The 230,686-nt window shown below is 43.4% G+C and carries 203 protein-coding genes, 15 tRNA genes and 8 pseudogenes; 113 read left to right on the top strand and 113 right to left on the bottom strand.

The genetic code is table 11. From position 1 onward, the window contains the following. Positions 1–8: 8 nt before the first annotated feature. On the bottom strand, positions 9–1,082 hold the full coding sequence (locus tag F6K57_RS01400; protein ID WP_293064109.1) for a hypothetical protein: 1,074 nt from the start codon (positions 1,080–1,082) through the stop codon (positions 9–11). Between the two features lie 133 nt (positions 1,083–1,215). Here F6K57_RS01400 and F6K57_RS01395 point away from each other — a divergent pair, with 133 nt between their 5' ends. Next, positions 1,216–1,380, top strand: a complete 165-nt coding sequence (locus tag F6K57_RS01395; RefSeq protein WP_293040410.1) for a hypothetical protein — start codon at positions 1,216–1,218, stop codon at positions 1,378–1,380. A gap of 270 nt (positions 1,381–1,650) precedes the next feature. Here F6K57_RS01395 and F6K57_RS01390 read toward each other — a convergent pair whose 3' ends face one another. From F6K57_RS01390 to F6K57_RS01350, 9 genes are all read right to left on the bottom strand, one after another. Continuing rightward, entirely contained in the window at positions 1,651–1,803 is a 153-nt protein-coding gene (locus tag F6K57_RS01390) for a hypothetical protein (protein ID WP_293023594.1), read from the bottom strand. A gap of 66 nt (positions 1,804–1,869) precedes the next feature. Next, entirely contained in the window at positions 1,870–2,472 is a 603-nt protein-coding gene (ureG, locus tag F6K57_RS01385; RefSeq protein WP_293023591.1) for an urease accessory protein UreG, read from the bottom strand. A gap of 143 nt (positions 2,473–2,615) precedes the next feature. Next, the gene (locus F6K57_RS01380; protein WP_293064105.1) at positions 2,616–3,068 is read right to left on the bottom strand and encodes a chemotaxis protein CheW; all 453 of its coding nucleotides are present in this window, start codon (positions 3,066–3,068) and stop codon (positions 2,616–2,618) included. Positions 3,069–3,317: 249 nt separating this feature from the next. Further along, positions 3,318–6,881, bottom strand: coding sequence for a hybrid sensor histidine kinase/response regulator (locus tag F6K57_RS01375; RefSeq protein ID WP_293064102.1), 3,564 nt, complete (start codon positions 6,879–6,881; stop codon positions 3,318–3,320). A 344-nt stretch (positions 6,882–7,225) separates the two neighbouring features. Continuing rightward, positions 7,226–12,568 (bottom strand): GAF domain-containing protein, encoded by a 5,343-nt coding sequence (locus tag F6K57_RS01370; protein WP_293064099.1) that lies wholly within the window; start codon positions 12,566–12,568, stop codon positions 7,226–7,228. After that, positions 12,565–13,125, bottom strand: coding sequence for a chemotaxis protein CheW (locus F6K57_RS01365; protein WP_293023578.1), 561 nt, complete (start codon positions 13,123–13,125; stop codon positions 12,565–12,567). Before F6K57_RS01365 ends, F6K57_RS01370 begins: the two co-directional genes overlap by 4 nt. A gap of 31 nt (positions 13,126–13,156) precedes the next feature. Continuing rightward, complete coding sequence (locus F6K57_RS01360; RefSeq protein ID WP_293023576.1) at positions 13,157–13,528, bottom strand: response regulator; 372 nt, start codon at positions 13,526–13,528, stop codon at positions 13,157–13,159. 239 nt (positions 13,529–13,767) lie between these two features. After that, positions 13,768–15,021: a response regulator gene (locus F6K57_RS01355; RefSeq protein ID WP_293023573.1), complete on the bottom strand. Its 1,254-nt coding sequence runs from the start codon at positions 15,019–15,021 to the stop codon at positions 13,768–13,770. A gap of 642 nt (positions 15,022–15,663) precedes the next feature. After that, on the bottom strand, positions 15,664–16,407 hold the full coding sequence (locus F6K57_RS01350; RefSeq protein WP_293023570.1) for an urease accessory protein UreF: 744 nt from the start codon (positions 16,405–16,407) through the stop codon (positions 15,664–15,666). A 563-nt stretch (positions 16,408–16,970) separates the two neighbouring features. On the opposite strand from F6K57_RS01350, the gene F6K57_RS01345 reads away from it, so the two are divergent. The 18 genes from F6K57_RS01345 (at position 16,971) to F6K57_RS01260 (ending at position 21,463) form a co-directional block, all read left to right on the top strand. After that, positions 16,971–17,044: transfer RNA gene (locus F6K57_RS01345), tRNA-Asp, on the top strand. Positions 17,045–17,114: 70 nt separating this feature from the next. Then, a tRNA-Ile gene (locus F6K57_RS01340) sits at positions 17,115–17,186 on the top strand. A 4-nt stretch (positions 17,187–17,190) separates the two neighbouring features. After that, positions 17,191–17,261: transfer RNA gene (locus tag F6K57_RS01335), tRNA-Trp, on the top strand. An 8-nt stretch (positions 17,262–17,269) separates the two neighbouring features. Then, a tRNA-Glu gene (locus F6K57_RS01330) sits at positions 17,270–17,344 on the top strand. Between the two features lie 4 nt (positions 17,345–17,348). Next, a tRNA-Asn gene (locus F6K57_RS01325) sits at positions 17,349–17,421 on the top strand. A 31-nt stretch (positions 17,422–17,452) separates the two neighbouring features. Further along, a tRNA-Phe gene (locus tag F6K57_RS01320) sits at positions 17,453–17,527 on the top strand. A gap of 27 nt (positions 17,528–17,554) precedes the next feature. Beyond that, positions 17,555–17,627, top strand: a tRNA-Gln gene (locus F6K57_RS01315). Between the two features lie 113 nt (positions 17,628–17,740). Beyond that, positions 17,741–17,817, top strand: a tRNA-Leu gene (locus tag F6K57_RS01310). 1 nt (position 17,818) lies between these two features. After that, positions 17,819–17,892, top strand: a tRNA-Pro gene (locus F6K57_RS01305). A 4-nt stretch (positions 17,893–17,896) separates the two neighbouring features. Further along, positions 17,897–17,970 (top strand) — tRNA-Leu (locus F6K57_RS01300). Between the two features lie 3 nt (positions 17,971–17,973). After that, positions 17,974–18,052, top strand: a tRNA-Leu gene (locus tag F6K57_RS01295). Positions 18,053–18,138: 86 nt separating this feature from the next. Then, positions 18,139–18,212: transfer RNA gene (locus F6K57_RS01290), tRNA-Leu, on the top strand. Between the two features lie 2 nt (positions 18,213–18,214). Then, positions 18,215–18,291: transfer RNA gene (locus tag F6K57_RS01285), tRNA-Met, on the top strand. Between the two features lie 432 nt (positions 18,292–18,723). Beyond that, entirely contained in the window at positions 18,724–19,350 is a 627-nt protein-coding gene (locus F6K57_RS01280) for a hypothetical protein (RefSeq protein ID WP_293023567.1), read from the top strand. A gap of 396 nt (positions 19,351–19,746) precedes the next feature. Then, a complete protein-coding gene (locus F6K57_RS01275; RefSeq protein ID WP_293064095.1) occupies positions 19,747–20,247 on the top strand; it encodes an NADAR family protein in 501 nt (166 codons plus the stop codon). A 171-nt stretch (positions 20,248–20,418) separates the two neighbouring features. Continuing rightward, positions 20,419–20,492 (top strand) — tRNA-His (locus F6K57_RS01270). 242 nt (positions 20,493–20,734) lie between these two features. Beyond that, the gene (locus F6K57_RS01265) at positions 20,735–20,914 is read left to right on the top strand and encodes a hypothetical protein (RefSeq protein WP_293041825.1); all 180 of its coding nucleotides are present in this window, start codon (positions 20,735–20,737) and stop codon (positions 20,912–20,914) included. Between the two features lie 129 nt (positions 20,915–21,043). Next, positions 21,044–21,463, top strand: a complete 420-nt coding sequence (locus F6K57_RS01260) for a hypothetical protein (protein WP_293041827.1) — start codon at positions 21,044–21,046, stop codon at positions 21,461–21,463. A gap of 288 nt (positions 21,464–21,751) precedes the next feature. Here F6K57_RS01260 and F6K57_RS01255 read toward each other — a convergent pair whose 3' ends face one another. Further along, the gene (locus tag F6K57_RS01255) at positions 21,752–22,762 is read right to left on the bottom strand and encodes a GAF domain-containing protein (protein ID WP_293064093.1); all 1,011 of its coding nucleotides are present in this window, start codon (positions 22,760–22,762) and stop codon (positions 21,752–21,754) included. A gap of 249 nt (positions 22,763–23,011) precedes the next feature. On the opposite strand from F6K57_RS01255, the gene F6K57_RS01250 reads away from it, so the two are divergent. Then, on the top strand, positions 23,012–24,433 hold the full coding sequence (locus F6K57_RS01250) for a GTP-binding protein (protein WP_293064090.1): 1,422 nt from the start codon (positions 23,012–23,014) through the stop codon (positions 24,431–24,433). A gap of 411 nt (positions 24,434–24,844) precedes the next feature. On the opposite strand, the gene F6K57_RS01245 is transcribed toward F6K57_RS01250, so the two are convergent. The 3 genes from F6K57_RS01245 to F6K57_RS01235 all read right to left on the bottom strand — a co-directional run bounded on the left by F6K57_RS01245 (position 24,845) and on the right by F6K57_RS01235 (position 30,626). After that, a complete protein-coding gene (locus F6K57_RS01245; protein WP_364300690.1) occupies positions 24,845–26,161 on the bottom strand; it encodes a TMEM143 family protein in 1,317 nt (438 codons plus the stop codon). Positions 26,162–27,234: 1,073 nt separating this feature from the next. Continuing rightward, entirely contained in the window at positions 27,235–28,851 is a 1,617-nt protein-coding gene (locus tag F6K57_RS01240) for an iron uptake porin (protein ID WP_293023554.1), read from the bottom strand. Positions 28,852–28,985: 134 nt separating this feature from the next. Then, positions 28,986–30,626 (bottom strand): ATP-binding protein, encoded by a 1,641-nt coding sequence (locus F6K57_RS01235; protein ID WP_293064087.1) that lies wholly within the window; start codon positions 30,624–30,626, stop codon positions 28,986–28,988. 632 nt (positions 30,627–31,258) lie between these two features. Between F6K57_RS01235 and urtA the strand changes: the two genes are divergently transcribed. From urtA to urtD, 6 genes and pseudogenes are all read left to right on the top strand, one after another. Then, positions 31,259–32,551: an urea ABC transporter substrate-binding protein gene (gene urtA / locus F6K57_RS01230; RefSeq protein WP_293044598.1), complete on the top strand. Its 1,293-nt coding sequence runs from the start codon at positions 31,259–31,261 to the stop codon at positions 32,549–32,551. Positions 32,552–32,745: 194 nt separating this feature from the next. Beyond that, on the top strand, positions 32,746–33,915 hold the full coding sequence (locus F6K57_RS01225; RefSeq protein WP_293064085.1) for a branched-chain amino acid ABC transporter permease: 1,170 nt from the start codon (positions 32,746–32,748) through the stop codon (positions 33,913–33,915). A 34-nt stretch (positions 33,916–33,949) separates the two neighbouring features. Beyond that, the gene (locus F6K57_RS01220; RefSeq protein ID WP_293023544.1) at positions 33,950–34,099 is read left to right on the top strand and encodes a hypothetical protein; all 150 of its coding nucleotides are present in this window, start codon (positions 33,950–33,952) and stop codon (positions 34,097–34,099) included. Then, positions 34,083–35,249 (top strand): urea ABC transporter permease subunit UrtC, encoded by a 1,167-nt coding sequence (urtC, locus tag F6K57_RS01215; RefSeq protein ID WP_293023541.1) that lies wholly within the window; start codon positions 34,083–34,085, stop codon positions 35,247–35,249. Before F6K57_RS01220 ends, urtC begins: the two co-directional genes overlap by 17 nt. Further along, positions 35,239–35,418 carry a hypothetical protein gene (locus tag F6K57_RS01210; RefSeq protein WP_293023539.1) on the top strand — a complete coding sequence of 60 codons (180 nt, stop codon included), beginning with the start codon at positions 35,239–35,241 and terminating at the stop codon, positions 35,416–35,418. Before urtC ends, F6K57_RS01210 begins: the two co-directional genes overlap by 11 nt. A gap of 261 nt (positions 35,419–35,679) precedes the next feature. Next, positions 35,680–36,417 (top strand): annotated as a pseudogene (gene urtD / locus F6K57_RS41790) (urea ABC transporter ATP-binding protein UrtD); the annotation flags it as partial. 410 nt (positions 36,418–36,827) lie between these two features. Here urtD and F6K57_RS01200 read toward each other — a convergent pair. Further along, positions 36,828–36,986 (bottom strand): hypothetical protein, encoded by a 159-nt coding sequence (locus tag F6K57_RS01200; protein ID WP_293064081.1) that lies wholly within the window; start codon positions 36,984–36,986, stop codon positions 36,828–36,830. 250 nt (positions 36,987–37,236) lie between these two features. On the opposite strand from F6K57_RS01200, the gene urtE reads away from it, so the two are divergent. The 3 genes from urtE (at position 37,237) to F6K57_RS01185 (ending at position 38,849) form a co-directional block, all read left to right on the top strand. Continuing rightward, entirely contained in the window at positions 37,237–37,938 is a 702-nt protein-coding gene (gene urtE / locus F6K57_RS01195; protein ID WP_293064078.1) for an urea ABC transporter ATP-binding subunit UrtE, read from the top strand. Between the two features lie 312 nt (positions 37,939–38,250). Beyond that, positions 38,251–38,475 (top strand): hypothetical protein, encoded by a 225-nt coding sequence (locus F6K57_RS01190; protein ID WP_293044590.1) that lies wholly within the window; start codon positions 38,251–38,253, stop codon positions 38,473–38,475. Between the two features lie 131 nt (positions 38,476–38,606). Beyond that, on the top strand, positions 38,607–38,849 hold the full coding sequence (locus F6K57_RS01185) for a hypothetical protein (protein WP_293064075.1): 243 nt from the start codon (positions 38,607–38,609) through the stop codon (positions 38,847–38,849). Here the strand turns inward: F6K57_RS01185 and F6K57_RS01180 are convergent. After that, positions 38,835–39,086 (bottom strand): UPF0175 family protein, encoded by a 252-nt coding sequence (locus F6K57_RS01180; RefSeq protein WP_293064072.1) that lies wholly within the window; start codon positions 39,084–39,086, stop codon positions 38,835–38,837. The genes F6K57_RS01185 and F6K57_RS01180 overlap by 15 nt on opposite strands. 301 nt (positions 39,087–39,387) lie before the next feature. Between F6K57_RS01180 and F6K57_RS01175 the strand changes: the two genes are divergently transcribed. After that, positions 39,388–41,946 carry a COR domain-containing protein gene (locus tag F6K57_RS01175; RefSeq protein WP_293064069.1) on the top strand — a complete coding sequence of 853 codons (2,559 nt, stop codon included), beginning with the start codon at positions 39,388–39,390 and terminating at the stop codon, positions 41,944–41,946. Positions 41,947–42,269: 323 nt separating this feature from the next. Further along, positions 42,270–42,494, top strand: a complete 225-nt coding sequence (locus F6K57_RS01170) for a hypothetical protein (protein WP_293029159.1) — start codon at positions 42,270–42,272, stop codon at positions 42,492–42,494. Between the two features lie 597 nt (positions 42,495–43,091). Here F6K57_RS01170 and F6K57_RS01165 read toward each other — a convergent pair. The 3 genes from F6K57_RS01165 to F6K57_RS01155 all read right to left on the bottom strand — a co-directional run bounded on the left by F6K57_RS01165 (position 43,092) and on the right by F6K57_RS01155 (position 46,118). After that, positions 43,092–43,304, bottom strand: coding sequence for a hypothetical protein (locus tag F6K57_RS01165; protein ID WP_158069537.1), 213 nt, complete (start codon positions 43,302–43,304; stop codon positions 43,092–43,094). Positions 43,305–44,121: 817 nt separating this feature from the next. Further along, positions 44,122–45,381 carry an RNA-guided endonuclease IscB gene (iscB, locus tag F6K57_RS01160; protein WP_293064150.1) on the bottom strand — a complete coding sequence of 420 codons (1,260 nt, stop codon included), beginning with the start codon at positions 45,379–45,381 and terminating at the stop codon, positions 44,122–44,124. A gap of 341 nt (positions 45,382–45,722) precedes the next feature. Beyond that, on the bottom strand, positions 45,723–46,118 hold the full coding sequence (locus F6K57_RS01155) for a glycosyltransferase (RefSeq protein ID WP_293064065.1): 396 nt from the start codon (positions 46,116–46,118) through the stop codon (positions 45,723–45,725). A 508-nt stretch (positions 46,119–46,626) separates the two neighbouring features. Here F6K57_RS01155 and F6K57_RS01150 point away from each other — a divergent pair. Further along, positions 46,627–47,469 (top strand): sulfite exporter TauE/SafE family protein, encoded by an 843-nt coding sequence (locus tag F6K57_RS01150; protein ID WP_293064062.1) that lies wholly within the window; start codon positions 46,627–46,629, stop codon positions 47,467–47,469. A 91-nt stretch (positions 47,470–47,560) separates the two neighbouring features. Here the strand turns inward: F6K57_RS01150 and F6K57_RS01145 are convergent, their stop codons facing one another. From F6K57_RS01145 to F6K57_RS01130, 4 genes are all read right to left on the bottom strand, one after another. Continuing rightward, complete coding sequence (locus F6K57_RS01145; RefSeq protein WP_293029172.1) at positions 47,561–48,118, bottom strand: Uma2 family endonuclease; 558 nt, start codon at positions 48,116–48,118, stop codon at positions 47,561–47,563. A 357-nt stretch (positions 48,119–48,475) separates the two neighbouring features. Then, positions 48,476–48,859 carry a DUF6516 family protein gene (locus F6K57_RS01140; protein WP_293064058.1) on the bottom strand — a complete coding sequence of 128 codons (384 nt, stop codon included), beginning with the start codon at positions 48,857–48,859 and terminating at the stop codon, positions 48,476–48,478. Further along, positions 48,849–49,142, bottom strand: a complete 294-nt coding sequence (locus F6K57_RS01135; protein WP_293029176.1) for a hypothetical protein — start codon at positions 49,140–49,142, stop codon at positions 48,849–48,851. The genes F6K57_RS01140 and F6K57_RS01135 overlap by 11 nt, the downstream gene beginning before the upstream one ends. Positions 49,143–49,224: 82 nt before the next feature. After that, the gene (locus F6K57_RS01130; RefSeq protein WP_293029178.1) at positions 49,225–50,340 is read right to left on the bottom strand and encodes a glycosyltransferase; all 1,116 of its coding nucleotides are present in this window, start codon (positions 50,338–50,340) and stop codon (positions 49,225–49,227) included. 278 nt (positions 50,341–50,618) lie between these two features. Here F6K57_RS01130 and F6K57_RS01125 point away from each other — a divergent pair, with 278 nt between their 5' ends. Then, positions 50,619–52,019 carry a hypothetical protein gene (locus F6K57_RS01125; protein ID WP_293064055.1) on the top strand — a complete coding sequence of 467 codons (1,401 nt, stop codon included), beginning with the start codon at positions 50,619–50,621 and terminating at the stop codon, positions 52,017–52,019. Here F6K57_RS01125 and F6K57_RS01120 read toward each other — a convergent pair. Further along, positions 51,998–52,144, bottom strand: coding sequence for a hypothetical protein (locus F6K57_RS01120; protein ID WP_293029183.1), 147 nt, complete (start codon positions 52,142–52,144; stop codon positions 51,998–52,000). The two genes, F6K57_RS01125 and F6K57_RS01120, sit on opposite strands and share 22 nt — an antisense overlap. Positions 52,145–52,239: 95 nt before the next feature. Here F6K57_RS01120 and F6K57_RS01115 point away from each other — a divergent pair, with 95 nt between their 5' ends. Both F6K57_RS01115 and F6K57_RS01110 read left to right on the top strand, forming a co-directional pair. Beyond that, positions 52,240–52,926 carry a sulfotransferase gene (locus F6K57_RS01115; protein ID WP_293064053.1) on the top strand — a complete coding sequence of 229 codons (687 nt, stop codon included), beginning with the start codon at positions 52,240–52,242 and terminating at the stop codon, positions 52,924–52,926. Between the two features lie 36 nt (positions 52,927–52,962). Next, complete coding sequence (locus tag F6K57_RS01110) at positions 52,963–53,274, top strand: hypothetical protein (RefSeq protein WP_293064051.1); 312 nt, start codon at positions 52,963–52,965, stop codon at positions 53,272–53,274. A gap of 112 nt (positions 53,275–53,386) precedes the next feature. Here F6K57_RS01110 and F6K57_RS01105 read toward each other — a convergent pair whose 3' ends face one another. After that, positions 53,387–53,962 (bottom strand): DUF4276 family protein, encoded by a 576-nt coding sequence (locus F6K57_RS01105; RefSeq protein ID WP_293030842.1) that lies wholly within the window; start codon positions 53,960–53,962, stop codon positions 53,387–53,389. Then, positions 53,962–55,146, bottom strand: coding sequence for an AAA family ATPase (locus F6K57_RS01100; RefSeq protein WP_293064049.1), 1,185 nt, complete (start codon positions 55,144–55,146; stop codon positions 53,962–53,964). Before F6K57_RS01100 ends, F6K57_RS01105 begins: the two co-directional genes overlap by 1 nt. A 650-nt stretch (positions 55,147–55,796) precedes the next feature. Between F6K57_RS01100 and F6K57_RS01095 the strand changes: the two genes are divergently transcribed. After that, positions 55,797–56,999: a glycosyltransferase gene (locus tag F6K57_RS01095; RefSeq protein ID WP_293064047.1), complete on the top strand. Its 1,203-nt coding sequence runs from the start codon at positions 55,797–55,799 to the stop codon at positions 56,997–56,999. A gap of 183 nt (positions 57,000–57,182) precedes the next feature. Here F6K57_RS01095 and F6K57_RS01090 read toward each other — a convergent pair whose 3' ends face one another. Beyond that, a complete protein-coding gene (locus F6K57_RS01090) occupies positions 57,183–59,408 on the bottom strand; it encodes an alpha/beta fold hydrolase (RefSeq protein ID WP_293064044.1) in 2,226 nt (741 codons plus the stop codon). Positions 59,409–60,933: 1,525 nt separating this feature from the next. On the opposite strand from F6K57_RS01090, the gene F6K57_RS01085 reads away from it, so the two are divergent. Further along, positions 60,934–62,085, top strand: coding sequence for a DUF1972 domain-containing protein (locus F6K57_RS01085; protein ID WP_293064041.1), 1,152 nt, complete (start codon positions 60,934–60,936; stop codon positions 62,083–62,085). Positions 62,086–62,246: 161 nt separating this feature from the next. Here the strand turns inward: F6K57_RS01085 and aroA are convergent, their stop codons facing one another. Both aroA and F6K57_RS01075 read right to left on the bottom strand, forming a co-directional pair. Continuing rightward, the gene (gene aroA, locus F6K57_RS01080) at positions 62,247–63,599 is read right to left on the bottom strand and encodes a 3-phosphoshikimate 1-carboxyvinyltransferase (protein WP_293021673.1); all 1,353 of its coding nucleotides are present in this window, start codon (positions 63,597–63,599) and stop codon (positions 62,247–62,249) included. Positions 63,600–63,745: 146 nt separating this feature from the next. Then, positions 63,746–64,135: a hypothetical protein gene (locus F6K57_RS01075; RefSeq protein WP_293021591.1), complete on the bottom strand. Its 390-nt coding sequence runs from the start codon at positions 64,133–64,135 to the stop codon at positions 63,746–63,748. A gap of 140 nt (positions 64,136–64,275) precedes the next feature. Between F6K57_RS01075 and queA the strand changes: the two genes are divergently transcribed. Together queA and F6K57_RS01065 are read left to right on the top strand one after the other, a co-directional pair. Next, positions 64,276–65,484, top strand: coding sequence for a tRNA preQ1(34) S-adenosylmethionine ribosyltransferase-isomerase QueA (queA, locus tag F6K57_RS01070; protein WP_293064038.1), 1,209 nt, complete (start codon positions 64,276–64,278; stop codon positions 65,482–65,484). Positions 65,485–65,747: 263 nt separating this feature from the next. Further along, positions 65,748–66,533, top strand: coding sequence for a Uma2 family endonuclease (locus tag F6K57_RS01065; RefSeq protein WP_293064035.1), 786 nt, complete (start codon positions 65,748–65,750; stop codon positions 66,531–66,533). A 122-nt stretch (positions 66,534–66,655) separates the two neighbouring features. On the opposite strand, the gene F6K57_RS01060 is transcribed toward F6K57_RS01065, so the two are convergent. The 6 genes from F6K57_RS01060 to glyA all read right to left on the bottom strand — a co-directional run bounded on the left by F6K57_RS01060 (position 66,656) and on the right by glyA (position 77,808). Then, the gene (locus tag F6K57_RS01060) at positions 66,656–69,883 is read right to left on the bottom strand and encodes an efflux RND transporter permease subunit (RefSeq protein WP_293064032.1); all 3,228 of its coding nucleotides are present in this window, start codon (positions 69,881–69,883) and stop codon (positions 66,656–66,658) included. A gap of 411 nt (positions 69,884–70,294) precedes the next feature. After that, entirely contained in the window at positions 70,295–71,932 is a 1,638-nt protein-coding gene (locus F6K57_RS01055) for a biotin/lipoyl-binding protein (protein ID WP_293064029.1), read from the bottom strand. Between the two features lie 188 nt (positions 71,933–72,120). Continuing rightward, a complete protein-coding gene (locus tag F6K57_RS01050) occupies positions 72,121–72,279 on the bottom strand; it encodes a hypothetical protein (protein ID WP_293064027.1) in 159 nt (52 codons plus the stop codon). Between the two features lie 195 nt (positions 72,280–72,474). After that, positions 72,475–73,257: a PEP-CTERM sorting domain-containing protein gene (locus tag F6K57_RS01045; RefSeq protein ID WP_293064025.1), complete on the bottom strand. Its 783-nt coding sequence runs from the start codon at positions 73,255–73,257 to the stop codon at positions 72,475–72,477. A gap of 868 nt (positions 73,258–74,125) precedes the next feature. Next, complete coding sequence (locus F6K57_RS01040) at positions 74,126–74,947, bottom strand: PEP-CTERM sorting domain-containing protein (RefSeq protein WP_293064024.1); 822 nt, start codon at positions 74,945–74,947, stop codon at positions 74,126–74,128. Positions 74,948–76,524: 1,577 nt separating this feature from the next. Then, on the bottom strand, positions 76,525–77,808 hold the full coding sequence (glyA, locus tag F6K57_RS01035) for a serine hydroxymethyltransferase (protein ID WP_293064023.1): 1,284 nt from the start codon (positions 77,806–77,808) through the stop codon (positions 76,525–76,527). A gap of 761 nt (positions 77,809–78,569) precedes the next feature. Here glyA and F6K57_RS01030 point away from each other — a divergent pair. Next, positions 78,570–78,767, top strand: coding sequence for a hypothetical protein (locus tag F6K57_RS01030; protein ID WP_293021609.1), 198 nt, complete (start codon positions 78,570–78,572; stop codon positions 78,765–78,767). A gap of 139 nt (positions 78,768–78,906) precedes the next feature. Then, positions 78,907–79,380: a Tic20 family protein gene (locus F6K57_RS01025; RefSeq protein WP_293064022.1), complete on the top strand. Its 474-nt coding sequence runs from the start codon at positions 78,907–78,909 to the stop codon at positions 79,378–79,380. Here the strand turns inward: F6K57_RS01025 and F6K57_RS01020 are convergent. Continuing rightward, positions 79,377–79,871: pseudogene (locus tag F6K57_RS01020) on the bottom strand (fumarylacetoacetate hydrolase family protein); the annotation flags it as partial. The gene F6K57_RS01025 and the pseudogene F6K57_RS01020 sit on opposite strands and share 4 nt — an antisense overlap. Before the next feature lie 175 nt (positions 79,872–80,046). Beyond that, the gene (ruvB, locus tag F6K57_RS01015) at positions 80,047–81,138 is read right to left on the bottom strand and encodes a Holliday junction branch migration DNA helicase RuvB (RefSeq protein ID WP_293023226.1); all 1,092 of its coding nucleotides are present in this window, start codon (positions 81,136–81,138) and stop codon (positions 80,047–80,049) included. A gap of 41 nt (positions 81,139–81,179) precedes the next feature. Here ruvB and hisF point away from each other — a divergent pair, with 41 nt between their 5' ends. The 3 genes from hisF (at position 81,180) to F6K57_RS01000 (ending at position 82,439) form a co-directional block, all read left to right on the top strand. Beyond that, a complete protein-coding gene (gene hisF, locus F6K57_RS01010; RefSeq protein ID WP_293064019.1) occupies positions 81,180–81,950 on the top strand; it encodes an imidazole glycerol phosphate synthase subunit HisF in 771 nt (256 codons plus the stop codon). 126 nt (positions 81,951–82,076) lie between these two features. Beyond that, positions 82,077–82,289, top strand: coding sequence for a hypothetical protein (locus tag F6K57_RS01005; RefSeq protein WP_008183028.1), 213 nt, complete (start codon positions 82,077–82,079; stop codon positions 82,287–82,289). Positions 82,290–82,366: 77 nt separating this feature from the next. Next, positions 82,367–82,439, top strand: a tRNA-Ala gene (locus F6K57_RS01000). 133 nt (positions 82,440–82,572) lie between these two features. Here the strand turns inward: F6K57_RS01000 and F6K57_RS00995 are convergent. Further along, on the bottom strand, positions 82,573–82,767 hold the full coding sequence (locus tag F6K57_RS00995; protein WP_293023221.1) for a hypothetical protein: 195 nt from the start codon (positions 82,765–82,767) through the stop codon (positions 82,573–82,575). Between the two features lie 355 nt (positions 82,768–83,122). Next, positions 83,123–83,917, bottom strand: coding sequence for an MOSC N-terminal beta barrel domain-containing protein (locus F6K57_RS00990; protein ID WP_293064017.1), 795 nt, complete (start codon positions 83,915–83,917; stop codon positions 83,123–83,125). 256 nt (positions 83,918–84,173) lie between these two features. Here F6K57_RS00990 and F6K57_RS00985 point away from each other — a divergent pair, with 256 nt between their 5' ends. Beyond that, a complete protein-coding gene (locus F6K57_RS00985; RefSeq protein WP_293023217.1) occupies positions 84,174–85,337 on the top strand; it encodes a pentapeptide repeat-containing protein in 1,164 nt (387 codons plus the stop codon). Between the two features lie 254 nt (positions 85,338–85,591). On the opposite strand, the gene F6K57_RS00980 is transcribed toward F6K57_RS00985, so the two are convergent. The 3 genes from F6K57_RS00980 to F6K57_RS00970 all read right to left on the bottom strand — a co-directional run bounded on the left by F6K57_RS00980 (position 85,592) and on the right by F6K57_RS00970 (position 87,924). After that, positions 85,592–85,975, bottom strand: coding sequence for a hypothetical protein (locus tag F6K57_RS00980; RefSeq protein WP_293023215.1), 384 nt, complete (start codon positions 85,973–85,975; stop codon positions 85,592–85,594). A gap of 31 nt (positions 85,976–86,006) precedes the next feature. Then, positions 86,007–86,672 carry a hypothetical protein gene (locus F6K57_RS00975; protein ID WP_293023213.1) on the bottom strand — a complete coding sequence of 222 codons (666 nt, stop codon included), beginning with the start codon at positions 86,670–86,672 and terminating at the stop codon, positions 86,007–86,009. 457 nt (positions 86,673–87,129) lie between these two features. Beyond that, positions 87,130–87,924 carry a DUF4058 family protein gene (locus F6K57_RS00970; protein WP_293023211.1) on the bottom strand — a complete coding sequence of 265 codons (795 nt, stop codon included), beginning with the start codon at positions 87,922–87,924 and terminating at the stop codon, positions 87,130–87,132. Positions 87,925–88,324: 400 nt separating this feature from the next. On the opposite strand from F6K57_RS00970, the gene F6K57_RS00965 reads away from it, so the two are divergent. Further along, the gene (locus F6K57_RS00965) at positions 88,325–89,737 is read left to right on the top strand and encodes an amidase (protein ID WP_293064012.1); all 1,413 of its coding nucleotides are present in this window, start codon (positions 88,325–88,327) and stop codon (positions 89,735–89,737) included. Between the two features lie 239 nt (positions 89,738–89,976). Here F6K57_RS00965 and ilvC read toward each other — a convergent pair whose 3' ends face one another. Further along, on the bottom strand, positions 89,977–90,972 hold the full coding sequence (ilvC, locus tag F6K57_RS00960) for a ketol-acid reductoisomerase (protein WP_075905891.1): 996 nt from the start codon (positions 90,970–90,972) through the stop codon (positions 89,977–89,979). A 492-nt stretch (positions 90,973–91,464) separates the two neighbouring features. Here ilvC and F6K57_RS00955 point away from each other — a divergent pair, with 492 nt between their 5' ends. Continuing rightward, positions 91,465–91,758 (top strand): ferredoxin, encoded by a 294-nt coding sequence (locus tag F6K57_RS00955; RefSeq protein WP_293023207.1) that lies wholly within the window; start codon positions 91,465–91,467, stop codon positions 91,756–91,758. Positions 91,759–91,989: 231 nt separating this feature from the next. Here the strand turns inward: F6K57_RS00955 and F6K57_RS00950 are convergent, their stop codons facing one another. The 5 genes from F6K57_RS00950 to F6K57_RS00930 form a co-directional block, all read right to left on the bottom strand. Next, a complete protein-coding gene (locus F6K57_RS00950; RefSeq protein ID WP_293043541.1) occupies positions 91,990–93,798 on the bottom strand; it encodes a SpoIID/LytB domain-containing protein in 1,809 nt (602 codons plus the stop codon). A gap of 99 nt (positions 93,799–93,897) precedes the next feature. Then, positions 93,898–97,227 carry a response regulator gene (locus F6K57_RS00945; RefSeq protein WP_293064008.1) on the bottom strand — a complete coding sequence of 1,110 codons (3,330 nt, stop codon included), beginning with the start codon at positions 97,225–97,227 and terminating at the stop codon, positions 93,898–93,900. A 153-nt stretch (positions 97,228–97,380) separates the two neighbouring features. Next, entirely contained in the window at positions 97,381–98,136 is a 756-nt protein-coding gene (locus tag F6K57_RS00940; protein WP_293064005.1) for a DUF1995 family protein, read from the bottom strand. 139 nt (positions 98,137–98,275) lie between these two features. Further along, positions 98,276–99,439: a cysteine desulfurase family protein gene (locus tag F6K57_RS00935; RefSeq protein ID WP_293064002.1), complete on the bottom strand. Its 1,164-nt coding sequence runs from the start codon at positions 99,437–99,439 to the stop codon at positions 98,276–98,278. A 132-nt stretch (positions 99,440–99,571) separates the two neighbouring features. Continuing rightward, complete coding sequence (locus tag F6K57_RS00930; RefSeq protein ID WP_293023259.1) at positions 99,572–99,952, bottom strand: hypothetical protein; 381 nt, start codon at positions 99,950–99,952, stop codon at positions 99,572–99,574. Positions 99,953–100,221: 269 nt separating this feature from the next. On the opposite strand from F6K57_RS00930, the gene F6K57_RS00925 reads away from it, so the two are divergent. The 3 genes and pseudogenes from F6K57_RS00925 (at position 100,222) to F6K57_RS00915 (ending at position 104,777) form a co-directional block, all read left to right on the top strand. After that, the gene (locus F6K57_RS00925; RefSeq protein WP_293064147.1) at positions 100,222–101,637 is read left to right on the top strand and encodes a phospholipase D-like domain-containing protein; all 1,416 of its coding nucleotides are present in this window, start codon (positions 100,222–100,224) and stop codon (positions 101,635–101,637) included. A 584-nt stretch (positions 101,638–102,221) separates the two neighbouring features. After that, positions 102,222–103,379 carry an aspartate carbamoyltransferase catalytic subunit gene (locus F6K57_RS00920; RefSeq protein ID WP_293063999.1) on the top strand — a complete coding sequence of 386 codons (1,158 nt, stop codon included), beginning with the start codon at positions 102,222–102,224 and terminating at the stop codon, positions 103,377–103,379. A gap of 91 nt (positions 103,380–103,470) precedes the next feature. Continuing rightward, positions 103,471–104,777, top strand: a pseudogene (locus F6K57_RS00915) (transposase). A gap of 116 nt (positions 104,778–104,893) precedes the next feature. On the opposite strand, the gene F6K57_RS00910 reads toward F6K57_RS00915, so the two are convergent. The 4 genes from F6K57_RS00910 to F6K57_RS00895 all read right to left on the bottom strand — a co-directional run bounded on the left by F6K57_RS00910 (position 104,894) and on the right by F6K57_RS00895 (position 109,682). Beyond that, positions 104,894–105,784: a hypothetical protein gene (locus tag F6K57_RS00910; RefSeq protein ID WP_293063996.1), complete on the bottom strand. Its 891-nt coding sequence runs from the start codon at positions 105,782–105,784 to the stop codon at positions 104,894–104,896. A gap of 166 nt (positions 105,785–105,950) precedes the next feature. Then, complete coding sequence (locus F6K57_RS00905; RefSeq protein ID WP_293063994.1) at positions 105,951–108,056, bottom strand: hypothetical protein; 2,106 nt, start codon at positions 108,054–108,056, stop codon at positions 105,951–105,953. 358 nt (positions 108,057–108,414) lie between these two features. Further along, a complete protein-coding gene (locus F6K57_RS00900; protein ID WP_293028476.1) occupies positions 108,415–109,056 on the bottom strand; it encodes a hypothetical protein in 642 nt (213 codons plus the stop codon). Between the two features lie 20 nt (positions 109,057–109,076). After that, positions 109,077–109,682: a nucleoside triphosphate pyrophosphatase gene (locus F6K57_RS00895; protein ID WP_293063992.1), complete on the bottom strand. Its 606-nt coding sequence runs from the start codon at positions 109,680–109,682 to the stop codon at positions 109,077–109,079. Positions 109,683–109,702: 20 nt separating this feature from the next. Here F6K57_RS00895 and F6K57_RS00890 point away from each other — a divergent pair, with 20 nt between their 5' ends. Beyond that, positions 109,703–109,894 (top strand): hypothetical protein, encoded by a 192-nt coding sequence (locus tag F6K57_RS00890; RefSeq protein ID WP_293063990.1) that lies wholly within the window; start codon positions 109,703–109,705, stop codon positions 109,892–109,894. Between the two features lie 198 nt (positions 109,895–110,092). On the opposite strand, the gene psbP is transcribed toward F6K57_RS00890, so the two are convergent. Then, positions 110,093–110,632 carry a photosystem II reaction center PsbP gene (gene psbP, locus F6K57_RS00885; RefSeq protein WP_293028483.1) on the bottom strand — a complete coding sequence of 180 codons (540 nt, stop codon included), beginning with the start codon at positions 110,630–110,632 and terminating at the stop codon, positions 110,093–110,095. A gap of 204 nt (positions 110,633–110,836) precedes the next feature. Here psbP and F6K57_RS00880 point away from each other — a divergent pair, with 204 nt between their 5' ends. After that, entirely contained in the window at positions 110,837–111,835 is a 999-nt protein-coding gene (locus tag F6K57_RS00880) for a tetratricopeptide repeat protein (protein ID WP_293028485.1), read from the top strand. A 57-nt stretch (positions 111,836–111,892) separates the two neighbouring features. On the opposite strand, the gene F6K57_RS00875 is transcribed toward F6K57_RS00880, so the two are convergent. Next, entirely contained in the window at positions 111,893–112,072 is a 180-nt protein-coding gene (locus tag F6K57_RS00875) for a ssl1498 family light-harvesting-like protein (RefSeq protein ID WP_293028487.1), read from the bottom strand. 130 nt (positions 112,073–112,202) lie between these two features. Here F6K57_RS00875 and F6K57_RS00870 point away from each other — a divergent pair, with 130 nt between their 5' ends. Continuing rightward, the gene (locus F6K57_RS00870) at positions 112,203–112,325 is read left to right on the top strand and encodes a hypothetical protein (protein WP_293028490.1); all 123 of its coding nucleotides are present in this window, start codon (positions 112,203–112,205) and stop codon (positions 112,323–112,325) included. A 31-nt stretch (positions 112,326–112,356) separates the two neighbouring features. Here the strand turns inward: F6K57_RS00870 and F6K57_RS41785 are convergent, their stop codons facing one another. The 3 genes and pseudogenes from F6K57_RS41785 to F6K57_RS00860 all read right to left on the bottom strand — a co-directional run bounded on the left by F6K57_RS41785 (position 112,357) and on the right by F6K57_RS00860 (position 115,160). After that, complete coding sequence (locus F6K57_RS41785) at positions 112,357–113,130, bottom strand: thiazole synthase (protein WP_364300727.1); 774 nt, start codon at positions 113,128–113,130, stop codon at positions 112,357–112,359. A 219-nt stretch (positions 113,131–113,349) separates the two neighbouring features. Then, positions 113,350–114,387, bottom strand: a pseudogene (gene thiO / locus F6K57_RS41780) (glycine oxidase ThiO); the annotation flags it as partial. Positions 114,388–114,710: 323 nt separating this feature from the next. Continuing rightward, positions 114,711–115,160: a hypothetical protein gene (locus tag F6K57_RS00860; protein ID WP_293045234.1), complete on the bottom strand. Its 450-nt coding sequence runs from the start codon at positions 115,158–115,160 to the stop codon at positions 114,711–114,713. 1,158 nt (positions 115,161–116,318) lie between these two features. Between F6K57_RS00860 and F6K57_RS00855 the strand changes: the two genes are divergently transcribed. From F6K57_RS00855 to F6K57_RS00845, 3 genes are all read left to right on the top strand, one after another. Then, positions 116,319–116,957 (top strand): EamA family transporter, encoded by a 639-nt coding sequence (locus F6K57_RS00855; RefSeq protein ID WP_293063984.1) that lies wholly within the window; start codon positions 116,319–116,321, stop codon positions 116,955–116,957. A gap of 54 nt (positions 116,958–117,011) precedes the next feature. After that, positions 117,012–117,188 (top strand): hypothetical protein, encoded by a 177-nt coding sequence (locus tag F6K57_RS00850; protein WP_293063982.1) that lies wholly within the window; start codon positions 117,012–117,014, stop codon positions 117,186–117,188. A 264-nt stretch (positions 117,189–117,452) separates the two neighbouring features. Next, entirely contained in the window at positions 117,453–117,707 is a 255-nt protein-coding gene (locus F6K57_RS00845; RefSeq protein WP_293045230.1) for a hypothetical protein, read from the top strand. Between the two features lie 183 nt (positions 117,708–117,890). Here F6K57_RS00845 and F6K57_RS00840 read toward each other — a convergent pair whose 3' ends face one another. Next, the gene (locus F6K57_RS00840; protein WP_293063980.1) at positions 117,891–118,058 is read right to left on the bottom strand and encodes a hypothetical protein; all 168 of its coding nucleotides are present in this window, start codon (positions 118,056–118,058) and stop codon (positions 117,891–117,893) included. Positions 118,059–118,195: 137 nt separating this feature from the next. Between F6K57_RS00840 and F6K57_RS00835 the strand changes: the two genes are divergently transcribed. Next, on the top strand, positions 118,196–118,606 hold the full coding sequence (locus F6K57_RS00835; RefSeq protein WP_293063978.1) for an element excision factor XisH family protein: 411 nt from the start codon (positions 118,196–118,198) through the stop codon (positions 118,604–118,606). Further along, positions 118,597–118,953: a XisI protein gene (locus F6K57_RS00830; protein ID WP_293028519.1), complete on the top strand. Its 357-nt coding sequence runs from the start codon at positions 118,597–118,599 to the stop codon at positions 118,951–118,953. Before F6K57_RS00835 ends, F6K57_RS00830 begins: the two co-directional genes overlap by 10 nt. Before the next feature lie 149 nt (positions 118,954–119,102). Here F6K57_RS00830 and F6K57_RS00825 read toward each other — a convergent pair whose 3' ends face one another. From F6K57_RS00825 to F6K57_RS00810, 4 genes are all read right to left on the bottom strand, one after another. Beyond that, the gene (locus F6K57_RS00825; RefSeq protein ID WP_293028523.1) at positions 119,103–119,432 is read right to left on the bottom strand and encodes a helix-turn-helix transcriptional regulator; all 330 of its coding nucleotides are present in this window, start codon (positions 119,430–119,432) and stop codon (positions 119,103–119,105) included. 19 nt (positions 119,433–119,451) lie between these two features. After that, positions 119,452–119,808, bottom strand: a complete 357-nt coding sequence (locus tag F6K57_RS00820; RefSeq protein ID WP_364300724.1) for a type II toxin-antitoxin system RelE/ParE family toxin — start codon at positions 119,806–119,808, stop codon at positions 119,452–119,454. Positions 119,809–120,024: 216 nt separating this feature from the next. Then, on the bottom strand, positions 120,025–122,844 hold the full coding sequence (locus F6K57_RS00815) for a PQQ-binding-like beta-propeller repeat protein (protein WP_293063975.1): 2,820 nt from the start codon (positions 122,842–122,844) through the stop codon (positions 120,025–120,027). A gap of 131 nt (positions 122,845–122,975) precedes the next feature. After that, entirely contained in the window at positions 122,976–124,517 is a 1,542-nt protein-coding gene (locus tag F6K57_RS00810) for an AAA family ATPase (RefSeq protein WP_293028390.1), read from the bottom strand. Between the two features lie 285 nt (positions 124,518–124,802). Between F6K57_RS00810 and F6K57_RS00805 the strand changes: the two genes are divergently transcribed. Beyond that, positions 124,803–125,108, top strand: a complete 306-nt coding sequence (locus F6K57_RS00805; protein WP_293046098.1) for a hypothetical protein — start codon at positions 124,803–124,805, stop codon at positions 125,106–125,108. A 224-nt stretch (positions 125,109–125,332) separates the two neighbouring features. Here F6K57_RS00805 and F6K57_RS00800 read toward each other — a convergent pair whose 3' ends face one another. From F6K57_RS00800 to F6K57_RS00790, 3 genes are all read right to left on the bottom strand, one after another. Continuing rightward, entirely contained in the window at positions 125,333–125,788 is a 456-nt protein-coding gene (locus tag F6K57_RS00800; protein ID WP_293046102.1) for an SRPBCC family protein, read from the bottom strand. Positions 125,789–126,063: 275 nt separating this feature from the next. After that, on the bottom strand, positions 126,064–126,573 hold the full coding sequence (locus tag F6K57_RS00795) for a late competence development ComFB family protein (protein WP_293028373.1): 510 nt from the start codon (positions 126,571–126,573) through the stop codon (positions 126,064–126,066). A gap of 525 nt (positions 126,574–127,098) precedes the next feature. After that, a complete protein-coding gene (locus tag F6K57_RS00790) occupies positions 127,099–127,965 on the bottom strand; it encodes a ribonuclease HI family protein (RefSeq protein ID WP_293046105.1) in 867 nt (288 codons plus the stop codon). 373 nt (positions 127,966–128,338) lie between these two features. Here F6K57_RS00790 and F6K57_RS00785 point away from each other — a divergent pair, with 373 nt between their 5' ends. Continuing rightward, positions 128,339–128,497 (top strand): hypothetical protein, encoded by a 159-nt coding sequence (locus tag F6K57_RS00785; protein WP_293041752.1) that lies wholly within the window; start codon positions 128,339–128,341, stop codon positions 128,495–128,497. Then, positions 128,497–128,652, top strand: a complete 156-nt coding sequence (locus tag F6K57_RS00780; protein WP_293028364.1) for a hypothetical protein — start codon at positions 128,497–128,499, stop codon at positions 128,650–128,652. The genes F6K57_RS00785 and F6K57_RS00780 overlap by 1 nt, the downstream gene beginning before the upstream one ends. 18 nt (positions 128,653–128,670) lie before the next feature. On the opposite strand, the gene F6K57_RS00775 is transcribed toward F6K57_RS00780, so the two are convergent. Continuing rightward, positions 128,671–134,043 (bottom strand): SDR family oxidoreductase, encoded by a 5,373-nt coding sequence (locus tag F6K57_RS00775; protein ID WP_293063971.1) that lies wholly within the window; start codon positions 134,041–134,043, stop codon positions 128,671–128,673. Positions 134,044–135,153: 1,110 nt separating this feature from the next. After that, positions 135,154–135,636: an SRPBCC family protein gene (locus F6K57_RS00770; RefSeq protein ID WP_293041743.1), complete on the bottom strand. Its 483-nt coding sequence runs from the start codon at positions 135,634–135,636 to the stop codon at positions 135,154–135,156. Positions 135,637–136,039: 403 nt separating this feature from the next. Between F6K57_RS00770 and hemF the strand changes: the two genes are divergently transcribed. The 4 genes from hemF (at position 136,040) to psb29 (ending at position 139,481) form a co-directional block, all read left to right on the top strand. Then, the gene (gene hemF / locus F6K57_RS00765; RefSeq protein ID WP_293025107.1) at positions 136,040–137,074 is read left to right on the top strand and encodes an oxygen-dependent coproporphyrinogen oxidase; all 1,035 of its coding nucleotides are present in this window, start codon (positions 136,040–136,042) and stop codon (positions 137,072–137,074) included. A gap of 18 nt (positions 137,075–137,092) precedes the next feature. Then, the gene (locus F6K57_RS00760; protein WP_293025105.1) at positions 137,093–137,242 is read left to right on the top strand and encodes a hypothetical protein; all 150 of its coding nucleotides are present in this window, start codon (positions 137,093–137,095) and stop codon (positions 137,240–137,242) included. Positions 137,243–137,871: 629 nt separating this feature from the next. Further along, complete coding sequence (locus F6K57_RS00755; RefSeq protein ID WP_293025103.1) at positions 137,872–138,237, top strand: STAS domain-containing protein; 366 nt, start codon at positions 137,872–137,874, stop codon at positions 138,235–138,237. 449 nt (positions 138,238–138,686) lie between these two features. Continuing rightward, complete coding sequence (psb29, locus tag F6K57_RS00750) at positions 138,687–139,481, top strand: photosystem II biogenesis protein Psp29 (RefSeq protein ID WP_293063969.1); 795 nt, start codon at positions 138,687–138,689, stop codon at positions 139,479–139,481. Positions 139,482–139,687: 206 nt separating this feature from the next. Here the strand turns inward: psb29 and trxA are convergent, their stop codons facing one another. Continuing rightward, the gene (trxA, locus tag F6K57_RS00745) at positions 139,688–140,005 is read right to left on the bottom strand and encodes a thioredoxin (RefSeq protein ID WP_293025099.1); all 318 of its coding nucleotides are present in this window, start codon (positions 140,003–140,005) and stop codon (positions 139,688–139,690) included. A 163-nt stretch (positions 140,006–140,168) separates the two neighbouring features. Here trxA and fabG point away from each other — a divergent pair, with 163 nt between their 5' ends. The 3 genes from fabG to F6K57_RS00730 all read left to right on the top strand — a co-directional run bounded on the left by fabG (position 140,169) and on the right by F6K57_RS00730 (position 143,570). Further along, the gene (gene fabG / locus F6K57_RS00740; protein ID WP_293041734.1) at positions 140,169–140,933 is read left to right on the top strand and encodes a 3-oxoacyl-[acyl-carrier-protein] reductase; all 765 of its coding nucleotides are present in this window, start codon (positions 140,169–140,171) and stop codon (positions 140,931–140,933) included. 120 nt (positions 140,934–141,053) lie between these two features. Continuing rightward, positions 141,054–142,715 (top strand): chaperonin GroEL, encoded by a 1,662-nt coding sequence (gene groL, locus F6K57_RS00735; RefSeq protein WP_293025095.1) that lies wholly within the window; start codon positions 141,054–141,056, stop codon positions 142,713–142,715. A 240-nt stretch (positions 142,716–142,955) separates the two neighbouring features. After that, a complete protein-coding gene (locus tag F6K57_RS00730) occupies positions 142,956–143,570 on the top strand; it encodes a hypothetical protein (protein ID WP_293063966.1) in 615 nt (204 codons plus the stop codon). 17 nt (positions 143,571–143,587) lie between these two features. Here the strand turns inward: F6K57_RS00730 and F6K57_RS00725 are convergent, their stop codons facing one another. The 3 genes from F6K57_RS00725 to F6K57_RS00715 are packed head-to-tail and all read right to left on the bottom strand — an operon-like array spanning position 143,588 to position 146,975. After that, a complete protein-coding gene (locus F6K57_RS00725; RefSeq protein WP_293025091.1) occupies positions 143,588–144,700 on the bottom strand; it encodes a hypothetical protein in 1,113 nt (370 codons plus the stop codon). Positions 144,701–144,718: 18 nt separating this feature from the next. After that, positions 144,719–144,877, bottom strand: a complete 159-nt coding sequence (locus F6K57_RS00720) for a hypothetical protein (protein ID WP_293025089.1) — start codon at positions 144,875–144,877, stop codon at positions 144,719–144,721. A gap of 28 nt (positions 144,878–144,905) precedes the next feature. Continuing rightward, the gene (locus tag F6K57_RS00715; protein ID WP_293063964.1) at positions 144,906–146,975 is read right to left on the bottom strand and encodes a prolyl oligopeptidase family serine peptidase; all 2,070 of its coding nucleotides are present in this window, start codon (positions 146,973–146,975) and stop codon (positions 144,906–144,908) included. Positions 146,976–147,237: 262 nt separating this feature from the next. Here F6K57_RS00715 and F6K57_RS00710 point away from each other — a divergent pair, with 262 nt between their 5' ends. Then, entirely contained in the window at positions 147,238–147,843 is a 606-nt protein-coding gene (locus F6K57_RS00710; RefSeq protein ID WP_293063962.1) for a Uma2 family endonuclease, read from the top strand. 140 nt (positions 147,844–147,983) lie between these two features. On the opposite strand, the gene F6K57_RS00705 is transcribed toward F6K57_RS00710, so the two are convergent. The 3 genes from F6K57_RS00705 to F6K57_RS00695 all read right to left on the bottom strand — a co-directional run bounded on the left by F6K57_RS00705 (position 147,984) and on the right by F6K57_RS00695 (position 149,186). Then, a complete protein-coding gene (locus tag F6K57_RS00705; protein WP_293025083.1) occupies positions 147,984–148,208 on the bottom strand; it encodes a type II toxin-antitoxin system HicA family toxin in 225 nt (74 codons plus the stop codon). Between the two features lie 53 nt (positions 148,209–148,261). Beyond that, positions 148,262–148,444 carry a type II toxin-antitoxin system HicB family antitoxin gene (locus F6K57_RS00700; RefSeq protein ID WP_293046656.1) on the bottom strand — a complete coding sequence of 61 codons (183 nt, stop codon included), beginning with the start codon at positions 148,442–148,444 and terminating at the stop codon, positions 148,262–148,264. A gap of 601 nt (positions 148,445–149,045) precedes the next feature. Continuing rightward, positions 149,046–149,186 carry a hypothetical protein gene (locus F6K57_RS00695; protein WP_293063959.1) on the bottom strand — a complete coding sequence of 47 codons (141 nt, stop codon included), beginning with the start codon at positions 149,184–149,186 and terminating at the stop codon, positions 149,046–149,048. On the opposite strand from F6K57_RS00695, the gene F6K57_RS00690 reads away from it, so the two are divergent. Then, positions 149,175–149,366: a hypothetical protein gene (locus F6K57_RS00690; protein ID WP_293063957.1), complete on the top strand. Its 192-nt coding sequence runs from the start codon at positions 149,175–149,177 to the stop codon at positions 149,364–149,366. The genes F6K57_RS00695 and F6K57_RS00690 overlap by 12 nt on opposite strands. Before the next feature lie 40 nt (positions 149,367–149,406). On the opposite strand, the gene F6K57_RS00685 is transcribed toward F6K57_RS00690, so the two are convergent. From F6K57_RS00685 to F6K57_RS00675, 3 genes are all read right to left on the bottom strand, one after another. Beyond that, the gene (locus tag F6K57_RS00685; RefSeq protein WP_293063955.1) at positions 149,407–149,895 is read right to left on the bottom strand and encodes a LuxR C-terminal-related transcriptional regulator; all 489 of its coding nucleotides are present in this window, start codon (positions 149,893–149,895) and stop codon (positions 149,407–149,409) included. A gap of 189 nt (positions 149,896–150,084) precedes the next feature. Beyond that, complete coding sequence (locus tag F6K57_RS00680) at positions 150,085–150,243, bottom strand: hypothetical protein (protein WP_293042184.1); 159 nt, start codon at positions 150,241–150,243, stop codon at positions 150,085–150,087. A 289-nt stretch (positions 150,244–150,532) separates the two neighbouring features. After that, positions 150,533–151,471, bottom strand: coding sequence for a hypothetical protein (locus F6K57_RS00675; RefSeq protein ID WP_293063953.1), 939 nt, complete (start codon positions 151,469–151,471; stop codon positions 150,533–150,535). Positions 151,472–151,754: 283 nt separating this feature from the next. Between F6K57_RS00675 and F6K57_RS00670 the strand changes: the two genes are divergently transcribed. From F6K57_RS00670 to F6K57_RS00590, 18 genes are all read left to right on the top strand, one after another. Then, the gene (locus F6K57_RS00670) at positions 151,755–152,627 is read left to right on the top strand and encodes a Pvc16 family protein (protein WP_293063951.1); all 873 of its coding nucleotides are present in this window, start codon (positions 151,755–151,757) and stop codon (positions 152,625–152,627) included. A gap of 28 nt (positions 152,628–152,655) precedes the next feature. Next, a complete protein-coding gene (locus F6K57_RS00665; protein WP_293063949.1) occupies positions 152,656–153,864 on the top strand; it encodes a phage tail sheath subtilisin-like domain-containing protein in 1,209 nt (402 codons plus the stop codon). Positions 153,865–153,911: 47 nt separating this feature from the next. Continuing rightward, positions 153,912–154,337, top strand: a complete 426-nt coding sequence (locus F6K57_RS00660) for a phage tail protein (protein ID WP_293042197.1) — start codon at positions 153,912–153,914, stop codon at positions 154,335–154,337. 3 nt (positions 154,338–154,340) lie between these two features. Beyond that, positions 154,341–154,739 (top strand): phage tail assembly protein, encoded by a 399-nt coding sequence (locus F6K57_RS00655; protein WP_364300604.1) that lies wholly within the window; start codon positions 154,341–154,343, stop codon positions 154,737–154,739. Further along, a complete protein-coding gene (locus F6K57_RS41775) occupies positions 154,733–154,912 on the top strand; it encodes a DUF6760 family protein (RefSeq protein WP_083305059.1) in 180 nt (59 codons plus the stop codon). Before F6K57_RS00655 ends, F6K57_RS41775 begins: the two co-directional genes overlap by 7 nt. A gap of 81 nt (positions 154,913–154,993) precedes the next feature. Further along, positions 154,994–157,516, top strand: coding sequence for a hypothetical protein (locus F6K57_RS00650; RefSeq protein ID WP_293063947.1), 2,523 nt, complete (start codon positions 154,994–154,996; stop codon positions 157,514–157,516). Further along, positions 157,507–158,256 (top strand): LysM peptidoglycan-binding domain-containing protein, encoded by a 750-nt coding sequence (locus F6K57_RS00645; protein ID WP_293061529.1) that lies wholly within the window; start codon positions 157,507–157,509, stop codon positions 158,254–158,256. The genes F6K57_RS00650 and F6K57_RS00645 overlap by 10 nt, the downstream gene beginning before the upstream one ends. Positions 158,257–158,292: 36 nt before the next feature. Beyond that, on the top strand, positions 158,293–158,460 hold the full coding sequence (locus F6K57_RS00640) for a hypothetical protein (RefSeq protein WP_293061527.1): 168 nt from the start codon (positions 158,293–158,295) through the stop codon (positions 158,458–158,460). 9 nt (positions 158,461–158,469) lie between these two features. After that, positions 158,470–159,537: a contractile injection system protein, VgrG/Pvc8 family gene (locus tag F6K57_RS00635; RefSeq protein ID WP_293063944.1), complete on the top strand. Its 1,068-nt coding sequence runs from the start codon at positions 158,470–158,472 to the stop codon at positions 159,535–159,537. After that, positions 159,534–160,181 (top strand): phage baseplate assembly protein V, encoded by a 648-nt coding sequence (locus F6K57_RS00630; protein ID WP_293063942.1) that lies wholly within the window; start codon positions 159,534–159,536, stop codon positions 160,179–160,181. The genes F6K57_RS00635 and F6K57_RS00630 overlap by 4 nt, the downstream gene beginning before the upstream one ends. A 12-nt stretch (positions 160,182–160,193) precedes the next feature. Beyond that, on the top strand, positions 160,194–160,592 hold the full coding sequence (locus F6K57_RS00625) for a PAAR domain-containing protein (protein ID WP_293063940.1): 399 nt from the start codon (positions 160,194–160,196) through the stop codon (positions 160,590–160,592). A 13-nt stretch (positions 160,593–160,605) separates the two neighbouring features. Beyond that, entirely contained in the window at positions 160,606–160,998 is a 393-nt protein-coding gene (locus F6K57_RS00620; RefSeq protein WP_293063938.1) for a GPW/gp25 family protein, read from the top strand. Continuing rightward, entirely contained in the window at positions 160,998–164,459 is a 3,462-nt protein-coding gene (locus F6K57_RS00615; RefSeq protein WP_293063935.1) for a putative baseplate assembly protein, read from the top strand. The genes F6K57_RS00620 and F6K57_RS00615 overlap by 1 nt, the downstream gene beginning before the upstream one ends. Positions 164,460–164,471: 12 nt before the next feature. Continuing rightward, complete coding sequence (locus F6K57_RS00610) at positions 164,472–165,476, top strand: baseplate J/gp47 family protein (RefSeq protein ID WP_293063932.1); 1,005 nt, start codon at positions 164,472–164,474, stop codon at positions 165,474–165,476. 6 nt (positions 165,477–165,482) lie between these two features. After that, positions 165,483–166,277, top strand: a complete 795-nt coding sequence (locus tag F6K57_RS00605) for a phage tail protein (RefSeq protein WP_293063929.1) — start codon at positions 165,483–165,485, stop codon at positions 166,275–166,277. Positions 166,278–166,282: 5 nt separating this feature from the next. Next, positions 166,283–169,564: a tail fiber domain-containing protein gene (locus F6K57_RS00600; RefSeq protein ID WP_293063926.1), complete on the top strand. Its 3,282-nt coding sequence runs from the start codon at positions 166,283–166,285 to the stop codon at positions 169,562–169,564. Positions 169,565–169,816: 252 nt separating this feature from the next. Continuing rightward, positions 169,817–175,315, top strand: a complete 5,499-nt coding sequence (locus F6K57_RS00595) for a tail fiber domain-containing protein (protein ID WP_293063923.1) — start codon at positions 169,817–169,819, stop codon at positions 175,313–175,315. Between the two features lie 149 nt (positions 175,316–175,464). Next, positions 175,465–180,261, top strand: coding sequence for a DUF4157 domain-containing protein (locus tag F6K57_RS00590; RefSeq protein WP_293064145.1), 4,797 nt, complete (start codon positions 175,465–175,467; stop codon positions 180,259–180,261). Between the two features lie 65 nt (positions 180,262–180,326). Here F6K57_RS00590 and F6K57_RS00585 read toward each other — a convergent pair whose 3' ends face one another. The 3 genes and pseudogenes from F6K57_RS00585 to F6K57_RS00570 all read right to left on the bottom strand — a co-directional run. Beyond that, a complete protein-coding gene (locus tag F6K57_RS00585) occupies positions 180,327–181,022 on the bottom strand; it encodes an IS4 family transposase (RefSeq protein WP_293063920.1) in 696 nt (231 codons plus the stop codon). Continuing rightward, entirely contained in the window at positions 181,010–181,465 is a 456-nt protein-coding gene (locus F6K57_RS00580; RefSeq protein ID WP_293063918.1) for a hypothetical protein, read from the bottom strand. Before F6K57_RS00580 ends, F6K57_RS00585 begins: the two co-directional genes overlap by 13 nt. 322 nt (positions 181,466–181,787) lie before the next feature. Continuing rightward, positions 181,788–182,069, bottom strand: a pseudogene (locus tag F6K57_RS00570) (XisI protein); the annotation flags it as partial. 27 nt (positions 182,070–182,096) lie between these two features. Between F6K57_RS00570 and F6K57_RS00565 the strand changes: the two are divergent. Both F6K57_RS00565 and F6K57_RS00560 read left to right on the top strand, forming a co-directional pair. Next, on the top strand, positions 182,097–182,420 hold the full coding sequence (locus tag F6K57_RS00565; protein WP_364300590.1) for a type II toxin-antitoxin system HigB family toxin: 324 nt from the start codon (positions 182,097–182,099) through the stop codon (positions 182,418–182,420). Next, positions 182,395–182,778 (top strand): transcriptional regulator, encoded by a 384-nt coding sequence (locus tag F6K57_RS00560; RefSeq protein WP_293063915.1) that lies wholly within the window; start codon positions 182,395–182,397, stop codon positions 182,776–182,778. The genes F6K57_RS00565 and F6K57_RS00560 overlap by 26 nt, the downstream gene beginning before the upstream one ends. Before the next feature lie 40 nt (positions 182,779–182,818). Here the strand turns inward: F6K57_RS00560 and F6K57_RS00555 are convergent, their stop codons facing one another. From F6K57_RS00555 to F6K57_RS00540, 4 genes are all read right to left on the bottom strand, one after another. Beyond that, positions 182,819–182,977: an element excision factor XisI family protein gene (locus F6K57_RS00555; RefSeq protein ID WP_293063912.1), complete on the bottom strand. Its 159-nt coding sequence runs from the start codon at positions 182,975–182,977 to the stop codon at positions 182,819–182,821. Next, a complete protein-coding gene (locus F6K57_RS00550; protein WP_293064140.1) occupies positions 182,928–183,047 on the bottom strand; it encodes an element excision factor XisI family protein in 120 nt (39 codons plus the stop codon). Before F6K57_RS00550 ends, F6K57_RS00555 begins: the two co-directional genes overlap by 50 nt. A gap of 109 nt (positions 183,048–183,156) precedes the next feature. Beyond that, the gene (locus tag F6K57_RS00545) at positions 183,157–183,543 is read right to left on the bottom strand and encodes a PIN domain nuclease (RefSeq protein ID WP_293063909.1); all 387 of its coding nucleotides are present in this window, start codon (positions 183,541–183,543) and stop codon (positions 183,157–183,159) included. Positions 183,544–183,606: 63 nt separating this feature from the next. Next, a complete protein-coding gene (locus F6K57_RS00540) occupies positions 183,607–183,885 on the bottom strand; it encodes a hypothetical protein (protein ID WP_293063906.1) in 279 nt (92 codons plus the stop codon). A 222-nt stretch (positions 183,886–184,107) separates the two neighbouring features. On the opposite strand from F6K57_RS00540, the gene F6K57_RS00535 reads away from it, so the two are divergent. The 4 genes from F6K57_RS00535 to F6K57_RS00520 all read left to right on the top strand — a co-directional run bounded on the left by F6K57_RS00535 (position 184,108) and on the right by F6K57_RS00520 (position 186,748). Further along, positions 184,108–184,266, top strand: coding sequence for a hypothetical protein (locus F6K57_RS00535; RefSeq protein ID WP_293063904.1), 159 nt, complete (start codon positions 184,108–184,110; stop codon positions 184,264–184,266). Between the two features lie 170 nt (positions 184,267–184,436). Beyond that, complete coding sequence (locus tag F6K57_RS00530; RefSeq protein WP_293063901.1) at positions 184,437–184,772, top strand: XisI protein; 336 nt, start codon at positions 184,437–184,439, stop codon at positions 184,770–184,772. A gap of 120 nt (positions 184,773–184,892) precedes the next feature. Further along, positions 184,893–185,999 carry a hypothetical protein gene (locus F6K57_RS00525; protein WP_293063898.1) on the top strand — a complete coding sequence of 369 codons (1,107 nt, stop codon included), beginning with the start codon at positions 184,893–184,895 and terminating at the stop codon, positions 185,997–185,999. A gap of 92 nt (positions 186,000–186,091) precedes the next feature. Further along, positions 186,092–186,748, top strand: coding sequence for an ankyrin repeat domain-containing protein (locus tag F6K57_RS00520; RefSeq protein WP_293024472.1), 657 nt, complete (start codon positions 186,092–186,094; stop codon positions 186,746–186,748). A gap of 326 nt (positions 186,749–187,074) precedes the next feature. Here the strand turns inward: F6K57_RS00520 and F6K57_RS00515 are convergent, their stop codons facing one another. Next, positions 187,075–187,215 carry a hypothetical protein gene (locus F6K57_RS00515; RefSeq protein WP_293039604.1) on the bottom strand — a complete coding sequence of 47 codons (141 nt, stop codon included), beginning with the start codon at positions 187,213–187,215 and terminating at the stop codon, positions 187,075–187,077. Positions 187,216–187,258: 43 nt separating this feature from the next. On the opposite strand from F6K57_RS00515, the gene F6K57_RS00510 reads away from it, so the two are divergent. After that, complete coding sequence (locus F6K57_RS00510) at positions 187,259–187,600, top strand: XisI protein (RefSeq protein ID WP_293024468.1); 342 nt, start codon at positions 187,259–187,261, stop codon at positions 187,598–187,600. Positions 187,601–187,635: 35 nt separating this feature from the next. On the opposite strand, the gene F6K57_RS00505 is transcribed toward F6K57_RS00510, so the two are convergent. The 8 genes from F6K57_RS00505 to F6K57_RS00470 all read right to left on the bottom strand — a co-directional run bounded on the left by F6K57_RS00505 (position 187,636) and on the right by F6K57_RS00470 (position 190,831). Continuing rightward, on the bottom strand, positions 187,636–187,743 hold the full coding sequence (locus tag F6K57_RS00505; protein WP_293024466.1) for a type II toxin-antitoxin system YoeB family toxin: 108 nt from the start codon (positions 187,741–187,743) through the stop codon (positions 187,636–187,638). 185 nt (positions 187,744–187,928) lie between these two features. Further along, a complete protein-coding gene (locus F6K57_RS00500) occupies positions 187,929–188,234 on the bottom strand; it encodes a type II toxin-antitoxin system prevent-host-death family antitoxin (RefSeq protein WP_293024464.1) in 306 nt (101 codons plus the stop codon). 624 nt (positions 188,235–188,858) lie between these two features. Beyond that, positions 188,859–188,993: a hypothetical protein gene (locus F6K57_RS00495; RefSeq protein WP_293063892.1), complete on the bottom strand. Its 135-nt coding sequence runs from the start codon at positions 188,991–188,993 to the stop codon at positions 188,859–188,861. 13 nt (positions 188,994–189,006) lie between these two features. Next, positions 189,007–189,357, bottom strand: a complete 351-nt coding sequence (locus tag F6K57_RS00490; protein ID WP_293024498.1) for a DUF5615 family PIN-like protein — start codon at positions 189,355–189,357, stop codon at positions 189,007–189,009. A gap of 2 nt (positions 189,358–189,359) precedes the next feature. Further along, positions 189,360–189,686, bottom strand: a complete 327-nt coding sequence (locus F6K57_RS00485; protein ID WP_293024460.1) for a DUF433 domain-containing protein — start codon at positions 189,684–189,686, stop codon at positions 189,360–189,362. A gap of 135 nt (positions 189,687–189,821) precedes the next feature. Further along, positions 189,822–190,448 carry a type I restriction endonuclease gene (locus F6K57_RS00480; RefSeq protein ID WP_293063889.1) on the bottom strand — a complete coding sequence of 209 codons (627 nt, stop codon included), beginning with the start codon at positions 190,446–190,448 and terminating at the stop codon, positions 189,822–189,824. 25 nt (positions 190,449–190,473) lie between these two features. Continuing rightward, entirely contained in the window at positions 190,474–190,716 is a 243-nt protein-coding gene (locus F6K57_RS00475) for a DUF433 domain-containing protein (RefSeq protein WP_293039601.1), read from the bottom strand. Then, on the bottom strand, positions 190,703–190,831 hold the full coding sequence (locus F6K57_RS00470) for an element excision factor XisI family protein (RefSeq protein ID WP_364300717.1): 129 nt from the start codon (positions 190,829–190,831) through the stop codon (positions 190,703–190,705). Before F6K57_RS00470 ends, F6K57_RS00475 begins: the two co-directional genes overlap by 14 nt. A gap of 27 nt (positions 190,832–190,858) precedes the next feature. Between F6K57_RS00470 and F6K57_RS00465 the strand changes: the two genes are divergently transcribed. From F6K57_RS00465 to F6K57_RS00455, 3 genes are all read left to right on the top strand, one after another. Beyond that, a complete protein-coding gene (locus F6K57_RS00465; RefSeq protein WP_293024454.1) occupies positions 190,859–191,056 on the top strand; it encodes a hypothetical protein in 198 nt (65 codons plus the stop codon). A gap of 293 nt (positions 191,057–191,349) precedes the next feature. Then, positions 191,350–191,760 carry a XisH family protein gene (locus F6K57_RS00460; RefSeq protein WP_293024451.1) on the top strand — a complete coding sequence of 137 codons (411 nt, stop codon included), beginning with the start codon at positions 191,350–191,352 and terminating at the stop codon, positions 191,758–191,760. Next, positions 191,748–192,083: a XisI protein gene (locus F6K57_RS00455; protein WP_293063885.1), complete on the top strand. Its 336-nt coding sequence runs from the start codon at positions 191,748–191,750 to the stop codon at positions 192,081–192,083. The genes F6K57_RS00460 and F6K57_RS00455 overlap by 13 nt, the downstream gene beginning before the upstream one ends. A 22-nt stretch (positions 192,084–192,105) precedes the next feature. Here F6K57_RS00455 and F6K57_RS00450 read toward each other — a convergent pair whose 3' ends face one another. Together F6K57_RS00450 and F6K57_RS00445 are read right to left on the bottom strand one after the other, a co-directional pair. Continuing rightward, entirely contained in the window at positions 192,106–192,453 is a 348-nt protein-coding gene (locus tag F6K57_RS00450) for a XisI protein (protein ID WP_293063882.1), read from the bottom strand. Next, a complete protein-coding gene (locus F6K57_RS00445) occupies positions 192,429–192,857 on the bottom strand; it encodes a XisH family protein (protein ID WP_293063880.1) in 429 nt (142 codons plus the stop codon). Before F6K57_RS00445 ends, F6K57_RS00450 begins: the two co-directional genes overlap by 25 nt. Positions 192,858–193,029: 172 nt before the next feature. Here F6K57_RS00445 and F6K57_RS00440 point away from each other — a divergent pair, with 172 nt between their 5' ends. Both F6K57_RS00440 and F6K57_RS00435 read left to right on the top strand, forming a co-directional pair. Beyond that, positions 193,030–194,148 (top strand): YbjN domain-containing protein, encoded by a 1,119-nt coding sequence (locus F6K57_RS00440; protein WP_293063878.1) that lies wholly within the window; start codon positions 193,030–193,032, stop codon positions 194,146–194,148. Between the two features lie 151 nt (positions 194,149–194,299). Continuing rightward, positions 194,300–194,470, top strand: a complete 171-nt coding sequence (locus tag F6K57_RS00435; RefSeq protein WP_293024443.1) for a hypothetical protein — start codon at positions 194,300–194,302, stop codon at positions 194,468–194,470. On the opposite strand, the gene F6K57_RS00430 is transcribed toward F6K57_RS00435, so the two are convergent. Further along, positions 194,467–194,622, bottom strand: coding sequence for a UPF0175 family protein (locus F6K57_RS00430; RefSeq protein WP_293024442.1), 156 nt, complete (start codon positions 194,620–194,622; stop codon positions 194,467–194,469). The two genes, F6K57_RS00435 and F6K57_RS00430, sit on opposite strands and share 4 nt — an antisense overlap. 471 nt (positions 194,623–195,093) lie before the next feature. Here F6K57_RS00430 and F6K57_RS00425 point away from each other — a divergent pair, with 471 nt between their 5' ends. Next, the gene (locus F6K57_RS00425) at positions 195,094–196,161 is read left to right on the top strand and encodes a hypothetical protein (protein WP_293063875.1); all 1,068 of its coding nucleotides are present in this window, start codon (positions 195,094–195,096) and stop codon (positions 196,159–196,161) included. 346 nt (positions 196,162–196,507) lie between these two features. Then, positions 196,508–196,954: a hypothetical protein gene (locus F6K57_RS00420; protein ID WP_293024438.1), complete on the top strand. Its 447-nt coding sequence runs from the start codon at positions 196,508–196,510 to the stop codon at positions 196,952–196,954. Positions 196,955–197,125: 171 nt separating this feature from the next. Here F6K57_RS00420 and F6K57_RS00415 read toward each other — a convergent pair whose 3' ends face one another. Further along, positions 197,126–197,572: a tellurite resistance TerB family protein gene (locus tag F6K57_RS00415; RefSeq protein WP_293024436.1), complete on the bottom strand. Its 447-nt coding sequence runs from the start codon at positions 197,570–197,572 to the stop codon at positions 197,126–197,128. Between the two features lie 195 nt (positions 197,573–197,767). Here F6K57_RS00415 and ligA point away from each other — a divergent pair. From ligA to F6K57_RS00400, 3 pseudogenes are all read left to right on the top strand, one after another. Then, positions 197,768–199,840: pseudogene (gene ligA / locus F6K57_RS00410) on the top strand (NAD-dependent DNA ligase LigA); the annotation flags it as partial. 27 nt (positions 199,841–199,867) lie between these two features. Then, a pseudogene (locus F6K57_RS00405) lies at positions 199,868–200,269 on the top strand (helix-hairpin-helix domain-containing protein); the annotation flags it as partial. A 66-nt stretch (positions 200,270–200,335) separates the two neighbouring features. After that, positions 200,336–200,947: pseudogene (locus F6K57_RS00400) on the top strand (helix-hairpin-helix domain-containing protein); the annotation flags it as partial. A 12-nt stretch (positions 200,948–200,959) separates the two neighbouring features. Here F6K57_RS00400 and F6K57_RS00395 read toward each other — a convergent pair. From F6K57_RS00395 to dusB, 3 genes are all read right to left on the bottom strand, one after another. Next, positions 200,960–202,192: a transposase gene (locus F6K57_RS00395; protein ID WP_293024434.1), complete on the bottom strand. Its 1,233-nt coding sequence runs from the start codon at positions 202,190–202,192 to the stop codon at positions 200,960–200,962. A gap of 494 nt (positions 202,193–202,686) precedes the next feature. Beyond that, complete coding sequence (gene rpsU, locus F6K57_RS00390) at positions 202,687–202,866, bottom strand: 30S ribosomal protein S21 (protein ID WP_008186741.1); 180 nt, start codon at positions 202,864–202,866, stop codon at positions 202,687–202,689. Positions 202,867–203,504: 638 nt separating this feature from the next. Next, on the bottom strand, positions 203,505–204,515 hold the full coding sequence (gene dusB / locus F6K57_RS00385) for a tRNA dihydrouridine synthase DusB (protein ID WP_293063870.1): 1,011 nt from the start codon (positions 204,513–204,515) through the stop codon (positions 203,505–203,507). A 915-nt stretch (positions 204,516–205,430) separates the two neighbouring features. Here dusB and dnaK point away from each other — a divergent pair. The 4 genes from dnaK (at position 205,431) to F6K57_RS00365 (ending at position 209,659) form a co-directional block, all read left to right on the top strand. Beyond that, on the top strand, positions 205,431–207,341 hold the full coding sequence (gene dnaK, locus F6K57_RS00380) for a molecular chaperone DnaK (RefSeq protein WP_293063867.1): 1,911 nt from the start codon (positions 205,431–205,433) through the stop codon (positions 207,339–207,341). A 494-nt stretch (positions 207,342–207,835) separates the two neighbouring features. Then, the gene (locus F6K57_RS00375; protein WP_293063864.1) at positions 207,836–208,000 is read left to right on the top strand and encodes a hypothetical protein; all 165 of its coding nucleotides are present in this window, start codon (positions 207,836–207,838) and stop codon (positions 207,998–208,000) included. Between the two features lie 10 nt (positions 208,001–208,010). Beyond that, positions 208,011–209,348, top strand: coding sequence for an ATP-binding protein (locus F6K57_RS00370; RefSeq protein ID WP_293063861.1), 1,338 nt, complete (start codon positions 208,011–208,013; stop codon positions 209,346–209,348). 98 nt (positions 209,349–209,446) lie between these two features. After that, a complete protein-coding gene (locus F6K57_RS00365; protein WP_293063859.1) occupies positions 209,447–209,659 on the top strand; it encodes a hypothetical protein in 213 nt (70 codons plus the stop codon). Here F6K57_RS00365 and F6K57_RS00360 read toward each other — a convergent pair. The 3 genes from F6K57_RS00360 to F6K57_RS00350 form a co-directional block, all read right to left on the bottom strand. Beyond that, the gene (locus F6K57_RS00360; protein ID WP_293063857.1) at positions 209,618–210,811 is read right to left on the bottom strand and encodes an HhoA/HhoB/HtrA family serine endopeptidase; all 1,194 of its coding nucleotides are present in this window, start codon (positions 210,809–210,811) and stop codon (positions 209,618–209,620) included. The two genes, F6K57_RS00365 and F6K57_RS00360, sit on opposite strands and share 42 nt — an antisense overlap. A gap of 459 nt (positions 210,812–211,270) precedes the next feature. Then, positions 211,271–214,276 (bottom strand): tetratricopeptide repeat protein, encoded by a 3,006-nt coding sequence (locus tag F6K57_RS00355; protein WP_293064137.1) that lies wholly within the window; start codon positions 214,274–214,276, stop codon positions 211,271–211,273. A gap of 48 nt (positions 214,277–214,324) precedes the next feature. Then, positions 214,325–215,161, bottom strand: a complete 837-nt coding sequence (locus F6K57_RS00350; protein ID WP_293063854.1) for a hypothetical protein — start codon at positions 215,159–215,161, stop codon at positions 214,325–214,327. Between the two features lie 420 nt (positions 215,162–215,581). On the opposite strand from F6K57_RS00350, the gene F6K57_RS00345 reads away from it, so the two are divergent. Next, complete coding sequence (locus tag F6K57_RS00345) at positions 215,582–215,836, top strand: hypothetical protein (protein WP_075897588.1); 255 nt, start codon at positions 215,582–215,584, stop codon at positions 215,834–215,836. Between the two features lie 746 nt (positions 215,837–216,582). Here F6K57_RS00345 and F6K57_RS00340 read toward each other — a convergent pair. From F6K57_RS00340 to F6K57_RS00325, 4 genes are all read right to left on the bottom strand, one after another. After that, positions 216,583–216,723 (bottom strand): hypothetical protein, encoded by a 141-nt coding sequence (locus F6K57_RS00340; protein WP_293018229.1) that lies wholly within the window; start codon positions 216,721–216,723, stop codon positions 216,583–216,585. Next, the gene (locus F6K57_RS00335; RefSeq protein WP_293018231.1) at positions 216,720–217,082 is read right to left on the bottom strand and encodes a four helix bundle protein; all 363 of its coding nucleotides are present in this window, start codon (positions 217,080–217,082) and stop codon (positions 216,720–216,722) included. Before F6K57_RS00335 ends, F6K57_RS00340 begins: the two co-directional genes overlap by 4 nt. A gap of 286 nt (positions 217,083–217,368) precedes the next feature. Continuing rightward, positions 217,369–219,498 carry a glycosyltransferase family 39 protein gene (locus F6K57_RS00330; protein WP_293063851.1) on the bottom strand — a complete coding sequence of 710 codons (2,130 nt, stop codon included), beginning with the start codon at positions 219,496–219,498 and terminating at the stop codon, positions 217,369–217,371. Between the two features lie 417 nt (positions 219,499–219,915). Beyond that, the gene (locus tag F6K57_RS00325; RefSeq protein ID WP_293037719.1) at positions 219,916–221,289 is read right to left on the bottom strand and encodes a hypothetical protein; all 1,374 of its coding nucleotides are present in this window, start codon (positions 221,287–221,289) and stop codon (positions 219,916–219,918) included. Positions 221,290–221,561: 272 nt separating this feature from the next. Here F6K57_RS00325 and F6K57_RS00320 point away from each other — a divergent pair, with 272 nt between their 5' ends. From F6K57_RS00320 to F6K57_RS00310, 3 genes are all read left to right on the top strand, one after another. Beyond that, positions 221,562–222,563, top strand: coding sequence for a permease (locus tag F6K57_RS00320; RefSeq protein ID WP_293018236.1), 1,002 nt, complete (start codon positions 221,562–221,564; stop codon positions 222,561–222,563). Positions 222,564–222,796: 233 nt separating this feature from the next. Continuing rightward, positions 222,797–222,922 carry a hypothetical protein gene (locus tag F6K57_RS00315; RefSeq protein ID WP_293063849.1) on the top strand — a complete coding sequence of 42 codons (126 nt, stop codon included), beginning with the start codon at positions 222,797–222,799 and terminating at the stop codon, positions 222,920–222,922. Between the two features lie 153 nt (positions 222,923–223,075). Continuing rightward, on the top strand, positions 223,076–223,774 hold the full coding sequence (locus F6K57_RS00310) for a TIGR03943 family protein (RefSeq protein WP_364300551.1): 699 nt from the start codon (positions 223,076–223,078) through the stop codon (positions 223,772–223,774). Here the strand turns inward: F6K57_RS00310 and F6K57_RS00305 are convergent. From F6K57_RS00305 to F6K57_RS00280, 6 genes are all read right to left on the bottom strand, one after another. Next, on the bottom strand, positions 223,734–223,895 hold the full coding sequence (locus F6K57_RS00305) for a hypothetical protein (RefSeq protein ID WP_293063847.1): 162 nt from the start codon (positions 223,893–223,895) through the stop codon (positions 223,734–223,736). The two genes, F6K57_RS00310 and F6K57_RS00305, sit on opposite strands and share 41 nt — an antisense overlap. A gap of 26 nt (positions 223,896–223,921) precedes the next feature. Further along, positions 223,922–227,170, bottom strand: a complete 3,249-nt coding sequence (locus F6K57_RS00300; RefSeq protein ID WP_293037729.1) for a filamentous hemagglutinin N-terminal domain-containing protein — start codon at positions 227,168–227,170, stop codon at positions 223,922–223,924. Between the two features lie 72 nt (positions 227,171–227,242). Further along, complete coding sequence (locus F6K57_RS00295) at positions 227,243–227,758, bottom strand: ATP-grasp domain-containing protein (RefSeq protein ID WP_293037808.1); 516 nt, start codon at positions 227,756–227,758, stop codon at positions 227,243–227,245. Between the two features lie 12 nt (positions 227,759–227,770). Beyond that, positions 227,771–228,085, bottom strand: a complete 315-nt coding sequence (locus F6K57_RS00290) for a hypothetical protein (RefSeq protein ID WP_293037735.1) — start codon at positions 228,083–228,085, stop codon at positions 227,771–227,773. Positions 228,086–229,005: 920 nt separating this feature from the next. Continuing rightward, positions 229,006–229,320 (bottom strand): tetratricopeptide repeat protein, encoded by a 315-nt coding sequence (locus F6K57_RS00285; protein ID WP_293037744.1) that lies wholly within the window; start codon positions 229,318–229,320, stop codon positions 229,006–229,008. 873 nt (positions 229,321–230,193) lie between these two features. Beyond that, positions 230,194–230,427, bottom strand: coding sequence for a hypothetical protein (locus tag F6K57_RS00280; protein WP_293037747.1), 234 nt, complete (start codon positions 230,425–230,427; stop codon positions 230,194–230,196). Between the last annotated feature and the right edge of the window lie 259 nt (positions 230,428–230,686).

Raw genomic sequence — 230,686 nt, 5'->3', positions numbered from 1 at the left:
CGCCTATCCTAATCAATCAGACGAAACACTTTCTTCTGCTTTTGAGCAGGTTGTTGTGATTGTTCTTGCTTAATTGTTTCTGGGTTGCTAGAAGGCTTCTGAGACTCTTTTGGCTCAGTTGATTGGCTAACTTTTGGTTTTTTCTCAAATACATTAACTCCTGCACCTTCTAACTCAATTACCCCTTCTGGAGACACCCTGGCGATCTTTCCACTCAAAGCCGCTACCCAATCAGCAAAGCTATCCATCTTTTCTACTTGCTTTTTGAGGGTCTTGCGATTAAGTTCTGCCTGAACGGTTATGCCATTGTCACCAGTTAGGAGTAAGGTAACTTTCTTGCCTTGCTCCGGTAAATTGGGTCTTTCGGTAAACTTGACGGTGATTTCGGGTTTTCTGCCTTGAATCATGATAACTTCATTGGGTTTAGTTTTAGGGCTTGGTTGAGGTTGATAGTCAGTTTTTTCTTCGGAGTAATGTGAATAGAAACTTGAGTCTTCTAGATTTACGTTAACTGGATGAGCTTCCTCTATGTGGAGTTCTTCCCCTACTCGTCTACAAAAAAATTCCCAAAAATCATCCTTTTCTGCTGGTTGTGGCAAAGAGCCCTGGAGTGTCAACAAAAAAGGCTGCCATGGATAAGTTTTGGCTTTTCCTCTAGGAGGCAGGTGATTGCGTTCTACATACACCACCACCGCTTCTGGCTTGACATCGTGAATTAAACCACGAACCCGAAACTGATCGACTCTTTCGTCACTGGGAGAATGACGTAGAGTAGTTTTCCCCTCTAGGGGAATAAATTTTTTGATTTGAATTTGAGCGAGTTTTCCTGCCTTGGTGATGCGGAAATATACTCGCCAAAGATAGACTTTTTTCTCACCAAAAGAGGGGTTGGTACTTAATTTATTCCACAAGGGTTGGTGCATATAGGCACTGAAGCTGATTCCTTGTTTGAGAACAAGAGTTCCTTTAACTGACCGATTAGGCTCTTGAGATGGGTTTGGGTCAAATCGCCCAAACAGATAGCCCAGAGCCGAAAACTCGGTTGGACGACTAGGAGGGGTAAAGGGGACAACAACTTCCATGGGATTGGGAATTAAGGAGCCATTATATTTTAGACTATCAAATCACGGCAATCAGATGGACTATACTGGTTGAGTTTTACTTCCGATAATTTTATAAGGCTGTGGAGATTGTTGTTGAATACCCATAATAAAAGTGTCGAGCCCGGGCGCGGGAAGTGTGGGAAGTGTGGGAAGTGTGGGGAGATGGGGAGATGGGGAGATGGGGAGATTTGTATTAAGGGTAATTATCTCGACATTACATTACTCCCTAAAGGGAAACCCTGGAAAGCAAGGAATCCCAGTGATTGAATCTGGCTAGAAATGGGGATCACGAGGGGGGCCATGGGCTCTGCCACGCCTTTGGCGTTCACACAGTTACTCGACTTTTTGGTAGTCAACCAGGATAACGTTGGCTCTACCAGCTTACCTAAATTTAGGTAGAATTTAATACATTTTTTTATCGTAGATTAAAATTGCTAAACTATAATATAATAATTAATTATCTAGCATTTTTCAACCAAGTGATAAATGCAATAACACAAACAAATATAGCAATTCTCATAGCTATGAGGTAAACAATTTATGGATTTTAGGGAACAGGGAACAGGGAACAGGGAACAGAGAAGAGAGAAGAGGGAATAGGGAATAGGGAATAGGGATGGGTTGCATCAAGACAGGGAATCAACGTCAAAGAAGACTGTACCTCATAACTGTGATAAACGCTATAAAACAGTATCATCACCACCCATGATCATATGATCAGATTAGGTTTGATTCCAACACTTTTATTACTCCCTTCTCAAGGGAATTAATAAGCGCCCATGTCAAGTTTTATCAAGTCAATCACCGTAGAGATTCCCTCTTTAGTTTTCAAATTCGTAAACACAAAGGGTTTATCTCCTCGCATCTTTTTAGCATCCCGTTCCATCACCCCTAAATCTGCTCCCACCTGAGGTGCCAGGTCAATTTTGTTAATCACCAGCAAGTCAGACTTGGTGATTCCTGGTCCTCCTTTACGAGGAATCTTATCCCCAGCAGCCACATCAATAACGTAGATCGTGAAATCTACTAGTTCTGGACTGAAGGTTGCTGCTAGGTTATCCCCTCCACTTTCTAGGAACACCAAGTCTAAATCAGTAAACCGATTTTCCAACTGTTCAATGGCTGCCAAGTTCATGGAGGCATCTTCCCGAATGGCAGTATGGGGACAACCCCCCGTTTCCACACCCAGAATGCGATCGCTTTCTAGAGCCTGACTCCTAACTAAAAACTGGGCATCTTCCTGAGTATATATATCATTGGTGACCACAGCGATTTGATAAGAGTCTCGCAGGGCTTTACACAATGCATCTAATAGAGCAGTTTTCCCTGAACCAACTGGACCAGCAATACCAACACGAAAAGTACTCATGTTAACTAACTTAGAGTTAATTTTAATAGTGTAGTTGATTTATGATCATTAGCCATAAAAAAATTGTTAATTGCTACAAGTTAACAATTAACAAATGGTAATTGGTAAGTTTAGATTTTTATTATAGCCTTTTCTAGTGACGATTAAGGAGTCAAGGCACCGACTTGCTGTAAATCCAAAAGAAAAATTTTCTGAGTAGATGCTTCGTTTGATATAACAGCTGCATGAGATATCATCTCCAGAACACTGGCCTGACGGTAAGACTTCGGGATAGGTCGCATCATGTCTTGGGGTAACTCCACCAAATTAGGCAGATCATCCACAAAAATTCCCCAAAGTTCGGAGTCCCTAGGACGAATAATCACTAAGAACCTTTGGTTAGGGCTTCGGTGAGGTAAACTACCATCCCCCAACTGCTGATGTAAATCCCAAACTTTAATGGTATGCTTGCCTAGCTGAACTAATCCCATGGTTTTCATATCCCGGCTGATTTCCGTGGTATAATTAACCACTTTCATAACATCCATAATCGGGAGACATAGGGAATAATCAGCAATTTTAAAAACCATTAATTTTTCTAGTTTTGAATCGTCCATCGCCTTTATTTTATAGTGATTAGTGTTTAGTGATTAGTGTTTAGTGCTGAGTAGTTATAGGGAGATTTTTAGGATTTTTGAAACTACCAATTCACCAGGAGCAATGATCAATTACTAATTACCAAAGAATTGCAGGATATAGCGTTGATCATACTTATGAGCTACAGCCAATTTTATTCCCCCGACTCCCGACTCCCGACTCCCGACTCCCTACTCCCTACTCCCTACTCCCTACTCCCTTATTAACGGTTAAATGGGCTCAACAACATCGGTTACTGTTGTCAACAATTTGTGTTCCAAATAGGGCTTAGTGATATAAGCCTTTGCCCCCAACTGTGCAGCAATCAAGCGGTGTTTATCGTTACTGCGGGATGTGAGGATGACTACAGGAATATCTACCAAAGCTGGGTCTTGCTGACAGTGTTTGAGAAACTCAAACCCATTCATGCGAGGCATCTCAATATCACAGATCACTAACTGTATGTCTGTCTGATGCTGTAGTTGCTCAATCCCTTCATAACCATCCTGGGCTTGAAACACTTGATAGCCATTTTTCTGTAAGGTCATGGCTAGAGTTTGGCGCAGGGTGATCGAGTCATCTACCAGGAGTACCTTTGGCTTACGTCTGACCCAGAACGGTTCAACCGTTGAAGGTGGAAGCTGCTTTCGCGAAAGGGTTTCCATCGGTTGGGTGGCTTGGTCATAGCTTTTGCTTTCAACTTTCAATGTGCTAACCTGTAACCTTTGACTGCCATCGGTCTGTTGCTCAGACAGGTACTGGATCAATTCAGTCCCATCCAGCACCAATGTCAACCGACCATCGGCCAGAATACTGCCCCCATTGACATAGGGGGGTGGCACAATCATTGTCCCCAAAGGACGAATCACCAACTCCTGGTCTCCCAACAGTTGGTCTACTTCCAGACCGACAAGCTGATCCTGGTAATGGATCAGAATGATTGGTCTAATCGTCTGAAGAGGAACAACAGGTTGATGGGGATGGGTTACTGAGAATGGATTTGCCACAGAGGAATAATCTAGGACTTGCCCAAGTTGGTAGACTTTAACCAGTTGCTGATCAGTCCCGGTACCCAAGTGGAGAACTTTGCCATCTTCCCAACTTCGGAGCTGGTGTTCCTCAGGAATAATAATTTGCTCGACTTGATCAGTAATCAAACCATAAACTTGCTTCCCAGCCTGGCACAGAAGTAATTTATCTATGGTTAAACTCAAGGGAATTTGTAGTCTAAATCTGCTGCCTTGGTCCGGAGAAGAATCAACCTGGACGGAACCCCTCAGAGCTTTGACCTGGTTTAGGACAACATCAAGACCAACACCACGTCCAGAGAGGTTATTCACCCCAGAGACAGTGGAAAAGCCTGGTTCAAACAACAAATTCCTCAGCTGAGCCTCACTGAGATTATTACTCTGTTCAAAGTCTATCAGTTCACGTTCTACTGCTAGTTGGCGAATCCGTTCAAAATTCAACCCTGGCCCGTCATCAAAAACTTCAATCACCAAATATCTGCCCCGATGGCAAGCACTGATTTCAATTAATCCCTTTTCTGGTTTGCCCTGTTGTTGCCGTACAGCAGGAGTCTCAATGCCGTGGTCAAAAGCATTACGCACAAGATGCAGCAGGGGGTCGTACAACTTCTGGGCAACAACTTTATCCACTAAAACATCATTACCAGAGATTTTTAGCTCTACCAGCTTATGGTGGGAAGCTGACAACTGCTTGAGGACAGGGGGGAAACGACTAAATATTTCCCCTAAAGGCAACATCCGGGCGTCCATCAAGACATCACGATGGTTGGTTAACAACCGACGTTGTTGTTCGAGAGTTTTACTGGATTGGGTGCTGAACAGCTCAATGTCATGGGCAGCTTCTGTTAATTGAATAGCATCTTCTAGAACTGACTGGATCAGAAGCTCGGGTGCGCTATAACGTTTTAGTTCCAGGTCATCGAAATAGTCGGTATGTTGTTCGCGTAGCGTGGCCTTTTGGCCAAGGTTAGTTGGTTGAAAGTTGCTATGTTGAAAGTTGCTATGTTGAAAGTTGCTATGTTGAAAGTTGGCAGGTTGAGAGCGTAGCGTGGCCTTTTGGCCAAGGTTGGCCGTAGGATTGGGGTTGGTAGCAAAGTGTTCCTTTAAACCTTCAACCTTCAACTTGCTAAGCTGCAACGTTTTTTCTGCCCAAGGGTAGGAATAAAAACTAAGATTTGGGTCGGTAGCTTTGTTTTTGTTTAAACCTTCAACATTCAACTTGCTAACTTGCAACCTTTGCCTAATCTGCTTTTGTTGGGTCAAAATAAACAGGCGGTCGTACCAATCTTGGAGTTGCTCTAGAACTTGCTGATGTTGGTCGATACGATCAAGGAGTACTCGCACTGCAGCCAGCAGTTGTTCATTTTCGAGCAACTGGCGGTTTTGGTTGGTTAGTAATTCCCCAATTGTGTAATTCAGGTATTCTAGATGCTCAATATTTATCCGCACAGTACCAGATAGATCCCTAGATGATGGCGTGCTGGGATGTTGGTTGGAGGGAGTTATGGCGAGATGGGAAGAGTTTAGAGGGGCATTTCTAGCATTGCCTATGGGCGGGATGATCTCGTCTGTGATAATTTCGGGATCTTGTCGTTGTTCTTTTTTTTGATTATCTGCATCAATCATCCCCATGTTGTGCAAAACAAAATTTTTTTCTGTGGCGATTTCTTGATCAGGTGAGGCTATCTCTCCATGCAAGACATCTATCTCTGTTTGCTCCGACCTCTGCAACTTTCTACTTTGATCAAAGGTTTGCTGATCTAGTGTAGTTGATCCTCCCCAGATCATTTCCACAAGCTGGGACCGTTTCCTTGTTTTAGATTCTGGATCAGTAACGGAAGAATTATTAACAACACCTTCTACTTCTTCTAGTCCGGGCTCAACTCGATTAAGGTCTTGTTCTTTTCCGTTGCCGAAGACAGAAGATTGATTTTGAATTGTGAATTGTGAATTTTGACTTGAAGACCTAAGGTCAGCTAGTTGTTGCAGAGCTATAGAAGGTTGACCACCTTGAGTCCTATCCCCTTCTAGCACCGCTGCTTGTGCTGCAACGAAATCACACAAAGCGGTCTTGGCAATGGTGACCACCTGATCGGGATGGTTGTCTAGGGCTGCGATCGCATTTTTGGCAATAGCGGCAAACCCTGGTAAATTAAGGGATTCCCCTAACCCCAAGAAAATGTCTGCTTGGTGGCGAACTGTGATGCTGATTTCACTGGGATTGTCATTATTTAGGGCAGCTTGGATTACGTCTAAGCCTTGGCTAACCCCCACTTCAAAAATGGACTGGGTGACGTCGAAGCCCAATTCTAGTGAGGTGGGCAGATGGGATTCGTGACCAAAACAGTCCCCCAGCTTCTCTTGGAGTTGGGCAACAACAGCAGCAGTTCGATTTTTGATTTCGGTGTCATCGATTTGCCCCCCTGTGAGTTCAGCGGTCAGAGGTAGGCGCAGACACTCATAAGCTTGAAACAGTAAGGCTTCAATTTCTGGATCAATGGACAAGTCGGGGTTAAACAGAGCTTTAAAAACATCCTCCAAGGAGTGAGCTACAGTGGCGATTGTTTCCAACCCAATGCTAGCTGCTGCGCCTTTGAGGGTATGGGTAGTCCGCATCAAGTTGTTGACTTTATTGATGCTATAGTTTTCTGACAAACTCAGCAAATCCTCTTCCAAGACTTGCAGCAGTTCCGGTGCTTCCTGGAGAAAGTAGCGATAGCTTTGCTCACGAATTTTCGGGTCATTAGTCATTAGAGCAGTTGTCAATTGGGTGAGGATTTTATTCTTAGGGAGTAGGGAGTAGGGAGTAGGGAGTAGGGAGTAGGGAATCGGGAATCGGGAATCGGGAATCGGGAATCGGGAATCGGGATAAAATCAAAAAATTATCTCTACCTGATTATACTAAAAAATGCTCGTATTATTAGTGATTTTTTATTAAAACTAGCAAAATTTTATTGAATAAAAATTTTGCTAGTTTTAATAAAAATTTTGTGCATTGAAAATGTCTATAGCCTGAAATCAAATAAAAAAGATATATCCCAGTCCCCTTTAGCATGCATGCAAAAGGCATGCTAAAACGCATTTAAAATGAATTTTAGCAAGGCAAATGACTACTCAACCTTGAACTGGTCAGCACTGGCTTGAAGATTCTGAGCCATGGCTAGGAGTTCTTGGAAAGACGTAGAAATTTCCATGGCATCCTCAGAAGTTTTGTTGGCAATTCCTGCAACTTCAGTCATGGTTTGGGTCACGGATTGGAACTCTTCGGTCTGTACCTGGGTGGCTTGGGTAATACCCTCTACAAGCTGGCTGATTTGGCTGGTGGCTTCAACAATGGCATTGAGAGTGAGACGGGTATCTTGTACCATTGCGGTTCCTTGGGCAACCTGTTGAATACCTTTATCCATGGCTGTAGAAACCTCAGCGGTACTCTTCTGGATCTCCTGCACCAACTGCTCGATCTCAGTGGTGGCTTCCGCTGACTGACGGGCTAGAGAACGTACTTCATCGGCAACAACTACAAAACCCCGTCCATACTCACCAGCCCTTGTAGCTTCAATGGCTGCATTCAACGCTAGCAATTGGGTCTGATTCGTAAAGTTGCTAATCAGGTTTACCACCCTCGAAACCTTCTGGGACGATTCGCTCAGGCGCTTGAGCCGTTTGCTGGTTTCTGCCACTGTCTCCCGGATTTCGAGAATTCCATCTACGGTACGGTTCATGGCGGCATCCCCTGCTTGGAGGGTTTGGTTAGCGGTTTGGACTGCTACTTCTACCTGTTGAGCACTCTCACCTACAGCTTCTGTAGAATTAACCATGGTCTGGATGTTCTCTAAGGCTTGACCGAGAGCCATAAATTGCTGCTGGGCTTGGGCTGTGAGCTTGGCAATGGAGGATTCCCTGTCAACAGACGTTTGGGCAACTTTCCTGGAAGCTTGCTGGACTTGAGTCACAATCCGGCGCAGGCTTTGTAAGGTGTTGTTGTAGGCATCAGCAATGGTACCTACTTCATTGTTGGTTACCGGAGCTCGGACGGTGAGGTCTCCTTCTAGAGCTGGTCGCACTGCTGAGAGCAACTGCATTACCTCCCGCTGTACTGCTTCTTTGTCGGCTTTCTCCCGTTGTGCGGCATCGGTCAGCTGCTGGGACTGGTTTTGGATTTGTGCGAGATACTCAGCCTGTTGCAGGGCTGCCCCTACTTGCACCGCAATCTGAGCCAGGGCGTTGAGTTCAAACTCTTGCCAGTCACGAGGACCAGTATTTTGGTAGGTACCCAGTAAACCCCATAAGGTTCCTTGTATAAAAATCGGTGCCAGCATATAAGCCTTAACCTCATATTGCTCTAAGGTTTCTAGGTAACCGTCAGAATAACCAAAGGTGTAAATGTCATCAACGGCCACGCTTTCACGATTGCGATACCGACCTCCCTGGGTGTCTTGTAGATAAGTATCGGGCCAGAAGGCTTTGATATCTGCTCCCACCCATGCTAACCAACCAGTTGCAACTGCCTCAGCCACAAACTGACCAGTCCAATCAGGATTGAAGTGATAGAGGGCTACGCGATCGCATTTGAGCAGCTGCCGGATTTCTTGGGTTGTGATACGATAGATTGTATTTACATCCCGAGACTGAAACAGCTTACCAACTATTTTGGTTACCCCCTGAGCAATTTGAGCCGCTTTGGTGAGTTGGGTAGATTGGGCTCGTAACTGATCTAGGTAATGGGATCGCTGCAAGGCTAATCCCAGGGAATTACTAATTTGGAGCATGAGGGTGACATCGGTATCTTGCCACTGACGGGGTCCCGTATTTTGGTAAGCCGCCAGCAGCCCCCAGAGCTTGTCACTTTGGAAAATTGGCATAATCAGATATGCCCTGGCTTGGTATTGTTCCAGAGTGTTGATGTAGCAGGGAGCGAAACCCATGGCATAGATGTCATCAACCTTCTTGAAGCGGTCACCTCGGGCGAACTCTCCACCCTGGGTTTCTTGCAAGCAGGTATCAACATTAGACAGAGAATTAACACTCAGGGCTGTAACTTGGCAGCGCTCATAAGCCGTTGTATCCACCTTCAGGCGGTCGTCTCTTTCTTGTTCAGTGATTAGGGAAATCCAGCCAGGGGCAACCGATTCAGCCACAAACTCACCACTCCAGTCGGAGTTGAAGCGATAGATTACTACCCGGTCAGCTCCCAACACTTGCCGCAACTCTTTGGTAATACTCTGGAAGATACTATAAACATCTACAGACTGGGACAAATGGTTGCTAAGGCTTGCTACTACTCGCTCCCGCACAGCAGCTTGGGCAAGCTGGTGAGATTTGGCCTCCACTTGATCCAGGTAGCTCAATTGCTGTAGCGCTACCCCAAAGTGCAGGGCAATCTGCTTGGCAAAATCAATCTCATACTCCTGCCATTGACGGGGCTTACTGCATTGGTGAATGCACAACAATCCCCACAAATCAGGTGCAAGAAGTAGGGGCACAACCAGATTAGCCCGGACTTGGAACTGAGCCAGCAGCTCAATATGGCAATCGCTTAAACCCGCATTGTAGACATCAGCAACTGCTTGCACACGTCCTTCGGTGTAGTGAGGGGCATACTGTTCACCAAAGCAGTGGTCGTTAACTTTGATTCCTAGCATGGCATGGTAGCCTGATGCCACATCCTCAGATACCAATTCCCCATCATCAAAGCCAGAGTTAGGGTAAAACTTAAATACACCCACCCGGTCAACCTGAAGAAGCTTGCGCATTTCGATAGCGGTTGTCTTGAAAATGGTATCTAGGTTTCGAGACTGACGGATCTTGTTGATGATTCCAACTACCGCTCGCTCCATCCCTGCGATTTTAGCGACCTGGGTAGATTTGGCCTCGACTTGCGCCAGGTACTCTGTTTGTTGTAGGGCAACTTCAAAGTGTAGGGCAATCTGCTTGGCAAAATCAATCTCATACTCCTGCCATTGACGGGGCTTACTGCATTGGTGAATGCATAAAAATCCCCACAGTTCAAGCCCTTTACGCAATGGCACCACCAGGTTAGCCCGGACTTGAAACTGAGTTAGCAGCTCAATGTAGCAATCGCCAAGATCCCCATTGTAGATATCAGCAACTGCGTGTACTCGCCCTTCGACATAGTGCTGGGAATACTGTTGACTAAAGCAATGGTCGTGAACCTTCTTACCCAGGATCCCATCGTACCCATTGACCACATCTTCAGACACCAACTCTCCATCGTTATAATCGGAGTCAGGGTCAAAGCGAAACAGACCGACCCGGTCAGCCATCAGGAGCTTACGAATTTCTATGGTTGTGGTCTTGAAAATCGTCTCCAGTTTCCGAGATTGCCGGATTTTGTTGATGACTTTGACTGCTGATTTTTCTAGGTCTGCAGCCAATAGCAGTTGCTTGGATTTTGCTCGCAGTTGTTCAATATACTCCGTTTGCTGGAGGCCAACCCCAAATTGTCGGCCCATCTGAGCCAGTATACCCACCTCCATTTTCTGCCAGTGACGAGGGCCATTGTTCTGGTAAGCTGCGAGGAAACCCCAGAGGGTTTCCCCTTGCAGAATCGGTACAATCACATAAGCTTTAGCCTGAAATTGCTCTAACAGGTCTATGTGACATTGATCGTAACCAACCTTGTAAATGTCATCAATGGCTAAGGTTTCATTGTGGCGATACCGACCGCCTTCGGTTTCCTCCAAATAGGTATCGCGCCAGACTTTTTTAATACTCGGTTCAACTAACGGTATCCAACCGTGTGCCACATCTTCAGCCACAAACTCACCACTCCAGTCAGGATTGAAGCGATAAACAGCCACGCGATCGCACTTCAGCTGCTGCCGGATTTCTTGAGTAGCGGTCTGGAAAACACTGTTGATGTCGGAACTCTTAAGTATCTTATCAAGGAAGCGACTTGCTATGTGTTCCCCCTTAACCGCAATATCCAGTTGCTCCGATTTCTCCTGTAGCTGGGCTGTAATGTCCAATTGCTTGAGAATATTACTGAGACGGTCACTGACTAGTGACAGCAGCACGACGTCACTATCTTGCCAGCGCCGAGGGCGAGAGTTCTGGTAAACGGCAAATAAGCCCCAGAGGTGTTCACCATCAAAGATTGGGGCGATAATATAAGCATTGGTCTGGTATTTTTCTAAGGTTTCAATGTAGCACTGTGAAAAACCAGCGGCATAGATGTCGTCAACTCGCTCTACCTGCTTACGTTTGAAATAGCTGCCCCCTTGTGTCTGCTTTAAATAGGTATCGGTAGTAGGGCTGGCCACCGATCCGATTTGCTTGACCGTACAGCGCCTAGAGGAAAATAGATCTGGTGATGTCAGGTTAGGATTTTGCTTTTGGTCTTGGAGCAGGCTCACCCAACCCTCTGCAACTGACTCAGCCACAAATTCACCACTCCAGTCAGGATTGAAGCGATAAACCACTACCCGATCAGCCTTGAAAAACAGGCGCAGTTCGTGGCAAATGTTGCCCAGGGCAATATTGGGATCAGAAGACGGTGGAATTGTGCCCAAGATTTGAGCCAAGACCTTTTCCTGCTTCACCTGCTCTCGCCATCGGTTACTCAATTCCACTGGCTGTAGACTCAGCCTCAGTTCAGTAACAACTTGGTAGAGCAGACTAATGTCAGCTTCCTGCCATTCCCGGGAACCAGAACATTGCTGCACCACTAGTAAGCCCCACAATTGCCCTTCGATCAAAATCGGTAGACTTAAGCTGGCTTTGACCTGGAATCGTTCCAGTAGTTGGAGTTGAAAAGGACTAACAGCCCGGTCATTAATATCATTAAGGGCTATAACTTCCTGTTGCTCGTAGGCTGACCGATTCTCAGCCCCAAAAGCAATCACTGGTAGGTACTCCCCCTGACTGGGAGTATAGCCACCCACCATCGACTCAACTAGCACTGTACCCCGATTCTCGGACTGGAAGCGAAAAATCAAGGCTCGGTCTACCCGTAAACGCTGACTAACCTCAGTCACTGTGGTTCTCAACAGGGCATCACTAGTTTCTGCTTTGCGCATCTGGGTGGCCAGGTTGAATAACCACTGCCGCTCACCCTTGCAGTGTTGCTCAATATCCACGGCTAGGTGAAACTGAACCCCGGTAGGTGTCCCCTTGCCATTGCCATTACTCGATGATTGATTGAGTTGGGACTTAGAACTGAGTATTTCCTCAGATTGATCAAATTGTGGCATAGTTATAGTTTCGTTTTTTTCAACATCTGATAATGGTAAAATTGCCGACCATGATGGCAGTTCAGAGGCAATCGAGTCGGTAGTAACTCTTCCAATAGACTGTTCAATGGGCAGAGTTAGTGACCAGCTTGTCAAGCAGTCATAATTGGTTTGATGGGATTGATTTGGTTGATCAAAACTCATCATAATTGCCCTGATCAATTGCCAGATCTCGGAGGAGGCTAAGTCGAAAAACCTCAAGACTCTCCTCCCCAAGAGTCCCCTCGTTGATGTGTCTGCCATAGGGGACATTGAGTAATAGCCATGACATCCAAAACTGCACCGCCATCCCCAGGTAGGTACCCCAGGAGAAAAGGCAATAGCTTAGGAGGAAATAAACCAGGAGTCGGTGGCTGGAGTTGCTCCAATTCATGTAACTCAATATCATTAACATGGGATACCACCAGACCCAAAGACTGGTCATTGACCTGAACTACTATTGCCACAGGAGATACCGAAACTTGCCCAAGCTTCGACAGAGGTGGATAGCCAACCAGCTGGTTTAGGTCTACCAACCAGAGCATTTCTGAACGCCAATTACCAATTCCCAAAATGCAACTGGGCATTTCCGGCACCAGCAGAACCTCCGGCACATTCACCCTGATAATTTCTGTAATCTGCTCTAGGGGCAACAGAACACTGTCATCTTTTCCAAGAGGAAAACGCAGCAACCGCACTCGGGTTTCTGGGGTTAGTGGATCTAAGTTCAGTAGGTCAAGATTGGTTTGTGTTACCACTGGGTCAAGGGAGTTTAACATTACCTAATACCTAATACCTAATACTTAATGCCTAATGCCTAATGCCTAACAATTGCTGGATTGTTTGTATTAGTTCTTGCTGCTTTATCGGTTTAGGTAAATAGGCATCAGCTCCCAGCATTGAACCCCAGAGTTTGTCGGCATCAGTTCCTTTAGTTGAGCAAATCACAACTGGAATGATTTGGGTGTTGGAATTAGTTTTGAGTTCCCGGCACAGTTCAAACCCGCTTTGTCCTGGCAAAATCACATCGACAATCACTAAATCTGGTTTCTGGGACTGGAGTTTAATCTGGGCATCCTCACTACTGGTGACACTAACTACGTTGAGACCAGCTTCTCTGAGGTAACAACTTAGAATCTCATTTTCCGTCAAACTATCTTCAACCAAAAGGACTGTAGTCATATTTTTTTTTGCTTATTGATGATGTTAATTACAATTCTTTTGTTTTTTAGTGTTAATCATTTTTTTTAGTTTAAACTAATTACCATAACTTTGAATTTATAAGCTTAAAAATAAAATAACAATAATTCAATTAATTGAATAGGTATAGTAGGTATAGTAAATTAATTGTGATAAGTTTTTATAGAAAGTTACCTACTCCCTACTCCCTGTTCCCTTTACTAAAGTATTAAAGTAAGTAGTCAACTGGACAGGATATTACGACTAACCCCGAGATGCCTCTGGAGAATTGTCAATACCTTTGACCGAGTAATAGGCTTTGCTAAAAAGTCTGTAGAACCGACCATCTTGGCCCGCACTCGGTCTACAATTCCGTCATTACTGGTGACCATAATCACTGGCGTGTCTTGAAACACCGAAACCCGACGAATTTGTGCACAGACTTCATAGCCGTTTAAAACCGGCATCACCAAATCCAAGAAGATCAGCTGTGGTTTGTGCTTTAGCAAGGTCGGCAAGGCTTTGATAGGGTCTTGAACATTGATAAATCGATAACCAGCATTGGCAAGAATTTGACTCATGGTCAGCCGATCGATGTGGCTGTCTTCGATATAAACTACCAAGGGACTAGCTGGTAATGTCTGAACTGGTCCTCCAAACCTTCGAGCATTTTCTGGCATTGGGTTAGTGGCTTTAGTAAAGTGAGTATCACAGCGCCAGTCCCCAACCTCGATCAGACCCATCACCTGTACTCGGATGTAGGGCATGATTGATTGGGCCAGAGCCAAAAGATTCTGTTTCAACGTCAAAGCTAAATCCCTCAAAGTGCGATCGCCATCCACTAAGGTAGTCAGGTTGTGGTAGGCCAGTAATGAGGTCTGCTGTCGCAATTTGTCAGCATCCCAGATCACCGGAGCCAAAGAAGGGGAAATATCTACCAAACCAGCCTCTTGCCAAGGCTCCCAAGCAAGCATTGCCTGTTGCCAAATCTGTGAAGCTCGAATTACTACCAACCTTGAATCAAAGGTTGAATCAAAGGTTGAATCAGATGTTGAATCAATAGTGTCTTGAGGAATCTGCCTGTAAGTTAGTTGCTCTGATGAACCACAGCGGAGTTGTTCCTGCCGTTGGATGATATCGAAGAGTATTTCCGTACAGTTGCCAGCAACAACTGACCTCATCTGTCTGAGCGGTACTTTCCCCTCTCTGACTAGTTCTGCTAGAGATTTGTAATCCCAATACACCGGCTGAGCCGGTGACCCCTGACACACAGGATCAGCTGATAGTTCTGGGCAGTGTACAGACAACTGCCGACACCAACGACGAATGGGATGCATTTTACTAGCACCGCCACTCAAACGACCGAAGTGGAAAAAAAGAGTCCACTGCTGACCTTGGGGATCTTCAATCTCCAACCGACCAGTCAATTGCGCCTTTGCGCAAGCTTGAATCTGTTGTGCCAGTTTGTCGGTGGTCAATACTTTGTGAGTAGTCATTGGTGTCTCTATTGATATATAGCAAAATTAGTAACTATTAACTAACAATTAAAAATTAATCTTTAACAAGTAATATTACTATTTTTATAGCACCTATATTAGCACCGATGTTGTCAATATTTACTGTTTTAATTAATCCCTACAACCCTAGAAACCTAATAGGTAATATTGTGAATTATAATATTGTGAATCCTGATATTGTGTATAGTTTTCAGAACTTACGCAGCAACTCTATTTGTAACAAATTATATGGTTTGTCGCCCAGTTTTGCCTAAGTCCTGGTTTTGTAGAAATGCACCAAACTGGTAATGTTAGCAGACAAGTCAAGCCAGGGTTGTGGAGATGCACCATTATCGAGTTTCACTAACCATAAGCAAAACTCTGTTAGCCAAACTGAAGGTAAATTAGTAGCTGACCTTGATAAATTTTAGCTTCATTAAGGTTGTTTTTTAAATAAAATTAATTAAACTTAACTTTATTTATTCTGCCTTAATCATAACTAGGATATAAGTCTTAAGATACGCTAATTGTCGTAGTATACTTTGCTAACTAGAAAATCTAGCATCTCTCAGTAACATCAGCAACAAAATCTAGCTAACTTTATTAAGTCTTTAAAAAAAGGATTATTTATTTTCAAAAGAATTAACTGCGAAATAATCGTGTGTACTGAGTTTCGTGAGCCATACTTGCCAGGGCTAATCCCCAGCCACAACTACTTAATTTTTCATCCGCCAAAGTTAAAACATCTTCGGTTGTCAGAGTAAGTCTATGGTTGAGTGCTAGCAGTAGCTGTTGACCAACGGTTTGACCAAGGGGAATCAATTTGACCCCAGCACCGATGACATTAGATGCCCAGCTATGTAAGTAACCTAAGACTGTAGCTGTAATGTCAATCTGCCAGTGAGCAGCCCCAATCCCAAACGCGATCGCATAATTACAGGGTTGACCCACAGCTGATGCTACATCGTGTAGAGAGATTAGATTTTCTTGAGAGGTTACATCGGTCGTCTGGACAATAGTTTCAGTGGATGGGTGCAAATCGAGCAGTAACCGTATCAACGAGTTACCCATCTGCCAACTTTGCGATCGCAATTCAGAAGTTTCCTTAGCAGCACTTACCCAAGCATTCCAGTAGTTCAAACCCTCTAAATCCCCTTTGCCATAACTTTCGTAAGCTCGGACTATAACATAAGCTTCTAATCGAATGGCTCCATAGCGCAGTTGATGCTCTAGCCACTGGTCCAGAGTAGCCTGGTTGTGAATCACACCAATATCAACTAATGTTTCCAAACCCTCAGAATAGCCGTAAGCACCCACTGGTAGTACGGGACTAGCCAGTTGCAAAAGATTCAACAAAGAATTAGGGACTAGGGGATCTAAATGCATTCTTGCTTGTTATTCATTGCCATAGTGCACTGTCTGTACATCATACCTAATCGGCATCCCACGCTCTTTGAGGATTGAAGAAGAGACCGAAGAGGGGGAAGGGGGACTAGGAACAACTTATTAACAAGTTTCTCCTGATCGAGATCTGCTCGATCCTGTCATCCATTACATCCGTTAAACCATCCCTTGCCCCTCTGGCAATTAGGACTTACCCCCCCTAAATATACATATAGTGTTTAGTTTTATATAAAAACACTACATATATTGTTTTCTGGGGCTATCCACATAACTCCTAAAAATTTCCAAAAAAAGTTTGCCCAAACCCTTGACACCGCTTGTAGTATTGTTGTAGCATAAAAACATAGCGCAGAGGAAAGAGTCAAAAAGCTCGAATCCAAAAGCTTACACGGAACCTTGACAACTAAATATGTAACATACCTTTTGATTCATGTTTGGATATAACTGTGTTTGCTCATCACGTGGGGATGGACCCTTGGGTTGATTCCCCACAGAGTAAACCCAGAGATTTATCTAAAGTCGAACGGATAAACTGTTCAAGTCCTGGGGCTGTAGCTCAGATGGTCAGAGCGCCTGTCTGTCGAACAGGAAGTCGCGGGTTCGATTCCCGTCAGCCTCGCTCTTTGCAGTCGCTTTTATCGGTTGCAGGTGCAAATCCTGCTCCAATCAGTGACTCCAATTAGTGACCTAGCAGCGTAGCTCAAAGGTAGAGCACCTGGCTCATAACCAGGAGAGTGCGGGTTCGAGTCCCGCCGCTGCGACCTACGGAGATGGTGTAACTGGCAACATGACGGTCTCCAAAACCGTTGATCTGAGTTCAAATCTCAGTCTCCGCGCTATTTGCCGTGCCGTAGGCAAATTTGGTTAAGCCACCTGCCTTTCAAGCAGGTGATTGCGGGTTCGATCCCCGTCGGCACGATGAATGCCCTGTAGCTCAGTTGGAAGAGCAGCGAGCTGTTAACTCGATGGTCGCGGGTTCGATCCCTGCCAGGGCAGTCAGGAGGGGTTTCATTTTTATCCTTTGTATCCCCCGGTAGCTCAGTTGGGTAGAGCGCTCGCCTGAAAAGCGAGAGGTCGTCGGTTCGATGCCGACCTTGGGGGACTGTCACTTGCTATTGCAAGTGCTAAATGCCGGATGGACGATTGGCAAGTCGCCGTGACTCTGAATCACGGAGAAGTTGGTTCGAGTCCAACTCCGGCATTCTATTGTTGAAGGTTAACCGGTTGAAGGTTAACTGGTTGAAGGTTAACCTTCAACCTTTAACCTTTAACCTTTAACCCAAATCAATTTTGATAGCAACTTGGTATCAAATATGCTCCTGTAGCCCAATTGGCAGAGGCGACCGTTTTAAAAACGGTCAGTTGTGGGTTCGACTCCCACCAGGAGTACCAACGGGGTGTAGCGCAGTTTGGTAGCGCGCTTGCTTTGGGAGCAAGATGTCGCAGGTTCAAATCCTGTCACCCCGACTTTACCCCTGTGATGCAATTGGTAGACATCACTCCCCCAGAACGAGTGTTTTGCAGGTTCAAATCCTGCCAGGGGTATACGCTCCCGTGGCGGAATTGGTAGACGCACTAGACCGAGATTCTAGTTTTTTTACAGGTTCAAATCCTGTCGGGAGTACCAATTATCCAGATGTGGCGCAGTTTGGTTTAGTCCAGTTGACCAACAGTCAATTGGTCATAAGCGCAAATTCTGCCCCTCGGATCCAAACCCCTGTAGCCCAATTGGCAGAGGCTCTAGGCTTAGAACCTAGGTGTTGCTGGTTCAAATCCAGTCAGGGGTATCGCAGGGATGGAGCAAGAGTAGGCTCGCCAGGTTCATACCCTGGAAATCAGTGAGTGCAATTCTCACCCCTGCCACCAATTTGCAGGCATGATGTCATAAGCTGTTCAGCATTTAGATTGGGATACCTAAATTGTTCAAAGGGAACTTCGGATCAGGGAATAGGGAACGGGGAATAACCAATTTAAATGCACATCAGCTTATCATCTCTGCTTGAATACTTATCATTTAAAGGAGTTCGTAAATTTAAATTTTTCAAGTAACAAACAACCAATAAAAAGTAACGATTTACCTGATTTTAATAGTTATCAATAGAACCTGAACAATCTTGCTAATTGTTCATAATTTAAAAAAAAGAGCTCTTTACTACTGTTCCCTGTTCCCTGTTCCCTGTTCCCTGTTCCCTTTTTATATAAATACTATGTTTACCTAATAAGTTAAATAACAGCAGGGTTTACAAGTGATTAGCTAGGAGATACCAATGAAGAGATAAGGAGGGTAAAATGACAACTATGACTGTCACAGATGCTCTAGCAGAGTTGACCTTGCTGGAAAAGCGCATTGACTCAGCCAGAGCAGCTTTGGACAACAACACCTTAATTTCTGTGGTTGAAGTCGGTCAAGTGCCAACAGGCTTCAAATCACGAGAAGATTATGAGATAAAAGCTAAAGCGGCTTTGCAAAAAGTGGATGCTCTGATTGCCAGACGACGGACGATCAAGAGAGTAATTGTCTTATCCAATGCTTCTACAATGGTTACGGTTGCTGACCAAGAGATGACTGTGGCAGAAGCCATTGAGATGAAGATGTTTATCAGGTATTATGAAGCAGTTATCGGTACTATGCAGTCAGCATATACTAAAACCCTGAATCACTATAAGATGGCACAAGCACGAGTCAAAGAAAGACTTGATAAACTAGCTCTGGAAGTGCTAGGACAGAATGCATCCGTTGGTTCACAGAAGTATCAATCCTTGGCAGATAGCTTTCTAGCTAGAGAAGGGGTTGAACTACTCGATCCCACTAACCTGGCTGAAGAACTTGAGAGACGACAAACCTTTATTGAACAGTTCAAGTCAACAGTTGATCGAGTACTCTCGATCAGCAATGCCAGGACAATGATCGAAATTCCCGATTAAAATGGTGAGACGTGTTGGTCACTCGAAAATCTCTAAATTTATGGTTTTTTCTTTCTAAATTTAAAGGTCAAAGGTTAACGGTTAACCCTTAAACCTCAATCATCAAACCTTAGCTGATCAACCTTCAAACCATAAAGGTCAACCATCGATAAAATCCAGGGACTATGGTTGTAGGTTCCATAAAACCTTGAGGTTTCCACCTGGCTGAGTGGTCAGCATTCTCATTATTCAGCAACGATTATGGCGTTGCTGATTATGCGTATGGTTTTGCCCCCCTAGCCCCCCAATTCTGGGGGTAACAAAACTATCAAAGTCCCCCAGAATTGGGGGATTTAGGGGGCTTTAATAAAACCAAATGATCGCGCATTCATTCCTTAATTCAGCAACGCCACGATTATGACAATCTATTTTTACGGTACTCGCCAAAAACCCTATGGTTGTTTTTCCAACTTCTCCCGACATGGCTTTGAGCTAGATAAATTGTGGTGGGTGACTAGTGAGCATTTCTTCCAAGCCCAAAAATTTGTGACCACTGATTCCTCTTGGTATGACAAAATCCGTGAGGCAAAAACACCAAAGGAAGCAGCAAAAATGGGACGCGTTCGCGTAGCGTGGCCTACGGCCAATCGCTCTCATCCTCTTCGTGATGATTGGGAAAAAGTCAAAGATGAGATTATGCAGCGAGGAGTGTTACAAAAATTTGAAACCCATGGTGATCTTCGCCAGTTACTACTTGCTACAGGTGATCAGGTAATTGTTGAGAATTCACCCATAGATTATTACTGGGGTTGTGGTGCTGATGGTAGTGGGAAAAATAAACTGGGAGAGATTTTAATGACAGTCAGAGCAATATTGCGTGACAAGCAACTTGATGCTAACGATAGCATTTTTCTTTGAGTTGTGAACAGAGGATTGATAGAAAAAGGGAGCAGGGAGCAGGGAGCAGGGAACAGGGAACAGGGAACAGGGAACAGGGAACAGGGAAAAAAACCTGTATACCTCATCATTATGAAAAACGCTGTAATTAGGACTAAATAATTAGGAATTTGTATTGTTTTAAACAACGTGGTGTCTGAAGCCAAAGTGGTCGCGGCGCTGGTTTGTGGAACCAGTCATAACGGGTTCAAGTCCCGTCAGACACCCTTAGGTGCGACCCGTGATGGCGAGCAATCCCTTGACCGTAGGTCACGCGGGGCGCGTTCGCCATCACGGAAAGCGCACCTTAAGGAAGATGCCGCCGAGTGGACGGCAATCGGTCTTGAAAACCGTGGTATGGCAGCGATGTTGTAGGGGTTCGAGTCCTCCATCTTCCTCTAACCACCAGAAGCCGAAAAGCGAGGCACTGTGCTGATAACGCAGTGGTAGGAGGGGCAGTACCTCCCTGGTGGATTTCCCTTCTACACGCGATGAAGCAAAGCTTCCGCTAAAAGCGATTGGCCTATGGCCACGCTACGCGAACGCTAACCTGATCAACCCCTGTGAAGCATTTGATCAGCTAGACGAAGGTATGTTACTCCTACTACTACCCCAAGAATTTTATCATCCATCCCTGGATAGAGACTGAGATTTACCTCTCTGGGAAGATAGAGATGGGCAGCAGAGCGCGATCGCTAAAGGAAAAAACAGTTGAAACAGATTCAAAATGTCTTAAACTGATGGCAAATGTATAGTTATAATATCAAAGGAAATTTCTATGCAGCTTGGTCCTGGTTTATTAATAACATTTTTGTACTACTTCACCTGCACAACCCTAATTACCACTGTCTTTTCATCGCAAGTTTTGAGGCTAAGTCTGGTGACAGGGATGCCCTATAGTGTCGGTGTAATTTTTGGCTTAATCGGTGGTTTATTAGGTACCTACTTCAATCGAACCGTTACAGTATCCCTAGAATTCAAGAGTAAGAAAGTTTTTAGCGCTGCTCTCCAGGATGCTCTGACCGAGATGGGGTTTGAGGAAACATCAAAGCTAGATGAGTTTGTAGTTTACCAACGCCCAGCCCTCAGTAATCTTTTCTCTGGTAAAGTATTTGTACAAATCGGTAAAGGTACAGCAACCATTGCTAGCCGTTCCAGAAATATTAAGCGAATCAGCCGTAAACTATCGAAGAATTAGACACACTATCAATAATTTTTGGCTCTTCCGTACTTGTTATGCTAAATTAACACTTTGGCAAAGGGAGCAGGGAGCAGGGAGCAGGGAGCAGTGGAAAGAGACAGTATTTAGAAAATTTTGTTAATTAAATAGCATCAAAACCTTTGTATAGTAAGCTTTATGAGTTTTTTAACTTGAAATGAGCGCATAGCAGGTACTGAAGAACCTAATTTTTAAAACCTGGCGGTGATTATAAATCACGGCAATAGTATCAGTCTATCCAACACACTATAGCTGATAAAATAGAGCCTAACCCCTTAAATTATTAAGTATTCGCAAAGCTCCAATGATAACTAACTTACCGTATAATTTAGTTCGGGATCCATAAATTTCTACGTCAATCTTGCTGCCATCTTTACACTGACCAGGAAAGGTAAAGTAGAGATTTTTACCCTGACCCTGAAGACAATGAGTTATTCGCTCATCCACAAATTTACGCTTGTCTTCTGCCACCACTTGTAGTAAAGATTGCCGAGAAATCAGTTCACCAAAGGAATAGCCAAAAATTTCTGCCATTTTGGGATTAACATAGAGAAAATTCCCTTTACTATAAATTATGTAAATTCCCAGGGAAGAAAAATTATCTGAACTATCAGTGAGCTGATTGGGTGGGGATAAAACTTGATAGTTCTGAGGAGACTGTTGTCCTAGCTGTTGTTGTTGACTGTGGAGTTGAGCATTCTCTACGATCAAAGCCATGGACTCAGCAGTCATTTCCATTAAACGGGCAGATTTAGCACCAAAGTGTCCCGGCTGGGAATGCATTAGGGTGATAATGCCTAATAACCTCTTGCCCCTGAGAATAGGTACAGCTAATACTGAGCGTACTTGATAGGGCTGATCAGGTAAGGTAAGCCAGCGCTGATCATCCATAGTGTCCGTGATCACCCCAACTTGGCGATGGCGGCTAACCCAACCAGCTAAACCTTGGTCTAGAACCTGACCAATGATCTGCTTTTTATATCGTGGGAGGGTTGCACCGCGAGCTAGAATACTCTCAGTGACCACACCATCAGTATTGAGTAAAAACAGGCTACTCTCCTCTGCCTTAGTGAGGCGACCAGCAACGTGGAGTATATCTTGTAACAAAGCTCTAAGCATCAGGGAGCCAGAGGCTGTTTGCATTATGGTGCCATAGGTTTTAAATAGCTGATGTTGAGCACTGAAGACAATTCGTGTAGCTTTAAGTTGATCCACTTGTCGGCGCAGTGCTTTCAATTCCTGAATCAGCTGTTGTTTAGATTTATTCAGATCACTCATAGTTACCTCCATCAATCAGCCTGCGCCAATCCCACATTAGTCTACAGGCTTATAGCAAGTTGCGTTTCTGACGTTTAATTTACCTATGGGATCAGGAGGACTTGGGGGAATTTTCCGCTCTTCCCAATTCCTTTTTGTTTATTCTTTGACTGCAACTTGGTATCAGGTAATTGCGATCGGATAATGGGTATTTTCTCATCAACGGTTAGGTCAAAATAGTAACTGTAACTCGTCTTTCCCTATTTAACCTTGAGTTATCCTCGCTCTTCCCAATCTAAACCAGCTGCTGGTAATCAAACATCCTATGGTACCAACAACCAGCAGAAAAGTCTCTTCAACCGCACTCGTGCCAGTTTACAGCAAGCCTTGTCCTGGTACAGCAATTTTCATCGGTCCCAGGGGAATCCTGCTGATGTGGAAATGCAAGCCTTGCTGCAAACTGAATTAGAGGTTTTGCAGTCTAGCTTAGACAAACTTGACCAAGGATTGATTCGCATTGCCGCTTTTGGTTTGGTTAGTCGTGGTAAGTCAGCGGTAATTAATGCTTTGGTGGGACAAAAAATTCTTAAAACTGGTCCGATTCACGGTGTCACTCAATGGCCGAAGTCAGTACAGTGGACACCTAGGTCCGACAGTGAAGTCCTCTTGGAGTTGATTGATACGCCAGGATTGGACGAAATCCATGGGGAAGTCAAGGCGCAGATGGCGCGGGAGGTGGTATCCCAAGCCGATTTAATTTTATTTGTGGTGGCTGGTGATATCACTCGCACTGAATATCAAGCTCTTTGTGAACTGCGGCAAAGCCAAAAGCCTCTAATCTTGGTATTTAACAAAATTGACCTCTATCCAGAACAAGACCGGGAGGCAATTTATCAACAGTTGCAACAACTGGGTACCGGTAGTCCCAAGGATCGGCGTTTACAAAAGATGTTGTCAGCGGATGAGATTGTCCTAGTGGCAGCAGAACCAGCTTCTATGGAAGTACGGGTAGAGTGGCCTGATGGTAGAGTGACTTATGAATGGGAAACTCCACCTCCGAATGTGGATCAGCTTAAACAGAAAATTTTCAGTCTACTTAACCGAGAAGGGCGATCACTTTTAGCCCTCAACGCTCTATTTCAAGCCCGCAATGCTCAGAATACTATTGGCAAAAAAGCCATTGAGTTACACAAAACGGAAGCAGAAGACTTAATCTGGCAGTTTGCCAAGTACAAAGCACTAGCAGTCGCCCTCAATCCGATTGGAATTTTAGATGTTTTAGGGGGTACTGTGACTGACTTGGTGATGATTCGTTCTCTAGCGCGGCTGTATGGTCTACCCATGACTAGCTATGAAGCAGGTAAGCTATGGCAAAAGATTTTGATCAGTTCTGGAGGCTTACTGCTAGGTGAACTGGGTACCAGTGTGCTTTTTGGTGTAGGTAAGAGTGCATCAGTAGTTATCGGTCCGAGTGGCTTGGGTGCCTTTGCTGGGGCAGCAATTACCCAAGCTGGAATTGCGGGTTATGGGGCTTATGCTGTTGGTCAAGCGGCACAGGTTTATCTCGAACAAGGTTGCTCTTTCGGACCACTAGGAGCAAGTACCGTCATTAAAGAAATTCTAGACCGGGTGGAGCCAGACACTATTGTTTTTCGTCTGCGGCAAGAATTGGAAAGACAGCTAGGAGAGTGATAAAACTTAATTCCTTAACCTTTTCCCTAATTTTACCTAAATTTTACACCTGGCAAGTTTTTTACCGGAGTCGTAGATTGGGCATGTGTAGATATTCAAGAGAGAAAAATTACTGCCAGCCAATCGGGATTCAGGAGAACACTCATGTTCAAAAGACTAATTCAAGCCGCCATGCTCACTTTATTGCTTCACCTAATTGCAAACCTAACACAACCAGACAGTCAGCAGCCTGCCAATGTGGCACCTTCAGACGTGAAACTTGTCTATGTGTTGAGCTAGACCATCGGTTGGTGTTCCAAACTGATTATGGGGGTTGTGGGCTGCTTCATTATCCATGATTCATTTTCCATGGTTCATTAGTACAGTTGCCATGAACCATGAACCATTAATCTTAGAGGAGACTAAAAATGGTTAACCAAATGCATTATCCCAAACATAATCGATCAAGGTTTTAGCCTCCTGTAGAGGTAACACTTGACAACGACCTTGGTGATCATAGGTCAGCAGAGGGATTGGACATCTAGTCCCTTGTTCTAGGTTATCCTTATCAATTTTGCCCTGTATCTCTTCCAGGTTACGCAGGCAATTATTGATATCAAAGTCAATTTTGGTGTCAAATTTATCATCCATCCATGCTTCAATTTGGTCATCCAACTCTTTAGTGTTAAGCAGCTTTTGACTAGTTAATAAGTGATAATAAACTAGAATAATCTCCTTACATTCTTCCTCTTCAGCGTCATCAATCAAAGACTTAAACACACCAGCATTAATGGCTAAATTTTTGAATAAAAGGGTCTCGGTAACACTTTTTTGAAATTTAATCTGCTTATTTTGATAACTTTTGTACTGCTTAAAGGCAAATCCCCCGAAGGCGATCACCACAGATAAAGTAGTGAGCAGTACAGCCATAATATCATGGGATTTTTCCTGGTCAATTCTGAAGCTTTCCACTCCCATAGCGAACAAAATTATCCCCAAGATAAAGATAAGTTGGGGAAGAACTTTGACCAAAAGAGGAATGGCAGCTCCAATGGCAGGTAAACCAAATAATAGGCGGTCTTTCCAGGTCATTCCTATTTTAACATTTGGAAATAAGAATTCTAGATCAAATTTGGGAATATTGCCATAGAGATAAACATACATTTTACCGGGTACAAAGTTTTGAGTTTTGAGTTTTTTTGATTTTTTTGATTCAAAATAATTTTTATCTTTAAATTTAATCAATAAAACTACTCGTTCATAGATTTCAATTTTTTGTTCACTTGGCTTTAAAAGTTTTTTCAAAAAATAAATTTTAGATTTATCTCCTCTACCATAGCAAACCATGTCCTCAAAGTCATCAAAATCTATATCAGTCTTTAGTTCAATCAAGGAGTGTTCTGACACAGCCTGTTGTAGGAGATTTTTCGGTAAGGGAAAGTAATTGGCACTTTTCAGGAGAGTTGTTAATGTCGATATCAATTTAGTTTCCATCTGACTCTTCTGATTTGGAGTCAATTCCTTGATCGACTTGGTATCAGCATCAGGATTAAAAGGAGCAAAGTTATCCTTTAAATTCTCCAGGGTTTGATGGAACTGAAAATGATAATAGGCTGACAGAATTTCACAAAAATCCCGAAACTTCTGGGAGTTGGTAGGGTCAAGTTTTCCATCTTGAAGACAAAGTTCGATCAGATCGGTTCGACGGTAAGGGATAAAGGCTTCCCGGTCTTGATATATAGCCATCATTGTGCCACTAAACTGCTGTATAGTTCACATTAATAAAATTATGTTGGTTAGAGCATGAGCACCGGTTAACTAACAAATCGACTGGAGCTATAGTTATAGAGTTACCAGCCAATCCTGGAAAGGTAACAACTCGCCAGGACTAAAATTGATATTTTTTTAAATCAGTGGTCTAGGCTAGAAGCTTCCGAAAAGTTGTTCAGCCTTAGGATTGGAATTGTCTAGGATTGCTTAAGCGATGAGTAACTACTATCATCAAAATAACCCACAACCGCCAGACCAGGTTAGTCTGGGTTAGCTTATGATCTAACCAGCTGAGCTGTTTCCAGCTTTTCGATTGGGAAGTTATGTCAGAATTGATATCGGTAATTCGTTGACTTTTGTTAAGTTGATCCAACATTAATTGCTGGCTCGGTTTTTTTATTGTGATCATGTTGCTACGAACTTATCCTTTTCCCCTAAGCATGATCAGGGATGGCTACACCAGCCAAGTCGGCTTGGTGGGGATTAGGGTGAAAAGGATATCTGGATTTAAGTGATTCATTTATAGTAGAACCAAGGGTAAGCAGCTTAAACAGCAACAACAAAAATCTTAAAAAAGCTTAATACCCGGTATTGATTGACAAATGACCAAGATTCTGCATAGAGGACTTTGAAGCGATCGCAATTTCTTAGACAGTGAGCGCTCACTCCCTTATTAGTCACAATAATTGAAGCAAATTAATAATAAATAATTCGATAAGATAAAGCTTTGACAGCAATTTCTAAATCATTACTAGCGTCAGCAATGCTATCCACATATCTGGGGGACTGGAGTAGTAATCGATTTCATCCACACAATAGCGAAAATCTTTAGCTAGCTGAAGCGGCTTAAACAACCTTAAACAAACTGAAAAAAATCTTAAAACCTCTCAATAATGTGCTGATCCCGAGCCCGGTTAAGTTCTTATAATTTTTGGCTTTTCGTGACTTTAAAGTTAACAATTTTCAATTTTTAATTGTCAATTTTCAATTTTAAAGTCACAGCCATGAGCTCTACCGTATTATAAGTAATTAACCGGACTTGGGATTAGGTCTTAGAATTTGAATGTAGTTCTCAAAGCACCAATCACGACATCCTCGTTATCACTGTCTCCAAAGGGAGCAGCAATCCAGATTAATCCGGGAGTAATCGAGATATTATCATTTACCTGATACTTGTAGAAGCCTTCAACATGAATGGCGGTATCATCATCACCACCAACATAAGGCTCAGAACCAGCGATTATACCAAGTAAGTTACCTTCTTTGCCAAAGTCTGGTAATGCTAGTCCTAGACCGTAGTACCAAATCTCAGCATCACCATTGCCACCAGAAGCTTGTTCAGCATCGGTGTAGCCACCATAGGCATTAATTACTAAATTGGGAGAGAATCGAAAAGAGGCTTCTACGCCGTAGGAGTTAGTGTTGGCAGTGACATCTGCTCCATCACCAAAGGGTGCCCTGGCGTTTTCAGTTCCGACACCTGTATCAAAGATAGCGTTGCCATCATCAAAGTCATTGAAGTAGGCACGAACGTAGGTGAAGGCTAACTGGAAGCTGTCGCTAGGGGAAAATGTCAGCTGACCTAAGGCAGAAAACTCACCATTGAATAAACCCTGACCTTCAGAGGGGTCAAAGGAATTGCCACCAAAGTAACCTGCACTCAATACTACCGCATCGGCGAGGCTAAAGTTGATGCCTAGTCCACCACCTGCGCCTAAACCAATTTTATAGATGGGGCTAGATTCAGCATAGCTGGAAAGAACACCACTAGCACCAGTGAAGTCATCCAGGTAGGGGCTGATGGTGGGGACGAAATCTTGCCAAAGGGGAAACGCAGCTGGCAGATAAACATCAATATTATCCCCAATCGGGAAGTAGTAGGCTAGCCAACCAATACCCAGATCGTTGCCGCTGTCAAAGCTGTAAGTAAAGGCACCTTGGTCTGTGCCATCAAAGGTAGCTGCATTACCGGCATCCAGACGGGTGTAGAGCGCATCTTTACCGGTGAAACTGGAGACAAACGCTAAACGTACCCGGTCTTGGAACACGACTTGGTTGTCACTGTCTTCACCAAAGGCGTTGGCAATAGAGAAGACCACTTCCCCTTCTAGCTTGGTGGTGGTAGAAAACTGATGGTCTTCTAAAAATGCCACCCGTCCTTCTAAGTTATCGACTCGTGCACCGAGAGTAGCCAATTCTGATTCAAACTCCTGAATCAGCCGTTGCAGGGTTTCTAAGTCTTCACGAGTGATAAAATCAGCGGTAGACGCAGCAATTAAACGCTCAATTTGGTTCAAGCAAGCATTTAAACCAGCGGCAAATTCATACCGGGTTGTTGCCCGATTCCCACGAAACGTGCGATTGGGGTATCCTGCAATACAACCGTAGCGCTCTACTAAACTCCGTAGCGCTTCATAAGCCCAGTCTCCAGGAGATACATCACGCAGTTGGGAAACACTGGTGACTTGACCCATGGAAGCTGACTCTTGTTTACTCTGTTTGATGAGTTTATCAACCGACACCTGCTTTGATTGTGCAGGCATTTGCGACCGGTTTACTGAATCAATGATTTCTGAAACCTCTTGTGCGATCGCAACCTCAGATGCTGCCCATTGGGATACCAACATCAATGGACTCATCAGTAACATCGAGCGTAATTGTTTATTCATTGTTCTCACTCACACCTGTCATCAGTCTAATGGATGAAAGTAACAAAGCTCTGACCAGGTGTTTGTAGTCTTTGATACAAAATATTACTTATATAGTTGACTCGTGACAGTACTCTGTCAGCACCTAGGCACAACTATATTGGCAAACTAATGACAAACTCGGCTCCCTGACCAGGTTCTGAAGCCACCTCAATTTTCCCCCGATGGTGGGTAATAATTTGGTAGCTAATGGCCAGTCCCAAGCCAGTTCCCTTACCTGGGTCTTTGGTAGTGAAAAATGGGTCAAAGATCCGGTCTTTAATTGCTGCGGCAATCCCAGGGCCATTGTCAGCGATTCGGATAACTACCCAGTTTTGGTCAACTAGCTCAGTTTGAATCCGAATGGTGAAGACTGGGGATGGGCAAGATTCGACACTCTTGTGTTCTATAGCATCAAGGGCATTTTCCAAGATACTCATAAATACCTGATTCAGTTGAGCTGGGTAGCAATCCACCAAAGGTAAATCCCCATACTGCTTGATCACCTCAATCCCTGGCTTGAGACGGTTGCTGAGCAGAACGAGGGTATTGTCAATTCCTTCATGGATGTTAACCGGTTTGATCTTGGCTTCATCCAATCGGGAAAAATTCCTCATCGAAAGCACAATTTCACGAATGCGCTCAGCTCCCCCTTTCATGGAAGCGATGATTTTAGGCAAGTCTTGGGCCAAAAATTCCAGATCAATCTCTTCTAGCTGATTTTGAATCTCTGGGTCAGGGTTGGGATAATACTGCTGATAGAGTTCCACCAGAGAGAGTAAATCCTCAATATAATCACTGGCAAAGAACAGATTGCCGTAGATAAAGTTGATCGGATTGTTCATTTCATGGGCAATACCAGCCACCATAGTACCCAAACTGGACATTTTTTCGTTTTGAATCAGCTGGATTTCCGTTTGCTGGAGTTCGTGGGTGTAGTCAGCCATACCGTGAATCAGCTGATTGAGAGAAGTGGCTAAGACACCCACTTCATCTCGGGTCGTGACTGGTGCTTGCAGGGTGAAGTTAGACTCCTGTTTGACCTGTTCGGTGATCTCAGTCAGGCTTTTGAGTCGCTGTGCGATCGCATTACTGGTATGAATAGCTAATAGGATTGCGATCGCAACTGAGGCGATCATACTGCTGTAGATGATCCCAAAGCAGCACTGCTCAGCACGCTTGAGGGCACTCAAGGCTTGCGTCTGTTTGACTTGAGCTGCTCTAATCAGCTGGTCTGACTTCTCAAAAAAGCTTTCTAGGGCAGTGGTTAATTCAGGATTGTTCTGTTCCAACAGTTGCCTTTGGGCAAGTTTAAGCGCACCTAAGGGTAAGTTTCCAGACTCTATTTCCGACAACAGGGATTGAATCAGAGTCTTGTAGGCATCAATAATGATCCTGTTGGTCTTCACTAAATCCAGTAACTGATTGGTATTCGTATGAGAACAGGTCTCAAACTCTCTGACAAACTCTTCCGCTTCCAACAGCAGTTGCTGAGCTTGGTCAATTTTCTCTTGAACCAGCTGTAGGTCTTCCATGGGAACAGCAACAGGAGGTGCGACCCGAACGCGCACCTTTAGGGAATTTAATTCGCCAAGGTCAAGCGCACCTAAGTAGGCATAGGAACGTAAGTCTAAAATCGCGATTTGTAAATTTTTCAGGAGATGTTCTTGTTTTTGGGAACGAGTGAGTTCAGCCAGTGCTGCCTTTTGGTAATGCTGGCCAATCCCTAATCCAGTCGTTGTTCCCAAAATTGCCAAACCAATGGAGAGTGCATACCCAACAAAAACTTTCTGCCTAATGCTTGCACTGGCTAGGAATTGATTGATCCAGCTGATTCTGGATGCCCCTGAGTTAGGGTGACATCCAGTGTGAAATCCTTGGAAATTCTCCCCTGACAAAGCTTAAATCTCGCCAAATGTTAGCCGATGAGCCGAAGCGTGTTTATTAATACATCAACCTTATGGTCAATCTGTACACTGAGTTACAAGACAACAGTAAGTTTATAAGTTGAGCAATAAAACATGAATAGGTGATGCCTAATGACTTCAACATGCTATTTTTAGGCAAAACTATGCTTTTTTCGAAGTTATTGAACCATAGTAACAGGTACTGGCTTCGCTTGCTCTCTCTTGCTTTTGTAAAGGAGGTTTTGCTTATCCAGGCTGTAAAGAGTTGATTAACAGAATGTGAATACTTAGTGCTCAGCATGGGTAGATCTGATCCAAAAAAATGTTAAAAAATGTCAATCTTTCATGAACTGCTGGAAAATTTAGCTTGTTTGTATCCTACTTAACAGTTTACTTGTCATCGTAGGTCTAATATCACACCCTAGCTTCGCAATTTTTTCAATGAGGCTACACCTAAATTTGGTAGAGGATGGTACGAAAGTATGGTAAGTGGATTAGGACGACGTAAATTTCTGCTTTATAGCTCGGCAGCATTGGGAACCAGTCTTCTGTTGAAGGCTTGCGCTGAAGACAGCTCGGGTCCTTCAGAGGCTAGTGCTGGTGGGGAAGACACGATCAAAGTGGGTATTCTCCACTCCCTGACTGGCACCATGGCAATTAGTGAGACTACTGTGGTGGAAGCTGAAAAGCTTGCTATCAAGGAGATTAATGACGCCGGGGGAGTATTAGGCAAGAAAATTGTGCCTATTGTTGAGGATGGTGCGTCTGACTGGCCAACCTTTGCTGAGAAAGCTGCCAAACTGATTGATAAGGATCAAGTCGTTACTATTTTTGGTTGCTGGACATCCGCTAGCCGTAAGGCTGTGCTACCAGTGTTTGAATCCAAAGACCATATGCTGTGGTATCCTGTGCAGTACGAAGGGCAGGAATGTTCCAAGAATATTTTCTACACAGGTGCTGCACCAAATCAGCAGATTGAGCCAGCAGTAGAGTGGTTGCTGAAAAACAAGGGCAAAAAGTTTTTCTTAGTGGGCTCGGATTATGTTTTCCCTCGCACCGCTAACACAATTATTAAGGAGCAACTTAAAGCTCTGGGTGGAGAGACCGTGGGTGAGGATTACCTTCCCCTTGGTAATACAGAAGTTACCCCGATCATTTCTAAGATTAAAGCCGCCCTACCAGATGGTGGCGTAATCTTCAACAGTCTCAACGGGGATAGTAACGTCGCTTTCTTCAAACAACTCAAGGGTGCTGGACTCACTCCAGATAAATATCCCACGATGTCGGTGAGTATTGCAGAAGAAGAAGTCCGGCAGATTGGTCCAGAATTTCTAATTGGTCAGTACGCGGCCTGGAACTATTTCCAATCCGTCGATAGCCTTGATAATAAGCAGTTTGTGGAAGCCTTCAAAGCCGAGTATGGCGAAGACCGGGTAACCAACGACCCCATGGAAGCGGCTTACATTATGGTTTACCTATGGAAGCAGGCGGTAGAGCAAGCTGGAACTACTGACCTAGAGCCTGTGCGCAAAGCTGCTATCGGTCAAAAATTTGGCGCACCAGAAGGACCAGTAGAGATGTATCCGAATCATCACATTTCCAAGACAGTGCGCATTGGTGAAATCCAAGCCGATGGTCAGTTCAAAATTGTCTCATCCACTCCTAAACCAGTTTCTCCCATCCCCTGGAATCAATATGTAGCGGAAACGAAAGGGTATGGGTGTGACTGGACTGATCCCAATAAGGGAGGAAAGTACAAAAAGGAGAAAGCATAAGTGATCAAGGATGAATTATGACCTATGAAGTAAACTACTTAGCATTTAAAATCGAGTTTTGTTAGTTGAGTGTTGAGTGCTTAATGTAAACTTCAAAAACATAAAAATAAAGTAGTTTTCACCATTCATAATTCATCCTGCATAATTAACCATTCATAATTCATCCTTCATAATTCATAGTTAATTATTAAATTGTGCTGCCACTTTTAGAAGGAATTTTTAACGGGATTAGTATTGGCTCCGTGCTACTGATTGCTGCCCTAGGACTAGCGGTTGTATTTGGACTGATGGGCGTGATTAATCTTGCTCACGGCGAGTTAATGATGTTGGGCGCTTATACAACTTATGTTGTCCAAAATACCTTTAAAGCCTTTTTGGGCGATTCGTTGTTTAATGTCTATATATTTTTTGCCCTGCCCATAGCTTTTCTGGTGGCAGCGTTGGTAGGACTGGTATTAGAGAGGGGGGTGATTCGTTATCTATATGGGCGACCGTTGGAAACCCTTCTCGCTACTTGGGGGGTAAGTTTGATATTGCGGCAGTTTGTCCGCAGTGTAAATTGGGTATTGGTGATTGGGATTGGGGTATTTTGCCTGCTGTTTTTTGGGTCAAGGTGGGTTCTAAGCCGTCGTTTAGATTGGCAGAGAATTCGCAATTGGGCGATCGCTTTGATGGTATTCTTATCTCTAGGAATTGCCATCGTAACTGGGGTGTTGTTAGGACAAACCGGTCAACGGGCAATTACTCGACCTTGGTTTAGTGCCAGAAATGTAGACGTGACTCCACCAGCATGGCTTCAAGGGGGATTTCCCATTGGTAACTTCCAATTGCCCTATGCCCGGATCTTTATCATTATTTTGACGATTATTTGTCTATTGGGAACCTACTGGTTCTTAAATCGCTCCAGTTGGGGATTACGGATTCGAGCGGTTACCCAAAATCGCAATATGAGTGCTTGCTTAGGTATCCCAACACAAACGGTAGATGCGTTAACATTTGCCCTAGGTTCTGGTTTAGCTGGTGTAGCAGGTTGTGCGATTACATTACTAGGTTCTGTCGGTCCCAATACTGGTCAAAATTATATCGTCGATACTTTTATGGTGGTGGTGGTTGGCGGTGTCGGAAACTTACTGGGAAGCATAATAGCCGCCCTAGCAATTGGTACACTGACCTATCTGATTGGTTCGGGAAGCATAGCCTTTATGTTGATGCCAGTAGAGTTCCTGAAACCGGTAACGGACTTCTTTACCTTCTTTGCGACCACCAGTATGGCAAAAGTTATGGTCTTTGCTTTAATTATTACCTTTTTACAAGTGAGACCTTCAGGAATATTCCCACAAAAAGGACGCACGGCAGAATTATAGCGTTTATCGTACTTATGAGGTACAGTCAATTGTATTGCCCCGATTCCCTACTCCCTACTCCCTACTCCCTACTCCCTACTCCCTACTCCCTACTCCCTACTCCCTACTCCCTTTGCTAAAGTACCTCACTAAATTGAGAACTGCTATAGTTGCTATTTTCATAAATTATGACGTATGTATCTAGAACACAAGCCATTAAAAAGCAGCGGCGACGAAAGTTAATCATAGAAATAGTAGCAATCGTAGCAATTGCTCTAGTTTTCGCGTTATTAATGCCAGCAATTTTGCCGGATTTTCGCCTCAAGCTGTTGGGGCGTTTTTTGTCATTATCTATTGTCGCGATTGGGATTGACCTGATTTGGGGGTATACCGGACTGCTGAGTCTAGGACATGGTATATTTTTTGCGTTGGGGGGCTATGCTTTTGCTATGCACCTCAAACTGCAATTACCAGAAGGAGAAATACCGGAATTCTTCACCCTCTATGGAGTGAAAGAACTCCCATTCTTCTGGCAGCCATTTTATTCGTTTCCTTTCACCCTAATTGCTATTGTTTTAATTCCCAGTATCGTGGCAGGATTGCTGGGTTATCTGGTATTTCGTAACCGGATTAAAGGGGTTTATTTCTCGATTTTGACCCAAGCCGCACTGCTGGTTTTATTCAATTTTTTCAATGGGCAGCAAAAGCTAATTAATGGTACTAATGGGTTGAAAACTGATACAGAAACCCTGTTTGGAATGTTAGTAAGTTCTAAACAAGCTCAGTTAGCTTTCTACGAAATTAGTATCCTGTGTGTGGTTCTGATCTACTTATTGTGCCGTTGGTTAACCAGTGGACGTTTTGGTCGGTTGTTAATTGCCATACGGGATGATGAGAATCGGGTGCGTTTCTCTGGCTACGATCCTACCGGATTCAAAGTCCTGGTATTTGCGGTTTCTGGGGGAATCGCTGGAGTGGCTGGGGCGCTTTATACCGTACAATCAGGGATTGTTACCCCCAGCTATATGGAAGTAGCGTTTTCCATTGAGATGGTGATTTGGGTGGCTGTGGGAGGACGAGCAACTCTAGTGGGAGCAATTCTGGGTACTTTATTAGTCAGACTAGCTCAAACCTTGTTGAGTGAGCAATTTCCTGAAGTTTGGCTATTTTTCCAGGGCGCGCTGTTCCTAATTGTAGTGACAGTACTGCCTAATGGTATTGTCGGCTGGTTGCGAGACGAGGGAATTGAACAAATGCGATCGCTTTTTGGTACCGAAAAACCAGTGATAACAACTTATCCCAGCCTAGAAAAAGATCCAGTAGTCCAACGGGAAAAAGAAGAGATTGGTCGTTAAACTGGTCTTGATTTACAGCGCTCTTCATTATCGGGAGTCGGGAGTCGGGAGTCGGGAGTCGGGAGTCGGGAGTCGGGAGTCGGGGGATAGGGTTTGTTTTATAGCAATTCTCTATGCCATGAGGTACAAAGGGATCCCCCTAAATCCCCCTTATCAAGGGGGACTTTGAGGTTGAGAAGCGTACCTCATAAATCCTATAAACGCTATATAACTGAATAATATCCAATTTAAATGGACAACAGCTTAGTTATTATTCATTAGTTATTTCCCTCATTCGCGATTGCATCAAGACAATGATGTACACAGGATTTTTTCCCGATTCCCGATTCCCGATTCCCGATTCCCAATTCCCGATTCCCGATTCCCGATTCCCGATTCCCGATTCCCGATTCCCTACTCCCTACTCCCTACTCCCTATTCCCTAAAAACAATGAACTCAAAAATTATTGAAATTGATAACTTAACTGTAAGTTTTGATGGCTTCAAAGCAATTAACCAGTTTAACTTTAGTATGGATACTGGGGAATTGCGAGTGATGATTGGTCCTAATGGTGCTGGGAAAACTACGTTTCTGGATGTAGTGACTGGGAAAGTACAGCCAACGGAGGGACGGGTGTTGTTTAAGGGGCAGGATTTGCGAGGCTTATCGGAACACCAAATCTCTCGCTTCGGGATTGGTCGAAAATTTCAGACACCACGAGTCTACCTAAATCTAACTGTTCGGGAAAATTTAGATTTAGCTTGCAATCGCGATAAAAATGTGTTTTCCACCCTGTTTGGACGTACATTACCCGGGGAAAAACGGACAGTAGCTGGTTTGCTGGAAACCATTGGGTTAGTGGAAAAAGCGAATTTACTGGCCGAGTTACTCTCCCATGGAGAAAAACAGCGGTTAGAGATTGGGATGTTAGTGGCTCAGTCTCCCGATTTATTACTAGTAGATGAACCGGTGGCTGGTTTAACCGATGAAGAGACAGAAAATGTCGGAGATTTGCTGTTAGCTCTAGCTAAGAGTCATTCCATTATTGTGATTGAACACGATATGGAATTCGTACGCCAGATTGCTCGTAAAGTAACCGTGTTACATCAGGGTTCAGTGTTGTGTGAAGGCACAATGGATCAAGTCCAAAATGACCCCCGCGTTATTGAAGTGTATTTAGGACAAAAGCCATCGATTACAGCGGAACAAATGAAAATGCTACGGATTGTGTCTGCTATGGCTTGGTCTGATGGTAATCTGGCACGAGAAGAAGTTGATGTGATGATATCTCGCTTTAGCCAAGTGTTTGCGACAGATGCAGAACAACAGCAACAATTGCAACAAGAGTTACAGAATTATTTAGCACTTAATGTTCCTATCGAAGAGTTGACTAGTGAAATAGAAAGTATTGAAGAACGAAAACTAATCGTAAAGCTGGCTTATGAAGTGATTAAATCAAGTTCCCGTACACCTAGCGAACCAAAAATTAACGATGCTGAAGCAGCGGCTTACCAAAACTTAGTGAAGCTGTTGGATCTGCCAGCAGAAGTGGTAAAAAGCTTGGAAGCAGAAGTAGGAGAAGGGTAAAGGGTAAAGTGCTATATAGCAATTTTACGACTTGTGAGGTACAAATATCTAGGTTTTAGGGAGCAGGGAGCAGGGAGCAGGGAGCAGGGATTAGGCAAGAGTGAAACAATCCTGTATACCTCATGAGTCCTAGAAACGCTATAGCATTTAAGGCAATAGGCAATAGGCATGCTAGCAATAGTTAATCCACTATATAGGGATTTTTGCGATTCCCGATTCCCAATTCCCGATTCCCGATTCCCGATTCCCGATTCCCGATTCTAAATTCTAAATTCTAAATTCTAAATTCCCGATTATAACTTCTAACTTCTAACTTCTAACTTCTAACTTCCCGATTCCCGATTCCCGATTCCCGATTCCCGATTCCCGATTCCCAATTCTAAATTCTAAATTCTAAATTCTAAATTCTAAAAAACTCTTATGCTGAAAATTTCCAATTTAAATGTCTACTACGGTGAAAGCCACATTCTCAGAAATGTAGATTTGAATGTACCAGCAGGACAAATGGTTTGCCTGATTGGACGGAATGGTGTGGGCAAAACTACTCTACTCAAAACGATTATGGGATTACTGAAACCCCGCACTGGCACCATTACCTTTGCTGGTCAACCCCTGAACAAACTATCTACCGATAAACGAGCCAGATTAGGAATTGGCTATGTTCCCCAAGGGCGGGAGATTATCCCTCGGGTAACGGTGAAAGAGAATTTGTTGCTGGGTTTAGAAGCACGTCGAGGGGGTAGAAAGGCTGAAGACGACATCCTAGACACTATCTTTGAGCTGTTTCCAGTCTTAAAATCAATGTTGTCCCGGATGGGTGGTGACTTGAGTGGTGGACAACAGCAACAATTAGCGATCGCACGAGCATTAATGGGACGTCCCCAGTTATTAGTGTTAGACGAACCTACCGAAGGGATTCAACCGTCGATTATTTTGGAAATTGAAGCGGCTGTGCGCCGGATTATTGAAACCACTGGGATTTCTGTGCTCTTGGTGGAGCAGCATCTACATTTTGTTCGACAAGCTGACCGCTACTATGCCATGCAGAAGGGTGGCATTGTGGCATCCGGGGCGACTAGTGAACTGAGTCAGGATGTGATTCAGCAATTCTTAGCGGTTTGAATCGTTACATAGCGGTTTTTAATTTGGTGAGGTACAGAGTTTCTGGTTTTAGGGAACAGGGAACAGGGAACAGGGAACAGGGAAGAGTAACCCAAACCTAACCCCTCCCAGGAGGGGAAGAGGTGACAGGGAAAAAAGTGTGTACCTCATTAAAGTAAAAATAGCTATAGATATACCAATCCTAAATGAATTGTGATAATTTTTGTTCCCTTTTCCCTACTCCCTACTCCCTACTCCCTGTTCCCTGTTCCCTGTTCCCTTTGGTATAGCATATAGAATATATTACAATACTAGTGTATTGACTTATAACTTATGTCTAACAATCCTTATTACAATCTTAGTGTTGATGACCAAACGATCATCATCAAGATTGATAAGACAGCAATTGATTATCAGCAACTGACCCAACTCCTCAACTATCTTGAATTCAAGTCAATCAGCCAGCGCAGTCAACTCACAGAAGAGGTAGCGGCTGAATTAGCTGATGAGATTGACTCTACCGTTTGGTCTAAGGTTAAGTCTAAACTTGATAAGTAGTAAATTGTGATCGGACAAAACCAAGCAGTTATAGTTGATACCAACATTTTGTTCTCAGCATTACTCTACAGATAAATCCCGTTTTAGTGAGTTACTACTCGACTCAAATTATGGCGTTGCTTAATAATGGAATGATTTTAAGAGTGAGGTGGAATAGGCATCTTGCTGTGGAATGGGCATCAGGCGTGGAACTGGCATCTTGTGTAGAACTGGCATCTTGTGTAGAACTGGCATCTTGCCAGTTTCCTCCTTATTTTCGGGCGGGCAGGATGCCCACTCTACTCCTATTCATTCAAAGACTGACGCAACGCCCAAATTATAACTTTTTTATCTGTGAGCAGGTGTTGATAGCAGGAAGTTCAGCCACGGTTTAACTCGCGCTCTAGATCGTCAAAGTCAACAGCAAAGACATCAATTTGTTCGCGGGATAGGGCGGCCAGAAAGTCCCTACGGTTTAACCCTGCGACGGAGGCTGCTTTTTCCATGGAGATTTCCCGCTTTTGATACCAGTAGATAGCAGCAGCAAGCCGCATTTCCTGCACAAATTCTTCTGGGGGAAGGCGACGGGCACTAAAAACCTCTTCAGGTAAGTTAATTGTGACTTCTGACATTAGTTATATGCTAAAATGTGGTATTATTGAAAGGGTGCATCTCATTTTTGCCGTTTGACCAGATAGTGCGTTACGGGAGAGATTATCCTAACACTACAATCATGGCTCCCCCGTCCCTAACGCACCCTACGAACTTCATAAGTATAGCAGTTTTTAGTTTAATGAGGTACATAGGATTTTTTCCCTCTTGCCTCTTGCCTGCTCCCTGCTCCCTGCTCCCTGCTCCCTGCTCCCTACTCCCTAAAAAATGTACCTCGCCTAATTTCAAACCACTATAATTTATAATTAAGAATTAATAAAAATGGCTGTCCAAAAACATCTTGTTAAGAAAATAAGAGAAGCAAAAAAGAAGCAGCTTAAACAGTTAGATTTAAGCCGTGATTTTTTGTATTACGATGATGTTAAGGTAACTGAAATACTAACTGAAGTTTTTAATTTATCACAGTTGGAAGTATTGGATTTAAGCGGTACTCAATTAAAAACAGTCCCAGAATCCATCGGAAAGCTTACCAACTTAACCGAGCTTAATTTAAGCGGTAATCAATTAACAACAGTCCCAGAATCCATCGGAAAGCTTACCAACTTAACCAAGCTTAATTTAAGCGGTAATCAATTAACAATAGTCCCAGAATCCATCGGAAAGCTTACCAACTTAACCGAGCTTAATTTAAGTAAAAATCAATTAACAACAGTCCCAGAATCCATCGGAAAGCTTACCAACTTAACCAAGCTTAATTTAAGCTTTAATCACTTTAATCAATTAACAATAGTCCCAGAATCCATCGGAAAACTTACCAACTTAACCGAGCTTAATTTAAGGACAAATAACTTAAAAAAAATCCCAGAATCCATCAATCAGCTAATCCTTTTAACCCAGCTTGATTTAAGCTTTAATCAATTAATAACAGTCCCAGAATCCATCACCAAGCTATCTAACTTAACCAAGCTTGATTTAAGGGATAATCCCCTTGAAAATATACCAATAGAAATTGCAGAAAAGGATATTGAAGCAATCAGAGATTATTTCCGACAACTGAAAGAAGGAGAAGATTATATCTATGAAGCAAAACTCCTCATTGTCGGTGAAGGATGTGCTGGAAAAACAACACTAGCTAAAAAGATAGAAAACCCAGACTATCAACTACAGGAAAACGAAAAATCTACAGAAGGGATTGACATTATCCAATGGACATTTCCACTGGAGGACGGTCGAGACTTTCGGGTTAATATCTGGGACTTTGGGGGACAAGAAATTTATCACGCCACTCATCAATTCTTCCTGACCAAACGTTCTCTTTACACCCTAGTAGCAGATACCAGTAAAGAAGACACAGACTTCGACTACTGGCTTAATATAGTAGAACTCTTAAGCGACAACAGTCCTCTTTTAATTATCAAGAATGAGAGACAAAATCGTCATATAGAAATAAAGGAGTGCGCCTTACGGGGACGGTTTACCAACTTGAAAGGAACCCTAGCAACCAACCTAGCTACTAACCGAGGTTTAGAGGAGCTTCTTACCCAAATTAAATTTAATATTAGCAACCTCCCCCACATCAAACAAGTAGCTTTACCTAGAACATGGAAACAAGTCAGAGAAGCTTTAGAAGAAGATAGCCGTAATCACATCAGTCGGGAGGAATATCTACAGATCTGCTCAAACAATGGGTTTACTAATGACAACGATAAATTACAGTTAAGCGGGTACCTACACGATCTGGGAGTGTGTTTGCATTTTCAATATGACTCTCTATTAAAGAAAAAGGTGATTCTCAAACCGGAATGGGCTACTGATGCTGTCTATAAAGTCCTGGATAACAATGACGTTATTCGCAATCGAGGTTGCTTTAACCGCGCTGATTTAGAAAAAATTTGGTCGGAAGAAAAATATGCTGATATGCAGGATGAACTGGTACAATTGATGATTAATTTTAAACTTTGCTATCAAATCCCTGGGAGTAAAGATAGCTACATCGCGCCACAACTACTAACATTAAATCAACCTGAGTATGATTGGGATCAATCTGACAATCTAATTCTCCGCTATACCTATGACTTCATGCCCAAAGGTATTATAACTCGGTTTATTGTGGAAATGCATAAGTTGATTTACCAGCAGCAATATGTCTGGAGAAGTGGGGTTATCTTAAACAAAGATAACACCAAAGCAGAAGTAATTGAATATTACGAACAGCGAGAAATTAAAATTAGAGTTACTGGTAGACATAAACGAGACTTGTTGACTATTGTTACTAACGAACTAGATAAGATCCATGATTTTTATAAGCGATTGAAGTGTAGTAAGTTAATCCCCTGTAATTGTTCTACTTGTAAAAACAGTCAAAATCCTTATTTATATCAATTTGATAAATTAAGAGAGCGTATTGCTTATGGTCAGAATGAGATTCAATGTGATATTCCTCCCGATTATAATATAGTTCAGGTATCAAGTTTAATTATTGATTATAATATAGGTTGCAATAAGTTCAATAAAGATGAACAACGGGATATAGATCGACAGCTAAACAAAGCTGATAGTAGTATTATTATTAATAATAATAATACTATTGAAACGACAGGGAGTCAAACTATGTCTGAAAAAAACGAAATCAACGTTAGGGACGGAAATACGGTAATAGGAGCAGGAGGTAAAGAGTCTAACAACAATACTATCCAAGCTACTGTCAATGGGTCACCCACAGAGGAGAAATGGAATCTCTCCAATAAACTTGCTCTGATCGGCATAATAGCGACCTTATTTGTAGGATTAGGGGCATGGCTGTTTAGCGGACTTCTTAATGACAAGGTAATAGAAAATCCTAGTCGATATCCAGCAACACAACAAGAGCAAGTAGATTAATCGTAGGGTGTGTCTTCTTGCCTCGGAGATCCCCCGTTTCCCTTAAAAAAGGGGGACTTTGACTATGGCTCCCCCCTTTTTTAAGGGGGGCTGGGGGGGATCTAAATCTTGCGGAAAACTTTGAAAACACGCCCTAGGGTGGGCAGTGTCTAGCAAGGGGCTTTTTTAGGTGATATCTATTTAGCACTGCCCACCCTACATAAGCTGATAGCTGACAATTTATCCTAAAATTACTTACCCAAAAAAAAGTTTTTCAAAACCCTTGACAAACTATATCATAATCATTACAATAATCATTGTCAACGAAATTGATTTTTTTAATCATGTCTACAGACTTTATTCCGAATCACGACAATAATTCTGAGGATTCTAACCCAAAGAAAAAACGTATTAAGTACATTAAGGGCTCTCCTGAAGCAGTAACTAATACTATTTACAGCCTTTATGCACTGGGGTATGCAGATGTTTCCGAGTGGAGCCCTTTGCAGCCGACGGGCATTCCAGGGGAAGTAATTAGTTTTGCAACCAAGTCTTCGACTTGGCGTTAATAGGTTAAATTTCTGGGGGGGTTTCCCCCCTGGTCAAAGGCTCCGGTTTGTTCGGGTAGAATCACATCCGGATTGATTCGGAAACTGATAGACAAGACAATTGCGTTTACAGCAGTGAAATAGCCGTGGATAGTATTTCTACGGCTATTTTTTTTGGTTTTAATTTAATGGAATTGGGAAGTGCGAACGCGCCCCGCGTGACCTACGGTCAATCGCGTAGCGTGGCCAACGGCCAATCGGATCAGATTCCGATTGGGGCTACACCGATGGTGGGCAGTGCCTAGCAACGGACTTTGTCAGCTGATCTGATCTGTATCAAGCACTGCCCACCCTACATTAACTTTTACTGAGATTGATTATTAACAGCTATTCAGCAATGCTAAATCTTTAGCTGCTACTATTTCTAGCGTTTCTCATAGCTATGAGGTACACTTTTGATTGGCACTTATTGCCTTAAGACCTTCTTGCCTTGCTGCCTTCTGCCATTCCCCTCCTGGGAGGGGTTAGGGGTGGGTGCCTTCTGCCTTAAAAGGATAAGCAATGTCGCTCATGACTATGAGAATTGCTATATATATTGTGCAACTTATTATTTTAGCACTATTGATAACTACTATCCTGCCCCGGGTCTTTAGACCGGAGAGTGTCAACATAGACTTGTCTTAAATTTGTCAGATGATAGTCGTGTTTTAAGATTGAGCTGTCACGAACGTTGTACTTAATCTCTTCTAGGAAGAGCAGTTCAACCACGGACGGAGCCAATTCGGGGTTGTCCATGGCAGTTTCAAACAGCCACTTGGTGTCGCCGATCAAAAAGAAGTCCAACATAGTAATTTAGTAATCAGTAAGATGCACCTGTGCGATCAGCTGTGCGGGTATACACAGCTGCTAATGGTTTATCTCATATTTGTAAAAAATCAGGAAAGAATGTCCTGATCCGTGGGCTTAGTTTTGCTTAGCGTACGCCCTTGAGTTGGGATGTTGGTTTTTGCTACTGGTGCGATGCGCGTTTAGCGGCTCTTTCGGAGCATCGCAACGGTAGAAATCGGTTTCAGCTACAACCACCTATCCCTGGATGTCTGTCTGAAACATTCTGTGGGTTTATAAACACAACGAGGCGGGGTTTATTAAAAAATATTTCCAGTTTATTGACAATAAGTATTTATTATGATAAAATGCTATAGCTAAACTTGCCTAGTATACGTGGGATCAGTTTTAGCGATCGCACTAAAATCAATTAAATTGATCGTAATGACCACGTAAGCATTCAGCCGTCAGCCGTGAGCTAAAAGCTCACGCTACTTGAGGTGCCGTCAGCCGTGAGCTTATTTTAGTCAAAAGTACCGATCTAGTAGCACTATCTTTAGGGCATCAAATGTTGGCCTAGCCTGGCCTACGGCTAATAGCTGATATAGCGCTACGCGCAAGGCAAGAGGAATTCCCCCTTATTAAGGTGCATTAGCGTTTGAGATTTTATCAATGTCCTAACTTTAATGGGTAGTGCTATACCAATGTTAAGCTCAGCATTTGTAAGCCATGCATGGGTAATTTGGAGCGATATCCAGGTTGACCGGCTTCGCTTCTACTGCATGTGATAGGAAGAATATTTCCAGGTAATTCCTGGCATTTATCAGCAAAATCCATAACTATAGCCATCCTTTCTGTGAACTCTAAGTAAATTCTTGAGGTGTAAGCTTATCGCTTTTTTTCCGGGAGCAGTGTAATTAAAGGAGTTACTTTTACTTCTAGGATTAACCCTCCCAAACTCCCCCGTTAAAAGGTTTTTAGCTATATCACCACTAGACCAACCCTTGATGGGTTTCAATGGGTTATGTCTAATGGGGTAGCCATATTTATTGAGTGCAGCTTTTTGTCTGCCTCCTTGTCCTTTGCAGGTGACTAGTAGTGGTTGAGAGGTTCTCAATACCAAGGTTTTAATATCTCCAACACAAGCTGCATCAATCCAATGCTGTTTAGACAGTCCTAGCTTAGTCCGGTTGTATTTGGTCTGAGCGCCAGTACCAGTAACCACTGGTTTTACTTCTTTGAGCACCTTTACTATTCTGTTCCGAGTTGTATTCACCGCTGCTGCATCTGATAATGGTTGTTTCGCCTTATTTTTGATTTTTTGCAGCAAGCCTGGTTTCTTTTTTAGGAATTCCTCTATAGGTCTATTGCCTTTTCGTTGATTACATTTTTCGCAAGCTAGACAAAGGTTGTTAACTCGATCGCTTCCACCTTTAGATTTTGGGTGAATGTGCTCAATCTGTAGAGGGATATTTTGTTTGCCACAATAGGCGCACTCCCTTCCCCACTTCTCAAGTAAATACTCCCTCACCTCATATCCGGCCAAATCACCTTGTTGGTACTCGATTCCATTGATTTCATGATTCTGCATTTTTTGAGTGTCAAACTTGACTCTTTCAACCCAGATCTCATTGATTGGACAAAACTTAATCAGTCGCTTCACCCAGGTTTCAATAGTCAAAACCCTGTGTTCTAGGCTGGGAGCAATCCAACCCTCTGGACGTTTACGATTAAGAAATCTTGGCTTCCTGTAACGAGTATTGCGATTACGCCTCCCACGTCTAACAGCGCTTCTAGATTCTAATTTTTTCTTGATCAATCCTCCCCTGTGTTCTAATTCCATTCCCCAAATAACTTGGTCGTCTTGAACTAGAGCAAACCCAGTCACCTTGCTACCTGGATCTATCTTGATCTGACAAGGGGAGATAGTCGGGTTTGCGATCGCAGTCTTGAGGATAATCGTAAATGGATACATTCTAAAAACCGCCGCTTTACCTTTGTCCAATAATCGACGCGCTTTCTTGGGGGATATGGGGTTTAACGGTTGTTTATTCGTGTCAATGACAAATACATAATTTTGCATTTTTAGTGCGTCTCGATTCGGTAATGTTTTCCTCGACCATGTTGTAATGGCTTGTCGTGTCAACCACACATTTTGCCTTTGACTTAATAGTTGACGATAGGGCTGGGAGCTGGAGGTCACTCCCAGGTATCATGACCAAAACAACGTAGGAAATCAATCCTTGGTCTGCAACCTAGCTAGGTAATTTCCGAATCTTGCCGGAAATTACCAAGGCTTTTACTAGGTGCTAAACAGTTAGCTTGATGGAGTGGAATTTATTATAAACCAACTCACCTCAAAAATAATATTAAAAATTGTTAAGAGTTTTCTGAAGTAGTGACATGCTCCCGCTGCACCCTGCACTATAGTTCATTAATCGCATCAGCATAAGCCATTGCTGCTGTTTCCCACTTCGGCAAATTACTACTAATCTCAACTAATTGTTTTTCTTTCAAACCACCCATTACCTTCTCGGCTGCCTCCCTAGGCTGATCAGGATCAACGGTAATGATGGCAGACCCCCCTGCTTCCAAACCGGCTTGATTCCCTTGAGATACCACCACGAAGCGACCAAATGATGCCGCTTCGGCAATCGGTAGTCCAAATCCCTCCCGGTCAGACAGAAACACTACCGCTGTTGCCTCTCGATACCATTGAGCCAAAATGCGATCGCTTATGTGGCCATGATACTGAACCCAAGGCAAGGTCTCAATTGACGTCTCGAACGCTTCACCGCTAGCTTGGGTCGAAGTATTCATCCCTCCTATGGACTTACGAAGTTTAGTTGGTGATCGGTAATTGGTAATTGGTGTACGCCAATTTTCCTGGAGTCCAGTTTTGGGTAAGTCCTGTTGCCTTGATGAGACCTAGGTGTATAAATTGGTTTCAGCTCAAGTGGGGCAATGCTTTCATAATTATGCTATTTTTTTAGCATAATAAAGTAACTAATTTAACGTTTTTTTTGAATTCTTAATTAATTAGTTAAATATTTTTTTATCCCTGCTATTTTTTGATAATCCCCTAATTCTTAATTAATTAGGGGATTATCAAAAAATAAAAAAAAAATATCAAATTAGTTTCCACAACACTATAATCATCTTCAATATTTTAAAGTTTATGTATTCATTGTTTAAGTTTATTTAATCCCAACGTTATATTCGTTATAGTCTATTGTGTGTACTCACAGTTTGGACAAGCTGGCTGATTATTATTGAACCCAGTCGAGCTATTTATAACCTGATTGAACATTGGGAATTTGCCTTCACAATGGTCTTTGGTTCCATGGTTGCAGGAGCGACAAGTATGGGAGGAGGCGCAGTTGCTTTTCCAGCTTTAACAAAGTGGCTTCACGTCTCTCCCCCCGATGCAAAACTCTTTTCTTTAGCTATTCAAAGTATTGGCATGAGTGCCGCCTCTTTTACGATTGTGGCTATGAAAACTCCAGTAGAATGGAAGTTAATTCGTTGGGTGAGTTTAGGGGGAATTCCAGGTATTTTTATGGGAACAGCTTTTTTGGCTCCTTTACTTCCTCCCGAAGTCATTAAAATTTCATTTACAATGATGGTGAGCAGTTTTGCCCTCATTTTAATTCACTTAAATTTAACTAAGACTGAACGGAAATTGACGATTGAACACTGGGGTAAACGAGAAAAAATTTTATCTCTAGTAGTCGGATTAATGGGCGGTATGATTAGTGGGTTAGTTGGGAGTGGAATGGATGTTTTTGCCTACTCTGTAATGGTGTTACTGTTTGGCTTGTGTGAGAAAGTTAGCACTCCAACGTCAGTGATTTTGATGGCAATTAATGCCGTCACAGGCTTTTTAATTCATAACTTTATCCTGGGGGATTTTGTCACTCCCGTCAGTAATTATTGGTTAGCGGCGGTTCCGGTTGTGGTAGTGGGTGCGCCAACCGGAGCAATTCTTTGTAGTCTGATGGAACGCCAAATGGTGGTTTGGATTTTGATTAGTTTAATTGTAATTGAATTGCTGACTTCTTTACTGTTGATTCCACTTACGACATCCGTAGTTTCGGCTGGATTGTTTGCCCTGATTTTATTTACTTCATTTTATTATCTGATGTATCGCACAAAACTGAGACGCGCTTAATTGAGTGATTCTTGGTTTTATCATTCTCTTAAAATCATTCTATTATTCAGCAACGCCAGACCGCTTCCTATGAGATGCACCCCATGTAACCTTACCCTAGGGTTAACCACCCAAAAACTTGCTCAACTGTTAGTTCTAACTCTACTCCATTGAGAATCGGTAACGTAGAGGTTGCTGAAAGGATTTCCAATCGTTGAGTCTGATCAATCACGATAATACTTTCTTCTTCCGGATCAATTAACCATCCTAGTTCGGTTCCATTACGCAAACAGTGGATGAGTTTGCTCAGGACTTTGGTTTGTCTTTGGTCTGGGGAAAGAATTTCGATTGCCCAATCTGGATGTATTTCAAAGCGGTTGGCAATTTTGCCAGTTGGTTCAATGGGGATGTTTGCCCAACGAAATACTGTGATGTCGGGAATAATTGATTCACCCCCAAAGGTACAGCGCAGTTCCGGGAAAGCCTTGGCAATTTTGTTGGGATTAGCGACTCGATTGATAGCTTGACACAATTCAATCTGAAGCAGACTATGTTGGCCTTGTGGCATGGGCTTAACAATGATTTCCCCATTGATAAATTCTGATCGGGGTTTGGTTTCTGGGAGTTTGAGGAACTCCTCTAAGGTTAGGGGTGGAGTGGCTGTGGTCATATATAGCGGTTTTTAATTAGGTGAGGTGCATTTTTTAGAGAGCAGGGAGCAGGCAAGAGGCAAGAGGAACCCACCCCTAACCCCTCCCAGGAGGGGAAGGCAAGAGGCAAGAGGCAAGAGAAAAAAAATTATGTGTACCTCGTAGCTATGAAAAACGCTGTAATAATGGTAAATAGCGAAAATAATGACACCCAACACTTTTAAAAATAATTGCTTGTTAATTATAGCAAGAGGTTTAATCTGTACTTTTGTTATTTGTTGGATTTCGTGGTATAAACCCAACCTACAAGATGGTGATGAACGCTCGTTCGCCGCTACAGGATTGACCGTAGGTCACGCTACGCGAAAGCACTAAAACTAAACTAATATTTTTTCAATCTCCTTAAGTACCTCAGCTAAAAAAGGAGCATTAGATTGAACAATATTATCCTCACTTCCATCATGTTTATGATGAGGAAAAGTAGCAAGATTTAATTTTCGATGGTGTTCGGTATTATCATAGCGGAAAATTAGATTATTATCGTAATTCATATATTGATAACTATACATTTTTCTATCGATTGAAATTTCTACATAGACAAATTCTCGGAAATGGAGCAAGGAATTATCTTGGAAATTTATCTTGCCTCTGATAAACCCTTCATACATTCCTCTTTTTTCCCGTTCAATAGTTAACCCTTTGACTATTAGCGATGATGACAATAAAATATCAATCTGATCAAAATAGTCTTCAATCAACAAAATAAATATCCTCTATAGATTCTTTTGTTTTTTGTAAATGTTCCAACATTTTAGATTCTCCGATCCATTCATCAAAATCAAAACTATGGACTAATTCATCGTTATTAAAGCGAGTAATAAATTCCGCTGTTGATAATTTGTATTTAGTTTCAAATTCCTGAAGGCGTTGTTCTGTCCTTTGAATTCCTGCTTTAACACTCTGTAATCTTTCTGACAAGGCACTTTGAATAATTCGTTTTAGTGAATCTGGATCTTTTGATCTAATTTTGAGTTCAGCCATCATTTTTTTAAGTTTTTTTTTATTGACGTTAATAAGGTTTATAAGGGAACAGGGAATAACGAATCGCACCCCTATTTCCTACTCCCTACTCCCTATTGAGTTCATTAATCGCATCAGCATAAGCCATTGCTGCTGTTTCCCACTTCGGCAAATTACTACTAATCTCAACTAGTTGTTTTTCTTTCAAACCACCGATTACCTTCTCGGCTGCCTCCCTAGGCTGATCAGGATCAACAGTAATAATGGCAGACCCCCCTGCTTCTAAACCGGCTTGATTCCCTTGAGATACCACCACGAAGCGACCAAATGATGCGGCTTCGGCAATCGGTAGTCCAAATCCCTCCCGGTCAGACAGAAACACTACCGCTGTTGCCTCTCGATACCATTGAGCCAAAATGCGATCGCTTATGTGACCATGATACTGAACCCAAGGCAAGCTCTCAATTGAGTTGAGGAACGCTTCACCGCTAGCTTGGGTGGAAGTATTCATCCCTCCCACTAAATGCAATTCCCAAGGTTCACCACTAAGCTCTCTAAGTTGAGAGGTTAATGCCACAGCTTCCGGTAAACGCTTGGCAGCTGGGTCGATCCGACCTACCGATAACAAGAATGGTCCAGTGGGAGCAGAAATCGAGACGGTCGGTAACTTAGCTAGGGGTGAGTCTACTCCATTCGGAATAGTTTTCAGCTTCTGTTGAAGCCTTGGGTTAGGGCGAAAGTGTAGCAGGTCATTCTCCGTAGCTTTGCTTACCACGATAATCTGCTGGGCAAAACGAATCGAGGCATCCAGGTAAATTAGCGATCGCAAAGCCGTTTTTATGCGATCGCCATACTTATTAGCCGCTTTCCATTCATTGACATCATGAAGCACTGCAATAGTAGGTGGATGCCACGGCAGTACGATCGGGTTAGATAGCCAGACTAGAGCCTCTACTCCTGCTTGAGCACAATACCCATTAAAGCGAGTAGCCACCCAACCATACCGCTTTGCTGGGGAGTAATCCAGCGGTGGTAGGATATTAACACTATCTGCCAACTCCTGTAGGGTAGGAGTATTCTCAAACGCATTTGGAGAAGCCAAGATTTTCACCTTAGTGCCTCGGCTGATCAGTTCCTCAACTAGAGGTGGTAGTAATCGATTGAGATACTGCCCAATCCCTAAGCGAGGACCAAGATAATGGGCAATTAAAGCAACAGACATAACTTATAGCACAGGAAACAGGGAACAGGGAGTCGGGAATCGGGAATCGGGAATCGGGAATCGGGAATCGGGAGTAGGGAGTAGGGAATAGGGAACAGGCAAAAAATCCGTGTGTGTACTCCACTAATATGAAAACCGCTGTAGCTTAGATGTAGGAATAATTTCTAACTTAGTTACAATACCACTAAATAAAATCATAAAGGAACAGGCATTTAGAAAATTTTCCACTTTCCACTCCCGACTCCCGACTCCCGACTCCCGACTCCCTAATCCCAACAATGAACAAAATAATTTCCTGGTATCGATGGGCGATGCAAACAGGGCAGCTACCATTTGCGATAATTTTAACCATAACCATCTACCAACCCTTTGAAGACTTTGTTCTCAACTGGCTACCCTTACCATCACCGTTAATTTCATTAATACGTTTTGTTCCCGAAATTATCCTTTACATCCTAATGGTAAGGGTAATTTACCTGCGGATCTCCTCTGGTAAAGGTATACGAAAAACCCCCCTTGATATCCTGATTATTGCCTTTTTCCTCGGTACCATGATTTCCATTGTTGTTAACCATGCTGGAATTGCAGGTAGCATTAAAAACTTACGCACTAATTTTCGGTATATCTCCGTTTACTATACTGTTGTTAATATTGACATTTCTATCGAACAGCTTTCTCTATTATTAAAAAGTATTAGACTAGCCAGTTTAATCCAGGCAGGTATAGCCTCCATCCAATACTTCTTACCCGCCAGCATCACTCAGAAACTATTCACCAGGCAAGTCATCCACTCCGGCACAATGGCTGCCAAAAATGCCAGCATTGGCACCTTTGGCGACAGTGCCATCCTTTCAGGATTCCTGATGTTAGCCATTTCAGTATTTATTAGCCATGTCTACACCCACTCTAGTCATCTTATTCCCACTTTCAAAGACTCCGCTAGTATTTTAGTGCTATATTTCGCCAACTTTGCTTCCAAAAAGCGAGCTGGACTGATGATATCTCTACTAATTCCTATTCTAGTATTAGTTCATCTCAAACGTAAAAGAGATACTGCTCTCATCCTCTGGTTTTCTACAGCAATTTTGATAACTGTAGTCTTAATTTCCCCATTATTGAATCTTCAAACATCAGCAGCTTCCGTCTCTGAAAATGGTGAAATTCCTGATTTAACTTCCTATTTCTTCTCGATTTTTTCTCCAGATTACTGGCAACACAACTTAGAAGCTCAGCGGGGTTGGGCAGCCAAGACTATTGTTAATGGTTTGATGAATTCAGGAGGCTGGTTTGGCTTTGGTCCAGAGCCTGGTGCCTTACAAAGAGGAATAGAAAATTCCGTGATTCTCTCCCCAGATGAACAACGGCATTTATCCTGGCATGTGGAACTCCTGGAAGATGCCTACTGGTTTGCCTTCCTGGGGTATTTTGGAATTGTTGGTTTGGGGATTTTTTGGCTAATATTGCTACGGCTTTACCAAACCTCTAACTCTCTGATTAAATCCTCTTCATACCTGGAATACAAATCCCTTGGGGTGATGCTTTGTACTATAATTATAGTTTCTTTCTTTTACACCTTTGTGGAAAGGACATTTAAACTTCGACCCTTTAGTTTTTATTTTTGGTTACTGGCTGGACTAGTAGTTAATTCCTGGTCTGTTCAACAAAGGAGTAGGGAATAGGGAGTAGGGAGTAGGGAGTAGGGAGTAGGGAATAGGGAATAGGGAACAGGGAACAGGGAACAGGGAATAGGGAATAGGGAATAGGGAATAGGGAATAGGGAACAGTATAAAAGAAAGACAAGCATTTTTTTGTTATGCTTAATCCTTAGTGCTGATATACTTATCATACTGTTACCAATTCCCCCATCACCCTATCACCCTATCACCCCATCAGCCCATCATGATTGATCATCAACCAAGAGTGGAACAGATATTTGTAGTAGGAAACTCCCGCAGTGGCACTACTCTGATCGGTCTAATCTTGGGATTAAATTCAGAGGTTTTCACCTTTGAGGAACTCCATTTTTTTGAGCAGTTATGGTCCGAGCAGCATCGGGACTCTTACCTGACTCAGGCAGAAGCAGAACAGCTAGCGGCTCGCCTCCTATCAATTCAGCATAGTGATGTTCTGCGTCCAGGGGATCCCAGTGACTTTAGTGAAGAAGCCAAAGCAATTATTGCCCAGTTTCCGGAGCAAAGGCTAACCTCTGGGGATGTCTTTAAGGTATTTCTGGGATACAAAGCTGCCAAAAACAGTAAGAGTATTCCTTGTGAGCAAACTCCGCGCAATGTCTTATACATAGCTGAAATCCTGGAACTTTATCCCGAAAGCAGGATTATTAATATGGTTCGTGACCCCCGAGACGTACTGCTGTCACAAAAATATAAGTGGCGAATCAAATTCTTGGGTGCCAAGAATATTCCCTATCGAGAAGCCTTCCGGTCTTGGTGCAATTATCATCCCTTTACCATCTCAAAACTTTGGAATGCGTCGATTAACGCTGCTGAAAAATTTGCCAATCATCCGCGATGTCGTACGGTGAGATTTGAATATTTGGTAACAAATCCAGAGCAGACCGTGGCATAAATTTGCCAGTTTCTAGGTCTGGAGTTCCAATCACAAATGTTGGACGTTCCTCAAAATGAGGGCGGTGTCTCATCCCATAAGCAAATCACACCAAAACGTCGGGGAATTGACCCGAATACCACTGGAAAATGGCGGCGTGGGGGACTTTCTGTGACAGAGATTCATATTTGCCAGCAAGTAACCTATACTAACATGCTCAAGCATGGTTACTCCTATGCTTCGATGAAGCCCAACCCCTTGATGTTAGCATTAAGCTGGGCATTTTTACCTGTAAAATTGACCCTAGCTTTGTTAATGAATCTTGACCGAACCCGAAACATTGTAGAAGCGATTCGCAGACGCTTGTAGATGGTAACCCTGCTATTAAGGTCTTGGGTTTTAGGGAGCAGGGAGCAGGGACTTCGGAGCAGGGAGCAGGAGTGTCAAACAGCTTTTAGGAGATGCACCCAACCGGATTTGGTCATGGTGATACCTCTAAGATCTGTTTAATACCTTTAATAAAGACTTGAAAACTGTGGGATGTATTGTCAGTTAAAGATAAATAGGGTGCAATTTTTTTAGAATGGATTCCTGGATAGTATTCCTCAACTAAACCTTTAAGCTCTTGTTTGGCAGAGTTAAGCTGATCGGGGTTACGGTATTTCTTTTTACTTTGTTGTTTACTGAGGCTATTAGGTTTCATGTTATAGGCTTTTTCGACTGCGGCTAAGTTTCCTAAGAACCAGGATTCTAATTCATGGCAGATGATCCGAATCATCACATTATTGGATTTTCCGGCAGTTTGACAAATTTCTAATAGTTCGGATTTGAGTTTTTTGCAATCATGGGAGTCTTGGTCATGGACGATAATGAATCTAGTGTCGGGACTATATTGAAAGGCTTTAATTTTTTTAGTAATAGATTTAAATAAGTCCTGTTTGCCTTGGTGGGGGATACAAAGATAGGTGATTTGATCGGGGATAATTTTCGGTAGGAGTTGATCTAAAACGTTTTTCATGGAGCGTTCTTCTAGCATAAAAATCAGGTCATAACTCATTAGGGGGCAACTCCTTCAAACCAGCCTTGATTCCATAGATAGCCAGGTAAGTCTCCAGCTTCAACTAGATTGACAAGGGTTGGATTATCTTTAGCCCTTGAAAATTTGGTGATCCCATGTTCTTTGGTGAGCCAAAAGATGCTCTCCAGGGGAACGGCATTTAAAAAGTCAGGGGAGTGGGTAGAGACAAAGACCTGGCCACCACGATTGGCATAACTGGCAAATTCTTCGGCGAGTTCATGTAAAAGGCTGGGGTAAAGTTGGTTTTCGGGTTCTTCGACACAGAGCAGGGGGTGAGGCTTAGGATCGAAGAGCAATATTAAATAGGCAAACATTTTCATGGTGCCATCGGAAACATAGCGATCGATAAAGGGGTCTTTAAAGGCTTCATCTTGAAATTTTAGGATTAGTCTGCCGTCTTCAGTATTTTTGGCTTCTACTTTGGAAATGCCGGGGACTCGCTCTTGCATTCGCTGGAGAATTTTCTCGAATATTTCGGGATGTTCTTGATAGATGTATTGGGCTACTAATGCCATATTATCTCCTGTGGGGGAGAGGTGTTCGGCATAGAATGCGTCTTTGCTGCCTCTAGCTTCATTGATATGAAAGTCGGAAACATGCCAGTTTTCGATCAGGGAACGAAAGGCACTGGCGGCTTTGAAGCGTTGGAATTGTCCTAAGCCTTTTATGGCTAAAATGTCGCTGGATTCAAGTTGTTGTTCTTCCCGTTGCAGGTCTTTGTCAGCTTGTTCAAATTTTTCTTCGTTGATGATAGCGTATCCTTTTCCTTTTCGAAAGTCTAGAAAATGAAAAGGTTTCCCGTGTGCGCCACGTTTATAACGCAGAATTTCTCGTTTTATGAACGGTCGTCTCTTCTCCTGTCCAATGATCAAAATATAGGTAACCAGGCGCTCAGTTCCTAGAATTTTCATACGGAACTGAAGTTCTATTTCGATATCTTCTTGCTCTTTGCCTCGGGTGATAACTTCATTGAAACCGCCACGAACTTCGAGAGCATGACGAATATTATGTTTGAGGGCATGGTGGATAAAGCCAAATATGTCAAACAGGGTTGATTTTCCGGTACCGTTTGCACCAACTATCACAAAAAATGCGGGAATATTTTTGATTTCTATGTTTTCAAATACACGATAGTTTTTAATTTTTATGGTAAGGATTTTCATAGTCTATGATTTACCTAAACAAACATGTAAGGAGTATCCATCCCGGGAGCATGTCAAATTTGTAATTAGGTACATAGATCCCCCCTAACCCCCCTTAAAAAAGGGGGGAATTAGATTGAAAAGTCCCCCTTATTAAGGGGGATAATGGGGGATCTGAATCAGGGATTAACAAAACTGACATGCACCCATCCATCCCTAACTAATCACAAAATCCCCTCGATCGTGGCATCAATTTCTACCAAATTTCGATCCACTTGCTTCAACTCCGCCGCCACCACCCCTAGATTAATCTCCGCTGACTGTTCCCAAGTCTAGCATACAGCCATTACAGCCCAATCAGGTTATCAAGGCTAGCTCTGTTTTTCGTGAGTACTAACCTACCGTTGGATATGTCTATCACGACTTACGCAAAGCCCCCTAAATCCCCCAATTATGGGGGACTTTGACATCATTACCCCCCAAAATTGGGGGGCAGGGGGGCAAAACCAACTAACTTCGTAAGTCCTATCTATGGTGCTTTAGGATCGTCTATCCTGTGATCGAAGGGGAGCATGTTACCTAATTACAAGGGTAACATGCTCCCTACTAAGACGCCTAAGTCTGTTAAAATGTTACTAATTATCAGCTGAATTAATCAGGGAAAAATAATCATGAATATCCTGATTTCTGCTTATGGCTGTTCCCCAGTAAGAGGGTCTGAATATGGTATAGGTTGGAATGTCGTAAAACAAATAGCTAAAGACCATAGCCATAAGTGTTGGGTGCTCACTAACATAACTGATCAATCTCAGATTGAACAGGAATTGACTCATTCACCTTTAGACAATGTCACCTTTATTTTTGTAGCAATGTCTGAAGGGTCTCGTAATTCAGGATTGTCTCATTATTTGTACTATATCGCCTGGCAGATTAGAGCATTTTTTGTGGCCAAAAAACTCCAGGGGGAAATTGGCTTTGATTTGGTTCACCATGTCACCTATCAAAATTCCTGGTTGCCAACATGGATAGGCTGGCTAGGTGTGCCCTTGATTTGGAATGGTGGCGCTAAAGATAAAATTCCGTCGGTACTCTTGAAGACATTATCCCTAAAATCGGCCATGATGGAACGGATTCGGATGGTGTCGATGAATGCCCTAGGTCGCTTTACCCAGTGGTCTGTTGCTTCTCGCGCCCAATTAATTCTATCTCGGGAAGCGAGCCAATGGTCAGACAATTTACCAGTTAAGGCTTTTCCTCCCTTTGGTCTTAATCAAAAGGATATTGAGAGATTAGCTCAACTGCCCCAGCGCCAGGAAGAACCATTTCGAGTGGTCAGTATCGGGAGATTTTTGGGTTGGAAAGGGTTTGCATTGGGCATCCGTGCCTTTGCCCAGTTCCATCGTGAACACCCCACTAGTGAATACTGGCTGATTGGTGATGGTCCTGAAAAGGAGGGACTACAGAAATTAGCTAAAGACCTTGGATGCGGTGATGCTGTACGTTTTTGGGGGAAGCTTTCCCGTGATCAGGTCTTACAACGGATGGCAGAGGTGGACGTGTTAATGCATCCGAGCTTCCATGATCATTGGCCGACGGTGGTGTTGGAAGCAATGGCATCTGGTAGACCTGTGGTTTGTCTCGATATTGGTGGACCCTCGTTGATGGTTCAACAAGACTGGGGAATTAAAGTGCCTGTCGATAACCTATCCCAAGTGATCAATGATTTAGATCAAGCACTGTTGCAGTTAGCAACTAATGGGGAAAAACGCATATCTATGGGACTTAAAGGACGAGTGATAGTCTCAGAGAATTGGTCATGGGAAATAATTGGTGAACAAATGCTGAGTTTATATCAGCAAGTTATCAATTCTTAAGCTTAAGCGCTACGCGCACGCTACGCGAACAGCTCTCAGCTATCAGCTATCAGCTATCAGCTATCAGCTCTCAGCTATTGCCCAAAAGCTGACGGCTGATGGCTGTTCGCGTAGCGTGAGCCAAAAGCTCACGGCTGAATGCTTACGACCAGTGACAAGTTTAACTTAACAAATGATTGACAATTAACTAACAATTACCTGATCTATAGAAGCCCTAATTTTATGAGCTAGTAGCTCTACATGGGGGTCTTTGAGAAAACTCCCTGGTTGGTCATCTAAGTGCTTACCAGAGATTTCCTGGATTTCCAGCTCTCCAGTAACTAACTCTATCCAGCCTTTTTGGAGTTCTGGAGACTGGGAAATCCGCTCACTGGTCAAGAACATTGTTACTGGGTTTGGATAGTAGCGTTTGGCCACATAATTTTTTGAAGCGAAGGTGTTAGCTTCTTGGACTTTTATGATTTGGAGAGATTGCGGTAAGGAAATTCCAAAGGACTGATATAATTTAGAAACAACCTTTAGGAATTGCTGCTTGAGTACGTCTTGAAAACCTCTGTGAATCAATCGTTGAAACAGTCCCTTTAATCGATCACTATAGCTACGTTGATAGGGACGTTGGTTTTCACTTGTCGAGAATTCAAGAGGGCTAGGTTCAAGCAGAGCTAGCAGAGCCACTGTCTCACCGTCTAAGCGGAGCAGCTGAGCAATCTCCAGAGCAATCTTACCTCCAAAGCAGTATCCTGACAGAAAATAGGGACCCTTGGGCTGAATAGTACGTATTTCCTTGAGGTAGCAGCGAGCCATATCTTCAACTGTGGTCAGGGGAGTCTGTTTGCCATCGAGACCCAATGATTGGAGTCCATAAAACGGTTGCTCCGAACCTAAATAACGTGCCAAATCTCGAAAGCTGAGAATGTTACCACCGGCTCCATGAATACAGAATAGAGGCGGTTTGGAACCATTGGGCTGAATTGGTACTACTGAGGACCAAGGTGCTGCTCCTTGGTCTTGGCGCAGCTGGTTTACTAATTGGGCTACAGTTGGAGCCATCAGCAGAGAAGCTAAGGGCAGTTTTTTATGGAAAATCTTCTCAATCTCAGCAAACAGGCGCACCGCTAGCAGAGAGTCTCCTCCTAGGTCATAGAAGTTATCTGTAACACTGATAGATTTGATTCCTAAGACGTTTTCCCAAATCTTGGTCAATTGACGTTCTAAGTCATTTCGGGGAGCAACAAAGGTCTTGGATGACTCTGACTCCAGAGTACTGTTGTCTTTTTGGGTATCATCTTCTTGGCCCTTGTGCCTTAGGATGTCTTGCTGGTCAGGTGTCTGACCATGGCATCCATCCCAATCCACTGATACACCGGCTTCCCTGAGCTGTTCTACGGTAGTGAGCAAGAAGCTTAGATCCGATTGCTCCTGTCGTGGATGACGTACTGAGGTTAGCACCAGTTGCTCAACCGCTTTCTGAGAGTGTCGTTTCGTTAATGTGCTCAAGGTTCGCCCAGGCCCTACTTCTAGCAGGATGGTCTCTGGTTGTTTCAACAGCTGTTGCACACCTTGAGAAAATCGCACAGTTTGCCGCAGATGCTGTGCCCAATAGCGTGGATTGACTGCTTGCTCGGCTGTAATCCAAGTGCCAGTAACATTAGATAGGTAGGGAATTTGTGGAGGCTTGAGACTAACCTGTTTTACCTGGTCGGTGAAGGAGTCCAAGATCGGTTCCATCATCTTGGAATGAAAGGCATGGGAGGTATGTAGCCTGCGGTACTCTACCCCTTGTTGATCCAATTGGTTTTGTAATAATGCGATCGCATCAGTAGGACCAGAAATCACCGATTGGGATGGCCCGTTAATCACTGCTAAGGATAGTTCCTGACCCAGCAGGGATTGCACCTCCTCTTCCGGTAAAGGAACAGCAAGCATCGAGCCAGCAGGCAGTTGTTGCATCATCTGCCCTCGAAGGGCAACCAGAGATAATGCATCCTCTAAGGAAAAGACTCCAGCTACACAGGCTGCCACATATTCACCAATACTGTGACCGATCATCGCTTGGGGACGGACTCCCCACGACATCCATAACTGAGCTAGGGCGTACTCGATCACAAACAGGGCTGGCTGGGTAATACTAGTCTGTTTCAGTTGCTCTGTGGCCTGATTAGTCTGTTCCTGCTTTGGGTAGAGTACATGGCGCAGGTCAATACCCAGATGGGGTTTGAGGAGTTCTGAGCATCGATCAATCAGTACACGAAATGTTGATATTTCATGGGTTAGTTCCAGCCCCATATTGACATATTGGGCTCCCTGTCCTGGAAACATAAATGCCACCGGCTGAAGCTTGGGCTGTTGGCCGTTTATCAATAATTGTTTCGGTAGTTGTTGGGGTTGGCGAGTACTCGGTTCTAACACATCCCTGATTTCCCAGCGTTGCTGATTGGTTTACTTGCTTAGCCGTTACTTGCTTAGGGATTACTTGCGGGAGCCATGATTGCTCAGATGTAACAGCAAACCTTAACTAATATAGCAAACCTTACTTATTCAAGTAATACAGTATAGCTTTTTTTACCGGATTTATTCAATACTTAGCCTGAAAACAGGGTAAAACGATTCCCTGTGAGCCAACTCAGCGCGCTGTTTGAGATTTTTTTTGAGATTTTTTTTATCAATCAGGACTTACCCATTGCCCCCTAAATACACCAAACTTGGTGATTTTTTTGAGTATTACCCCCCCATATTTAGTGGGTTAGCGAGCCAAAACCAACTAAACTTCGTAACTCCTATAAATCCTGGAACTTTAATCATCAAATCTACGTCACTAGGTAGTTGATTACCTTAAACTAGCTAAGTGTTTCCCCTACCCGATAGATGAGTTCACAAGTTTTTCACAAAGTTTGATTAACTTGTTACCCAAGTCTGATCACTAAAGTCTGATCACTAATCAGATGTTGCTTCAGCTCAATTTAATTGTTGGAGGTTTTTCCATAAACTCGCTCAGTTCCACGTCGATCATCGTTGAGTTGATTGGATGGGATATACTACAATAATAATATGTAGCAGTTTATTGACAATTGATTGACCGCTGTTGACAACATTAACTTTTTTTAAAATCTCGACTTTTGACAGGGATTTTAAGATATAGCAGTCGAAGTAAAGCTTAAGACATCTTCTGCTCCCTGCTCCCTGCCCCCCTTACTAAGGGAGGGGGGATTCCTGCTCCCTTTCAACCAAAAGACTATGTCCTAAACTATACTTCCCTTGCTATACTGTGTGAAAGGCTGATTAAATAGCAAAGCCATTGTTAAACCGTTTGGAAAACTAATGGTGATTATTGGATCTATGTTCAAGTTATTCGTCATCAAAAATCCTGACATGCTAACAGATTATGGCACTTTTGACAAGTTGGCACAACCGCTTCAACGACCGCCTAAAGTTCAGAGACTATTTATCACACAAATCCTAAATGTGTAGGGGACACAGCGTGAAGCGTGTCACATCCCCTCTGCTCGGTGGTAGTGCGTTCCAGCAGTATTACAATAAAATCAAGTCTGACATTAACCTAGTCCCGGAACGTATTATACTTAATGGTTTTAAGGGTTTGTTGATAAATACCATCTCAGTGATGGCAGGTGATAGTCCATTGTCAAACTGCGCCAAACTAACAGAGTTTTGACAAATCATGGCCTAGGCTTATCCTGGGAATCTCCTTGATTGATAAAGCAGCTCAAGGTAGACCAAAAAATTATCGGGTTTATCTACCTCTCTTGATGCAGTCGCTCATGGGGGAAACCCCCAAGACCGCGCTGCATCGCTTTGATAGCCGTTTGTTATCGGCTGTTCGGTGCATTGTCGTTATTCAACTCAGTTAGTCTAAGTAACTTGTGAATTGGGAAGGCAAATTTTTGCCTTTGTATACTGTTAGACTGGGGCATCTAAAATGTTGAAATTATCAATTCTTGGTATCCGTGGCATTCCCGCTCAATATGGTGGATTTGAAACTTTCGCGGAACGGCTGTCAAAATATCTTGTATCTCAGGGATGGGAAGTCACAGTCTATTGTCAGGAAGAGCACAAAAATCAGATGTTTGAAGAATACTGGCATGGTATTCGTCTGGTTCATATACCGGTTCCCTATAGCAACGCACTGGGATCGATCATTTTTGACTGGAAATCTACATTACATGCGGTCAAACAAAAGGGTATCGTGCTTACCCTTGGCTATAACACAGCCATCTTCAGTATTTGGTATCGCCTCAAAGGGATTACCAATTTTATGAATATGGATGGTCTGGAATGGAAACGCAGTAAATGGAGGCTTCCTGAAAAAATTTGGTTATATCTCAATGAATGGGCTGGGTGTTGGTTAGCTAACAGTTTAATTGCTGATCATCCAGAAATCAAGAGTCATTTATTGACTCGAAAAGTAGCTTCTGATAAAATTACGGTAATTCCTTATGGAACCGAGAAAGTTGTTAATGCAGACTCACAACTATTAACCGCGTATAATCTGGCTCCGAAGGAGTATGCTTTGGTAATTGCTAGACCTGAACCAGAAAACTCGATTCTAGAGATTGTTTCTGGCTTTTCCAGGCGACCTCGGGGTCTTAAATTGGTGGTGCTTGGTCGCTATTTACCTGATCAAGTACCCTATCACAAACAAGTTCTAGAAGCAGCCAGTGATGAGGTAATCTTTCCTGGTGCTATCTATAATAAGTCAGTGGTTAATGCCTTGAGATTCCACGCACGACTCTATATTCATGGACATCAAGTTGGTGGCACTAATCCTTCTTTAGTAGAAGCCCTCAGCGCTGGTCAACCGGTTCTGGCAAACAATAATCGCTTCAATCGTTGGGTTGCAGGACCCGGTGCTCACTATTTCAAAAATGAAGCAGAATTGGACGAGAAACTGGAGATACTGCTAAATGATGGTGATGAACTGCAAAAAATGAAACTAGCGAGCAAAGAGCGCTACGATGATGAATTTGCTAAGGATAAGGATATTAAAGCCTACGAAAGGTTGTTCCTATCCCAAGCCAAGCAGCTGCGTAAACTAGCTTTGTTAACTTCTCCAATCCCTGAAATAGAGTGATAGCCTTCATAAGTTGAGCTACTTAGTTGGGCTAGCTGCTCGGGGAAAAATTTGGGTTAAAGGGTAACGAGTAAAGGGTAAAGGGTAATTTTAGAAACCTTTACCCATTACTTTATTTATTTTGAGCGGTGAGCTAAAAGCTCACGCTACGCGAACAGCGGTCAACAAGCCTTAATTACCTCTTCCAAGGTGGTAGTGAAGTTTGGATAGGAGATGGCAGCCGCTTCAGCACCGTGAATGGTAGTTGTACCTTGGGAATTTAGGGCTGCGATCGCTAAACTCATGGCAATGCGGTGGTCAGTATGACTATCCACTTCTGTACCAGTTAAGGGAGTACCACCGATAATCTCTAGACCATCGGGCAATTCAGTGACCTTAGCTCCCATCTGGTTCAACTGGGATGCCATCACCGCTAAGCGATCGCTTTCCTTGACTCGCAGTTCTGCTGCATCCCGAATGATAGTAGTTCCTTGGGCAAAGACTGCTGCTACTGCTAAAATTGGCACTTCATCAATCAGGCGGGGAATCAAGTCACCCGCAATGGTGCATCCTTTGAGGTTACCGTGACGTACCCGCAAATCTGCCACCGGCTCCCCAGCGACAACTCGCTGATTTAACAGCTCAATATCAGCCCCCATCATGGATAGGGCTTCTAAAATACCTGTACGGGTAGGGTTGACACCGACATTTTCCACAATCAGTTCTGAACCCGGTACAATAGCTCCGGCTACTAACCAAAAGGCAGCTGAGCTAATATCACCAGGAACAATTACGGTTTGCCCTTGCAACTGAGCCGGTCCTGTGACGGTAACACTATTGGTTTTTGGGTCAGTAATAATTTGAGCGCCAAAGGCTTTGAGCATCCGTTCGCTGTGGTCACGGGAGAGGGCTGGTTCAGTGACAGTTGTTTGTCCTTCGGTCATTAAACCAGCGAGGAGAATACAGGATTTTACTTGAGCTGAGGCGATGGGAGAGTGGTAGTGAATTGGTTTAAGAACCGAGCCTTTAATGGCCAGGGGAGCGAGCGTTGCACCTTCACGCCCCCAGATGCTTGCTCCCATTTGTTGTAGGGGTTTCACCACACGGGACATCGGACGCGATCGCAAAGACTTGTCACCAGTTACAGTAAAAAATCGGTCAGCAGCAGAGGCGAGTAGTCCCAGCATCAGTCGTAGGGTAGTACCCGAGTTGCCTGCATTTAAGACATCAACGGGTTCTTGCAGTTTCCCTAGTCCTATACCCTTAACAATCACTTGTTCAGTATTAAGTTCCGAGATATCTGCGCCCAAAGCACGAAAGCAGCTAGCAGTGCTTTGGGGGTCTTCTCCCAAAAGTAACCCTTTAATGGTAGTTTCTCCTTGCGCGATCGCTCCCAACATTAAGGCTCGATGGGAAATCGATTTATCCCCTGGTATCCTTATAACTCCCTGCAAAGATAGACCAGATGTTGGGGGATTTATGCTTAAATTCTGTTGATTTTCCGTCGTAGTTAGGGTGACTAGATTGGCTGGCAAGGGCATAGACTTCGGTTACATTACCATGCTGCATCATAACCGATTTTACCAAAATTCTAGGTATTACTAAGATCTGGCACCGTTGTGATTAATCCTAGGGTGGGCAGTGCCTAGCGACGTGCAAAGCCCACCCTAGGTGAAGTTGCTCAAGCCAAGGTTTCTGGACAATATCCCAACCCCATGGTAAATTGTTCGCAAAAAGCTTCTATGTCGCTCTGGTTTGGACTACCATGAGAAACCACAGCAACTTGGTAGCGACGCATGACCTCTACCGGTGACTGTCCGGTTTCCAGACTCCACAGAGCCATTTGCACACGAATGTCTGGGCTGTAGGGAATCCCCAACTCGTTCATATAAGCCCGAAAGTCTCCATGTTGTTGAGCCGTTAAGGGTGTGTCCATCTTGACCTTAACCACCCAGCCATCAATCCGATGAATCACCGTGGCAAATTTTATAGGTAGCTGGGGCGAGTCTTTTATATACTCAACGACTCGCAGAGTTAGACTGGCATTAGCTAAAAAGTAAAGGTAATCCATAGAGAGGAGTTAGTTAGTAACCAACTGAGGCTTGATATCCTATTGCTGTATCTTTATTTTGGCAAGGCAGGATTGCTAACGGACAGGGGATATTCCCCCGATCTTAGATAGGGGATATTCCCCAATTTAGGAATAACAGCATGACAGGGATTGACAAACAGACATCCACGCACCAAATCGACCGATTAGTCTCAAGCTATGACTATGAACTACCCCAAGAGCAAATTGCCCAAACACCCTTGAGCGAGAGGGATGGTTCACGACTGCTGGTGGTAGATTCACCAACTCACCATAGCCACCACATCTTTAGGGAATTACCTCAGCTATTGCAACCGGGTGACCTATTGATCCTCAATAACACCAGGGTTATCCCCGCTCGACTCTATGGGCGTAAATCCACTGGTGTGCCTGTGGAGATATTGTTGTTAGAAGAGCGACAACATCAGGGACAACACCAGGGACAACAGCAGGGACAACACCAGAGTTGGCTAGCTTTAGTCAAACCAGGTAGGCGTCTCAAGCCAGGAGCAGAGATTTGGTTTACTCCCTCATCCGACCTTGGGCTCAACGATAGTACCGTATCAAAACACCTAACTACCCCCCTACCTCCTCTGAAAGCAACTGTTCTGGCAACAGATGAAGCGACCAGTGGGCGGATATTGCAGTTTGATTTCCCAGAGGGAGTATCCTGGGAAACCCTGTTGGAGTTGTATGGTCAGGTTCCTCTACCCCCCTATATCCAAGACTCTCAAGCTACCCCAGACCAGTATCAAACCATTTATGCTCAAAAGAACGGTGCTGTTGCTGCTCCCACTGCTGGACTCCATTTCACCAATGAGCTGATGGAAAACTGCCGCCAACAGGGAATTCGGCTAGGGTATATCACCCTACATGTGGGGGTTGGTACATTTCGGCCTGTAGAAGTGGAGGATATTACCGAGCACGACATGCACGGAGAGTGGCTAGAAGTCCCCCAATCAACTGTCGAGCAAATTCAGGAAACTAGAGCAACCGGAGGCAGAGTGATTGCTGTAGGCACAACGGTAGTCCGTGCTCTAGAGGGAGCCGTTGTGGATGGGGAATTACAACCCTATTGTGGTAAGACTAACTTATTTATCTACCCAGGCTATCAGTGGCAGGTAGTGGAGGGATTGATTACCAATTTCCACTTACCTCGGTCGAGTTTATTAATGTTAGTTAGCGCCATGGTAGGGAGGGAGCGGTTACTGAGCTTGTATCAGGATGCGATCGCTCTTAGTTATCGCTTTTATTCCTTTGGTGATGCGATGTTAATTTTGCCAGAAGCTAGAGATGTCCCCAGGGAACAGGGAATAGGGAGTAGGGAGTAGGGAATAGGGAGTAGGGAGTAGGGAGTAGGGAGCGGTGCGACCCGTGGCGAATTTAATTCTTAATGGGTCAAGCGCACTCCCTGGGAAGAGGTAAAAAATCCTTGTACCTCGTTACTATCAGAAACCCTATCAACAATAATTAAATTTTGAACTTCTATACCAGATTTTTAGCAAAAAAGATAGATCCAAGCGCTGGGTTTTTTACCAAATTTCAACGATATCGTAGCTGTGGGCGTTAAATTTGAGTAGGTAATGCGATCGCTATGTCTAAAACCATGACCTCTGCTGTTGTGCCTAATACTCCTTATCTGCCAACTCAGTATGACCTTCCCTGTGATGACGGTATTCCGATGGAAACTGAACGACATAAACTCCAGATGCAATTGCTGATTGATCCGTTATTGCCTTGGTTAGCCCAGCGGGAGGATGGCTATGTGGGCGGTAATATGTTTCTTCATTTCAGTGAAGCACAACTTAAAAATCAAGACTTCCGGGGTCCAGATGTCTTTGTAGTGCTTGGGGTTCCCAAAGGCGAACGACTCAGTTGGGTAGTTTGGGAAGAAGGTAAAGCACCTGATGTGATCATTGAATTAATTTCACAGAGTACAGCCAAGACCGATAAAACTACCAAAAAACTAGTTTATCAAGACCAAATCAGAGTATCGGAATATTTTTGGTACGACCCGTTTAATCCAGAGGATTTTGCCGGATTTAGCTTAGACAATGGTGTGTATCAGCCGTTAAGTGAAGATGAACAGGAGCGACTAATTAGCGAAAGATTAGGGTTAGCCTTAGTGCGTTGGTCAGGCTTGTATAAGGATGTAGAGGCCACTTGGCTGCGTTGGGCTACCTTGGAAGGAATTGTGCTACCTACTCCTGAAGAAAATGCAGCGATCGCTCAAGAACAAGCGGGGATCGCTCAAGAACAAGCGGGGATCGCTCAAGAACAAGCGGGGATCGCTCAAGAACAAGCGGCGATCGCTCAAGAACGGGCTGACAAACTCGCTGCTCGCTTACGAGCAATGGGAGTAAATCCAGAGGAAGTTTGAAGAATAACAAGAGGCAAAGGGCAAGAGTCCTCACCTAGTCGAGCCTTTAGCTGATAACTGATAACTGATAGCTGATAGCTTACACTAAAACCAACTTTTGCCTCTTGCCTGTTGCCTCTTGCCTATCTCTGATTTGGCGTCAACTGTAAATACAAACAGGGAATCACCAGTAACGCACTCAAGGTTGAGGCACATAAACCAAAGATAATTGCCATACATAAAGGAAACCAAATGGGATCACTTAGTGCTAAAGGAATCAAACCAACCATGGTGGTAATACTGGTGGTCAGTACCGGGCGCAGTCGGTCAGAAGCACCATGAGCTGCAGCTTGTCGCACTTTCATTCCACTTGAGCGATGCTTGTTCATGGTTTCTACGATCACGATGGAATCATTAACTACAATTCCCACTAGAGAAATAATCCCAATCATGGTAGGAAACGAAAGGGGTATCCCGAGCAAAGAGAAACCACTAAAGGTGCCAATCAAAGCAAAGGGGATAGAGAGCATAATAATGAAAGGCTGGGTGAAAGAGCCAAATTGCAGCACCAGTACCGAAAAAACTAAGAAAAGTGATACATAGGACATCTGAATTGCAGAACCAAAGGTCTCACTTTGAGTTTCAGCCTCTCCGCCGAATTTGTAATCATAACCTGGAGACCAGGTTTTCTTCATTTGCTCTAATTTTGGCTGTAACTCTGCCAAAATCTCTCCAGGAGTGCGACCTTTAGCTTTAGAATAAACAGTAACTGTGCGTTCAGTATCTGTATGGGTAATCGATAGGGGAGCCATGCTCTGCTCAATATCCAATATCGCATTTCCCGATATTGCTCCGTGGTCTGATGAAAACACTTGAAACATTCTCAACTCATCACGACGAGTGGGACCACCGACAGCGCCATTGCGGGAGGGCCAGGCAGTACTCAGGCGAATTTCTAAGTCGTCTTTTCCTGCTCTAATCGCAGAGTCTGTAATCTCGTTATCGGTCATAATGTAGCGTCCCTGCAGGGCTAGGTCATTTTCACTGATGCCATAAAAATCCATAGCTTCCCGTTTGGGTCGAAGTTTGATATCGTTGCGCAAGTCTCCCAAGCCATCACGGACATCTTCAGTCCCATCAATCTGGCGCAGTGCTAATTGGACTTCACCGGAAATCTGCCGCAGTGTGTTCATGTCATTGCCTTTTAGCTCAATGGCAATGGGGTCTCCGCCTTCACCAGTACCAGGAACATTTATGACTAGGGATGCTCCAGGATAATTACGGATCGCCTGATTCAGTTCTGTTCGCAAGTCATCTATATAGTCATAGGAGAACTGGTCGCGCTCGTTTTTTTTGGTAAATAGTGCTGAGAAACCTAGTAAATAGTTATCCTGTGTGGGCTTAAGACCACTCTCTGCCACTAAAGCACTTTTTTGACCAACTAATTTGGTGACACTTTCAAAATAATCCTTGGAACGCAAAATTTCTCCTAAATCATCTGCCACTTGTTGAGACTTTGCCAAGGTTGCTGTGGGGGGTAATTCCACATTGATACTGATCGGGCGGTTGTCAGCATCAGGAAAAAGCGTTCCTGGTAATTGCGCAACCGCAACCAAAGAGGTCATAAAAAGAACTACAGTGCCGACAATCCAAGCACCAGCTATTGCTCGGTTACGTACTGTAAACTTGAGACTCCAGTTTTTAAACCATTCAGAGGCGGATTCGGTTAATTTATCAATGCGGGTTTTTTTAATCCCGCCTTTGACATTACCTAACACAAAGCGAGACAAGGGTATATCGATTAATAAAGCGATCGCATAACTTAGCAACAGACAGATAATTGCTGTGATCGGCATCAAGCGTATAAACTTGCCCATCGTGCCACTAATTACCAGCAGGGGTGCCATAGCTAGAATAGTTGTCATCTGACCGGAAAAGGCTGGTGCTGCATAGGTTCTCACAGTCTTAAGGGCTGCCTGATTAAAGGTTAACCCTTCCACAAACAGTCCATCATGCATCCCCTCCATCATTAAGATGAATACATCCACCAGCAATCCTAGTGCTATTACCATCCCATATAAGATCATATTGTTGAGGGTGTACCCACCAATCCAGAGCAGAAATATAGCTCCGAGAAAGGTTAAAGGAATCGATAACCCAGCAATCATTGCTTCTCGCCAGGTCAGGGCAATGAACAAGATGATAAAAACACCAATCACGGCCTGAAGCACATTACTGATCAGGCTATTCTGCTCATCGTGAATCTCTTCGTCCTGCCTGTAGGTAATCCGATAATCCATCCCAAAAGGCCAGACATTGAGGTCTTGCTTAAGAGATTCCAGTTCTTCTAAGGTTTTTTCGATTACCTTAATCGAGTCAGACCCTGGTACTTTCACTACATCCATGCTGACGGTGGGTTCAAACTCAGAACCCTGCCAACTAATGAAAGCACGAGTCTTTTCCCTTTCCAAATCCCGACGTACTAAGGCAACTTCATCGAGGCGCACTACCCTACCATTAGTACCACCCAAACGAGTGATAGGCAAGCTACGTAAATCTTCCAAGGTACGAAACCTACCGTACAATCGCACCTGAGCCCCAATCTGTTCGTTTTCAATCTGGTCCCAGGGCATATCCTGGTTAGCAACTCTGAGGCGGTCACTTACTGTGGTTGGGGAAATCCCCAAAGCAATCATGCGGCTGGGGATAAGTTGGACATTGATAACTTCTTTCCGTTGTCCTGCTAAATTAACCTCCCGTACATCCGAGACTTTTTCTAGTCTTTCTTGAATATCTTCCGCCGCCCGACTGAACACCGCCGGATCGAGATTACCATATAAAGCAATCGAGAAAATCGGAACATCTTGGGCAGAGATTTGCTCTATATTTGGTTGCTCAGCCTCTGAATTAATCTCCGGTTCAGCATCATCAACTTTTTGCCGCAGCAGTGCCATCGACTCCTGAACATTAGCATTAGCTTGAAATTCAACTAATATCTGGGAGAAACCGTTGAAAGAAGCACTCTCAACTTTCTTCAATCCCTTGAGGGATTTGAGTTCTTTTTCAATTTTATCTGTAACTTGAGTTTCCATGGTTTCTGGGTCAGCCCCTGGCCAAGTAGTAGTCACTATCGCCATGGGAATTTCCACATCTGGATCCGCTTCTTTGACCATCGACTGATAACCCATCAACCCACCCAAGGTTAGCAAAACGATCAGGAGAATACCAAATACTGTTTTCAGGAAAAAGAATTTAGCTAAACCTGAGGCTCGGTTAACATCATGCCCATCATGCCCATCATGCCCATTATGATGTAATTTATCCTGTAAAACCTCAGGTTTAGAGTTGGAGGAAACCAGCTTACTACTCATCAATTACCTACCAAAGGAAAACGTCATCTGACCAATTACGGCTCTACCGTAACTGTTATGCTAAATAAACAGTCTGTAATAGGGAACAGGGAACAGGGAACAGGGAAAAGTGGGAAGAGGCTGTATTCAGTAATTTTTGTTAGTTGAATAGCATAATTTTCCTTGTGTATAAAGCTTTCTGATTTTTTTAACTGGAACTTTAGCATAAAAGGTACTGAAAAACTCCAATTACCAACTTACAAAATTCCTATACGGAGTTTAAATGAATTGTGATAATTTTTGATGCCATATTCCCTACTCCCTACTCCCTACTCCCTACTCCCTGTTCCCTGTTCCCTTTACCAACTTACAAAATTCCTATACGGAGTTTAAATGAATTGTGATAATTTTTGATGCCATATTCCCTACTCCCTACTCCCTACTCCCTACTCCCTGTTCCCTGTTCCCTTTGCTATAGTTAATCACTTCAACTGGTGTGCCATCAACTAAGCGATTTAGTCCTTCTGTGACCACTAAGTCGCCAAGTTCAACACCACTTGTAATTTCTTGCAGAGAAATCCCCTGAATACCCTCTGTTACCGGACGCAGTTTGACGACGTTTTCTTGTTGATTTACAACAAAGACATAGGGTTTCTGGTCCCGGTAGACAATTGCATTAAGAGGAACACTTAGGGCTGTGGGGTTTTCTTCCACAGCAATCCAAACAGAAACTCGCTCTCGATCCAGTACATTCTTACTTCCTTGGTACAGGCGGATGGTCACGTGTACAGAACGCTCACCAGGGTTAACCGAAGGACTGACTGAAAAAATTGCGCCTCGGGCTTTAGCAAGGCGAAACAATTCCTGTTGGGTGATGCCTCTAGTAGAGGCAGTACTCATGTCTTGATCTAACACCACATAAGCTGATTGACCCGGTTGCACCAATGGGCCATAAAAGGTGGGTAGTTCCACATCGACTTCATAAGCGCTAGGGTCATTGACAATGATAGGCACTGAATCGACTACAGTCTGATAATTACTAGTGTTTACACTGTTTAAAATTTGGGTTGTCCAGAAGTCTCCCTCTCGGATATTAAGGTGGGCTACAATTCCATCAAAAGGTGCTACAATTTCCGTATCTTCTAAACTAATAGTAGAGCGAGTTTGCCCAGCCTTGGCTGAAGCAATCTGGGCAACAGTAGCAGTTAATTGTGACTGGGCAGATGCTAACTGACTTTCAGCCGCTTTGACATTGCTCTTGGCAGCATTAACTTGAGCTTGTGCTGCTCTGACTTGGGATTGAGCATCCTCGGCTCTATTTCTGTAGACATCAACATCACTTTCTGAGATTACACCGGAATCGAACAGTTCTTGACGGCGTTTGAATTCAGATATCGCTAAATCAAAATCATTTTTTGCTGCTTCAAACTGGGCTTGGGCGCTGATTACTTGTGCTTTGGTTTGTTCTACATTTGCTTGAGCTTGAGACAAGTTAGCCTGTGCTGTTACCCTTTGGGTCTGAGCTTCAGCAGTTTGGGCTTCAGCTTGTGCCAGCTCTGCTCGCAGTCTGCGGTCATCTAATTTTGCTAGTAATTCACCCTTTTTGACAAAATCTCCCTCTCGCAGATCCCGTCCATTAACTTTTTTGAGATAGGTGATAGTTCCTGAGGTTTGGAAGGTCAGGTGTTTGCCTCGCACTGCTGAAACGAAACCATTGCCAAAAACTAACTGTTGCAGTGGATAAATTTTGACTGGGGTGGCTCGTACAGGTAACCGGTTAGGTTCAGCTGGGGCTGCTGTGATGGTGTTTTGTGATACCTCGGGATTAGGTTGGGACTGTTTGAAAGCGATCGCACCCAATGCTATAATACCGATACCGAGCAGTAGAAAAGGCCACATCGGTCGCTTTTTGCGGGAGGGATGGGCGGGGGTATTGGTTGCTTCTCTGGCAGCTTCCGTTTCTAGTTCGGGTAATGGGTCTTGTGGTTGCTGTTCAACTCCTTGATCAATGTCTTCTTGAATTGGTTGAGGTGAGGACAAGTGCTTTTGAGGCAAAGGATTTGATTTCATTATTGATTTCCTGTAGCATCAAGTCTTAAGTATTTTTGGGTAGCTTAGTATAGGGATATCGCCTGTCACCAAGGAGTCTGTTTCTAGAGAAATGCCACAGGCGCGCATCAGAACAAGCAGATATCTACCATATATCTGTTGGAGCAACCGTGCCATAAACCCGTAGTATAGGATTACCGGAAGTTTTGTCAAGTATACAGCCTCAAAACTTCTATTGAAACAGGATAAGTACTAAAAGCCAGGGATAAGATTATTTTATTAAGGGAGTAGGGAGTAGGGAGTAGGGAGTAGGGAGTAGGGAGTAGGGAGTAGGGAGTAGGAGCGGTTATCCCTCTATAGGCTTTCATCTGTATGCCAGACGGGATAAATTAATGGCTGCATTTAAATTTAGGTTAATTTGTAAACAAATCACAAATCATAAATTAACCCCACCAGTGTTTTAAACCAGTGGGGTTTTTTGAGGATTAATTTAAACTAATTACAAGAATGTATTTTGTCTGCTGACCGCTGAGCGCTGAACGCTGTTCGCGTAGCGCATATGCTTAAGCAGTCTTTTTTTTGAAAGCTGCACCTGTTCCCAAAGCACCTAATGCTAGTAAGCCCAAAATTGAAGCAGGTTCCGGGACGGGTGTTAGCTGAACATTGTCAATCAGCAGTCCAGAGTCAACAATCTCATCATCCTCGTCCAAGACTCCAAATCCTAAACTAAAGGTTCCGGAGGTTTCAAAGGTATAAGAAAAACTCTGAAAGCCAGTCTCTTCAAAAAATAAATCTGTCAAAGATTCTATGAATAGTGGGGAGTTGGTGTCAGCTAGCCCATCTACCATTTGAGAGATGCTGACGAAGGAAAAATCGTTAAACTCTTCTGGAATAAACAAGACAACATCGTTAAAAATTTCTTCACTCAAAGATGTAAATTCATCCGTGAGAAAGTTCCAATCAAAAGTCAAAATATCTCCGGCATGGGCGGTGAAGGTTTGTTGAATTGCAGAACCCTCTGTGGGAGTGCCTACATTGGGAAGATTAGGGATAGTAGCTAAGCTTCCAGCTGTTAATCCTAGAAATGTTTCTATATCCGAGACAGGAACTGAGCCAAAATCAGTGGTTAGTAGAGCTTGGAAGTCTCCATCTGTCGGACCACTTCCAAACGCTTCTGTCTCAATACTAGTGTCGCCTATGGTTGCCCATTCGGTGAAATCACCAGTCTCAAAACTGCCATTGAAAATTGCCAGGGCTGGGTTAGCACTTAAAAGAGTTGCCGCACTAACTAAACTTACTGTACCTGAGCATAGGGTTAAGACATTGAACAATTGGCGAGTAGACATAAAATTGATTACTCCTTTGTTAGGGAAAATGCTATGGTTTTCGCGACGACACTATTTGAGCGAACTATTTGAATAGTTTAGAAAATTCCTTAACAACTCAGAACATCTAAACATTAAGGGGCTCAAATCAATTAATTCTAAAATCTAGAGCCTCTTAATAAGCAAGCACCATGATCTGACACATCCAAGCCAACTAGTCTAAGCATGGATGTAACTAATGATAAAAATCCCTAGGAACTTAAGCTGCGCGCTCTAAGGATAGTGTTCATTGTTGATTATTATCCCCATCTGGGAGTCTTTTCTTTTACTGCTTGAGGTTGGTAGCTATGAAAACAATGAACTAATTAACATTGATGACTGATTTATTTTCCAACAACACTATTACATATAAATCCGGAATAATTGACATAATTCACGTAAACTTTACTCAATATTTAAACTAATAAAGGGTTTATGAAAAATATTTTGATAAGAGATAATTCAGAAGAGACTTGGTCAGCTAATATGTATTTAAATTTCCACCTCAAGTAGCGTGGCCAACGGCCAATCAATCCACTGGTGCAAGAGCAGGTGTAACTTCTGACCATCTCCCCATTTCACCAAAGCGCCCCTATTCACAATTTCAATATGTGAATAGGGGCTGCTCCATTATCAAGGATTTAAGCAACTTTTAATAAAGAGTCTTTTAGGCAAAACTAGACTCGAAACCTTGAGGGGGTGACAAGAAGGCTAAAAGCGATGCAGCTACCTCGTTTTTCTACACCCATTCGCCCGGTCACCCCACATTCAGTAAGGCTAATAATGCTGCTTGTCACTCCCTTTGGGTGAGGACTCGGGATACTCCCGACCTAGAGGCTGTGCTTTAGAACTATGCAGTCTTTTTTTTGAAAGCTGCACCTGTTCCCAAAGCACCTAATGCTAGTAAGCCCAAAATTGAAGCAGGTTCCGGAACGGGTGTTAGCTCAACGTTGTCAATCAGCAGTCCAGAGCTAACAAAAGTATCATCCTCGTCCAAGACTCCAAATCCCAAACTAAAGCTTCCGGAGGTCTCAAAGGTATAAGAAAAACTCTGAAAGCCAGTCTCTTCAAAGAAAGGTGTCACAAAATCTGTCAAAGATTCTATGAATAGTGGGGAGTTGGTGTCAGCTAGCCCATCTACCATTTGAGAGATGCTGACGAAGGAAAAATCGTTATAAATTTCTGGATTAACAAAGGGAAAACCGGGAAAATCTTCTGGATTCAAAGATGATGTAAATTCATTGGTGAGAAAGTTCCAATCAAAAGTCAAAATATCTCCGGCATGGGCGGTGAAGGTTTGTTGAATTGCAGAACCCTCTGTGGGAGTGTCTACATTGGGAAGATTAGGGATAGTAGCTAAGCTTCCAGCTGTTAATCCTAGAAATGTTTCTATATCCGAGACAGGAACTGTGACAGGAACTGTGACAGGAAATGTGTTAAATACACCAGTACTTAGTAGAGCTTGGAAGTCTCCATCGGTTGGACCACTTCCAAACGCTTCTGTCTCAATACTAGTGTCGCCTATGGTTGCCCATTCGGTGAAATCACCAGTCTCAAAACTGCCATTGAAAATTGCCAGGGCTGGGTTAGCACTTAAAAGAGTTGCCGCACTAACTAAACTTACTGTACCTGAGCATAGGGTTAAAACATTGAACAATTGACGAGTAGACATAAAATTGATTGCTCCTTTGTTAGGGAAAATGCTATGGTTTTCGCGACGACACTATTTGCTGGAACTATGTCTTGATGCAGCGCGGCCAAAGGGGGTTTATCCCATGAGCGACTGCATCGGTTTGGAGAGTATTGGAAAATTCCTTAACAAGTCAGATCATCTAAACATCAAGGGGCTCAAATCAATTAATTCTAAAATCTAGAGCCTCTTAATAAGCAAGCACCATGATCTGACCCATCCAAGCCAACTAGTCTAAGCATGGATGTAACTAATGATAAAAATCCCTAGGAACTTAAGCTGCGCGCTCTAAGGATAGTGTTCATTGTTGATTATTATCCCCATCTGGGGGTCTTTTCTTTGACGGCTTTAGGTTGGCAGCTATGAAAACAATGAACTAGTTAACATTGATGACTGATTTATTTTCCAACAACACTATTACATATAAATCCGGAATAATTTAGCTACTTAAAGTAAAATTCACTAAATCTTTAACTTAATAAAGTTTTGATGAACAATCCTTTGATAAGAGATAATTCAGAAGATATAGCATTTACAAATAGGTCATAAACAATATTGCTGATTTTTCATAACATCAAAAACTATTCGGAGCTCTTTCCTACTGTTCCCAGATCCGCTGTTCCCTGTTCCCTGTCTTGATGCAGTCCTATACATCTCAAATAAAAACGCTATACTTGGTAACCTAAGATGCATTTAAATTTCCACCTCAAGTAGCGTGACCTACGGTCAATCGCGTAGTGTGGCCAACGGCCAATCGTTGCCGTAGCGTGACCAACGGTTAATCCACTTGTGCAAAAGCCGGTCTACCCTCTGACCATCTCCCCATCTCCCCAAAGGGCCCCTATTCACAATTTAAATGTGTGAATAAGGGCTGTTCGATTATTGATGTTGACAGAATAGGACTTAGAGACTGTTTATAAAGTAAATCTTAAGACAGCTGAAATCGCTGACTATTGGTGGGTTAGGGCGGACAGCTCTTTTAATCCGAAGTTCCCGACTCCCGACTCCCGACTCCCGACTCCCTGATAAACCAAAGACACTATTGGCGAAGTCTCTGGTTAACGGTCAACGGTCAACGGTCAACAACAAACTAGATCGGGTACTGACTTTTAACACAGGAGTACCCATTTACCACTAACCTGTACCCGTTAGCAAGAAACGGGTACAGGTTTCTCCTATAGTAGTACTCGTTTCTCGTTAACCAGCTTGTAGGGTGGGCAAAAACAGTTTGGTTGTTTTGAGTATTCTAGATCAAAGAAGTTTGCCCACCCTACTGACTCTACTGAGATCAGCTTGTAGGGTGGGCAAAAACAGTTTGGTTGTTTTGAGTATTCTAGATCAAAGAAGTTTGCCCACCCTACTGACTCTACTGAGATCAGCTTGTAGGGTGGGCAAAAACAGTTTGGTTGTTTTGAGTATTCTAGATCAAAGAAGTTTGCCCACCCTACTGACTCTACTGAGATCAGCTTGTAGGGTGGGCAAAAACAGTTTGGTTGTTTTGAGTATTCTAGATCAAAGAAGTTTGCCCACCCTACTGCTTAACCCTCAACCTTCAACCCTTAGACCAAACTTGGTACAAGACTGGTGAGATGGGGATACAGAGGAAAGCGATCGCATAACTGTGCCACACGCTGCCGACATTGATTTGCCACTTGCTCATCCTCTGGATTCAGTAAGCGATCGGCAATAATATTACCAATCTCAGTAAATTCTGCCACTCCCATGCCCCGGGTAGTCATGGCTGGGGAACCTAGGCGCAAGCCACTGGTCACAAAGGGCGACTCTGGGTCAAAGGGAACAGTATTTTTGTTAGCCGTAATCTTGACACCGCTCACCAGTTGGTCAGCTCGCTTACCTGTCATACCAATAGAGCGCAAATCTACCAGTAATACATGGTTATCTGTACCACCAGAAACAATCTTTAACTCCCGGTTTTGCAGTGCCCTTGCCAAAGCCTTAGCATTTTCAATCACGTGGGCAGAATAGGTTTTGAATGCTGGGGTCAAGGCTTCCCCAAACGCAACAGCTTTACCAGCAATCACATGTTCCAACGGACCTCCCTGAGTTCCCGGAAACACTGCCTTATCGAACTTTTTACCCAAATCCGATTGATTGGTCAGAATCAAGCCACCCCGTGGACCACGCAGGGTCTTGTGAGTGGTAGTAGTGACCACATGGCAGTGAGGAAGGGGGTTAGGGTGATGACCAGTGGCAACTAAACCAGCAATGTGAGCCATATCCGCCATCAGGTAGGCATCCACTTCATCAGCAATGGCGCGGAATTTTTCAAAGTCAATGATTCGGGGATAAGCGGAATAGCCACAAATAATCAGTTTGGGACGCTCTTTCAGAGCAAGTTCCCGAATCTGACCATAGTCCAATTGCTCAGTCTCCTGGCTGACACCGTAGTGACACACCTCAAACCATTTGCCGGACACATTGACTGGTGACCCATGAGTCAGGTGTCCGCCATGGGACAAATCCATCCCCATAATCTTGTCACCAGGTTTGAGTAAGGCTAGAAATACCGCAAAGTTAGCTTGAGCGCCAGAATGGGGCTGCACATTGGCATGAGCAGCACCAAAAAGTTCTTTAGCACGGTCAATCGCTACTTGTTCGACTTTGTCAATGAACTCACAGCCGCCATAGTAGCGCTTTCCGGGCAATCCCTCAGCATATTTGTTAGTTAGCACTGAGCCTTGTGCTGCCATCACCGCTGGGGAGGTGAAGTTCTCACTAGCAATAAGTTCCAGATGCTCCCGTTGACGTTGGAGTTCTTCTCCCAGATAGGTGGCTATCGTGGGATCGGTTTCGGCGAGAAAATCTAAATTAGTTTGAGTCACTTTCTTTACTTCTAGGATCGATCACGTTTGCTAATTGACACAACAACCTTAAAGGTGTATATGCTTACAAAAAATCCTCTGAGGCAATCAAGCCCTGTCTAGGCAGGAGCGGGAATCAAAAACTGAGGTAGCGCTTTGATGCACGGGTTTATCCCATCAGCGACTACCGGTAGCTAAATAGCAGCTTTAGTCGCCCTGAAGATTTTTTGGCAGGTGGTTTGTTTGGACACGACCCTTAAACAGGACTTACCCAGTAACTCTACCTACAGGGTGGGTTATTAACGCACCCTATTACTTATCCCTACTACTTATGCCTACTACTTATTCCTACTACATATGGGCGTTTAATGCCCAGTTTTTCGCCAGCTTTCCAAAAGTCCTGTCAAACAATTCATTGGTAAGGATGAGCTGAAAGCTTGAGTTTGAAACGATTCAGAGTCAGATTAAGCCAAGTTTTAGCCAAACTTAAAGTTTTTATTATATTATTAAAAGTTATAGTATTATCTAAATAATGCAATACCTAGCATCTAGAGTATCGAATAAGATAGGAATAGCATTGAACAACAGTTCTAATCAACAGCACTAATAAACAAAACTTAAGCACTAAGCTGATTAGTTAATAGTTTCAGGATGAGTATGGGTGGTATAGTGAGCAAATAAACACCAGTAAACACTGTTTCCTATCCTTCAGTCTGCTGTTGAGAAGAAATAAAAGAATCATGCTTCGGCATCAGCCCTGATAGTGTAATGGGATTAGTGCTATGTTAGTCATTCTAACGGACAACCAAGTAATTTCCCCCGACCTTGTCTGTCAATGTTGTTTACTGGCTGACCCAAGTGGTCAACCTCGCTGGCATCAAGGCAAATTGGTCTGTGGTCATGTGCTCAAGAAGCTCAGTGAGAAGCAAGCTCAACAGTATGAGTGTGAAATGGGCTTCCGTCTGGTCAATATGGATTGACTTTTCTAGTAAGCGATCGCGTAGCGTGACATGCAGGTCAATCCCATTTCAGGTCGCTCAGGGGTAGAGTGTTGTGCTGCGCTATGCTGAATAGTAGTTAGTTTACCCTTTATCTGAACATCTTCAAGGAGAAAGCACCATGACTTGGCGCGGGTCAACAGATGTTAAAGACCGGATTTTTGCAGCCCTTCCTTATCTACTCCCTCTAATTGAGGTTTTGCCCTTTGGTGAATTTATGCTAGAACAGTTTCCCATTCTGAAAATTATTTACCTGCCACTACTACCGTTGATTTCACTCTACACTTTGCCTTTCGTGGGGTTAATTATTTTCTTTGTTTTATTCTTAGCCGTAGTCAGAAACCCACAAATCAGCCATTTTGTTCGCTTTAACACCATGCAAGCGATTCTTTTAGACATTCTTTTAGTTTTGTGTCGTCTATTGTTGCCAATTTTAGTCCAAGCACTAGGGGTTAACTTGCTAACAGAAACCTTATATAATATAGTATTTTTAGGAATCCTTGCCGCCTGCGGCTACTCCATGATTCAATCATTGATGGGCCGTTACGCAGAAATACCAAGCCTTAGTCAAGCCGTTTACAGCCAAGTCCCCTAGTCTTGCCTAGTCTTGACCTGTGAAGGGCGTGAGCTCACCGTATTTTCCAACTGACCAATTCCCTCAATTTCCACCCGGACGCGATCGCCAATTTCCATTGGTCCTACCCCTTTGGGTGTACCCGTAAGGATCACATCTCCTGGTACTAAGGTCATCACCTGGGAAATGTAAGATACCAAAACATCTGGCGGAAATACCATTTGACTAATTAAAGCTGATTGAACTGGCTCAGGGTTGTCATTCAGAAATGTCTGCAATTTTGCCCCAGCACTCAACTCCCGGACTATCCAGGGTCCAAGGGGACAAAAGCTATTAAATCCCTTAGCCCTGGTCCACTGGGCATCCCGCTTTTGTAAATCCCTAGCCGTTACGTCATTAGCGATCGTATAACCCCAAATTTTGGATTGAGCTTCGTCTGGTGTGCAGTCTAAGCAATAGTCACCGATTACCAGTGCTAACTCTCCCTCATAGTCTACTCGCTGAGACTGAGAAGAGGGATGACCTCGTCTGAGTTTTAAGACAGCTTGATAGCTCGTTTCCCCGAACGCGCCCCGCGTCGGCTTTGCCGAATCCAAGAGACCCTGTGCAAAATTCATCCCACACTCATGCTGCGCATGTTCGTTGTGGGGCTTCTTTTGCCGGAAGCTAATTACTAACTACTAACAACTACTCATAGCCCAAATGTTTCCGAGCCGCTGATGTGGCGACGCGACCCCGAGGTGTGCGGTGCAGGAAACCAATTTGTAACAAATAGGGTTCATAAACCTCTTCAATGGTTTGAGCATCTTCTCCAGTAGAGGCTGCCACTGCTTCTAAACCAACTGGTCCGCCATTGAACTGTTCAATCATTACCTTTAGCACTAGTCGGTCTGTCCAATCTAACCCCATCGGGTCTACATTAAAGATTTCCATGGCTTGAGCTGCTACATCCTGGTTAATTTGCTCAATGCCTTTGACTTGAGCATAGTCTCGCACTCGCCTCAGGAGTCGGTTAGCAATTCGAGGTGTGCCACGAGACCGACGGGCAATTTCCTCAGCACCATCTTCCGTTACTGCTGCCTTGAGCAGTTGAGCTGTCCTGGTTACAATTAAACTCAATTCATCGATCTCATAGAAGCGTAAGCGTTGGATCATACCAAAGCGATCGCGTAGGGGTGAGGTTAAGGAACCTACTCGGGTGGTTGCCCCCACTAAGGTAAACTGCGGCAGAGGAATACTACGGGTTTTGGCACTCTGACCCTTACCAATAGTGATATCCAATCGATAGTCTTCCATGGCTGGATATAGTAATTCCTCTGTCATGCGCGATAAACGATGGATTTCGTCTATAAATAAGATATCCCCAGGCTTGAGATTAACCAGAAGCCCCACAATATCTCGTGGACGCTCTAAGGCAGGTGCAGCAGTAATTTTACAATTCACCTCCATCTCAGTTGCCAAAATTAGCGACATGGTTGTTTTCCCTAATCCTGGTGGTCCATACAACAGCAGGTGATCCATGGCCTCATTTCTGGCTTTGGCGGCTTGAATGCCAATTTCCAAAACTCCTTTGAGTTCTTTTTGTCCGATGTAGTCGGCTAAGCGTTGCGGTCTAATACTCTCTTCCTGATGACCAATTTCCTCAGCGGTAGCCGTTGCTAGCAGTAGGTCTCCATCGCTTTGCGTCTGACGGGGTTTACTGCGACCTTTTCGCTTCTTGCTAGATTTGGGTTCTCTATCTGGGTTTTGGTACTGTTGTCTAAAAGACGTTATGGCCATGGGTCATACTTCATCCTTCATACTTCATACTTAGTTTACTTATGCTGGCTAAGAGAATCTTACCGTGCCTCGATGTAAAAGCTGGGCGAGTTGTTAAAGGGGTCAACTTTGTTAATCTTAAGGACGCTGGTGATCCAGTGGAATTAGCACAAGTTTACAATGATGCTGGTGCAGATGAGCTGGTGTTTTTGGATATAACTGCTACCCATGAAGACCGAGACATTATTATTGATGTAGTCTACCGTACAGCCGCACAAGTGTTTATTCCCTTGACGGTGGGGGGTGGGATCCAATCGCTAGAAAATATTAAATTATTATTAAGAGCAGGAGCCGATAAGGTGAGTATTAATTCGGCTGCTGTACGCAATCCGGACTTTATTAATCAAGCCAGCGATCGCTTTGGTAATCAGTGCATTGTAGTTGCTATTGATGCTCGTCGTCGGGAAGATCCTGATAATCCTGGTTGGAATGTTTACGTGCGAGGAGGGCGTGAGAACACTGGTATTGATGCGATCGCATGGGCAAAAGAGGTGGCACAACGGGGAGCTGGGGAACTTTTGGTTACTAGTATGGATGCGGATGGAACCCAGGCTGGGTATGACTTAGAGCTAACCCGCACTATGGCTGAACAGGTGGAAATTCCTGTGATTGCCTCCGGTGGTGCTGGCAACTGCGATCATATTTATCAGGCTCTGACTGAGGGCAAAGCTGAAGCGGCGTTGCTAGCTTCCCTGTTGCATTATGGGCAACTGAGTGTATCTGAAATTAAAACTTATTTGAACCAGCACCAAGTTCCGGTGCGATTGCCATAGTAGCTTAATCGATTATTCTTCCGAAATATTTAAGTTTTGTTGTGTAGTATTAAGTAGTTTAATGGTTTGCAGCGATTTTTATAGCTGCTAAACTAAATATGGATGCAATATTAATTTTTGTAAAAAATGCTGGTGATAATTCTAATATTTGATGTCGCCTTGGTGGCTTGGTCACTGCACCTGATGCAGGAAGCCTTTGATACCCAAGAGTTCTCTCTGATGCTGGCTGGTACCTTAGTAGCTATGTCAGCAGCAGCCATGTTAGTTGTTTATTTTCTGATGAACAGCTGTATGGGGTATATTACCCAAATGGCTCAGTCTCCCAGCGTATTCTACTGATCGAGATAATTTCATTCTGAAACTACTTGACTTAGCTGAGCTATCAAGGTATACTAGTTGATGGACTATAAAATTGCGGGGTTATAGCTCAGTTGGTAGAGCACCTCAATGGCATTGAGGGGGTCAGCGGTTCGAATCCGCTTAGCTCCATATTGTTTAAATATTGATTAAAGGCTGAAGTCTTTTAGCCTGAGGGGTTGCCTTAGGGTAGCTTGGCTATAAGTCTTCAGTAATAAGGTTAGAATTTGTTGACGGTTGGCGGTTGACGGTTGAGGGGAAACTCTTAAAACAAGCCTTGGGAGTGACGAGGGGGGAAAACCCGTGAGACTTGATGGTGAGATGTTGAGATTAAAACCTCTTTATCGAAGACGAATTCGCTGTAATCGGCGAGGTCATCTAGACCAATCAAATTTAGGATGATCTCAGCCACTAGCCAGGTGCTGACTTTCACAAATACATTGTTCCACTGATGATTCATTGCTCTGAGGTTTAAACATTTGGTAGGTAGAGGTTTTGTCTGGCTTCTGTTTGTTCAGATGTACCTAAATCTCTACTTCAATTCCAGAGCGACGAATCCGCAAAAAAGTCAAAAATTTTTATTTAATAAAATTTCCGATATTGATTGGTGTTGAGAGTTCACGGTTGAGGGTTGACATTTGATATCACTTTAGGTTAATTACTTTGTTTAGAAGCGATCGCTGTGTTGATACAGTCGCTCATGGTTTTGGGTCTGTGTGCGGAACCTGCATCAAGACACTGTTTTTGTCAATTCTTTTGATTTTCCTGTTGCCATATCAGCTGTTCCTGGCTTCTGCAAAAAGCCTAGTCAACCTTCACGCTCCCTTCAGGATTTCGATGGGATCCCCTTGGTGCAACACTTTACCGGCTTCTGAAACAGGCACGTTTGTATTCACGCTTAATTTGTAGAAATGATTGAAACGAGCGCTGGTTGTCCAGGATGGTAGGGTTTCCTTGCGTCTCGCCATGAAAGTCTTTTGGAAATTACCAGTAGCTTCTCCGGTCTGAGGGTCTCGTGCTAAAACAATACAACGTTGACAGGGATTAATTCCTTCTATCAAAGCTTCCCCTACTTTAAACTGAATAGATTGTCCTGATTCGGTAAACAATTGGTCTTCCCAGAAAGCGGGAACTCCTCCAATTTCTAGATTGGCTCGAACCCGACGTCGTATGTCTTCAGGACTTATTTCAGGGAACCAAGAAGCAACGGTTTCAATGGTAGCGCTACTAATAATAGTAGGACCAAGAGCATTGGTATCGTCTGGAAAACCAGTGCTGGTGTTCTGCACTACTTTAACTGGAAAATCGAAGTAATCCTTTAACCAAGCTTCCAGAGCAGTTCGCCCGTGATCAATATGAAAGGTAATGTTTTGGTTTGTGCCCTGAATCTGTAGCGATAGCAATTGGGATTGGATATCGAAGACCGACCGCAGCAAGTGAACTTTGGCATTGCGCTTACCATTGACAAATTTACCTTGCTGATCGAATAGGGCAAATTCCCGGTCATGCTTTAGGGCACCACTTTTGAGAAGAGTGGCGGTTTGGAGTTCAATCCGATCTAGGGATTTAATCGGGTAGATATAGATAGCTTTAAGGTAAGGTTGTGTCATGATAGCAGTTCTGAATTGGATGAGGTACTCAGTAGGAGTGGGTTTTAGGGAGCAGGGAGTAGGGAGCAGGGAATAAAATTGAAGTGTGCTTCACGCTTACTAGGAAACGGGATAAAATAAACCGAACCAAAATACTGTTAGTGCTTGCTATTATTAGCATTACGCTTTGTCTAGTAATTTGTGGAGCAGACAATTGGGTTGATTTAGAAGCCCACGAATAAGCCAAATATATAGGGTTTTCCCCGAGTTGGCAATCATGAAGCTGAATCAAATTCTTAATCAAATCAAAGTCTCTCTAACCCCTTCGTCAACTAAAAATCATTACCAAAAGGTTGAAGAAATAGCCTATAAACTTTACCAAAATCGCCTACTCGTAAAAGGGGAAGGGGATGCGGAGCAAGACTGGGATAAAGCTGAGCAAATTGTTAAAAATCCTTTGACGTTAGCCTTGTTCAAGTGCCATCAAACTTTCATCAGCATAGAAAAAAAGTTTTTAGAGCCTGTTCTGGATTATCTGAATAGATTAGCATTGCTAGAAATTTTAGGACTAATTGGTAATCTATCTCTACTTGTTGGTGTGATTGTCTTTATTGGTGGTGAGCAGGATAGACGAAATGCTGAAGTTTATCAGGCATGGCAAGTAGTTACAGCAGCCTATGACCAAGCTGGCAGTGGCGGCAGAATAGAAGCTTTGGAATTCCTAAACTCAAGACCAAGGCGTATTCCCTGGTTTTGGTTGACCTGGCGGAGACAGAGCTTAGAGGGTTTAGAGGCTCCAAAGGCTTATTTGAGAGGAGTCAAGCTCTCTGGTGCAAACCTAGCTAACGCTATTTTACAAGACGCTAATTTATCTGAAGCTAATTTACAGAAAGCTTATTTATATAAAGCTAATTTACAGAAAGCTTATTTATCTAAAGCTAATTTACAAGACGCTCGTCTATATAGAGCTAATTTACAGGGAGCTAGTTTATCTGAAGCTCAGTTACAGAAAGCTCGTTTATATAGAGCTAATTTCCAACAAGCTATTTTAGATGCAGCTAATTTACATAACGCTAGTTTATTAGTAACTAATTTACAGCAATCTTATTTAGAGGAAGCTAACTTACAGAAAGCTATTTTATTTAAAGCTAATTTATCAGGAGCTGATTTATCAGGAGCTAATTTACAGCAAGCTCGTTTATCTAGAACTAATTTAAAGGAAGCTGATTTATCGGCAGCTAATTTACAAGGAACTGATTTATCGGCAGCTAATTTACAAGACGCACTTTATTCAGACAAAACAACATCGGAAGCTGCATGTGAAAGACTTTACATTACCTATCCTTGTCCCACCATATTTCCTGAAGGTTTTGACCCTAAAACTGCTGGCATGAAATTAATCAAGGAAGAGGAAGATATACCTGAAGGATATAATTATTAAGATTCAACACTAAAAGTTTGAGGGTTGATCAGGACATACCTTGAAGTAAACCTCTTGCTTGCAAAAACTATAAGGATTCTGAAGCTTACTGACAGGATACGAAGCAATTTTAATTATACTATCACTGTCCACCAGACCAGTCTACTTTGTCTAATACTCATTGAGATAATGGGGAATTATTGAGGCGATCGCTACCCTATCCTAATTCCCCGCTAAGGTCTACTATGGTAGAGTGTTGCAACAATCCTAAGCTGTTACTCTACCTCCCCCAACCCTTCAATAGTCGCCATCAGAATATTCACTAGCGGATGGTCAATCGATTCCTTGAATGCATCTACTCGTCCAGATTTCAGGGAATTGATTACCTTAACTTTTAGTGTTGGGTTATTCTCAATTTTGTCAACAACTTCACCTACAACTATAATCTTCTCTTTGTTTGTTGTAGTGGGATTAGTCTGGGAGACTTGGTCTAGAAGTTGTTGGATTTCTTCTGCTGCTTCAACTAGGGTTTGCTTATGCTCGTTGGCTATTGATAGATCAGCAGTTACAGAATTTTCAGCTATGCCTCCTATATTTCCAGCGTTATAAACACTCTTACTAAGATTATTGAAACCGAATATCTTGCTATCTCCAGGCATAATAAAATGTTCTCCTTGATTAATGAAACACTTACTTTTTAGAGTAAAGCACACCAATCGTGTGTTTAGACACAAACTGATTGGGTTTTTCGTTTTCGTCTAGGGACACCCAGATCGATTCAGTCAGGTTAGCAGCTATGTTGTCTTTATATTGTTGATAATGTTGATCCTTAAGGTTAAAAGAAGCCATGTACTTCAAGTCAGGTTTTTGTGTATTCTGTGTCCATCCATAAATCCTCAACTCGTAGTTGCCAACTTGTAAATCAAATTCTTTTCCTCCTAATTCAGGACTCCAATCGAACCGAACTATTTTATTTACTGAAGAACGTGCTTGTACTGGAATCGGTTGAGCTAGATTTTCATCTTGAAAATTTCCGGCACTCTCGATTTTAACGAAAGTAGTCCATGCCATGTCGTAAAAATTGTCATTATCTTTTCTGCCAACAACTAAACGAATCCGTTGAATGGTTCCTCCTTGAGGACTCCAATTGTAGAAAGTTATGGGAAGATTGAAGCCTAATCCGACAATATTTTTATTACCAGTTGGGACAGTAATGTATGTAGGAAAAAATATAATGTTTCTTCCCAAAGACAGCTTAAGGTTAGCTTTCCTGAAATTTGATGTATAAGCTACAGCTATAGATACAAGTAAACTAAATAAAGCAATGATAATGGTAATAGGATCGTCTGACTGCACGTTTGTTCTAGTGCTTTTATTTATTTGCGGTGCAGGTGACGACGAAGGTTGTTGAGCTATTAGCTCAGTAATTTCATAGTTGTTATGAGTCCGAAACTGCATAGTTATTAGTATCTATTACCAATAATATATAACTAAGAGGTTGTCTGAGAAGTCTCATTTGCTACATCCAAGCCCCCTAAATCCCCCAATTTTGGGGGACTTTTAGAATAAAATTGACTCTTTTTCCCCCCAAAGTTGGGGGGCTAGGGGGGCAAAATCCAGTATAAAAAAACTTTTCAGATATCCTCTAAGGTGGCATGATAACATTATATCATGTCCGGTTGACTAATTATTCTATACTTTGCCTACTAATGGGTACTATATAATTAGTAATTGGTAGTTTAAGATTAGGGATTATTTCGTAAGGGATTAACCGGACTGGATATTACTCAAATCTAGAACCAGCTGCAGGCTACTATTCAATCAAGACTTGCTTTACCCAAGCTACATCTGCGGTCGATAAAGGTGGTGGCGGATCTTGACTATAATCAATCGCTAAATCATAACTCCCTTGGTCGTATAGATTATGTAATAATTGTTGTAAATTAACGGTAGGTTCTCGATCGCCTGGTTGGAGAGGTAAAGGAAACGAAGGGATTGCTTGGGGGAGATTGAAGGCATATAAATCCGCTTGGGGACGTTCTTGAGAACGGCTGACTACGATGCGATAGTGGCTCTGGAAGGCTTGAGTATTCATAGCCATCGGTTTTCCTTGACGCAGTAAATCAATTTCCACTAAATGGGTTAAGCTATCTAAGATTTTTTGCCGTTTGGTTTCATAAGTGCTGCGCCCTTCTGCAGACCGTTTGTTTTTGGGAGAAAGAATTTCGATAACAGTAATTACTTTGCCAGTTTCTACCTTTCGCACTTCTAAATACCACTCCCTAACCGTTTCAGTCATCGGTAGAGCAATCTTCATTGGTTTGACCCTAGGAGCAGCAACGGTAACCAGAGCTGAGGGTTCTTGGTGGTTGCTTTGAGAACTTTGAACGACTACATGATCTTTTCGGGCGGGCAGGATGCCCACTCTACCTAGCATCGAATCATCACCAGTAGCGTTGTAGACTCTTTCCTCAATTGCTACCCGATACTTCGGACGTAGTTGGGGGTTCAGGCTTTGGGCAATCAGGACAATTAGCCACTTGTGGACTTGTGACCAATATTCAGGTTTTTCCAGGTAGGGATTCATCCCAGGAAAGGGTGAAGGCATATTGTGTATTGAGGCGGTGAAGTGGTATAATTCCTAGATTAACGAAGAAGTCTGGCTCTTTGGTAGCTGCAACCTGGCCAGTATTTTTCGGAAACTTCCGGAAAATCACCAGGATTTGACGATGTGTTATACCAATTTATAAAATTAAGTGGTATAATAGCGTCTAAATAAAATTAATCTTAAGACAGCTAGGGTCTGGGTTAACCCCCTAAGCTGCTATATCCTTAGGATTTAAGCAACGTTTAACAAAAAGTCTCTCAAAGTCTTACTCTGTATAGCTTTGAGATTTTAATAATTCAGTTTTTACTAACTAGCATCTGAATGCCTAAAAGTTTTGCCTAGCAATACTCTTAGGCATTTTTTTTGAGAAATTAGCATCCCTTGATAGCAAAGAACCATTATGAATCAAGTTGACCTAGCCTTTACTCCAGCTCTAGACCAAGCCCAACTGATCCGCAAGGGTGAGATATCACCCCTGGAATTAGTCCAACTCTACCTTGAACGCATCGAAGCATTAAATCCCCAACTGGGCAGTTACTTCACTGTGGCGTCTGACATGGCACTTGCGGATGCTAAAGCCAAAACCGAACAACTTGCCCAAACTACCGATACCTCTAAACTCCCTCCATTTTTTGGTGTCCCGATTGCCATTAAAGACCTCAGGGCTGTAGAAGGACTCCCTTGTAGCTTTGGTGTTGCTGCCCTCAAAGACAATATTGCTAACTATGATGATGGGGTAATCACCCGCATCAAGCAAGCTGGATTCATTATTTTAGGTAAAACCGCTACCTCTGAACTGGGTTCCTTACCCTATACCGAACCCCCAGGATTTCCACCGGCTCGCAATCCCTGGAATCTGGACTACACACCAGGGGGGTCTAGTGGCGGTTCAGCTGCAGCAGTAGCAGCTGGCTTATCTCCCATTGCCCAAGGTTCCGATGGTGGGGGTTCCCTGCGCGGTCCAGCCTTTTGCTGTGGTTTGGTCGCCATTAAACCGACACGAGGTCGTATTTCTTCCGCTCCAGTAGGAGACTTTCAAAGTGGTATTGCTAGTATTGGTCCGATGGCACGGACGGTAGCTGATGCAGCTGCTTTACTGGATGTGATGTCTGGCTATATTACTGGAGACCCTTACTGGTTACCTGACCCAGAGATATCGTTTCTAGAGGCTACCCATCAACAACTGGATAATTTGCGGATTAGTTTTGCCACATCGATTAAACCGATGGGAGAAGCGTCAGCTGTATGTGAAAAGATTGTGGTGGAAACGGTGCAGCGACTGGAAGGGATGGGACATCTGGTTGAACGGGGTTGTCCAGATTTCAGTGACATAGTAGAACCATTTAAGACAGTATGGCAAGCTGGGGTAACGTCAGCAGGAATTCCCCTAGAAGCCTTAAGTCCGATTAATCGCTGGATTGCTGAACAATCCGGTACTGCTGGGGAATACTTACAAGCGGTGACTAAGCTACAAATTATAGCCCGTCAAATTGTGGGATTCTTTAACACTTATGATGTGCTAGTGTTGCCTACTTATTTACATCCACCGATTCGGGTAGGAGAATGGGACGATTTGAGTTATGAAGAAACCTTGGAGAATATTATTAATTGGATTGGACCGTGTCCACCATTTAATGCTACTGGACTTCCTGCGATCGCAATTCCTGCTGGTTTTGATGACAAGGGTTTACCTGTCGGAATTCAGTTAGTGGGACCTCCAGCATCAGAAGCAACACTATTGGCATTAGCGGCTCAGTTAGAAGCAGCAAACCCTTGGAGTCATCATCGTCCCACTATAGCAACGGAAGTATAGTTTAGGACATACTATTTTGCTTTAAAGGGAACAGGGAATAGGGAACAGGGAACAGAAATATGTCTGAACCTTGACTTCGACTGCTATAAAATCTAGAATTTACAGGACTTACGCCACATATGAGTTATTTCTCCATCCGACAAGTAGAGTCATAGCGTAAGTCCTGATTATAAGTAAGTCCTGATTTAAGAGGTCTTGATTTAAAAGGTTAATAGTAAACCGTCAACGGTCAAGAATGCTTAGACTTTTTTCAACCAGCTAAACATAGCGCGTAAGTCTTTACCAACTTCCTCGACGGGATGTTCTTTATTCTGACGGCGCATAGCAGTGAAGACCGGTTTACCTCCCTGATTTTCCAAGACAAATTCACGGGCGAATTGACCTGATTGAATTTCTTTGAGGATTTTACGCATCTCGGCGCGAGTTTCATCAGTAACAATCCTTGGCCCACGGGTATAGTCACCATATTCAGCAGTGTTGGAGATGCTATCCCGCATGTTAGCTAAACCACCTTCGACGACTAGGTCAACAATCAGTTTGACTTCATGAAGGCATTCAAAATAGGCCAATTCTGGTTGATAACCAGCAGCGACTAGGGTCTCAAATCCAGATTTAATCAATTCACTCAAGCCGCCACACAATACGACTTGCTCACCAAATAGGTCAGTTTCTGTTTCTTCCCGGAAGGTAGTTTCAAGAATCCCGGCACGGGTACCACCAATTCCTTTGGCGTAAGCCATGGCGCGATCGCGTGCTTGACCTGTGGCATCCTGGTAAACAGCAAATAGACAAGGTACCCCTTCTCCCTGTTCATAGGTGCGCCGCACCAAATGTCCTGGACCTTTGGGAGCAACCATGATCACATCTACGAACTCTGGGGGAACAATTTGACCAAAATGAATATTGAAGCCGTGGGCAAAGGCAATAACATTACCCTCGGTCAGATTTGGCTCAATTTCTGCCTGATAAATGGTTTTTTGCACTTCATCGGGCAGCAGGATCATCACCAAGTCAGCCGCTTTAGCAGCATCAGCCACTGTGTGGACGGTTAAGCCTGCTTCTTCAGCTTTCGTCTTAGACTTACTACCTGGATACAGTCCCACGATCACATTCATACCACTTTCTTTAAGATTAAGGGCGTGGGCGTGACCTTGAGAACCATAGCCGATGATAGCTATAGTTTTATCCGCCAGTAGGTCTAGGTTAGCGTCGGTATCGTAATACATCTGAGCCATTGCAGTTTCTGTTCCTTTTTTGCTGGTCATTGCAAACTTACCATGATACCGCAAAACTGATCTCAAGCCTGGCAGGTGAGATACCTTTTTATCGATCAATCCATCACCACATTACCCCATGTGTGGATACAGGTCTTGGATGGTAATGATAAGTATTTCTAATTATAAATTCCTAAGGATTTTGCCAAAGTTATCTGAGGGAGATAGGATCTTTAAAAAACCTGTTAAACCTAGATATTAGAGCATTTTCATGGATCGGTTTTACAGCTAACTCTCTGGTGTAGATACTTGTGAAAAATATATAAGTAAAACTTATCGAATTGGGGATTAAGCCTTTCATTCTTAATCGGTCTTAATCTACTGAGAGTTTTCCCGTAGTATCAGAGATGGAGTAAAAATAAGCATGCCAAGCTCCTTGAACCAAAGGATAGGCTTTTGCCGTATACTCACAACGTCTCTACTATTGTTTTAAATCGAGAGGATTACTAAAACATGGCAACTTACAAAGTCACCTTGAAAACACCAGATGGCGAGTCAACCCTTGACGTTCCTGAGGACGATTACATTCTCGACGTTGCCGAGGAGCAAGGTGTAGATCTGCCTTATTCCTGCCGTGCGGGTGCCTGCTCTACCTGTGCTGGCAAAATAGAGAGTGGTACTATTGATCAGTCAGACCAATCTTTCCTGGATGATGAGCAAATTGCGGCTGGCTACGTTCTGACCTGTGTGGCCTACCCCACTTCTGATTGCACGATCACTACTCATCAAGAGGAAGCACTGTACTAAGTACTACTATAAGTACTAATAACAGAGGGGAAGTAACAGAGCTTACAAGTTGGGTGTTTTACTCTTTGAGCTCTTTACTTCCCCATCGCCGAAAATCGGGTGATGAGATGATTAGGTAATAGGGTGATGGAGAAATCACGCGCTTATTGCTAAATCAAGGAGGAGAAGGAGGTAATTTTCCTGAAATTATTCCGTATCTTCCCCTTCTCCCCCCTTTTACCCTTGATTAGACTAGGGTGTTACTAGTGCGCTGGCATTTTGCCAGAAGATAATAGAATTGTTCAAAGGCTGAATTTGAGTACCAGGATAATAGAAGCTGAGAATTTTTTCTGCGGACCAACCGAGTTTAGCTAAATTTTGGGAACCGTGTTGGCTGAAGCCAACCCCATGTCCAAAGCCGCCACCTACGAACACGAAGCCTTTGAGGGTTTGGTTGGCTTTGTCATAAATCGGGTCTACGTAGAAGAGGGTGCTGCGGGGAGGACCAAAGGCGCTGCGGGCTTCATTTTTACTCAGCTCCAGGATACCCCGATCCGTTGTTACCGCCATTTTCAGCACTCGTCCTGCTGGTGAACGCTCTACCACTTCCATATGCTCAATGGTAGTGAAGTTGGCAAGGGGGTGTTTGGTTTTTTTGAGATAGCGTTGTAAATGGCTGGTGACTTGTTTTAAGCTATTGTTGTACTTCCAGCGGAATAAGTAACTATTGTCAGTCTCATTAAATCCTTGCTTCAAGTTCATGAACTCACGGAAATTTTGTTCGTCTGCTAAGGATTTTTGTGACAAATTCCAGAGGGAGTATGGGGAGTCTACCACTGCTTTTAAGTAAGGACGTTCTGACCCATTCCAAACATCACTGAAAGGCGCACTGATTCCACCAGTTGCAGCGGAATACAGGGCATCTACTAACTCATTGTTGTAGGTCAGCACTAGACCTTTAGTGGCTGCGATCGCACGGTCAGCCACTGGATTGGTTTGATTTATTCCGAAATAAACCTGGCAGTGAGTATCCGCACAGAGTTCGTAACCGTCAACATTAAATCGGCGTCGGTTCCGCAAGGCGTAGGTGCGAGCAATAATGCTCTGAGCAGCTACGGTTGAATAGCGTGCTCCAGCTCCAATTTCATGAGGTACCACACCCCGCAAGTAGCTTTCTAGAGGTACCTGATTTACTAAAGTATAGTCACCATAGGCATTGGGCTGGATGCGTAGACTACCAGGATAAAGTCTTGTCCTACGGTTATTTTCTCCTTTGCTAACCCAGATCAGATTTTTACCAGCAGTAATATCGATTTCCCGTCGATGGTAGCGATAGTTACCAATCACAAAGGAAGCATGGGGCACCTCGGTGACAACATTAGTATCAATATAGGCAGTAGTATCACCTTTGGCTTTGATACTTGCTAGCAGTAGACGTCGCAATAAAGGCGTTTGATAAACACTCCGTTTTGCCCACACCTGCCAGCGGTCAGGCTTGGCAACTTCCACCTCAATCCCCTTTTCCCGCCATTTATTGGCACTATCTTCTGCAGTTTCAAAGGTCCCATGGTTACTCAAGACCACGTACTCTTCGATCTGGGGCTGCTGTAACGGTTTATTGACTATTTCCAGCTTAAGGCTGCTAAGCTGCTTGGTTTTCGGTTGCATATCACCGCCTAAAAATTTGACGGTTAGCTGATCGTCCGGGGCAGCTTTCAGGGTGAGCTTGTCAGTTGGTTCATCTCCAAAGCGCTGCACAACTCCCACTTTTAGTGGGATATCTGAGGCTTTGGCAGCTAACCCTGATAGGATAGGTAGTCCCCACAACGATAGTGTCATCAACGGTATGAGGAAATGGGGATTGGAAGCTGGGGAATTGAGAGAGATCGGTTTTTTCGTGAACCCCACTATCCAATTGCGAAACCGACCTGTCTTACCCGATGCCGTATTTTGATGCGAATTCAAGTCAAACGCTTTTATTGTCATTAGCTTAGTTTTTAAAGTACCCAATCCATAATTCCCATTCCCCGATTCTAGATCCCGAAAAGTACGATCCTCCACAGGTATTGTTACCCTAACCAGGTCTGGTCATGGTCTTTGGTTTGGGATTGGGATGATTTGGTTGAAGATGCTGCCCGCAGTTACCTGTTGGGATTACCTCTATTGATTACTTCGAGCTAACAACACTTCCCCTTGCCTGATTCGTTGGGCAGCATCTAGTAGCACGTCTTCTAGATAGGGTTTGGTAAAATAGCCTCTAGCACCGAGATCAGCAGCTACTTTCCGGTGTCGATCAGCACCACGAGAGGTGAGCATGGCCAGGGGGATTTCACACAAATCTGGGTCTTTTTGAAGGCGAGATAGGAGTTCTAGACCATCCATTCTGGGCATTTCAATGTCACAGAATACGATCTCGCAAGGCAAACCAGACCGGAGTTTATCCCAGGCTTCTTGACCATCACGGGCTTGTTCTACCCGATAACCAGCTTTACTGAAGGTCATAGAAAGGAGTTCACGGACTGTGATTGAATCATCCACAATCAAAACCATGGGATCAGATTTGATCAGATTGACCTCGGCTCCGCTAGCAGTCGGAGTTTCCATCCTTTGCCAGATCGCAACACCACCATCTTTACGAATCCGACCCATAGCAAGGTCAATCAGTTCTAGAACGTCAGCAATGGGCATTACTCGACCATCCCCTAAGACGGTCGCCCCGGTAATGCCTACTGGCTTCGGTGCAGGGCCTTCGATTTGCTTAATAACAATTTCTTGCTCCCCTAATACCTGATCAACCTCTACGGCGAGCATGTTACCTGTACTGCGCAGTACCACCACAGAAATCAGGTTGTCTTCCCGTTGGCTGCCATAGACACTAGCCCGGCTGAGTTGGCTATGGTAGGTCAGCAACTCTGAGAGGGGCTTGAATGGGATCTGGGTGTCCCGCCATTGAAGAAAGGCTTGACCTTGGGAATTGGTCTGAATGCAGTCAGGGGAGACATCCTGCATGTCTTCCACCCCATCCATGGGAAAAGCAATTCTGGCGCGATCGCTTACACAGCAGAGGGCTTTACAAATACTCAGGGTCAGGGGTAAGCGAATGGTAAAGGTGGTTCCTTGGCCGAGAGTAGAGTCGATAGTAATGGTTCCCCGAATTTCACTTAAGCAGGTGCGCACCACATCCATACCTACTCCTCGACCTTTGGTATCAGTCACTTTCTCAGCAGTGGTGAACCCAGGGTGGAAGATAAAATTGAACAACTCCAAGTCGCTCAGGGTTTTTGCCTCAGTTGGGGAAATGAGATTCTTTTCAAGGGCTTTAGCTCTAATTCGATCTGGATCAATGCCCCCCCCATTATCCGAGATGGAAATCACCGTCTGATTTCCCTGGTAGAATGCTCCGAGGGTGATTTTACCCGCCCTAGGCTTCCCCGCAGCCAGCCGTTCCTCTGGTAGCTCAATCCCGTGGGTAATGGCATTGTTGACCAGGTGGGTCATAGGATCATAGAGGTGTTCCAAGATCATTTTATCAATCAAGGTTTCCCGCCCCTCAACCTGTAGCTCGGCTTCCTTGCCTTCCTGCAAGGAAATTTCCCTAACTGCACGGGGCATTCGGTCTGCTGCCTGGGCAAAGGGCACCATACGCGATCGCGTCAGTCCTTCTTGGAGTTGATTAGTTACCTGTCTGAGGGTACGAGTTACTTGGTCGGTTTCATCCACCAAAAACTCAATGTCAGATGCCGACTCCTTAACCCGGACAATCAGCTCAATGATCTCTTGGGATAGCAAATGGAAGCCTGTAAAGCGGTCCATTTCCAGGGGGTGATAGTCTTCTTTGCTGGTGCAATTCTGGTTTCCTTGTTCCCGTTCTTGGATGCTTGTAGTGCGGTAAATCCTACTACTAGACAATAGGGAATTTTCCAGCAGGGTTCGCTCATACAAGTCCCGCATTTTCAAACCCACATCGTTGAGGCTCGATACCTGATGGGATAAATTATCTAAGAATTGCCGCAGCCGTTCTTGATCTTGCTCTAAGCTATTGCGACCAACCACCAGTTCTCCCACTAAATTGCTCAGGGTGTCCAGTTGTTTAACCGGTACCCGCATGGTTTGTTCAAATAGCTTAGACCTCGGACGCCTTGTTTGGCGAGACAGATCCTGGTTCATCCCTCCTGGGATAGCAGAGATGCTTTGATTTGCCTGCTCTAGCAAGTGCTCGATTTCTTTAAAGTCATCCTCTACTGAATCCACCTGATTGGTTTTCGGGGTTTCTTGGTCTAGGGAGTGGTTAGGTTCAGGGCTACTAGTTTCATTTAATAGGAGTTCTAGTTCATCAAATATTCTTTTCTGCTCTGATCCCACCTCAGCAGTGGGTAAGGTCACATCCAGAGGTTTTATACTGTCAAAATCAACGTTTTGGTAATGTGCGGTAGCTTCTGCCAACAGCTGCTCTAATTGCTGCCATTGATCTTGGGTTGTTGGTAATGGTTTTGGTGATGAATCTGGTAATTTGTTTGATTTTATGGGATGGGATTTTCTATTTTTTCCTTTGACAGTTGGACTACGAGTGGGTGTAGACGGCTCACTGGGTCGATCTGAAGTCGAGGTGGGCTTTGGAGACCCTGTGGTTGATGGGGAATTAATTGCTGGCTGTTCATGGTTTGCAGGGGGGTGATTTGGAATCAGCTCCAAGTCATTGACCAGATTGAAATCTTCATTCAGGTCGGTGTGGGTGGGGTCCGGGTGTGGGGTGCTTGGTGGGATAGGCTGCTGTTTGCCCATCCCATAACTATCTAATTTGGTGGGAGGAGTACTTTCCGAGCTTGAGCTATTTTCTTCAAAAAAGGTATCATCAAATAAACTACTTAATTCGTCCGCTGGGTTAGTTTTTTGAGTTAGGCTTCCCTCACTACTCCCAAAAGAAAGTAATTCTTCAAGGTCTTTATCTGTCAGGCTTGGAGTAAGGTTAGGTTGACTATCCTTTCGAGTTGACTCCCTTGACTGTAGTAACTCAAAGGCTGCTTCTTCTGGAAATTCCTCATCGAACAAACTGAGTAAATCTTCCTCGGTAGACTCTGCTGCCTCCGGAATTTCCAACTCATCAAGTTCTTTAATCAGGTCAGATAAATCCTGTGGTTCGTCTGTAGTGATAGAATTGTCTGATTGGCTAGACAACTGCTGGTTATCTGGAGCGATAATTTCTTCTTCTTGCCAGGTTTGATCCAAATCAGGGGTCTGACCTTCAAAGATATCAGCTAAGCTATTTAGTTCTTCCATGCCAACTTTCGGTTCTCCAGCATCATCGGTCTGGTATGGGATGATATCAGTAGTTGGTTTTTCCACTTCCTCTATATCAGGTATATCTTCTAGGAAGTTATCTAGGTTAAATTCGTCTTTGATTACTTCTGGTGGCTGAGCATCTAGGTTGTTAGACATTCGGAAAGCATTAATTCCACATAGGCGCACATTTTTGACCTTTTGCCTTGGCAAGTTCGCCGGTTCCCTCCATGATAGTTCTAAAATTTCATCCCACTAACTAGCCAAGAGGTAGCTTAACACTCTCGGATCTATACATACGAGGTTTTCTGGCCTCGCTAGCTAGATTTCTAATAACGTTTTTCTGATCTCAGTTCAACTGTAAGTTCAACGACTCAGAGCATTTAAGAATTTCTGGATACCTGAGAATAACGACTGTTTTTTTTGGGCAGATGGTATACTTTGAGAATCTTCTGGGCTAGTTGTGTTAACTAGACTTGCCTTAAGTATAATTTGCTCAATAGCCTCTGCTGTCGGTTTGCTGGGTTCTTCAGTCACCAACTGATACTCATCATCGATTTCTAGCCATACTTGCCACACAGAAGGGTAACAACGCCATAGAGCCCCTCCTGGAAAGGGTCGCAGATAATAACAAGACTCCAGGGTTTTCAGGAAGCGATCGCGTAACTGACGTGCGGCATAGCCAATCCCTACAATCGAGACATCTTCGAGCTGAGGATTTAGGATCACACAAGGGCGATCTCCAGCCAAATTGCAAATCTTTTCCACTTGGGCTACTTCCACAGCAGATGGACCCACTAGCAAGAAAACCTGGTCATCATCATCAATTCTAGTTTCTTCTGGGGAGCGACTGGTGCCAACATCAGTAATTTTAAACGGTACCTCTCCCCAGTCACGATGGGCAAGGGCTGAAGCACCGGTATCAGGAAAGAAGATTTTCAGTCCGGAGCCATACTGCTCAAATATCGGAATAAATGCTTGGGCGATTGACTGGGCTTGTAGGGCAATTTCTGGAAAGACCAACTCCACTTGTACCCTGGTTTGACCGTCATCTAGGGCGGCTTTGGTCGCTTGTTTAGCTTGAGCGATCGCATCTTCTAAGCTCAAAGGAAGTTCACTCATGAGTCTGTCCGTATGTGTCTTTATCAAAGACTTTAATATTAATGGCTTCAAATATAAATGTCTCGCCACACTAATCCCACCCAATCAACCCTACCCATAGGAGCAATTGAGCCTTTTTTGAGCAAAGTTAGACTTTAACTTAGACCGTGGATAATGTTGGTTGTGGCATCAGTCGTTCTAAAATTTGCTTGAGTACCATCACCGTCCAATCTACATCAGATTCTGTGGTATCTCGCCCCAGTGTCAACCGAATTCCAGCCAAAGCAGCTGTATCACTGTAACCCATTGCTAACAAGATCGGACTCGGACTCAGTTTACCACTGTGGCAAGCGGAACCTGCACTAATCCCAATACCAGCCTGATTAAACTGGCGCACTAGAGTTTTTCCAGTGACACCCTCACCAGGGGAAGTCACACAGAAACTAACGTGATGGGGTAAGCGATAGTCTCGAGAACCAGTGGGAATGAGATTGGGAGTATCAGCGAGTTGGTCAAACATGCGATCGCGTAATCGAATTAACCGAGGTGTCTCTGTTAGCATTTGCGCTGCTGCTAGTTCTGCTGCCATGCCAAACCCAGCAATTACTGGCACCGCCTGGGTTCCAGACCTCAATCGGGATTCTTGTCCACCACCGGAGATCAGGGTAACTAACTCCACACCAGGGCGGATATACAGTGCCCCTGCTCCCATCGGACCATAAATTTTGTGACTGGAAATCGACAGCAAATCCACCGGTAGTTGTTGAACATCGATAGGTAGCCGTCCGGCTACTTGAACTGCATCGGTATGAAACAGGACACCCTGTTGACGAGCAATTTGTCCGAGTTCATCAATAGGTTGGAGCGTACCTACTTCACTTTGACCGTAGATGACGGAGACTAAAACTGTATTTGCCTGTAGGGCAGCTTTTAAATCACTGGGATTGACCCGTCCCAGTGAATCCACTGGTAGCCTAGTCACTTGCCAACCCCACTGTTCCAACCAGGCTACTGGTTGAGCGATCGCAGAATGCTCTACACTAGAAATAATCATATGCTGGGGTTTTTTGTAGCCTTGGGCAACCCCCATCACTACCAAATTATCCGCCTCGGTACCGCCAGAGGTAAATATAATCGATTCCGCTGGTGCATTGATTAACCTAGCCACCTGTATTCTAGCTTGTTCCAGTACAATAGCCGCTCGCTGACCCCACTGGTGTAAGCTAGAGGGATTACCCCACTGCTGGGTAAGGATATCTTGAATAGTTTTAATGACTTCTGAGCGTGGTGGTGTGTTGGCGCTATAGTCCAGATAAATTTGCATGGGTTTTCAGGCAACCAGCTATCTCTACCTTCAGCATATAACCTTTCCAGGTCTCTCTCCAACTGATGAATAATAACTGAAGACTAATAATTAGTGACTAATAACTGAAAACGAATAAGTAGTGACTAATAACTAACCACCTGGTTTACCAACATTATAGTCCTCGTGGGACAAAACCGCGTGAGGAACTAATAAGCTACCCTGGTCGTGACAAATCATTCGGTAGTTGCGCGTTACAGGAATACTGATGATCCAGCGGTTGTGGCGCAGCCGCTTGCCACCAAATTCTCTGTAATCCTGGTGATTTTCCAAACCAGCGATTATCCCACGGGCTTTGACCACCACATGGGTAGGAAGGTTTTTTAAGTCAATGGGATCATCTTGAAAACTAGACTCCCACTGCCGTTTTTGCTGTTTTTTCTCTTCCCGTGCTCGGTTTTTTTGATCACATCGGTGGCATGTTTTACCATACCCCTTGTGGCCACACGGGAATGTTTTCTTTCGTCTTGGCATAAGACAGTAGTTCGGGTTAAACTCCCTAACCCGCTAATTAGGCTTCGGTGTAAGGCATTCCATAAGAAAAAGGCAATTAGGGGGGGGTAGTTGAACAAGATGGCAACTGATATCCCCTGGTATTTTATGTTAATTCAACAACTGCATCTATTTGAAGATTGTGCTGTTAGCATGGGGAAATCAGCTATCCAATCGGGTTTTTTGATGCCTTGAGTTCCCAACCAGCGTGTATTTACTGGAATTTGTATTATCCTTTGCTGATACTATTGATGTTGTGTGGCTGTCAACAAGCTCAGCCACAGGTGTCTGTTGAACCCCCTCTGCCCCAAGACCCTTGGGTTCAGGCTTACTTTAATCATAGTAGGTCAGCCCAATACACCGATCCTTACCGGGGAGTAACTCGGGAGGGAGATAACTTGGAGCAAGTGATTGTGGATGCGATCGCATCAGCAAAGTCAACAGTAGATGTGGCGGTTCAGGAGTTGCGTATGCCCAGAATTGCCCAAGCTTTAGTAGAACGTAAGCAAGCTGGTGTCAAAGTCAGAGTCATTTTAGACAATAACTACAGCCTTCCGGTCAGTAAACTAACCGCTGGCTCAGTAGCAAAACTGCCCCAAAGAGAACGCTCACGCTACAATGAGTCTCTAAAATTGATCGACCGTGACGGAGATGGTCAGCTGAGTGCAACGGAAATTTCAGAAGGAGACGCTTTAATCATCTTAGGAAATGGTGGTGTACCTATGATTGATGACACAGCGGATGGTTCTCGAGGCAGTGGCTTAATGCATCATAAGTTTATAGTTATTGATAAGAAAGTTTCTATTATTACCTCAGCCAACTTCACTCTTAGTGATCTACATGGTGACTTTCAGTTTCGAGACAGTCGTGGCAATCCCAACAATCTACTCAAGATTGACAGTGTAGAGTTAGCTAACCAATTCACCCAAGAATTTAACGTGATGTGGGGGGATGGTGCTGGCGGTAAACCAGACAGTAAGTTTGGTCTCAAGAAGCCATGGCGACCAGTAGAGCAGGTGAGACTGGGGGATACAACTGTGGGGGATACAACTGTGGGGGATACGACTGTGGGGGATACAACTATCGCGATACAATTCTCCCCAACCTCCACTACCAAACCTTGGCATCAGAGTAGCAATGGTCTGATCGCTCAAATCCTTCCTCAGGCTAGGGAAACCATTAACATCGCTTTATTTGTCTTTTCCGAGCAACGGCTAACTAATGTTTTAGAAAAATCCCATCAACAGGGTGTTAAGGTCAAAGCGCTAATTGAGCCAAGTTTTGCTTTTCGCTATTACAGTGAGGGTTTGGACATGATGGGAGTAGCTGTTGCTCACAAGTGTAAATATGAGACTGGTAACCGTCCTTGGCGTCAACCGATTGCTACTGTCGGTGTGCCTCAGTTGCCAGAAGGAGATGTCTTACATCACAAATTTGCCATTCTTGATGGAAAGACAGTGATTACGGGCTCTCACAACTGGTCAAAAGCAGCAAATACCAGGAACGATGAGACGGTATTAGTTATTCATAGTCCTATGGTTGCTGCCCATTTTGAGCGGGAATTTCAACGCCTCTATGGTAAAGCAGTGAAGGGAGTACCAGTTAAAGTTCAGCAAAAGATTAAAGCACAGCAACAAAAATGTGTGCCTCTTGACCCATATTCTTGAGTAGAGCATACTATTGAATAGTTGGCATGACGGGTTATACCCCTCAATTAAATAGATGTGTTATATCAAGTCCGGTTAATCACTTTTAAAATAGTCTGTGGTTTTTTGTCGTTAGTGATCAGTCATTGATAAAACGTCCACCAATCTGTCATGGCCTGTTCACAAATCGGTTTTGTCCGAGCAAAAAAGCGTGATTAATTATCAAGGAATTATTAAGTATTCAACCGGACAGGAGATTAGTTGACCGCAGTTTTATGGTGCTGGGCATTTAACTTGCGGATTTAATCGATTAAATCAATTGATTTAAATTAACTGCTAATGGTGCGTTTTCCAATGGCTGGGGAACCTGGCCTTGGGTCGCACCTTTTCTTGAAAACCTTCTTAGACCGAACACTAAACCAGCTTTTTTCCTTAACACAGGTTTGCGCTGAGGTTATCTGAGGTTTTGGGGCTCAATAATACCAAGTAGGTAATACTGCTCGACCTGCTAACCTTAATCGATATCTAGGGTTTCCTGGGTGTCAGAAATTCTCAAAGCTGTTAGGAGCAGCAAAACTAAGTTATTGAATTGCTTGACGACTTCTATGGCAAATGCCACCTGGACTCGCCGCCATATTCTTGCCCTGGCTGATTTTACGCCAGATGAATACAATACAGTGTTACAAACTGCCGCTAGCTTTCGGGAGGTACTTTCCCGACGCACCAAAAAGGTACCTGCACTACAGGGTCACGTGGTTGCGAATTTGTTTTTTGAACCATCCACCCGTACTCGTAGCAGTTTTGAACTAGCGGCTAAGCGTCTTTCTGCTGATATCCTAAACTTTGCACCAGGAACATCTTCCTTAAGCAAGGGCGAAACGATTCTTGATACAGCGAAGACTTACCTGGCAATGGGAACTAATATGATGGTGATTCGCCATCGGCAGGCGGGAGTTCCTCAAATTATTGCTACTGAGATGAATCGACTCGGTGTCCAGGTAAGTGTACTTAACGCTGGTGATGGTCAACATGAACATCCTTCTCAAGGATTGCTGGATTTGTTTACAATTTGTTCTTGCTTAGACTGGGATAATCCCCGCATCGAACTGCTTGCTGGAAAAAAGATTACCATTGTTGGAGATATTTTGCACTCACGAGTTGCCCGTTCCAATATCTGGAGTCTGCTTGCGACAGGGGCACAGGTTCATCTCGCTGGACCACCTACCCTACTTCCGCAATTATTTGCTGAATACAGTAGTACTCGTCTCCAACAACCTAGGCAAAAGCAACAGCAACAGTTATGGGCTAAGTCTAGCCTTGGTCAACAGCGGCAGTACACCGAAACCCCTGTGATTGTAGAAGCAACGGTACCGATCACAAGTCAAGGCAGCCATTCCCTTACCTCTACGCAACAGTTACCAATTACCCATCCTAAGCTCTATGTTCACTGGGAGATTGAACCAGCACTAAAAGATGCTGACTTTGTAATGACCTTGCGGCTGCAAAAAGAACGTATGACGAATCATTTGTTGCCTAGTTTGAGAGAATATCATCAGCGTTATGGGATTACCCGGGAGCGCCTCCAACTTTGCCAACCCAACGTTCACATTCTCCATCCTGGTCCAGTTAACCGAGGGGTTGAAATTAGTTCTGAGCTGATGGATGATCCCGATATTAGCTTAATTCCTCAACAGGTGACTAGTGGAGTTGCGGTTAGGATGGCGTTGCTTTACCTTAATGGAGCAAGAAGGCCCACACCATAACGCTAGTTTGGTGTTGGGATGAATTGCGACCAATAAAAAAAAGAATGCAGAACTTTTAGTTATCTGCGTTTGTTTATGGTAAAATTAAATCATGATAGTTAGAGAAGCCAAGTTGTTAAACGGGTCTAAGGTTCAATATCAAGCCTTGGATGAAGCCATAAAAACTGCACAGTTCATCAGGAATAAAGCAGTTAGACTATGGCGGGACGAGCCAAATGTAAACAAAGCTCGTCTATCTCTGCTATGTAAAGAACTGGCTCGTGCGTTTCCTTTTGCCAAAAAGTTAAACTCGATGGCGCGTCAGGCCGCCTCTGAGAGGGCTTGGAATTCTGTCTCTAGCTTTTATCGCCGTTGTAGAGAAGGAGCCAAAAAGAAAGGCTATCCTCAGTTCAAAAAACACTCTCGCAACGGCTTTGCCGACGCTGCGCGAACGGTTGAATATAAAACCTCTGGATGGAAACTTTCAGAAGATTGTCTAACGATTAATTTCACCGATGGGTTTAAAGCGGGTAAGTTTTCTCTATTCTGTAATCATGAGACCAGAGAAGATCTATTTAGACTTAAGATTAATCGAGTGAGAGTGGTGAGACGAGCTGATGGTTATTATGCACAATTCTGTTTTGATGCTAATCGGTCTGAACCGGGAAACTATACTGGGAATGTAGTAGGCATTGATTTAGGTCTGAAGTATTTCTATAAAGACCAAAACGACAATGCCGCCATATATCCCAAGTATTTAAGACGAGCTGAAAAGCGAATCAAGAAACTACAACGACGGCTATCTAGAAAATTTGTGAAGGGGAAGAAACCCCAATCAAATAACTACCACAAAGCCCGAATTAGATTAGGTAAAGCACATTTGTTGGCGCTAGCCTGCCGACGCTAGGAGGCAAGGTTCAACGCCAACGTAAAGATTGGGCTGTTAAGTTAGCTCGATGCGTAGTGACATCTAACGATGTTGTGGTATATGAAGACCTCAAGATACAAAATCTGGTCAAGAACCATCATTTAGCTAAGTCTATTTCTGATGCTTCGTGGTATCAATTCACTCAATGGCTAGACTATTTTGGCAAGGTTTGGGATAAGACAGTGATAGCTGTTTCTCCTAATTATACGTCCCAAGATTGTTCAAATTGTGGTCATCGAGTGAAGAAATCACTTAGCACTAGAACCCATCAATGCCAAAGATGTAAAACAGAAATTTGTCGAGATACGAATGCGGCATTAAATATTTTAAAGAAAGGCATGAACATTCTAGGTGTTGAGTATAACAGTACCCTAGGGCATAGGGAAACTGCCGGGGAACCGGGAACGCTTGAGGAGACTACCACCTCTGCTGTAGATGGGCAACTTGAAACAGTAAGTGGTGTCGCTGAATCAAGAATTAACTGTAGTTAAGAATCCCGCGCTGTAATTTTTAATTCAGCGCCGGGAGTATGTCAATTAATCGGTAGTGGTAAGTTTTAAGGGTTAGAATCAGCAAACCGTAATCTTTACTTTGGTCTTAGAATACATCAATTACGCCAAGGTAAACCTTGACCATTACCCGATCTAACTGACGCCTGTACCAAACCCAAAATAAATTCTAGCAATCCTCTCCACTGCTGTTGACTAGCAGTGACTCCTTGCTTGTGGATGTGTAGAATCAAATCTCGATCAGGATGGTTAACAATTTCCTGAGCATAGCGGTTGATCACATCACCATCTAGTTGAATCACAGTTTGGGCGCAAATTAAATCATTGATTGACTTGACATTTGCCCGTTGGTGTGAATTAGTTTTTAGCAATGCCTGATTTCGACTATCCAGTGCTGCTTTCAGTTCACTGAGCTTACGCAAACAACGCAAGAAACGATTGTTCTTAAGAATCTGTTGCGCTTGAAGCATTTCCTCAGAACTGCTGGTTTTAGTAGGGTTTGGTAGTCGGGTGTTAATTTGGTGCAGTTCTACTGTGGGATCGGTGAGGATTTCTTGGCCTCCTCTAGCCTGCTCTAGAACAGTGGGATCATACAAGGGTGAATTGGGATCACTCAAAAGCACGGTGTACTCTAGTTCCAAGGTTTTACGTAACTCAAGGTAGCGATCGCGTAAAGACTGATGAATTCCCTGTTGCTCTAGATAGTCTGCTGAGATCGGGTAAATATCCCGGTAGGTTTCCCAGGGGATAAATTTATCTCCCTTAATTTCCTCCACTACCATGGTGTTAACTTCTAAGGCTGTGATGTCAATCAAGACATCCCCCAAAGAGCCATAAAATTCATCAAGGGTTTGACCTAATTTAGAGGTAACATCAGGTGCGACCCGTGGCGAATTAAATTCGCCAAGGTCAAGCCCACCTCGTTTTAAAGGTGATATTGCATCAGTAGTTGCTGGTTGCTTAAGGTTTCTGGTCTTGGTCACGGCCATGGTAATGATATATGAACTACCCTAAATATAGGTGGAGGAATGCTCGATTTCGACTCCTCTATGGAATCAAAATCGACCTAGGGCAATCTGTGTATGCCACGGGCGAAGTCTCAGGCAAAGCTTACTGCTTATCCTTTAGCACCAGAAAAAGCTAATTACGCCCAGATTAATCCTGTTGTTTACGTGGTTTCTTGATAAATAGTGACTCTTCCAGGCTAGACCAATTATCATCATCAAGTTTGATCGGCTCAGATTCATTCTGTTGTGCCACAGGAAAGTCAAACAAATCTTCCATGAGTTCTTCAGATGCCTGCTGTGATTGATCGGTGATATCAGAGATTTCTAGAAACGGATCTAACTCTTGAGATTGATCCTGATTAAAGTTATGGTCATCAGTTAGCTTATTTGTCAGTTCTGAAGTATCTGGATTTTCCGAAGGTGCCGATAGCTCCAAGCTATTTCCTAGAGATGGATAAGATTCCAGTTCATCAGTTGGGAAATCATCCCAGTCTTCATCAAGTTCTAAATCTGTTGCTGATCCATTGAGATTGCTTGGTGCAGTGAACGGATTCGCGTTTTTCGTTAGTTCATCCCACTCATTATCCTCAGAGACATCCAATGAATCTATCTCAGGAGTTGTCAATTCTAGTGATGAGTGCTCCGGTTGTTCCAACATCCAATCATCCCAATCCTCATTTTCTTCTAGCTCCAATGATTCTAGGCTGAAGAGGTTAGGATCTGCATCAATCTGTTGTGTATCTTCTTCAAACAGATCACCCCATTCCTCTTCTAATTCCTGGTTTGAAGCTTCAGTTGTGGGTTCTGGTGATGAGGGCGTTAACTCCAAATCTTCTAATGTCAGGAGTTCCCAATTTTGATTATCCACTGCATCGGATGGCTTGAACTGAGATTCCGATTGTTCTTCAACGAATTCTTGCCATTGTTGATCAATTTCTGCATCTGAAACGTCTTGGTCAGTTAGCTCGTGATCAGGCGACTCCAGTAATTCCCACATCGAGTCATCCCAATCGTCCTGTTCAGTTTCCGCTTCTAATGCCTGGGTGCTATCTGTCGATGGCATCAGTGAGGATTCCAGTTCTGCGGAGGGTACTTCTAGTAGTTCAGGCTCAGTTTCTAGGAAAGTGTCAGGACTAGCCTGGATTTCTTCTAGAACCGGAGGTGGAGGTACCAAGATTGACTCCACTTCTGGTGCCGTATCCGGTAGCAAGTCAATACTAGCATCTGTTTCCTCTTCAATCGGGGGTGGAGTTATCAAGACTGACTCCACTTCTGGTGCGGTATCTGGTAGAAAGTCAGGAGAAATGTCTGTTTCCTCTTCAATGGGGGGTGGAGGTACCAAAACTGACTCAGTTTCTGACCACCTATCCTCTAGGAAGTTTGCTATTGCTTCTTCCTGTTCCAAGTCAGTAGTTTCTGGCAATTCATTACTCTCAGTAATCTCTGGAAACAAGCCAGCCTCAGAAACTACTTCATCGACTACTTCATCGACCAATCCAGGTTTGATGATCGGCTCAGTTACGGTGTAGGGATTAACCAATGAATCATCAAGGTTCCCTGGGGTAGGAGCTGTTACTGACTCAAGGTCACCAAAGATTGTTGGGGGTGTCTCTGGTGCTGTCTGAGTCGGTTCTACTTCGGCTGGGGGAGGTTCTGCTACTAACTCCGAGGCAGAGGCAACGGCTGCTGCTGCCAATCCAGTCCCCAAAACCGCTGTAGTAACTGTATCGAGACGATGCTCTGTGTGTGACTCTACTGACTCTACTGACTCTACTGACTCTACTGACTCTACTGACTCTACTGACTCTATGGCTACTCGGGTTTCAGTAACTGGTTCTGTGCTTGGCAATAAATGGGTTTCAACCCTAGGGGATTCAGGCTCTATAACCCCAGTAGTGCTAGTTGGGTAACCTAGAGTGAGTAGAACTTCAAAGAGCTTATGCAGACTCTTGATGTTGCTCTGAATAATTTGATTGCCTTGAGCCACCTGATCATTGTGAAATTGCCGCAGTTCTCTATAGCGACCATTGCCGATAAACTGGTCCCCCACTTCATTGTCGATGGCACCGTTAATGGTATCAATGCGGGTACACATACGATGACCAGGTTTTGCCTGGGCTGCATCTAAATCAGCATTGGTGTCGGCTACCCAGGTGGTAATTTTCAAATCAACTGCTTCGCTCAGGGCTAGGACAAGAGCCTCTTTAATGTTCCCTGTCTTAAGGTATTGTCTAAAGTCATCTCTAGGAGCCATAATAGTACACTCGCGCTTATTAGGGTAGTTTTCTAACTTAGTTTAGATTGACTTATTATGAAGAATTTTTGATATTACCACGTCCACCCTTGGGTTGTAGTGGTAGGATTCTTTAAAGGATATAGCTGTTGTTGAGAGTTTTTCGGTGACTGTGAACACCCAACCGTCAACCGTCAACAAACACTCGGTTAATTAAATTATTTAGGTGAAATTTATATCAGATGATAACGAGTTGAGCAACTTAGCAGCGCCCATTACTGCTGAACACTTTGTCTGTCACGGAAGTAGCAGATCAAATCAATAATATTTATATTTTTTTTAGTGTTAAATAGTATTCCCTTTTTTGGAAGATAGACGCTTAGCCACTATCAGTATCGAGAGCAGAGCCTTGAGGTAGCCGACCCATGGTAGTACTCAGAACCGTAAACAGTTGTTGCAAATTTTCCAAATTTTGCTGAATAGTCTGGCGTCCTTGTTTTACCTGCTGTAGATGAAATTGCTTCAGTTCAGTGTAAGGCCCATTGCCCATAAACTCTGAACCAACTTCGTTGTTGATTTCACCATCAACAATATTCATGCTAGTACGCATTTGGCAATCAGAGGTTGGCTGGTCTAGCTCCGCTGAGGAATTAGGAGCTGGGCTAGATGAGGATACCCAAGTCGTAATTTCTAACTCCACTGCTTCACCTAGGGATAGGGTCAGAGCATCCCTAATGTTACCTGCCTTGATTTGTTGTTTAAAGTCGTCTTTAGTGGTCATGGATTTTGTTGCCTTAGTTGGGTACGGTGCGTGATAAGACGGGCTCGCAATCATTTTATCGGTCGCCAGGGTTGGGATAGTCCGTCTGGGAATATTGATAACCGGCAAGATGCCGGTTCCACCAATATGCCGGTTCCACCAATATGCCGGTTCCACCAATATGCCCGTTCCACCAAGATGCTGCTTCCACCAAGATGCCGGTTCCAACCACCGGGTCAAACAGCTTTTTAGGAGATCCACCCGTTATTAGTTTTTAGTTGTTAGTTGTTAGTTCTTAGCCAAAAATCGGTAACTTCATATCCTAGTTCCTCTAACATTCGATGGAGCAGGGGTAAGCTCAGACCGATAACATTACTATGACAGCCTTCGATTTTGTCAACGAAGAGTCCCCCTCTACCTTCCAAAGCAAAGGCACCAGCACATTTAAGGGGTTCGCCAGTAGCAACATAGGCTTCTATAGCGCGATCGCTTACATTGGCAAAATAAACTCGCGTTACACCACAGCGCACTATGGTTTTGTTCCGAGATAAGTCAATTAAAGCATGACCTGTATAGAGTTCTCCAGTAGTCCCTCGCATCTGTTGCCAACGAGCGATTGCTTCAGATGGGTTAGGAGGTTTGCCATAAATCCCACCCTCCATACTCAATACAGAATCACAGCCTAATACCAGAGCGTCACTAAATTGATCAGCAACAGTTTTTGCTTTTTGTTCAGCTAGAATCTGCACTAACGTTGCTGGCTCCGGATGCTGCACTTGAGATTCGTCAAAATTGCTTTGGCAGACCACCGGTTCAATACCAGCAGTTTGCAACAATCGTCTGCGAGCACTAGAAGCTGAAGCTAATACAAAAGTCGGCACATCCATATAGCAATTTTCAGAAACGTTTGAGCGACATTGCTTATGCTTTTAAGGCAAGAGGCAAGAGGCAAGAGGCAAGAGGCAAGAGGGTTTCACGGAAATCAGCGTCAAAAAAGACTGTACCTGATCAGCACGCCTTTGGCGAACAACTAAACAACCAAACAACCTGTAACCTTGGCCTATTGGCCACGCTACGCGAACAACCAAACAACCTGTAACCTTGGCCTATTGGCCACGCTACGCGAACAACCAAACAACCTGTAACCTTGGCCTATTGGCCACGCTACGCGAACAACCAAACAAACTGTAACCTTGGCCTATTGGCCACGCTACGCGAACAACCAAACAACCTGTAACCTTGGCCTATTGGCCACGCTACGCGAACAACCAAACAACCTGTAACCTTCAACTGTTTACTAGTTCACTGAAAATGACTTAACCACTGTCTGCAACAAATTTTTCATTTTACCCCAGCGTCGTTCGGTCGTGGAAGCATTGAAGGTGTAGAGCTTGCCACGGTTAACCACCACACTGGCGAGATTGTGCCGTTCTTGGCTGGGAAGTTGGACGTTGTATTCTAAAAGGTAATAAGTCTTGTCTGCTACCTCACGAGCTTCAGCATTAACCAACTCGGCTGTGCGACCAGAATCGGGAGGAGCAAAGGCATTTTTTTGCAGCTGATACCCCACTTCTGAGGGTGTACCTAAATCAGCAAGGGTCTTGCCTTCCGGCACTGGGCTAATCACCATACTAACATTTTCGGTGCTTTCGATAAGATCGTGGAACACTACATCCGGTCCATCAGTCACTTGGATAGGGACCCAACCGTTGGGATACAAAAACTGATAACCTTTAAGGCTGTCTACATAGCTTTGTAGACCACTGGCACCAGTTGTGCAGCCATGTATAGCCAGACTCAACACTAGCAGCAGTAGTGGTGCAATTTTCTTGAGCATCTCTTTGAGCATCTCTATTGAACGTCAACTCAGCTGCTTAATTGTCTCATCTTTAACTAATCGTACTTGCCTCTATGTATTTTCTGTTACCGGTTGGACACTCACCAGATGTGTGATAGATAGTGAAGTCAAGCTAATAGAGCGATTTTAGACAACTGCACACGGTAACAATTCTGGAAATCATCAGGCTTTGTAAGGAAAATCATGAAACCAACTTATCGAACTATCTCTAGTCTAGGAATTGCCACAATACTGACTGGCTTTACCGCAACTGTCTATGCTCAGCAGCCGCCAATTCCAGTGCCAGTGATTATCCGATCTGAGCCAGATAATCAAGAGCCGACCTCTGAGAAAGAGCCAACTAATACTCAAGCCCAACCTGCCGAAGAGCCACCAGCTAATACTCAAGCCCAACCTTCCCAAGAAAAACCGGCTGATTCTGAAGCCAAACCTTCCCAGCCAGCCAATTCTGAAAAACCCACTGTTGAGAAAGACCCTTTTAATACGGAATTGCCTGTGAGGACTATACCCCGAATGAGTGCTGTGGAATTCTACAACCGGGGCGTGGATCAACTAGATAATGGTAATTATCGAGAGGCAATGGCAGATTTCAAACAGGCTTTGCAGCTGGAACCCTATGACCCTGATATCAACTACAATCTTGGCTACGTCCACCACATTCAGGGGAATTATCAAGAAGCGATTGATAACTACACTGCTGCTATCAAGATTAAAACCGACTATGGTGAAGCCTATAGCAACCGTGGCTATGCCTATTTTGTGCAAAAGAAGTACATCGAAGCGATCGCTGATTTTTCCAAGGCTATTACTCTGACACCCGATAATGATACGGTTTATCTCAGTCGAGGTAATGCCTACTCTGAAATAGAGAACTATTTCCAAGCAATTGCCGATTACGATCGAGCTGTGTCGATTAATCCTAAAAATGCTATGGCTTACTACCAGCGTGGTTTAACTCGTAGTAAGCTCAAACAGTATCAAGCTGCTGTAGCTGATTACACAGAAACTCTAAAAATTGAACCCACTTTTGCCGATGCGTTTTATAAACGGGGTCTAGCAAGCCTTGACCTCAATAAGGTTGAGGAAGCGATTCAGGATTTCAAAAAAGCGGCTGATTTATTCCAAGAACAAGGCAGAACTGAAAATTACCAAGAAGCGATGGAAGCCATCAAAAAGCTTTAATGGCGACCGGACGCTTGAACTGAATTGGCTTTTCAACAGCTTTCTTCTGTGCAGTACCTAGCTCACACCAGAGGCTGAAAAAGCCACAAAGATCAAGCCACTTACTAAAATCAGAGCTGTTACACCCAAGATCAGGTAGTTGCGCTTTTCTGCTGCAGTGGGTGGCTCTGCCTGGTACACTTTTGGCTCTTTAGCAAAATTGTTCAAACGTCCGCCGTCTTCTACTGTATATGGCATTGATTACAACCTTTTTTTACTTTATATATATAAATGTAACAAAGAATGTAACAAAAATTGGTATAACTACTCTTCAGTTTTCCTGATCAGCTTGATTTGTTACGTTAAAGTGTTAATCCAGTCCTAGACCTTGACAAATTATTTGATATATGTATTTATAGCAGTTCTCAGAATCATCAGGTACACAGGTTTTTTTACTACTCCCTACTCCCTACTCCCTACTCCCTACTCCCGCGCAACCCCAAGGGCGTAGTACCTCACCTAATTGAGAACTGCTAGATCAGCTAGGTAATGGTACCAGTGAGGGGTGAGCTAGCACTAGCATAGTTTTTAACTGGAATACGACCAGCTAGGTAAGCCAGACGACCAGCTTCGGTGGCCATTCCCATGGCTTTTGCCATCATGACAGGATTACCTGCTAATGCGATCGCACTATTAATCAATAAAGCATCTGCCCCTAACTCCATGGCATAGGTGGCTTCACTGGGGCTACCTATGCCAGCATCTACCACCACCGGAACTCCAGCTTCCTCAATGATGATTTCAATATTGGCAGCATTCTTGATGCCCTGTCCCGAACCAATGGGTGAACCCAAAGGCATCACCGTCGCACATCCTACCTCTTCTAGGCGTTTGGCTAATAAGGGATCCGCATTAATATAGGGCAAAACGGCAAACCCTTCTTTTACCAGTTGCTCTGCTGCCTCTAGAGTACCAATGGGGTCAGGGAGTAAATACTTAGGATCAGGAATCACTTCCAGTTTCACAAAATTATTGTCTTCTTGACCCAATAGCTTCGCCATTTCCCGACCAAGCCGTGCCACTCGCACCGCTTCTTCCGCCGTTTTACAGCCTGCGGTATTGGGTAACATCCACAGTTTCCTCCAATCCAGGGATTCCGCTAGCCCTTCGTGTCCTGGTGCTTTAGTTTGTACCCGACGCACGGCCACCGTTACAATTTCACTGCCACTAGCCGCAATACTTTTAGCCATTACCTGTTGAGAGTCATACTTACCTGTGCCAGTCATCAGACGAGACCGAAAGGTTTTTCCCGCAATGGTTAGTAAATCCGGTGGTTCCGTCCCATTGTCAGAGTGAGAGTCCCGGACCGTAGCAGAATTATAGTGCAGCACTGGTGTTGAGGAGGAGTTACTAGATACACTGAGATGATGACTAAGATTAGGACTAAGATTAGGAATGCTTTGATTTGAGGCTGGTTGATGGTAAGGTCGGTCGTATCGAAATTGATCTAACAATGGGTCAGACTTTTGCTTCTCAATCAGGTCAGCCAGCAACAAAGCGGTCACCGGAGCCAGCAAAATACCGTAGCGATAGTGACCAGTAGCCAAGCTCAGGTTTTGGCATGGACTAGTGCCAAGAATTGGTAATTGGTCAGGTGTGGTTGGTCGAAATCCCCACCAACACTCATGAATCGAGCAGTGTTGAATTTCCGGATATAGCCGGATAGCTGATTTTAACAAACGGTTAATTCCAGCAGTAGTGTTGTCAGGCTGCCAACCTACATCCTCTACTGTTGCACCAATCAAAATTCGTCCATCTCGACGGGGGACTAGATAAACCTCAGAGCTGAATAACACTCGCTGTAGTGGCAAGGGGTGTTGATAATTTTTAGTGGCTTTTACTGACAGCATCTGACCTTTTTTTGGAGCCACTGGCAAGGGCAATAGTTGATTAGACCAGGCTCCAGTTGCTAGGACATAATGGTCTGCATGGAGTTCCCCTGCGGAGGTTCTAATCCCAGAGACTAAGCGATTGTGTTGCTGAATTGCCTCCACAGCTATGCCTTCACGTAGGTCTACTCCCCATTCTTGGGCAGCCAGTCGCAGGGCTTTACTGAGTGCTTGGGGGACCACCTGAGCATCTTCTGGGTACCACCAACCACCAACCACTTCTGAGCTTAAACCTGATTGATAGCAATGAATCGTATCTTTATCTAACCAGTCAGCAACTCCGGTTTTGTTGCTGACCTGCTGTTGCTGATTTCCTGGTGCCCCTTCATAGACCGGTGCTAAAAAGCCACAGGGCCAATAGCCCGTTGCCACACCAGTCATCTGTTCCAGTTTGGTACACCATTGAGGATACAGTGAGTGGGACCACAGGCCCAAATCTAGCATGGGACCGATGGGGAGCGCTTCTGAGAAGGGTGCCAACATTCCCGCTGCAGCTAGGGTGGCACCTTCTTGGAAATTGCGGGTGACAACAGTTACTGTTGCCCCACGCCGCTTCAGTTCTACAGCGATCGCTAAACCGATAATGCCACCGCCAATAATCAGAATGTCACTTGCTGCTTTCATAGGTTAAGGAGAGTGGAGACTAGGGATTGGGGAAAGTATCAAGGATGAAGTATCAAGGATGAACTATTAAGGAGGAAGTATCAATGAACTATTAAGTATGAAGTGGGAAGTGGGAAGTGTAACTCGTAGGTTGTGGATAACGTTTTTAGTCAACCTTAAGTCCGATAAACCCATTTCTTCCTTCAACCTTTATTGTTCATGCTTTCTACTTCAACCTTTATTTTTCATCCTTTATTTTTCATCCTTTCTCCTTTTCACCCATCCCCTAATCCCCAATCCCTAATCTCTTCCCCAACCTTTTAAACAACTACAGGTGCTGCCCTTTACCATAGAGCTGGTATGGGGTCATTATCTTCGTATACTACTGTACCAGAACTTCCTGTAGTTGCTGAGCTTGCTGTACTCGCTGGAGCACTAGACTCACTGATCACGGTAGTTCCTTGAGCAACAGTATCCTCCTCTGGCTCGGCAAAGGTATTAGTTGTATTTGCCTGTGCTTGTTCGAACGGTTGCTCTGGTTGAATACTCAGTGCTTCCCCTTCTGTAATTGATGGGTCTTCTGACACTTCTGGATCAGTTGGTGTTGCCTCATCCTGGTTCCTACCCAGATTAAAGAAGGGAATGTTAAAGCGAGAAGCCTTTTGTTCCTCAGGTTCAGGAAGTGGTTCTACTTGATTTGCACTCTGGGGAGCCTCTTCGATTTGGCGACCCTTACAAGCACTAACTGCTCCTAGGAGAGCAACCAGGACTAATAATTTGGTAGTTAACCTCATATATTTGTTCATACTCTGATTCGATATCAAGAATTGTGTTTGCATGACTTAATACCTGTGTGTCGAAGTAGGGAATTTACAGATGTGCCCTTTTCGGTGAACACACCCGCCCATAATATACCAGTTGAGTTCTCCGGAGGTCACTATAAAATAAAATTGTTCATTGTCTTGATGCAAAGGGCGAGTGGGGGTTTCCCCCTTTGGCCGACTACATCGCTTTGACCCTATCCCCTTTACCCATCTAGCTGCTCCAACCCTCCACCATTAGTTAAGCACTAGTTAACCATTGCTAAATGTGCCTTAGCTTACATTCTGTTAGGACTGATGGGGATATAGGGTTAACAAATGATGATTTAAAAGCTAACTGCGTCAGTGCGATCGCTAACGTAAGCATTCAGCTATCAGCTATCAGCTGATGGGTTATGGGTTATGGGAAAGCTAAACCTAACAGCTTTTGAATAAAAAAGGTAACCATTCGAATAATGCTGAGTTACGTCATAGCGTCGAAGGCTGTGCCACGCTGTTCCCGTAGCGTGGCCAACGGCCAAGGGCTTTTCCCCAGACTTGAAATTTTTTTTAAGCTGAACGCGCACGCGTGAGCTTTTAGCTGACGGCTGACGGCTGACGGCTGAATGCTTAATCGCTAACTGCTTCTGCTGATATGCAGTTAACTGTTTTAGTAACTGTTTTAGTTAACTTATCTACTTTTCTAGGGTTGCTTAGTGACGGGTAACAGTCAACAGTCAACAGTCAACAGTCAACAGTTAACCACCCGGAATTTAACTATAGCTTAACTTATGTCTTAAGCTAGGCTAGTTAAGTCTGTCATTCTCGGTAGCATGTCACCTTTGTAATTATGTACATAGATCCCCCCTAGCCCCCCTTAAATAAGGGGGGAATTATATTCACAAGTCTCCCTTATTAAGGGATAATTATATTCACAAGTCTCCCTTATTAAGGGGGAATTATATTCACAATTAACCCTTAAAAATGGATAATTATATTCACAATTAACCCTTATTAAGGGATAATTATATTCACAATTAACCCTTTTTAAGGGGGATAATGGGGGATCTGAATCAGGGATTAACAAAATTGACATGCTCCCGTCATTCACTCATTATCTCTATTCTGACTAAACTACACGTTAGCACTACTATGCTTTGGTTGATATTCGCTAGTCTAACAGCTCTTTTTGCTTCTGGCAAGGATTTGACCAGTAAGAGAGGGCTCAAAAATGTTGATGCTTACATTGTTTCTTGGGCGTTATTCTTTTTTTCTTTGCCGGTTTTACTCCCCCTCCTTTTTGTTATTGAAATTCCCGAACTAGGCCGAGATTTTGGCTTAGCATTAATGGTAGGAGGGTCTCTGAATGTGGTGGCCATGAGCTTGTATATCCAAGCATTGAGTCGCTCTGACTTATCCATTACCGTTCCCTTTGTGACCTTTACCCCGTTATTTTTATTAGTGACATCCCCAATCATTGTTGGAGAATATCCTACCCCCTTAGATATGGTAGGGATTATGATGATTGTACTTGGGTCTTATAGCTTGAATTTGAAAGAAAAAAGAAACGGTTACCTCGCCCCTTTTAAAGGGCTACTGAAGCAACGAGGTCCTAAGTTAATGTTAACCGCAGCTGTAATTTTTAGTATTACGGCCAACGTTGATAAGGTGGGGGTAGAAAATTCTTCACCAATATTTTGGGCAATTGCACTGCATACCTTTATTGCCACAGGGATGGGATTTATTATGCTGTATAAATCAAGAGGTAAATTAAACCAAATTCCAAAATAATTACTGTCTATAGTTCCTATTGGTTTCTTTCAGGCTGGAGCAATTTTGTGCCAAATGACAGCTCTCGAAATGACCTTTGTTAGCCACGTGATTGCTGTTAAACGCATGAGTGCTTTAATTAGTGTAATCTTAGGATGTCTAATTTTTAAAGAACCGGGAATTCAGGAAAGAGCAACTGGAGCAGCAATTATGGTATTGGGAGTTTTACTGATTAGTTTATCGGGACATTAGGATTGGGTTTTAGGGAAAAGGGAGCAGGGACTTCGGAGCAGATGTAGGGTGGGCAGTGCCGATTAAATCTATTACAACCTGATATTATCCGTCTGAACCACTGCCCACCCTACGATTAATTTATTCCCGATTCCCGATTCCCGATTCCCGATTCCCGATTCCCGATTCCTTATTTATTAATAAAAAAAAATTCCCAAACCCCTTGACAATTAGTCAATAAATTAATATATTAATATTATACCTAGTTCAAACACGGAACTCCAAATGACTAACAACATTAATCCCAACTCAGATGACAATCTCAACAATCCTAATTCCCCAGAAAACTCTGGTGACCAATGCCGTAAGTGCAAAAAAGCCAAGCACGTCTTGGTCGGTACTCCTGAACAGGTTCGCAATACCATTAATGCGGTGTATGCCCTTAAGTATGCACACCCGGACGAATGGAGCACTCCGGAGCCTACCGGAAAACCTGGTCAGGTGATGACGTTTTTCATTCGATACTTTTATGTAGACTAGGATAGGAATTTGCCAGGGATGAAAATCCCTGGCCCACAGGAATCGTGAGGGTTATGTTGCGAAAATTGTTTTGTGAAGCAGGATGAAGCAGTATGAGTTGGGATGTTGTTGGTTTCCAGCAGTTGCTGACTAACTCAACAACAATGTCATAGTCGATTTGGAGTTGTTATCATATAAGTACAGCTAAAGCTGTTCTTGTGACATATTCAAAACTTGAATGCGGTCAAGAATTGGGTTTAACCAAACTTGACCGATTTTTTTTAGGAAGTCGGGAATCGGGAGTCGGTAGGCCAAATATAGCAATTCTGTTTCCCATGAGGTACAAAGGGATTCGTATAATATACAATACAATGTAGTGCCCTCTAAATAGTCTGATATGTCTGAAGGAGTGCAAGACAAGTGCGAATCAGCAGGGAGAGACTGCAATATCCCTAGGTTTATTAAATTAACGTAGACGGGGTTAAACGATCTATGCTGAAAAGGTTGATATGGTCAAAGATCGGTTTCATTTTGTTGTTAGAACTGCTTTAGAAAAAGACAACTGGACGATTACGGCAGACCCTTACGAAATTAGGATCGATGATGTCTATTTTGAGATTGATTTAGGAGCGGAACAACTATTAGCAGCAGAACGAAAAAATCAGAAAATTGCTGTTGAAGTCAAAAGTTTTATCAGCCCATCCAAGGTTTCCGACTTTCATATGGCATTGGGGCAATTCCTCAACTACCGAGATGCACTGGCAAGGATGGAAGCCAATCGCCAGCTTTATTTGGCTGTGCGAGAGCCAATTTATGAGAGTTTTTTCCAGCGACGCTTCATCATGGCAGCAGTTGATCGTTATCAGATTAGATTACTAATTTATGATGTGAAACAGGAGGTAATTGTTCAATGGCTGTAGAGCAATATCGCCAGTATATTCGACATCTTCTTTCCGAACGTGCTCAACGGGCTTCACGGCAAACAATTGCACCAGAGTACGAGGTTCAGACTGTCTTTGATACAGAGCAGGATCACTACCAACTGCTCTATGTTGGTTGGCGTGGCAATAAACGTGATTTTGGCTGTATTTTACATGTTGATATCAAGGGTGGAAAAATTTGGATTCAGCATGACGGCACCGAAGAAGGACTTGCCAACCGATTAGTGGAAATGGGAGTTCCAAAACAGGATATTATTTTAGCTTTTCATGAACCTGAAGTACGCCAGTATACTGGTTTTGGTATAGGTGAAGGGATTGTTAATTAATCTAATCGTAAGCATTCAGCTTATGCGCACGCTACTTGAGGTGCTATCAGCTGTCAGCTGTCAGCTAATGCGCTACGCGCTTGACCGATTTTTTTTAGGGAGTCGGGAGTCGGGAGCCCAACAGTCACTTACCCCTTCAACGGTTACATTCAAGCATAAGATTGACGGATTACTTGTATCTTCCCACTAGATACAGTTTCGGGTTTTGGACTGACGCTAATTTCAATAGTTTGACCTAATGCTACCAAAAAAAATAATAGCTTTTCCAAGGAAAACCCTTGCAAGCGACCATTTTTTAAATCCATGAATTGAGGAGGCTCAATTTTTAAAATCATAGCTACATCTGAATCAGTCAGTTGTCTTTCATCAATCAGATCGTAAATGAGTGAAGCTAGTTTAACCTTAGCCAACTTTTCTTCAGCATTAATAAATCCTAAATCTGCAAAAATGTTACCTGAGCTTACAGTATAATCTGGCATTATTTTATCCTTGGTGCTATTAATCTTGTTGTTTAGCAATATCTTGTGCTTGTTTTAGGCGTTCTTTAATTAAATTCATAGTCTGCTTTGGGGTTTTAATACCTGTTTTTGACTTTTTTTTAAAGGCGTGGAGAACATATATAGTATTCCCAAGTTTGACAGCATATACTGTTCTGTAAGTATCTGTTTTATAATCGGTGACAATTTCTAACACTCCATTTAATCCTTTCAAAGGTTTAATATGAGGATGATTTTTGTTTTTTTGAACCCGATAGAGAATGTAACCAACTTCATCGATGACATCTTCAGGAAACCCTAACAGTTCCTTTTTTGAAGGTCCCACCCAAATAAGATTTTTCAGTAATTCATCTCCCATGTTGACATTTGGCATCTAGATCGTAAAGTTGCTCTTGTTGACTTTTTTGTGGGTAAACCCTATTGGCAGAGACGATTCTGGCATTAGCTTGATCTCCCTTAAGCAAAAGAAATTGACAGAACACTTTTCCCTATAGTACCTAGCAACATTCATGAGCGACTGCATCAACAAAGAATCAACTATTATTACTACTCCCTACTCCCTACTCCCTACTCCCTACTCCCTACTCCCCACTCCCTCCAAGCGCAGAAAATGCATATTTCCTCCTTCATCCCCTGCGACAATGGTTACATCATCCGGTGCAACGGCACAACAGTTGATGGCACTTTCTCCAGTAAACGTAGCAATAACTTCCCTAGTCTCGAAATCCCACACTTGGAGTGTTTTATCGGAAGATGCAGAAATCACTAGCTTACCGTTGGATGTTACCTTGATCCGATTTATCGAGTCGGTATGACCTGTAAAGGTAAACATTTCCTCTCGCTTTTCCAAATCCCAAATTTTGATAGTATTATCCTTGGAGCCAGACACGACGTACTTACCATCAGGGGTTACGGCGAGAGTATTGATTGAATCGCTATGACCTTTAAGGGTGAAACATTCCTTTCTAGTTTCTAGATTCCAAAGTTTGATAGTTTTATCCTTGGAGCCAGAAACCAAATACTTACCATCTGAGGTGATAGCTAAACTAGTTATCTCCAGGTTATGACCTTTGAGGACAAAACGTAATTTTTTGGTTTCGAGATGCCACACTTTAATAGTGCTGTTAGTTGAACCAGAAATTACATAGTTGCCATCTGGCGTGATTGATAGAGTTGTTGCGGAATCATAAAATATGAAGGTTATTATAGAATACAATAGTTGATCAAGTAAATATAATGAAATTAACAATGAAAAAAGTAATAAAAGTATAATCCAATCTGAAAATAAAGATGGAATATATAAAAAGAAAGATATAATACTTAATAGGTAAATAACAAATATCAATAAAATTAAATAAATATAGCAATATTGAGCTATTGATAAAAAATCGCAAATTCTCTTTATTTCGGTGTAATTCCAAACAGTAAAAAAATGATAAGATAACGGAATTTTATTAGTTATACAAAGCAAAAAGTTATTGGGTGGAATCCCTAATTCAATAATTTTATTGCTTTCATAAGCTTGACTTAAGTCAATTGTTATATCCGAATATTTGCTATATTTTGATAAGTTTATTTTTTGTTTAGATATTTTTTTGTAAAACTCTTTTGGTAGATTATTTATATTATTTTCAGAAATATTTAAAAAATTGAATAGTTGTCGCCGAGCTGTTAGTATATTAGTTAATGCAATTAATATACTAAATTCTGGATATTTAGTCAGTATAATAATAAAAATACTCACAAGTAATATAGGAAATAATATTACAAAAAATATCGAAAATACTCTTTTCAACCATGAATAAAAAAGCAATATATATTTTTCAAAAATTTGACTTTTTCTTATGACAAGATTATAGTTAGAGTTGTGATTGCTATAAAAACCATAAAGTATATTCTTTTGTTCTAAATCCCAAACTGTTATGATTTTATTTTTTGAGACACAAATTACTTGCTTGCCATCAGGAGTAATGGTAACATCATTTACTGAATTTTTATTTTCTATTACTTGAATGTGTTGATCTTGGAATTCTAAATTCCAAACCTTGAGTGTTTGATCTTTTGAAGCAGAAATAATCTTATTACCATCTCGTGTTACTTTTATATCATAGATTGAGTAATCATGACCAATAAAAGTTAATTTTTTTTCTTGATATTTTATATTCCAAACTTTAATAGTATTATCGAAGGAAGCAGAAATTACTTGTTTACCATCAGGTGTAAGATCAAGAGCACTAATAGGATTGTTATCATCTTCAAGGGTGAAAGCTTTTGTTCGCGTTTCTAAATTCCAGATTATAATAATGTTTGTAGCCTTATGACTAGAACCAGCAGAAATTAGCCACTTATCGTCACGACTAACTGCCATTGCATATACTGGCTCCGAATTTACACGACCCTGGAAATCTTTCTGCCCATGTATCTTCCTGAAAAGCATTTTGCCATTTGTTAAATTCCAAACCTTGATAGTTCCATCATCTGATCCAGAAATTACGCGATTATCCGAGGTGATAACAACAGTTCTCACTAAGTCTCCATGACCGATTAGGGTTAACTCTTCTTTAGCAGTTTCCAAATCCCAGACTTTCATAGATTCATAGTTTGCAATTGATGCTGAAACCACTTTCTTGCCATCGGGAGTAACGGCTAAAGCAACTACAGGGAGACTATGACGGTTAAATCTCTGTATTTCTTTACCTGTTGCTAAACTCCAGACTCTAACTGTATTATCAGAGGCACCAGAAATTACCCTAGTTCCATCAGGAGTAACCGCTACAGCATTTACTGGAGAAGTATGACCTGTTAATGTTAAGACTTCTGCACCTGTATTCAAATCCCACACTTTAACGGTGTGATCCGATGAAGCAGAAATTACCATGGTTCCATCTGGTGTGACAGCAACGGCATTTACCGAGTCACCATGACCACTAAGGGTAGAGAGTAAGGGTCCAGTAGGAGGATTTAACGTAGCTGTCAAGCTACGCAAACAAGTAGTTTCAGTTTGCGGTATCTGTTGTAATAATCGTTGAATGTCTAGGGTATCACAATCTAGTAAACGCCCTGAAAGTTGCCCTGCTAATTGATTTTGATCTTGACTTAATATATGTTTTGATAGTCGCAATGCTCCCTGAATTAACTTCAGTGATTTTATCGTTTGCTCGCTGTAGTCTGGATGAGCTAAGTCTATATCATTAATCAACTCATAATCTTCAATCAGTGCCTTGATGCCAAATTCAGGATGATTAAGTTTGGCTTCTATAAACTCATAATTACTTAACAAACGAGATAATTTGTTAAGTTGACCACCTTCTAACCATAAACGGGGAATATCACCCAAGAAATGCTCTATTTCCTCTGGTGATTTTTGCCCTAACCAACTGCGAAGATTACTCATAATTCAAGGGGTGCATCTCAATGCATGCTGTTTGATCTTTGATCCGGTGGTGCGTTACGGGGCTGGCTGTCGTAACCAAGCACGAAGAGTCGGAAAATTAGGGCGACCGCCCCTAACACACCCTACAAAACTCATAACTCCAGCCCTTCTGTCATATTATCCGCAATTTCAGTAATAATATTAGGTAACATCACGCCTGCTGCTTGCACAATATCCTGTCGATGCAAAAAATCTCGGAAACTTTCGTGATAAAATCGATAACGTGGTGGTCGATAGCTTTCTTGTTTCTGTAAAAATTGCTGCCATCCATCAAGCACTTCCTGCACGGTGAATTCATCTTGCTTAGAATAGTTAGCAATTATTTTACGAGAAGCTGCACTACGTAAGGCACACATCACATAAACAATTTTAATTTTAGCCCTGGGTAAAGGCTTGGTTGTCATCCCCATCAGTTGCCAATGGTTTTCGTAATAGCCTTGTAACCCTACGGGTAATTCATTCAATGGTTTATCATTATAAAAGCCATCGGCTATGGCTGGCAACACACAGCGCAAATACATAAAATTATTTTCGCTTTTTACGGCAATTTGTTCTACAAATTCCTGGTTAGAGAGGGCACGTTGCTGGTTAATCCACTGACTCAACCCCTGTTTATAGTTATTATGATTAAGCAATTGCCAAATATACTCTTTTACATCTTGATTGCTTTGTTTAGACTTTTCCCTTAAATCCAATTCTTTGCTTGGTGTACTCGGGGATAACCGCAGCCTTTTCTCATTCTGATTATACGGTCTTCTGGTCAGGATAAAATAAACACCGTCTGGCAAAATAGTCGGTAAATATAAAAGATTACCAGATCCCTCTTGGTCAACTTCATCCAAGGCATCCACAACAATCACCAACCGTTCACCGGCAGATAATTTTTCCCTAACCTTAGCCAACAACGCTGATAAATCAGCATCTTGAGCATCTGACAACTGGTAACGAGTGATCAATTGTTGACGGATTTTCCTGAGGAATAATTCTGGACGATTCATGCCCTCAGCACGACTATTAAAAAAACAAATAGCGTCTGGGTTGTCTAATACATACTTAGCAGCAATGGCGCTTTTACCCATCCCGGCATCACCAATAACAGTAAAGTAGCCATGAGTAGTGTTGCTGAAGAAGTCTTCAATAGCCTTAAAGACAAACTGACGTCCGCAAAATAAGTGAGTTTTGTCTTGAATAAGTTGTTCAAACTCTGGTGGTAACTGCTGTTGAGGCTCCCAGTCTTTTTTGTCAACGATATCAGTTGGTTTAATCTTTAGAACGTTGCAAATATTTCTAACTGCCCATCTTTCTACTCCATGGGGACAATCTTTAGTACCAAGCAAGCGCTTAACGGTATCCACAGAGACACGGGCATGCTGTGCTAGTTTCTCTTGAGTTAGTCTAGCGTCTTTGTAAGCTTGTTTGAGTCTAGCTTTACCTTGCTGACTCGATCGCACTTTGTCAGATTCACGCATTTTGATTTTAGGGAGTAGGGAGCAGGGAGCAGGGAGCAGCGAGCAGGGAGTCGGGAGTCGGGAGTCGGGAGTCGGGAGTCGGGAGTCGGGAGTCGGGAGTCGGGAGTCGGGAGTCGGGAGTCGGGAGTCGGGAGTTATGTAACTCGTGGTTACTGGGAATTTCACCAACTAGGGCAGATAGGTTTTTCTTGATTAACCTATTTGCCCTAATCTATTTTACACAGGACTTACGCAACGCCCCCTAAATCCGCCAATTCTGGGGGACTTTGACTTGATTACCCCCCAAAATTGGGGGGCAGGGGGGCAAAACCGACTAACTTCGTAAGTCTGATTACAGCAATAGGGCAAAGGCTAACATCAACTAAACCCATTTGCCCTTGGCGTAGATAGTTTCCTCTGAATAGGATACGAATATCAGCAGCAAACGATAGAAGATTGAGGAGACTAACAATGCCCTTTAATTTTAATAAGAAGCCACAAAACAACGATGACTCCCGTAATATCAAAGAAGAAATTATTCTGGAATTATTACGACAAGCACGACATAGTTACAACCTTGCTCTTGGTGTAACTGCTGCATCAGCGTTGATGACTTTATTTGGTGTCGGATTGTTTTATAGTAACAAAGTGTCGGAAGCAAGCCTGACAGCATCGGGGGGAGTTTTGGGGACTATTACTAGTGTCCAATTCGCCAAGGATTCACAGGAAGAATTAGAGGAAATGATGGAGAAGTTGTTAGATGAAACAGGGGATTAGTGTGGGGAGATAGGGAGATGGGGAGATGGGGAGATGGGGAGATTTGTATTAATGGTAGTGGTAAAATCCCTATATACTTTCTTGCCTATTGCCTATTGCCTATTGCCGGGTGCATCTCCTAAAAGCTGTTTGATCCGGTGGTGCGTTACTAACGCACCCTACGCAACATTTACTGTTCCCTGTTCCCTGTTCCCTGTTCCCTACTTTTATAAAATGTTTACCTTTCAATTCACCAACTTAGAACATTCTCGTTGGGTTACCTCATGGCGATAGCGAAACATTTGCTCTAATTGCAGCGTTACTAACCAACCAAACATTTCTTCCACTAACGCTCCTCCTGGTAAAGCAAATTCAATGGAATCAGTTAGCCGAGTTTTCTGGTCTTCTGGAATAAATTGATGGCGATGAACCCAATAGTCAAAGGGTCCTTCTTTTTGTTGATCACTAAAGAGTCGGTATTGCTCATACTCGGTATGAACAGCATTCCATTGTAAGGGAATTAGACCAACAAAAATCCGAAATTCCGAAACTGCTCCAATCCCTAAACCTCCTTCACGACGGATCACCTGGATTGGTTGCCAGGGTGGAGTGAGCAGATCGAGTATATCATCTCGCTCATGAAAGTTCCAAACTATGTCAACTGGTGCATTGATCACAGTAGAATAGTTAAAGTGCAGCATTATAACAGTTTTAAATTGGGTTAGGTAGTTTCGTCTTGGGTTTTAGGGAGCAGGGAGGAGGTAAGAGGGAAAAAATCCTGTGTACCTTATATCTACAAGTTATCAATAAATATAAAACGCTGGTTTGGAGACTATAGCCTGTCAACCTTCAACTTATCAACCGGTCAACCTTCAACTTGTCAACCTTCAACTGATCAACCGGTCAACCTGTTAACTTATTAACAGGTAAAGCTGTAAACGCGATTGACCGTAGGTCACGCTACGCGAACGCAAAGTTAGAGCTGGTAACCAGAGTCATTCCAACCATAAATTGGGTCTCTTGACTGCTCTTTTTGCCGATTTTTTCTGACCTGAGTTGCTCGAATCAGGGTTTGCCTGACAATACTGACCAGGTTATACCATGTTATTTCCTGATTTTTGAGTAATTCCCGGATTTCTTGCAGAGCCAGTTTAGCGGCTAGAGATTCAGTTTCTTCTTCTGGTCTAATTGGTGTAGAAAGCCTGATCGGGTCTCGTTGCACCGCAGCAAAGGCTTGACGCACAGTAGTGGTAATCTGCTGCCTTAGTTTTTTGTGTCCCTTTAACTGCTGCTGACGCCTCCCCTCTTCACAGGAAGCATACAGAGGTGGTAAACGATTGAGGGCGTAGGTAGCCACTTCTACCTGGTTTATATACTTAGCTAGCTTTGGGGAAAGTCGAGACTTTTGAAGCTCTATTTCCTGAGCCACTAAGATTTCCATGACATTTTGATAGTTGATTGCTTGATGTAATCGATGTGCTTCCATGACTTAACCAATTTATTGCAATAAATAAAAAGTCTTTGACGAGTGGCAAGATCAAAGATGGCAAGGTGAAAGACATTTTGTTCTGCCTACCCAAGCACCAGATCGTCAAATCCCCTAGTTGGGGTCACCGTTTCTGAGTAACCAATTTATTGAACTCCTGTTGGATTAGCTCTGAGCTTCTACTACTGTAGTGAAGCACTTATAGATAGCTTTTATTTATCCTGTCAGGAACTCTCAACAATAGCTCTTTAGTATTTTTTTTGGTTTGAGCTTAACCCTACACCTGGCCAGGTGACTCTGGTACCCACATCTGCTACCCAAATCTGGTACCCACAATAGTAACTCATCTTTTGCTTTCCGCCTATGATATAGATCACAGGCAAAAGCCACGGTTGCGATCGCAATCCTAATTCTGAACCAGTCGCATTTTGTATAAATCTAGTCCTAATTACTAAGTACTGAGGGGTTGATCAAAGTTTTTACTTGTTACAAATTCCCTAGGATTGCTAGAGGGATAATCATGTGTTATAATTCAAAGGTTTGTTGATTTTTTTGACGACGCTGGATAATATTTTCAGATACTTCTAAATCGACCTGGACTTTTCTAATTGCTAGGTCTACCGGTAATCCTCTGAGATACCAGCGGTATACCCTGGCTAAGGTAGATTCATCGGCATCAGCCATAGCCGATGCGATCGCATCTTGAACAGGACTAGGTACCATTTCCTTTAGGGTGGGGAATCGCTTGCTAGTAAACTCATCCCGACCACTTTTTAACTTAAGAAAATCTTTAAATTTAGCATTTTTTCCGAGGGCAATCAGCTCAGAGATCTGGTTAGCAAGTTTTGGTACAGGTTTAGCCTTGGGCAACTCAGAGAACTGATCAGCAAGTTTTGGTAAAGAAGGTTGAACCTTGGGCAACTCAGTTGCTTTCTTTCTTACAGCGCTAACCCCTTTGCGTTGATCCATAGCCTGATTCGCAACGGCATCGGCTTCTGAATTCTGTGCTCGGGGAATCCACTCTAATTGAACAGAGTCAAACTGGTTCAGAAGTGACTTAGCTTTTGTCCATAACGGTCGTAAGTGGGGTGTTTTAACTCTCCAGGTACCTTTAAGCTGATTGATAACCAGTTGAGAATCTCCTTTTAGGACTACCTGCCCAGCACCGATTTCCAAAGCCTTCTCCAACCCAAGAATGGCTCCGGTATATTCGGCCTCATTGTTGGTAGCATGAGGAAAAAATTGACTAACGCTAATGGTTTTAGCTCCCGGTTGTTTAATAACAGCAGCAGCACCAGCTATGCCAGGATTCCCACGAGACCCCCCATCAAATAGGATAGTAAGCTTGCTGTTAGTCTTCTTAGCTGTTAAGTTGACTGATTGGTTGTTCATATAATATTCGCTTTTGCGTTCACCCAGCGGCTCCTACAGAGCATCGCAAAATGCCTCTGAAGAAGGGAAGCATATATATATAAGGTAATAGACTCAACTAGCGTATGTGGAGAGATGGGGTGTGGGGTGTGGGGTGTGGGGTGTGGGGTGTGGGGAGATGGGGAGATGGGGAGATCTCATAAGGGTAGGTTTTTTACAAAGGGGCGAGTAGGTACTTTGATTACGTAGAAATTCCTCAAAATATGTATCAAACTATACACTATTTTCCGGGATAATTCTCTCCATTTCCCGCTTTTCCCGATTCCCGACTCCCGATTCCCGACTCCCGATTCCCGACTCCCGACCCAAATGTAAAAAACCTACCCCTGTGAGGATGGGGAGATGGGGTGTGGAGAGATGGGGAGATGGGGAGATGGGGAGATGGGGAGATAGGAAATATTTTTATAGCGTTTCTGATATTTATCAGGTACAGTCAATTTTCTTCCCCCCTCAAGATGCAGTTGCTAATGGGACAAACCACAACCGTTGCTGATGGGGAAACCGTCTCAGGTCGGCGCTGCATCTGTTGTGGAAAATTCTTCCCACACTCCCCTCTCTCCCCACACTCCCGATTCCCGATTCCCTAACCCCTCCTCGGAGGGGTTAGGGGTGGGTTCCGATTCCCGACTCCCGACTCCCTTTTCATAGTTCATCCTTAATAGTTTCTTAAAGCTTATCTAAACAAGCTTTCAATTTTTCAGCCAAAACCCGGACATTGGGTTCTAGCATCATTGAGATATGATCACCAGGAATATGGTGAACTTCAATGCCAGAAGCTGCCATACCATCCCAACCATTAAGAGGGTCATGGTAATGTCCTGGAGGTTGCTGTTTAGCTCGAAAGAGAGTTATTTTCCCTGGGTAGACTGATGACAGCTCAGATGGTTGAGTCTCGTAGTTAGCATTTTGGATATCTGAGATGCCATCAACCAAATTAGGGTTTGGTAAAGCAGGTTCGGTAGATAAGTTAGACTTTTTAGCAAACCACTGGAATTGCCGTTTGTATGCTCCAGATTTATAATGTCTGACAAACGCTCTGATTCTCTCAGACAAATAAGCTCGCCTTTTGTGAGGTTCAAGTCTCCAAAGGTTATTCCAATAGGTTTGTAGTTTTTGTATCCAAAATAAAGTGTACCGTTGTAAGACGGTGGTATTTTCGTAGGGCTTCCACTGATAACCAATAGCATAGCTATCAAACAAGGCAACAATTGCTACAGTCTGACCTTGAGCATCAAGCTGCTTAGCCATTTCAAAGGCGATTTGACCTCCGAGGGATACCCCTTGTAGAAAATAAGGCCCTTCGGGTTGAAACCGTCGCATTTCCTCAATGTAGTGAGCGGCTAACTCCTTGAGTCCATTACCTATACCCGGTTTGGTATTGATGTTGTTGGCGTTAGTAGCCGCTGCTAGTCCATAACTTAGTCCATAAACTGGATAGTCCCAACCAAGATAACGTACCAAATCGCGGTAGTATATAAACCCTTCCCCAAGGATGTGAATCGCAAACACAACTGGCTTGGAACCACTAGGTTGAATGGGCACTAGGGAAAACCAAGAGGATGACCATTCTGACTGGCACAGAAGTTGAGCGAGTTGCTTGATGGTTGGTGCTTGGAATAGAGCAGCTAGGGGCAGTTGTTTGCCGAAGGTCTTCTCAATCTCACTAGATAGCTGCACAGCTAGGAGGGAATTTCCTCCTAACCCGAAGAAGTTGTCATCGATGCCAATCTGGGAAACTCCCAACACCTTCTGCCAAATGCTAGCCAGTTGACGCTCTATATCGGTTACTGGCAAGACGTTTTCAGTATCCTTGCTTGGTGAAATCAACTGCTCTCGGTCGATTTCACCTGCGGGAGTTAGGGGCATAGCTTGGAGTTGCTGAAACTTAGGGGTGATAGAGGTTCCAAAAGGAACGAATGCCTCTAACCTCTGCAACTGAGCAACAGATAGTTCTGTAACCGCCGTGAAATATACCGATACCCGCTGCCGATGGTATGGTGGCTGTTGGGTGTATCGTCTAACATAGGGATTGCTGCCATCCAAACCCAAAATCAGGGAGTGTTGGTCGTGGTGCAGCCCAGCGAGAATAGAATTGATTCCCTGTTGGTTGAAAATTCCGTACTGACCTAAGGCACGACGGGACTCCCTAATCTGTTTACTCCGATTGAGGGTGGTCTCAACCCATGTGCTTGAGCCATAGCAGTAGCTGCGCACCAAGGTCTTGTGCCGCTGGTAGTAGCAGAAGCACTCTAGAAAATTATTAGCGGCAGCATAAGCACCAATTGTCGCTCCCCCAAAGAAGGCTAGCACGGAAGAAAGGCTGATAAAAACACTGTCTGGCTTATCTTTAATTAGTTGATGCAGTACCCACGACCCTAAAAGCTTGGGACGAAGTGTAGCAGCAAAACTGTTGCGGGTTTCCTCTACTAAAAAATGTTCTGGGGCAATTCCGGCCAAATGAATGACCCCTTCAAGGAAAGCTTGCCAGTCAGACTGGGCTCGTTCAACCACCTGTTGCAACTGAGCTAAATCACAAATATCCACGGCCTCGTAGCGTATCTCTCCTCCCAGTTGCTCGGCCAGTTGCTCTAGGTTTTGATAGGCTCTGACGGCAGGTGCTAACCCATTTCCATCCTTTAAATGGTTTCCTTTGGTAGTCGGCTCTGGTAAGGGGGTTCGACCGACTAAAAGCAGACGAGCTTGATAGTGGTTTAGGAGAAATTTAGCAATTTCTACTCCAATCCCTCCCAAACCTCCACTAATCAAATACATTCCCTTTTGCTTAAAGGGCAATTCCTGTTTTTCGAGTTGGGGTAGGTCAGCTTTTTCGAGTAAGGGTACCAAACGGTTGCGATTGCGGTATGCTACTTCTCGCTCTTTCTGACATACAGCCATTTCCCGCAGGATATGAAACCCATTAATGTGGTGGTCATCCACAGGTATATCGATATGGCGACAGTTCAGCCAAGGCAGTTCTCTCGGACAGGTTTTGATCAGACCCAGAATCGGACTTTTCTCATAGGCAATGTCATCCTGGGGCGAGGTAGGCTGTGTATAGCTAGAAACCACAGTCAACTGGACTTCTGAATTGAGAATTCTCAAGGGTGAATTCAACTGTGACTTCAAACCATCCAAAGCCTGAATTAAAAATAGTAGACTGTAAGTGCCCTGATTCTGAGCTTGTTCTAGTGCTTCGGATGACTCAATTTCTCCCCGATACTCGTCATAGGTCCACAAATGGAGAATCTGTGCGATGGGTTGGTCGGTTTCCACCAACGACTTCAGTAATTGCTGATAGTGATCAGGATTGGTGGGGTCAATAGAATAGCGGTTGTCTGTAAGTTGGGCATCTGTAAGTTGGGCACCTGTAAGTCGCAAAAAATCGGCTCCGGGGGCTCCGGGTTCCACTGCTACACATTGGTCTTTACCTAGCTTGGAGCACAATACTTCTCCTAATCCCAAGGAGTCTAGAAATATCAGAGTTCGACCATTTGTAGGTGTCCTACCTAAGGTGACTGCTTCTTTTCGATGCCAAACTTTACGATAAAACCAGTCTGGAAGGGTATTCTCATTACCCAGAAGACAATCAACTTTTTTGAGAATCGGGTCAAATTCACCAGCGTTAAACTGCTCCTTGAGTTGCGATCGCAAAATTTTCCCAATCGAACTCTTGGGGATTGCCTCTTTTGGTAGAGGAATAAGATAACTCGGACTCACCCCTAGTTTGCTAACCACCTCAGTGGAGATGTCCTGGAGTAATGGGGTTAACTGGTCATCCTCAGACCAATCAGTATGGAAGAAAATCACCAATTGGTCAGTATCTTTACTTGGTTGTCGAATTCCGCAAGCTGCTGTGTAAGAGGGAATCACCCCCTCTACCTGCTCAACCACTGCTTCGATTTCATAACTATAGTGATTGAGACCATTAATAATAATGACATCTTTTTCTCGACCGGTAATCGTGAGACGTCCGTCACGCAGTACACCATTATCTCCGGTTTTTAACCATCCATTCGGTGTAAAGGCTTCTCGATTTAGCTCAGGATTCTGGTAATAACCATCACTAACCATCGGACCAGAAATCTGTACCTGACCCACTGTATCTTCTTCAACTATTTGTCCGAGTGCATCCACAATCCGCACAGAAAAGCCAGGCACAGGTCTGCCAACTTCTACAACAGAGTGGTTAACAGACTGGTTATCCGACGGTAAATTCAACAAGTACCGATGGGAAAATACCACAGCAGCACAGGTTTCAGACATTCCCCAAGCTGAATGCATGGCATTGACCGATAACCCATGGGGAGAAAGCAACTGCAAGAATCGCTTTGCAGTTTGAGGTACAATCGGCTCAGCCACACTTAATACAGATTTGAGGGAAGATAAATCCCATTTCCGGTGGCTGTTAGCAACGGATTTCTGATTTATTTTCTGATTTATCAAACCTAGGGCAAAATTAGGAGCCCAGGCAAAGGTAACCCGATAGTTTTCAATCCAATCCAACCAATTGAGGGGATTTTCCAAGAAAGCTTTAGCGGGAGCATGGATTTGCAGGTTACCGACATAGACATCCCGAATACAACAGCGTACCAGAGAGCCAACATGGTCTAAGTTAAGCCAGTTCAAGGAGATATCATCTTGGGTCAGATTATTCCTCTGGGCACTGGCGGCGACATTATTAATTAAATTGCTATGGCTCAACCTGACGCCTTTAGGCATTCCTGTACTTCCAGAGGTCAGTAACAATATTGCTAAATCATCCGGTTGGCTGTGATAGTAATTTAGGTCAGGCTCAGATGAGCGCAAGTTGTCTACGGTTTCAATTAAAATTTCTTTTTTGGGCAAGGGATGCTCGGTAGGAGCCGCTACGGGAAAGCATAAACCACGGATTGCTGGAGCAAGGGTATCACTGGTTAGGATGACCGGTTGCTCTAGCATTTTCCAGGCATTGCACAGCTTATTGACAGTACTGTTAGATGACTCATAGGTCGGTGCGATCGCAATCGGGACTGGGACAAAACCGCCCAAAATACAAGCCCAGAAGGTTGGAATGAAGTCTTGATTTTGGTCAAATTGGAAGATTACTTTGTCTTGAGGCTTTAGATTTAGTTTTCTTAAGCCACCAAGAATCTGCTGTGCTTCTTCGAGGAGAGCTGGGTAAGATTGATAGTTTTGGTGAGTATTTCCCTGACTATCAGAGTCGAGATAGATAATCCCTTGCTCCGGCGCAACCCTTGCAGTTTTTAGTAGCGCTTGGGAGAGAGTTGAGATATCTGTTGGTAACTGTAGCGCTTCACCATGACTGATGGCGGGTTTTGATGGGGTGGAATTTGAGCGATGCTCCCCCTGAGTCGCTACGGGAACGCAATCGGAAGATGCCTTGGGGTAAGGGCTCGGTAGGGGCTTGGCTTGTGATAATTCTGTAGGTTGCTTTGGACTAGTTTCGGTGGAGGGTGGAAGTAGGTCTAATAGATGTAGGGGTGTGTCGGGCTGGGTGTAGTCTTGTAGAACTACGGCGACTTGCTTGATTTCTGCCCCTCCATAACTATATGACTGTAGCTGCTCTTCCCATTGCTGCACTAAGTCGGTATCAATTATTTCTACAGAAGCTAGTGCTTGTTGATCTATCTCACCTGTGGGAGTTAGGGGCAAGGTAGTTACCGGAACAATAATTATGTTAGGGGAGAAATTAGGGGGGACTTTTGGTTCACCAAATTTTGGTTCACCACTAGATAGCAGAGTGTCTGAGATGGTGTCTGACACGACCCCTTGCAGGAGCGATCGCAGTTGTTCTGATGAAGATGATCCAGCTGAGACTACATAGGCAATAATAGGCAAAAAACTACAATTGTCTCTGAGGGCTATTTTTTTCTTTTCTTCTGTAATTTTCCTCTCCAGGACAACACAGTCGTCAACTAACGAATTTGCTAACAAAGCCGATTCGATTTTGGTCAATAGTTGTGGCAGATAGTCTTGGATTGGCTTTTCTATAATGTTATCGTTATCTTGTCCTATATACTTGGTAATATCTGGCTGCATTTCTCGATACTTTTGTTGAGTATTTTTTTGACGAGGGGTTTAATTGCTGATTAATAATGTATTTAAATATATTGATTTAAACTTAAATTTAATATAAAAATAAATATAAACGTAAGCATTCAGCCATCAGCCGTCAGCCGTCAGCCGTCAGCATTCAGGATTCAGCCGTGAGCTTTTAGCTCAAGCTACTTGAGGTGCTGACGTAACAAAGATTAAACGAATGCTTACTTGTTTTATTTAAAAGCTCCTTGCTCAAAGCTGAGAGCTGAGAGCTGATAGCTGATAGCTAAATAATTACATATAAAATTTTATTTATATGAATACAAATGGTGAGTAAATTGGTAATTAATTTAAACAAATAATTACAGTTTTAAAAAACCTGAATATCTCTGATTTTTGTAAACAGTAATTTCATCAAAAAATGAACATATAGCGTTTATAAAATATATGAGGGACAGTCTTTATTGGCGCTGATTGGCTTTAAGACATTCTTGCCTTGGTGCAAACCGCCGTATCCGAAGGGTAACCACAGGTATACTGAAAAAAGTCACTCATTTGGCTACAGCCTATCCTAAAGTTAGGCTCTGCTAGGAGCCTCGTACTTTAACATTTTCAATATTTATCGATTAAGTCCGGATAGGTGTGTCAGTAATCAATAAACTTCTATTAAAGTGGTATTATTACGACCTTTTATTAAATCAGGACAAAAAACCTGAAACTCTTGTCCCTGTCTTGATCCAAAGCGCGAGTGGGGGGAACCTCACAGGGGTAGGTTTTTTACATTTGGGTCGGGAGTCGGGAATCGGAACCCACCCCTAACCCCTCCCAGGAGGGGAACGGGAATCGGAACCCACCCCTAACCCCTCCCAGGAGGGGAACGGGAATCGGAACCCACCCCTAACCCCTCCCAGGAGGGGAAGAGCGGGAAATGGGGAGAATTATCCCGGAAATAATTGTGTATTTTGATACATATTTTATTAAGAATTTATACCTAATAAAAGTAAATACTCGCCCCTTTGTAAAAAACCTACCCTTGTAAGGAGGGTAGACCAGCTTTGGCACTGGTGGATGGTTGGTGTCTACCTCTCCCAAGGGTCAACGGCTATAAGTTTAGATTGCTCCGACCTGCTCTGCCGCCTGGGCTAATTCAAATACTACCCGCGCGACGTAGGGGCGAATCATCCACCAGATTAAGGGGGATAACCAGCCTTTTAGGGTAACTGAGTAGGAAATATAGGTACCACAAAGGGTGGACTCAACCTGGTAAGTCACGCGATTTTCAACTCCAGGGATTGCCAAAAATCGTATACTAAGTAGCTCACCGGGTAAGACACGCTCTACAAAAATTCGCACCGGAATTGGGATCAAGCGAGTGACTACCTGATAAATTAAACCAGGTTTAGCCATTAAACCTCTCGGAGCATTGGTACTTGACAGCAGAGGATTCCAAGACACATCCGCTAAGTTGATCAATTTTTGCCAGAGGACTTCCACTGGGGCAGTACTCAGGGCGCGATAGGTCTTGAAGAGGGAAAACTTACACCAAATCCCCTCGTGACCAGCAATTAACTTGAAAGAAAAATTAAGAATCACTACACGCCTCCCGCAGCTATGCTCAGGCAGATTTATGATCTTCCCCAAATGGCTTTGGTTGAAAAATCCCTCTCTATTTAGGATATGATCTCAACTGCCTGGAAATTTTACCAACCCCCAGGGTTTCCCCTGAAGGTACCCGATCGTACTAACGAATAACGACCAACCAATAACATTGGCAAGGCCAACTTAAGGTTTTGTTTCGATAGGCGCTTCTAGGGGCTTAACCAGGAATGGGTAGGAACTGAACATCTTCCCACCCCCATTCGAGGGACCGGGACTAAAGAAAGACCCCGGCTCGTTTTTGCTCCCCAGCCTAAAAAACCAGAGGTGCGACCCGTGGCGAATTTAATTCTTAATGGTAAGAGCGCACCTAAGGTTTCCAAACCCACTAGGATTTGTTATGACAGCTTTACAGACCGATACAACAACTACCACTAATACCACTTCTTTACCTCCTGCCGACTCTAGGGAGAGAGTCAAGCAGTTGATGCAACAGCTGCAAGATACGATTTGTGATGCTCTAGTAAAACTGGACGGGATTGGCACCTTCAGAGAAGATGCTTGGGAAAGAGAAGAAGGGGGTGGTGGTCGTTCCCGTGTGATGCGCGATGGTTCAGTATTGGAACAGGGTGGGGTTAACTTTTCTGAAGTTTGGGGCAAACAGCTGCCACCCTCAATTTTGAAGCAGCGCCCCGAGGCAGCTGGACATGGTTTTTTCGCTACTGGTACCTCCCTAGTATTGCATCCTCGTAATCCCTATGTGCCCACGGTTCACCTGAATTATCGCTACTTTGAGGCAGGACCAGTCTGGTGGTTTGGTGGTGGAATCGATTTGACCCCTTACTATCCCTTTGCTGAAGATGCTGCCCATTTGCATCGCCAATTGAAAGAAGCCTGTGATGCTCATCACCCTGAGTATTACCCAGTGTTCAAGTCTTGGTGCGATGAGTATTTTTATCTGAAACACCGCCAAGAAATGCGGGGTGTTGGAGGCTTATTTTTTGACTATCAAGATGGCACGGGTAAACTGTATCGTGGTCCCCATCAAGATGGTTCCGCAGCAGCTTACAGTGAAAAGGTTGGGGATTTAGAGCCTCGCAGTTGGGAAGAGTTATTTGCCTTTGTCACAACCTGCTCTGAGTCATTTTTACCAGCTTATCTACCGATTGTAGAGCGCCGTCGCGATCTGGAATATGGAGACAGAGAGCGTAACTTCCAACTCTATCGTCGGGGTCGATATGTAGAATTTAACCTGGTGTATGACCGAGGCACAATTTTTGGTCTGCAAACTAACGGGCGTACTGAATCCATCCTGATGTCCTTACCCCCCTTGGTGCGTTGGGAATACGGTTACCAACCTGAGCCCAATACACCAGAAGCCGAACTCTATGAGACATTCCTCAAGCCTCAAGACTGGGCGAACTGGACAGCTTAAACTGTTGTCAGATCACTTATGGCAATACTAGGATGGTTCGACGTACGCATTCAGCTATCAGCCGTCAGCTATCAGCCGTCAGCTGAAGTAACTCAGCATTATTCCAATGCTTACCTGTTTTATTCACAAGCTGATAGCACCTCAAGTAGCATGGCCTACGGCCAATGACTGATACGCGACACGCTAATAGCTGAATGCTGAATGCTGAATGCTGAATGCTGAATACTGAATGCTGGAGCAGTGGGGGAAGATAGAATAGAAATCCTGGATTCATCCCCCTCATTCGACTATCCTGTCATTTTTCCCATTGTCTTGATGCACTCGCTCGCCATCATTCCCTTCATCCTCAGTTCCTCTGACCAGATTTGTGCAACAATTTGGATACGCTCCCTTAAATTTCACCAATCCCTCTAAGCTAAACTAGCTTGCAGTGAGTAGCTCGATGAGCCGAATCACATAGGGCTTGGTTTAGAATAGGTCTTCCCGGCTTAATTTGTTAGTCAGGGCGTATTAATAAAAATCACGAGGAGTTTTTTCAGTCGGCTGGGAAGCAGTCAGGGACTACAGGTGGCGATAGTCCTACAGGTGCCCTTGACCCATTAAGAATTAAATTCGCTCAAGGTGCGCGCCTCCAAGGGCGCGAGGGATTGCTCGCGCCCTTGGGTCGCACCTATCGGCTTTCGCCGACGCGGGGCGCGAACGGGCGCGCACCTGAATCGTTCGGGACGCACTCTGAAATCTTAATGATTAGATTTGGTATGGTTTCAATCAGCGGTAGCTGTGACAAGGAGGTGCTGATGGTTCATATCGATCAGAAAACTCATACTACTGAAGATGGTACAAATGTGATTGTTTTGAAACCGATTGGACGCCTGGACATCACTACAGCTTGGCCCTTTCGTCTGAAATTGCAAGAGTGTATCTCCCAACTGCGAAGGCATGTAGTGGTTAATCTGAGTCAGGTTGACTTTATTGATAGTTCGGGTTTGACATCCTTAGTGGCTGGAATGCGAGATGCTGACAAAATTAAGGGCAGCTTTCGCATTTGTTCTGTTCATCCAGACGCCAAGCTTGTGTTTGAAGTCACTATGATGGACACAGTGTTTGAAATTTTTGAAACGGAGGAAGAAGCCTTAGATGGTTTATCCAGTATCGCCACCTGAATAGACATCTGCGACCGATTAGGTTTCAGATTAAGCTGGGCTTGGCTTGGGTGAATCTTTTTCCACAGATGTCTGATCAGAGGGTGTTATAATAGCAAAGGTGCTTATTGAACCGACAGACTAAAAGGGCTTGGATGCTACTAGCGGCAGCTCGGGGAAAGAACTTGGCTGAGCTTTGTAAAAATAAGTCCACAGCAAGTTGAACTCAAAGAAATAAAACGACCTGCGGGAGGCGGGTTGCAGCCAGGGTAGTAGGGGAACAAAGCCTTTAGCTCCTACTGCGGGAGTGAGTGCGACAGAGCAAAACCTCCGGACGTTGATTAAGACCAATCTGGCATCAGCGGATGAAACTGGAAACCCCCACCATCATCTTGGATTTGGTGGTAGGTACTTCATGGTAGACAATAAGACAATAACAATAATATAAAGCTTCAATTCTGATCTGCCTTGTGAATACTGTTCGCACAGTCTCGGATACTAAACGGGATTTTTACACCTATCACACTCGCCCCATCAACTCTATTTACCGACGTGTAGTGGAAGAGTTGATGGTAGAGATGCATTTGCTGTCGGTTAATGTCGATTTTAACTACGACCCCATCTATGGCTTAGGTGTGGTGACATGCTTTGACCGGTTTATGCAGAGCTATCAACCGGAACATGATAAAGAATCAATTTTTAATGCTCTGTGTCAAGCAGTCGGAGGTGAAGCTCAGCAGTACCAGGAAGATGCCCAAAGGCTCAAAACCAGCGTAGAGTCTATGTCTGGGCAAGATTTGATCTCCTGGTTAAGTTCCCCAACCTCTGAGAATGGGACTGGGGATTTGGCTACCACTATAGCTGCGATCGCACAAAATTCTCAGTTTAAGTACAGCAGATTGTTTGCCATTGGTTTATTTTCACTACTAGAGCAGGCGGACTCGGAGTTAGCTCAGGATCAAAAACAGCTCGAAGAGGTACTTAACAAAATTAGCAGTGGATTAAACCTTCCTTCCGAAAAGCTAAAAAAAGACTTGGAGTTGTACCGCAGCAACCTGGAAAAAATGGCACAGGCTCGGGTAGTGATAGAAGATGCCATTCAAGCTGATCGTAAAAAGCGGGAGGAGCGTGCTAAAGAGAAAGAAAAATCAGCGACACCTAGCAGCGATGCGACCCCATCTGCCCAAGAAGAATCGGATTCCTCTTCGGATTCTTCTTCCGATGCCTCTTCCGATGCCTCTTCCGATGAAGCCCCGTCTTCCTAGCTAGGTTTTTTGGTCTAGCACGCTGATATCCCCCGGATAAATCCCAGATAAATCAGGGGGGCTCATCCCATTACCCTGGGAAAAAAGGTCAAAGAGCAAGGTACGTAAGCAATCAGCAATCAGCAATCAGCAATCAGCAATCAGCAATCAGCAATCAGCTGATAATCTCAGTCCTGCTATCAACGACAATCTCACCCCTAATTATCTTAAATCAAAGCTTGTAATAGTGGAATAAGGTCTTCTGCTGGTCTGAACCCCTCTATCCGTTGTTGAGGCTGACCGTTTTTAAACAGTACCAAGGTTGGTAACGCCTCAATGCCATACTGGGAGGCTAGCTGGGGGTATTTGTCCGTGTCAATTTTTACAACTTGCAAACGATCTTTGAGCTCAGCCTTGACCTGTTCTAGGATAGGAGCCATCATCTGACATGGCCCACACCAAGTGGCATAGAAATCTACCAACACCGGCACATCTGAGCCAGATAATAATTCTTGGAATGTTTTGAACTGCTTTTTAACGGCCATGAGCAAGAAAACCTTTCCTAGTCCTTCTGCTCGATTCTAGTCCAAAATCTTTGGGATTGTGTGATAGCTGGATTAACCAAAGATTCCGGTAAAGTTAACTTTGGAGGAAACCTTTACTGCCCACAGGACAAAATCAGGCAGGATAGAAAACAGTTCAAGGTTTATGGAAACATTACAGACATCTGCGCAACAATTAAGCGATCGCATAGCCATCGTGACCGGTGCCTCGCGAGGAATTGGTCGAGCTGTGGCCCTGGCCTTAGCTGGGTCAGGGGCAAAGGTTGTAGTCAACTACGCCAGTTCCAGTACTGCAGCTGATCAGGTCGTAGGGGCTATCATGGATGCTGGGGGTGAAGCCTTAGCACTTCAGGCTGATGTGTCTCAAGCTGAACAAGTCGATGCCCTAGTTAAAGGGACTCTCGAAAAGTTTGGTCGTATAGACGTGCTAGTGAATAATGCTGGGATTACCCGCGACAACTTGTTATTGCGGATGAAACCCTCAGATTGGCAGGCAGTAATTGATCTGAACCTGACTGGGGTATTTTTATGTATCAAAGCAGTGAGCAAACTGATGCTCAAGCAAAAGTCTGGTCGGATTATCAATATTGCTTCCGTGTCAGGACAGATGGGAAACCCTGGTCAAGCCAATTATAGTGCTGCCAAGGCTGGTGTGATTGCCTTGACCAGAACCGTTGCCAAAGAGTTTGCTAGTCGTGGCATTACAGTCAATGCCGTAGCTCCCGGTTTTATTGACACTGATATGACCAGTGACCTTAAGTCAGAAGCCATTATCGAGCATATCCCTCTAGGTCGTTACGGTCAGCCAGAAGAAGTAGCTGGGATGGTGAGGTTTTTGGCAGCTGATCCAGCTGCTGCCTATATCACTGGACAAGTGTTTAATGTCGATGGTGGTATGGTTATGGCTTGAACCCCCCGGCACGTCGGTGTTTCAAGTTCTTAAAAGTTCAAAATTGTCAGACGAATTAGCACTCTTCGTGTAAGAGTGCTAAATTTGCTAATGGAGACACAAAGCAAGTTCAAACAACCTATGGCAAAAATCGTTTCGTTTGACGAAGAATCCAGACGTTCATTGGAGCGGGGGGTCAATGCCCTAGCTGATGCTGTACGTATTACCCTTGGTCCAAAAGGTCGTAATGTGCTTCTGGAAAAACAGTATGGGGCACCCCAGATTGTCAATGATGGTATTACCGTTGCCAAAGAGATTGAACTGGAAGACCCCTTAGAAAATACTGGCGCTAGACTAATTCAAGAAGTCGCATCCAAGACTAAAGACGTTGCTGGGGATGGCACTACCACAGCTACCATTCTGGCTCAAGCCATGATTCGGGAAGGTCTTAAGAATGTCGCAGCTGGGGCAAATCCTGTAGCTGTGCGCCGAGGAATTGAGAAAACTGTTGCCGAGCTGGTCAAAGAGATTGAGGCAATGGCACAGCCGGTTCAGGGAACTGGGATCGCTCAAGTTGCTACAGTCTCCGCCGGTAACGATCAAGAAGTGGGTGACATGATTGCCCAAGCCATGGAAAAGGTCACCAAAGATGGTGTGATCACCGTTGAAGAATCTAAATCCCTCTCCACCGAATTAGAGGTAGTGGAAGGGATGCAGATCGATCGGGGTTATATTTCCCCTTACTTCGTGACCGATAACGAACGGATGACAGTGGAATTTGAAAACCCTTGCATCCTGATTACCGATAAAAAGATTAGTGTTATCCAGGATTTGGTACCGATTCTGGAAAAAGTAGCTCGTGCCGGTCAACCGTTGCTGATTATTTCCGAAGATCTAGAAGGAGAAGCCTTGGCAACTCTGGTGGTGAATAAGGCTAGGGGTGTATTGAATGCTGCAGCCGTCAAGGCACCAGGATTTGGCGATCGCCGCAAGCAAATGTTACAGGATATTGCAGTTTTGACCGGTGGTCAGGTGATATCCGAAGACGTTGGTTTGAGCCTGGATACTGTTTCCCTAGATATGCTAGGAAATGCTACCAAAGTTAGCATTGACAAAGACAGCACCACCATTGTAGCTGGTGGTCAAACTAAGGGAGATGTAGAAAAGCGAGTTGAGCAAATCCGCCGCCAGCTAGCAGAAACTGACTCCGAATACGATAAGGAGAAACTGCAAGAACGGATTGCTAAACTGGCCGGTGGTGTAGCAGTGATTAAGGTTGGTGCGGCAACTGAAACAGAACTCAAAGACCGCAAGCTGCGGATTGAAGATGCCCTCAATGCTACTAAAGCTGCGGTAGATGAAGGGATTGTTCCTGGTGGTGGTACAACCCTGATTCGCTTAATAGAAAAAATTCCTGCAGTGGCAAATGGCCTAGAGCAGGAAGAGAAAGTTGGTGCAGGTATTGTAGCCAAGTCATTAGAAGCTCCCCTGTGTCAGATGGCGGATAATGCTGGTGTTGAAGGTTCCGTAATTGTGGAGAAAGTACGGGAGAGTACTGGTAACGTTGGCTATAATGCTGCTACTGACACCCTTGAAGACTTGATTGTTGCAGGTATTATTGACCCTGCCAAGGTAGTACGCTCATCCCTACAGAATGCTGCGTCTATCGCTGGTATGGTCTTGACCACAGAAGCCCTGGTGGTAGAGAAACCTGAACCTAAATCCGCTGCTCCTGCTCCCGACATGGGCGGCATGGGCGGCATGGGCGGCATGGGTGGCATGGGCGGCATGGGCATGATGTAGTGCCATGATCTAGTGCCATGATCTAGTGCCATTAGCTAGTCTCTTGCTTTGCTAGCATAAAGCCTTGAAGCAGCTTGTCCGTTAGGACAAGCTGCTTTTTGATTCGTCATTAGTAATGGCGTGAGTCAATCTTGGGTAAACTTATTTATGGAGTATAATTTACCAATAATTATCCAAACTGTACTTATCCCCCGTTACGAATAAAACCTTCAACTACTATTTTTAAGAGGTTTACTATAAATGGATAACGACCAAAACTTGCTAATTCTGACGATTTATATAATCGGTGTTACTTACGTTTTGTACAAAGCTTTCCAGGAAATAGACAAACTCATAACCGTTGAGGTAGACTCTGATGCTATCAATCAGCAACTGGAAAAGAAAGAACTTAATGATTTCATGGAAGTCAACTTTGGCTTCGATCCTAGCTATAAATTGGATGAGTTAAAGGATCTTAAACTGACTGTTAAAAATAAAACCAACGAGAATCCTGTTTATATTGAAATAGACTGGGACAAGAGTCTGATAACTGACTTAGAAAATAATGGAAGACCCATGGTTTGGGTAAACTCTGATGATATGGAAGAAGCCCCCAAAAGCCAAGACGTTGGTAAAATTCGTCCTGGTCAAAATTGCGAATTTAAGCTGAGCGATGAAAAGATTAAAGATGCCTTATTTCCGGAGAAAGACTTGAAGAATGTGATTAAAAAGGGTGGTAAATTTAATCTCCAATTATACTTCAAGATAGAGGAAGCAAATACTGGAAAAAGCAGTTCGTGCTACTTACCCTGTAGGTTTAAACCTATCAAGTTAGACTGGACCGAGGCTATAGTTCTTGCCTTGCAGCCTAAATAGGGCTAGCAGTTGGGAGTCTATTTAGAGGATTTTGGTTTTTCTCCAGTATTACGAACGTTGACCAACTTATTTAGTACTTCAAACCAAAAGGGGGCTCCCATACAGATCGCGATCGCACTCAAAATAATCCCTACAACGAATTTGAAGTAAACCCAAGTCAAACCCAGCTCTCTGGGAAGATGATTGGGTTCTTCAAACTGCTCTACAAGATTAGTTTCTCCCCAGCCAATGGGAAGGAAAGCTAGGTCATCTACAGCTGAGGTGATACTATCATAACAGTCATTACTGTTTGATTCTTGCTGTAAACAGGCACCGGTTTCATTAACAATCCTATTAGTGACTTGATTGACAGCAGCTCTTACACTGTGGTTTTTATAGAATTGATTGCTGATATTGATGGTATCGATATTCAAGGCTAGGGAAATCACTAATCCAATTAAAAAAGATATGGCTTTAGACTGACGCTTGTATACCCCGGCAGCTCGTGCCATGGATTCGTCAAACCATGTTGCTAGTTCTTCTTGGAGTTTTTTCAGGTCTTTGTTTCGGTCAGAGTATTCAAATTTGGCTTTATCAATCAGGGTTAAAAGAGTTATATTTAAGTCTTCAGGAAGTAAATTTTTTATCTTCTCTTCTTCAAGGGCTGTTTTAAAATTGTCCAGGGTAATTTCGGCATTATTTTTGAAGGTTGATGCCTGCTGAACAATGGTCATGATTAAAGCGGTGGCAAAGGTATCTGATGGAATATAGGAAGGGCCACTAACCTTTGAGTTAGATTTTGACTTTAATTCATTTTTGTTATCTAGGTCTTTGGCTTCGTGATTAACTGATTTAAGCAACGGATTTTGATAGATTTTTTTTAAAAGCCGTTTGGTCTTTTTTAAATTGTTAATCTGATCAACGGTTACATTAACTGATTCTCCATCTGACTCATCGACCACATCTTTCAGGGTTAGATTTTGTAACTGAATCCCACCATTAATTAAATTTTCGATAGCCCTCTGTAAGTGTTTAGTCCGCCATTGTAAAACGCTAGCGAGATATTCTTGGATTTCAGAGGCTAACAGACTGGTGATCAGGTAGACAAAAAATAAGCCAAGGGCAACGTTTAAAATAGCAGATAAGTCCATGATTGACCAGCAGTCTTGTTAAAAAGAACAGCAAAGGGAACAGGAACCCACCCCTAACCCCTCCCAGGAGGGGAACAGGGAGTAGGGAGTAGGGAGTAGGGGAAAAAAATTCTCACAATCCCTACAGGGATCCCTATATCCTATCGTGAACTGTGTCCTAGATCCTAGCCTGAACATCCTAGGCAAATTATGGTCTATTTACTCTCTAAACCTCTACCTCTAGGGTTCTGAGTAAGAACGCCCACTTATCAGCAATCTCCTCAATTATCTTACTGGTGGGCTTCCCTGCACCATGTCCTGCTTTGGTCTCAATCCGGATTAACACTGGTTGTTCCCCTTCATGGGCCTCCTGTAAGGCTGCCGCAAATTTGAAACTATGGGCAGGGACAACCCGGTCATCATGGTCAGCGGTGGTAATCAGGGTAGGGGGATAAGCGGTTCCTGGTTTGAGATTGTGTAATGGGGAATAGGCGTAAAGGGCTTTAAATTCCTCTGGGTGATCTGGGGAACCGTAATCGGAACACCAGGCCCAACCAATGGTAAACTTATGGAAGCGCAACATATCTAGTACTCCCACCGCTGGTAGGGCTGCACCGAATAAGTCTGGACGCTGAGTCATGCAAGCACCGACCAATAATCCCCCATTGCTACCGCCTGCGATCGCAACTTTCTTGGGTGAAGTGTACTGAGCACTAATTAGCCACTCCGCTGCCGCTATAAAATCATCAAATACATTTTGCTTGTTGAGTTTTGTGCCAGATTGGTGCCAATCTTCCCCATACTCACCGCCACCACGGAGATTGGCAACAGCATAAACACCTCCCATTTCCATCCATACTAGATTGCTAATGGAGAAATTGGGGGTTATCGAGATATTAAAGCCGCCGTAGCCATAGAGGTAAGTGGGGTTATTGCTATCTAACTGCAATCCCTTCTTGTGGGTGATAAACATAGGCACTTGGGTGCCATCTTTGCTAGGGTAGAAAACTTGTTTGGTCTCGTAGTCATCGGGATTAAAGTCTACCTGGGGCTGCCGGAAAATAGTACTTTCCCCACTTACCATGTCGTAGCGATAGATGGTTGCAGGGGTGGTGAAGCTGGTATAGGTGTAGAAGGTTTCAGTATCATAACGTAACCCATTGAAACCACCAGCGGAACCAATACCAGGTAATTCGACTTCCCGCACAAAGGAACCATCCAGGTCAAAAATTTTGATGGAGGAGTGAGCATCTTTGAGGTAATCGGCCACAAATTGGTTGTTGAGTAAGCCTACAGCTTCTAGGGTTTCATCCGCTTGGGGAATTACTTCTTGCCACTGTGCCTGAGCAGGATGATTAGTATCTATGGCAATGACTCGACTGCGAGGGGCATCTAAGTCTGTGCGGAACCAAAATACTGATTGATCATTGTCGATGAAGCTATAGCTGGCATCAAATTCTTTAATGAGTTCCACAACGGGGGCATCTGGGTCTTGCAAATTTTTATAAAACACCAGATTCTTGGGGTCAGTACCCAGGAAGACTGTAATGATCAGATAATTACCATCTTCAGTGACTCGACCACTAAAACCCCATTCTTTCTGGTCAGGGCGCTCATAAATGAGAATATCCTCTGACTGGGGTGTTCCCAGCTTATGGTAATAGAGCTTTTGATAATAATTGAGGTCTTCTAACTTAGTGGCTTCATTGGGTTCATCGAAGCGGCTATAGAAGAAACCTTGATTGTCGTGAGTCCAAGATGCCCCAGAAAACTTTACCCACTTAATCTGATCCGAGAGGTCAAGACCGGTTTCTACTTCCCGCACTTGCCACTCTTGCCAGTCAGAACCAGACCTAGACAGACCATAGGCCAGCAGCTTGCCATCTTTACTAATGGCTAAACCTGATAGGGCAACGGTACCGTCTTCTGAAAGGGTGTTGGGGTCAAGTAATAGGGTTGGTTCAGCATCGAGGGAGGTCAAGGTGTAGAGAACACTTTGGTTCTGGAGACCATCGTTTTTGAAATAGAAGTAGCGATCGCCTTTTTTAAAGGGAGTGCTATATTTCTCGTAATTCCATAGCTTGGTGATGCGCTGCTTAAGTGTTTCCCGTGTTGGTATTTCGCTGAGATAACCAAAGGTGACTTGATTCTGTGCTTCTACCCAAGCCTTTGTTTCCTCTGAATCTGGGTCTTCTAGCCACCGGTAAGGGTCAGCAACTAGAGTACCGTGGTAATCATCGACTTGGTCGGATTTGCGGCTTTTGGGATAGTTCAGGGGTTGACTGGTAGATGGCATGGTGGCAGATGGTGAAGCAGCTTTTCTAGTGTAACGTTTCTATTCCCTAGGTCGAGGTTGGAGGACATGGGCAGCTATGGAGCTGTCGCGAATTGAGCTAAAATCTTAGTAGAGCGATAAGCATTGCTGACGGGCGGAATGACTATGAGTGGGGTGGCTATCCTGCCTGCGGTGGAAATTGTAACCGGCAAGATGCCGGTTCCACTAAGATGCTGGTTCCACCAAGATGCCCGTTACGGAACGCAAATCGCGCCTGATAATTATGACTGGATCGATCACACCACAACTAGCAACGCCCTTAGAGCTCAAGACTCGTCCGGCTTTTGATATGAGTGATGAGGAATTCTTTGCTTTTTGTCAGCTTAATCGGGAGTTACGGATCGAACGGGACCAAGATGGAAGGCTTATTATTAGCACTCCTACAGGAGGGGAAACTGGCGGTCGCAATTTTGATTTGATTGTTCAGTTTGGCATTTGGGTATGCCAAGATGGTACAGGAAAAGGTTTTGATTCTTCTACTGGCTTTATACTTCCCAATGGAGCCAATCGTTCTCCTGATGTTGCTTGGGTCAAGCTAGAGAGGTGGGAATCCCTAACTAAAGAACAACGAAAGAAGTTTGTACCCCTATGCCCGGATTTTGTGATTGAGCTGCGTTCTGGGAGTGATCGCCTGGAAAACTTGCAAGACAAAATGGCAGAGTATAGGTCAAATGGGACTTTGCTCGGTTGGCTGATTGACCCAGATCAGCGCCAAGTTTATATTTATCGTCTTGGGGCGGAAGTTGAACAGCTGGATAATCCAGCGACGGTGAGTGGTGAGCCAGTTTTACCTGGGTTTGTGCTCAAGATGGATCAGATCTGGGATTGAGGAGCCTACCCAAGATACGTTCAATTTTTGCGATCGCGTAGCGTGACCTACGGTCAATCGCTTTTAGCGGCTCTTTTGGAGCATCGCGAAGCCTAGCCCTTTGGGCTAATCGCCGATCTTGTAGTGGACTGACACAGCCATCACAACAATTCCCTGAATTCCTCACGACTAAGCTGAGTGTCACGCAAGATTTGGGACAATAAACCACGTCCAATGGTTTCACCAGAATGTACCGGGATAACTGTTCTACGTCCGTCATCATGAATTAAAATATGGTTACTTCCACGTACCCTCGCCACTGTAAACCCTGCTTTCTCCAGTGCTGCGATAATTTCCCGTCCAGTTACATTTGGGAATTGACTCATACTTCCACGTCCTCTCGCTGTACACCAAAGAAGTCAAGGGAATTTTCTAGATTTTATTCAAATTCCAAACAAAGGGCGTTCGCGTAGCGTGGCCTACGGCCAATCGCTTCTCGAATACGCTCCATCAATTCATCCAAAGATTTTGCTTGGGTATGACACCCTTTAAGAGTGGGAACAGAAGCTACAAAGTAGCCATCAGCATCGCGCTCGATAATTACATTAAATTCTCGACTCATTTTTGATTTCAATTTATTTACTAAAGATAGTATTTATTGCTGAACAAAATTTACTATAAATTAATAGTATAGCATTTCCCAAATAGATGAGGTACTTTTGTTCTGGGTTTTAGTGCCTACGCAAAGCCTAGCCCTTTGGGCTAATCTACGATATTGTAGAGTGCGCCCTCGACAGGGTAACGCAGCAAGCGCAAAAGAGTAAAAAATTCCAAATCTTAACCAAACCAGCATCATTAGCACCGGTGGGTTGCTGAACAGCTGGGATTGATGATCGTGATTTTTCTGCCATCATGGAAGTAACTCCTACTTGGTTGGGAGGAAAGCCGCGCTGGTAGTTATTAACGGTTCTGACCAGCGCGGCTATTAGTATCGGTCGTCACCTTCTATAGTATAGATAACTCCTCGAAAAAATGCAAGGGTTAAATGAATAATGTTTAAATTTATTTACAACTATTATAATTAGCCATTTATAGACTCATTTATGTGTAATTTAATTTGACATTTTTTTAAAATTTACTGATATAAAAAGGGAGCTTATGATATAAAATTAGGGAGCATAGAGTAGGTAAGAGTTAAAGTACTAAAAAGCCTGTCTACATCATTAGAATAAAATGCGTTCGCGTAGCGGCTCAATGCTCACGCATCGCATCCAATACCCGTACAAGATAATGCGATCGCATCCAATACCCGTACAAGATAATGCGATCGCATCCAATACCCGTACAAGATAATGCGATCGCATCCAATACCCGTACAAGATAATGCGATCGCATCGAGTGCTCGACCAGATTACGCGATCGCATCGAGTGCTCGACCAGATTACGCGATCGCATCCAGTGCTCGGCCAGATAATGCGATCGCATCCAGTGCCATACAATATCATGGGTCAGCAGTCAGCTATCAGCTCATACCTGACTTCTGACTTCTGACTTCTGACTTCTGACTTCTGACTTCTGCTATAGCTACTTCATTTGTAATTGCTGAATCAAAGGAGCACATTGATAAACCATAGCCGCTCGACTATCTACATCCAGCTTCAGGAAGATCCGACGTAGATGAGCAGAAACTGTCCATTCACTAATTTCAAGCTGTTTAGCAATTAGCTTATTAGACTGACCTAAAGCAACAAGAGTAACAATTTGTAACTCTCGTTCTGTTAAGATACTAGCAAGATGAGAGGTAACGGAAGTAGTATTGTCTTGGAATTCTGTAATTGCATAAACTTTTCCATTAACCTCCATATAACCAACTGCATTCAAAGGACAACTGCTTTGAAGGGGTGAATTCGAGCTAGACCCTAAACTAGGTTTAAATTCGTGGTTTGTTTCACAAACTAAAAAACACGAATTATTGATAAACAGCTTACCAATCACTTGATTTCCTAACTCTGATTCTAGATCTTTACTAGCTATATCTTGACGATAAAGAGGAAAATTAAGTTTCTCTTTCATAATAAAAATGTCAAGTACCTATAAACATCCTGTTTGATTGATGAGCGGAACCTGGGGAAAGATAAAAGTAAGCTGATAGCTATCAGCTATCAGCTATCAGCTATCAGCTATTAGCGAACAGCGATTAGCGCTACGCGCACGCGTGCGCGTTCAGTTTTCAGTTTATGCGCTACGCGCACGCGTGCGCGTTCAGCTATTAGCTATCAGCTTATGGGCTACGGCTGACTGCTGACTGCTGACTGCTGAGGGCTGACTGCTGACGCAAAAACTATAGCGCTGTGCGTAGGGAATAGGGAATAGGGAACGTCGGACCAGGGAATGATTGAGCTTCCCAAGACTGCGCTGCATAGCTTCGTTCCTTAAATTTGTCAACACCATTACACCGATTGCTATAACTATTCACAAATGATTTAGGAAGATCAGATCCATGGATGGTCTGACCCCCCCTTCCATTTTGTTGAATAGCAATCAAAAAGGAATTAAATTGTTAAAAAACTTATAGTTTATCTAGGCTTTACAAATGAGTTGTCAAACTAGATGGTAATTTTTTATAATCAAAAAAACGCTGTATTCCTTACTCCTGTTAGCCGATCCGGAGTTTTCTCTTCTCTAAAGGGTTTAGTTCTATGTTTACATCTCACATCGAAAGACTATACCAGAACGCTTTAGTATTTATCCATAGATCCTTCTTCAACTCTGGGAAATTCCCCAAGTCTTCAGGATCACAGGCAAAGTTATCGCTCCAAGACAGCTTAGACATTCTGTCAGATGCTGTAACTGCAGGTGTCACAAGATGTATAACACATAAATGAAGCCCTTCCCATAAAAGTTTTGCCAGTCCGGTGTAAATCATCAACTGGCGTAAGTACTCCGATTCCAAAGCCACAATTCGATCCTGCGGACTAACAAGTTGGCAAGAGATTCCCAAGTTGTCCAAGGCTTTGCAGATATCTGGAGGACGATTATCACTAAAATCTGTAGGATTCTGATAGCTCAGTATAAAAGCAGAACCCAAACTCGCACTTAGGGCTATAGTATCCCGGAATGACGCCATTAAGGTATAGTTGCTCACCTGTGAATGTTTAATGCGTCGATCTAATAAGCGTGCTAAGTATTCCCATCGTGGCAAGAGCTTGATAGTTGTACCTTTTGGCAGTAAAGACTCCCTGAGACTATCCCCCAGCCAGAATAGATTGAGTCCCAGCAAATCATTCTCGGTTTGTAATCGTTTCCACTCTTGAAGCGACCAAATCACACTCTCTAAAGTGGCTCTGTCCTGTTCAGGTGCCTTGTCATTGAGAGTGCTTTTGGGAATAAGTAGTTCTGGTTGTTGTAAATAAAACTTAGTATTGTTGAGAATATGCCAAAGCTCTCTTGCTATCCAGAGTTCCATTATTTCTCCTAGCTGCTGAGCGATGTGGACTCCATAATAGGAGAGCGCCAAGGCTGGATCCAGTACACAAATCCATTGCTTGGAATCAAGTTGGCTGAAAAGGGGAGTTATGAGCATTTTCAAGACGTCACTCCCATTAAAATAGCAGTTTTTATACCAATTCTGTAAATTACGGCTAGCCATCAATTTTATCTCCCCATCTCTCTATTTCCCCATCTCTCTATTTCCCCATCTCCCCATTTACCCATCTCCAGAGGAATAGCGTTAATTTATCAATTTTGGATTTCAAAAACCAGTCACAGGATCTTGCTACTCCAAATGGATTAGTTCAAATGAGCTAGTTTAACTTGACTAGCTAGAAAACGTGACTTGTAGAGGATGTCTAAAAGAATTATTAATAAATAACGCCCTAAGCTTTGAGAGTCTGGTGCGTGGCTGCTCAGTAAATCCAACCAGGTCAGTTAGGATGATTAGCGATCTGAGTCAAGTGTTGAGAAGAATTTTGGAACAGACCAGCCTATCGTCGAGGTTTCCAGAATTAGCGGAGGCTCAAATTTCTTTTGAGCGTCCCTCAGAAACCTTTAGTCCTGGACAGACAACGGTGAATTTATTTCTGTACGATATTCGGGAACACCTGGAACTACGTAATAATGAACCAACGATCGAGAGGCGCAATGGACAGGCAATTATTCATAATCCTCCAAAGCGCATAGCCTGTTCTTATTTAGTCACAGCTTGGCCCATTGGTGGCGAAGAATTACCCCTGCAAGAACACCGATTACTCAGCCAAGTCCTGCAAGTATTCTCAGCCTATCCAACTATTCCAGAAATACCTTTTTTAGAAAATACTCGACTTGCTGGGCAAGAACCAGCCTTACCAATGGTAACTGCTCAAGTAGATGGAGTACAAAGCACTGCTGAGTTTTGGACTGCATTGGGAAATCAATTACGTGCTTCCATCACAGTCACAGTAACCATTGCGATCAAGGAACTATTTGAGCCAGAGCCAACCCCCATTGTCATTACTCAAGATTGGCAATTAGGTCAGCGGATTTCACCATCCTCAGAAGAACTGGTGCCAGGCACCGCACAACAATTTTTCCGGATTGGTGGGCGAGTTACCGATGCTGAGAATAAACCTGTTGTTGGCGCAACGGTTATTTTGGTTGAGCGTAATCTCAGCGCAGCCACTGATAGAGATGGACAGTACACCATCGGGGCAATTACCGCTGGTGCTTATACCTTACGGGTGCAGTTAGAGGATGCAGTACAGGAGGTTACTATCACTATCCCAGTAGAATCGGCAGCAAGTAATTACAACCTGGAGTTACAGCAGTAATTTTCGTGATTATCAAGGAGTAAGAATTATGCCACAGTATCTTTCGCCAGGCGTATATGTTGAATACGTGCCACCCGCTTCCCTACCTGTTGCTGGAGTTGCAACCAGTGTCGCTGGGTTTATTGGTGTGGTAGCTGATAATGTTACTATGCCACAGCAACCAGGACAGTTTCAAAATGATAGTGATGGTAACCCTGTTTTAGATGATCAGGGTAATCCTGTTCCTGCCCCGTATGAGCTGACGACCGCAGGTGAACCAACATTAATTACCAGTTGGGAAGAGTTCAAAACTAGGTTTGGTGATTTCCAAGAGGGCAATAAAATCTTAGCCCATGGGGTGTATGGCTTCTTCTTCAACGGAGGTTCCCGTTGTTATGTACTGCGGGTTGCCGCTGCAACAGACATTGATAACCCGGCTGAAGAGTTAGAGAAGTTTGAAACAGAGGATGAAATCACCATTGTTGCCGTCCCTGGAGCAATCAGTGATATTCAACACACTGCTATTATCGCTCACTGCGCCAAGATGGGAGATAGAGTGGCCATCTTAGATGGTGATGCAGATCAAGAACCTAGCAATGTAAGCGGTATCCGTCCTGTTGGTCGTAGTCAGCAAGCCAGCTATGCTGCTATCTACTATCCTTGGATTAAAGTCTTTGATCCCGTTAGCAATGCCCCAGATACTATACCTCCTAGTGGTCATCTTGCTGGAATCTATGCTCGTAATGATGCCACCCGGGGAGTGTTTAAAGCACCTGCTAACGAAGTTATTGTTAATGCCCTCGATGTCAGTCGTCCCATTAGTAAAGCCCAGCAAGATGGTTTAAATCCGGAAGGGATTAACGTTATCCGTTCTTTCAAAGGCACCATTAAAGTCTGGGGAGCGCGGACTATGGCAGATGATGCTACTGCTGATTTTCGCTACGTCAGTACCCGTCGCTATTTCAACTACCTACAAGAATCTATTGATGATGGTACTCAATTTGCTGTCTTTGAACCCAATAATCTAGCCCTGTGGCAACGGATTAAACGGACAGTGGGTGACTTCTTGTTAAATGAATGGCGCGATGGAGCCTTGTTTGGGGAAACACCAGAGCAAGCTTTCTTTGTTAAATGTGACGCGGAAACCAATCCCAAAGAAGTAAGGGAATTGGGGCAAGTTGTCACCCTGATTGGGGTAGCTATTGTCAAGCCTGCGGAATTTGTTATCTTCCGCATCCAGCAAACCGCTGGTGAGTAATCAGGCGAGTAATAAACTTTTGAACTAACTGGAAAGGAGATTTAGTCATGGCAAGAGTTGATCCCTATAAGAACTATCGTTTCCTGATGGAAATTGATGGTATTGTTCAGGCAGGATTTTCTGAATGTAGTGGTTTTGGTTCTGAAGTAGAAATCGTTGAATATCGTGAAGGTGGAGACGATGCTACAGTACGTAAGCTGCGAGGGAAAGCGAGTTATCCTGATATTTCCCTGAAATGGGGAATAACCGATTCCCGTGAACTCTATGACTGGCACTTAGCCGCAGTCAATGGCAAGGTTGAACGCAAAAATGGTTCCATCATTCTGCTTGATGATACCGGACAGGAGAAAGTACGCTGGAACTTCTTCAACGCCTGGGCTAGTAAGTATGAAGCACCTAGTTTGGATGCCAAAGGAAGTGATGTTGCTATTGATACCCTCACCGTGAGTTGTGAACGTCTGGAGCGGGCATAAATTATGACTAATTTCACCATGCCTGAGCAAGCAACAATGCTGCAAACTGAGTATGAGTTTACATTACCAGCAGGTTATGTGGACAAAGAGGGGAATTTACATCGGGAAGGGACAATGCGATTGGCAACGGCTGCTGATGAAATTGTTCCCCTGAAAGACCCTCGCGTACAATCTAACCCAGCCTATTTAATTGTGATTCTGCTATCTCGGGTGGTCACCCGCATCGGTTCTGTGGAAATGATTAACCCAAAAGTAATTGAAGGGTTATTTGCCTCAGACTTGGCTTATTTGCAGGATCTTTACAATCGGATCAATGGCAATGGCATGCGATCGCTCCAGATTATCTGTCCCCACTGTGAAAAAGATTTTGCTGTGGAACTAGATATGTCGGGGGAATCTTAGGCTACCCCCTGGATCAACTCCATCAGGAGGTAGCCTATCTGGCCTACCACTTTCATTGGCACTATGAATCCATCATGGCCATGGAACACAGTCAGCGGCGACGGTGGGTGGAGGAAATTGCCCAGATTAATCGGCGTTTGAATGCCCAAACCGGTCAGATAGAGTTTATCTGAAGGTTCACAGAAATAGCGATCGCTATTGAGCTGGGGTGTATCTCCTCAAAGCTACTTGATCTGGTGGGTGGAACGGGCATCTTGCCCGTTACTGCTCCCTACTTCCTGCTCCCTGCTCCCTACTCTTTATATTGCAACAAAACAATGGAAGATTTTCCTTACAGTTCAACCTTAGGGCAACGTCTACAGCGGCGACTGGTTAAACCTGCTGGGGTCATTAATACCCAGCAGTTACATTCTCATTACCAAGCTACTCAAAGCACAGCGGGAAGACTTGTACAAAAGTCAATGTTACCGGAACAAGTAAAATTCCGTTATGGTTCTGGAGTTTTGCAGCCTACAGCGATCATGTCACGTCTTCAGCGACAGCGCACAGAATCAGCCGAGGGTTTTGATGGGCAATGGCGAGTCAATCCTGACGGCTATTCAGGAACAGGAAAAACAGCTCAAACCTTTGTGCAGACTCAACCAAGAGCATTTCAGAATAGTAGGGACAATAGTAGGAAAATTGTAGGGAAAAGTCCGACAGCAATAGGCGTTGCTGATTCTGGGTATGATTCCGCCCCCCTAGCCCCCCAATTCTGGGGGGAACAAAACTCTGAAAGTCCCCCAAAGTTGGGGGATTTAGGGGGCTTGACCAAAACCAGACGATCGCCCATTCATACTTCAATTCAGCAACGCCCAGCAATATCCCAGAAAGTAACAGTAATGACCAAGCCATTGGTCAAAAAAACTAACCACAACCAGAGTACAAGCCCAGTTTCATTGGTAGAAAAAAAGCCTAAGTCGGCTTCCTCTACTCCCCTTGGGAAGACAATTCAGGAAACTGGGGACAAGGGAAATAGGAGAGGAACACAACCACAGCTTAAGATTAATCGCAAAGCAACCTTGGCAGAAGTTAATACCTTATCACGTCATGAGTCTCATACTGTACAAGCGCAAAGAGATACTAAATCTAGTACTAAATCTAGTACCAATCCTACAGTAACTCAAACTAAACCTGAAACCAGTAGCTCTTCCTCACCTCCCTACCCTGAAAAATCTGGAACGTTGCGGATTAGTCGAAAAGCAACCATGACAGCAGCTAATGCTAGTAATGTTGCTAGAGTTCAAAGTAAATCTATTCCAGATCTACCTCTTGCTCAAACCAATAGTCCATCATCTTCAAGTACAGTTTCCAGAAAAGAGGATAGCTCAGATACGGTAATTCAAACCAAAAGTATCCCGAATCAAGCCAAATCAGTTAAGATTACCTCTCCAGGTGATTCTGTTAACAACTCACCTCAAAATTTACCTCTGGCTAAAACTGCAAGTGCCTCATCCCCAAGTCAAGTATCTAGAAAAGAGGATAACGAAGATACTGTAATTCAAGCTAAACTCTCGCCAACTTCCGGTAAAATAATATCTCAAAGTCCCACCATCAATCAAGCTAGTAATTCCAAAACTATAAGTCACAGTAACTCTAGTCCAGATTTACCTCTGGCTAAAACTACAAGTGCCTCATCCCCAAGTCAAGTATCTAGAAAAGAGGATAACGAGGATACGGTAATTCAAGCTAAACTCTCGCCAACTTCTGGTAAAAAAATCTCTCAAAGTCCCACCGTCAATCAAGCTAGTAATTCCAAAACTATAAGTCACAGTAACTCTAGTCCAGATTTACCTCTGGCTAAAACTACAAGTGCCTCATCCCCAAGTCAAGTATCTAGAAAAGAGGATAACGAGGATACGGTAATTCAAGCCAAGATTATCCCGAATTCCGGTAAAATAATCTCTCAAAGTCCCACGATAAATCAAGCTAGTCATTCCCAAACTATAAGTCACAGTAAATCTATTACAGATTTACCTCTGGCTAAAACTACAAGTGCCTCATCCCCAACTACAGTATCTAGAAAAGAGGATAACGATGAGACTGTAATTCAAGCAAAAGTTATCCCGAATCAGCCCAAATTAGGTCAGATTACCTCTCAAGGTGATACAATAAGTAAAGCTAATCATTCCCAAACTATAATTCACAGTAACTCTAGTCCAAATTTACCTCTGGCTAAAACAAATAGTCCATCATACCAAAGCACGATTCAAGCTAAAAATCAACCTTTAAGTAAAAGAATTATCCAAACCAAACTAGCCGAAAAAAACTATCAACCAACTGGTATCATAAAGAAACAGCAGGAAAATTCACCTGTACAACTATCCCAAAAAGCCTCAATTGCTAGTAACCCTAGTGTAGTTTCCACAACCCCTACCCAGTTATCTTCCTCATCTGAGTTAAACAGGGTTTGGCTGAAAACTACCAATACCATCGAGGCTAATACCATCGAGGCTAGTAAAGGGTTATCAAGCACAAGCTCCAATCATCAGAAACTGCCTCTACCTCTAGCAATCACCCAAATAAAACCAAATGGAGCGATCGCACGTCAAACCAATGCAGTGGAAAACTCTACGGTTCAAGCAAAGTCGGGAAATGCTACAACCCCGATGTCTACCCCAGAAACAGCATCAGCATCAGGGATAGATTTAATTAAAGTGGCTGAACAAGTCAGTCGTATTCTGGCTCGTAAACTAATGGTAGAAAGGGAACGTCGGGGGATCGAAAAATGGCATTAGAGAAACTAAGTATTATTCCTTTGAAGTGGGAAGAAACTCAAGACAAGAAGTACCGTGCTGTATTGGGAGATAAAGAAAATTATCCAGAGATTAAGGTTTTATTTAACCCCGAATCCTATACCGTCAAAAAAGGTGTTACTTGGAGTGGTTCGAGCCAAAAAGAATATAATGCGCCAATTTTAGATTTTGGTGGGGGGGGAAGTCGGGAACTAACTTTGGAATTGTTATTTGATGTTTCCGAAGGGATTAAAAATTCACGATCTCAGAATTTTGAGCGTGAGAATAATAGTTCATTAGATAGTACTTCCATCGACGATGTACGGGAGGAAACCAATAAACTGGTTGCCCTTACCCGCACGCGACGTGTTGAACGTAAAGAACAACCACCACTAGCTTGTAAGGTTTACTGGGGTGAAGCACCAACTAATTCTGACTTCCCTTTTGTGGGGGTGATTACTAATCTTACCCAAACCTTCACCCTGTTCAAAAGTAATGGTAAACCGATACGAGCAAAAGTCAACATCACTTTTTTGGAATATCTCAATCCAGAAGATGATAAACGGCGTACCGATCCAGAATTAACTACTCGTATTGTCAAAAGCGGTGAAACCCTCAGCAACATTTCGGCGGATGTCTATGGTAATCCTAAGCTGTGGCGACTCATTGCCGAAGAAAATCAATTGGATAATCCCCGTCAGCTTGACATTGGTAAAACCTTAACTATTCCCAAATTGCTTTGATAGTTATGATTGATTGCTGTAGCAAGCCCAAGGGTGGTGCGTTACGGGGCGGACTATCCCAAGGCTGGCTACGAGGCGAAAAATAAGGGCAAGTCCGCCCCTAACGCACCCTACGCACTACTATTGCCTCTTGCCTCTTGCCTCTTGCCTGTTCCCTGTTCCCTACTCCCTACTCCCTACTCCCTACTCCCTACTCCCTTTTAACTTTTAAAAATGCCATTCACCCAACCCCAAGCCTCAATATTTACCGACTATGAAATTCTGGTTAATGGTTCGAGTTTACCAGAATCAGCACAGTTCCATATTACTGGGTTAACAGTAGACGAAGAGATTAATTTGCCCAATATGTTTACCTTAGAATTGGGCAGTTTGGATGTGCAGAAAGGGGAAGTATTGTGGCTGGATAACTCTTTGTTCACTATTGGGAGTACGCTAGAAGTGAAATTGGGTTACCGGGGAAACCTAACTACCCTCATGGTTGGGGAAATTACCGCTATAGAACCAGAGTTTACGATTCAGCGATTACCCAAAGTAATGATTAGGGGTTATGATCGCAGCCATCGCTTACATCGTGGTCGTCATACCCAGACTTTTGTGCAACTAAAAGATAGTGACATCGCAGCGCAAATTGCCCAGCAGGTTGGACTTTCTGCCCAAGTAGAAGATAGTGGGGTAGTGCATGACTATATTTTCCAAGCCAATCAAACTCATATGGAGTTTTTGCAAGAACGGGCAGGAAAAATTAATTATGAGGTGATGGTGGAAGATCGAAATTTAGTATTTCGACCTACGGCTAATCAAGATAGTGACATTCTCACCCTAATGTTTACTGATGACCTACTGGAATTTTATCCCTGTATGTCCTCTGCAAGTCAAGTGAATGAAGTCAAAGTACAGGGTTGGAATCCTAAAGAAAAGCAATCAATTATCGGACGCGCCACCACTGGTGATGAAGGTAGCAAGATGGGGGGAGAAACTAGTGGTGCAGCTTTAAGCGAAGATGCTTTTGGTACAGCAGTAAAAACCCTGAGCAATCACCCAATGATTACCCAAGCGGAAGCAGATCAGCTGGCTCAAGCCCGTTTTAAGCAACTCAATCTAGAGTTAATTAGTGGAGAAGGAATTTGTCGAGGGCGTACAGATTTACGAGCAGGAATAGTAGTTCAAATTGATGGTGTAGGCAAGCGCTTTAGCGGTCAATACTATCTTACCAGTGTCCTGCATCGCTATTGTAATAGCCAATATCATACTAAATTTACAGTGCGGAGGAATGCTCAATGAAATTGTCTGAACTACTTTTGGATAGTCAATCCCACCGAGCGATCGCATCTCGTATTTATGGTGTCGTAGTTGGTGTAGTTACCAACAATGAAGACCCAGAAGGACTAGGTCGGGTTAAAGTGAAATATCCCTGGCTAAGTGATGAAGATGAAAGTGACTGGGCGCGGGTAGCTACACTAATGGCAGGAAATGAAAGAGGGATTTATTTTTTGCCAGAAGTAGATGACGAAGTATTAGTAGCTTTTGAACATGGTGATGTCCGTTTGCCCTATATTATCGGGTCTTTGTGGAATGGTAAAGAATTACCACCAGCAACTAATGAAGATGGTGCTAATAATATCCGGGTAATCAAATCCCGTAGCGGTCATGTAATCCGTCTCAATGATGAAGAGGGGGCAGAAACTATTGAAATTGTGGATAAAACCGAGAAAAATAGTATTATTTTTGATACAGCTAACAACACCATTGCTATTACCACTGAAGGAGACATTACTTTATCAGCATCTCAAGGTAATATTAAACTAGAGGCACAAAATATTGAAATCAAATCTTCAGCAGATACCAAAGTTGAATCCGGTGCGGGAATGGAGCTTAACGCCAGCAGCACCATGAATCTTAAAGGTCAAACAATTAATCTCAACTAGTCTAATTTAATTATGGGACAACCAGCAGCCAAACAAGGGGACCAAATTACAGCCATTGATACTCATATTGTTATGGTACCCTCAGGAACAGGAACAGTACCTACTCCATTACCTCATCCTTTTGCGGGCATTATTAACGGCAACCTCAGCAGTGATGTCAATATTATGGGAATGCCAGCAGCAACTGTAGATAGCACTGCGGATAATACTCCACCTCATATTCCCACACCTCCTGGCACTTCCTTTCAAAGTCCTCCTGCTAATAAAGGAACGATTAAAATTGGTAGCCCAACGGTAAAAATTAACGGTAAACAAGCTGCCAGAAATGGAGATATTGCTGAGACTTGTAATGATCCGGCAGATGCACCAGTGGGGCAAGTAATCGCAGTGGGTACAGTTTTTATTGGCTGAAAAGGAGAAGGTTATGTCTAAACCATTTTTAGGTGTTGGAGTAGGATTTCCCATCAGTTTAGATACTAAGGGAGATTTCCAAATTGCGGAATATGAAGAGAGTGTGCGCCAGTCAATCGTAATTATCCTTGGTACTGCCAAAGGCGAGCGAGCCATGCGTCCCGACTTTGGTTGCAGCATTTATGACTTAGTTTTTGAGCCCAATTCACCTGCCACTGCTGGTAAAGTATCCCAAGCTATACAGGAAGCCCTACTGTTCTTTGAACCCCGCATTGATGTTATAGATGTGCGGGTTCAATCCCCTATTCCAGAACAAATGCTGGTCAATATCGACTATCAAGTGCGAGCAACCAATAATGTCTTTAACCTAGTTTATCCATTTTATCTAGAAGGGAGTGCAGGTTGATGGTTAAACTAGCGCCCAAAATTGATCAACGGACAGCAAAGGATATTGCCGATCAAGTTCTCTATGGACAAAATTCCTGTAAAGTAGTGATTTTTGCCTTCTCGCTCCTTATACAGAGCAGGTTATATCGACTCGCATTACTACTTCAGGAATTTAGAAAACATACAGATACAGGAGAAACTAAACCTCTTCAGGAACTTATCAAACACTATACAGGAAAAACTCAACCTGTTCAAGGAAGGAGTGCTGCTATAGTTAATATCTTTGCCCGTTTTGCCGAGATAATTATCGAGCGACTCAATCAAGTTCCCGATAAAAACTTCTTAGCCTTTTTAGATTTATTAGGAGCGTCTCGCTTACCCCCCCAACCAGCACGAGTACCCTTGACATTTTCCTTAGCTGCCGGAACTACCGTTGATGCAGTAGTCCCAAAAGGGACACAAGTTGCTGCACCTCCAGCGGAAGGAGAACAAGACCCTGTTATTTTTGAAACTGAACGGGAATTGGTAGTAACAGCCGCAAAATTAGACTCTATTTTTGTGCGGAATACAGAACAGGATTTGTATAGTAATCATAGTTCAATTATTACTACCCCAGCATCACCAGGTGTGGATGTTTTTCGGGGCAACCAAAGGATTGAACATAGTTTATACATTGGGCATAGCAAACTTTTAGGGTTTGCTGAAATTGATAACTTTAAAGTAACGATTAATTTATCAGAAGTCCTTAGTAATCCAGTAAACGTAAAATGGCAAATTTGGCAGGAAACGGAAGATGGAGCTAATTGGCAAAATATTACACCGAGCAATAATGAAACTACTGAAGGCTTGACTCAAATTGGCGATCGCGACATTCAATTTAGTAATATTACCGCTTTACCATTAACTACTGTTAATTCAGTAACTAGTCGTTGGCTTCGCTGCCAGTTAGTTACTGCCATTACCAGTTTCAATCAATTACCGAGAATTGCGGATATCAAACTTGAAGCTACTATCCTTTCCAATCAACTATTAATCGAAACGGCTTTTCTTAATCAATTACCCGTTGATTTAACTAAAGAGTTTTTTCCCTTTGGGGAAAAACCGAAGCTTGGGGATACCTTATATTTGGCAAGTAGTAAAGTTTTTTCTCAACAACATGCTCAAATTACTCTTCAGGTTAACTTGAGAAATCCCGCCACAGAAACTAGCGATGAACAAGATGACTTTCCTTTACCGACCAGAGCTTCGAGCAATTTAAGACTTAAATGGGAATTTTGGAATGGAAAAATCTGGCAAGAATTAGGTATTGCTAGCTTAGAAAATTCTGGATTCAGAGACACTACTCAAGTTTTTACTCAAAGTGGTCAGGTAGAGTTGACCTTATTTGAAAAACCTGCTCCCACAACTATTAATGGCGTAGAAAGTTTCTGGATTCGTGTGCGAATTAGTGCAGGTAACTATGGTCGAGAAGCATCCTATCAACAAGCAGGAAACAGCTATCAATTTCAGGAAGCAACTTTTGCGCCACCCTTGATTGACTCAATTGTAGTTAGCCACACCTTAACACTATCAGACGAAGAACCAGAATACGTTATCACCTATAATGACTTCGTTTATTTAACTAATAGTCCTAAACCTTTCTTTCCTTTTACAAGAACCGATATTGATAAACAAGCTTTCTATCTGGGCTTTAGTTTACCATTAGCTAGAACAGAATTTTCCAATCGTAAGATCAGCCTGTTTAACTGGGTAAATGAGGTTAAATATGGAGAAAAATTAGTACCATTTTCACCAAATAAAAGCAAAAAAAATGGAGAACCTGGCTCAATAGTTATCCATAATTTTTGCCTGACTAATAATATCTCATTAGCCGGATTTGAGGTTAAAATTTTCGGCACCAATTGGGAACCTAATATACCGGAATTATTAGATAGAGAAGCTAATTCAGAACAGGAATTAGAAATCCGTTTAGAAATTCCTGCTGATGCAAAACTAGAAGATAAAGATCGCGGGTTTTTACAAGTTAGTCAAAACAAGAATTCATCAATTGTTTACAATGCAGTCTTCGAGACAATTGTAGGTACACAATTGCCTAAAACTGAACAAGTTCAACTATTATGGGAATATTGGGATGGCCAAGAATGGCAACAACTAACCATAAGAGATGAAACGGAAAACTTTATCCGTTCCGGTTTAATTGAATTTCTGCCACCAGGGGATTTTGCACCAAGGGAAGACTTTAATTTACCTCCCCGTTATTGGCTGCGGGTTAAATGGTTCAAGGGTGACTACGACGTTGAACCTAGGCTGAAACAAGTACTGCTGAATACTACCATGGCAGCACAAACAGCTACGATCCAAAAGGAAATTGTTGGCTCCAGTGACGGGACTGAAAATCAAACGTTTCAGACAACTAGTCAGCCAATATTAGCAGGTCAAGAGCTGGAAGTGCGGGAACCGGAAATACCTTCTGCCCTAGAAAAGGAAAAAATTCTCCTTGAAGAAGGGGAAAAGGCTATTACGGTTACTACTAATGACACCGGAAGACCGCAAGAGATTTGGGTCCGTTGGCATCAAGTCCCGGATTTCTATCAATCAGAACCACGGGATCGCCATTATGTCTTTGATAATCTTACCGGAAAAATCACCTTTGGGGATGGACGCAATGGACTGATTCCTCCTCCTGGTCAAGGCAATATCCGCATGAGTCGTTATCAAACTGGTGGTGGAACTGCTGGAAACAAACCGGCTGGGGCGATTGTCCAACTCAAAACCACAGTCCCCTATGTGGACAAAGTGATTAACCATCAAGCAGCAGCAGGGGGGGCCCAAGCGGAAAGCCTTGACTCCCTAATCGAGCGGGCACCTAAGGAAATTCGCCATCGTCAGCGTGCTGTGACTAGGGAAGACTACGAAGATTTAGCCAAGCTGGCTTCACCAGAGGTAAGCAGAGCCAAGTGTGTACCCTTAGCCAATTTGAAAACCAATCCCCTGGCTGGACTGGAGACCAAGCCGGATTCATCGGGAACAGTGAGTGTAATTATTGTACCCCGCTCCACGGAAGCTAAACCCCTACCCAGTTTGGAGCTAATCAAGCGCGTCCAAAACTACCTACAAGCCTACACCGAACCCACAGTGGCAATCTCTGTAGTGGGCGCTCTCTATGTCCGTGTCAATATTACCACTGAAATTGCGGTTACTTCCCTAGAAGGATCTCGTGAGGTAGGACAAACCGTGGAACAAACCTTAGCTAGTTTTCTGCATCCCCTCACGGGGGGTTTTGACGGAATGGGTTGGAATTTTGGTCGTCAACCCTATAAATCGGACTTATACCGACTACTGGAGAGAGTGCCGGGAGTAGACCATGTTTCTAGCTTGGAGGTGAATGACATCGAAGAACTAGAAGGTGCTAGCCAGACTAATCGCTTTTTAGTCTATTCCGGCAACCACACCATCACTTTAACCTTTGTGGAATCCTGAGGAGGGTAACTCATGCCAATAGAATTGCCTAATCTTGATGACCGCACCTATGATGACTTGGTGCAAGAAGCCCTGGGTATGATTCCCAGCTATGCACCGGAATGGACTAATCACAATCCTTCTGATCCTGGTATTACCGTCATTGAGCTGTTTGCCTACCTTACCGAAATGCTGCTCTATCGGCAAAATCGGGTGACAGAGGCCAATATGCGGATGTTTTTACAACTGCTGAATGGACCAGATTGGCAGCAAACCAAGGATTTACAGACAGAGATTAAAGAGGCAATTACCCAAGTACGCGATCGCTACCGAGCCATCACCTGTGCCGACTTTGTGGAATTAGCCCGAGAAGTAGAAGCAGATAATACCGTTGCTAGGGCACACTGTATACCTCGACGTAACCTGGACTCGGAAAATGCCTTAGTCGAAAATACCTTAGTCGAACCTGTGGATCAACCAGGTCATGTGAGTATTGTGATTATCCCCGACAGCAATAATCGTGAAAATAGCCCCCCTCAACCAAGCTCAAGGCTGATTAACGAGGTAAAAAACCACTTAGAAGAACGGCGATTGATTGGCACGGCAATCCATGTAGTTATGCCACGCTACATCACCATTAGCATCAGATTAACCATACACCTCAACCGAGAAGCAGACGTAGCAACCACTAGGACCAACATAAATAACGCACTGGAAAACTTTTTCGATCCCCTACCAAATCCTGACAATCCTCAAGGTTGGCCATTTGGTCGAAATGTTTATGTTTCGGAAGTTTATCAACTACTTGATGAACTAGAAGGTGTGGATTATGTAGAAAAAACCAATAAGGAAGATAAAGACCAAGACGAAGTATTTTTTCCTCGTCCTGATGCCATAAACAATCAACAACGCCTAGTTTACACCAACGGACAGCTAAGTGCCATCGAGGTCAAACCAGAAGAACTAGTGTATTTAGATCTTACCGCCAGCGATATAGACATCATATCCCCCTTAGAAACCCTTGATTTCAACGGTTAAAAACCAATGAAAAACTCAGCCCCTTACCCCAGTAAACTTTTAGACTATCTGCCAGAGATTTATCAAAGCGATCCTTTCGTTGGTCAATTTTTACTACCCTTTGAAAATATTCTTTTGGGTCGTGCACATGGGATCAACTTTTGTGAGCAGGGTTTAGAAGAAAATATTGCCCGTATTTCTAATTACTTCCATCCCCAAAAAACACCCCCAGACTTCCTACCCTGGTTATCTAGCTGGGTGGCGTTGAGTCTCAGAGCAGATTTAGATGTCCAAAAACAACGGAAATTTCTGGCCAATACTGTCAGACTGTATCGTTTCCGAGGGACTAAAGACAATTTACAAGAACTGCTAGAATTATTTCTAGAGGACGAGGAAAAAGTCACCATTATCGACGCTTCCAATGCCGAATTTCAAATTGGTGACACCCAACTCCTGGAGCCCGAAAACCCAATTGACCTCGAAGAAATTCCAATTTACCCGGAAGGACTTCCCTCGCGATCGCTGCTTGGTAGAGGCACTTACCTTGGTGGTGGTATACCCCACTTTTTTATAGTAAGAATTACTCCAGCTCAAGGATTAAACCCAGAGCAACTCAAACGACAAATAGAAATCGCTAATGCCATCATCGAACAGGAAAAACCAGCCCATAGCAAGTACAGACTAGAAATTATTTACACCACGCAGATTGGTGGTACTTTTGATTCTGATTCTGATTCTGAAGAAGTTAAGGGTTCCCAGATTGGAATTAATACTATTTTGGGCAATATTACCGAAAATGACGAATCTATCTTAGGAGAGTAATGATTATGAAATATATTCAACGTCCCAATTACTTTACTTCCCAGTTTCTATTAGAAAAAGACTTTAACGATGAGCAAACCTACCATCGTGACATGCGCCTGCGTCACAATAGCTTACTCCATGAATGGGGTGTGGTGGAAGGATTAAAAGTAACCAGAGCCGAGCCGAAAAAAATTGCGGTTAGTGAGGGCATGGCCATTGATAAATATGGTCGAGAAATTATTCTTTTACCCGATTGTACAGTACCGGACACGATTAACACGATTAACTTAGATGTAGATGTATTAGAAGCCAATACAACTATTGAAATTACCGTCATCTATGATGAAATTAAGGATGATGGTGACGAAGTAGCGGTAGGTAATGATAAAAAATACACTCGCACCTCTGAACGTCCCAAGTTTGTCATTTACGGGAGTAAAACAAGTAAAGACAATCTCCAAGACGGTAATGTAGATGTAAAAACTGGTTTTGCCCCTACCGATGATAATGTGATTCTGTTGGCACGGGTGACCCTAGACAACAACGGTGAGGTTAGTGCAGTGGATAATTCTGTACGCAAGCTTGCTGGTGCTAAGTTATCTAACCTCGATAACTTAGAGCTAGATGGTACCATTTCCGCCGAAAACTTAAATCTGACCGGAAATTCAACCATTGATGGTGACCTGACAGTGAATGGAAACCTGGAAGTAAAAGGGGATGTGATTGCCCGTGATACCGAGCATATTGCTGGGGATGTGTCCTTGGGGGATGCGGATAATCATGAAGTGAAAGTTACAGGAGTAATTCGCTCAGGGCATTCATCTGGAGCGTTGAGGGTGGATGATGGGTTACATACCACTGGTGCTCTGACAGTGGATGGTAATGTTGGTATTGGCAAAAATAATCCTACGGAAAAATTAGAGGTAGCTGGAACTGTTAAAGCCACTAGGTTTGAAGGGGATGGTTCTGGTTTAACTGGTATTGGTGCTGGAAAGTGGTCTGATGGTGGTAGTAACGGTATTTACTATAACAATGGCAATGTAGGTATTGGTACAAATAGCACCTATGCTGAACTCACGCTTAACGGCTCAATCGGATTTGCCAACGGGACAGCCCCCATGATGTACATCCATCAAAGTGGTACAAGCAATGCACCTCGACCAATCATTGCTCATTCCCCACGTTATCGAAACTGGGGAGTTGAATACCGAGATCAGGAAGATCTAATGGTTTTTCAAGGAAGCGGACAACCAGTTTTATCAGTTGGTCTTCGTTATAAAAAAGTTGGTATTGGCATTACAAATCCTACGGAAAAATTAGAGGTAAATGGAACTGTTAAAGCCACTAAGTTTGTAGGGGATGGTTCTGGTTTAACTGGTATTAGCGCTGGTGCCACAAAGTGGTCTAATGGTAGTAATAACAGTATTTACTATAACCATGGCAATGTAGGTATTTGTACAAATCGCACCTATGCTGAACTCACGGTTAACGGCTCAATCGGATTTGCCAACGGGACAGCCCCCATGATGTACATCCATCAAAGTGGTACAAACAATGCACCTCGACCAATCATTGCTCATTCCCCATCTCATCCAAACTGGGGAGTTGAATACCGAGATCACGGAGATATAATGGTTTTTCAAGGAAGCGGAGAACCCGTTTTATCAGTTGGTCTTGGTTCAAAAAAAGTTGGTATTGGCACCAATAATCCTAGGCAGAAATTAGAGGTAGCTGGAACTGTTAAAGCCACTAGGTTTGAAGGGGATGGTTCTGGTTTAACTGGTATTAGGGCTGGCGCTGAAACCAAGTGGTCTGATGGTAGTAATAACAGTATTTACTATAACAATGGCAATGTAGGTATTGGTACAAATAGCACCTATGCTGAACTCACGGTTAACGGCTCAATCGGATTTGCCAACGGGACAGCCCCCATGATGTACATCCATCAAAGTGGTACAAACAATGCATCTCGACCAATCATTGCTCATTCCCCACGTTATCGAAACTGGGGAGTTGAATACCGAGAGCACGGAGATATAATGGTTTTTCAAGGAAGCGGAGAACCCGTTTTATCAGTTGGTCTTGGTTATAAAAAAGTTGGTATTGGCATTACAAATCCTACGGAAAAATTAGAGGTAGCTGGAACTGTTAAAGCCACTAGGTTTGTAGGGGATGGTTCTGGTTTAACTGGCATTAGGGCTGGCAGTGAAACCAAGTGGTCTGATGGTAGTAATAACAGTATTTACTATAACCATGGCAATGTAGGTATTGGGACAAATAGCACCTATGCTGAACTCACGGTTAACGGCTCAATCGGATTTGCCAACGGGACAGCCCCCATGATGTACATCCATCAAAGTGCTAGAAACAATGCATCTCGACCAATCATTGCTCATTCCCCATCTCATCGAAACTGGGGAGTTGAATACCGAGAGCACGGAGATCTAATAGTTTTTCAAGGAAGCGGAGAACCCGTTTTATCAGTTGGTCTTGGTTCTAAAAAAGTTGGTATTGGCACCAATAATCCTAGGCAGAAATTAGAGGTAGCTGGAACTGTTAAAGCCACTAGGTTTGAAGGGGATGGTTCTGGTTTAACTGGTATTAGGGCTGGTGGCACAAAGTGGTCTGATGGTGGTAGTAACAGGATTTACTATAATGCTGGCAATGTCGGCATTGGCACAAATAATCCTACTCAAAAATTAGAAGTGGCTGGAAGCGTCAAGGCCATTGCTACTAATACGGGCAATAGAACGGCCTATGGAGTTCAAAGCGTTGTAGGAGGCAATCGCAATGGCACTAAATTTGGTTTGTATGCACAAGCAACAGGTGGTACCAGTGGTAGCCGATTTGGTGTCTACGGCAGAGCCGATGCTCAGAATAATAGCAGTGCAATTGTATACGGTGTCTACGGTCGTGCCAGAGGTGGCAAAACTAGTTATGCTGGCTACTTCGATGGTAATGCAAATGTAACAGGTCATTTAACATATCGCACTATTGGGCAAGTATCCTCACGAGAGTTGAAAGAGAATATTAATACCCTGGCAATAGAAGATGCTATAGAAACCCTGGAAGGACTCAATCCGGTCCAATTCAGCTACAAAAAAGATCACCAAAAAGAAACCCACATTGGATTTATTGCGGAAGATGTGCCGGATTTAGTGGCCAGTCATGATCGGAAAACCCTCAGTCCGATGGATATCGTGGCGGTTTTAACTAAAGTGGTGAAGGAGCAAAACAATACGATTTCCTTGCTAATGGAGAAGGTACAAACTTTGGAACAGAAAACTCAATCTAGCGCTTTTTAGCCTTCTTCAGTACCTGCTATCCGCTCATTTCCAGTTAAAACACTCAGAAAGCTGAATTTATAAGGAAAATGAGGCTATTTAACTAACCAAAATTTCTGAATACTGCCTCTTTCCCCTGCTCCCTGCTCCCTGCTCCCTATTCCCTATTCCCTGTTCCCTATTCCCTATTCCCTGCTCCCTATTCCCTATTCCCTGCTCCCTAAAACCAATAATTTTTCCCAGACCCAATTTCAAAGTACTATAATAACCATAATGAAAAATATTCAACGTCCCAATTACTTTACTTCCCAGTTTCTAGTAGAAGAAGATTTTAAGGATGAGCAAGCCTACCATCGTGACATGCGCCTGCGTCACAATCGTTTACTCCATGAATGGGGTGTGGTGGAAGGATTAGAAGTAACTAAAGCCGGGGATAAAAAAATTGCCGTTAGTAAGGGTATGGCCATTGATAAAGATGGTCAAGAAATTATTGTTTTACCCAATTGTACAGTACCGGACACGATTAACACGATTAACTTAGATGGATTACCACTCAAGGCAACTATTGAAATTACCGTCATGTATCGGGAAATTAAGGACAAGGGTTACCGAGTAGGTAGCGAGATCAAATACACTCGCACCACTGAACGTCCCAAGTTTCTAATTTACGGGAGTAACACAAGTCAAGACAATCTCCAAGACGGTAATGTAGATTTAAAAAATGCTGATAGTGACCCTAGGGATGATAAAGAGATTCTGTTGGCACGGGTGACCCTAGACAACAACGGTAAGGTTAGTGCAGTGGATAATTCTGTACGCAAGCTTGCTGGTGCTAAGTTATCTACTGCAGATGCTTTTCGAGTCAGATACGACTACAATTTCTTTGGGGCTAATCAAGATGCTTTAGTGATTGAACAAAGAGATCTTAATCACCCTAATCCTGATGGAGGGATTGCTTTTGTTAATACGGGTAACGATGGAGTTGTAGAAACTGCCCTTGTTATTAAAGGAAACAGCAATGTAGGTATTGGGACAAATAATCCTAGTGAAAAAATAGAGGTGGCTGGAACTGTTAAGGCCACCAACTTAAACCTGACAGGAGACTCAACCATCGATGGTTCCCTAACCGTTGCTGGAAACCTGGAAGTACAGGGGGATGTGATTGCCCGTGATACCGAGCATATGCCTGGGAATGTGTCCTTGGGGAATGGTGATAATGATCAAGTGATAATTGCAGGGGTAATTCGCTCAGAGCATTCATCTGGGGCGCTGAGGGTGGATGATGCGTTACATACCACTGGTGCTCTGACAGTGGATGGCAATGTCGGTATTGGCACAACCTCTATTCATAATCCTCAGGATTGGAACAAAGTTTTAGACATCTTAGGTTCACAGCATGCTCGGTTAAATGTCAGGTCTGGTGGTGGGGTAGTAACCAGTGTTTTTAGTCATGATAGTTGGAATGGAGCCAGAGGCGTAATTGGAACGGAATCGAACCACCCATTGACCTTTGCTACTAACTATCAACACCGTATGACGATTGACCCCAATGGCAATGTGGGTATTGGGACAACTAATCCACAATCCCTTTTGCAAGTTGGAGATGGATTAGGAGGTGGTAATCGCCCCTGGATGACAACAGGACTACAAGTTGCTTGGGATAGTGACAATGTATTTCTAGGATTGAAAGATGAAGGGGCAGATCGCAAAGATTCTGTACTGGCATGGGGAGATAATACCAATGATGTATTCAGATTCATTTTTGCGGCGACCGGTGGTGCTGCAGATGATCAAGAAATAATGAGGTTACAGCCAAACGGCAATGTCGGCATTGGCACAAATAATCCTAGTGAAAAATTAGAGGTGGCTGGAACTGTCAAAGCCACTAAATTTCAGGGGGCAGGAAATTCAACCATCGATGGTTCCCTGACAGTGAATGGTTTGCTGGAAGTAAAAGGGAATGTGTCCTTGGGGGATGCGGATAATGATGAAGTGACAATTGCAGGGGTAATTCGCTCAGGGCATTCATCTGGGGCGCTGAGGGTGGATGATGCTTTGCATACCACTGGTCCTCTGACAGTGGATGGGAATCTCAGTGTTAGGGATGCGATCGCTACTGCTCAATTAAGTGTGACCGATCGGGTAACAGGTTCCCTTACCATAGAAAATAACTTAACTGTGGGTGGTGTGCTGGCTAGCACTTTAGAAGTATCTGGGGCTTTAAAATTAGCGACTACAGGAACTCAGATTTTTCATAGTACTAATGAATCCGGTACACCTACTGGAGATGGTTTTCGACTCAGGTACGACAACAATTTCTTTGGGACTAGTCAAGATGCTTTAGTGATTGAAAAAACCGATGGGAATGACCCTAATCCTGATGGAGGAATTGCTTTTGTTAATACGGGTAACGATGGAGTTGAAGAAACTGCCCTTGTTATTAAAGGAAATGGGAATGTAGGCATTGGGACAACGAATCCTAGTGAAAAATTAGAGGTGGCTGGAACTGTTAAGGCCACTAGTTCTGCTTTTGGTTCCCTGACAGTGGATGGCAATGTAGGCATTGGCACAACCTCTATTCATAATCCTCAGGATTGGAACAAAGTTTTAGACATCTTAGGTTCACAGCATGCTCGGTTAAATGTCAGGTCTGGTGGTGGGGTAGTAACCAGTGTTTTTAGTCATGATGATTGGAATGGAGCCAGAGGCGTAATTGGAACGGAATCGAACCACCCATTAACCTTTGCTACTAACTATCAACACCGTATGACGATTGACCCCAATGGCAATGTGGGTATTGGGACAACTAATCCACAATCCCTTTTGCAAGTTGGAGTAGGAGGTATTAGTGCCCCCCGCCCCTGGATGACAAGAGGACTACAAGTTGCTTGGGATACTGACCATCTATTTCTAGGATTGAAAGATCAAGGGGCAGATCGCAAAGATTCTGTACTGGCATGGGGAGATAATACCAATGATGCATTCAGATTCATTTTTGCGGCGACCGGTGGTGCTGCAGATGGTCAAGAAATAATGAGGTTACAGCCAAACGGCAATGTCGGTATTGGCACAAATAATCCTAGTGAAAAATTAGAGGTGGCTGGAACTGTCAAAGCCACTAAATTTGAGGGGGCAGGAGACTCAACCATCGATGGTTCCCTGACAGTGAATGGTTTGCTGGAAGTAAAAGGGAATGTGTCCTTGGGGGATGCGGATAATGATGAAGTGAAAGTTACAGGGGTAATTCGCTCAGGGCATTCATCTGGGGCACTGAGGGTGGATGATGCTTTACATACCACTGGTGCTCTGACAGTGGATGGTAATGTCGGTATTGGGACAACCAATCCTAGTGAAAAATTAGAGGTGGCTGGAACTGTCAAGGCCACTAACTTTGAAGGGGATGGTTCGGCTTTAACTGGTATTAGTGCTGGAAAGTGGTCTGATGGTGGTAGTAACAAGATTTACTATAATGCTGGCAATGTCGGCATTGGGACAAATAATCCTATTGAAAAATTAGAGGTGGATGGAGCTGTTAAGGCAAAGTCGCTGACTATCGAAGACAACCTCACTGTCAATGGCAAGATTACAACCTCTGGCATGATTAGGGGGTCATCAATGCCGCCTAATCTAATCAGAAATTCCTACATGAATATACTCGATGGCAACAAGCCTGCTGGGTACACCACCCTTGGGAATGTTACTTTAGAAGCAGCCCACCCTTTCACGAAAGGGTTTGAAGGACCCTATGTAGGAACAAAACCAGCCAATGCTGCCGATAGTGTAGATGATGCAACCGAAGAAAATCCTTATTGGTTTGGCATATCTAACAAAGGTGCGCGAATAAAAAGAGGTGGTTTAGCTGATGGTTGGGCTAGTTTTCCTGACGGTAAGATTTTGAAAATTACTGGGGATAATTCAGGACAACATACCATGATACTTTTTCCCTTTGAGTCCCGAGGTAATTTTTTAACCAAAAAGTACGTACATCTCAAAGCTTGGCTCAAGATTTCTTCCGGTAAACAAGTGGGATTTGGCGAACTTGCTGGGTGGGGTAACGGAAAGCCTAATAGTGGATTGATAATTACCAAGGAACAAAGTGATAATGCTCCAGATGGTTGGTATCGAGTAGATGGCGTAATTCCCACATCTGAGGTAACGAAGTTGGGTGGTCAGAGTTTTTCTATGGGTATAGCGGGTGACGACGCTGACGGATCTTTTGAAGTATATCTAGCCTTACCATACCTAGCCAATTTAGATAATGATAGCTGGCTTCCTAGTGTTTCTGATATGCTTTCGCGGGATGGGTTAACAGTTCATCCTACTTCTGGTAATGTTGGGATTGGGACAACAGATCCTAGTACAAAATTAGAGGTAGATGGAACTGTCCAAGCCACTAGGTTTGAAGGGGATGGTTCTGGTTTAACTGGGATTAGCGCTGGTGGTGAAACCAAGTGGTCTGATGGTGATAGTAACAGTATTTACTATAATGCTGGCAATGTCGGCATTGGTACCAAAACCCCTAAAAGCACACAGCATATTGTCGGTGACTTAGTTCTTGGCAAAGATGCCAATAACCAGAAGTTTATTTTTCATTCAAGAACTTTTAAAAATGGAGATTTACTCCACTTCACTTGTGATAAACCTGACGGGGAGTGGGATTGGAACAAAGGCATAATTTTCTATCGCAATGGTAATATCACCATTAGGAATAGCAAATTAGAGGTATCTGGAACGGTTAAAGCTACTAAGTTTGAAGGGGATGGTTCTGGTTTAACTGGTATTAGTGGCGACGGAAAGTGGCAGACCTTATCCGGTAACCATATTCGCTACAATGGCGGTGTTTTGGTTGGTAATTACCTTCTCCCTAGAACTAATGACTCCCAAGAAAGAGGAGTATCCGGTGCCAGCTTCGCCATAACAGAAAAAGTAAATAATATTCCGCGCTGCTACGGTGTTAGGGGTCATTTCCAGGGTTTTCTAACGTCTATCGTTGTAAAAGATGAAAAACATCCAGACGACGAAATTATAGTTAAAGATGAGCCTAATGATACCACAGATGATATTCTTAAAGAGAATATTTCAATTTTAGGAGGCATTACTCCGGAAAACAGTCCTGAGTCTGTGAAACCTGGGGATTTTATTGAACAGCGAACTGAGATATCTGTAGAGGCAGTTGATACCATTAAAGGGGGTACTGTTCAACCTATTGATACCATTGATACCATTGAAGGAGACATACCTTCAAAGCTAGGTTTTTTAAAATCTGGATATGGTGGCTATTTCACTGCTATCAATGGTGGGGCATCTACTGTCTACGGAGTTTACGGTGAAGTAACAGGTAGTGAAGGAAGTACCTCCTTTGGTGTTTACGGTAGTGCCAAAGGTGCTGGCAACAATTATGCTGGCTACTTCAATGGTAGAGTGCATGTAACAGGTAATATAACTGCTAAGGAGTTTATAAGAGCTAACAATCTCCAACAAAGATCCTCACGACAGCTCAAAGAAAATATTAATACCCTGGCAATAGAAGATGCCATAGAAACCCTGGAAGGACTCAATCCCGTCCAATTCCGCTATAAAGAAGATCACCAAAAAGAAACCCACATTGGATTTATTGCCGAAGATGTGCCAGATTTAGTAGCAAGTCGCGATCGCAAAACCCTCAGTCCGATGGATATTGTGGCGGTTTTAACTAAAGTGGTGAAGGAGCAAAATAACACGATTTCCTTGCTAATGGAGAAGGTACAAACTTTGGAACACAAAAGTCAATAGTTAAGACTAGATCCCCCTCAATCCCCCTTAATAAGGGGGAGGTAAGAAAACACTGATTTTTGCTTTCCCTCCTTGATAAGGGGGCTAGGGGGGAGCTAAAAGATTAGTTCAAAAATTACTTCTGAACAACTAACTGAAAGGTGAACCATATGGGTAATCAACGGGCAAGCCAAACCAAAAACAACCAAACCACCCCAACGGGGAAAACCGTTCAAGCCAAGCCAACCCCCTTGGCTACCCATAGTCCGGTTCACCCCCTCCTGAAACTGCAAAGCATCATCGGTAACCAAGCCGTCAATCGTCTCATCCAGACAAAAATGCAAGTGGGGGAACCAGATGATGTGTACGAAAAGGAAGCGGACACAGTTGCAGCCCAAGTAATGCGCATGCCAGCACCACCAGTGCAAAATCAAACAGAGGAAGAGGACATTCAAACTAAGCCCATAGCGCTACAGTTACAATCCGAGGAAGAGGAAATACAAACTAAGCCGATCGCCCTACAGTTACAATCCGAGGAAGAAGAAATACAAACTAAGCCGATCGCCCTACAGTTACAATCCGAGGAAGAGGAAATACAAACCAAAGCAAATCCTGGTCAAACCCCACAAGTATCCCCTAATTTAGAAACCAAAATCCAATCCCGACGGGGTACGGGTCAACTTTTGTCAGAATCCATCCGTAGTTTTATGGAACCAAGGTTTGGGGCTGATTTTAGTAACGTGCGGGTGCATACTGACTCTAGTGCTTCACAGATGAATAAGGAGTTGGGAGCCCAAGCCTTTACCCATGGTAGGGATATTTTCTATGGTGCGGGGAAGTCTCCTGGTAAGAATAGTTTGACGGCCCATGAGTTGACCCATACCATACAGCAGACCGGGGGAATTCAAGCGAAGGTAATTGATCAACAGGCCAAGAAGACAAATAAATTCGAAAATAAGACTGGGTTTGCTGTTCCGATCAAGGATAGTCCGGGGAATGGGGTCAATCAAGAATCTCAGACTCTTGTCAAGGATACTGATATAAAACCAGAAGTCGAGGGGGAAAATACAGTTAACACAGAGGTAGTTGCACCTCAAGAAACTGCTGCTCCTAAGGCTGAAACAGCCCCAAAGCCGGAAACAAATGCAACATCGGTTAGTTCTGGAGAAACTCCAGGGAAAAACCAGGAGGCAATGGCTCCAGAAGCAGCTAATCAAGGGATTAAAGCTGAGGTAAATCAAGAAACCACGGCAACACCTGCTGAAGCAACACCCCAAGAAACTACTCCTGCTTCCCCAGAGTCAGATCCAGATTTTAAAGCAGTGGTTGCTAAGGCTAAGGGAGTTGCCAATAAGGAAAAACAACACGCCCCAGCTAGTACAAAAGCGAAAGAAGCCCAAGATGCAGCGGAAAGTCCTGCCAAGGAAATAGAAAGCAAAGCCCAGGCCAATCAAGTGGGTGAGATGGAACAGGCTCCCACTCCTGGTTTTAATGCTGCTGCTTTCAAGGCTAAATTAATGGAGCGCATCAAGTCAGCAGCTCCGAAAACTCTTGAAGAAGCGGATGAGTTTAAGGATAGTAACAAACTGGCTTCTGTCAAGAGCCAGATCCAAAATACCGTTAAGCAAGAGCAAACTGCATCTCAAGCACCCTTAGAACAGAAGGCGAAACAAGCACCGGATACCAGCAGTATCGAACCGAAATCAGTAACTCCCCTACCTGCCAATGAAGCCGGAGCAGTAACCAAAAATATTGGTGCTCAAAAAGCTATTCCTAAAGCCAAGGGACAAGGTGAAGTGGAGGCACCGCTACAAGAAAGTAGCCAAAAACTTGACCAACAGATGGCTGACGCTGATATTACCTCGGAACAGTTAGCCAATTCCAATGAACCCCAATTCCAAACGGCTTTAGCAGCAAAACAAGAGGCTCAAACTAATGCCAGCCAAGCACCCCAAGCCTATCGTCAGTTCGAGCAAAACCAGTTAACCCAAGCCCAAGGGGAAGCTGCAACCACAGCTGGGCAACAACTGCAAGGAATGCATGGCTCCCGCGCTGAATTATTAGCTCAGGTTACCAATCAGCAAGTTGAAGCTAAGGGTAAGGATGAGCAAAAGCGAATTGATGTTGCTAGCCACATCAATGGTATCTACCAAAACACAAAAACGTCAGTTGAGAACATCCTGAATGGCATTCAAGGCGAGGTCATGAGTCGCTTTAATGCTGGAACCGAGCGGGCTAAAAAGGCTTATGAAAATTACGTTGCTCCATACATGGAGGACTATAAAAGCCGTTACGATGGTATTTGGGGCGCAGGCAGGTGGTTTAAGGACAAGCTTTTGGGAGTTCCCCCAGAAGTTACTGCCTTTTTTAAAGAAGGGCGGAATGAATATCTCAGTGAGATGGATGTAACCCTTACTGATATTGCTAACTATGTGACTGAGCAGCTTAACCTAGCCAAGGAGAAGATTGCAGAAGGTAGGCGAGAAACTCAGGAATATGTAGACGGATTACCTGCTTCTTTGCAGCAGGTTGGACAAGAAGCTGCTAATAATATTCAGAGTCAGTTTGATGGGCTAGAGCAAAGTGTTGATGATAAACACGGTCAGCTCATAGATACCCTGTCACAAGCCTACACTAAAAACCTCGAAGAATTGGATGCCCGTATTGAGGAGATGAAGGCATCCAATCAACCCTGGTTCGCCAAGGCATTTGATGCCATAACTGGAGTCATCGATACTATTAAGAAACTCAAAGACATGTTGCTGAGTGTCTTGAGTAAAGCGGCTAGTGTGATTGGTAACATTATTAAAGACCCCATCGGCTTCCTAGGTAACTTAATTAGTGGTATCAAACAAGGCTTTGAGAATTTTGTCGGTAACATTGGGCAACATCTACAAGCCGGTTTAATTGGCTGGTTAACTGGAACCCTGGGACCGATGGGTATTCAACTACCCGATGACATCTTTAGCTTACCGGGAATATTCAGCTTAGTAACCCAAGTCTTGGGCTTGACATTTAATTACATTCGTGGTAAAGCAGTCAAACTCTTTGGGGAACCAGTAGTAGCTGGCATGGAGAAAAGCGTCGAAATATTCCAGGTATTACGCGATCGCGAACCCATGGGACTGTGGGAACATGTTAAGGAACAGTTCAACGACCTGAAACAAACAGTCATCGAAGAAATCAAGAACATGGTAGTTACCCAGGTGATCACCGCCGGGGTGAAGTGGGTTCTGAGCTTGTTAAATCCCGCATCAGCATTTGTCAAAGCCGCCATGGCAATTTATGATATAATAATGTTCTTTGTCAATCGCGGTAGTCAGGTGCTGGAATTGGTAAATGCGGTGGTGGATGCCGTGAGTGCGATCGCATCTGGTGCAGTTGGTGGTGCAGCGAAGTTGGTAGAGAATGCTTTAGCGAAAGCTGTACCTGTGGTAATAGGGTTCTTGGCTTCCTTGTTGGGTATTGGTGGTTTGGCGAAGAAGGTTGAGAATATTATTGGTAAGATTCGCGAGCGGATTGACAAGGCGATTGATAAGGTGTTGTTGAAGGCGAAGGGGTTGTTTAAAGGGAAGAAGGGTAAGGACAATAGCAAAGAGAAACGAAAGGAAAAGCCAGATTCGCAAAAGCTTTTAAAAGACGTGCTAGGCATGGTGGAGCCTTATGAAAATAAATCGAATAAAAAGCACACACTTGACTTTGAACAGAAAGGTAAAGACATTATTCTTTATCGAAAGAGCATTCCCACTGACTTGAGGGAACATGTTAAGAATATTCGAGCTGCAATAAGCAATCCCGATCCGCAAAATCAACAAATAATCAAGAAATATAATGTGTCAGGAAGCTTGAATAAAATTGAAAAGGCCTTGACAAATGATATTGATCCTAAGATTGATGCCATTGAGAAATTCCTCACAAATTCTCAAGGAAGAACTACTAGTAATTTTGGTATTGATCATGGTAAAATAATTAAAGAAACGCTGGATTTTATTGCTAATTCCCTAGAAAATATTCCTGAAATTTATAAGGATGACAAAGGGAATCTATCATTCGTAGACAATACTTCTCAGGCACGGCCAAAATCAAAGGATGTTGACTTTGAAACGACTCCTTTAACTTTATCTGATGGGACAATAAGTAAAGATGGAAAAGTTATGACAGCACCTTTGCTGTCTATTAAAGGACCAAGTAATACTTCTGGAAGCCAGCCTACCTCGGCTGGGCGTTCAGTTTTATGGAAGAAACTCAGGCAAAAAGGTCGAACCATTGTATCAGCTCACTTGCTAAATCATCAGTTATTTGGGAAGGGCAATGACTCGGAGAACTTAACGCCTATTCCAAGCATTAAAAATAATCCAGAAATGGAAAAGAATATGGAGCGACATGCAAAAGATGCGGTTTTCAAAGAAAATAAGGTTATCAAGTATGTTGTGAAAGTCACCTATGGAAATAAAACCAGCGTATCAGCAACTGATACAGATGCTGGCAAACAAGAAAATGAACCAGGTGGAATTCCTGAAGACAAGCTAATTCCAACAAAAATTGAAGCAAAGCTCCATGAAATGGTACCTACTTCCACGGCGGAGGAGGATATGAATAAACCAGAAAATTGGACTCAAGGTAAAGAAATTAAGACTGATGATGTCAATATTGAATACACAACAGATCTAAAGATAGGTGAAGAAGGTGAGCAATTCAAAGCAGCAGATCTTGATGATCATACTTTAATGGCAGAAAATAAGATAGATGAAGAAGCAATAAATGCTATCACAGGAGCGATTCAAAAGGCTTCGGCAAACTCTGTGCAGATTAATACTCTAACACTGCTAATCAAATATATGGAATTACTAGAAAGGATTTCTCAGCCTGTAATCAAAGAAGTCAAGACAGCTCATGAGGAAAATAAGATTAAAATAAAATATGATGTAGAAAAAGCTAAAGATAATCTTAATGATGAGCAAACTTAAATATCAAATGATAATTAAATGGTCAGAATAAGATAATTGTTTTTTCTGACGGGGCGACATGAAAGCTACAAGGCAGACAGAACTTGCAATCTAGCCCTGAGACCCTTTAGATAATTAGGCAACTTATGGCGGTTAATTTGCATTAACTCCTGCACACATTCAGAGTAAAGTTGAAATAAATCAACCCACAAATGAGCATGAATACCAACATAAAAACTACTATGTCTACGGATATAACGTTGAGGTTCTCGCTGACGAACTAAGTATTTTTGTAAGCCCATATTGGAAAGCATACGTCCTTCTAAGCATGCGCTAGTATAGGCAATAGAAATTAGTACAATTAAAGTAGATAAGCGCTTGCTTGTCAGTTTAGTCTCTTCAAGATTGTAGCCACCAGTCTTGAAATCTCGAAACATTTCCTCAATGCCAAAACGTTTCTTATAAGCTCTAATAGCTAGTTCTAAGTTAGGCAGATTAGTTAACAGATACCAAGGTTCTTTAGCACTAAATTCTCGGTAATTTTTGCGCCACTTACCCGCCAGATTAAACGGACCAAAGCCCTTTTGATTAGTAAGATTTACGCCCTGAAAAAAAAGTTTCATTCCCGGAGATAATCCTAAGTTTTTCAAGGCAGTTGAGAGTTGGTGTTGACTGCTAACATTTGTGGATTGTTTCTGTCTCAAACAAAAGTCTACACCCTTGGCGGTGAGATACTTTCCTAGTTTGGGTGAGCAAAATTCTCTGTCTCCTAATACGACCACTTGATGCTCAGTAAATAAGGGGAATACTTGGTTGAGGACTTTTTGTTCTCAAGATTACTATTCCCTTTTTTGTCTAATAGTATCCAAGCTATTGGCAAGGCACGTTTTTGCAAAATTAGACTCACCATCAAGATGTTTACCAATCCCCAACTCGTTCTATCTATGGCTAAATATAACGTCTTTTCTTCACAAAAAACTTGTTTTAATAATAGCTCTACACAGGGGAGCCAGCACTTTTCGATAGTTAGTTGTTCTAAGTCTAAGAATCTTTGTAGTTTTTTTATTCTACTCTCAAATAAAATCGGGATTGGTAGTGCTTGTGCTAGCACTTCTAATTTGACATTTTTGACTTTTTGCAGTATCCCTATTACCAGCATTAAGACTAAGTAGTGGGCTCTCGATAGTTGCTTTTCTAGGTGTGAGGTGTACAATTTAGCTATCATTTTTGTTTGATGGGGTCGCGGTGAGAATCTCTCTCATCTTTTCTGACCCCATTTTCTCAGATTTCAGTCCCACTGTGCTTTTCAACTTCCATGTCACCCCTTCAGTTGTTTTTTAGTTGGTTTCCCGGACTTACCCGGACAACAATGGCGGACTCATGGAGAAACTTATGAAGAAGCAGTTAAGAATGGAACTGAAGCTTTAGAATCTTTGGTAATAGCCTATCAAGAAACAGGTGAAACTCTTCCGGAACCAACTATTAATAAGGCAGCATAGTTTAATTTCCTGGGGAAAAACTATCAAGAAATACTCTCATCTAAGCCCCTAAGCAATTGCAAATTCGGTATATTGTCTAACATGAGGTGGATGAAATGCCAAAACAATCTCCTCTCGTAGTATTCCTTTCTGTAACAAATCTGTCGCCACCCCATCCTCTGTCCAATCTTCCTCAATCCAAATCTTGTCATCCTTCAAACGGATATGAATCATCACACTCTTAATCCGTTCATCTTTGTGCCAACCCATCAGCAGCAAAAGGTAATGATTGTGTACTTTATCAAAAGCTAAAACACTTTCCGTTGTGGAACCAGACTTTTCATTGATCTGATGATACTCTGTGTTAAATAATGAAGTTTGATTGTTAAAACCATGCGGGTGATTAGTCGGAGGAGTTTACGAGAATTTTGGGAAAAGCACTCAACAGCGAGAAATAGCTTATTATTATGGTATGAAAGAATCACTCAACCTTCCATTGAGAATTTTGCCCAATTGCGTCAATTATTTCCTTCTGCTGATTTAGTTGGCAACTTTACCGTTTTTAATATCAGTGGTAACAATTATCGCTTAATTACTTACATTGACTACCAAGCACAAATTATTTTTATTCGTGCTGTTTTAACCCACGCAGATTACGATAAGGAGAATTGGAAAAATGACGACTGGTTTAACAAGTCCTAGCCATTATTACCTCAATTTGCTCACAGAATTTGCACCTCGTCCTATCACCAATGATCTTGAATTAACGGCAACTCAACAAAGAATTAACTCAATACTAGACAAAAACAATCTTAATCAAGATGATCGAGATTATCTAAGAGTATTAGGAATGCTAGTCTATGATTATGAAGAAAAAAACGAGCAATTCCCTCAGTTAAATGATCAAGAACTATTACAAACCTTAATGGAAGACTACAATTTGAAGATATCGGATTTTTTAGTAATTTTCCAGCAAGAACAAACAATACTAGACATATTAAACGGAAAACGTCAACTAAATTCTCAAGAAGCTATTAAATTGCGATCGCTGATCTTGTAACTAGCAGCCCATTGCTCGATCAAACCCACCAAAACCAATTCTATGCCACTGCATACCCAGTATGTTCACGAATCTCACGGGGATGGAAAGCCAGAACAATCCTATCCTTCGGTACTCCTGAAGCAACCAATTCCTCCGTGATACTATCTTCAATACCGTCGTACTTCAATACCGTCGTAGTGAATCCAAATTTTACCATCGCGGATTTGAGCATGAACAATCGTACCATATACACGGCGATGATTTTCCCAGCCTTCATGGAGCAGCATAAAATAATTGCGTTCGCACAAGCGCGGAAGCTTCGCTTCATCGCGCCCCACGTGACCTACGGTCAATCGCCACTGATACTCACATAGGTTGTTACATCACCGAATATATCTAAGCTTGTGAAGCAACACTTTGGGGATTAACACTTATAATCTCATAAAAACGTTTGAAGTCATCAATGTTAAATGTAAGTAAATGTGTAATTTTATGAGTTACCATCGCAGCGACTAAACGAGCATCATGTACTTGTTTTCCCTTAACCTGATGTTTAATAACAATACTTTCCCACTCAGCCAAAATCCCAGGAGGATCAGGATATAGTACAAATAGTATCTTGATTTTATCTGTTGCTTGTGAAGCTTCATCAATAGATAAACCTAAACCATTATTGCTAATTGGTCGTGTAGCAACAGCCCAAAACTCGATAAGATTCTGTGGAATAATACATACATAAGGAAACACCTTGTCTTCTAAGTATAAAAATCGCTTTTCGAGCATCGGGATGCATCGGGCTAGTCTTCTGCACCAAACGCAGCAAAACATTTGTATCCACCAAATAGCTCATAACATTTCTTCTTCTCTTGTGTAGATACTTTCTCGGTCAACTGCTGTATCCGCAAGTGGCGGTGCTACAGTAAAAGCTGGACTATTGATTAAATCCATCAATTCCGAGTTCCATTCTTGATCGGTTGCTGTTTGATATAAAGATATTGGTTTTTGGTTAATCAAACTATCTTCAATTACAGATTCAAGATAGGTGTCTAATGATAAACCTTTGGCAGCAGCTTGAGCAATTAAACGAGCCTCTACTTCTGGTTTAAATTGAAGCGTTATAGTCATTTTTTTATAAATAATGAAATTATTTTCCAGGCATTACCATTATAACTGAAGTTACCCATACACGTGTACTATCAATACCTCAAAGCTTACCTTTGTAAAAAACCTACCCTTGTAAGGACTGTGGTACCCGGGCGCGGGAAGTGTAGGAAGTGTGGGAATTTTTGCCCGAATTTGTGCCTAATTCCAAAATTCAGTGCACCCTCTTGCCGTGGAACGGGCATCTTGGCCGTTTCATTTCCGGGCAGGCAGGATGCCCATCCCACTCCTATTCATTTCCTAATTCAGCAACGCCACTTAAAGAGCGATCGGCGTTCGCGCAGCGTGACCTACGGTCAATCGCACTTTCGATCCCCTTGGACTATACGCGATCGCGTAGCGTGACCTACGGTCAATCGCTTTTAGCGGCTCCTAGGTCGCATCGCGTAGCGTGACCTACGGTCAATCGCTAACCTAACCCAGAATAACTCAAAACTCTAAAGTAAGTCCATTATTGTATAATAGTTTTGTATCAAGATTTGCAGAGATTGCTTATCTTAAGAGGTGATGTTAGAATGGAAAAAATAATTCAGTATCGCCAATACATTAAACAACTTCTGAGTGATTATGCCAGTAAAAGTCCATCTGATCAAGATGTTGAAGCTGCCTTAATTTTTGACTCAGACCACGACCATTACCAAGTTGTCTATACTGGCTGGAAGAATCGTCAACCCATGTATGGTTGTGTTCTACATTTCAGCATCAAAAATGCCAAAATTTGGATACATCATGATGGAACTGAAATTGGTTTTGCCAACGAACTCGTCAAATTGGGAGTACCAAAGACTGATATTGTACTAGCATTTCAAGAACCTGCTGTACGTCAATATACTGAGTTTGCCGTTAATTAGAGTAAAATGGTGTCGCTACAAAGAGGGTAAGCATATGCGCTACTTGAGATGCTACTTGAGGTGCTAATGGGCTACTTGAGATGCTACTTGAGGTGCTAATGGGCTACTTGAGATGCTGGGATGGAGAAAAGCGTGGAAATATTCCAGGTATTACGCGATCGCGGACCGATGGGACTGTGGGAACAGGTTAAGGAACAGTTCAACGACCTGAAACAAACAGTCATCGAAGAAATCAAGAGCATGGTAGTTACCCAGGTGATCACCGCCGGGGTGAAGTGGGTTCTGAGCTTGTTAAATCCAGCATCAGCTTTTGTCAAAGCCGCCATGGCAATCTATGACATCATCATGTTCTTTATCAATCGCGGTAGTCAGGTGCTGGAATTGGTAAATGCAGTTGTGGATGCCGTGAGTGCGATCGCATCTGGTGCAGTTGGTGGTGCAGCGAAGTTGGTAGAGAATGCTTTAGCGAAAGCTGTACCTGTGGTAATAGGGTTCTTGGCTTCCTTGTTGGGTATTGGTGGTTTGGCGAAGAAGGTTGAGAATATTATTGGTAAGATTCGCGAGCGGATTGATCAGGCGATTGATAAGGTGTTGTTGAAGGCGAGGGGGTTGTTTAATGGGAAGAAGGGTAAGGGGAGTAAGAATGAGCAAAGTAAAGAAAAAGTAGTTGAAGCCGGACTTAGAGACTTACATGTTGAAGAGAATAAATATTTAAAGAACAATAAAATAACTAAAGCTAATGCAATGAAAGCTGCCAAGATTACAAAGAATAAACATCCTATATTCAGCTCTATCACAGTTATTGATGGGGGAAAAGATTGGGATTATGATTATACAATTCGAAGAAGTAAAAGAGAAGATGGCAAAAAAAAAGCGGAAAGAGATAGAAAACATTCAAATCAGACTTGTGAAGATGAAGTCCTTGAGAGACTCCAAGAGGAAAAAGATGCAATTTGTGGTTCTATACCACTGCCTAAGTGTAAGCCAGCTTTGGATAAGCTAAAAGCAGGGAAAAAACTCAAAGGAAGATCAGTCAAAGGAATGACGAAAAACCATGTTATTAACAGAATTATAATTATACAAGAATGTATTGATAAAAGACAACAAATACAAGATGAATGCTTTGGTGGAAAACCGGATCAAAGACATGAAGATGCTATCAATCAAATGAAGAATGCACTGGAAAACTGCCAAGAGCTATTAGACAATTATGGAGATTATATATAGAGAATATTTTTAGCTCAAGCCTTGAACGTTACTATTAATCTCAAGTATTGAGTTTACAGTAGTTTATCATAATGTTATTTTGGTTAATTAAAATGAACAATCAAGATATTTTTGATATAATTCGAGACCATGATGATAGTAATCTTGCGAAAATGATTGAACAAGGCCTCGACGTTAATTTTTACATGCCTAATCCCCCTTTCTGGACTCCCTTACAAGAAGCGATAGATGAAGTGGATTATGGAGGAAAAATAGAAATTGTAAAACTTTTGATAAAAGCCGGAGCTGATGTCAATGCTTGGAATCTAGACCGGGATTCTCATCCATTACTCATGGCTATGTGGGGCGGCCACAAAGATATAGTAAGCTTACTATTGAAAGCGGGAGCTAATCCTAATGTCAAGGATAATGAAGGCAATTCTCCTCTGAGATGGAGTGTAGAGGAAGAAAATATAGAAATGGTTCAACTGCTCCTTAATCACGGAGCAAAAGACACAATCAATGAAGCTGGCGGATTTAGTGGAATGAATGCATTAGGGATCGCGGTAAGTAAGCTGAATATTCCGATAATTAAAACGCTTCTCGATCGAGATGCCGATCCCGAAGTAATTGATAACGATTACCGAAAACCAATAGAAAGGCTGCCGAAGAATGCAGACACTGAGATAAAAGAGAAAATCACAAGATTATTGGTGCGTTACGGCGCAAAAGAGCCAAATGTCTCTTACCTCAAGCAAACAATCCCATGACACACTCTAGACATACCTCATAGTATGGTGGTAGGCGTTCAGCTTAGTGCGATCGCGAAGCGTAGCCCTTTGGGCTAATCGCTGATCTTGCTTTGGTGCGCCCTTCGACAGCGTAACGCACCAAAGCAATCGAATCGATAACGGTACTAACGCCCGCAAAATAGCAAAATGTTCCTTATATTGACCAAACAAGTGCCTGAAGCACCCTACTCATCACTATGGTTTCCCTTTGCTAGCGTAAGCATCCCGCTCACTATTGAAGGATAAATGAAAATTACTCATATATAGCGCTACGCGCCAGGCAAGAGGCAAGAGGCAAAAGTTGACTACAACAGCTTTTGAGCATGTATCAATGTCCTAAATTTAATGGGTAGTGCTATACCAAAGGGAACAGGGAACAGGGAACAGGGAACAGGGAACAGGGAGTAGGGAGTAGGGAAAAGGGAACAAAAATTCTCACAATTCATTTAGGATTGGTATATATAATCCTGTTGAAGAGGTAATCATCCAATGGAAAAACTAGAAAAGTACCGATTATTCATCCGCCAGCTATTAACTAATCATGCCACCTTAGAAGCGAATAATCCAAATTCAGAGATTGAGTGTCAACTTATTTTTGACACAGAACATGACCATTATCAACTTCTAGATATCGGCTGGGATGGACTCAAACGAGTTTACAACTGTTTCATCCATTTAGATATCAAAGATGGTAAAGTTTGGATTCAGCGAAATATGACAGAAGCTGATTTGGCGCAATATTTGGTGGACATGGGTATACCAAAAGAGGACATTCTTCTCGGTTTACATCCCAGTTATAAACGTCCTTACACAGGCTACGGAGTGGCTTAGTAGTGGATTAATTGACAATAAAATATAACAAAACATCACTCATAATGATACCGACAAGCCAGAAAATCAATCTGACTACTTCCCACCCGATAAACCAGCCGATGTTCCAAATCAATGCGGCGTGACCAAATATCTGCATCCATATACTTTAATGGTTCTGGTTTACCAATGCCCTCAAATGGATTGATTGTCCATTACAGCAGTAACCAAATCCAAAATTTTCGACGCCACTTTAAAATCATGCTTGAACCACCAAGCCAAATCTTCCTTAAACCTAGAACTAAAACCAGGACTGCGATTAACCACAACTGGCTTTACTTGATCCAATTCAGCCTTTTTCTTCTTCTTCTTGCTCAATTCCCAACTCAGAGTAAAGTTCTTCAATGGTTTGAGGTTTTATTTTTCCAGTCTTAGACTCCTCAATTGCATCCAGCAGGCGAATTGCATTGCTAGGGGTTCTTAACAGATAAACCGTCTCTACTAAACTCCTCAAATCCGATTCTGTAATCAAAGCAACATTCTCCCCATCACGACGATTGATGATATATACCTGATTATTTTGTGCAACTATATCCAACAACTTAAATAAGTTATTTTTAGCATCATTTTGAGATGTAATCTCGTAATCAAACATCAGTTTATGTACAGATTTACGTACATATATTATATCACTTATTCCAAATCAAGCAACGTAAGCATTCAGCCATCAGCCGTCAGCCGTCAGCCGTCAGCTTATTGTATTCAAAAGCTGATAGCTGATACGCGACACGCTGATAGCTGATACGCGACACGCTGATAGCTGATACGCGACACGCTGATAGCTGAAGACTTACCTAGCAACAGATGCTTTCCTTGAAACCAAAACCTGATCTGACTTTATGAATTGTAAATTGTTATGAGTAATCATACTGAAAATTTACCTTTAGACAAAGAGTTAACCTTAAGCGACTCCTGCAATCCCTTAACCATTTCCACAACTTCAGGTGCGACCCGTGGCGAATTTAATTCTTAATGGTAAGAGCGCACCTACCTATCCCTCAGCAAACAAAGTGCAACGCTAAGCAATTGCAAATTCAGTGCGATCGCCCCTAGGTTGGGTTGAGCGAATAAATATTTTTGAGAAAACCTATCGATTTGATAGCAGAGCGGAACCCAACATCATCTCTTATTTTACCTGAATTTGTTGGGTTTCGTTGCCTCAACCCAACCTACAATACTACAATACATTCCCAAAATGAAGAAACAACAAGGCAATGTTTCAACAAACCCTACTTACCAGTGCGATCGCATAATCTTGTAGGTTGGGTAAAGCTTTCGCGAAACCCAACAGGGAGAATTGGTGTTGGGTTTCACTTTTGGTGGCTTTCGATAAATTTTTCAGGTGTTTGATCAACGCTTTGCCACAATTATTGTGATAAATTAGGAGGTTGTACTCGATAAACTCGAATAAGTTTACCTGCGAGAGTTTCTAATCCATTTATCGCCTGATCAATATTCATTACCATTCTCTGGCGATCGCCATCATCTACGCAAGCAATAATTCCGCAATGTTCCTGATTTAAACGATGTAAACGAAAGAAATCACGGCGATTTAAAGTTAATACTGCGCGATTTTGGTTCACAGCAAAAGCTAATACTGCTTCATCGGATAAACCCTGATTACCAGCTTCTTGGACTGTTAAAACATCATGTTCTAAAGAACGAAGTAATTCTACTACTTGTCTAGGAAACTGCTCATCAGCATATAAACGAACCATCATTAATCTGCCTCATTTTCTTGGATTGCAGTGGCAACTTCCTCAGGATTAACTTGGGCATAGATCCAAGCATTCGCTAAATCAATTGCTGTTAATGTAGGATAGTCATAGAGTAGTTGAGACTCGCTAATGCCTAGATTACGGGCATTTACCAATACCCAAACAGGAATACGAGTTCCAGCAATACAAGCATCACCACCACAAACGTTTCTGGTTTTGGTTATTCCACGCCAGTTTTGGTTCAAACTATGGGCTAAAAGGTGAATTGCTTCTGTTTTCTCTGTGGGAGATAGAGCAAGTAATTGGGTTTCTAGTTGTTTGATAGTCATAGATATTACTTAGGGTTTGCTGAAAAAGTCTTTTGGTATGGGTAGGAGTCAGGAGTTAGGAGAAATGGGAATTATACAGGAGGTAGTCGGAATAATTGTCCCTTGATTTTTCATCCGCTTCGCTAACAGCAATCTCTAGTTGTCGGAAAATTTGTTGGTTTTTAACTTCTTGAGAATAGTCGCAACCTCGTAGAGCTTATTTTGCCGAGACAATAATGAAAACGCATCAGAAAAATCGTATACTTTATCCTTCAACTTGCAGAAGATAAAATCGCTGCCATTCGTTACCATGCCAAAGCTTGGTTGTCGTGGTGCAGCACTCATATAGGCTAAACACTGTGGTAAAGCAATATCCGCCGCAAACTTAGATCGTTTAGCTTCTACAGTCAGTATCCAAACAAGATCGCGAATCACCAATACATCTATCCGACCTCGATAAACTTCATTGTGTTCTTCCACCTCCAGACTGATAGGAACCTCAGATTGTACGAAAAACGGAGGCTCATGAAATTCTAACCGTTCCAGCAGTGGTGCAACAATAGATAAAAGCACCGTTCCTTCAGTTAAGAGACCAGCATTGTAGTAATTATGATATCGCTGCCGGAGACGGTCCAGAAAAGATTTATCATCATCTAATATCTCAATAGAGGATACCTGCCATTCTGAAAAAAACGATTCATCAGTGGCGCGACATAACCCCAAGCGCTCATGTAATGCTTGAAAGCTTGAAATCGTTTTCTCGATTGCCAGTAGTCTACTCATACAGAGCGATTGCTATGGAATTTATTCATTGTAGCTTTTTATGATGAGGCATTCCTATGGGAATTTCTTCCGGAGGAACTCCCATACGCCAGGTTTCAACAACTGCCCTCACAGGAGTTCGAGTCCCCTTAATGATCGGTTCATTATTGAGAATCTGGTCATCTCGAACAAAGTACAGGTAATCAGTAACCTGAACCATAAACACAAAAGAAACCGTACTATTTTCCTTAAGCCTAGCCCTTCCAAAGCAAACACTATCCAACCCCATACCCAGTATGTTCACGAATCTCGGGGGGATGAAAAGCAAGAACAATCCTATCGTTCGGTACTCCTGAAGTAACTAATTCATCCGTGATACCATCTTCAATACCGTCGTAGTGAATCCAGATTTTACCATCGCGGATTTGAGCATGAACAATCGTACCATAGTAAGCATTCAGCGGTCAGCGGTCAGCGGTCAGCCGTCTGCTTTGTGGCACAGGCTTTGGCCTTGGCCAAAAGGCCACGCGGGGCGCGTTTGGCCACGCTGTGCGAACGACGCTGGGACTTTTGTGACTATTAAACAAATGGTTACCTGTTTTATTCAAAAGCTGAGAGCTAATAGCTGATAGCTCTGAGCTAATCACTGAGAGCTGAGAGCTGAGAGCTGATAGCTGATAGCTTACGTACCATATACACGGCGATGATTTTCCCAGTCTTCATGGAGCAGCAGAAAATAATTGCGATCGCTCTTAGCGGAAGCTGAGGCCTTTGGCCACGCTTCGCGAACGCTTCATCGCGTAGCGTGACCTACGGTCAATCGCTAACCTGACCCAGAATAACTCAAAACTCTAAAGGAAGTCCATTATTGTATAATGGTTTTGTATCAAGATTTGCATAGATTTCCCGTCATAGCCAGCGAATGAGAGACGTATTTCATAATGCTGTAAGGCACGGACTAGAAAAAGAGGGCTGGACAATTACCGATGATCCTCTCAGGATTCGGTCTGGCCGAGTTGATATGCAAATAGATTTGGGAGCTGAGAGGTTACTTGCAGCAACAAAAGGAAATGAAAAAATTGCTGTTGAGATCAAAAGCTTCACCAATCCCTCTAATATTTCTGAGTTCCACACTGCTCTGGGGCAATTTTTAAATTACCAAGTTGCTTTAGAACAAGAGAAACCTGAGTTCAAACTGTTTTTGGCAATACCTGTTGGGGCATTAAGGACTTTCTTTAGTCTACCATTTGTGCAAACAGTAGTTAAGCGTTTTCAGCTCAGTCTCTTGGTTTATGATCCATCTGAAGAGGTGATTTTAGAATGGAAAAAATAATCCAGTATCGCCAATACATTAAACAACTTCTGAGTGATTATGCCAGTAAAAGTCCATCTGATGAAGATGTTGAAGCTGCCTTAATTTTTGACTCAGACCACGACCATTACCAAGTTGTCTATACCGGTTGGAAGAATCGCCAACCAATGTATGGTTGTGTTCTACATATGAGTATCAAGAATAGTAAAATTTGGATACATCATGATGGAACTGAAATTGGTTTTGCCAACGAACTTGTCAAATTGGGAGTACCAAAGACTGATATTGTACTAGCATTTCAAGAACCTGCTGTACGTCAATATACTGACTTTGCAGTGAATTAGATTCAGATAACGATGCTAAACCCTATGCAACCCCATACCCAGTATGTTCACGAATCTCGGGGGGATGAAAAGCAAGAACAATCCTATCCTTCGGTACTCCTGAAGCAACCAATTCATCCGTGATACCATCTTCAATACCGTCGTAGTGAATCCAAATTTTACCATCGCGGATTTCAGCATGAACAATGGTACCATATACACGGCGATGATTTTCCCAGCCTTCATCGAGCAGCATAAAATGATTGCGATCGCCACTGATAATTACAGAGGTTGTCACATCACCATAGCGGTAAGGAAGATTGGCGTAATACTTTAAAATATTTTCTAGGGTTTCACCCCATTGCTCTAAACGTTGATTGGTGGTTTCCATTCGATAATTTCCTCAATATTTACATCGAAAACAAGTAGGCGAAAACCAGGTTCTTCCAACAGAATTTGTCCAGCTTCCTCCTCAAACAATGTTTCAAAAATCTTGCGAGCAACTGCCAGATATATTTGGCGATTAGGATCTCGTTTCTTGAGTATCCTACTATATAAAAAGAATTGTCCCCATGCTTTTTCAAGATCATTAATAGGAGAAGGGCTGATAAAAGTTTTTACTTCAACCGCTATTTTTGTAGCACCTCGTTCAGCAGCAATCAGTTTTTCAGCACCTAAGTCAACTAAGGCATTACGGGTACCGATTTTGATAATCAGTGGATCATCAGTAATAGTCCAACCATCTTTGATCAGGGCGGTTTTGACAGTATCATGATAAAGGTCTTTAGCAGGCATCGACGAGTTGTTCCATAGTTTGAGGTTTAATTTTTCCAGTCCGCTGATAGCTGAACGCGCACGCGTGCGCGTAGCGCTTAAGCTTACAGCTATACTAGCAAAGCCCTAAACCTGGAACTAAAACCAGGACTGCCATTAACAACAACTGGATTTACTTTAATTTATCAAAAAAATGAATGATTATACTGAAAACTTCCCTTTAGACAAAGAGTTAACCTTAAGCGACTCCTCCAATCCCTTAACCATTCCCACAACTTCCCTATCTCTCACCACACAAAACGAGCAAATCATCGAATGTCGCCTTAACTTCCACGTAACCCCCGAACTTTACCACCGCATCGACACCGAAAAACTATTCAACCTCAAACCAGAAGTACGGGCACCCATGAGTGGTGGTAACTTTCTCCCCAGTGGTGACATCCAAATTGAAACCACTCTCCAACCGGATTTACTGCCACAGCTATTAGAAAACGCTTCCACCGCAGAAGAAGCTGCTAACTACCTGCTTGACCTTTGTCAACAACCCGAAAACCCCTTAACAAACAAACTACTCAACACCGAAAGCTGGCTATGCTTATCCGTAAAACAGCAACAACCCAACGGTGAAGTCGGTTATAACACCTTCTGGAACTACCTTAATCCTTCCACCATTAACCACCCAGAAGCTACCAGCGAAGAACTTTCCGCAGGAATTGTTAACTTTTTCCAAGAATGGACCCAAGCCAATTTAGCTGAAGCTACCCAAAACGCTACCTCTGAATTTCTTGAGGGAATTACCAGCATTTTAAACGAATTAGTTGATGAAAAATTCTCCGACACAGAAGAAGATACCACCACAAACCAATCAATCTTTACCGCAATAGTTAACTTTTTTGAATCAGACGAATGGCAATTTGTCAATATACCAGAAACATCAGCCTTGCGTCTTTTATTCCGAGGGGAAAATGGACAATGGACTTGCTACGCCAAAGTCATAGAAGAACAAAGACAATTTGTATTTTATTCAGTTTGCCCCGTTAAGGCTCCAGAAAACAAGCGCCTACCCATTACAGAATTTATCACTCGCGCCAACTATGGCATGATTATGGGTAACTTTGAATTCGATTTAGACGATGGAGAAATCCGCTACAAAACCAGCATTGATGTACAAGAGGACAATCTTAGTTTTGCTTTAATTAAACCAATAGTTTATGCTAACGTGATGACAATGGATGAATATTTACCGGGAATTATGGCAGTTCTTGAATCAGAGGTGGAAGTGAAAGAAGCGATTTCATGGATTGAGGGTTAAGACATATAGCAATTCTACGACTTGTGAGGTACAAATTTATGGGTTTTAGGGAGCAGGGAGCAGGGAGCAGGGAGCAGGGAAATTTTTAAAGCTGCTCCAGCAGCTAATTCATTCGCCACAGCTTGAGGGACAATAACGGAGCCATAAAGTTGTGGGAGTAAATCTAGTAAATTTGTTTGATAGAGATATTAGATTGGTTAGGTATAGTAATCCTAAATCAATTGAGAGAATGTTTGTTACCTGTTCCCTACTCCCTGCTCCCTGCTCCCTGCTCCCTGTTCCCTGTTCCCTGTTCCCTTTGCTATATCAGCAATCACATTAGGCATTCGCTAAATCCTCTGTTAATTCTGCTTCTGTTAATCTGAAAGTGTTGATACCATAGTCACTCAACTTAGATAAAAAAACTACTCGCTCAATACCAGCTAGTTGAGCAGCAGCACCAGAGTAAAGTTTACCTAATTTATAAAGTTTCATCGCAGCACTTAAACATAATTCTTCTCCTAGTGTGGTGTTAGGTTTAAAGCCTGTGCGGTTTCTTCTGGAACAGATAGGGTAAGTTGATACATAATCAAAGGGAAAGCTACTTTGCTATAAATATAGCAATTATCATAGCTATAAGGTACACAATTTCGGGATTTTAGGGAACAGGGAACAGGGAACAGGGAACAGGGAACAGGGAAGAGATAAGAGATAAGAGAGAAGAGGGAAGAGGGAATAGGGAATAGGGAATAGGGATGCGCTGCATCAAGACTGTACCTTATAACTGCCAGAAACGCTATATAGCATTTATCAAATACGTGAGGTACAGTACGTACCGGAAGCGCTACCCCTTTGGTCTAATCGCCGATAGAAACAATTTCCTCAACATGGACAAAGCCAGGCTTTAAAGATAATTGAAAATCTAAAGTACTATTAACGTTAACAAGGATAACTTCGAGGTGCGCAATGGATCTACACAAATCTAAAACTATACTCTTGAGTAGCATACTCTTAGCATACTTGAGTCTCAATGCTTGTAACGAACAAGGGACACCGCCACCGGATACATCCACTTCCTCTCCATCTCCTATAACAGAAGTAGAAACATCCCCAACTCCTACCCAAACTCAAAATACCCCTAAGCAAAGAAAAGTTAAGGTTTTTTTACCCAAGCAACCTCAAAGTAATGAGGATTTTAGGTATGTGGAACCTGTAGTCAGAAGCACCAATAGTCGTGCAGTGGCTACTTTTGCCATTGAACAGTTGATTATTGGTCCGACCACAGCAGAAACTAAAATTGGTTTCACCGAAGCACTAAAACTTAAAGGTAGCTCCAACTGTGGTAAAGATTTTACTCTCTCTATTGCAGCAGAAACCGCCACCCTCAAGTTTTGCCGTGCCATTCCTTCCCCTGGAGTAGGCTATGATGCTAGAGCTACCAGTGCTATTCAATCTACCCTCAAACAGTTCTCAACTATCAAATCGGTAGTTATCCTCAACAAAGACGGCAATTGTTTTGGGGACTTAAGTGGTGAAAACCTCTGTTTGAAGACTGGGAGCAAGAGAGAAAGACTTTCTACTAAATCTAAAATAGCAATTAATGGCATTGGCCCCATCACCGTGGGCATGACGGTGAAAGAAGCATCCCAGGCTGGGCAAGTTAAATTAGTGCAACAAACTAGTGGTGGAGAAGACTATGGTTGCTTAATCTACAAGCCAGAAGGAATAGAAAATCTCTGGTTTATGGTGACAGAAGGAAAAATTACCAGGGTAGACACACGTTCTCCACAGATTAGCACAATTAGCGGGATAAAAGTGGGGGATAAGTTAGATAAAATTATGTCTTTGTATCGTAACAAAATAGAACTTGAACCCCATCAATATGTACCGGGTGGTAAATATGCAACCTTCGTACCAACAGATACTTCAGATAAAAATTATCGAGTGATTTTTGAAACCAATCCAGAGGGTAAGGTAACTAGTTTACGCGCTGGGAAACTACCGGAAGTGGCATATGTAGAAGGATGTGTTTAACTCAAGTTGGAAAGAAGTACTGCGCTCTAATGAAGGTGAGCTTCCCTTGGGAGAGCCAACCCAGAATCTAGAAAATCGGCTCTTCGGTACCGGTTATATCATGTCCGGTTGAATACTTACACAGATAGATTCTGATCAAACCAAAAAATCCTCGGATCTCTTTCCTTCTGTTCCCTGTTCCCAGATCCGCTGTTCGCTGTTACCTTCTCCTTATTTTCGATTCCCTATTACCTGGTAAACACGTCAGTAATTTTTATTTAATTCGAGATAATAACTTGACAAAAATATCCGTGGCGAAGTAATATCATTTTGGTTTCATCAGAAACAAACATTAGAGATAAGTTAGGTGATGAAAATCTTAAAAGTTATCAAAAACGGCATGAACTTCAAATTCGCCCAAGCGTTGAAAGTGCTGTGCGCTTTGTTGGTAGCGGCACAACTGTTTTTAACTAGCGCCCCCCCTGCGATCGCACAACCCATTGGCCCTTGTGTACTAGATCCGGCTGATATTGGTGTGCCCTGTACTCGTGATATCAATCCCTGTGGCAATCCTAGCATTTGCCTCTGCCCGGATGGATATTCCTATGATCAATCTGTCGGCAAGTGCATGATCAAAGACATTTCTATGGCAGGCGGTCCTGGAAAACCTGTTGATAGCAAGTGTGCAATCCCACCGCAGGGTATTTGCACCCGAGACATCAATGCGTGTGGCTATCCGAGCATTTGCCAATGTCCTGGAGGAACCGAATACAGTGCGTTGACTGGTTCTTGTGAAGTACAGGTCGGATACTAGAACCTCACTCTGTTAGTAATTCTATCCAATCCCAGGTGATCACAAGTTAGATTCAGATCATAATTAACAGTTGAGGGTTCACTTTCAGCAGTGAACCCTCAACTGAACAGACTTAGCCAGTTTTGTCAACATTAATTAAGTCAGTAATTGTTAATTAAAATAAAAATCCTATTACCCTTGATTTTTAATTAACATTACCTCTATAATTTTTACGCCAGTTTCCTCTGATATCTCTAAAGCCTGAGAAAGCTCGTTCAAAAAGTCTTCTTCCTCATCGGTAATTTCTCCATCTGCTAAGATAATATCAGTGGCGATCGCAAAGGCTGTTCCTTGTAGCTCATAGGGGAGTGATTTCAGGGCTGCACTAAGAAGAGGATAAGAACCTTGTCGCTGCAGGAGCATCAAAATTCGTTCAAACATTCTTGCCATTACATCAGCTGAGTAGCTCCTAAACAGCTGCATTCGAGATAAGGCAGTAATAATGGCTTGTACTTCAGAATTAGTCGCGTATCCGTCAGCAGCAACAGCGATTAATGCGATCGCAGCAAATGCTTCAGCTGGTCCGAGTGTTGTCTGGCTGTGTTGACGACTAATTGAAATTTTATCAAACAGACCCATTTTTGTTGTCTCTTGGAAAAGTACCTTAGTTAATACCAAGATGACATTGGTGACCGCAAATGGAATTAGTGGAAATACTGAACTTGTGACTAGACTTTGCGAAAGTTTCCTATTCCACCTCAAGCAGGGCTATAGTTAATCTGGTTAATCTGACCAATAAACTAGAGTCAATCTCCATCAAGGATAATCACCCCTGTGGCACCAGTAACCCCCGACGTAAACCAGCGAGTTCAGGAACTGCGGCGACTGTTGCAAAACGCTAGTTATGCCTACTATGTCCTCGACAATCCCATCATGGCAGATGCCATCTACGATCAACTCTACCGGGAACTGCAAGAGCTGGAAACAGAGTATCCTCAGTTAGTAACCTCTGATAGTCCAACCCAGCGGGTAGGAGAAAAACCAGCTACTGGTTTTGTTTCCGTGCGCCACAATATCCCACTGTATAGTCTGGATAATGCCTTTAACCTTGAGGAATTTAATCAATGGCAAGAACGATGGCAGCGTCATATTTCTGGTGATATTTCCCAAGACTCAGGACTCAATACTGAATACGTTTGTGAACTGAAAATTGACGGTTCAGCATTAGCACTGACCTATGAAAATGGGATTTTAGTGCGGGGAGTGACCAGGGGTGATGGGTCCACAGGAGAAGATATTACTCAGAATGTCCGCACTATTCGCTCCATTCCTTTGCGGCTGAATCTAGATCAACTTAATCTAGACGAAAATCTAGACCAACTGCCAGCTTTAGTAGAAGTGCGTGGTGAGGCATTCTTACCTCTGGATGTATTTGAGAGGATTAATCAGGAACGAGCACAAGCAGGTGAGCCATTATTTGCTAATCCTCGTAATGCCGCTGCTGGTACGTTGCGCCAATTAGAACCTCGAATTGTTGCTAAACGGCAATTGGCTTTCTTTGCTTATACCTTACATATTCCGAATCAGGATAGTAGTGAGGAGTACACCATCCCAATGCCCAATTCCCAATGGGATGCTCTAGATTTGCTGCAAAAGCTTGGTTTTCCGGTGAATCCCCATCGCCAATGTTGTGCTTCCCTACAAGATGTTCAGGATTATTACAATCATTGGGATGCGAAACGGAAAGATTTACCTTACCTGACCGATGGGGTAGTGGTGAAAATTAATGCTTTCCCGATACAACAACAATTGGGGTTTACCCAGAAGTTTCCTCGTTGGGCGATTGCTCTGAAATATCCGGCTGAAGAAGCTCCCAGTCGTGTGGAAGCAATTACAGTTAATGTGGGACGCACCGGAGCAGTGACACCCTTGGCTATTTTAGAACCAGTGCAATTGGCAGGGACAACAGTACAACGGGCTGCCCTACACAATGGTGATTATGTTGCCCAATTAGATTTGCGAGTTGGGGATACGGTGATTGTACGGAAAGCGGGGGAAATTATCCCGGAGGTGGTACGTGTCTTACCAGAGTTACGTCCTGATCATGCTAAACCCTTCGAGATGCCTACCCATTGCCCTGTTTGTAATCAACCCTTGGTGCGTCCTAAGGGTGAAGCAGTGACTCGCTGTATTAATTCATCTTGTCCTGCTATTGTTAAGGGCACTCTCACCCACTGGGCAAGTCGTAATGCTCTTGATATTAATGGTTTGGGGGAAAAGATTGTAGAACAATTGGTAGACCAAGGCTTAGTGACATCTGTTGCTGACCTTTATGATTTAACCCTAGAGCAGCTGGTGTCATTGGAGCGTATGGGGCATAAGTTAGCCCAGAAGTTGCTAAATGCGATCGCAAAATCCAAAACCCAACCTTGGTCACGAGTCCTTTATGGGTTAGGGATTCGTCATGTGGGTAGTGTCAATGCTCAAACCCTTGCCCAGACTTTTCCTACCATTGAGCAGTTGGCTCAAGCAACCGTCACCGATATTGAGGGAATCTACGGCATTGGACCAGAAATTGCTCAGTCTGTCTGGGGTTGGTTTCAGATTTCCAGCAACCAAACCTTGATTACTCGATTGCGAGAAGCAGGTTTACAGTTAGCAGCCTCCCAGAACAATATAGCGCTAGATAAACCCCAACCCTTAACTGGAAAAACTTTTGTGATTACTGGCACTTTGCCTACCCTCAAGCGTAGTGAAGCGAAAGACTTGATTCAAAACGCTGGTGGTAAGGTTACTAGTTCCGTTAGTGCCAAAACTGATTATTTGGTGGTTGGGAAAGATCCTGGTTCTAAGTTAGAAAAGGCTAAAGCATTAGGAATTACCCAATTACGTGAATCCCAGCTATTAAGATTTACCCAGAAGTTTCCTGCGATTGTGAAGGGAACTATCACCCACTGGGCAAGTCGTAATGCTCTTGATATTAATGGTTTGGGGGAAAAGATTGTCGAACAATTGGTAGACCAAGGCTTAGTCACATCCGTTGCTGACCTTTATGATTTAACCCTAGAGAAGTTGGTGTCATTGAAGCGTATGGGGTATAAGTCAGCCCAAAAGCTGCTAAATGCGATCGCAAAATCCAAAACCCAACCTTGGTCACGAGTCCTGTATGGGTTAGGGATTGGTCATGTGGGTAGTGACAAGGCTAAAACCCTTGCCCAGACTTTCCCTAACATTGAGAAGTTGGCTCAAGCAACCATCTCCGATATTGAGGGAATCTACGGCATTGGACCAAAAATTGCTCAGTCTGTCTGGGATTGGTTTCAGATTTCTAGCAACCAGACCTTGATTGATCGATTGCGAGAGGCAGGTTTACAGTCGATTGACAAGAGACCTCTGACCCGCTGGGCAAGTCGTGATGCTCTTGATATTAATGGTTTGGGGGAAAAGATTGTCGAACAATTGGTAGACCAAGGCTTAGTCACATCCGTTGCTGACCTTTATGATTTAACCCTAGAGCAGCTGGTGTCATTGAAGCGTATGGGGTATAAGTCAGCCCAAAAGCTGCTAAATGCGATCGCAAAATCCAAAACTCAACCTTGGTCACGAGTCCTTTATGGGTTAAGGATTCGTCATGTGGGTAGTGTCAAGGCTAAAAACCTTGCCCAGACTTTCCCTACCATTGAGCAGTTGGCTCAAGCAACAATCCCCGATATTGAGGGAATCTACGGCATTGGATCAGAAATTGCTCAGTCTGTCTGGGATTGGTTTCAGATTTCCAGCAACCAGACCTTGATTGATCGATTGCGAGAAGCGGGTTTACAGTTATAAGGATCACCTTAAACTATAGCGCTATATAAAATCCAACCATTAACCGGAAAAACCTTTGTGATTACTGGCACCTTGCCTACCCTTAAGCGTAGTGACGCGAAAGACTTGATTCAAAACGCTGGTGGTAAAGTTACTAGTGCCGTTAGTGCCAAAACTGATTATTTGGTGGTTGGGGAAGATGCTGGTTGTGACATACTCCTACACTGATCTTTTCAGATTCAGTGTAGGCTTCTTACCAACTCCACCTATTGGTTCGGATACTCGGTAAGCTTTACTTCGGACGGGATGCCCCACCGCCAACTTCAATATATTTTTTGCCGCATTCACGTCCCGGTCTTCCGTGTATCCACAGTGAGGACAAGAATGAATGCGGTCTTTTAATTTTTTTTGAACTTTTTTGCCGCAATTAGAACAGTTCTGACTGGTGTTTCGGGGGTTCACTGCTTTCGTGGCCAGTCCAGCGATCTCGGCTTTGACTGATAAGATTGACAGAAATTGACCCCAACCAGCATCTAAAACTGACTTGGCCATTTTGCTCTTAGCCAGACCCTTAATGTTTAATTTTTCATGAGCCACTAGATCGTGATTGTCTAGTAAGTCTTTCGCGGTCTTAAAATGGAAGTCTTTCCTGGTATCAGCTACCTTTTTGTGAGCCTTTCCCAATTTAAGAACAGCCTTTTTTCTGTTGTTGCTTCCCTTCTTGGAGCGGCTAACGGCTTTCTGAATTTTTTTTAGCCGTTTTTGAGCTTTTCGGTAGTACTGAGGGATGGGTACCTCGGTACCGTCAGATTTGATAAGGAAAGACTTAAGACCCATGTCAATCCCGACAGGATTAGTGACACTGTTGATCGGGATAATCTCCGGTGCAGAGTCATCTTGAATCAACAGGGTAACGTAATAACCATCGGCTTTTCGGGTTATCGTGGCGGTCTTAATTGTGAATCCATCAGGGATTGGTCTGTGATATATCATCTTGACCTTACCAAATTTTGGTAGGGTCAGAATATTGCCGCTAACTGGATTTTTAGACAAGGATGGAAAAGTAAAAGAGCGGTATCTGCTCTTACTCTTGAATCTTGGTTTTCCGCTCCTGTTGCCATTGCAGTCTCCTTTCAGAAACCGCTTAAAAGCCAGATCTACCCTCTTTACACAGTCTTGTAAGACCTGAGAGTGGATTTCTGCATACCAGGGTCTACTTTTCTTTAGTCCAGGTAGTGTCTTTTTCTGAGAAAAATAGTCTGGTTTTTTTCTTAGTTCTGGTAGATAGCAGGTTAGTGGACAGGAGTTAATAGAACAGCGATTCCGCTCATACCAATTAAATCTGTCAGCTAACAAGTAATTGTACTGACAACGCAACATATCAAGCCATTTTTCGATCTTGGCTATTTGATTTTTGTTTAGTCGCAACTTGTACTGGTAAGCTGATATCACTTTACTGTTCTCCTGTCTATCGACCTAAAACCATGCTAGCATGTGGGTGACCAATTGCAAACCCAGAATAGCCCAAAAATTGAAATACAAAAAACTAGTAGTCAGATTGACTGATTTTGAAAAAAGGCAGTTAAGACAAGAGGCCGAGCGGAGGGGTATGACTCCATCTGAGGAACGTAAGAAGCTTCATAGCTCGCCTACCAATACCAAAAGACCCAGTGCAAAATTCATCCCACACTCATGCTACGCATTGAGATGTGGGATGAATTTTGCCGGACGGCTAAGTTAGAAAAGGCTAAAGAATTAGGAATTAGCCAATTAAGTGAATCCCAGTTGTTGGAATTGCTGTAAGTCACCGTATCCCATACCAAATCTATGTTATCGATTCCCGATTCCCTTACTGTGGTTGGTTAAACCGGTCAGGTGATGGCAAGTAAGTCAACCAAAAAACCCCGCGTCTCATGACCGGGGAGTGTTGACAGTGGATTGAAGGTTTAGCGGTAACGACGCTTGCGTCTGCGAGCGATCGCTTTGCGCTTTTTCTTTTCAATGGGAGTCTCAAAGTGCCGTAGACGCTTCATATCAGCAAAAATTCCTGCTTTAGATACTTGTCGCTTAAATCTACGCAGGGCTGACTCAATACCTTCATTTTCACCGACAACCACTTGGGTCATACTAAATTAATCCTCCTAAATTTGAACAAAAAATTCTACCTATAGTATCATACAATTATACTATCTAGCAAGATTGGTGATAACAAGACGTCATAAGATATTACCAAAAATTTTGGGTAATCGCGCCCTGTCCTTATAGGACGGCTTTTATTTAAACTTTATCTTGACAGTTTGTGATAGGTGTGCTAAAAGAAAAATATAAAAGACTAGATAGATACTATCTAACCATAAGTAGACAACGTAAAAAATATGTATCAGATACATATTGCGTAATTTGGTCTAACGACTTAAACGTCTGCCGAAAAATTTAGATAAAAAAAAGTACCTATCTATCTAATATAAAAAAAAGGTACGGTGGGGCACACCGGAACCTGGATCTGAAATGATCTAAACGCTCGGGGAGATTTGTCCTCTACTCTTCCTGGTTCCGGCTGGCCCACGCAAGACGAGTCGTTGATCCAAGAATCCCCGTTCTTATAGGACGGGGAGTGTCAAACCGTCAAATACTGGAAAAAAAGACTATTTCATTAACAATTGCGGTTGATCTCGATGAAGGTAAGGATTCAGCTATCAGCTATCAGCTATCAGCTATCAGCTATCAGCTATCAGCTGACGGCTGACGGCTGACGGCTGATTGCTTATGGATGAAGTTTAGCGATCGCATTTTCAATCAACTCAACTCCTTGCTCAACCGTCTCTATTCTACTGAGTTTCTGACGCAATTCCCCTGCTCCAGGAAACCCTTTCGCGTACCAACTCATGTGTTTCCGGGACTGATAAATACCCCGCTCCCCCTTATAGTGCCATAGACCTTGTAAATGCTCCTTAGCACATTCAAGCAGTTGTACGGGTGTGGTTGGGGGGAACAGTTGTCCGGTTTTCAGAAAATAGTCTATTTCTCCGACTAGAAAGGGATAGCCCAGGGTTCCCCGAGAACACATTACCCCATCAGCACCGGTTTTTTCCAAGCAGCGCACTGCTGCATCGACGGACAAAATATCCCCATTAGCAATCACTGGGATAGACAGCACATCTTTTACCCGCTTAATCCATTCCCAGCGAGCCGAGCCATTATACCCTTGGTCACGAGTACGGCCATGGAGGGTCAACATCTGAGCCCCGGCATCTTCCATACGTTGGGCAAATTCTACCGCATTGATCTCCTGATTAGTCCAGCCAATACGGGTTTTGACTGTTACAGGTACCTCCACTGCCTTGACTACTGATCGTACAATTGCTTCCGCCGTTTCTGGATCTCGCAGTAAGGCAGACCCGCCACCATTTTTAGTAATTTTATTAACAGGGCAACCCATATTGATATCCACAGTATCTGCCCCTTCTGCCACTGCCCTTTGTGCCGCTTGAGCCAGAAATTCCGGGCGACAGTCGAATAATTGGATACTGATCGGTTTTTCTAATGGGTCTACCTCCATAATCTTGGGCAATTCTCGGAGATACTTTAACTGGCTAGCATGAACCATTTCGGTATACATCATCGACTCAGTGGCGTAGCGACGCACTAGGCGACGAAACACCAAGTCGGTTACTCCAGACAGGGGTGACTGTAAAACCCGGCTGTTGACCTCAACCGAGCCAATTTTAAGGGGTGACGCTAACCGTTGCTGTAATTGTGGAGATAGAACTGGCATGGGTAATGGTGCTGTTTCCGTCGTGATCGCCCTTATTAATAGATAATTGATGCTTTAAAGATACTATAGTGCTGATTATACTTAGCTGATCATACTTATCAGGTAAAGTCAAGTTTCTTACCCCTATTCCCTACTCCCTACTCCCTACTCCCTACCCGGTTTCAGTTTCCTCCACTACTCTCAAGACGGCAAACACAACTGATTTTTTACGGTTCACACCAATCCCAACAGCAGTTAATTTTCGTAAATTAGACACAGGCAAGGCAAGAAAAACGGATAAGGAAAAAAGCAGACATGGGTTTTGACCATAGCAGTCCTAATTGAAACGTGACGGAAATCAGAACTCTGGGTGGATTCTTCCCCAACTTCGGTGATCTTCCCTATGTTCCGACTATCACACCTAATCGAAAATGGCGCTGATTAACCATAACTTTTTTCTTTCCTGCTGCCCCTTGACCGAGAAAATCAGTAGATAATCGGTTATCGAAGAGGGGAGTTTGTTCGCGTAGCGTGGCCTTTGGCCAGGGTAAAATTCATCCCCGTCCTCTTAGGTCGGGGATGAATTTTACCCTCAATGGCGTTAATAAACGAAAAAACTGGGTATCAATCCTACCCGGCTACCCCCGGAACGAGGGAAAGTTACGCCCATGGAGTTAACAGCCACTTAGTTGGTTGTGCCTGGGAATCCCCATCCTCTTAGGTTGGGGAGGTTCAATCAATAGAGAACCGTCCCATCTTAGGTTCGGGAAACCACCCTTCATTAGACTGGCAAATCAAGTTCAGTATAAATAATGGTAATCCAACCGATGGTATAAAAACTGGCAACGGTTATTCCTTGAACCAATCTGACGGATAATTCTCTAATCCTCTCCTACCCTACCAGTATTTGTAGTTATACGCACCCGGAACACTCTTATGGCAAAAGTTGTTGGAATTGACTTAGGTACAACAAACTCCTGCGTAGCAGTAATGGAAGGTGGTAAACCCACGGTTATTGCTAATGCAGAAGGTTTTCGGACAACCCCTTCAGTCGTAGCTTATGCCAAAAATGGCGATCGCTTAGTCGGTCAAATTGCTAAGCGTCAGGCGGTGATGAACCCCGAAAACACTTTTTATTCAGTCAAACGCTTCATTGGACGTAGATACAGTGAAGTCACCAACGAGGCTACCGAAGTATCTTACAAAACTCTCAAGGTTGGTGATAATGTCAAGCTAGATAGCCCAGCTCAAGGAAAGCAATTTGCGCCAGAAGAGATATCAGCTCAGGTGCTACGCAAGCTGGTTGATGATGCTAGCAAGTATCTTGGGGAAACCGTTACCCAAGCGGTAATTACTGTGCCAGCTTACTTCAATGACTCCCAGCGTCAAGCTACTAAGGCAGCGGGTAAGATTGCTGGTGTTGAAGTGCTGCGGATTATCAACGAACCGACTGCAGCGTCTCTGGCTTATGGTTTAGACAAGAAGAGCAACGAAACTATCCTAGTGTTTGACTTGGGTGGTGGTACCTTTGACGTCTCTATTCTAGAAGTAGGTGACGGGGTGTTTGAAGTGTTAGCTACCTCCGGTGACACTCACCTCGGTGGTGATGACTTCGATAAGAAAATTGTTGATCACCTAGCCAAAGAGTTCCAAAGCGCAGAAGGGATTGACCTACGTAAGGACAAGCAAGCTCTACAACGTCTGACTGAAGCCGCAGAGAAAGCCAAGATTGAGTTGTCTAGCGTTATGCAAGCTGACATTAACTTGCCTTTCATCACCGCTACCCAAGAAGGGCCTAAGCACCTGGATATGACCTTGACTAGGGGTCAGTTTGAAGATATTTGCTCTGACTTAATCGACCGTTGCCGCATTCCGGTAGAAAATGCTATCAAGGATGCCAAACTCGACAAGAGTGCCATTGATGAGGTGGTCTTGGTTGGTGGTTCTACTCGGATCCCTGCAGTGCAACAGGTGGTCAAGAAGGTACTTGGCAAGGATCCTAACCAGACCGTTAACCCCGATGAAGTGGTAGCGGTAGGTGCTGCTATCCAAGGTGGTGTATTGGCTGGTGAAGTCAAGGATATCCTACTGTTGGATGTCACCCCCTTGTCCTTGGGTGTGGAAACTCTCGGTGGCGTGATGACCAAACTGATTACCCGTAACACCACTGTCCCCACCAAGAAGTCAGAAACCTTCTCTACTGCTGTGGATGGTCAGACCAACGTAGAAATCCATGTTCTTCAGGGTGAGCGGGAAATGTCCTCTGACAACAAGAGCTTGGGAACTTTCCGATTGGATGGAATTCCCCCTGCACCCCGTGGCGTGCCTCAGATTGAGGTAACCTTTGATATTGATGCCAACGGTATCCTTAATGTTACCGCTAAGGACAAGGGCACTGGTAAGGAACAGTCGATCAACATTACTGGTGCGTCCACCCTATCCGATCAGGAAGTAGACCGGATGGTGAAGGATGCTGAAGCTAATGCAGAGGCTGACCAAGAGCGTCGTGAGAAGATTGACCGTAAGAACCAAGCTGATTCTCTGACCTACCAGGCCGAGAAACAGATTAAAGAACTCGATGATAAATTGCCAGCAGCTGATAAGGAGAAGATCGAAGGGTTGATCAAAGACCTGCGAGAGGCAATTGGCCAAGAGGATGATGAGAAAATCAAGACTCTGACCACTGAGTTACAACAAGCTCTCTACAGTGTTAGTGCTAACCTCTATCAACAAGCTGAGGGGGCTGCTCAGCCTACTGATGCTGGCGCACCAGGTCCTGATGCTGCTGCTTCTGGTAGCTCTGGCGGTGATGATGTCATTGACGCTGAGTTTTCTGAAAGCAAGTAGGGGTTTAGGTAAGCATATGCGCTACCTCACAGGCTAGAAGCCTGTGCCACGCACGCTACGCGAACAGCAGTCAGCGGTCAGCGGTCAGCTTGTTTTATTCAAAAACTGTTCCTGTAGCTTGCCCATTAGCTGATAGCTGATAGCTTATAGTTGATCCCTGGCCAAAGTCTAATCAAGGTTGATGAGTGATAAAATGCTCATCAACCTTTTGTTTATTGGATTTTAGGGAGTAGGGAGTAGGGAGTAGGGAGTCGGAACCCACCCCTAACCCCTCCTCGGAGGGGTTAGGGAATAGGGAATAGGGAATAGGAAATAGGGAATAGGGAAAAAAATTCTCACAATTACGACACGGATTGCTATATGATAAATTAGTAGCTAAAGTCTAGGCAAAAGGCAAAGGGCTAGAGGGAATAGTCGTCAGTTAGTAGAGTTTATTAAAAATAGGGTTATCAGTACTTTTGGCCAAATTAGTAAATCTTTAAAGTAGTTTATATGTGACATTTTTAAACCATAAAAAATCCAACTTAAAGAAACTTTTGCCTCTTGCCTCTTGCCTCTTGCCTCTTGCCTCTTATGAATTCCCGATTCCCGATTCCCTACTCCCTACTCCCTACTCCCTACTCCCTACTCCCTGCTCCCTAAAAACCTTACCCAACTGAAAACCCTATTGTGGATAAACAAACGATTGATTCAATTCAATACCTCCGCTACCAAGCTGCATCTTTGCTAGTTTATCAATCAGTATTGAGTGAAGGAGTAGGTTTAGCGTTTTTGAAACTATTAGAAGCTATGGTGAACAGTGATGTGGATGACATCAGTTGTTTAAAAGCTTATGGTGACTGGTTTCAAGGGTTAGCTAACAAAAACCAAAGTTGGCAAGATTATCTGTTTAGGCAAATCCTGAGGGCTGATAATTCCTTTACCAGGCAAGTTCAAGGTTCTGAATTAGAAACATTACCGCCAGCATTGGTAGAGGCAGCTCGTCATGACTTACAAGCTTTACAAAATATCTATCAGTGCAGCAGTAAACAACTTTGTAAGTGGGTCAAAAGAGCATCTGTTTTACCGGTTGAACTGGTGCCTTGGAATTGTGAGTCAAGTCAATCCAGGTCGGGAGCTGACCAGAGTGATAAACGTACTCGATGGCAAGGGGAGCTGCAAGCTAAACTAAACAATTTAGAGGATTGGGCTGATGGTTTGGAAGCGATCGCAGCATACTATCGAGAGTTTGGGACTGGACTTTTTGCTGACTATCAGGGGTTTCGTTGGCAATCGGGTCAGTTGTTTGGTATTGCCAATCCAGATCCGATTAGACTCAGTGAGCTGGTGGGCTATGAATTGGCGCGGACGCAATTGCTTAAGAATACAGAGTTTCTGCTGAAAGGCTACCGAGCCCTGAATGTATTACTTTACGGTAGTCGCGGTTCAGGTAAGTCTTCTTTGGTCAAGGCGTTGTTAAATGAATACGGTGAGCAGGGATTGCGAATTATTGAAGTCCCGAAATCAGAGATGATTGATTTACCGGTAATTACCGAGCAATTGCGAGACCAGCCTCAAAAATTTATTATCTTTATCGATGATTTATCCTTTGAAGAGGATAATGATTCCTACAAAGCCTTAAAGGTAATGTTGGAAGGGAATTTAACGGCACGACCTGACAATGTTGTGGTTTATGCTACCTCTAATCGACGACACTTGATTCGAGAATTCTTTGATGACCGTCCCCGTCCTAGCAATGAAGAAGTCCATGGTTGGGATACGGTTCACGAGAAACTCTCGTTTAGCGATCGCTTTGGCTTAACCTTAACCTTTGAGAAAGCTGACCAGAAAACCTACTTGAAGATTGTCCAACATTTAGCTACCCTAGCCCAAATCCCCCTTGAGCCTAGTGAAATCAGACGTCGTGCCTTACAGTGGGCAATCCGAGCCAATGGTTTCTCTGGTAGGACAGCACGACAGTTTATTGATTTTTTACACGCAGAGGAAGTCGGGAGTCGGGAGATGTAGGAGATGTAGGGTGGGCAGTACACAGACCGATTAACTCAGCTTGCTAATCCTGTAGCTAGCTACTGCCCACCTAGTCACAATCAATTCATTCAACTATCTTGATTTGCTATTATATCACACTTATCACATTTATTATAAAAATCGCCTTATTTCTTGAATCAACTTCCCCGACTCCCGATTCCCGATTCCCGTTCCCCTCCTGGGAGGGGTTAGGGGTGGGTTCCGATTCCCGATTCCCTACTCCCTACTCCCTACTCCCTCTATTATCATCAATTTTCCATAGGAAAAGCCCCTGGTCGGACGCTGATTAATTTGGTCTTACCGTTACGAAGCACTTCCACCTCTAACTGGGCACCAACTTCTGAGGCTTCTACACCCTGCTGAACCTCAGTGGCATTTTTAACTGCTTTCGACGCAACGGTTTTAATGATATCTCCTGATTTGAAACCAGCTCTCTGGGCGGGGGAGCCTGGCACCACCCGGACGATTAAAACCCCATCATCTTGGTTGACTTTAATGTCAAAGTTTTCGTCGAGATTAATTTTTTCTCTCAACTCTGGGGTCAAGGTCACCATCTGAATGCCTAGGTAAGGATGCTCAACTTTACCTTTAGAAAATAGTTGATTGGCAATCCGTTCCGCAGTTTCCACGGGGATCGCAAACCCTAAGCCTTGGGCATTGGCTCGAATAGCGGTGTTAATCCCAACCACTTCACCAGTGGCATTCAACAACGGCCCACCAGAATTACCAGGGTTAATGGCGGCATCAGTTTGGATAAAGCTGACCCGTTTTTCAGGAACCCCGACTTGGGAACTGGAGCGCCCTAAGGCACTGATGATACCAACGGTTACAGTATTATCTAAACCGAGGGGATTACCAATAGCGATCGCCCATTCTCCTGGGGTCAAATTCTCGGCTTTACCCAAGTTGACTGTGGGCAAGTCCGTTGCTTCAATTTTGACTACGGCTACATCGGTCACTGGGTCAGTGCCCACGACTTGACCGTCAAAGCTGCGACCGTCTTTTAGGGTGACTTTAACTTCCTCTGTGCCTTCTACAACGTGGGCATTGGTAATCAAGCGTCCATCGGAGCTGAGGATAAACCCTGAGCCGGTGCCTTGCTCGATGCGCGGTTGTGGCATGGGCAGGTCTTCCCCAAAAAAGCGCCTAAAGAAGGGATTTTGGAAGGGTTGTGGGATATCCCGTGATACTTGACGGGCGGCATCGATTCTCACTACTGCCGGACCTACTTTTTCTACCGCTTTAGCAATGAAATTCAGGTTTTTCTGGGGTGTAACTGTTGATCGTTGTGGCGTGAATGGTTGTAATACTGCTGGAACGATTTGTGGGCGTCTGATTACCTCTTGCTCTGCCATGAGATAGCGACTACCCAAAACCCCTGCACCTCCGCCCAAGCCCAGCAATGTCAGATAAACGGTCAGCTGCTTTAGGGATAAACTCATGGTTCTAGAATTTTTAATAATTGCTTTTGGGGTCTATATACTTACACTTTACTGAAAAATGAGAAGTGTTGACGGAATAATATTTTTGAGTTAGGGAAAATAGGGGGTGGGGAGTGTGGGAGGTGTGGGGAGTGTGGGAGGTGTGGGTAGAGGCATGAATATAGGGTAATATTATATTGTAGCGCTTTTGATAGGAATTTGGTAAACAGAGCTATTGTTTGGTTGTTGGGTTGAGAATGCGATCGCGTAGCGTGACCATTCGCGAAGCGTGGCCTAAAGGCCAAGGTCAATCGCTTTTAGCGGCTCCAAAGGAGCATCGCGTAGCGTGACCATTCGCGAAGCGTGGCCTAAAGGCCAAGGTCAATCGCTTCCTGTGAATTATAATTTCTTTTGATAACTGATCAGTTTTAGGAATAAATCACACAAAATAGCCAATTTTTTCCTAAAATAATTCAAAAATTAGGGATTATTACGGATATCACGCAACCTTTCCAGATTATCACGAAAGGTTACCGTTTTAGGATGATTTGACCCTAACTTCCGCTCTGCAATCTCCAATGCCTCGATATATAGAGGTTCTGCCTGATTGTACTGCTCCTGACTATAGTAGAAATTTGCCAGGTTATTGAGACTATCAGCTATATGGGGATGTTGTTCACCTAAGCAGCCCTTTCTCATCTCCAATGCTTGCATATAGAAGGTTTCAGCCTGATCGTATTGCTCCTGACTATAGTAGAGGTCAGCCAGCCTGTTGAGACTATCAGCTATATGGGGATGTTGTTCACCTAAGCAGCCCTTTCTCATCTCCAATGCTTGCATATAGAAGGTTTCAGCCTGATCGTATTGCTCCTGACTATAGTAGAAATTTGCCAGGTTATTGAGACTGACGACTAAATCTGGATGGTTCTTACCGAGCAACTGCTTTTTCATATCCAATGCCTCGATATATAGAGGTTTTGCCTGATCGTACTGCCCCTGAATATTGTAGAGATTTGCTAGGTTATTGAGAATGTGGGCTACATAGATATGCTTGCGACCCAGCAACTTCTTGTTCATGTCCAATGCCTGCTGATAGAGAGGTTCGGCCTGATCGTATTGCTCCTGACTATAGTAGAGGTTAGCCAGCCTATTGAGACTCTCAGCTATATGGGGATGTTGTTGACCTAAGCAGCCCTTTCTCATCTCCAATGCTTGCATATAGAAGGTTTCAGCCTGATCGTATTGCTCCTGACTATAGTAGAGGTCAGCCAGCCTGTTGAGACTCTCAGCTATATGGGGATGTTGTTCACCCAACCAGTGCTGTCTAATCTTCAATGCCTGCTGATAGAAGGTTTCAGCCTGATCGTATTGCTCCTGACTATAGTAGAGGTCAGCCAGCCTGTTGAGACTCTCGGCTATATGGGGATGTTGTTCACCCAACCAGTGCTGTCTAATCTTCAATGCCTGCTGATAGAAGGTTTCAGCCTGATCGTACTGCCCCTGAAGATTGTAGAGGTTACCCAGGCCATTGAGAATGTGAGCTACATGAGGATATTTTTTACCTAGGCAGGGTTTTATAATATCCAATGCTTGCAGCAATAGGGGTTCGGCCTGATCGTACTGCCCCTGAATATTGTAGAGATTTGCTAGGTTATTGAGAATGTGAGCTACATGAGGATGTTTTTCACTCAGGCGGTGCCTTGCGATCTCCAATGCCTTATGATAGAAATCTTCTGCCTGATGGTAGTCCCCCTGGGCAGAGTAGAGTGCTCCTAAGTTGTTGAGAATATATATTTTATAAGGATGGTCTTCACTCAACAACTTTTTTGTCATCTCCAATGCCTGATCTAAGAGGGATTTTGCCTGATCGTAGCGCTCCTGAATCCCATAGACTCTTCCCAAATTATTTAGACTTAGGACTAGATCAGGATGGTCTTCACTGAGCAGTGTCTTTCTTATCTCCAATGCCTTGAGGAAAAAGGATTCTGAGCGATCGAACAGCCCCTGATCTTCGAGGAATACTGCCAGGTCGTTGAAAGTTTCGGCCACATCAGGATGCTCTTCACCCAGTAACTCTTTTCTGAGCTCCAATGCTTTGACATAGAGGGACTGAGCCTGATCGTATCGCCCCTGATTAAAGTAGATTTCTGCTAGATGGTTGAGACTGGTGCCCACATCGGGATGTTTCTCACCCAGGCGGCTTATGGTTATGTCTAAACATAGCTCCCACCACCGTTCAGCCTGGTTATAGCTACCTTGACCTTCATAGAATCTTCCTAAGCCAGTAAAGAGTGATAGTAAATCTTCATCCCTGATCCAATTAGTGAAGACTGTGGCAGCTTCGGCTAAATGGGGGATGGCGGGTGTCACTGCTGCAATCTGATCACGAGTTGGTGTCTTGGGAATTTCTTTTGCCTTAGCCGCCATTGCCTGACAAAAGCTTTGCTTGTAGGAATCAGCCTCTGGTAATTGAGCGAGCTTGGTCTGGAAGAATTCCCGAATTAGTGGATGGAGTCGATAGGTTTTATTTTCAGTCAATGCCAACATATTAGGATTGACTAGAAAGCGATCGCATAATTCTTCTAATTCTTCTTGTGCTTTTCCCCATTCCTCCTGATCTTGAGCTTGGATAATACAAGCCTCTACCAGTGACCACTCAAAAGGAGCAGGAGCAAACAGACTCAGATTACATCCTAACTGCTGGGCTTTTGGTGGTAAATCATTCCACGATAAATCCAATGCTGTTGCTACATCCAACGGGGCTGTCATCTTCCCTTGTTCTGTTGGATAAAGTAACGCCTTAGCTGCTAATTTCTCTTGCTCTAAATGTTTCTGAACTTTAGCAATAGTGGAACTCGGATATAGATCTAAATATCGTCCTACTAATTCCAAACCCAAGGGCAAATAACCCAACCATTCACATAAGGCTTCTGCTTCTGTTAGTTCTTTGTCAATGCGCTCTTTTCCAACAAGGCTACGGAATAATTCTAATGCTGCCTCTGGGGATAATACATCCAAGTCAATTCGTCGGTAAGAAGCTCCTGGACGCTGACGGCTGGTGACCAGTACCTTGAAGCGGGATTGGGCTGGAGGTAAGTAGGGTTCAATTCTCTGTTTATAGTCATTGCCGAAAGAAAGAACATCATCCAGCACGATTAATACTGTTCCTTCTGGCCAATTTCTCCAGCAGTATCTTACCTGGTCGTTGAACTCTAGTTCATCTGGAATGGTTAATCCTAAGTCCCTACGCCCAAAACTAACAAGTTGAGTGCCAAGATCTGCACGGCGCACTTGCAACCAGCACAAACCACCACGATACTTATCCTGATATCTCAGTGCATATTGTAGAGCTAATTCGGTTTTGCCCAAACCGCCCATTCCGGCAATGGCACAAATCATTAATTGATCGCTCTGTTGAAGTTCCTGATGGAGCTGTTCAAGTTTATCTTGTCTCCCGACAAAGTGAGGAGTGCCACGATTAGTAATGTTACTGGGGGGATTTAACTTTGTCCGTTCCCGGTCGGACGACTCCAGCTAATGCTCATGAATACGAATCTCGCCAAAATAAACTGTTCCGTTGCTGTCATCCCTTAGGCGCACAGGAGTTTTGAGGCATTCCTCAATAAATTTCCTGACACCAAGATAGACCTGACTGTTTTGAGACTCTGGTTTGCATAGGTCAATATGGTTCTTTGCTATAGCAACCGGCTTCACTTTTTCAATGCCTGGGTTAGCACTATCTGGGTCTACCACTAAAATTCCTTTGAAAGGCTGGGTTTCATAATAGACCTTTGTAGCAATTCCTAAACTCCGAACATTTTCTCGATACCACTCATTTAATTCCCGTAACTGAGGGTGATGAGCTTTTAGTTCCTCCACAGTTACGGTGGTTCGTGACAAAACGCTAATATTATCAATTAAATTAGCTAGATTAGCACCAGTGTGGGGAGTACCCAGAAATACAATCCCTGTAGTCTTCTCAAGAATAGCTTGCTTTTGAAAGGTCAACGCACTGTTAAGCATTTTCTTGACTAAAAGCCCGCCCAGACTATGAGTAATAAATACTAATGGACGCTTGCCAAGATCGTGGATATTTAACCAATCTAATAAATTACTGGCTTGATCGAAAAGGGGCATACTGCTGTTGCTTTTCCAGTTTGTCCCTTCAGCGTTATACCCAAAAGACCAGATATTAAGACCTAGCTGATCGTTTCCTAACCAAACTGGCCAGAAGTCATAATCATCCCGTTTTTCCTTAGGATGCCACGTGCTTATCCCATTCCCTCCCAGCCCGTGAACAAACACCACATCTGCCTTGGCAAATGAGTCCTGGTGGCTTGAGATTTTTATCAAGTCCGTTAATTTACTCAAGGATTAGCCTCCAGTTAATTATATAGTATTAACCAGTAGATGCTTGAAACCCAATCTCGATTTAGTTTAACACAGGGAAATATCGGGAGTAGGGAGTAGGGAGTAGGGAGTAGGGAGTAGGGAGTAGGGAGTAGGGAGTAGGGAACAGGGAATAAAAATTATCACAATTCATTACTTTACCGATTTACTGTTTCCGTAGTTCTCGATAAAATTACTTCTCAAAAAAATGCGATTCTCTGAAAGAGACGCTACGCGATTCCATTTCAAAATTTCCCCTCTGTTCCCGATTCCCGATTCTAAATTATTAATTCTGTACAATTTATTTCAATATACCCTCAGAAAATAAATTATAAAATTCCTTGACAAACCAATTTATAATCGTTATTATTATAGTATAAACTTCAAACAAAGGTTTTAACGATGACTGAAGAGTTTATCCCAAACGAAAACAACAATCCTGAAGAGATTACTCCCGCTAATACTCCTCAGGAACCTTCTCAAAAAAAATACCCAGTTAAGCACATTTTAAAAGGATCACGTAAAGCCATAATGAAGACCATGCATACCCTATATGCGCTGCGTTACGCGGAAATCTCCGAGTGGAGCCCCCTTCAGCCCACTGGCATCTCAGGGGAATTCATCACGATGATGACCAAATACCTGATTATCGATTAAACTAATTTAGGGGGGGTAACCCCCCTGGCCGAAACATTAGGTCTCATCACATGGGATTGTGTTTAGGTTTGGTTGAAAAATTGTAGTCATCATCAAAACCTCTAGCCGTGGAAAAGATTTCTGCGGCTATTTTTTTTGGGAAGGTTGAAGGTTAGAATGTTGAAGGTTGAAGGTTAGGATGTTTAAGGTTGAAGGTTAGGATGTTTAAGGTTGAAGGTTAGGATGTTTAAGGTTTAAAGTTAGGATGTTTAAGGTTTAAAGTTAGGATGTTTAAGGTTTAAGGTTATGAGGTTGAAGGTTGAAGGTTAGGATGTTGAAGGTTGAAGGTTAGGATGTTGAAGGTTGAAGGTTAGGATGTTGAAGGTTGAAGGTTAGGATGTTGAAGGTTTAAGATTAGGATGTTGTTCGCGTAGCGTGGCCTTTTGGCCAAGGTTATTAAGGTTGAATTTTGTTCGCCCTTGGTCTTTCAGTAGGGTATAGTAATCAGTTGAGGAATTGTGAGAATTGTTGATGCCATTTCCCTACTCCCTACTCCCTACTCCCTGTTCCCTGTTCCCTGTTCCCTATTCCCTTTCCTTGATAAGCTTTAGCGGAAGCTCTCAGCCAAATGAATGCTCCGGTAGCGAAGGGAATTAGTAGGAAAAGGGTACCAAATGTCAGGGGATGTTCTCTGACATATTCGCTGTAAACCATCACTGCTATTGCTGAGCCACAATAAATTAATCCACACAGGGGAATCGCAATTACTAGTAAAGCAAATTTAGTATCTTTATCCATGGTATAGCGGTTTTTAAGCTAGTAAAGTACAATTTTTTGGGTTTTAGGGAGCAGGGAGCAGGGAGCAGGGAGCAGGGAGCAGGGAGCAGGGAAGGAGAAACAGAAGTCATTGTTCTAGCTTTTTAATAAGAGCAATAATCATTCGACTTTCTTCTTTAAGTAAAGAAACAATTACTTCTATATCTGTTTGCTTAGATAAGCCTACTCTAGAAGATAAAATAATATGTGTTTCTAATTCGTTAATTGAGCCTTGGGCAATATTAAGAAATCTGACGTACTCAGCGGTTGACCTTCTCCCATATCCTTCTGCTATATTAGCCGGAATAGATACCGCAGCTCTCCTAATTTGTTGAACCATGCCGTATAATTCATCTTTAGGAAAAAATTTAGTTAATAAATAACACTTTTCGGCTATATCCATGCCTTTTTGCCAAATTATTAAGTCTTTAAAATTATTAATGTTTGACATTTATAAACTTATTTATAGAGTATAGTGTTTACGGCGGTTTGCATAACTATCAGGTGCACAGGATTGTTTTCCGTCTTATGACTTCCCTCTTCACTGCTCCCTACTCCCTGCTCCCTGCTCCCTAAAAACCCAGAACTTTATACCTAACTGAATGGCAAACCGCTGTATGCTAGTTATAGCACTTTCCCTAAAAAAATGAGGTACATTAAATTTTATTACCCCTGCTCCCTGCTCCCTGCTCCCTGCTCCCTAAAAAATCTACCTCACCTAACTGAAACCCCTATGTTCAGCTTTCCCCAACACATCGATAAAGCTTATAACTGTATTGACCAGCCCACTTTCGAGAGCGCTTTTCTCGAAAGCATTGCTGAGAGTCTAGGTCAACTTTAGTACGGAAATTGACTAACCATAAGTCTAGTGGTCGTGGCAATTCCTTTAATTGTTGTTGTAATTGTTGGACAGAATCCTCGTAACTGGAACTATTCCGGTCACGATCTACTAAGAAAAATTGGGGAAAATCCCTGGAATTATCATTAGAACCATTAGCAACAACCATACCTTTCAATCCCCAAGCTAATCCCATCATCCGCCCGGTCTGTCCATGGTGTTTGTAGGTCGTTGCGATCGCAACCGGTGCTTCACTTGCTTCCTTAACAATAGACACTAATAGATCCGGGCGCTCGTTTTGAAGATAACCAAGATTCGAGACTGTCACTAATCCACCCAACAGCCCAATCAACCATACCGCTACAACTATCCTTCTGCCAAAGTAAGACTTATAGCCTTTTTCAGATGAATTGACCTCACTGCCTTTAGCTGCAAGCCCCCTAAATCCCCATCTGTCAAAAAGCGAAGCATCCGCTAATTCCCCCCAGAATTGGGGGGTTAGGGGGGCGGAATTTGCTGTATACCCTTTGTCATCCCGATCAGGTACATCGGATTTTGTTCCATTTCCCTGCTCCCTGCTCCCTGCTCCCTGCTCCCTGCTCCCTACTCCCTCCTCTTTCCCCCCCTTATTAAGGTCTTTCCCCCCCTTATTAAGGGGGGTTAGGGGGGATCCCAGCTCTGTCCGCTCCTGATTAAGACTTCGGTATTCTTTCCCCCCCTGATCAAGAGGGTTCCTGCTCCCTGTTCCCTGCTCCCTGCTCCCTGCTCCCTGCTCCCTGTTCCCTATTCCCTGTTCCCTATTCCCCACTATCTGATTCCAACAACCACCTAAGCTTGCTGCCACCAAGAGGATCACTGCTGGAAAGTAGACGAAGTGAAAACGAGGGGCTGTGCTTAAATCTATACCGAAACCCCAGGTCAAGACTAAACATAACCCAATTGCTGCTAAGACATACTCCCTTAGGATTGTGAAAGCGAAACGGTTATGGTGATCGAGTTGCTGCAATTTCAGTCCATAGCGGAGATGGGATACTATCCAAATCACCAGGATTAACGTAACTATACCGGAAACAATAATAATTTCTAGGGATAGGTCATAGAAAGAAGAAGGTAGCAGTAACACCATACTGAACAGCCATAGTAAGAATCGTCCTATGGGTTCAATCCATCGTGCGATCGCATTTTGGCTATAAATCCATTGGGTAGGGGGACTATCATGAATGGCTTGTAAGGCCGGTATCCACACTAAACATCCCGCTAAGGAACCCATAGCTACTCCATAAATCCGCCACCAGTAAGGTTTGATGAAAGCTAGTCGGTCTTGCTGAGTTTCTCGCCAAGCTTGTCCCAATAATGCGATCGCTTCCGCACCTAAAGTCAGGATAAAGAAATAATGGGTAGCAATCCCCAGACTATTCACTCCCACCCACCCTAACCCTAGCCAACTGGGCAACCGTTCACCACGGTCGATTAACTCTACCGCTTTCACCAAGCAACCCAGAGATGCTATCACCAGCAAAATAGCCAGAGTATAATGACGAGCCTGTTGAGCTAGGAAAATCCCGAAAGGAGAGACAGCCATCATTGCTGCTGCTATGTGACCTACCAATAGTGAGCGAAAGGCCAGCCGACCTAGGCAAAAGATAGCAGGAATCGAGATTACTCCCAATAAAGCAGAAAGCGATCGCACTGCCCAAATGGAAACCATACCATCCTCTAATCGGAATAGTTTCAGCCACAGATGGGTCAGAGCAAAATAAACTGGCGGATGGGTACTTTCCGTTAATAAATAATGAATAACATTACTAATGCCACCCTCAGGAGATGGTTTCAGTGGGCTTAATAGGGTTTCTACTCCCATAAACTGATTCAGAGGTAACGAGTAAAAACTGTTACCCAGGCTAAATACTGTTGTCGCACATTCATCAGTCCAAGGAGGTAAAACTCCTAGACCAGCAAAGCGCAGCAAAGCCCCAATCGTAATCCACAGCAGCAATAATAAAACAGTTTGGGATTTTTTTAAGTACATAAAGGAAAGGGAGTAGGGAGTAGGGAGTAGGGAGTAGGTAACAGGTAATCGGGAATCGGGAATCGGGAATCGGGAATCGGGAATCGGGAATGATTTAGCTTAGTAATTTAAAATTTTTAGCAATTATTATTGACTCTTATTTCAAGGTTTTTTGTTTAATACAAAACGTATTAAACAAGGCATTTTGATTGAAATGAAACAGTTATAATTAACCCTTATTTTTAATAATTTATATAACGTTTTTTAAGCTGATCAGCTACATTCAATTTTATTACCCCGACTCCCGACTCCCGACTCCCGACTCCCGACTCCCGACTCCCGACTCCCCATCTCCCCATCTCCCCATCTCCCCATCTCCCCATCTCCCCATTTCCCTACTCCCTACTCCCTACTCCCTACTCCCTGTTCCCTATTCCCTTAACGACTAAATAACCGTAAAATTATCCACATTACCAGAGTAGCGATCGCACCAGTGAGAATACTCCAGGCAAAAGCTGGTGTTACTATAAAGATACTATTATTATCAGGGGGTTGTTGTTTAACTAGGACAGTAGCGGTAATGCTACTGGTTGCTACTCCCACACCAGCCAGAGCAATGCTTTGGTGTAAGCTGCGATTACTCTGAGTTTGGTAAGTTTGGGTCATGCCATCTACTGTCCGAATTAGATTTTCTAGTAAGGTTAAACCAGACTTTAATCTGCCATGCTCCATCTCCAATTGTTGCAGATATTGGCTAGCTGCTAAATCCCTAAACTCTCCCAGAATGTGCCAATCACTCCGTTGATAAACCTGTTTTAATTTAATCAATCGTTGTTGGTAATCTTCGATATTGGTTTTAATGGTTTGGGTTTGGGAATCCAGCCTCCCTAAATTAGTAGCATAACGAGACAATAGGTTGAGATTATTGCTTAGTATTTCCCTTAATTTTACTGTATTTTGGGGTAACATACTGATCTGATCAATAGTACTTTTAACTGAGACTAGATCAGCTTTAAGTTCTGCTAGTGGTCTGTTAATTTCACCATAAGCCCAAAGAATTTTGTTACGATAATACAATAGGTAAATTAAGTCTATATAAATGCCAGTAATGGTGTCGATGATAGAATCAATAGACCGCTTTTTGGGAAACAACCAGATTAACAAATGATGGTTGTGCTTGATCGCTTCTGGCTCTGACCAATCGGCGGGAGGACGCCAAAATTCAAATAAAGTCCCCCCTAGCACTTTGCCTTGGGCTTGGAAGTCTCTTGACCAGTCGGATTGAGACACCAGTTGCTTGTAGCATTCTAGGGCAATTTGTGTCGGGTCTTGATCACGGTCACACAGTTGACCCCACATGATCCAAGTTTGACCAATTGCTCCAGGTTGGTGATTGATGTGGGCAAGAATTTCCCCTTGGATTTTCTTAATATTTGTAATGGGTTGGGGGGAATGGTTGGATTGTCTGATACCATCAGCATAAACTCCGGAACAGTTGACCTGAAGGGCGTAAGTGTTACCAATTTGGATAGGGTAGTAGTAGCCTTCCAAAGGACGCTCGAAATGCTTGACCACATCAGCACCCAATAGTTCCACCAACCTAGATTCTGAGCGTTCTGCCTGTTTGAGCTTAGCCAGTAAGGTGGGCTCTAGGATCAGGTCTGATTCATCACCCTCGGGATGACCATAGATTCTTTGCCAGAATCGTTCACGGTTGTGATCAATAATTTCCGGGTCTTGCCCTAGACCTTCCCGTAGATCGTAGAGGAATAGGTCAAGATTAGGGTATACTATTTTGCTTAGGTCAGACATTGGCTTACCCTTTCATCAGGATAGTAACAAGGATAGTAACACTGTCACCTATTCCCAACCCTCTCATGAAGTGTAGCTAAGCGCCACCCTACGGGGAAACAGCTAGCCTCTATGCTAGAAAAGAAAAGAATCATCTGGTATCAGGTAAGGTATTCCCGATTAAATTTGCCTATCGCTGGTAGCCAAAAGCCTTGCCCTAGACTAGTGTTTGACCTTTGACCTTTGATTTTTCTCTTGCTTAACACGTTGCTCAAGCATAAATAGGAAAATGCATGAATCAGCTCAACAACGCCTTCACCCTATTCTTGAGTTTGTTGGTTGAAGCAACACCTTTTTTGCTACTGGGGGTTATTCTCTCCAGCTTATTGCTGTTTTTTGTGGATGAGCGCAAGCTAATTGCTAGTATGCCTCGCCACCCCTTTCTAGGAGCAGTTTTTGGTAGTTGTGTCGGCTTTTTGTTCCCAGTGTGTGAGTGTGGTAATGTGCCAGTGGCTAGGCGGTTGCTGAGCCAGGGAGCACCAGCACCAGTAGCAATTGGGTTTTTGCTCGCAGCCCCAACCATCAATCCTGTAGTAATTTGGTCAACTTGGGTAGCCTTTCGAGACCAGCCGGAAATCTGGGTATTGCGAATTTTATTTTCCTTAAGTATTTCCATCTTTATCGGCTGTGTCTTCAGTACTCAGAAAGACTTAGGCCCCCTACTGCAACGAGCAGTGTTTCGCTCTAGACCAAGGAAATTTGCTGAGGATAAGCCAGCATTACTACAATCAGGCTCATATTTACTCGGTCAATCTGGTACACCTTTGCCCTTAGACGCTAATGTCTTAAACACACCCGTTAGCCAGAACATAAATACTAAACCCTTATCTGATCGACTACAGCTCTTTGTCGAAAATGCTATACAAGAGTTTCGGGAGCTAGGCTCAATCCTAGTTTTAGGTAGTGCGATCGCAGCCATCATTCAAGTCGTTATCCCCCGTGATATTATCATTAGCCTCGGTCAAGGACCAGTGATGTCTATTTTGGCCATGATGCTATTGGCCGCTGTAGTATCCATCTGTTCCACCGTCGATGCATTTTTTGCCCTCGCCTTTGCCTCAACCTTCACCAGTGGCTCGTTGTTAGCATTTCTAATCTTCGGACCAATGATTGACATCAAAGCCATCGGTTTACTGTTATCTGTATTTAAAACCAAGTCAATCATTTACCTATTTCTAATAGCAGGGCAATTAACATTTTTATTGACTTTGTTTCTTAATTTGTATGTGAGTTAGGGAGTAGGGAGTAGGGAGTAGGGAGTAGGGAGTAGGGAGTAGGGAGTAGGGAGTAGGGAGTAGGGAGTAGGGAGTAGGGAGTAGGGAGTAGGGAGTAGGGAGTAGGGAGTAGGGAACAGTAAAAAATCCTATTGCCTGATTATTTGTTAATTATGAACAATTCATTATTAAGTATTAAGGGTGATCAATAATTTTTAAATAAGTGTTGAATCCAGTAGTAAACATTTCCCAACATGTCTTTATACTATCCCCAAAGTCTTAGCACTACTCCCTGCTCCCCGCTCCCTGCTCCCTGCTCCCTGCTCCCTGCTCCCTGCTCCCTACTCCCTGCTCCCTGCTCCCTGCTCCCTACTCCCTAGATTAAATTTTAAATATTCCTACAATCCATTGACTTGTTAATGATGAATCCATCTAACCATTCAGGGCGTTTGTCCAGAAAAAGTGCTTACAGGAGAAACTGGTCAATTCCTCTTTTAGAAGTAATTGCATTAGCTTTATGGGGAGTTTTATTGTTGAAATCCTGGCTAACTGGTGAGTTAAGCTTATTAATTCATCCCAATTACTTTAGCTTGGTAGTTATCACTGGTGTAATTTTATTGTTAATATCAGGGTTGAGGTTATCCCAACTCCTGAAGTTAGAGCGTAAACACCGATTAGGTAAGGCAGTAACTAGACCAGCTGTTCAACATACAACTTTATTTCCCCCTAGTTGGAGTAGTGGCTTCCTAATCGCTACGGCAATGGTTGGTTTAATCGTGACACCCAAGGCATTTACTAGCCAAACCGCCCTACACCGGGGTATAGCCGACTCCCCCACCATAACGCGATCGCAACCGCAATCCTTTCGCAGTGCTAGCAATCCTGAAAAGCGCACCCTAATTGAATGGATCAAGCTTTTGAATGTTTATCCTGAACCAGATGCCTATACCGGTCAAAAGGTAAAAGTGGATGGTTTTGTAGTAATTGCTCCTAATCTCCCTCCAGACCATCTCTTAATTTCCCGGTTTGTGATTACCTGTTGTGCTGCTGACGCTTATCCTTTGGGTTTGCCAGTAAAAATTAATGAAAACCGTAATGATTATCCCTCCGATACCTGGATCGAGGTTGAAGGTCAAATGATTACTGAAACCTTGGATGATAGACGCCAGCTGGTGATTGAAGCCAGTGGGATTAAGAAAATTCCTGAACCGAAAAATCCTTATTATTATTAGGGAGTAGGGAGTAGGGAGTAGGGAGTAGGGAGTAGGGAGTAGGGAGTAGGGAGTAGGGAGTAGGGAGTAGGGAGTCGGAGTTGTGAACATTGAATTTAAAATTTACCTCAATTCTCCCCATCTCCCCACACTCCCCATCTCCCCACACTACCTGTGCCCACACTCTCCAGACAGCCGCCAAGACCCATCCGGTGTCACGGTAGTGGGATAAGCAGTCAGAAAGATATTGCCATCAGCATCAATCATCAAGCCTTGAGCTTCTATAATCCGTTTTGGCTTAGGGGTAGTGGGGGGCTTAACGGGGGGCTTCACCAATGCCGTACGGGAGCGATACCGTCCACGGGCAGTGGGACGGCGTATATCTTCCCAAAGGGTATTGCTGCTGATTTCACCTGGGCGAGGGGGTATGCCGCCACGTCCAGTATTGATAAACCTACTGCCAGAGCTATTACCTGGTTGACAGCGCTGGTAAAATTGAGCTTTGCCCGGTTCCGTGGGTAAGCTGTTTGGCTCGCGCTCCAGGAAGTCATTGGTGATGTTGAGAGTTACATTACCGTTTATACTACCAGTGGCATCTACATCATTGGTGCTATTGCCATCAGTGGCTGGGCGCTCTTCAATATCACCCAAAATGGTGAAGGCATCGATTGTGATATCACCCCCTTGACCCGTTGGAGCTTTGGTAAGGATATCGCTACCATCAGGAGGAGTTGGGGGAAAGGCAATCAGTAATTCGGTCTCAATATCGATGTTGCCGCCCTTGACTTGTGGGAAATTCTGATTCTTAAAAGCCTCAGCAGAAATCTTGCCGGTACCTCGCAGTATTAGCTGATTAGTTGAGATATCTATGTTTCCACCATTTCCCATCGCTTTTGATGAGACACTACTGAACACACCATTGGGACATATATCATCACACAGAGGATCATCTTCAGTCCCTACCCCATCGAAAATCACCTGATCCCGTGCCTTAATTGTGACGTTACCGCCATTTCCTGTGCCTCGTGTCTCAGAAATAATACGAGAACCATTGGTGAGGAAAAGTGACCCAGTTTCTATGTGAACATCGCCGCCATTGCCCTTACCCTCTGGGTTAACCCTACTGAGAATAGAATTAGGACTTTTGTCGAAGGTGACTGTCTCTGTAGCGATAATTTCTACGTTACCCGCATCCCCTTTACCTAGGGTGTTAGATTGCAGTGAACCAACAGTTAAAGAAACCGACCTTGCCTTAATATTAATATCACCAGCCTTACCCTCACCTTGCTTCTCGATACTAGTGACGGCAGTACCACCAAATTCGGTCTGCCCGGGGCCAAAGGAAACTGTATCACGGGCAAAAATTTCAATATCCCCCGAGTTACCAACGGATTTGTCATTGGATTCGTCATTGGTCTGTCGATCTCCAACTCTGACTTGGAGTTGAGCCCCACCAGTTATAAACAAGGAACCTGTGGTAATCGAAATACCACCACTGTTACCTTCAGCCCCTTCTCTGATAATATTGACTGGACCCGTTGCTCGATCAGATATGTCCCGATCCTCTGGCTGTAGTGCGAATCCGTCAAAGGTTACTGTATCATCAGCAACAATGGTAATTTTCCCAGCATCTGCTTGACCAAAGGTACTGGTTTCGATTTGAGCACCGCCTGTGGCAAAGAGTGACCCAGTATCGATAGTAATATCCCCAGCTTTTTCGGTGCCAAAGGTATTGCTAATAATGAAACTTTTGTCACTTTCAAGGGATAGTTGACCATTTGTAATCACAGTAATATCCCCTGCTTGCCCAGAAGCGGAAGACGCATCAATGCGATCGCTTATGTCAATCCCCCCACGATAATCAATCAAGACCGAGCCACCATTTCCTGAAAACCTCTGGCTATTCAATGTCTTGAAGTTATTTTTATCCGTACCATCACCAGTCAGAAGCGAACTAATTTTAAGGGTGTCACTAACTAAGGATGGGTTAGGTTGATACTGATTCGTTAACAATACCAGTCCATTGGGAGCATTAATCGAGACCTCACCAATTTCGATATTTGCACTAGTAGCAGCACTGCCAAAGTTAGGCGCAAGGTTACCACTATCGGTATTTCCTGGAAAACCGCCGAGTAATGTCCAATCTATGCCAGCACGGATATCTAAAGTAGGTCGCTTACTGCCATCAATCACTACAGAGGTTCTCGCTTCGTCCGACAAGGTGACATTAGCCAGACTAGCCAAAAACGGATTGGAGTTACTAGGGCTAATCGCATTATCCCCGGTATCGGTAGAGTTAATTTCGATGTCACCAACGGTAACACTACCTCCTGCCAAAATATGCAGTGATGCTCCGGTATAGTTTCCTAAACTGACATCCCCATTGGCCAGAATAATGGGATCATTGGGACTGATGAAATTTCCTGGGTTACCATCCAACTGCTCAATGATGATATTTCCGCCAACGGTATAGTTAGTATCTCCGGTGATGGGATTAGCAGAGCGCAACCGTAAATCCAACCCAGCCAATAAACCACTATCGGAATGGTTCTTTGCTGCAATAGTAATTAACTGATTTCCCTGAATCAGTAGCGAACCACCAGAGTACGCTTTAAACGGTTGCGCTACACTATCGGTGATGTTGACTGTATCTTCTGCCAACAGAGTCAAATTCCTACCAGCATCCAGTTGACCCTGTAAATCGAGATTGCCTGCTGCTAGGGTCAAGTCTTTTCCAGCAGCTAAATTCCCAGCATTTGTAATTGTTGTCCTGGGGTCATATTTACCATACTGCAATCCTGGAGTAATATTAATCGTTAACAGTGGCGGGGCTTGTGGGGATGTGGCACTAAACTCCAGCCCATCACCAAATACCAAGCTATTAGCAGTAGACGCAAAAAACGAACCAGCTACATCTAATTTTGCCTGGGAGCCAAACACAATGCCATTGGGATTGAGCAAAAACAGATTTGCTGGTCCATCTACTCCCAAAGTCCCTAGAATATTGGATAGATTCCCCCCAGTTACCCTGGTTAGAATATTCTCGATCCCAGAGGGATTAGCAAAATAAACCCGTTGCAGTTCCCCAACATTAAATTCCTGAAAACTGTGGAATAGGTTAGCACCTCGTGTTGCGCCACCTTCGATCACATCCCCGATTTCTCCTCGGACGGTGGTATTAGGTATCACCACAGACCCTTCTGAACCCAATGTCAGATCTGGAACAATGTCCGCCAAGGCATAGTCGGCTAAAACACAGTTTCCCGACATGGCTAGGGTTACCCCACCCAGGGTGATTGACATTGCCCTAGCCCAACCTGCGGTGAGGGTGAGCACCGGCTTTCCTGCTCCCATATTCAGCTTTCTTGTTATGTCTTGAGATCGCGTTAGGGGAATTTTATCACTAAATGGCTTCACCTAATTTACCAACCGTTCCGGTTCAGTAATCAATACATATTGATCTCCTGATTTATAGCTTACAGTTGGGCATTAAACATGCTGGCGTATGTTTTTGTTTAATTCCATATAAAATTCCTCCTTGTTGGCATTATCCGGTAGCCCAGCTGTTTGACCATCACCAAGTTCTATAATAATCCACTCATAATTATTCTTCTTGGCAATATCCATCGTTAAAAAATTACTATCTATTGCTTTGGCAACATCAATAAAAGGCGTGAAATCGGTTATGGTATCACCATAGTCACCTTCATCCCAATAATTAAACATTTTTACCAATTTACCAAAAAGGAATAATAGTCTGTACTCTTTTGTCAATGGCATACCACTTTTAGAATGTTCCGTTAAAAATTCCAGCTGTTCAAATTTTCTGAAAACCAGCCCTTCATTCAAGGCCGAACCTCGCAGCTCTATGAACCTTTCTACTATCTTCTTCACGTTCTCTTTATTGGATGCATCTGGAATAAAGCAGGCTTCATGCCAGTTGTGCTTTTCTGATTTCACATAATCCTTGACAATAATAGGAGAGTTACCAAACTCATCGAACAGGGAATTAATTACTTAAAAATTATTCATTTCCTGACCCACTGTCCAATTCGATTTTGGAGTTAAAGCCTTTATTTTTGGATAATACTCAGGTAAATAGTGACAATATTTAAATTCTGCTGGAGTATTGACCAGTTTGATATTCTTTTTTAAAAGTCCATGATAAAGTAACCCATAGGATGAAGGCGTTAACATCCATCCACGATAAATAGCCAATTCCTCAACTTCCGCATTTTCCACATACCTTAATGCACGACCTACTTTGCCATCAGTCAAGTCTTCAAAGCTGAATAGGGAAGTTATGAAGCCAGCTAATTGGGCAGCTTTCATCTCTTATTCGTAATCAGGTTCTATCAGTTTATGGTCAAAGACGCTATCGCAAAATATTACTCTCATTTCAAATTTGATATTATGAATTATGACAATTTAAATAATTATAACTATGGTTATATAGCGGTTTTAAATTCGGTCATAAATCTCTCGGTTTTAGGGAGCAGTGAACTCAGCAATTGCTATAGTAACGGATGTAGTAACGGATGTAGTAACGGATAAAGTATGGTGGATGATTAAACGGAGCCGATAAATTGCTCCTCTTGCTGGTAATAGCTAATCTCTGCTAATCCTAAGATCCCATTCAAAGCTATCAAAACCCAGAATAATTTTGAATTTTGAATTTTGCCCAGGAGTACTAGTCAATGACCCAAAACCCATTTATTCGCCAATATTGTTCCAAAAGTGCTTGGTCCAAATCTTGAGATTCAATCAATCCTTTAGTTACCAAAATTTATCCCAATTTTATCCCAGTTAAAGACTGGATTTCAAGGGCTCTATTGAGTTGACTTGGAGAAATAAGTCGTTTACGAAGCAGAATTTTACCAAGTTGCATGACTGGGTGCTTTTGTTTCAAGTAATAATCCAACATTGGTCATTATTCAATTTCCAATTAACTTTGGAAAAATAAAAATAATATTTGACAAATGATTGTTAAATGAGTTAATCAATGGATGCCGTTGGCGAGCCTCGCCAATCGTGCATGGTCTTTGAAAAACCCACTAGTTAATCAGCTGCTTTCTGAAAATTTATGAAAAAGGCGAGAGTAAGAATTCAGGACTTCCGTAGTAACCATATCTGTAGGGTGCGCTATTAACGTACCCTACTGCTTGTAGCGCTTAGTGCCCAGTTTTGTGTCAGTCCTGAAGCGGAAAGCGCAGCTGTAGTTAACTTTTGCCTACTGCACTGGCTTAAGTGAATCACCGTGAGTAAAGGTGGTGAATTTTGGCTATTATTTTCTGATAATCATCATTTTTACCCTGTTTTTGATAAATTGCAGCTGATTTTTGAAAATTTGCTAGGGCTTCTTGATGCTTTCCTAATTCTCGAAGGCATATGCCACGGTTGTCATAGGCAGCAGCATGGTTGGGGTCAATCTCAATGGCTTCATTCAATTCCAGAATGGCTGCTTGAAATCTGCCCACCACTAGATGGCTAATTCCTCTAAAGTAGTAAAAATTAGCACTTTGAGAATTGTTTTTTTTTGGCTGCTGACGTTGCTTGAAAATTTCCATTGGCTTATCCATTGCTACTTCAATTATTAGGTAGCTACAAACTACTCAGGAGCTACCGATTTAGATGTTATTGACCAATCCCCAAAATCCCGGTTTTTGGGCATATAAAGATGAGGTTTGAGTCTGGCGTAGTCTGTCTTTGAATACTGGTTTACTCAAAAATCTTGGGCTTTGCTATCAAACCCGCCATGGATTTAAGTCCACGGCTCATAGCTAACGTCGGTTTCAACCGACTACAACCCTTTATCTCTAGTCCGTTTTAACAGACTTGAGTTATTAGGTAGTTATTAATCGTAGTGATTAATGGTAGGGTGGGCAGTGCCTACCAACGCCCTTTGCAAGCTTGATTATCTGTCTGGTACACTGCCAACCCTACATGAACTAGGTAGGGGTTTTACCCCCTAGTCATTAATGGTAGGGTGGGCAGTGCCTAGCAACGCCCTTTGCAAGCTTGATTATCTGTCTGGTACACTGCCAACCCTACATGAACTTGAGTTATTAGCTAGTCATTAATGGTAGGGTGGGCAGTGCCTAGCAACGCCCTTTGCAAGCTTGATTATCTGTCTGGTACACTGCCAACCCTACATGAACTAGGGGACCCCCTAGCGGGATAGCAGATACCATAGTTTGTAGGAGTTTTGTCAGTCAATCAGCCCTGAATAACACGTGAACAACAATAGAGGTTATTACCTCTATTACAATTAACTACCAGTACGACATCCTATCAGGGTAGAGTGAAAAATTTGTGAACAGATAAAAAGGTAACAAGACTAACAGACAAAAGAAAACGACCGCACAATCAAAGGGAGTTATGAGCTAGGCAGATAGTCAGTTCAATCCTGTAGGCACCGGTGCCACCCAATATAGCAGTTATCAATTGGGTTCGGGAATCGGGAATCGGGAATAGGGAATAGGGAATAGGGAATAGGGAATAGACAACAGGGAACAGGGAATAGGGAATAGGGAATAGGGAATAGGGAATAGGGAACAGGGAATAGGGAATAGGGAAAAAATCCTGTGTAGCTGATTATCCAGCTTTGGGTAGATATGGGGATTGTGACGAATCACAGTCCTAAAGCTGAGAGTTCCAGGATTAAGAGTACCCACAAGGGTACTGTTAAAACCTGAAAAAGCGACGAAACTAGAGGAAGTTGAAGAGTTCTAAACGACAGCAATGTCAGGATTCAGCCTAGGGCTAACGGGCTAGTTGAAAAGCTACCCTTGCCAGCTATCAGCTGTTGATAGCTGAATACTTAGGAATCCTTACTATTATACCTTCAATCACTAAGTCAATCACTAAGTCAATCAGTAAGTAGTCTGAGGAAATTAGAAATGAAAGAATTCAATACATTAAGCCTGATGCTAA

This window comes from Moorena sp. SIO4A5 (assembly GCF_010672005.1).
In the GTDB taxonomy this organism is placed as follows: domain Bacteria; phylum Cyanobacteriota; class Cyanobacteriia; order Cyanobacteriales; family Coleofasciculaceae; genus Moorena.
The sequence above is the reverse complement of the archived record's forward strand: the minus strand, read 5'-3'. Positions and strand labels throughout refer to the sequence as shown.

What these genes read in the sequence shown, in the direction of transcription:
- F6K57_RS01400 (WP_293064109.1), bottom strand. Translation starts at nt 1,082, where the DNA reads ATGGAAGTTGTTGTCCCCTTTACCCCTCCTAGTCGTCCAACCGAGTTT.
- ureG (WP_293023591.1), bottom strand. Translation starts at nt 2,472, where the DNA reads ATGAGTACTTTTCGTGTTGGTATTGCTGGTCCAGTTGGTTCAGGGAAA.
- F6K57_RS01380 (WP_293064105.1), bottom strand. Translation starts at nt 3,068, where the DNA reads ATGGACGATTCAAAACTAGAAAAATTAATGGTTTTTAAAATTGCTGAT.
- F6K57_RS01365 (WP_293023578.1), bottom strand. Translation starts at nt 13,125, where the DNA reads ATGTTAAACTCCCTTGACCCAGTGGTAACACAAACCAATCTTGACCTA.
- F6K57_RS01360 (WP_293023576.1), bottom strand. Translation starts at nt 13,528, where the DNA reads ATGACTACAGTCCTTTTGGTTGAAGATAGTTTGACGGAAAATGAGATT.
- F6K57_RS01355 (WP_293023573.1), bottom strand. Translation starts at nt 15,021, where the DNA reads ATGACTACTCACAAAGTATTGACCACCGACAAACTGGCACAACAGATT.
- F6K57_RS01350 (WP_293023570.1), bottom strand. Translation starts at nt 16,407, where the DNA reads ATGCATTTAGATCCCCTAGTCCCTAATTCTTTGTTGAATCTTTTGCAA.
- F6K57_RS01280 (WP_293023567.1), top strand. Translation starts at nt 18,724, where the DNA reads ATGACTGTCACAGATGCTCTAGCAGAGTTGACCTTGCTGGAAAAGCGC.
- F6K57_RS01275 (WP_293064095.1), top strand. Translation starts at nt 19,747, where the DNA reads ATGACAATCTATTTTTACGGTACTCGCCAAAAACCCTATGGTTGTTTT.
- F6K57_RS01260 (WP_293041827.1), top strand. Translation starts at nt 21,044, where the DNA reads ATGCAGCTTGGTCCTGGTTTATTAATAACATTTTTGTACTACTTCACC.
- F6K57_RS01255 (WP_293064093.1), bottom strand. Translation starts at nt 22,762, where the DNA reads ATGAGTGATCTGAATAAATCTAAACAACAGCTGATTCAGGAATTGAAA.
- F6K57_RS01245 (WP_364300690.1), bottom strand. Translation starts at nt 26,161, where the DNA reads ATGATGGCTATATATCAAGACCGGGAAGCCTTTATCCCTTACCGTCGA.
- F6K57_RS01240 (WP_293023554.1), bottom strand. Translation starts at nt 28,851, where the DNA reads ATGAATAAACAATTACGCTCGATGTTACTGATGAGTCCATTGATGTTG.
- urtA (WP_293044598.1), top strand. Translation starts at nt 31,259, where the DNA reads ATGGTAAGTGGATTAGGACGACGTAAATTTCTGCTTTATAGCTCGGCA.
- urtC (WP_293023541.1), top strand. Translation starts at nt 34,083, where the DNA reads ATGACGTATGTATCTAGAACACAAGCCATTAAAAAGCAGCGGCGACGA.
- F6K57_RS01200 (WP_293064081.1), bottom strand. Translation starts at nt 36,986, where the DNA reads ATGCCTATTGCCTATTGCCTTAAATGCTATAGCGTTTCTAGGACTCAT.
- urtE (WP_293064078.1), top strand. Translation starts at nt 37,237, where the DNA reads ATGCTGAAAATTTCCAATTTAAATGTCTACTACGGTGAAAGCCACATT.
- F6K57_RS01190 (WP_293044590.1), top strand. Translation starts at nt 38,251, where the DNA reads ATGTCTAACAATCCTTATTACAATCTTAGTGTTGATGACCAAACGATC.
- F6K57_RS01185 (WP_293064075.1), top strand. Translation starts at nt 38,607, where the DNA reads ATGATTTTAAGAGTGAGGTGGAATAGGCATCTTGCTGTGGAATGGGCA.
- F6K57_RS01180 (WP_293064072.1), bottom strand. Translation starts at nt 39,086, where the DNA reads ATGTCAGAAGTCACAATTAACTTACCTGAAGAGGTTTTTAGTGCCCGT.
- F6K57_RS01175 (WP_293064069.1), top strand. Translation starts at nt 39,388, where the DNA reads ATGGCTGTCCAAAAACATCTTGTTAAGAAAATAAGAGAAGCAAAAAAG.
- F6K57_RS01170 (WP_293029159.1), top strand. Translation starts at nt 42,270, where the DNA reads ATGTCTACAGACTTTATTCCGAATCACGACAATAATTCTGAGGATTCT.
- iscB (WP_293064150.1), bottom strand. Translation starts at nt 45,381, where the DNA reads ATGCAAAATTATGTATTTGTCATTGACACGAATAAACAACCGTTAAAC.
- F6K57_RS01155 (WP_293064065.1), bottom strand. Translation starts at nt 46,118, where the DNA reads ATGAATACTTCGACCCAAGCTAGCGGTGAAGCGTTCGAGACGTCAATT.
- F6K57_RS01150 (WP_293064062.1), top strand. Translation starts at nt 46,627, where the DNA reads ATGGTCTTTGGTTCCATGGTTGCAGGAGCGACAAGTATGGGAGGAGGC.
- F6K57_RS01145 (WP_293029172.1), bottom strand. Translation starts at nt 48,118, where the DNA reads ATGACCACAGCCACTCCACCCCTAACCTTAGAGGAGTTCCTCAAACTC.
- F6K57_RS01135 (WP_293029176.1), bottom strand. Translation starts at nt 49,142, where the DNA reads ATGATGGCTGAACTCAAAATTAGATCAAAAGATCCAGATTCACTAAAA.
- F6K57_RS01130 (WP_293029178.1), bottom strand. Translation starts at nt 50,340, where the DNA reads ATGTCTGTTGCTTTAATTGCCCATTATCTTGGTCCTCGCTTAGGGATT.
- F6K57_RS01125 (WP_293064055.1), top strand. Translation starts at nt 50,619, where the DNA reads ATGAACAAAATAATTTCCTGGTATCGATGGGCGATGCAAACAGGGCAG.
- F6K57_RS01120 (WP_293029183.1), bottom strand. Translation starts at nt 52,144, where the DNA reads ATGCTTGTCTTTCTTTTATACTGTTCCCTATTCCCTATTCCCTATTCC.
- F6K57_RS01115 (WP_293064053.1), top strand. Translation starts at nt 52,240, where the DNA reads ATGATTGATCATCAACCAAGAGTGGAACAGATATTTGTAGTAGGAAAC.
- F6K57_RS01110 (WP_293064051.1), top strand. Translation starts at nt 52,963, where the DNA reads ATGTTGGACGTTCCTCAAAATGAGGGCGGTGTCTCATCCCATAAGCAA.
- F6K57_RS01105 (WP_293030842.1), bottom strand. Translation starts at nt 53,962, where the DNA reads ATGAGTTATGACCTGATTTTTATGCTAGAAGAACGCTCCATGAAAAAC.
- F6K57_RS01100 (WP_293064049.1), bottom strand. Translation starts at nt 55,146, where the DNA reads ATGAAAATCCTTACCATAAAAATTAAAAACTATCGTGTATTTGAAAAC.
- F6K57_RS01095 (WP_293064047.1), top strand. Translation starts at nt 55,797, where the DNA reads ATGAATATCCTGATTTCTGCTTATGGCTGTTCCCCAGTAAGAGGGTCT.
- F6K57_RS01085 (WP_293064041.1), top strand. Translation starts at nt 60,934, where the DNA reads ATGTTGAAATTATCAATTCTTGGTATCCGTGGCATTCCCGCTCAATAT.
- F6K57_RS01075 (WP_293021591.1), bottom strand. Translation starts at nt 64,135, where the DNA reads ATGGATTACCTTTACTTTTTAGCTAATGCCAGTCTAACTCTGCGAGTC.
- queA (WP_293064038.1), top strand. Translation starts at nt 64,276, where the DNA reads ATGACAGGGATTGACAAACAGACATCCACGCACCAAATCGACCGATTA.
- F6K57_RS01065 (WP_293064035.1), top strand. Translation starts at nt 65,748, where the DNA reads ATGTCTAAAACCATGACCTCTGCTGTTGTGCCTAATACTCCTTATCTG.
- F6K57_RS01060 (WP_293064032.1), bottom strand. Translation starts at nt 69,883, where the DNA reads ATGAGTAGTAAGCTGGTTTCCTCCAACTCTAAACCTGAGGTTTTACAG.
- F6K57_RS01055 (WP_293064029.1), bottom strand. Translation starts at nt 71,932, where the DNA reads ATGAAATCAAATCCTTTGCCTCAAAAGCACTTGTCCTCACCTCAACCA.
- F6K57_RS01050 (WP_293064027.1), bottom strand. Translation starts at nt 72,279, where the DNA reads ATGAAAGCCTATAGAGGGATAACCGCTCCTACTCCCTACTCCCTACTC.
- F6K57_RS01045 (WP_293064025.1), bottom strand. Translation starts at nt 73,257, where the DNA reads ATGTCTACTCGCCAATTGTTCAATGTCTTAACCCTATGCTCAGGTACA.
- F6K57_RS01040 (WP_293064024.1), bottom strand. Translation starts at nt 74,947, where the DNA reads ATGTCTACTCGTCAATTGTTCAATGTTTTAACCCTATGCTCAGGTACA.
- F6K57_RS01030 (WP_293021609.1), top strand. Translation starts at nt 78,570, where the DNA reads ATGTTAGTCATTCTAACGGACAACCAAGTAATTTCCCCCGACCTTGTC.
- F6K57_RS01025 (WP_293064022.1), top strand. Translation starts at nt 78,907, where the DNA reads ATGACTTGGCGCGGGTCAACAGATGTTAAAGACCGGATTTTTGCAGCC.
- ruvB (WP_293023226.1), bottom strand. Translation starts at nt 81,138, where the DNA reads ATGGCCATAACGTCTTTTAGACAACAGTACCAAAACCCAGATAGAGAA.
- hisF (WP_293064019.1), top strand. Translation starts at nt 81,180, where the DNA reads ATGCTGGCTAAGAGAATCTTACCGTGCCTCGATGTAAAAGCTGGGCGA.
- F6K57_RS01005 (WP_008183028.1), top strand. Translation starts at nt 82,077, where the DNA reads ATGCTGGTGATAATTCTAATATTTGATGTCGCCTTGGTGGCTTGGTCA.
- F6K57_RS00995 (WP_293023221.1), bottom strand. Translation starts at nt 82,767, where the DNA reads ATGAATCATCAGTGGAACAATGTATTTGTGAAAGTCAGCACCTGGCTA.
- F6K57_RS00990 (WP_293064017.1), bottom strand. Translation starts at nt 83,917, where the DNA reads ATGACACAACCTTACCTTAAAGCTATCTATATCTACCCGATTAAATCC.
- F6K57_RS00985 (WP_293023217.1), top strand. Translation starts at nt 84,174, where the DNA reads ATGAAGCTGAATCAAATTCTTAATCAAATCAAAGTCTCTCTAACCCCT.
- F6K57_RS00980 (WP_293023215.1), bottom strand. Translation starts at nt 85,975, where the DNA reads ATGCCTGGAGATAGCAAGATATTCGGTTTCAATAATCTTAGTAAGAGT.
- F6K57_RS00970 (WP_293023211.1), bottom strand. Translation starts at nt 87,924, where the DNA reads ATGCCTTCACCCTTTCCTGGGATGAATCCCTACCTGGAAAAACCTGAA.
- F6K57_RS00965 (WP_293064012.1), top strand. Translation starts at nt 88,325, where the DNA reads ATGAATCAAGTTGACCTAGCCTTTACTCCAGCTCTAGACCAAGCCCAA.
- ilvC (WP_075905891.1), bottom strand. Translation starts at nt 90,972, where the DNA reads ATGGCTCAGATGTATTACGATACCGACGCTAACCTAGACCTACTGGCG.
- F6K57_RS00955 (WP_293023207.1), top strand. Translation starts at nt 91,465, where the DNA reads ATGGCAACTTACAAAGTCACCTTGAAAACACCAGATGGCGAGTCAACC.
- F6K57_RS00940 (WP_293064005.1), bottom strand. Translation starts at nt 98,136, where the DNA reads ATGAGTGAACTTCCTTTGAGCTTAGAAGATGCGATCGCTCAAGCTAAA.
- F6K57_RS00935 (WP_293064002.1), bottom strand. Translation starts at nt 99,439, where the DNA reads ATGCAAATTTATCTGGACTATAGCGCCAACACACCACCACGCTCAGAA.
- F6K57_RS00930 (WP_293023259.1), bottom strand. Translation starts at nt 99,952, where the DNA reads ATGCCAAGACGAAAGAAAACATTCCCGTGTGGCCACAAGGGGTATGGT.
- F6K57_RS00925 (WP_293064147.1), top strand. Translation starts at nt 100,222, where the DNA reads ATGTTGTGTGGCTGTCAACAAGCTCAGCCACAGGTGTCTGTTGAACCC.
- F6K57_RS00920 (WP_293063999.1), top strand. Translation starts at nt 102,222, where the DNA reads ATGGCAAATGCCACCTGGACTCGCCGCCATATTCTTGCCCTGGCTGAT.
- F6K57_RS00910 (WP_293063996.1), bottom strand. Translation starts at nt 105,784, where the DNA reads ATGGCCGTGACCAAGACCAGAAACCTTAAGCAACCAGCAACTACTGAT.
- F6K57_RS00905 (WP_293063994.1), bottom strand. Translation starts at nt 108,056, where the DNA reads ATGGCTCCTAGAGATGACTTTAGACAATACCTTAAGACAGGGAACATT.
- F6K57_RS00895 (WP_293063992.1), bottom strand. Translation starts at nt 109,682, where the DNA reads ATGGATGTGCCGACTTTTGTATTAGCTTCAGCTTCTAGTGCTCGCAGA.
- psbP (WP_293028483.1), bottom strand. Translation starts at nt 110,632, where the DNA reads ATGCTCAAGAAAATTGCACCACTACTGCTGCTAGTGTTGAGTCTGGCT.
- F6K57_RS00880 (WP_293028485.1), top strand. Translation starts at nt 110,837, where the DNA reads ATGAAACCAACTTATCGAACTATCTCTAGTCTAGGAATTGCCACAATA.
- F6K57_RS00875 (WP_293028487.1), bottom strand. Translation starts at nt 112,072, where the DNA reads ATGCCATATACAGTAGAAGACGGCGGACGTTTGAACAATTTTGCTAAA.
- F6K57_RS00860 (WP_293045234.1), bottom strand. Translation starts at nt 115,160, where the DNA reads ATGAGGTTAACTACCAAATTATTAGTCCTGGTTGCTCTCCTAGGAGCA.
- F6K57_RS00855 (WP_293063984.1), top strand. Translation starts at nt 116,319, where the DNA reads ATGCTTTGGTTGATATTCGCTAGTCTAACAGCTCTTTTTGCTTCTGGC.
- F6K57_RS00850 (WP_293063982.1), top strand. Translation starts at nt 117,012, where the DNA reads ATGACAGCTCTCGAAATGACCTTTGTTAGCCACGTGATTGCTGTTAAA.
- F6K57_RS00845 (WP_293045230.1), top strand. Translation starts at nt 117,453, where the DNA reads ATGACTAACAACATTAATCCCAACTCAGATGACAATCTCAACAATCCT.
- F6K57_RS00835 (WP_293063978.1), top strand. Translation starts at nt 118,196, where the DNA reads ATGGTCAAAGATCGGTTTCATTTTGTTGTTAGAACTGCTTTAGAAAAA.
- F6K57_RS00830 (WP_293028519.1), top strand. Translation starts at nt 118,597, where the DNA reads ATGGCTGTAGAGCAATATCGCCAGTATATTCGACATCTTCTTTCCGAA.
- F6K57_RS00825 (WP_293028523.1), bottom strand. Translation starts at nt 119,432, where the DNA reads ATGCCAGATTATACTGTAAGCTCAGGTAACATTTTTGCAGATTTAGGA.
- F6K57_RS00820 (WP_364300724.1), bottom strand. Translation starts at nt 119,808, where the DNA reads ATGGGAGATGAATTACTGAAAAATCTTATTTGGGTGGGACCTTCAAAA.
- F6K57_RS00815 (WP_293063975.1), bottom strand. Translation starts at nt 122,844, where the DNA reads ATGAGTAATCTTCGCAGTTGGTTAGGGCAAAAATCACCAGAGGAAATA.
- F6K57_RS00805 (WP_293046098.1), top strand. Translation starts at nt 124,803, where the DNA reads ATGCCCTTTAATTTTAATAAGAAGCCACAAAACAACGATGACTCCCGT.
- F6K57_RS00800 (WP_293046102.1), bottom strand. Translation starts at nt 125,788, where the DNA reads ATGCTGCACTTTAACTATTCTACTGTGATCAATGCACCAGTTGACATA.
- F6K57_RS00795 (WP_293028373.1), bottom strand. Translation starts at nt 126,573, where the DNA reads ATGGAAGCACATCGATTACATCAAGCAATCAACTATCAAAATGTCATG.
- F6K57_RS00790 (WP_293046105.1), bottom strand. Translation starts at nt 127,965, where the DNA reads ATGAACAACCAATCAGTCAACTTAACAGCTAAGAAGACTAACAGCAAG.
- F6K57_RS00785 (WP_293041752.1), top strand. Translation starts at nt 128,339, where the DNA reads ATGGGGAGATGGGGTGTGGAGAGATGGGGAGATGGGGAGATGGGGAGA.
- F6K57_RS00780 (WP_293028364.1), top strand. Translation starts at nt 128,497, where the DNA reads ATGGGGAAACCGTCTCAGGTCGGCGCTGCATCTGTTGTGGAAAATTCT.
- F6K57_RS00775 (WP_293063971.1), bottom strand. Translation starts at nt 134,043, where the DNA reads ATGCAGCCAGATATTACCAAGTATATAGGACAAGATAACGATAACATT.
- hemF (WP_293025107.1), top strand. Translation starts at nt 136,040, where the DNA reads ATGACAGCTTTACAGACCGATACAACAACTACCACTAATACCACTTCT.
- F6K57_RS00760 (WP_293025105.1), top strand. Translation starts at nt 137,093, where the DNA reads ATGGCAATACTAGGATGGTTCGACGTACGCATTCAGCTATCAGCCGTC.
- F6K57_RS00755 (WP_293025103.1), top strand. Translation starts at nt 137,872, where the DNA reads ATGGTTCATATCGATCAGAAAACTCATACTACTGAAGATGGTACAAAT.
- trxA (WP_293025099.1), bottom strand. Translation starts at nt 140,005, where the DNA reads ATGGCCGTTAAAAAGCAGTTCAAAACATTCCAAGAATTATTATCTGGC.
- fabG (WP_293041734.1), top strand. Translation starts at nt 140,169, where the DNA reads ATGGAAACATTACAGACATCTGCGCAACAATTAAGCGATCGCATAGCC.
- groL (WP_293025095.1), top strand. Translation starts at nt 141,054, where the DNA reads ATGGCAAAAATCGTTTCGTTTGACGAAGAATCCAGACGTTCATTGGAG.
- F6K57_RS00730 (WP_293063966.1), top strand. Translation starts at nt 142,956, where the DNA reads ATGGATAACGACCAAAACTTGCTAATTCTGACGATTTATATAATCGGT.
- F6K57_RS00725 (WP_293025091.1), bottom strand. Translation starts at nt 144,700, where the DNA reads ATGGACTTATCTGCTATTTTAAACGTTGCCCTTGGCTTATTTTTTGTC.
- F6K57_RS00720 (WP_293025089.1), bottom strand. Translation starts at nt 144,877, where the DNA reads ATGTTCAGGCTAGGATCTAGGACACAGTTCACGATAGGATATAGGGAT.
- F6K57_RS00715 (WP_293063964.1), bottom strand. Translation starts at nt 146,975, where the DNA reads ATGCCATCTACCAGTCAACCCCTGAACTATCCCAAAAGCCGCAAATCC.
- F6K57_RS00710 (WP_293063962.1), top strand. Translation starts at nt 147,238, where the DNA reads ATGACTGGATCGATCACACCACAACTAGCAACGCCCTTAGAGCTCAAG.
- F6K57_RS00705 (WP_293025083.1), bottom strand. Translation starts at nt 148,208, where the DNA reads ATGAGTCAATTCCCAAATGTAACTGGACGGGAAATTATCGCAGCACTG.
- F6K57_RS00700 (WP_293046656.1), bottom strand. Translation starts at nt 148,444, where the DNA reads ATGAGTCGAGAATTTAATGTAATTATCGAGCGCGATGCTGATGGCTAC.
- F6K57_RS00690 (WP_293063957.1), top strand. Translation starts at nt 149,175, where the DNA reads ATGCGATCGCATCCAATACCCGTACAAGATAATGCGATCGCATCGAGT.
- F6K57_RS00695 (WP_293063959.1), bottom strand. Translation starts at nt 149,186, where the DNA reads ATGCGATCGCATTATCTTGTACGGGTATTGGATGCGATCGCATTATCT.
- F6K57_RS00685 (WP_293063955.1), bottom strand. Translation starts at nt 149,895, where the DNA reads ATGAAAGAGAAACTTAATTTTCCTCTTTATCGTCAAGATATAGCTAGT.
- F6K57_RS00680 (WP_293042184.1), bottom strand. Translation starts at nt 150,243, where the DNA reads ATGCAGCGCAGTCTTGGGAAGCTCAATCATTCCCTGGTCCGACGTTCC.
- F6K57_RS00675 (WP_293063953.1), bottom strand. Translation starts at nt 151,471, where the DNA reads ATGGCTAGCCGTAATTTACAGAATTGGTATAAAAACTGCTATTTTAAT.
- F6K57_RS00670 (WP_293063951.1), top strand. Translation starts at nt 151,755, where the DNA reads ATGATTAGCGATCTGAGTCAAGTGTTGAGAAGAATTTTGGAACAGACC.
- F6K57_RS00665 (WP_293063949.1), top strand. Translation starts at nt 152,656, where the DNA reads ATGCCACAGTATCTTTCGCCAGGCGTATATGTTGAATACGTGCCACCC.
- F6K57_RS00660 (WP_293042197.1), top strand. Translation starts at nt 153,912, where the DNA reads ATGGCAAGAGTTGATCCCTATAAGAACTATCGTTTCCTGATGGAAATT.
- F6K57_RS00655 (WP_364300604.1), top strand. Translation starts at nt 154,341, where the DNA reads ATGACTAATTTCACCATGCCTGAGCAAGCAACAATGCTGCAAACTGAG.
- F6K57_RS00645 (WP_293061529.1), top strand. Translation starts at nt 157,507, where the DNA reads ATGGCATTAGAGAAACTAAGTATTATTCCTTTGAAGTGGGAAGAAACT.
- F6K57_RS00635 (WP_293063944.1), top strand. Translation starts at nt 158,470, where the DNA reads ATGCCATTCACCCAACCCCAAGCCTCAATATTTACCGACTATGAAATT.
- F6K57_RS00630 (WP_293063942.1), top strand. Translation starts at nt 159,534, where the DNA reads ATGAAATTGTCTGAACTACTTTTGGATAGTCAATCCCACCGAGCGATC.
- F6K57_RS00625 (WP_293063940.1), top strand. Translation starts at nt 160,194, where the DNA reads ATGGGACAACCAGCAGCCAAACAAGGGGACCAAATTACAGCCATTGAT.
- F6K57_RS00620 (WP_293063938.1), top strand. Translation starts at nt 160,606, where the DNA reads ATGTCTAAACCATTTTTAGGTGTTGGAGTAGGATTTCCCATCAGTTTA.
- F6K57_RS00615 (WP_293063935.1), top strand. Translation starts at nt 160,998, where the DNA reads ATGGTTAAACTAGCGCCCAAAATTGATCAACGGACAGCAAAGGATATT.
- F6K57_RS00610 (WP_293063932.1), top strand. Translation starts at nt 164,472, where the DNA reads ATGCCAATAGAATTGCCTAATCTTGATGACCGCACCTATGATGACTTG.
- F6K57_RS00605 (WP_293063929.1), top strand. Translation starts at nt 165,483, where the DNA reads ATGAAAAACTCAGCCCCTTACCCCAGTAAACTTTTAGACTATCTGCCA.
- F6K57_RS00600 (WP_293063926.1), top strand. Translation starts at nt 166,283, where the DNA reads ATGAAATATATTCAACGTCCCAATTACTTTACTTCCCAGTTTCTATTA.
- F6K57_RS00595 (WP_293063923.1), top strand. Translation starts at nt 169,817, where the DNA reads ATGAAAAATATTCAACGTCCCAATTACTTTACTTCCCAGTTTCTAGTA.
- F6K57_RS00590 (WP_293064145.1), top strand. Translation starts at nt 175,465, where the DNA reads ATGGGTAATCAACGGGCAAGCCAAACCAAAAACAACCAAACCACCCCA.
- F6K57_RS00580 (WP_293063918.1), bottom strand. Translation starts at nt 181,465, where the DNA reads ATGATAGCTAAATTGTACACCTCACACCTAGAAAAGCAACTATCGAGA.
- F6K57_RS00560 (WP_293063915.1), top strand. Translation starts at nt 182,395, where the DNA reads ATGACGACTGGTTTAACAAGTCCTAGCCATTATTACCTCAATTTGCTC.
- F6K57_RS00555 (WP_293063912.1), bottom strand. Translation starts at nt 182,977, where the DNA reads ATGGTAAAATTTGGATTCACTACGACGGTATTGAAGTACGACGGTATT.
- F6K57_RS00550 (WP_293064140.1), bottom strand. Translation starts at nt 183,047, where the DNA reads ATGCTGCTCCATGAAGGCTGGGAAAATCATCGCCGTGTATATGGTACG.
- F6K57_RS00545 (WP_293063909.1), bottom strand. Translation starts at nt 183,543, where the DNA reads ATGCTCGAAAAGCGATTTTTATACTTAGAAGACAAGGTGTTTCCTTAT.
- F6K57_RS00540 (WP_293063906.1), bottom strand. Translation starts at nt 183,885, where the DNA reads ATGACTATAACGCTTCAATTTAAACCAGAAGTAGAGGCTCGTTTAATT.
- F6K57_RS00530 (WP_293063901.1), top strand. Translation starts at nt 184,437, where the DNA reads ATGGAAAAAATAATTCAGTATCGCCAATACATTAAACAACTTCTGAGT.
- F6K57_RS00525 (WP_293063898.1), top strand. Translation starts at nt 184,893, where the DNA reads ATGGAGAAAAGCGTGGAAATATTCCAGGTATTACGCGATCGCGGACCG.
- F6K57_RS00520 (WP_293024472.1), top strand. Translation starts at nt 186,092, where the DNA reads ATGAACAATCAAGATATTTTTGATATAATTCGAGACCATGATGATAGT.
- F6K57_RS00515 (WP_293039604.1), bottom strand. Translation starts at nt 187,215, where the DNA reads ATGAATTGTGAGAATTTTTGTTCCCTTTTCCCTACTCCCTACTCCCTG.
- F6K57_RS00510 (WP_293024468.1), top strand. Translation starts at nt 187,259, where the DNA reads ATGGAAAAACTAGAAAAGTACCGATTATTCATCCGCCAGCTATTAACT.
- F6K57_RS00505 (WP_293024466.1), bottom strand. Translation starts at nt 187,743, where the DNA reads ATGGATGCAGATATTTGGTCACGCCGCATTGATTTGGAACATCGGCTG.
- F6K57_RS00500 (WP_293024464.1), bottom strand. Translation starts at nt 188,234, where the DNA reads ATGTTTGATTACGAGATTACATCTCAAAATGATGCTAAAAATAACTTA.
- F6K57_RS00490 (WP_293024498.1), bottom strand. Translation starts at nt 189,357, where the DNA reads ATGGTTCGTTTATATGCTGATGAGCAGTTTCCTAGACAAGTAGTAGAA.
- F6K57_RS00485 (WP_293024460.1), bottom strand. Translation starts at nt 189,686, where the DNA reads ATGACTATCAAACAACTAGAAACCCAATTACTTGCTCTATCTCCCACA.
- F6K57_RS00480 (WP_293063889.1), bottom strand. Translation starts at nt 190,448, where the DNA reads ATGAGTAGACTACTGGCAATCGAGAAAACGATTTCAAGCTTTCAAGCA.
- F6K57_RS00475 (WP_293039601.1), bottom strand. Translation starts at nt 190,716, where the DNA reads ATGGGGTTGGATAGTGTTTGCTTTGGAAGGGCTAGGCTTAAGGAAAAT.
- F6K57_RS00465 (WP_293024454.1), top strand. Translation starts at nt 190,859, where the DNA reads ATGAACAATCGTACCATAGTAAGCATTCAGCGGTCAGCGGTCAGCGGT.
- F6K57_RS00460 (WP_293024451.1), top strand. Translation starts at nt 191,350, where the DNA reads ATGAGAGACGTATTTCATAATGCTGTAAGGCACGGACTAGAAAAAGAG.
- F6K57_RS00455 (WP_293063885.1), top strand. Translation starts at nt 191,748, where the DNA reads ATGGAAAAAATAATCCAGTATCGCCAATACATTAAACAACTTCTGAGT.
- F6K57_RS00450 (WP_293063882.1), bottom strand. Translation starts at nt 192,453, where the DNA reads ATGGAAACCACCAATCAACGTTTAGAGCAATGGGGTGAAACCCTAGAA.
- F6K57_RS00445 (WP_293063880.1), bottom strand. Translation starts at nt 192,857, where the DNA reads ATGCCTGCTAAAGACCTTTATCATGATACTGTCAAAACCGCCCTGATC.
- F6K57_RS00440 (WP_293063878.1), top strand. Translation starts at nt 193,030, where the DNA reads ATGAATGATTATACTGAAAACTTCCCTTTAGACAAAGAGTTAACCTTA.
- F6K57_RS00430 (WP_293024442.1), bottom strand. Translation starts at nt 194,622, where the DNA reads ATGAAACTTTATAAATTAGGTAAACTTTACTCTGGTGCTGCTGCTCAA.
- F6K57_RS00425 (WP_293063875.1), top strand. Translation starts at nt 195,094, where the DNA reads ATGGATCTACACAAATCTAAAACTATACTCTTGAGTAGCATACTCTTA.
- F6K57_RS00415 (WP_293024436.1), bottom strand. Translation starts at nt 197,572, where the DNA reads ATGGGTCTGTTTGATAAAATTTCAATTAGTCGTCAACACAGCCAGACA.
- rpsU (WP_008186741.1), bottom strand. Translation starts at nt 202,866, where the DNA reads ATGACCCAAGTGGTTGTCGGTGAAAATGAAGGTATTGAGTCAGCCCTG.
- dusB (WP_293063870.1), bottom strand. Translation starts at nt 204,515, where the DNA reads ATGCCAGTTCTATCTCCACAATTACAGCAACGGTTAGCGTCACCCCTT.
- dnaK (WP_293063867.1), top strand. Translation starts at nt 205,431, where the DNA reads ATGGCAAAAGTTGTTGGAATTGACTTAGGTACAACAAACTCCTGCGTA.
- F6K57_RS00360 (WP_293063857.1), bottom strand. Translation starts at nt 210,811, where the DNA reads ATGAGTTTATCCCTAAAGCAGCTGACCGTTTATCTGACATTGCTGGGC.
- F6K57_RS00345 (WP_075897588.1), top strand. Translation starts at nt 215,582, where the DNA reads ATGACTGAAGAGTTTATCCCAAACGAAAACAACAATCCTGAAGAGATT.
- F6K57_RS00340 (WP_293018229.1), bottom strand. Translation starts at nt 216,723, where the DNA reads ATGACTTCTGTTTCTCCTTCCCTGCTCCCTGCTCCCTGCTCCCTGCTC.
- F6K57_RS00335 (WP_293018231.1), bottom strand. Translation starts at nt 217,082, where the DNA reads ATGTCAAACATTAATAATTTTAAAGACTTAATAATTTGGCAAAAAGGC.
- F6K57_RS00330 (WP_293063851.1), bottom strand. Translation starts at nt 219,498, where the DNA reads ATGTACTTAAAAAAATCCCAAACTGTTTTATTATTGCTGCTGTGGATT.
- F6K57_RS00325 (WP_293037719.1), bottom strand. Translation starts at nt 221,289, where the DNA reads ATGTCTGACCTAAGCAAAATAGTATACCCTAATCTTGACCTATTCCTC.
- F6K57_RS00320 (WP_293018236.1), top strand. Translation starts at nt 221,562, where the DNA reads ATGAATCAGCTCAACAACGCCTTCACCCTATTCTTGAGTTTGTTGGTT.
- F6K57_RS00315 (WP_293063849.1), top strand. Translation starts at nt 222,797, where the DNA reads ATGTCTTTATACTATCCCCAAAGTCTTAGCACTACTCCCTGCTCCCCG.
- F6K57_RS00305 (WP_293063847.1), bottom strand. Translation starts at nt 223,895, where the DNA reads ATGGGGAGAATTGAGGTAAATTTTAAATTCAATGTTCACAACTCCGAC.
- F6K57_RS00290 (WP_293037735.1), bottom strand. Translation starts at nt 228,085, where the DNA reads ATGAAAGCTGCCCAATTAGCTGGCTTCATAACTTCCCTATTCAGCTTT.
- F6K57_RS00285 (WP_293037744.1), bottom strand. Translation starts at nt 229,320, where the DNA reads ATGGAAATTTTCAAGCAACGTCAGCAGCCAAAAAAAAACAATTCTCAA.